This window comes from Streptomyces sp. CA-179760, from assembly GCF_050937045.1.
In the GTDB taxonomy this organism is placed as follows: domain Bacteria; phylum Actinomycetota; class Actinomycetes; order Streptomycetales; family Streptomycetaceae; genus Streptomyces.
This window is the reverse complement of the sequence record NZ_JBNJLZ010000001.1, coordinates 8,768,868-8,992,494: the sequence shown is the minus strand read 5'-3', so window position 1 is coordinate 8,992,494 and position 223,627 is coordinate 8,768,868. Positions and strand designations below refer to the sequence as shown.

Sequence of the window (223,627 nt, the reverse complement as noted above, 5' to 3'; positions counted from 1 at the left end):
TCAGCGTGATGGATGTGGGATCGAAGACGGTCAGACTCGTCGTCTCGGACGCGGAGGACGGTGTGCCGCTGCCGGTGCACACCTCCAAGTGGCGGCTCAGGCTGTCCGAGCAGGTCACACCGGGGGAACCCATCCCTGAGCAGGCGGTCGGACAACTCGCCGACGCGGTCGCCGAGGCGAGCAGGACCGCCACGCGGTGGGGCGCGGCCGGCCCGCTCGCCTTCGCGACCGCCGTGGTGCGGGGCGCGCCGAACCGGCACGAGGTGCTGAACACCGTCCGGGCCCGTAGCGGCGTGGAACTGTGCACCCTGCCGGGTGAGGTCGAGGCCGAGCTGACGTTTCTCGGGGCCCGGCGCTGGATGGGCTGGCGGTCGGGGCCGCTCGCCCTACTCGACATCGGTGGCGGCTCACTGGAAGTCGCCTTCGGGCGCGGCCGGTTGCCGGACTTCGTGGCGTCGCTGCCGCTGGGCGCGGGGCGGCTCACCCACGAGTTCTTCGAGGACGAGGACCCTCCGTCGCCGGAGCGGGTCCGGGCGCTGCGCCGCAGGGTCCGCCATCAGCTGCGGGACGTCGCGGCGCGGATCCGCTGGGAGGGCCCGCGTACCGCGGTCGCCACCTCCCGCACGTTCCAGCAGCTGGGCCGGCTGTGCGGCGCCGCACCCGGACGCCACGGCCCGTTCGTGGACCGGGAACTGCACCGCGCGGGGCTGCGGGAGGCGATCACGACACTGGCCGCTCTGCCCGCCGCCGAACGCGCGCGCCTGCCCGGCATCTCCGCGCCGCGGGCCGCGCAGAGCCTGGCCGGCGCGGTGGTCGCGCACACCGCGATGAAGCTGACCGGCATCAGGTCCGTCACGGTCTGTCCCTGGGCGATCCGCGAGGGCGTGCTGCTGCGCCACATCGAGGACGGCCCGTCCTGGTGGGCGGAGGTGACCCGCCGCAACGAGGAGGCCGCCCCTCCTGACCCGGTGCCGCTGCGCATCGCCGCCGCCTCGGCCAACTGATCACGAGGGGCGGAACCGACGTACCGAACACAGCAAGGAGACCCCCGTGTCCCACGACAAGAACCAGGACGCCTCCGGCAAGCAGCCCGAGACGGCCCTCGAAGAGGTCCTGCGCGAGATAGAGGACGCCGAGGACCGCACCGAGGACTCCGCCGGGCGACGACGCCACCGAGGCGAGGCGGGGGATGCCATCACACCGAACGAGCGCGCGCAGGAGGAGTCCGAGGGAGAGTGACGCGGGCGGGTGACCGGGCCACGCCCGGGTACCCGGCACGCATGGAGCACGATTGCCCTGAACCGCCCCTGCCCACCCCGCGCGGCCCGCTGAGCAGGGGTGTCGAGGCGTACCTGCGGGGCGCGGGCCGGCTGCCCCGCCCCGAGGAAGTCGCCCGGGCCGAGGTGTACGGCGACGACCTCCAGCTCGCCCTGTACCTGTGCTACGAGCTGCACTACCGCGGCTTCGCGGGCGTGACCCCGGAGCTGGAGTGGGACCCCGGCCTGCTGCGCACCCGGGCGACCCTGGAGCACCGCTTCCTGTCCGCGCTGCGCACCGACGCCCGGGTCCACGACAGCGTGGGCGAGGCGCTGCGAGGCCTGCTGGCCGAGCCGGTCCACGGCACGGGCGTCACGCACTTCCTGCGTGACGAGGGCGCGCTGTGGCAGGTGCGCGAGTACGCGGCCCAGCGCTCCCTGTACCACCTCAAGGAGGCCGACCCGCACGCCTGGGTGCTGCCGCGGCTGTGGGGCCGGGCGAAGGCGGGGATGGCGGCGGTGGAGTTCGACGAGTGGGGCGGCGGCCGCGCCGACCGCGTGCACGCGCGGCTGTACGCGGACCTGATGACGGACCTGGGCCTGGACACCACGTACGGCCGCTACCTGGACGCGGCGACCGCCGAGGCCCTGGTCACGGTGAACCTCATGTCCCTCTTCGGCCTGCACCGGGCCCACAGGGGCGCCCTGATCGGCCACTTCGCGGCGGTCGAAATCACCTCGTCCCCGGGATCGCGGCGGCTCGCCGAGGCGATGCGCCGCACGGGCGCCGGACCCGCGGCCGAGCACTTCTACGACGAGCACGTCGAGGCCGACGCGGTCCACGAGCAGGTGGTGCGCCACGACGTCATCGGCGGTCTGCTGGAACAAGAGCCGCGCCTCGCTCCCGATGTCGCCTTCGGGATCGACGCCACCGAGTTCGTCGAGGACCGCTTCGGCGCCCGGCTGCTCACCGACTGGCGCGCGTCACGTTCATCACTTCATGCACTGCTTGCTCACGAGATGACCTATATCTCCTGAGGGCCGGGGTACCCGAGCGACGTGAATCCTCTGGCACCCCCGGGCGTCTACACCCCGCAGGAGGACACCGAGCTGCTGGCCGGTGCCCTGTTCGACGAGCCGTTGGTCCCGGGCGCGGAGGTTCTCGACGTGGGCACCGGGACCGGCGCCCTGGCCTTGGCGGCCGCGCACCGCGGTCTCCGTGTGACCGCCGTGGACGTGTCCCGGGGCGCTGTGTGGGCGGCGCGGCTGAACGCCCGGCTGGCTGGACTCCCTCTCCGCATCCGGCACGGGAACCTCTTCGATCCCGTGCGCGGGGAGTCGTTCGATCTGATCCTGGCCAATCCGCCGTACGTGCCGGCGCCGGAGAGCGGCGGGAAGCCGCGCGGCGCGGCACGTGCCTGGGACGCGGGCGGTGACGGACGGCTGATCGTCGACCGGATCTGCCGGGAGGCGCCCGCCCTGCTGCGTCCGGGCGGGGTGCTCCTGCTCGTGCAGTCGGCGCTCAGCGACCCGGACCTGACCGTCGGGCAGCTGCGCGCGTCCGGCCTGAAGGCCGCGGTGACCCGTCGGCACCGGATCGCGTTCGGGCCGGTGCTGCGCGGCCGGGAACGCTGGCTGCGGCAGCGGGGGCTGCTGTCCGCCGCCGAGAACGAGGAAGAGCTGGTGGTCGTCCGTGCCGAACTCCCCGTCTGACCGGTCCGCGCCGCCGCGGCGCGTCACCGTCCAGCGCAAGGGCCCGCTCCTGATGGAGGGCCCGGTGGAAGTGGAGCTGGAGGACGGCTCCGTCGTCCGCTCCGACCGCTTCCGCGTGGCCCTGTGCACCTGCCGCCGCAGCCGGCGCTACCCGTGGTGCGACACGAGCCACCGCGACCGGGCGTGACCCGGGGCCCCTCCCCGGAGCAAAGCCCGGGGGCCGACGGGCGGCCCCACTCCGCCCGCCGGCCCCCTTGTACGAGATCGCAGATCCCCGCTGCGGCAACCCGGCTCCCCAGCAACGGGCCGCCTGTTTCACGGGAACCGCGCGATCCCGGTCTCAGAACGCGAAGAGGCCCGATCCGTGGGCGTTCTTCACGCAGTCGTTCGAGAAGGTGCGCTCATAGGAGACGCGCTTGCCCTGCCAGACACCGTCGACGGTGACGACCACGGGGTCGTACTGCTTGGTGCACATCACTCCGTCCCTGACCGTCAGGGCGTCGATGTTCCCGCCGACACCCTGCAGTTCCACACAGGCCGAGCCGGCGGCCGGGTGCGTGCCGCTGGGCTTCGGGGCACAGGTCAGGGTGACCGCGCGTTCCGGGGTCACGGCGATCGCGCTCTCACCATGGCCCACCGTGAGAACGAGGGCCGACGGGGCGTAGAGCGCGGTGGGGGCCTGACCCGGACTGGCGAGCGACGCCCCGGAGAGGGGTCCGCAGACGGCGGTGGCCGTCAGGCCGAGGGTCATGGCCCAGCGCGCGGTGTTCCGCATTGTGTGCATCCTTCCGCATTCGATTACAGGGTGTGCCGATCCGTGCTCGGTCGGTGCCGGATCGGCGAGCGCGAGTCTGCCGAGTCCACCGCCGAAACACACATCGACCCCACCGGTTTCAGTAACATTGCGTATTGAATCAGTGGCGTGAAGTTACGGAATGCGGACGGGTGAAGCCCGTAACCGCACGGCTTCCGGGGGCACGATGCGGCCAGATGGCCGATTTCGAGCTGTTCGTTAATAGGCCTGAAACATTCCGATTCCGCTCTCAGCCGACCACTTCGCGGCCCCTTGTGTTCATGCTCAGGTCGAGTAATCGTCATTACATGATTACGAACGAACAGCGAGAGAAGCTCCGCGGCTGGTTCGCCGGCCGCCTTCCCGACGACCTCTTCGAGGAACTGACCGAGCTCACGGTCGACCGCGAGGAGATCACCGTGATCGGCCGCATCCCCGAACCCCGGCTGGCTCAGGACGCTCCGGACGCCGAACGGGAGGCGGCCCTGGAGAGCCGGGTGCAGGAGTTCCGGGAGCGCACCCGCGAGGAGCGGATGGCCGTGGCCCGGGAGGCCGAGCACCGGTTCGGACGGAAGGTGTCCTGGGGTGTGGAGTGCGGTGGCCGGCGCGCGCTCTTCACACACGTGGCCGCGCCGGTGATGACGCGGCTGCGCCAGCCGGAGCGCCAGGTCCTCGACACCCTGATCGCCGGCGGCGTCGCCCGCAGCCGCAGCGACGCGCTGGCCTGGTGCGTGCGTCTGGTCCAGCGTCATACGGACGACTGGCTCGCGGAGTTGCGCGACTCCCTCGAACACGTGCAGCGGGTTCGGGCCCAGGGACCGGACGCCGAGACGGACCGCACGCCGCCCGCTGACGACGAGGAGTGACCCAGGAGTGGAGGAATCGTCCAACAGCAATGTCGAGAATGGATGATCCGCCCTCTGGCGTCGCCGACCCTTGATCGTTTACGGTCGGCAGACCCCATGAGGACGGCATCCGCGCGCCGCCGCACACCCCGGCGCCGGCGGGCGGCCGTCCGCTCAAGTCGTCGCGTCACACCGCGCTCCGCCGACCCGTCCCCGCTGGAGCCCTCTTGTCCTCGCCGGCCGACCGCCCCGCAGACGCCGACCGCCCCTCCCCCGCCGCCTCTCCCCCGTCCCTGACGGAGGTCGAGACCCACGGCGTCGACCGGATCCCCGACGCCGAGCGCTCCGCGACCCCGCTGGACCTGTTCCGGCTCTCCTTCGGCGGCGCCAACACCTTTTCCACCTGCGTCCTCGGCGCCTTCCCGATCCTGTTCGGCCTCTCCTTCTGGCAGGGGCTCGCGGCCACCCTCCTCGGGGTCGTCGCGGGCGCGCTGATCCTTTGTCCGATGGCGGTGTTCGGCCCGGTCAACGGCACGAACAACGCCGTCTCGTCGTCCGCGCACCTCGGGGTGCACGGCCGGGTGGTCGGCTCGTTCCTGTCCCTGCTGACGGCCGTCGCGTTCTTCTCCATCTCGGTGTGGAGCTCCGGCGATGCCCTGGTCGGCGGCGCCCACCGGCTCTTCGGACTCGCCCGGGACGACCTGTCCTACGCCGTCGCCTACGCGCTGTTCGCGGTGCTGGTCCTCGCCGTGTGCGTGTACGGCTTCCGGTTCATGCTGTTCGTCAACAAGATCGCGGTGACCTCGGCGAGCGCGCTGTTCCTGCTCGGCGCCCTGGCGTTCGCGGGGGACTTCGACCCGTCGTACGCGGGCGTCTTCACCGACTCGGCGGACGCGGCGACGACGGACCTGTTCTGGCCGTCGTTCATCGGGGCGGCGCTGATCGTGCTGTCGAACCCGGTGTCGTTCGGGGCGTTCCTCGGCGACTGGTCGCGCTACATCCCGGCGAGCGCCCCGCGCCGGAGGGTGGTCGGGGCCGCGTTCCTGTCGCAGCTCGCGACGCTGCTGCCGTTCCTGTTCGGCCTGACGACCGCCAGCATCATCGCGGACAAGGCGCCGGAGTACGTCGATCCGGCGGCCCCCGACTTCGTGGGCGGGCTCCTCGCGATCTCCCCGGGCTGGTTCTTCCTGCCGGTGTGCCTGCTGGCGCTGATCGGCGGCATGGCGACGGGCACGACGGCGCTCTACGGCACCGGGCTCGACTTCTCGTCCGTGTTCCCGAGGCTGTCCCGGGTCCAGGCGACGCTGCTGGTCGGCGCGTTGTCGATCGCGTTCATCTTCGCCGGGCGGTTCGGCCTCGACCTCGTGCGCTCCATCTCGACCTTCGCCACGATGATCATCACCTGCACCACACCGTGGATGGTCGTGATGATGCTGGGCTACTGGACACGGCGCGGCTGGTACGACCCGGAGGCGCTCCAGGTCTTCAACCGCCGTCAGCGAGGCGGCCGTTACTGGTTCGCGCACGGCTGGAACTGGCGGGGTGTGACCGCCTGGTGGGTGGCGGCGGTGCTCGGCGTGCTGTTCACCAACATCCCCGGGCAGTTCGTCGGCCCGCTCGGCGACCTGGCGGGCGGTGTGGACATCAGCCTGCCGCTGTCGCTGGTCGTGGCGGCGGCGCTGTTCCTGGCCCTGCTGTGGCTGTTCCCCGAACCCCGGGCGGTGTACGGCCCCGAGGGCGCCCGGCTGGCCCGGACCGTCGAGGTGGCGGTACCGCCGATCACGGGGCCCGGCGCCGAGGGGGCGTTGAAGCTCCTATAGATCGTCAAGCTGGTCGTGCCAGGACCGGGACGTCGGTGGCTTTGATGTGCCTGTAGACCTCGCGGGCGACGAACCGTTTCAGGCACCGCATGACGTCCTTGGTGGTCATGCCTTCGGCGGTGCGTCTGGCGACGTAATCCCTGGTCCGTGCGTCGTGTTGCATGCGAACCAGGACGATGGTGTAGCGGGCGCTGTTGGCGTGCCGGTCGCCGCCGCGGTTGATGCGGTGGCGGTCGGTGCGGCCTGAGGAAGCGGGAATCGGGGCGGCCGCGCACAGGTGCGCGAAAGACGCTTCGGGGCCGGAGCCGGTCTGGGTTGTCTCCGGCGGTGATCAGAAGCTGTCCGGCCGTCTCGATGCCGACTCCGGGCAGGGCGACGAGGCTGGGGGCCGCACGTGTCACGAGGGGGGCGAGGTCGGCGTCGGCCTCTTTGATCTCCTGCTGAAGGGCCTGGTAGCGGCGGGCGAGGCGGCGCAAGGCCGTCCTGGCCGCCACTGCGGGGTCGGTCAGGTCCCCGGTGGGCCGGGTCCGGGCGAGGGTGTCGAGGAGCACGGCGGTGGGCAGTCCCCGCAGCTTCTCCCGCAGGGCGGAGGGCGCGGTGACCGTCAAAGAGCGGATCTGGTTGATGGTCTGGGTGCGGGCCTTGACCGCGCTCTTGCGGACCACGCGCAGCGCGCGGATGGCCTCCACGATCCCGTCGCGGCTCTTCGGCGTTCCGCTCGCGCGGCCGGAGAGGACGGCGGTGGCCGCCGCGTAGGCGTCGATCGGGTCGGACTTGCCGTGGGCTCGTCTGGCCCTGCGGTCTGGGCGGTCGACCTCCACGGCTGTGATGTCGTTGGCGGTCAGGAACCGGGCGAGTTCGGCGCCGTAGGCTCCGGTGCCCTCCATTCCGACGGCGATGACGTCGCCCTGGGTCCGGAGCCAGGCCAGCAGCTGTTCGTAGCCGGCCGCCGTCGTCTCGAACGACCGCGTGTCCAAGTGGCGGCCGACCGAGTCGATCACTGCGGCTTGGTGGATGTCCGTGTGGGTATCGACTCCGCCGATCACTGCTATCCCGGGCGCGCTCATGCCTGCTCTGCCGTCCTTCGTACGAGGCGTGGTGGAACAGCGTGTGCTGCCCGGGCAGACGGACGAGACAGTGAAGAGGCCCGACGGCCAAGCTCCTATGAGGTCACGGACACCCGCGAGCACACGCAGTGACACCACCCGCGGGCCGACGATTCAACACACAGGCAGCCGAAGCGCCAGTCAGACCCAGAGTCAGACCCCCGAGCGATGCCGCCCACATCCTCACTGTCAGACCCTCCGGCTAAGTTGCGGGCATGACCGACTTCGTACTGGTGGCGGGGACATGGCTCGGAGCGTGGGCGTGGGAGGAGGTGGCGGCCGAACTGCGCGCGGCCGGGCACGACGTGCATGCCGTGACGCTGTCGGGCCTCGCCGAGAAGCGGGGCCTGCCCGCGGGGCAGCAGACGCACGTCCGGGACATCGTCGACGAGGTCGAGCGGCTCGATCTGCGGGACGTGGTGCTGGTCGGGCACAGCTACGGGGGCGTCCCGGTCGGGCAGGCCGCCGAGCGGATCGGTGACCGGCTGCGGCGGGTGGTGTTCGTCGACGCGAACGTACCGGTGGACGGCGAGTCGTTCCTGTCGGGCTGGCCGAGCGAAGACGTACGGCAGTCGATCGCCGAGCACGACGGGTACTGGCCGCCGCTCGGCGCGCCGGAGTACGCGGGACAGGGGCTGACGGACGAGCAGATCGCCCGGATCGTGAACGCGACCCCGCACCCCGGTGCCACGCTCACCGGACCGGCCGAGCTCACCCGCCCCCTCGGCGAGCTCCCTGCGACGTACGTCAAGTGCCTGCTCGACGGCGACGAGCCGATGCCCGTGGTGGCCGAGCTGCTCAAGAGCGAGTGCTGGGAGCTGATCGAGATGGACACCGGCCACTGGCCGATGTTCTCCCGGCCACGCGAACTGGCACGCGTCCTGCACGAGTCGGCGGCCCGGCCCTGATCACTCCCGTCCTGCCTACCGGTCGGTATGGTCGGCGTACTGCGCGTTCTCAGCGACGAGAGGCGGGACGGACGTCATGGCGAAGCACTGGGCGGACTTCCAGTACGAGATCTATCTCAACGGGATGACGGGGGCCGTGCCGCGCCTGCCCACCGATCTGACCCGGCTGGAGGAGCTGACCGAGCAGCGACTCGGGCCCGGCCCGGTCGGCTATGTGGCGGGCAGCGCGGGGAACGGCAGCACCGCCCGCGCCAACCGGGCGGCCCTGGAGCGTCGCCGGATCGTGCCGCGCATGCTGCGGGACGTGCACGCACGGGACCTGTCGGTCGAGGTGCTGGGCCGCGCCCTGCCCGCGCCGCTGGCGCTGGCCCCGGTCGGCGTGCTGTCGATCATGCACCCGGACGCCGAACCCGCCGCCGCCCGGGCCGCCGCCGCACAGGGCGTGCCGTACGTCCTGTCGTCCGCGTCGAGCACGCCCATGGAGCAGGTCGCCGAGGCGATGGGCGACGCCGAGCGGTGGTTCCAGCTGTACTGGCCCAAGGACCCGGAGGTGGCCCGCAGCTTCCTGAGCCGGGCGAAGGCAGCCGGGTTCAGCGTGCTCGTCGTCACCCTGGACACCCCGCTGCTGTCGTGGCGGCCCCGCGATCTCGACCAGGCGTACCTGCCCTTCCTGCACGGCGTCGGCACGGCCAACTACTTCTCGGACCCGGCCTTCCGGGCGGGTCTGGCCAAACCGGTGCACGAGGACCCGAACGCGGCCGTGATGCACTTCGTCGGCATGTTCTCCGACCCGGCCAAGTCCTGGCCGGACCTGGCGTTCCTGCGGGAGAACTGGGACGGCCCGATCGTCCTCAAGGGCGTCCTGCACCCGGACGACGCGCGGCTGGCCGCTCAGGCGGGCATGGACGGCGTCGTCGTCTCCAACCACGGCGGCCGCCAGGTGGCGGGTTCCGTGGCCGCCGCCGACGCGCTGCCCCGGGTCGTGGACGCCGTCGGCGACCGGCTCACCGTCCTCTTCGACAGCGGAGTCCGCACCGGCGACGACATCTTCAAGGCCCTCGCGCTGGGCGCGCGGGCGGTGCTCGTCGGACGCCCTTACGTCTACGGTCTCGGTCTCGACGGACAGCCCGGCGTCGAACACGTCATCCGCTGTCTCCTGGCCGAACTCGACCTCACCCTGGCCCTGTCGGGCCACGCCACGCCTGCGACGCTCGGTCCGGCCGACCTGACGGAGGAGCCGGTCTGAGGCGAGGCGGGGGCGAGGCCGAGTTCACCGTTCGGCCGTTCAGCCGTTCGGCCCTGTCACCTGCCGTGCGGTCGGTACGTCCTCCTCCGCGATCGACAGGGACCCCGCCGCCGTGGGCACGGGCTCCGGCTGCCAGCGCTGTTCGTCGGACCGGTCGCGGACCTTGACGACGATGTCGGCGTCCGGGTCGTCGTTGGTGGAGGTCAGGGCGAGCTGCTCGTCCCAGCGGGGCAGCAACTCCCCTCGCACGGTGAGGTCGTAGCGCACGTCCTCGCCCCGCTCGGCGTCCTCCTCGGCGCAGGTGCCGAGCACGACGACGCCGGCGTCCTTGTGCGAGTCCAGGCACAGCCCGGGATCGGCGACGCTGCGCAGCAGCCCGTCGTTCTCGTACGTCCACTGCTGGGTCCACGCCGTCGAGCACGAGTCCAGCTTCGCCCCCGAGCCTTCCTTCGGCAGGTCCCGGATGTCGAGGCACAGATCGGCGCCCGCGTTGCGCAGCCGCGTCACTCCCGGTGCCGTGGGCAGCCCCGCCGTGTCCGGCGGTGTCACGGACCCGCCGCCGTTGCCGCCCGCGGCGCTGTTGGAGCCGGCCGGGTCGGCCTGGCCGCCGTCGTACGACGACGCGCTGATGATGAGCACCGTCGCCAGCACCCCGGCCGACACCGCGCCCACGCCCGAGAGCAGCGCCCGGGAGGACCGCAGTGCGTCCGGGATCCGGACGCCCGGGACCCGGCGGGCCGGCATGGGGATCCGGGACAGCAGACGGTGGCGTGCGCTCCCGGACCGCCCGCCGCCGCGCCGGCCGCCGCGCCCGCTCCGTGTGCCGTGCGAGGCCCGGCCCGGACGTGAGTCGAGGTAGCGGCGGGCACCCCAGCCGAGCACCGCTTCGGCGATCAACAGGCCGAGGCCGCCCTCGAAATGGCTCAGCTGCTCGGCCGCGTTCCGGCAGTAGCGGCAATCCGCCAGATGCTCCTGGACGTCCGGCAGCAGTGCGCCGCCCCGACGGATCGGGACGTCGAGGAGGCGGTTGTAGAACCGGCAGTCATGGGTCGGCGCGAGTTCACGATGGGCATGTACACAACCCTCGCGGAATTTGTCACGCGCCTGTTCGAGGGCGGCCGACGCGATGTCGGTGTCCATGCCCAGTAGGCCGGCGGGGACGCTTAAAGGATCTGCCTCGACCTCGACGTGCCAGAGCAAAGCGCGCGCGACGGCGGGAAGTGCCTGGAATGCCCGCTCCGCGAGCGCCCGGTTTTCGGGCGTCATGGACGTCGCCGCGCGCAGCCCCCGCCCTCCGGCCGGTTTCTGCAGTGCCGGGAGTACGGCGGATATTCGGTCGTCGCCGGACCACTCGCGGATCGTGTCGCGCACGGTCACCAGAAGAACCGGGCGCAGCGCCACGGCCGAGTCGCCGAAGGCGGCGCGGTTGAGGGTCCGGTGGAAGGCGGTCCCGGTCACCATGGCGGCTACCTGCGCCGACGAGGCGAGACAGATGACCGCGTAGTCGTACACCGGCTGCCAGTGCCGCGCCATCAGCAGCGCGACGGAATGGGCGGCGACCTCGCCCTCCGGGCTGCCTCTCAGTGGGGCGGCGAGTGATTCATCGGATTCCCCGGGATCCCCGCCGGGCGGGGGATACGGGGGACGAGGGGGGTGGGGGTGGGCACTGAGATGGTTCCTTCCCACGCGCAGGTGACACACAGAAGTCCTGCCGCCGAAAAAGGAGCCCGGTTGGTGCGAACCTTTTCTGGCGCGGCGCGGGAGGTGCGAATTCACCGGTGGTGAATCGGCCCCGGTTCACAAATCGCGTGCGACACCCGGCCATTCCCCCCGCACGTGTGTTTCACTCTTGCACAACCCCCACACGACCAACAAGGCGCCCGTGCGACATCCGGCCCATTGACAGAAAGTCAGAAACGGGAACGCACGTACGCGGCTCGTACTCGTTTTCGACATTTCCGTGCGCCTTGTGTGAATCGGGTCAGATCTGCCAGGACCGCAGCCGGTCCGCCGCACCGTAGACGTCGGTCGCGTTGGACATCAGGTCGCGGGCCAGGTCGACGAGGGCTCCGTAGGGCGGGTCGATACCGACGCCGCTGACGAACATGTACGCCACGGCCGTCGCACAGGCGAAGCGGGCGTTGGCCGTGGGCAGCGGCCGGAGCACGGCAAGGGTGTGCAGCAGCGCCGCGGCCCGCCAGGCCGGGTCGGAGTTCACCCCGAGACGCGGCGGGTCGACGCGGTGCCGGGCTACGGCGGCGACCAGCGCGGAGAAGTCGTTGACGGTGGGCTGGTCCGGCAGGACCTCCTCGTGGCGCTGCAGCAGCCAGGGCACGTCGATATGGATGACGGGTGCCATCGGTCAGGCGGCCCGCCCTTCGTCCTTCGCGGGCGGCTCGTCGTCGGGGAAGGCGGCGGCGAACTCGTCGGCGTGTGTCGCGAAGAACCTGCGGAAGGCCTCCGCGCCCTCCTGGAGCGCCCGGTGGCGCGCTATGTCGGCCGCGGCCGCCTCCCGCACGAGCGCCTTCATCGACGTACCGCGCTCCTTGGCGATCTGCCGCAGGTCCTCAAGTTCGCGGTCGCTGAACTCCACGTTGAGAGCTGGCATGCCTTCAAGGTACCGCTCGGGTACTGACTCGTAAATATCACCAGGTCAGAGAGGAATCAGACGGTACCGGGCGCACCGGTGCGGCCCGGCGATGTCACATTCCGGGTCCCCTCCCCGGTCTCAGTGGTGAACGCGTCCCTGGGAGGCCCACCCATGACCGAGATCACCGCACCCGGCACCGACGCCCCGATCGACGAGGCGACCGGGGTGTTCGTCGACCATCGCGAGCTGCTGTTCGGCGTCGTCTACAACATGCTCGGCGGTGTCGCCGACACCGAGGACGTCCTGCAGGAGACCTGGCTGTCCTGGACGGCCCGCGGCGGTGGCGCTCCCCTGGCAGGCGTCGGCAACCCCCGCGCCTATCTCGTGCGGGTGGCGGTCAACCACGCGCTGCGCCGCCGTGCCGCGATCAGCCGCAGGCGGGAGACATACGTCGGCGAGTGGCTGCCCGAGCCCCTGGTAGCCGAGGGTGAGGCCGACACCGCCGACGGGCCCGCCCTGCGCGCCGAGTCGGTGTCGCTCGCCCTGCTGGTCGTACTGGAGTCGCTGACCCCCCTGGAGCGGGCGGTGTTCGTCCTGGGCGAGGTGTTCGGCTACCCGCACGCCGAGATCGCGGAGGTCATCGACCGCTCCCCCGCCGCCGTGCGGCAGTTGGCGCACCGGGCCCGGGAGCACGTGCGGGCGCGGCGGCCGCGGTACGAGGCGCATCCGCGGGTGCGGCGGGAGGCGACCGAGCGGTTCGTGCGGGCGGCGCTCGGCGGGGACGTCGCCGCGCTGATGGAGGTCCTCGCGCCGGATGTCACGGCGTGGACGGACGCCGGCGGCAAACGCAAGCCGGCGAGCCTGCGCCCGGTGCACGGCCGGGACAAGGTGGCCCGCCTGCTCACGTCCGGGCGCGGCGGTCCGGGCAACCCCGTCTGGCGCTACCGCCGCGTCAACGGCGACGACGCCGCCGTGCTGTTCGACGGGGACGCGCCGTTCGCCGTCCTGGTGCTGGACCTCACCCCGGAGGGCGACCGGGTCTCCGGCATCTATGTCGTGGCCAATCCGGACAAGCTCGCCCACCTGCCCAAGGAGGACGGGTGACGTCCGGGACCGGTCCGCTCAGGACCGGGAGCGGCAGAACTCCCGGACGGTCCGGTTGAAGGCCTCCGGGGCCTCGAGGTTGCTGAGGTGCCCGATGCCCGGGAGCACGACCAGCGTGGCGCGCGGGATCGCCGCCAGGAACGGGTGGGCGACCTGCTCCACCGGGGAGCGTGTGTCGAGCTCGCCCCACAGCAGGAGCGTCGGCACCGTGATCCCGGGCAGCAGGTCGCGCTGGTCGGCCTCGGCCATCACGGTGAGCTCGGTCCGCATGCTCTTCGGACGCGTGTCGGCCGACATCACGGACATCAGGCGTACGGCTCCGGCGGGCGGCTCGCCCGCGAACAGGCCCGGCATGGTCGGCGCGAAGTTCTCGTCCGGGACCGCGAGCAGCCGCTCGGCCCCCTCGACCCGCGCCCGCACCTCCGCGGCGGGCAGTGACCCCTTCCAGCCGGCGTAGGTGTCGACGAGGAGCAGCGTCCTGACGAGATCGGAGTGGTGCCGGTAGAGCTCCAGCACGATGGTCCCGCCCCAGGCCAGGCCCAGGACATGGGCCGGGCCGAGGCCCACGTCCTCGACGACGGCCGCCAGACAGCGGGCGTAGTCGGCCAGGGTGAAGGAGGGCGGCACGTCGGAGGAGCGGCCGGCTCCCGGTTCGTCCCAGGCGACGACGGTGAACGCGTCGGCCAGGTCGGCGACCTGGCCACGCCAGACGCGGGCGTCCGCGGTGGCACCGTGCACGAGCACCAGGGGCGGGCCCGAGCCCACCCGGTCGTAGGCGACCTCGATGCCGTCTACCCGCACCGCGCGCATGTGACCAGGCTACGCGGGGGTGCCGGGGGCGTCCTGTCGGCGGACTTCCCCGGCACCGGACGCGTTCCCTACCCCTGGTCCGCCACGAAGGCGGCCATGCGGGTCAGGGCGGCGTTCCAGTTGATCGTGTGTTCGTTGGTCGACCAGGACTGGATGTCGTCGATGTAGCAGAACTGTCCGACGCAGCCCTGGAGTTTGCTCTGTGCGTAGGGGTCCTGGATGCTCGAGTTCGGCCCGCCGGCGAGGGTGCCCCGCGGCGGGTGGGGCAGGCCGGGGTCGAGCTGGCGGGCGTACCAGCGGCTGTGCTGGTTCTGGGAGCTGACCTCGCCGTAGCCGGTGACGTAGGAGATGTTCAGCGCGTTGCGGCCGAGGATGTAGTCCATGCTCTGCAGTGCGCCGTCCCGGTACTTCGAGGCGCCGGTGATGTCGTACGCGGTGGCGAGGACGACGGCGTTGTTGAGGACCTGGTGGCTGGAGCCCCAGTCGTACGTGTTGCCGTCGGGCGCGTAGGGCATGCCGTAGGGGTGGCCCTTCAGGGTGGCCAGGTAGCGGTCGGCGCCCTTGACGACGGAATCGCGCACCTTGTCCCGGCCCGGCAGCTTGTTCGGGACCGTCGCGAGATCGAGCCGGCCCGCCGCCCCGGTGCGGGCCCAGTCGAAGCCCAGGGGCTTGAAGAGGTCGGCCGTGTGGACGGGGGACTTCAGGACGTACTCCTCGAACCGCTTCTCCCCCGTGCTGAGATACAGCTCGGCCGCCGCCCAGTAGAAGTCGTCGGTGACGTCGCTGTCGGGGTAGGCGCCGCCGCCGACGCCGTCGCTCTCGGAGGCATAGCGGTCGGGGTGGGCGAGCGCCGCCGACCAGGCCGTGCGGGCGGCGGCCAGGGTCTTGCCGGCGAACGCTTTGTCGTGGGACCGGTACAGACGGGCCGCCTGCGCGGCCGTGGCGGCCAGGTTCAGGGTGGCCGCGGTGGACGGCGGGTGCAGTTCGCGCTTCTGCGGGTCGTCGCTCGGCAGCAGCGGCAGCCCGGTCCACTGCTCGTCGTGGATCTTGTGGTGGGCCATGCCGGCCAGCGGCTTCCCGGCGGGCACCTGCATCTTCAGCAGGAAGTCCAGCTCCCAGCGGGCCTCGTCGAGGATGTCCGGGACCTTGTTGCCGCTCTCGGGGATGGCGAGCGTGCCGTCGCCGAGCTTGCCGGCGTCACCGGTGCGGGCGTGCAGCGCGCGTTCGTGGGTGCTCAGCAGCTCCCAGGTGGAGATGCCGCCGTTGACGACGTACTTGCCGTGGTCGCCGGCGTCGTACCAGCCGCCGCTGACGTCGAGCGTGTAGTCGCACACGCCCGGCTGGCACGGCACGGCGGTGTCGCCCAGGTTGGGGGCCACGCCCACGTGACCGGCCCGGCGGCCGTACCCGGGCCGCAGTTCCTCGCGGATCTCGACGCCGCTGCGCTGGGTGTAGTAGTACTTCGCCGAGTCCAGCCGGAGCCGTTCCCAGACGCCGGCGTCGATGTCGAAGGGGCGGCTGGTCTCGCCGTCGGCGACCAGGGTGAGGCCGGTGCCCTTCGCACGGTACGCGCCGAAGTCGATCGAGTGGACGTTCTGCCCGGAGGAGGCGTCGGCCCCGCGCGGCACGGTCGTGCCCCGGGCGACCACGGCGCCGCGGGCGTTCTTCAGCTCCCAGGGCAGCTTCGCCGCGGCATCGGTGACCAGGGTGGCGTTCTTCGGCCCGGCGGGCAGGTAGCCGACCTGGTTGACGCGGACCCGGGGGCCGGTGTCGGGCTCGTACGGCTCCGGCGCGACGCCGCCCAGCAGCGAGACGTCGTCCATGCAGAAGCGCCAGGCGTCCGCGCTGCCGCCGAGCTGGAAGCCGACCTGGGCCTGTGCGGTGTCGACGGGTGCGGTGAAGGTGTAGGAGTAGCGGTCGCCGGAGACGCTGAGCTGCGGGGTCACCTCGTAGTAGGTGTCGTACGGGGACACCGACAGGCCCACGACCGCCCGCACCACGTGCCCGGCGGGCGTGCCGGTCGCGCTGAAGGAGAAGCGGTACGACTCCCCTTTCACGAGGGTGATGTCGTTCTGTCCGACGGCGGCGTCCCAGCGGTTGGTGGTGCCGCCGGGGACGTCGGCGCAGAGCCGGCCGTCGGACAGGCCCCCGGTGACGTTGCTGGTCGTCCACCAGGGGGCGGTGGTGGTGTCGAAGGTGCCGTTCTCGACCTGTTCGACCTCTTCGGCCCCGGCCGGTGCGGAGGGCAGCGCGGTGAGGGCGGTCGCCAGGAGGGCCGTCAGGGACAGCAGGGCGGTTCTGCGTCGTTTCACGTCCGGGCTCCTCTGGAGAGGGGCGGGTGACGCTCGGTGTGGGAGCGCTCCCAGAAGCGGATGCCCGCCATGGTTGTGGCTGATGTGACACTCCGTCAACGGTCCGGACGGGACTGACTGTCCGTCACCCGTCCGGACCAGTGTGGTCTAGACGGTGTCCAGCCGGCTGATGCGTATCGCGCCCCGCGCCTCGTCGGGGTGGCTGCTCGTCAGGGTGAGCCGGATCCGGGAGCCGCGGACGGCCTCGAAGGTGATCACGGTGGGGGCGTCGGAGGCGGTGGCCCAGTCGATCGCGGTGTCCCGCACGGCCCGCCATGCCCGGCCGTCCCACACCGCCACCGCGATCGCCACGGGCAGGCTGTGGGAGGCGTCCACCGTGAAGGAGACGTCCACCCGCTCGAAACCGCGGGTGCGGCCGTGGTCGACCGAGACCCAGTCCTCGCCGCGGGCCCCGTCGAAGGCGGGCAGCAGGGCCGTGGCCTGTTTGAAGAAGCCGTTGGACCAGCCGGTGGCCGGATCGCCGTCGAGCATGGCGGCGGGCAGGGTGTCCGGGCGGCCCGAGTGACTGGCGTCGGCGTGCGGGTGGTCCAGGGGAGCCGGGTGCTCCGGTCCGAAGGCGGGCGGGGTCGTCTCGGCCCGGTCACGGGCCGGGGTGGCGCGTACGGTCGCCGTGCCGGTGCGCAGGCCGTCGGCGCGGGCGGTCACCTTCACCGTGCCCGGCTTCGTGCCGGAGCGGACGATGGCGAGGGCCTTGCCGTGGTAGGCGGTGCGGGTGCTCGCCTGGTAGCGCTCGGCGCTCTCCTGCCGGCCGTTGTCGAGCCCGGCCAGGGAGCCGCCCGCCGCCTCGAAGGAGATCAGGTGCTCCGCGCCGGGCACCACCACACCGTGCCGGTCGACCACCTCGGCGGTCACGAAGACCAGCGAACGGCCGTCCGCGGCGAGGGACTCGCGGTCAGGTGTCAGGCGTATCTCGTGCGGGGCGCCCGCGGTGCGCAGTACGTCGGTGGCGACCGCCTTGCCGTCCTTGCGCGCGACGGCCTTCAGCTCGCCCGGCTCGTAGGGCACCTTCCACGTCAGGTGCAGCTTTCCGGCACTGCCGTTGGGGCTGGTGTAGCTGCCGGGCCAGGGGCCTTCGGTGAACGTCTTGTCGTCGCCGGTCGCCTCGGTGGTCTCCAGGTACGCGCGGCCGTCGACGGTCTTCTTGGTGTCGAACCGCCGCACGCCCAGGGACTTTCCGTTGAGGAACAGCTCGACGGTGTCGACGTTGGCGTACGCCCAGACCTCGACCGTGTCGCCCTCGGCGTGGTTCCAGGTCATCGGCAGCAGGTGGACCATCGGCCGCTCGGTCCACTGGCTCCGGAAGAGGTAGTACATGTCCTTCGGGAAGCCGGCCGTGTCGACCGCGCCGAAGAAGGACGCCTTGACCGGGAAGACGTCGTACGGCGTGGGCTCGCCGATGTAGTCGATGCCCGACCACAGGAACTGCCCGGCGAACCACTTGCGGTCCCGGTCCTTCTTGTGGCCGTACTCGCCGCTCATGGTCCAGGAGGCGAGGTTGTTGTCGTAGGAGGAGGTCGCGCGTTTGCCCGGCGTGTGGTTCTCGCCCGTGTTGAGGTGTTCGGGCTCCTGGTAGGCGCCGCGGGTGGAGGTCTCCGAGGACGACTCCGACTCGAAGAGGAACAGCTTGGGGTAGCGGGCGTGCAGGGCGTCCACCGATTTGGCGGTGTTGTAGTTGAGGCCGAGGCCGTCGATCTTGGCGAGGATCAGATCGCCGGGAGAGCCCGGGGCGGGCACGCTGCGGTGCCGGTGGGAGCCGATCACGACCGGGCGGGTGACGTCGTAGGCCTTGATGGCGGCGATGAGCCGGTCGGCCATGGCGAGGCCGGATGTGGAGGTGAACTCGCTGACCTCGTTGCCGATGGACCACACCAGGACCGCGGGTGAGTTGCGGGCGGCCAGGACCATCTCCGCGATGTCCTTGTCGGCCCACTCGTCGAAGAAGCGGCCGTAGTCGTACCGCGTCTTGGGGCTCTTCCAGCAGTCGAACGCCTCCACCAGCATGACGATGCCGAGTTCCTCGCAGACCTCGATCATCTCCGGGGAGGGCGGGTTGTGGGAGGTCCGGAAGGCGTTGACGCCCATCGACCTCATGATGAGCAGCTGCCGGCGGACGGCGTCCTTGCTGACGGCGGCGCCGAGGGCGCCCAGGTCGTGGTGGAGGTCGACGCCCTTGAGCTTGTGATGGGTGCCGTTGAGGAAGAAGCCCTCGTCCGGGTCGAAGCGGAACGTGCGGAAGCCGAAGGGCGTGCGGTAGGTGTCCGTGGTCCGGCCGCCGACGCGCAGCTCGGTGTGCAGGGTGTACCGGTACGGGGCGGCGATGTCCCACAACTCCGGTCGTTTTACGGTGAGTTCGTGGGTCTCGGTCTTCTCGTCGGTGACGGCGACCGTGGAGGAGGTACGGGCGACCGTGCGGCCCTTCCGGTCGACGATCCGGGAGACGACCTCGACGTCCGCGCCCTCGCCCGACGCGTCGACGACCGTGGTGTCGATCCGTACGACGGCCCGCTCGGCGGTGATCTCGGGGGTGAGGACGCGGGTGCCCCAGCGGGCCACGTGCACCGGCTCGGTGATCACCAGGCGGGCCTCGCGGTAGATGCCGCTGCCCGAGTACCAGCGGCTGCTGGGGAGCCGGTTCTGGACCTTGACCGCGATCACGTTCTCGGTGGTGCCGTCGGTGTGCACCAGGTCGGTGAGGTCGAAGGCGAAGCCGGTGTAGCCGTAGGGGTGGCGGCCGGCCTCCTCACCGTTGCAGTAGACGTGGGAGTCCATGTAGACGCCGTCGAACTCCACCGAGATCCGCTTGTCCGCGAGGGCGGGCGGCAGGGTGAAGGAGAGGCGGTACCAGCCGAGGCCGCCGGGCAGGAAGCCGGTGCCGCTGGTGGTGCCGTGCTCGGTGGTGGGGGCCTGCTCGATGCTCCAGTCGTGCGGGACGGCGACCTCGCGCCACCCGGAGTCGTCGTGGCCGGGCAGCGCTGCGTCGGCGTAGGCGCCGGTCGGATCCGTGATGCCGCCCGGGTTGACCAGCGCGAAGCGCCAGCCGTCGCGCAGGGCGACGGTACTGCGTCCGGTCCCGCCGCGCACCTCCTCGGCGGCCCTCGCCTCCGGGGTGCCGAGCAGCGCTCCGGCCGCGGGCGCGGCCGCGGAGGCGAGCAGGACCGATCTGCGCGTGACCGACATGACGACTCTCCCTCATCAATGCCCAGAACTACTCACAACTGATCGTGAATAAACAGATTCTGTCGAGGTGTCACACAGGGCCGTCAAGGGTGCGGCGACTTCCTTCTGTCCCAGGCGTCACATCGGCCGGATTCACGCCCCGGCCCCGCACGGCCGGGCGCTGCCGGGGTTACCGGTTCACGGCGGGCGCCTACGGACTAGGCTGGAACTCAAGCGACCTCTCTGATCACTGTGAGTGTCCGTATGGAGTGGCGACGATGATCCCGGACGAGCCGTTGGACGAGGGCGTGGCCGCCCGTGCCGTCATCGCCGCCGACGGCACGCTCACCGCGTGGAACGAGGGCGCCCGCCGCCTCCTGGGCCACACGTCCGCCGAGGTCGTCGGCCGCCCGGCCGCCGAGCTGCTGGCCGGCGGCGCCGGCGCGCCGCCCGCGCCCCACGACGCCCGCTGGAGCGGCATGCTCGCGCTGCGTCACCGCGACGGCCGCACGGTGTCCGTGTGGGTGCTCGCCCACCGCAGACCGCCGGACGGCGAGACGGCCGAGTGGTTCGCGGTGTCCCCGCCGGAGGCCGACGATGTGGGGCTGGAGGACGACCCGTTGGTGCGGGCCGCCCTCACCCAGTCTCCCTGCGCCACGATGATCTTCGACGAGGGGCTGCGGCTGCGCGGCGTCAACGAGGCCATGGCGGACCTCCTCAGCATGCCCGCCGACCGGCTGCGGGGTCTGAGACCCACTGACATCGGCAGCCGGCCGCAGAACACCGAGCTCGAGGAGAATCTGCGCCGGGTGCTGAGCACCGGGCGCCGGCAGGACATGCAGACGTACATGAAGGCCAGCGGCGAGACCCGGGGGGCGCACGCCTGGCTGGCCCGGATCGCACCGCTCACCGACCCCTCCGGCCGGGTGCGGGGCGTGTGCGTGACCGCCCACGACTTCAGCGACCAGTACCGGTCACGGGAACGCCTGCAACTGGTGAACGAGGCGAGCGTGCGCATCGGCACCACCCTCGACGTCACCCGTACGGCCCAGGAGCTGGCGGACGTGTGCGTCCCGGCGCTCGCCGACTTCGTCAGCGTCGACCTGCTCGACACGCGGGAGCACGGCGGCGAGTCCGCGGGGCCGCCCGCCCCACCGGTGAGTCTGCGCCGGGCCGCGCATCAGTCGGTCAACGCGGGCAGCCCCGAGGCCGTCACCAAGGCGGGGCAGGTGGAGGTCTACCCGGAGTCCTCCCCGCAGGCCGCCTCCCTGATCGCGGGCCACGCGGTGGTGGCCTCGGGATCGGAGGAGGACCTCGAACGGTGGCTGGCCTGGGACCCGGTCCGCCACCGGCGGGTCCGTGAGTACGGCATCCACTCCACGATGTCCGTCCCGCTCCAGGCCCGAGGCACCATCCTCGGGGTCGCGGTGTTCACCCGCTTTCGCCGCCCCGAGGACTTCACGGACGACGACGTCCTGCTGGCCGAGGAGGTCACGGCCCGGGCCGCCGTCTGCATCGACAACGCGCGCCGCTACTCCCGCGAGCGGGAGACGACCCTCACGCTGCAGCGCAGCCTGCTGCCCCGCCATCTGCCGCGCACCGCGGCCCTGGAGGCGGCCTCCCGCTACCTGCCCGCCACCCGCTCCGGTGTGGGCGGCGACTGGTTCGACGTGATCCCGCTGTCCGGGATGCGGGTCGCCATGGTCGTCGGCGACGTCGTCGGCCACGGCATCCAGGCCTCGGCCACCATGGGCCGGCTGCGCACCGCCGTCCGCACCCTCGCCGACATCGACCTGGCCCCCGACGAACTGCTCACCCACCTCGACGACCTGGTCGTCCGGCTGTCCCAGGAGTCCGGGGGCGAAGAGGCGGACGGCACCGGGGAGGTGGGCGCGACCTGCCTCTACGCGGTGTACGACCCGGTGTCGCGGCGCTGCACCCTGGCCCGGGCCGGGCACCCGCAGCCCCTCCTGGTCCCGCCGGACGGCCCCGCCCGGCAGCTCGACCTGCCCTCCGGTCCCCCGCTCGGTGTCGGGGGGCTGCCGTTCGAGAGCGCCGAGGTGGAGCTGCGGGAGGGCAGCGTCCTGGCGTTCCACACGGACGGGCTGCTCGCGAGCCGTGAACGGGACGGCGACACCAGCCAGCGGATGCTCCGCGAGGCACTGTCGGCCCCCGCCGGCTCGCTGGACGAGGTCTGCGACCGCGTGCTGCAGGCGCTGCTCCCCTCGGGCGGCTCCGCCGACGACGTGGCCCTGCTGCTGGCCCGCACCCGGGGGCTGCCGTCCTCCCAGGTCGCGACGTGGGACATCCCGGCCGACCCGGCACTGGTGGCCCCCATCCGCAAGCAGGTCGTCGAACAGCTCGAACGCTGGGGTCTGGTCGAGGCCACGTTCACCGCGGAGCTGGTGGTGAGCGAGCTGGTCACCAACGCCATCCGCTACGGCGCCAAGCCCATCCGGCTGCGGCTGATCCACGACGCGGACACGCTGATCTGTGAGGTGTCCGACACCAACCACACGGCTCCGCATCTGCGCCGGGCCAAGACCTGGGACGAGGGGGGCCGCGGTCTGCTCCTGGTCGCCCAGCTCACCCAGCGCTGGGGCAGCAGGCACACCGCGGACGGCAAGACGATCTGGGCGGAGCTGACGATGCTCGACGCGATGTGAGCGTTCTTACCGGAGCCTGGTTTCATGGGCGGGCACCGCCTGAGACACGCCCCGGAGGACCTCGCCCTGAACACCCCGCTCGCCGAAGTCCTGTCCGTGGCGCTGCTGGCCGCAGTGCTCGTCTGGGCCGTCGTCCGTCCCAAGGGACTGCCCGAGGCCGTACTGGCGGTTCCGGCCGCCGGCCTCGCTGTCGCCGTCGGCGTGATCTCGCCCGCGCACGCGTGGGAGGAGATCCAGCGGCTGGGGCCCGTGGTCGGATTCCTCGCGGCCGTGCTGGTGCTCGCCCACTTCTGCGACGTCGAGGGACTGTTCACGGCGTGCGGGGCGTGGATGGCCCGCTGGGCGGCGGGGCGCCCCGGGCGGCTGCTGACCGCGGTGTTCGCACTGGCCTCCGTCATCACCGCCGTGCTCAGTCTGGACGCCACGGTCGTGCTGCTGACACCGGTCGTGCTCGCCACCGCCACCAGGATGGGCGTCCAGGCCCGGCCACACCTCTACGCCTGCGCGCACCTGTCGAACACCGCCTCCCTGCTGCTGCCGGTCTCCAACCTGACCAACCTCCTGGCCTTCTCGGCGAGCGGGCTGAGCTTCACCCGGTTCACGGCGCTGATGGCACTGCCCTGGCTGGTCGCGATCGGCGCCGAGTACTTGATCTTCCGGCGCTTCTTCGACGATGAACTGGCCACCCCTCTCCCCTCCCAGGACCCTGCGCCGCCTCCCGAGCTGCCGCTGTTCGCCCTGGTCACGGTGGGCTGCACACTCGCCGGGTTCGTCGTGGCCTCCGCCCTCGGGATCGCACCGGCGTGGGCCGCGCTGGCGGGTGCGCTGGTGCTGGCCGGGCGGGCGCTGCTGCGGCGGCGGGCCACCCCGCTGACGGTGGTGCGCTCCGCGGCCCCGGCCTTCCTGGCGTTCGTCCTCGCGCTCGGCGTCGTCGTGCGCGCGGTCGTCGACAACGGGCTCGCCGACGCGCTCCACCGTGTGCTGCCCGACGGCTCGGGCCTGCTCGCGCTGCTGGGCGTGGCCGCGCTGGCCGCCGTCCTGGCCAACCTCATCAACAACCTGCCCGCGGTGCTGGTGCTGCTGCCGCTGACCGCCGGGGCCGGCCCCGGAGCCGTGCTGGCGGTGCTGCTCGGCGTGAACATCGGCCCCAACCTGACCTACGCCGGTTCGCTCGCGACCCTGCTGTGGCGGCGGATCGTGCACCAGCACGGGCACCGCGTCGAGCTCGGGGAGTTCACCCGCCTCGGGCTGCTCGCGGTGCCCGCCGCGCTGGTGCCGGCCGTGGTGGCGCTGTGGCTGTCCCTGGAGGTCGTCGGGGGCTGAGTCGCGCCCGGTCAGCGGCCGCGGCCGCCATAGCCGTAGCCGTAGCCGGGATGGCCGTAGCCGTAGCCGGGATAGCCGTCGTCGCCGTTTCCGGAACAGTAGTAGCCGTAGTAGTGGCACGTGGGGCTGGGCGACGGGCTCGTGGGCGCCGGCCGGGACGTCGACGGAGCGGCGGTCGGGGTGGGAGTCGGCTCGGGGGTCCTGGACGGTGTGGGGGTGGGGGTCGGTGTGGGCGTGGGCTGCGGCACCGGAGCGGCGGCCTCCCAGTTGACGACCTCCATCTGGAGATCGGTCTTCGAGGTGTCGATCACCCAGCGCTGGACCTCGTCGTCCTCCCGGGTCTTGAGGACCAGGGACCCCGAACCGTCGGTCGCTGCCGGGGCGAGGGCGAGCTCCTGGTCCCGGCGGGGCACCAGGGCGCCCTGGAGGACGAAGTCGTAGCTGATGTCCTCGATGTCGGGCCGGGACGGGCCGGTGCAGGGGGCCAGCCGCACCGAGTAGCCGAGCCGCGAGTCCAGGCACAGGCCGGGGGCGGCACCGTTGCGCAGCAGCCCCTCGGTCTCGTACGTCCACTGCTGGGCGGGGGCCGAGGAGCAGGTGGTGAGTTCTGCTTCCGCGCCCTCGACGGCCTTCTTGCCGTCGACGCCGACGCACAGTCCCGAGGCGATGTTGTGCAGCCGGCCCCGCAGGGCGCCCTTGCGGGCCTCGCCCGCCCCGATCCAGGACGGGTCGCCGGTCGGCTTGCCCGCGCCCGGGTCTGCCGCCTCGGAGGACCGGTCCGCGCCGGGCGTCGAGGCGGCGTCGCCGGAGCTGCCGATGGACCACAGGACCAGCGGGAGGACGACCAGGCCGCTGACGGTCAGGATGCCCACGGTGAGGTTACGGCGGCGGGCGGCGCGGCGGGCCGCCTTGTGGGCGGATCTGGGGGAGGCGGTGCGGGGACCCACGGTTTCCGGGCCGGGAGCCGTTCCACCGGCCGGTACAGGCGCCTCGGCCGGGATGGCGGGGAACGCCTCATGGGCGTGGACCAGCGCCGGGTCCTGCATCTGGTCCGGCTCCCGGCCACGGACCTGCGGTGAGGCCCCCGCTTCCCCCGCGGCGGCGGGAGCGGGCGGCGCGGTCACCGGGTCGACGGGGTCGGTGAACGACTCCCCGACCGCGCCCGCGAGGGCGACGGGGTCCGGGAACGCCGCGCGTGCGGCGCCGGCCGGTTCCGTGCCGGCCGTGTCCCCGGGAACGCCGATCTCCGGGGAAGCCTCCGCGGCGCCGCTCGACGCGCTGTGCGCGTATTCCTGTCCGCCCCAGCCCAGCACCGCCTCGGCCAGGGCGACGCCGAGCCCGTGGTTGAACCGGTCGAGCTGGTCCGCGGCGGCGCTGCAGTGCCCGCATCCCTCGATATGCGCGCGTAGATCGGGGTCGATGTCGCGGGCGGCACGCCGATACGTCACGTCGAGCAGGCGCAGATAGCGCCGGCATTCCTCGTCGGGGGCGGTTTCGCGGTGCAGCTGGAGGCACTCCTCGCGCATCCGGTCGCGGGCCCGGCCCAGTTCGACGCGCGCGCCCTCCTCGTCCAGGCCGAGCAGTCCGGCGGGAGCCGCGAGCGGTTCGGCCTCGACCTCGATGTGCCACAGCAGGCAGCGGGCCGACTGGGGCAGCCGCTGGAAGGCCCCGGACAGCAGGCGCCGGTGCCGCTGCGGCACCAGCCGGGCGGCCGGGCGCTCCCCGTCACCGGTCTCGGATCTCAGATCCGGATGGAGCATGTCGCGTCGGTGGTCGGTGGCCCACTCGGCCGCGATCCGCCGCACGGTGACGAGCAGTTGGGGCCGCCAGGCGGCCGTCGGGCCGTTCTGGCGCAGGCTTTCGCCGAAGAGCCGGGTGAAGGCGGCGGTGGTGAGCATTCCGGCGAAATGCGGACCGGCGGTGCACAGCCGGGCGTAGGCGAAAGCCGCCTCCCAGTGCCGGTCCAGCAGCTCGCCGACGGGCTGGAGCGCGGGCGTCGCGCCCGTCCACTTCCTGAGCTCGGCGCTCAGTTGCTCGTCCGTCGGGCCGAACCTGCGGGCCGGGGCCGGGGAATTCGACGGACTTGCGTCGTTCACGGCTGCATTCCTCTCAAGGACATGCGGAATAAAGTCCATACCAAGGGGTATGCAGGCACGGCGGCCTCGCGCATACGAAAGAACGGCGTGCTGTCCGCACGCCGACAGGGCACACCTTTGCACAGCTCAGCGACAGGGAACAAGGGATCTCGCGGTTTCGTGCATTGCGTAGGCGGCAAGGGCTTTTTGACAAAATGTCAATCAGCGGCCTGAAAGGGATTTCCGGGCTGCCCGCTCGGCTTTTATGGCAGGTATTCGCCCGGTTCCCGTCGCCGTCCGGTAACCGCCGGGCCGGACGGATCTCCGTACTTTGTCCGGTACGCGCCGGGCGGTATCCCGTAGCGCTCGCGGAAGACACGGTTGAAGTGGCAGGGGCTGGCGAAACCCGAGGCGGCGGCCACCCGTTCCACGGACAGGTCGGTGCCCTCCAGCAGCCGCGCGACGTGCCGCAGCCGGGCCTCGCGCAGGGCGCGCATGGGCGACTGGCCGAGCTGCCGGCTGAACAGGTGGGCGAACCGGGACGGCGACAGAGCGACACTCCCGGCGAGCGAGCGGACGGTGTGCGGGGCGCCCGGGTCGGCGGCGATCAGCTCCTGGGCCCGGCGGATCCGCGGGTCGAGGCCGGGGCGGGATGCCGCCGGCCGGGCACCCGCGGCGGTGAGGAGGACGATCTCCTCCAGTGCGCACAGGGCGAGTTCGCGGGCCGCGCTGCTGTGTGCGACGGCCACCTGCCCGTCCGGGGACGCCGGTGCGGGCGGTGCCCCGGTCCCGGTCCAGCGGGCGTCCGTGTACATCCGCCGGAACGCCGACTCGACGCGGCCGTGCACAGCGGCCGGGGCGGGCGCGACCACGTACACCCCGTCGCCGGCGTCGTACGGCCGCAGCCACCCGGCCCATGACGGGCGGGCCTGGCAGTGCGCCCACCAGAAGCGCCAGTGCCGGGCGCCGGGCTCCACCGTGTAGCCGTGCGGGACGCCCGGGGCGAGCGCCACGAGGTCACCGGCGCCGACCGAGGTCTCCACGGCGCCCTGCCGCAGCCGGCCCCGGCCGCCCGTGGTCCAGGTGAACAGCCAGCTCGCGGATCCACGCGGGCGGCTGACGGCATAGCCGGGCGGCTGGTCGAAGTGGCCGAGCACGACCAGGCCGGGCGGCGGAGCGGGGTCCCCGTCGTTCCCGTTCTCAGCAGTGCCGGGCAATCCGTCAGCACGCACGGGCATCCTCCTCCACGACAGGGCGGCCTAGTGTCGGGCCGTGGACAGCCGACCGAGGGGTGCGCTCATGACAGTCACGGGCAACGGCGCCGCCGGCGCTCCCATCCTGGACCCCGCCGGGCTCCGGCGGTACCGGGAGGGGTTCGAGGAGGACGGTTTCACGGTCGTGCGCGGGCTTTTCGGGGCCGACGAGACCGAGCGGCTGTGCGGCGAGTTCGCGGCCCTGCACGATGCCGGCCCGGTTCCCGGGCACTTCGAGCCGCGTGCGTCCGGGGCGGACGCGGACCCGCTGCACGTCTGGCCTCGGGTGATGCACCCGCACGAGATCAACGGCCCGGCCCGGGACGTCCTGCTGGACGCCCGGCTGCGCACGGTCCTGGAGGTGCTACTCGGGGAGGAGGTCCTGGCCGCGCAGAGCATGTTCTACTTCAAGCCGCCGGGCGCCCGGGGCCAGGCGCTGCACCAGGACAACTTCTATCTGCGGGTGGAGCCGGGCACGTGTGTGGCGGCGTGGCTGGCGTGTGACGTGATCGACCGGGAGAACGGCGGGCTGGAGGTCGTGCCGGGCACGCACCGGATGGAGGTGTTCTGCCCGGAGGAGGCGGACGAAGGGGTTTCCTTCGCCCGGGAGTACGTTCCGCCGCCGCCCGGGCTGGCGGCCGTGCCGGTGGACATGTCGCCGGGGGATGTTCTGTTCTTCAACGGCAGTCTGATGCACGGGTCGCAGCCGAACCGTTCGGGTGATCGGTTCCGGCGGTCGTTCATCGGGCACTACGTGGGGCGGTCGGCGGAGCGGATCGGTCGGTTCTACCGGACGTTGTCGATGAGTGGGGCGCGGGTGGCTCTGCGGGAGAGTGAGGGCGCGGGGCCCTGCGGGACGGAGTTCTCGTCGCCGCAGGGGCCTCACTGATCGGTTGTCCGCGGGTTCGTCGTGGCTGGTCGCCCCCGCGCGGCGGAGCCGCACATCGAAACAGCCCCGCGCCCCCGAGAAAGCTCAGTGACCGGCGATCGGATGCGCTGTGTAGGGACGCTCCAGCTCCTCCAGCTCCTTGTCTGTCAGCTGGAGTTCCACGGCTGCCACCGCGTCCTCCAGATGCCCGGGCTTCGACGCCCCGACGATGGGAGCCGTCACCGTGTTCTGGTGGAGCAGCCAGGCCAGGGCCACCTGGGCGCGGGGGACGTCGCGGTCGGCGGCGATGCGGGTGACGGCCTCGACGATGGTGCGGTCGCCCTCCTGGTACAGGTTGCTGCCGAACGTGTCGGTGGCGCTGCGCTCGGTCGTGGTGTCCCAGTCGCGGGTGAGGCGGCCGCGGGCGAGGGGGCTCCAGGGCAGTACGCCCACGCCCTGGTCCGCGCAGAGGGGCAGCATCTCGCGCTCCTCCTCGCGGTAGACGAGGTTGTAGTGGTTCTGCATGGAGACGAAGCGCGTCCAGCCGTTGAGGCGGGCCGTGTACTGGGCCTTGGAGAACTGCCAGGCGTACATCGAGCTGGCCCCGATGTAGCGGACCTTGCCGGCCTTGACGACGTCGTGCAGGGCCTCCATCGTCTCCTCGACCGGCGTGTGCGGGTCGAAGCGGTGGATCTGGTAGAGGTCGACGTAGTCGGTGCCGAGGCGGGCCAGACTCTGGTCGAGCTCGGTGAGGATCGCCTTGCGGGACAGTCCGCCGCCGTTCGGTCCGGGCCGCATCCGGCCGTTCACCTTCGTGGCGAGCACGATCTCGTCGCGGCGGGCGAAGTCGCGCAGGGCACGGCCGGTGATCTCCTCGCTGGTGCCGTCGGAGTAGACGTTGGCCGTGTCGAAGAAGTTGATCCCCGCCTCGACCGCCTGCCGGATCAGCGGGCGCGAGGCCTCTTCGCCGAGGGTCCACTCGTGACGGCCGCGGTCGGGCAGGCCGTAGGTCATGCACCCCAGACAGATCCGGGAGACGTCCAGGCCCGTCGAACCGAGCTTCACGTACTGCATCGTTGCTGCTCCTGCCTTCGGGAGGGGGTTCCAGGGGGAGCGTACGTGCTGGTGTGCGCTCGAAGGCAGGGTGCGCCGGACCGGCTGACGGGCCGTCATCGTTGCTGCCCCCAGGTGACCGCACGGCGTGGGAGCGGCGAGGCGGCCGGACCGCTGCCGCATCCTCGGCGAGGTGACCGGCGCCCGGCCGGTCGGCGGCGTGGAGGAGAAGGCGTGGCGGCACGACGGAGGACACTCAGGATCCTGACCGGGGCGGCTGCGGCGTCCCTCGCCCTGGTCTCGACCGCCTGGAGCCGGCCGGCCCCGCCCGGGCACGAGGTCCGGGCCCAGGTTCCGGCGGCCGAGGGACCGGCCACGCTGTGCTCACCCGCGGGCACCTTGCGCGGCACGGAGGGTGAGCGGGCCGCCGTCAGCCTGTGCGCGGGCAGCGGAACCCCGGTGATGGCGGTCTCGGCCCCCGCGAACTGCGGCCGTCCTGGCACGTCCGCCCGGTACGCCTGTCTGACCTCCGGTACCTGGACGGCGAAACGCCAGGGCAGAACGGTCGCCTCCGGGACGCTCCCCGGTTCGCATCCGTACCCCGGCCCGGGGACCTACGACGTCACGGCCACCGTGCACGTACGCTCCACGCCCGGCGGTGTGGACCTGCGCGGCACGGTCCGGACCACGCTCACCCTGAGCGCGCCCAAGCAGCGGCCCACGCACCGGGTCGAGGTCGACCGGACCACCCTGCGTCGCGGGGCCACCACCACGCTGACGTACCGGGTGTACCGCGACAGCGAACAGGGCGACGGCAGTGCCCGCTTCGGGCTGATCGGTGAGGAGAGCACGGGGGTGCGGATCAGCACGGCGGACGCCCGGTGCGTCAACCCGCTCATCGGACGGGCCCCGTCCGAGGACCGGCTGACGTACTCCGTGGACTGTGCGCTGACCGACCTCCAGCCGGGCCGTCCGGCCACCGTACGGGTCCAGGTCACACCGGGGTCCGCCTGCTCGACGGTGGTCTCGAAGCTGGGCTACTGGATGCCGCGCGGGCAGGCGCTCTACACCGGCGGCATGGTGGAGGGGCCCACGGTCGGCTGCGGCTGACGGTCAGTCCCGTTCGACCAGGTCCAGGGCCCGCTCCCAGCCGAACTCCGGCCGTCCGCCGTCCTCGCCCGGCTCTCCGGTGTACGGCTCCCCGAACCGCACACCCATCCCCCGCAGCCGTTCGAGGCTGTCCCGGTAGGCGGGGTGGGCGGCCAGGGCGTCGGCCACGCACGGCAGGACGGCGACCGGCACACCCAGCCCAGCGACCTCGCACAGGGTGCCCAGCGCGAGGGTGTCGGCGATGCCGGCCGCCCACTTGTTGACGGTGTTGAAGGTGGCGGGTGCGACGACCAGGGCGTCGGGCGCCGGGAACGGACGGGGATCTCCGGGGGCGCGCCAGGCGGACCGGATCGGGCGGCCCGTCTGGGCTTCGACGGCGGCCGCGTCGAAGAAGCCGTTCATGGCGACCGGCGTCGCGAGGACGCCGACCTCCCAGTGGCGCTCCTGCGCGGCGGTGATCAGTTCGCTGACGTCCGCGGCGATGCCGGCGGCGCAGACGACGACATAGAGGAAGGGCTTGCGGGCGGCCTGGTCGGTCATCCCGGAGACCCTAGCGACTCCCCCCGGGCTCACCGGAGGGGGAAGGTGCGTCCGCGCTCCGCTTCCGGCCGCGGGCCGAGGACGCGGCGTTCCTTCTCCTCGATCGGCACGTCGTTGATGCTCGCCTCGCGGCGGGTCATCAGCCCGTGCTCGTCGAACTCCCACAGCTCGTTGCCGTAGGAGCGCCACCACTGTCCCCCGCCGTCCCGGCACTCGTACTGGAAGCGGACGGCGATGCGGTGGCCGTCGAAGGCCCACAGGTCCTTGCGCAGCGCGTACTCCTGCTCGCGCTCCCACTTGCGGGTCAGGAACTCGACGATGCGGGCGCGGCCGGTGACGAAGGTGTCGCGGTTGCGCCAGACCGAGTCCTCCGAATAGGCGAGGGCGACCTTGTGCGGGTCGCGGGTGTTCCAGGCGTCCTCGGCGGCCTGGACCTTCCGCGCGGCGCTCTCGCGGGTGAAGGGCGGCAGGGGTGGGCGGTCGGTCATCGAATCTCCCTGGTCACGGTGGAGAACGAGCGTTCTCCCGAGGGCTGCTACGGTAGGAGAACGCTCGTTCTCTCGTCAAGGAGTGGTGGCACATGGACAGCGCGGTGGCCCGGGAGCGGGCGCTGGACGCGGCCGAGGAGCTGTTCTACGGGCGGGGCGTGCAGTCGGTCGGGATGGACGACGTCCGCGGCACGTCCGGGGTCTCGCTCAAGCGGCTCTACCAGCTCTTCCCTGCGAAGGAGCAGCTGGTCGAGGCGTATCTGGAGCGGCGCGACACACGCTGGCGCGGGCAGCTGGCCGAGTACGTCGAGCGGCACGGGGAGCCCCGGGAGCGGATCCTGGCCGTGTTCGACTGGCTGGGCGGGTGGTTCGGCGAGCCGGGCTTCCGCGGCTGCGCGTGGCTCAACGCCTACGGCGAGCTCGGCGCCACGTCCGCGCGCGTGGCCGGCCAGGTGCGCGCGCACAAGCGGGCGTTCCGGGACTACCTCGCCTCGCTCGTGGACGCGGCGGGGCTGCCCCACGCGCTGGCCGGGCAGTTGTTCCTGCTGGCCGAGGGCGCCATGGTCACGGCCGGTGTCACCAGAAGCGCCGAGCCCGCGGCCGAGGCGCGCGAGGCGGCCCGGCTGCTCCTGGGGACCGTGTGAGCCCGGGCCTCAGCTCACCCTCTCCGAGACGGTGATGGCGCTCACCGGGCAGGCCCGGGCCGCCTCCCGCACCAGCGGGCTGCCGCCGCCGTCCTCCTGGCCGGGCAGCAGGGCGCTGTAGCCGTCGTCGTCCTGGGTGAACACCTCCGGGGCGGTCAGGGCGCACTGGCCGGCGCCGATGCAGACGTCCGTGTCGATTTCGATGTCGATGTGCATGTGCGGAAGCCTCTTACCAGGTCACGGGGAGTTCCAGCATCCCCTGGATCGTGTCGCCCGGCTTGAAGGGGATCTCGTCGGCCGGGGCGGCCAGGCGCAGGTCGGGCAGCCGGGTGAAGAGGGTGTGCAGGGCGATCTCCAGCTCGGCGCGGGCGAGGTTCTGCCCGAGGCACTGGTGGATGCCGAAGCCGAACGCGACATGGTGCCGGGAGGGACGGTTCCAGTCGAGCGTGTCCGGGTCGGGGTAGACCGTCTCGTCGCGGTTGATGACGGAGGTCGCGAAGACCACGCCCTCGCCCTTCTTGATCGTCGTCCCGGCCACCTCGATGTCCTCGACGGCCAGACGCAGCATGCCGTCAGCGATCGACAGCATCCGCATCAGCTCCTCGACCGCGGTGGGCAGCAACCGCGGGTCGGCACGCAAGTCGGCGAGCCGCTCGGGGTGCTGGAGCAGGGTGAAGGTGCCGAGCGAGATCATGTTGGCGGTCGTCTCGTGGCCCGCGACCAGAAGGATGAGGGCCATGGCGATCAGGTCCTCGCGGTCGAGTGCGCCCTCGTCCGGCTGCCGGTGGACCAGGTCGTCCAGCAGGCCGGTCCCCCGGTCCTTCTTCTTGCGGTCGATCAACTCACCGAAGTAGTCCTCCAGCCGGTCGCGGGCGTCCAGGACGTCGGCGGTCTCCGGGCCGCGCAGCAGCCGTCGCGACTGGGTCTCGAAGAAATCGTGGTCGGAGTACGGGACGCCGAGCAGGGCGCAGATCACCATGGACGGCACGGGCAGCGCGAAGGCGGTGACCAGGTCAGCGGGCGAGCCCTGGGCGATCATCGCGTCGAGCCGCTCGTCGACGATCTGCTGGATCCGTGGCCGGAGTTCGACGGCCCGTTTGAGGGTGAAGTCCCCGACGACCATGCGGCGCTGGGTGCGGTGCTCGGGGTCGTCGACGCCCAGCAGGGCCGTTCTGCGGTTGCGGATCCCGGCGAACCGCTTGGTCGGGGCGGGGAAGCCGGGCCGGTCGCGGTTCGACGACAGACGCGGGTCGGCCAGCAGGGCGCGGGCGATCGCGTGCCCGCTGACGAGCCAGGCCTCGCGGCCGTCGAAGAGGGTGATACGGGTGAGGGGGCGCTCGGTGCGCAGCGCGTCGTAGGCGGCGGGCGGGTGGTAGGGGCAGGTCCGGCTCTGGGGGAAGACGACGGGTGCGGTCGTGTCCGTCATGAAGACCTCGCAGACGAGTAGTGCGTCGTGCCGATCATCATTAGATGCCCCGGGCACCTATAGGGCGACGCGAAGTTCGGCCAGATCGGTTGCGGTGGCAACTTGGCCGGGGAATGCCGTCTTCACGTTCGAAGGCCCGGATAGGAGGCCCGTAGTGCGCGCACAGGGCCCCTTGCCGAGGGCCGGAGGCTGCGGGGCCGTCGTGGCCTCGCATCGAAAACCGGTTGTCGATGCGGCGGGACAGGCCTCAGGATCCAGCCATGCCTACGCTCGCCGCCCTTGCGCCGTCACTGCCGCTGTCCGTCGCCGCTTCCGGCGTGCGCCGACAGCAGCGGTCCGGCCGTGGTGAAGGGCCGACGCCGCCGCGGTCATGACGGCCGCGCTTCTCGCGGGGCTGCTCGCGGGGTACGGCATCGCCGTACCCGTGGGCGCGGTCGGGACCTACCTCGTCTCCCTCACCGCGCGCACGTCCCTGCGTACCGGTGTCTGCGGCGCGCTCGGCGTCGCCACCGCCGACGGGCTGTACGCCCTCGCCGCCACGCTCGGGGGCACTGCCCTGGCAGCCGCGCTGCGGCCGGTGCTCGGGCCGCTGCGCTGGGCCTGTGTCCTGGTGCTGCTCGGGCTGGCGGTGCGGGGCGCGGTCACCGCTCTGCGCGAGTACCGCGGCCACCGGCTCGCCACGCGGACGACCCCCGCTCCCCCGAGTCCCGCCCGGGCCTACATGGGACTGCTCGGAATCACCCTGCTCAACCCCACGACCGTGATCTACTTCGCGGCGCTCGTGCTCGGCTCCCAGGCCGCGGGTCCGGCCGGGCCTGTGGAACAGGGTGTGTTCGTCCTGGCCGCCTTCGCCGCCTCCGCCAGCTGGCAGGTGCTGCTCGCCGGGAGCGGTGCCCTGCTGGGCCGGGCCCTGACCGGTCACCGGGGCAGGCTGGCGACGGCGCTGGTTGCGAGCGGGGTGATGACGGCTCTGGCCGTGCGAATGGCGGTTTCTCCAGGATGATTCGCGCGTGTACCGGTGTTGAGGGCAGGTATCAGTTACCGGTCGGCCTCTGACACGACGATGGGACGGATTGCCATGCCTCTCGAAGGCGAGTACGAACCCAGCACGACGCAGTGGGTGCGCAAGCAGGTGGAACTGTACGAGAGCTCCGGCGGTACGGAGGGGACGACGCTGCAGGGCTCCAAGATGCCGGTCGTCGTCCTGACCTCACGGGGCGCCAAGAGTGGCAAGCTGCGCAAGACACCGGTGATGCGGGTGGAACACGAGGGACGTTACGCCGCCGTCGCCTCCCTGGGTGGTGCGCCCAAACACCCGGTCTGGTACTTCAACCTCAAGTCCGACCCACATGTGGAACTCCAGGACGGGCCCCGCAAGCAGGACATGACCGCCCGTGAGGTCACGGGCGAGGAGAAGTCCGCGTGGTGGGAGCGGGCCGTCGCGGCGTATCCGGCGTACGCGGACTACCAGAAGAAGACGGACCGGGATATTCCGGTGTTCGTGCTGGAGCCGGCAGAGGGCGGGTGACACAGAGCCGGGCCGCCCCAGCCCCCGGGGAATCCACCGGCAGAAAAGTTTCGCCCGGTGTGCATGACCCCCCGGCGGCGGGGCACGCGTGGTTCAGGCCCCGCCGCGTTCCCCCGTCGCGGCGGGGCTTTCTGCTGCCTCCCGGGCGCGGCGGTCCGTGACGTCGAGGAAGATCTGGTGCGCCTCGGGCACCGTCCGGGCGATGGAGCGCTTGATGCGCACGGCGACGTCCTCGACGTGCTCGCTGTCCAGTCCGGGCACCAGGTCGACACGGGCGGCCACGAGGGCCGAGTCGAGGCCCGTCTTCATCGTGAACAGCGCCTCCACACTGTCGATCTCGGGCTGTGCCCGCAGCAGTGCCCGGATCCGCCCGCTCGCCTCCGGGTCGGCCGCCTCGCCGATCAGCTGGTCGCGTGCCTCCCGGCCCAGCCGGTAGGCGACGAAGACCAGCAGGGCGCCGATCGCGAGTGAGGCGGACGCCTCCCACACCACCTGACCGGTGACCATGTGCAGCGCCATGCCCGCCATGGCCAGCGTGACGCCGAGCACCGCGGTGCCGTCCTCGGCGACGACCGTCCGCAGGGCCGGGTCGCGCAGCCCGGCGCCGGCACCGCCCTGCCGGCGCACCTGGTACAGGGCGCGCAACAAGGAGCCGCCCTCCGCGAGGAGGGCGATGCCGAGCACGATCAGGCCGGCGACATAGCCGCTGAGCTTCTCCTCCGATCCGCTCGCCAGGGCCTCGAACCCCTGGAAGAACGAGAAGCAGCCGCCCATGACGAAGATCCCGACGGCCGCGAGGAGCGACCAGAAGAACCGCTCCTTGCCGTAGCCGAAGGGATGACGCCGGTCGGCGGGGCGGCGGCTGCGGCGCAGGGCCGCCAGCAGGAACACCTCGTTCAGGCTGTCGGCCACCGAGTGCGCCGCCTCCGACAGCAGGGCGGGTGAACCCGCCAACAGGCCGCCGACGGCCTTGGCGACCGCGATCACCAAGTTGGCCGCGAGCGCCACCAGCACGGTGATGCGTGTCTTTCGATCAGTTCCTTCATGACTCACCCACGCCGATTGCCCCGGTCGGCGGTGCCCACACCGTGCCGTCGGCGGAAAAAGGGGAACGCGTTCACCAGGGCACACACACGACCGGCAGGGCACTCGCACGACGAGCAGGCCACACGTACGGCAAGGAGGCCACCCCCATGAGCCGCGACGACGGCGACGGCAACAGCGCCTACGGCAGGAGGGCGTTCAAACGGTCCAAGGCGCATTTCGCGGACCGGATCACGGCGGACGGCCGGGACGGCTGGCCGGTGGAGGCGAGCCGCTACCGTCTGGTCGTCAGCCGCGCCTGCCCGTGGGCGAGCCGGTCGCTGGTCTCCCGGCGGCTGCTCGGCCTGGACGACGCGCTGTCCCTGGCCGTCGCCGACCCGGTCCAGGACGACCGCAGCTGGCGCTTCACGCTGGACGAGGACGGCCGCGACCCGGTCCTCGGCATCCGCTACCTCGGCGAGGCCTACGACCGGCGGGAGACCGGCTACCCCGGCGGTGTCAGCGTCCCGGCGATCGTGGACGTGCCGAGCGGGAAGCTGGTCACCAACGACTACCAGCAGCTCACGCTCGACTTCGCGACCGAATGGACGGCCCTGCACCGTGAGGGCGCGCCCGACCTGTACCCGGACGCGCTGCGCGAGGAGATCGACCAGGTGATGGCGGACGTCTACGAGGACGTCAACAACGGCGTGTACCGGGCGGGCTTCGCCACCGGGCAGGAGGAGTACGAGGCCGCCTGCGCGGGCGTGTTCCGGCGGCTGGAGCTGCTCGCTGGCCGGCTGGAGGGGCAGCGGTACCTGGTCGGCGACACGATCACCGAGGCGGACATCCGGCTGTTCACCACGCTGGTCCGCTTCGACGCCGTCTACCACGGCCACTTCAAGTGCAATCGCTGGAAGCTGACGGAGAACCAGGTGCTGTGGGGGTACGTCCGCGACCTGTACCAGACGCCCGGGTTCGGCGACACCGTCGACTTCGACCACATCAAGCGCCACTACTACCAGGTGCACACCGGCATCAACCCGACCCAGGTCGTGCCGCTGGGGCCGGACCTGTCCGGCTGGCTGACCCCGCACCACCGTCAGGAACTGGGCGGCCGGCCCTTCGGCGACGGCACGCCGCCGGGGCCGGTCCGCGCCGGGGAGCGGGTCCCGGCCGCGCACACCCCCTGACCACTCCCACCCACCCCCTGAGCGACCAAGGAGATCCCCGTGGCCAAGAAGAAGAAGATGCCCCTCGCCTACCAGCCCCTCGGGTTCGTGCTGGGCTGGTCGAGCGGCTGGCTGGCCGGGCTCGCCTTCCGCAAGACGTGGATGGCGATCCGGCACGAGGAGGACGCGCCCGACGCGCTGGACCGGGACCGCGGCTGGGGCGAGATCCTGCTGGCCGCGGCCGTCCAGGGCGCCATCTTCGCGGTGGTGCGCAGCGCCGTGGACCGCGCGGGCGCCAAGGCCATCGAGCGTTCGACCGGCACGTGGCCGGCTGACGAGAAGGGCGGCAGGGACTGACGACGGCGCGGCGCGGCCCCGCCCGGTCTGTGCGGCGGGCGGGGCCGGCCTGTGCCCGGCGTCCGCTCAGCCGTCCACCTTGATCGTCTTCATGGTGAGGTGGGACTCGAGGCGCAGGACGGCGGGCAGTCCGCTGAGCCTGCTCATCATGAAGGCCTCGTAGGCGGCGTGGTCGGCCACGGCGACACGGAGGAAGTAGTCGGGACGCCCGTACATCCTCCGGAACTCGACGACCTCCTCATAGGAGGCCACGGTGGTCTCGAACTCCTCGACGGTCCTGCGGTCCTGGGCGTAGATCTCGACGTCGACGAGCACTTCGAGCGCGCGGCCCACGGCTCCGGGGTCGATGACGGCCCGGTAGCCGGCGATGACGCCGCTCTCCTCCAGGCGCTTGACCCGGCGCAGACAGGGAGGCGGAGTCAGCCCCACCCGCTTGGCCAGCTCGACGTTCGACAGCCGACCGTCCCGGCGCAGATGAAACAGAATTTCGCGATCGACGGCATCGAGGCCACTTTCATTGCCCATGGGGAGATCATAGGGCCACAATCGGCAACCATATGAGGCGCTAACTTTCCTAAAATGTCGACATGCGAATAAGCCCTGCGGCGCGGGCCGCCTTCCAGGACTGTGCCTCCGTGGGCCTCGGCATGGTGCCACTCGGTCTCGCCTTCGGGGCGCTCGTGATCCAGTCGGACCTCGACTGGTGGTGGGCCGGGCTGTCCGCGGCGCTGATCTACGGCGGTTCGTTCGAGTTCCTGCTGATCGGCATGGTCGTGGCCACCGCACCGCTGCTGTCCATCGCCCTGGCCGCCTTCCTGGTGCAGGCGCGGCACGTCTTCTACGCCCTGTCCTTCCCCCTGCACCGCGTGCGTGGCCGGTTCGCCAGGGCGTACAGCACCTTCGCGCTGACCGACGAGGCGTACGCGCTGACCGCGACCGAGCAGGCTCGCGGCTGGTCCAGCCCGCGCATCCTGTGGCTGCAGTTCTTCATGCACCTGTACTGGGCCGGCAGCGCGACCGCCGGGGCCCTGCTGGGCTCCCTCGTCCCGGACGGTGTCACCGGCCTGGACTTCGCCCTGACCGCCCTGTTCGTCGTTCTCGCTCTCGACGCGGTCCGTGACCTGCGGGGCGACCTGCCGGCCCCCGTGCTCGCCCTGCTCTGCGCCCTGGGCGCCCGTCTGCTCTTCCCGGGCCGGCTGCTGCCGGCGGCCTTCGCCCTGTTCACCGTAGGCCTGCTGGCACGCCGGCTCGCCGACCGGAGGAAGCCCGCTCATGTCTGACACCCACGCCGTCGTCGCGGTCCTCGTCACCGCAGCCGTGACCTGGTCCCTGCGCGCCCTGCCGTTCGCCGCCCTGGCCCCGCTGCGGGCCAGCGACACCGTGCGGTACCTCAGCGCCCGTATGCCCGCCGGGGTGATGGTGATCCTGGTCGTCTACTGCCTGCGCGACCTGCCGCTCACCGAGTCCCGCGCCATGGCCCCGCTGGCCGCCCTGGCAGTCACCGTCGGCCTGCACCTGTGGCTGCGCAACGCCCTGCTGAGCATCCTCGGCGGCACGGCCGTCCATGTGGTCCTGGCCGGCGCGGTTTTCGCCCACTGATCCCGTCGCCCACTGATCCCGTCCTCGAAAGGAACCCGCGTTGAACACCGGCAGCTACTTCGAACCCACCGACGTGCACCGCTACAAGCCCACCGCCCACGCGAGCGGCGCCTGGGACCCCGACGAACAGCACTTCAGCCCGCTCGGCGGCCTCATGGTCCACGCCATCGACCGCCATCGGGCCGCACGGCCGGGCAGCGGCCTGACCCCGTCCCGGCTCAGCTTCGACATCCTGGGCCGCCTCGCCCTGGACGAGTGCGAGATACGGGTGGAGACCCTCCGGCCCGGCCGCACCATCGAGCTCGTCGAGGCCGTCGCCCTCATCGCCGGCCGCCCCGTGGTACGGGCCAGGGCCTGGCTCCTCGCCGACTGCGACACGGCGGAGGCCGCCGGCGGTGAGGCCGGCCGGCTCACCCCGCCCGAGGCGCTCGCCCCTTGGCCACTGACCTCCGTGTGGCCCGGCGGATACATCGCCTCCCTCGACGTCCGCCCGCTCGCGCCACCGCGGCCGGGCCGCACGACGGCCTGGATCTCCACCTCGCTCGACCTGGTGGCCAGGCAGGCCGCGAGCCCGCTCGCCTCCTACATCGCGCTCGTCGACACCGCCAACGGCATCGCCGTACGCCAGTCGCCCGACCAGTGGATGTTCCCGAACGTCGACCTCACCGTCCACCTCCACCGTCGGCCGGAAGGCCCCTGGACCGGGCTCGACACGACCGTCACCTTCGGCGCCACCGGCCAGGGCGTCACCGGCACCGTCCTGCACGACCTCGCCGGACCCGTCGGCCATGCCCAGCAGATCCTCACCGTCAGGCCGGTGCCGGCATCCGGCTGAACGCCGCGCTCAGCCCTGCTTGGGTGCCGTCGGTGGGGTGCGGCGCAGGATGAAGGAGTGGCCTGCCGGGTCGGCGTAGCCGCGCTCCTCCAGGGGGCCCGAGGCCTCCTTGGCTTCCAGGGGGCGCCCGCCGAGGCTGACGACCCGGCGTTCCACCGCGTCGAGATCGTCCACCACGAACTCCAGGTGGGCCTGGAGGGAGTTCTCGGGGCGCGGCCAGCTGGGCGGGGTGGCGTTGACGTCCCGGCGCAGGGCGATCCGGAAGCCGTCGGCGGTCTTGATCTCCACCCTGTTGGCCGTCGCGTCCGACTCCTCCCCTTCCAGTAACTCCTTGTAGAACACGGCGAGCTTCTCGGGCTCGGCGCAGTCGAGCACCAGGACACCCGCTTTCACCAGGGCCATGTCTCCTCCGCAGGATTCCGGCCGCGGGGCGATCGTGCCCCGCGGCCTTGTACCTTGCGGTTATCCCGGTCCGGGCGATTCAGTCGGCCACCAACCACCGTCCGTCACCCATGAGTTCGCGCCCGTCCAGTTCGTCGGCCTCCCGCCAGGCCTGCACCCGCCGCGGCACGACACGGAAGTAGAGGTACGGCGTGGCCAGCCGGCGGGGATCGAACCCGGTCTTGGCGGCGAAGAGTTCGGCGTCCTGCTCCGTGAGCTCGCCGGGCTGGACGGTCTCGACGGTGCCCTCGACGAGGACCACGTCACGGGTCGGCCCGATGCCCACCCGGACACGGCCGGTCGCGGTCAGGTTCCGTCCGGTGGGGCTGGACGCGGGAGTGGCGAACAGCAGATACGAGCCGTTCCAGAGGAAGGACAGCGGGACGAGGTACGGCGTCCCCGAGGCGCTGTCGGCCGTGGCGACCCAGGCGTCCACGTCGTGGTCCAGACGGTGCAGGGTGTCCTTCTTGCGCTGCTCAGCGCCGCGTACGGGTGGGGACGTCATCGTCGGTGCGCCTCCTGAGGAGTCGTCAAACGGGCGAAGTCCAGTGTGACGCCAAGAGGCTGGGGAGGCCCGGCGGACGGGCCATGCCGGGTGAGGGACGAGGGAGTATACGCAGCTCAAGTGGTTCCTGCAGTAACCGAGATCACGGCAGGGTCACGGAATGGCCTATTCCCGCCGTGGGCAGCCTCGTACCGCTTCTCGGATCAACGTTCGCAGTGCGAAGCCGAGTTCGAGTGCGCGGCCGGCCATGGCACCGTCCGCTCGCAGGGGCGGGGGGCTCTGCGGTCCGTCTCCCGAAAGGAACCACATGCCTCAGGACGTCCGGTTCGACCTCCCCTTCGACACCCCGGTCAGCTACCCACACGCCTCGGGCGAAGCAGCGCGTCTCGGCTCCAGGGGTCGCGCTACGCCTGACGGGCCGCGAGTGCTTCCTGATCAACACAGCTGAGGCGGCGATGCAGGTGCTCGCCTTGCAGCAGGAGTGCCGCCATCGCAGCAGTCGTGCCTCTCGCGGTCGTTCGCAGCAGGAGCCAAAGCCGGTCGCATGAGTCCGGCTGTCCGGCGAGGCCGTCGCGGAAAGTACAGAAGATTCCCGGACACGGCAGGTCAACGACCACGGTCGATCGCTTCCGTTGCCAGGACTAGCTTATTGGGAGACCGGTGTGAAATCTCGAGTCGCAGGTGCTGTTCCGAAGGCATCCGCCGACAGCTCGCTCCCGGCGCAGCCAAGCGCCCAGCTCCAGCCCACGGAGGCGGGGAACACCCTGGCCCGCCTCTTGGTGAAACAGATCAATGGGAGCACGGAGCAGTACCGAAGGTCCCAGAACGCCGCTCAGCAGCGGCTGAACGCATTCGGCTCCCCCCACTCCAGCACGACGCTGCAAGTGGAGGGAGCCCTCCATCTGGCGCGGCCCGCGTTCCTCCCGCCCGACGAGGAGGGCTACGCCAGGCTGAGGCACCTCGACACCAGGCTGCGCCTGATCGAAGCAGCCTTCCCCCAAGTCAGCACCGACATCGAGGTCTGCAGACTGACGTGCACGATGCTGGAAGGGGCCTGGAGGAGCCGGGCACTCACCCCGCCGCGCGAAGAGGAGCAGACAACCGTCTGCGCCTGCTCTCTGTGCCGTCGGCTGCCCACGCCCCCCGCACGCACGCTGGACGACTACCGTTGGCGGCAGAGCGCCGGTCGTCCCCTCGCCGTCAAGACCTGGCCATACCGCCGGGAACTCGACAGCGTCCTGACCGGTGGATGGTCCTGGACCCGGCAGATGAACGACCTCGAACGAGACCTCGGCCACCGCCACCGCTTCGAGAACGACATCCTCGTCTTCCACGAATACAAACGCGTGATCGACACTATCGACACAACGCGCCTCACCCAACACGTCGAAGGCCGCCTGGCCGAGCATTTCAGCACCAACAGCGCACGGGCCCTGGTCTCCGGACTCTTCGCAGCCCACAAGCGATCCGTCGACGAGTACTGGCTCCAACAGCACGACGCGGGCAGCGTCGTGCTCCCCCAGACCAACCCGCTCAACCAGAGCACCTACTCAGCCCTGCAGATGCTGGACTGCCTGTTCTGGCACGTCGCCCCCGACACCGAACTCTGGCAGGAAGAAAACCTCGCCTCCCTGCTGCTGTGCCGCGTCATCGACGACATGGCCGATGTACGAGCCGACGCCCTCACCGGCGAGATCAGCAACTTCTGGCTCGCCGACATGCCAACCCACACCAAGGCGCTCTACGCTGCCTGCGCGATAGCCCTCGTCAAGTACGGCTGCATGCCCGAGGCCCACAGCCCAATGTGGAACACCTGGCTGATGACCACCACCATCGTCTGGATGGGGCTCACGGGCCGCCACGCCCTGTGGTTCGACGGCATCACCCAGGGCCTCCCCCCGGCCGAGGAGTGCCCGCTGTGCGATCTGCAGCCCAACCCATGCACCGGCATCCTCACCCACGGCACCACCCTCACCATCGCCCCGCGGCCCACCGCACCGGCACTGAGCACCCGGACCGCCGAACTGTCCGCACGCTGTCGAGCCCAATACCCCCGGACATGGCCCCTCTTCGACTCCGAGCTCCATGCCTTCGAAGCACTGCACGGCCCCTGGAACGGCAACACCGACACCACATGGGAGATCCTGCGCCGCACCTACATCGCCGCCGTGGAGGCATCCAGCGCCGCACCATCGCCGGACCGCGCCCGTCAAGTCCAACAAGACGCCGGCGTAGTCGGATCCGAGATGTTCCACACCCTGCACGACCCTCAAACCGGGAGGGAGGACACCGCGCTGCTCGCCTACATGTTCGGCTGCGCCCACCCGCATTTCCTCTGGAACGCCACGGGATACCGTCCCACGGCCGTCGCAGGCGACTGGCTCGACGGCTGACGCCTCGATCCTGAAGGCTCGGGCCGCTGCTCGCACCCGCCTGGCGGTGGTGACGGCCCAGCCTGTGCCCGGCCCCACCGCAGACGCGCATGCACTGCCAGGGCATGCGCGTACTCGGCGACGCGCTTACCTCGACATCGGCAGGGCGGTTGACGACCTGCTGAGCGTGTGCGCCACCGCCTGCACCCACGCACGGCGTTGCCCGGCCGGAAGCCGGCCGGGCAACGGTCCGCCGGCGTGGCCTAGACGGCGAACTCGACCGGCAGGCTGTCCAGCCGGGACTCCCACGTGGAGGCCGTCGAGCTGAGTTCTTCCGGCGGTACAGCCAGGCGCAGGTCCGGCAGCCGGTGCAGCAGAACGTCCACGCCGATCTCGATGATGGACTGGCCGATGTTCTGCCCCGGGCACTCGTGCGGTCCGGCGCTGAACGCCAGGTGCGACTGGTTGCCCTGCACGGCGACGGCCGAGTCGGGCCGTACCTCCGGGTCGAGGTTGCCGGCGGCCAGGCCCAGGATGAGCAGTTCCCCTCCTGGACGTGATGGCCTCCGAGCTCCATGTCGGCGGTTGCGAACCGGCCCGGCAGCACGGACAGTGGCGGGGCGTCCCACATGACCTCTTCCACCACTGAGGAGATGTTCAGCTCCCCGCTGACCAGACCGGACAGCCGGGCGGCGTCGGTGAGGACCCGTTGCAGGACCCGGGCCAGCAGATTGCTGGTGGTGGTGTGCGCGGCGATCAGCACCAGGCGCAGATGGCTGACCACCTCGTCGTGGTCGAGACCGGCCGGGTGCTCCAGCAGGGCCGTGGCGAAGTCGGAGCCCGGCTCGGCCCGCTTGCGCTCGGCGAGTTCCGCGAGGATCTGCATGATCCGGTCGTTGTGCTCGAGGGCGCCCTCACCGCCCTTGAAGACCTGGGCGCACGACTCGATCATGCGTAGCCCGTCCGCCGCGGGAAGGCCCAGCATCCTGGTAAGCACGAGCATCGGCAGCTGCTCGGCGTAGTCGGCCACGAGGTCGGCGTGCCCGGCGTCGGCGAACGCGTCGATCCGCTTGTTCGCGAAGTGCGTGACGTGCCGCCGGATGCCCCGGGCGGCCGCCGCCTGCAACCCGTCGGTGACGGCGCCGCGCAGCCTGCGGTGCGGTTCGCCGTCCTGGGACACGCAGTCGGGGCGCCAGCCGACCATCGGCATGATCGGCGAGGTCTCCTCGATCCGGCCCTCCCGCCAGTCCCGCCAGATCCGCGCGTCCCGGCTGAACTGACGGGGATTGTCGAGCACCCGCCGGCTGTCGCGGTAGCCGAGGACCAGCCAGGCGGGCACGTCGCCTTCGAGCAGGACGGGCGCGACCGTGCCGTGTTCCTTGCGCAGCCGCTCGTAGATGCCTCCCGGATCGGTCGCGGCGTCCGGGCCGTACAGCCTGGTCAGGTCGGCGCCGTGATGGGCGACAGGGCAGCCCCGTACGGCCTGGAGTCCGGATTCGGTCGAGTCGTTCATCGGGGCTCCAGGGCCACGGCCGAGCGTTCCCTCAAGTGGTGGATCAGGGCGACGAGGACGTCCCGGCTGGAGGCCCGGTCGCGAGCGTCGAAGGCTATGACCGGGGTGTGCTCGGGGATGTCCAGGGCGTCCCGGATCTCCTCGACCGGGTAGTTGGTGGAGTCGGGGAAGACGTTCAGGGCGACGACGAAGGGGACCTCCTGCCGCTCCATCTCCTCGATCGCCCGGAAGCTGGATTCCAGGCGGCGGGTGTCCACCAGGACGATCGCGCCGAGCGCCCCCTTGAACAGCCCGTTCCACAGGAACCAGAAGCGCTCCTGACCCGGCGTGCCGAACAGGTACAGCACCAGGCTCTCGTTGATGCCGATCTTGCCGAAGTCAAGGCTGACGGTGGTCTGCGTCTTGTCGGCGACTCCGATGAGACGGTCGACGTCGGCGCTGGCCTGGGTGAGGGTCTCCTCGGTGGTGAGCGGCTTGATGTCGCTGACCGACCGGACCATGGTGGTCTTCCCGGTGCCGAACCCGCCGGCGATCATCACCTTCACCGAGCGGGCGTCCCCGCCCGCCCGCCCTCCGGGTCGGTCAAAGCCTTTCAAGTCCACTGAGTACCTCCTCAAGGAGCGCGAGGTCGGGCCCGCGGCCGGCGTCGTGTGCCGGGATGGGGTTACGGGCTTCGACGCGACCTGCGACGAGCAGGTCCGACAGCAGCACTGCGAGAATGTTGAAGGGCAGCCCGAGGTGAGCGCCGAGTTCAGCGACCGACAGCGGATCGCGGCACCGGCGGAGTATCTCCTCGTGCTCGTGCTGCATGCCCGGTAACGGGGCTGCGCGGGCGACGACGAGCGTCGCCACGTCGAGGCTCGACGCGGAACCGCCCGGTCCGCTGCGTCCGCCCGTGAGGACGTAGTAGCGCTCGAGACCGGACGGGTCCGACGGCCTGCGGGGAGCACTCATCCAGAGTGCTCCTCCAGGCGCGGAGTGGTGCCGAGGAGCTCACCCATCCTGCGGGCCAGGTCTCTCATCTGGTGCCCGAGCAGGCCCTGGTCGAGGCCTTCCCTGGCGAGGACACCGAGGTAGGTCTCCACACCGGCGCGGACCACGAAGAGGTGACCGCCGTCGACTTCGATCATCGCGAGGCGCAGCTGCCCGGCGTACTTGGGGAACTGCTCGGCGACCGGCTGGGCGAGGGCCTGCAGTCCGGCCACCACGGCGGCGAAGCGGTCGACGTCGTCGGGGTCTTCGGCGCCATAGGAGGTGATGGCCTTGCCGTCGCTGGAGGCCACGAGGGCGAAGCGGATCTCCTGGATGCTCTCGACGAGATCACGGAGCGCCCAGCTCACATCTGTTCCTTGTTGCGTCATGAGGACTAGTCGCTCTCTTCGGTGCGGTGCTCGGTGGACTCGCGTCCGGCCTCGGTGTCGCGGTCGCCGGGCGTCCGGGACGCCTCTTCGGCGTCGCGTCCGGCGGTGGCGAAGGCGGCGAGACCGGAGAACGAGGCGTCCGGAGGGATGGCGGAGACGGTGCTGCGGTCCGTCCGCCCGGCCTCTCGGGGCTCGGCCGCCTCGTTCCGCCTGCTGCGGCGCCGGGGCAGTCCGCCGGGTGTGGTCTCCGCGGTCTCGGCCGGGGCGTCCGGGTCCGGCGCGGTGACCGCCTCGCGCGCCGGGGCCGCCTTGGCGGTGCGGACCTCGGGGCGGCAGCCGCGGCCGGTGCGGCGGCGGGCAGCGGGCTGAAGTACTTGTGCGGAACCACGACCACCACGGACGTGCCGAGCCACGGGGAGTCCGCGAAGGTGACGCGGATGCCATAGCGACGGGCGAGGGCACCGACGACACGCAGACCGATGTTCGCGTCCTCGGTGATGCCGCCGAGGCCCGCTCCGGGAGCGGTGCCCGCGAGGGCGTGCTCGGCCTCGCGCTTCTTCTCCTCGCTCAGGCCCTTGCCGGAGTCCTGGATCTCGATGCCGACGCCGTTGGGCACCTCCTTGCCGGAGATGAGCACCGGCTCGGTGGGCGGCGAGTAACGGGCCGCGTTGTCGAGGAGGTGAGCGAAGATCAGCGTGAGGTGGTCCACGAAACCGCCGTCGACACCGAGTTCGGGCAGGTGACGGACCTGGATCCGGTGGAAGTCCTTGATCCGGCCGATGCCGCCGCGCGCCACGCTCAGCAGTCGCTGCGGCTCCTGCCACTGCCGGCCGGGCCGGTCCGAGCCGCCGAGCACGCCGATGCTGGCGGCGAGACAGTCGGCGGGGCCGATCTCCTGGTCGAGCTCCATCAGGCCCCGGGCGACGGCCGGCAGCCTGCCGTGCTCGCCCTGCATCTCGTGCAGGCGGCCGCGGAGCTTGCTGGTCAGCACGTGGATGCGGTTGCCGATGCTGATGACGGCCTGCTCGGCGGAGGTGGAGCGGTCGAACTCCGACTCCAGGCCGATCAGGGCGGTGCGCAGCACCTTGCGCAGTTCGGCCTGGAGGTCGGAGCTGACCTTGGCGCACTGGTTGAGCGTGGGCAGTACGTCGTCGATGGCGTCGCCGGAGCGCAGCGCCTCCATCGCGGCGGGCAGTTGCTCGTCGGCGAGCCGGGCGACGGCGGCGAGCTGGTGGGAGAGCTGTTCCTGCCAGACCTCGGCCTGGTCGGCGAGCTGGGCCTCGTAGGACGTGGCCTGCTCGGTCAGCCGTTCCTCGTAGGCCCGGGAGGTGTCGGAGAGCTGCGTCTCGTACGTGGCGCTCTGGTCGGCCAGGCGCCGCTCGTAGGTCGTGTTCTGCTCGGTGAGCTGGGACTCCAGGGTGGCGCGCTCGGCGGAGTACTTCCGTTCCAGGCCCGCCACGTGCTGCTGCCACTGCTGGTTGTGCTCGGCCTGCGTGGTGCGGAAGGAGTTCTCCGCCTTGTGCAGTTGTGCCCGGGTGCGCAGCAGCAGGCGTACGCACACGGCACTGGCCGCCGTCGCCGCGAGTCCGGCGACGGCCGCGGTTATTCGGTCCGAGCTCATGAACGTGGCGGCAACGGTCCCGCCTCCCAAGCCCAGCGGCATCAACCACCAGCTGTACCAGGCGACAGGCGCCCGCGCCGCCGGTGGCGGAGTGGCGAGTTCCATCTGCATCCTTCGAACAAACACGATCGAACAGGGGGTGTGTGGATCGCACTCATGAGTACGCACCGCGAGTCGACCGGACGCGATCGCGTCAACTCGCAGCGCCGATCGGAACCTTATCGGGTTTAGACCCGAAAGGATCAACCTGGTCACCCTGCGGAGGTGAGGGTTCCGTCACGCCCCAACAGAAGGGAACAGGTCGACAAATACCTTTGCTGGCTTCGGGAGTTGGCCGCGCACAGGACCGCGGGCGGGTCAGCGAGCGGTCTGGAAGGTGCGGCGGTACGCCTGCGGGGACACCCCGATCGCCGCGTGGAGATGCTGGCGCAGGGACGCGCCGGTCGCGAAGCCGACCCGGCCGGCGATCTGGTCCACCGTGAGGTCGCTGGACTCCAGCAGGTGCCTGGCCCGGGCCAGGCGCTGCTGGATCAGCCAGCGGCCGGGGCTGAGGCCCACCTCGCCCTGGAAGCGGCGCGCGAAGGTGCGCCGGCTCATCCGGGCGTGGCCGGCGAGGTCGGCCAGGGTGAGTGGTTCGCCGAGGCGCTCCAGGATCCAGGCGCGGGTGGCGGCGGTGCTCGCGGCGCCCTGTTCGGGGACGGGCTGTTCGATGTACTGGGCCTGGCCGCCGTCCCGGAACGGCGGGACCACGCAGCGGCGCGCGACGGTGTTGGCCAGCCGGCTGCCGTGGTCCTTGCGGACCAGGTGCAGGCAGATGTCCACACCGGACGCGGCTCCGGCCGAGGTGAGGAAGGGGTGGTCGTCGACGAACAGCACGTCCGGGTCGAGGTCGACGAGCGGGAACATGCGCCGGAACCGGTCGGCGACCTGCCAGTGGGTGGTCGCCCGGCGCCCGTCGAGGAGCCCTGCGGCGGCGAGGACGAAGGCGCCGGTGCAGATGGAGACGATGCGCGTGCCGGGCCGGATGAGCGCGAGGGCGGCGAGGACCTCGCCCGGCACCTCGTCGGTCAGACGGTCCGGTGCGACGGGCGCGATCACCACCGTGCCGGCCGTGGCCAGGATCTCGGGGCCGTGCTCCACGGTGACGCCGAAGTCCGCGTTGGTGCGCACCGGGCCACCGTCGACCGAGCAGGTCAGCACCTCGTACCGGCCGTCGGCGGCGCCGAGGATCCGGCTGGGGATGCCCAGCTCGAAGGGGTACACCCCGTCCAGGGCCAGGACCACCACTCGTTCGCGTCGCATGGCACGATCCTATCGAAGGTTGGCAATCTTGCCATTGGCGAGCGGGGCGCGGACCGGCACGCTTGATCACCATGAGCACACAGAACACGATGCGAGCCATCAGCCAGGACGTCCTCGGCGGTCCCGAGGTCCTCAAGGAAGTCGAATTCGAGCGCCCGGCACCGGGGCCCAACCAGGTGCTGGTCCGGGTGCGGGCCGCCGGGGTCAATCCGACCGACTGGAAGCACCGCGCGACCGGCGGCTTCCTGGGGGACGCGCCCTTCGTCCTCGGCTGGGACGTCTCCGGGGTGGTGGAGGCGGTCGGCATCGGCGTCGTGGCCTTCGCGCCCGGTGACGAGGTCTTCGGCATGCTGCCGTATCCGTACGGGCACGGCTCGCACGCGGAGTACGTCATCGCTCCGGTCCGCGCCCTCACCCGCAAGCCGGCCGGCCTCGACCACGTCCAGGCGGGTGCGCTGCCGCTGGTCTCGCTCACCGCGTGGCAGGCGCTGGTCGAGCACGCGGACGTGCGGCCCGGGCAGCGGGTGCTGATCCACGCCGCCGCGGGCGGGGTCGGGCATGTGGCGGTGCAGATCGCCAAGGCGCGGGGCGCGTACGTGATCGGCACCGCGAGCGCGAGCAAGCACGAGTTCCTGCGCGGGATCGGCGTGGACGAGACGGTGGACTACCGGGAGACGGATTTCACCGAGGCCGTGAAGGACGTCGACGTCGTCCTGGACACGATCGGCGGCGACAACGCCGTGCGCTCACTGCGCGTCCTGCGCCCCGGCGGTGTCGTGGTCTCGATCCTCCCGGGCGGCTCGAACGAGTTCCACGAGGAGGCCGAGCGGCTCGGCGTACGGGGGCTCCGCATGCTCGTCGACGCCGACCGCAGCGACATGCGGGCGATCGCGGAACTCGCCGAGGCGGGCAAGCTCCGCGCCACGATCGCGGGCACCTTCCCGCTGGCCGCTGCCGCGGAGGCGCACACGCTGGGCGACACCGGGCGCACTACGGGGAAGCTGGTGCTGGTGAACGAGTAGCCGGGCTGGGCGGGCACACCTTTCCCCGGCCTGTGCGGGGCGTGATCGGGCTTGTCGTGGGAGGCCGAAGGAGGACGCGCCGGCCAGGTGGAGGTCCGAGCCGATCCCACGCCGATGGCTGGGCGTCGACCGGGTTGCGGGAAGAGGGCGCCGCGGGAGCCGAGTGGCTTGGGTAGTTGTTGATCCAGGACAGGCCGCCGAGGTCGAGTCGCTGACGGGCGCGGGTAACAGCTACGTAGGCGAGGCGGGCTTCGCCAAGGTCGATGGCAGGCATCCCGCTGTTCTCGGCGGGGTCCTTTCTGCCGCCGGCCATCGCGACGCGCTTGGCCCCCTCCAGCGTGCGGAGCACTTCGCGAATGGCGCCGGCATGGGACCGGCACAGCACGGCATCGGGGTGGCCGCAGGGGAATTCAACGACGGCTGGCCATCTGTTGGCTTCGGCGGCGAGGGCCGGGCCAAAACGGAATGACTGGGTCAGGCTCAGCTGGATGCCGTCGAAGCCGGAGACGAAAGAGGGCTCCTCCCCCCCTCCCAACCAGATCGCCACGTGGCGCAGGACACGTTCATGTCAGGATTGCGCTTGGGAAGGTTCAGGGAAGTCATAGGGGCGCCCATTAGCCCATGACTGCCGTGAGGTGATGACCCGTGACGTCCCCTGCACCTCCCCCCATACCTCGAGCTGCAGGATCGTTTCCGTTCATCGGCCACACTCTGAAAATGCGCGACAACCTCGGCTTCATCGACTCGTTGCGCGAGACACGAGAACCACTTGTCGAGATCGTCCTGCAACCCGGGACACGCACCATCGTGGTCCAGGACCCGGCCCTGATCCACCAGATGCTCAAGGCCCTGGGGCCCACCCTCGACAAGGGCCGGCTCTACGACAAGCTGGGCCAGCTGCTGGGCGACAGTGTCGTCACCGCCACCGGCCGGACCCACGTACGCAAACGCCGCCAGGTGCAACCAGCGTTCGCCCACAGCGAGATCAGCCGGTACGTCGACATCATGCGTGCCGAGGTGACGGCCACGGTCGACAACTGGGAGCCCGGGCAGGCCCTCGACGTACGCGAGGCGATGGTCGGGCTCAGCCTCGACATGCTGGCCAAGACGGTGTTCGCCGGCAGCCTCGACGACGCCGTCTTCCGCCGGCTGCGCAGCGACCTGTCCGTGGTGCTGAACGACGTCGGTGTGCGCATCATGGTGCCCGACTGGGCCGAGCGCCTGCCGCTGCCCTTCAATCGCCGCTTCGACCGGGCCCGGGCCGGTGTACGGGCCACCATCAACACCGCCGTCGACGAACTGCAGGCCTCCGGGCACGACACCGGGGACATGCTCTCCATGCTGCTGCGCGCCATCGACGAGGAGACCGGCGAGCCGCTGACCGGGCATCAGATCTGCTCCGAGATCCTCACCCTGGCCGTCGCGGGCACCGAGACCACCGCGTCGGTGCTCTCCTGGGCCCTGTACGAACTCGCCCGCAACCCCGACATCGAGGCCCGGGTCCTGGCTGAGCTGGACGAGGTCCTCGGCGAACGGCCGGTCGCCTTCGACGACGTGACCCGGCTGCCGTACCTGAACCGGGTCATCACCGAGACCCTGCGGCTGCACCACCCCGGCTGGCTGGTCACCCGCCGCACCACCGAGGAGACCCGGCTCGGCGAGTGGACTCTGCCCGCCGGCACCGAACTGGCCTACTGCCAGCACGCCCTGCACCGCGACCCCGAGCGCTTCCCCGACCCGGACACCTTCGCCCCTGACCGGTGGACCGACCCCGCGCAGGAACCTCCGCCGGGCGCGTTCCTGCCCTTCGGGGACGGCAAGCACAAGTGCATGGGGGACCGTCTCGCCCTCACCGAGATGGTCACGGCGCTCGCGACGATGCTGCGTTCGGTACGGCTGGAACTCGTCGAGGGCCAGGTCATCCGCCAGGTCGCCCGGCTCACCGTACGGCCGCACACGCTGCGGATGACGGCCCGCCGCCGCAACCGTCCCCGAGCCGGGGGCGGTCTCTAGGGCCTGTTCCAGGTTTGGATCACGTTGGCCGGAGGCTGCGGATCCAGATCACGGCTTGCGGTTGGAGGCCTGGTCGGCCTTCTCCGGAACGACACCGCGGATGCGGCGTCGCCGCAGGTGGGCACGGTTGACGCGGGAGGAGTGACCTTGCCCGCGGCGACGGCGCCGGGCCGGGTGCGCGGGCGGCCGACCGGGCCACGCACCTTGACGCCCTCCAGCACGGGCCGGGCCGTCGGGGCAGACCGGCGTGCGGCAGCCAGGGAGGCCCCGGCCCGGTAGCTCCCGAACCATCCGGCCGCCGCGCCTCGGGCCACGCCCTGCCCGTACCCCTGTCGACAAGTCGGCGGACCGGCGGGAAGGGGCGAACCATCAGGTCCCGCCCGGCCACCGTCCAGACCCGCACCGGCCACCCGGCCCCCCGGTCACAGCCCGGCCGACGGGGCCGGCGGCCGACGTGCCCGGCTCGGTCGCCGGTGTCAGAACGTCAGAACCGGCTTGATCGTCTTGCCCGACCTCATGTCCTGGACCGCCCGGTCGATGTCCCCGAAGGGATAGGTGCTGATCAGGCGGTGCAGCGGCAGCCGGCCCTCCTTCACCAGGCGAACCAGGGCGGGGATCATGGTCTGGGTCTCGCTGTCGCCGAGGGTGAGACCGACGATCCGCTTGCCGCCGAGCAGGCCGTTGACGTCCAGGGCGACCTCGGTGCCGAAGGGCGGGGCGCCGACCACGACCAGGGTGCCGCGGGCGGCGAGCGCGTCGACGCCCTGGCGCAGGACGCCGACGTTGCCCGTGGTCTCCACGACACCGTCCGCGCCCTGGCCGCCCGTGATGCCGGCGAGGGCCTCGGCGAGGTCCTCCCGGCTGGTGTCGACGGTCTGCGTGGCGCCCAGCTCCGTGGCCAGGGAGAGGCGTTCGGCTACCCGGTCGACGGCGACGATCCTGGTGGCCGGGGTGAGGGCCGCCGCCATCACGGCCGACAGGCCCACCGCCCCGGCGCCCAGGACGACGACCGTGCTGCCCGTGTCGGGCTTCAGCACGTTCCAGACGGCGCCCACACCGGTCTGGACGCCGCACCCCAGCGGGGCGATCGACTCCAGCGGCACGGTGGGATCGACCTTGACCAGGCTGCGCTCGTCGGCCAGCGCCCGCTCGGCGAAGGAGGACTGGCCGAAGAAGTGGCCGCCCAGGGCCTCGCCGTCCCGGCTGATGGTGTTGGACCCGTCGGCCCGGCTGCCGCCGAGCAGGTTCAACGGCAGCCAGGTCGCGCAGTACGCGGGGTGCCCACCGCGGCAGTTGCGGCAGTCGCCGCAGGAGGTGAAGGAGAGCAGGACATGGTCGCCGGGCGCGACGCCGGTGACGGCGGGGCCGACGGCCTCGACGACGCCCGCGCCCTCGTGGCCGAGGACCCCGGGCAGCGGGAAGGGCAGTCCGCCGCTCGCCACCCCGAGGTCGGTGTGGCACAGGCCGGTGGCGACCATGCGGACCAGCGCCTCGTGGGGGCCCGGTTCGTCGAGGACTACGTCGGAGAGGGTGAAGGGCGCGCCGCCGGACTCGACGACCGCGGCACGGGTGGTGGTGGGCATCGCAAGAGCTCCTTGACGGTGTCTCAGTCGAGCGAGACGACGACGGACTTGACCTTGGTGTAACTGGCGAGGGCCTCGGGCCCGTACTCACGGCCGTAGCCGGAGTCCTTCACACCGCCGAAGGGCACGGCGGGGTCGAGCATCGCCCAGTCGTTGATCCAGACGATGCCGGCCTGGAGCCGGTCGGCGACCCGGTGGGCGCGGGCGAGGTGGCTGGTCTGGACGCCCGAGGCCAGGCCGTAGGGCGTGGAGTTGGCGAGGGCGACCGCCTCGTCCTCGTCGTCGAAGGGCTGCACGGTGAGGACGGGGCCGAAGATCTCCTCCTGGATCACGCGGGAGTCGTTCGACAGGTCGGCGATGACGGTGGGCTGGTAGTAGTAGCCGCCGTCGAGGTCGAGCCGCTCACCGCCGCAGACGACGCGGGCGCCCTCCTTGCGGGCCAGCGCGACGTACTCCTCGACCTTCTTCAGGTGCTTCTCGGCCGCCATCGGGCCGATGACGGTGGCCGGGTCGCGCGGGTCGCCGATCGGCACGCCTGGTACGGCCTCGGCGAGGATGCCGAGCAGCGTCGGGTACACCGAGCGGGCCACCAGCAGGCGCGGGCCGCCCATGCAGAACTGGCCGGTGTTGAAGACGAAGCCCTTGATGACCGAGCCGACCGCCTTCTCCAGGTCGGCGTCCTCGAAGACGATGTGGGCCGCGTTCCCGCCCAGCTCCATGGTGACGGGCTTGAGCGCCTCGCCGGCGACGCTCGCGACGTGCCGGCCGATCGCGGTGGAGCCGGTGAAGGCGATCTTGTCGACACCGCGGTGGCGCAGCAGCGCCTCGCCGGCCACGGGTCCGCTGCCAGTCACGACGTTGACCACGCCGTCCGGCACGCCGGCCTCCTGGAGGAGCCGGGCCATGTACAGGGCGCTGAGCGGGGTCTCGTCGGCGGGCTTGTGGACGACGGTGTTGCCGGCCGCGAGCGCGGGGCCGAGCTTGGAGCCGGCAAGGATCAGCGGGAAGTTGAACGGGGTGATCGCGGCGACCACACCGAGGGGCTCGCGCCTGGTGTAGGCGAGGGCGTTCATGGGGTGTCGCGCAGGGCGCCGTCCTGGCTCTGGGCGAGGTTCGCGAAGTACTCGTAGTCGTTGGCCGCGTTCGTCACGTCGACCGCGCCGCACAGGGTGATCGGCTTGCCGACGTCGAGGCTCTCCAGGGCGGCGAGCTCGTCGGCGTTCTCGCGGATGAGCTGGGCGACGCGGTGCAGCACCCGGCCGCGCTCGCGGCCGCTCAGTCCCGACCAGGCGCCGTCGTCGTGGGCCTCGCGGGCGGCGCGTACGGCCGCGTCGACATCCGCGGGACCGGCCTCCGCGACGGTGGTGACGACCGTGCCCCGGGACGGGTCGACCACCTCGGTGCGCGCCCCGTCGGCGGCCTCGCGCCACTGGCCCCCGATGAACAGCTGTCCGGGTTCCCTCTCGAAGGTGGTCATCGCCGCTCCCCAGCGTCGTCGCCAAATTTTCAACAAACAGGATTCCTGTTGGTTCGCAGTCTCTTTACAGACAGGTTTCCTGTCAATGCTCTAGCCTGCATCCATGCTCGACACACAGGTGACCAAGGCGCCCCCTTCCCTGCTCTACATGGTCAAGCAGGTGGAGCTCGTCGTGCGCTCCCACCTGGACGAGCTGGTCAGGCCTTCTGGAATCACCGCTCTTCAGTACACCGCGCTGACCGTCCTGGAGCGACACGACGGACTGTCGGCGGCCCAGCTGGCGCGCGACTCCTTCGTCACCGCGCAGTCCATCGCCGATCTCGTCCGCTCACTGGAGGGCCGCGGGCTGGTGCGCCGGGAGCGCAATCCCCGCAACCGCCGGGAGCTGCTGATCCTGCTCACCGAGGACGCCCGGGAGCTGCTCGCCCGGCATGCCGGGCCGGTCCGGGAGCTGGAGGAGCGGATGGTGCGCGACCTCACGGCACACCAGACCGAGCAGTTCCGCCAGGCCCTCATCAAGGCCTGGCACGCCCTGTCGTAGCCCCGAGCGCACGCCCGCACACTCCCCCGCGCGAACCTCGGCCAACTCGCCTGCAATTCAGAGACATATGTCAATCGAACATGCTCAAATTCACTCGTTGGAGGGTAACTTGCGGGGCGGGGAACGGTTTTGAGGCCGTGGCCCCTCCCCACGCACGGAGCAAGCTGGAGGCGATCTCGTCGTGCGGCAGGAACCTGCACCGCTCACCCGGCATCTGCGCGTCCGCCAGGAACAGGGGCACACCGTGCTGGAGTTCCGCGGCGAGATCGACCTCGCCGCGGCCACGGAGATCGCCCCGCACCTGGACCGGGAGACGAACCGCCGCGCCGCCCGGGTCGTGATCGACCTCAGCCGGATCGAGTTCTTCGACTGCTCGGGCCTGCGGCTGCTCTACCGGGCCAGGAGCCGGGTCCTCGACCGGGAGGGGCACCTGGTCCTCGTCTGCGCCCACCCCCTGACCCTGCGGGTGCTGCGCCTCACCGGCCTGTCCCGGCTGCTGCCGCCGCAGCCGACCCTGGACGCGGCCCTGGAACAGCCGGAGGCCACGTCCGGCTCGGTGTGACGCCCGGGCGCACACCGTCCGTCCCTCCGTACGTCCTTTCCTGTCCGTGTGCGCCCTCTCGTGCTTCCGCCGAAGTCGTCCCATCCTCAACCGGCCGGTCTGGCAGGGGATGTGGCGGGCATCCGGACAGTAGGAAGGAGGGCCGTCGCATGACGACTCCCGTCAAGCGCCTCCCCAGGCGCATGCCCGGCTGGGCCAAGGTGGTGGCCGCGCTCGTGCTGGTGCTCGTCGTGTTCTTCGCCGGGATCCGGCTCAGCGTGATCCCGGGCCTGAAGGACCTGTTCGGCACCGACACCCACGACCGGTCCGGCCCCGCGCTGCTGAAGTCCATCCAGGACATCAGCCGGTACGACGCCGCCTCCGGCAACTTCCAGGTCGTCGTGGACCTGGAGAAGGACGCCAGGCTCCTGCCCGACGCGATCCGCGGCACCCGCACCCTGTATGTCGGAGCAGGGACCGTGGACGCCTACGTCGACCTGGGCAAGGTCGGCGAGAACGACGTGAAGGTCAACGGCGACCGTACGTCCGCCACGCTCCGGCTGCCCCACGCGCGACTGGGCAAGCCGGCCCTCGACCCCGACCGCTCCTACGCCGTCTCCAAGCAGCGCGGACTCTTCGACCGCCTCGGCGACCTCTTCTCGGACAACCCCAACGGCGAACAGGCCGTGCAGAAACTCGCGGTACGGCACATCGGCGACGCCGCGAAGGAGAGCGAGCTGACCGCACGCGCCGAGAAGAACGCCACCGGCATGCTCGAAGGTCTGCTGCGCTCCCTGGGCTTCAAGGAGGTGCGCGTGTCGTACGGGAACTGACCCACCCCGGACAGGGCGGAGTGCCCCGGCGGAACGCGGGCAACAGTCGCTGGGAACGAATCCCGGCGGCATCGTCACCGCGCCCGCGGGTATCCGCCCTGTCACCCAGGGAAGTTGAAGAGTGGAGGAGCGTATGGCCAGTGCAGCCTCACGTCCCCGTACCGTCGGGTCCGGAAGCGAGCGACGTCCACTCCCGCTGCCCGTCCGGCTGCTGGCGACGCTGTGTGCCTTCACGTTCATGGTCGCCTTCGCGGTGGTGCTGGCGCGGCTGACCCTGCAGCCCTCGCCCGCCTCGGAGGCACTGACCCACACCAACCTGAGGCCCGGCGACTCCCTTGAGGCCTATCTCGACCAGCCGGAACTGCGGGACGCCGTCCGGCAGATCGGCGGCAACATCCTGCTCGGCGTTCCCTTCGGCATCCTCGTGCCCGTCGTCGCGCCGCGCACGCGCGGCATCCTGCGCGTCCTGCTGATGACAGCGATCGTGATGCTGCTGGTGGAGTTCGCCCAGGGCGCCCTGGTCACGGGCCGCGCCTTCGACATCGACGACGTCATCCTCAACACGACGGGCGCGCTGATCGGCTACCTGCTCCTGGGCCGCCGTCTGAGCCGGGCGGTCCACGCGCGCGGACCCCGGCGCGGCCGGGCGGACCGGAAGCCGTCGGCCGAGAAGGCTTAGTGCAAGGTCCAGGTGTACTTGTCTCCGCCCACCCAGCGGACCACGTCCGGGTCGTCCATGTCGTGGACCGTGATGCCGAACGCGGCCGCGGCCGTCAGGACGTCGGTGGCGGCCCTGGCCTCCCCGACCACCTGGCCGTCGATCTCCACGATCCGGAACGGCGGTGTGCCCGGCTGCACCCCGAGCACCATGATCCGCGGGTGGGACATGTACGGGCTCGCGCTTTCGGTCATGCCTCGAGAGTAGAGCGCAACCGGCGACAGCGCGGGGTCCAGTCCGTCGTGCGGCCCGCCGTGCGTTGGGGAACCCTTGAGGTGGAGGTGGCGATGGACCCTGTCGAGGCACTGGACCGGATCGCCTTCCTGCTGGAGCGGTCCCTGGCACCGACGTACCGCGTGCGCGCCTTCCGTACGGCGTCCCGGGTGCTCAAGGAGCTGGGCGACGAGGAAGTGCACCGACGGGCGGCGGACGGTTCGCTGGAGTCGCTCAAGGGCGTGGGTCCGAAGACCGCGCAGGTGGTGCGGGAGGCGCTGGCCGGGGAGGAGCCCGGCTATCTGCATACGCTGGAGGGCGAGGCGACGGAGCGGCCCGCCGTGCGGGGCGGCGAGCGGCTGCGGGAGCTGTTGCGCGGGGACTGCCATCTGCATTCCGACTGGTCGGACGGCGGCAGCCCGATCGAGGAGATGGGCCGGGCCGCGGCGGCGCTGGGCCACGAGTGGGCGGCGCTGACGGACCACTCGCCGCGGCTGACGGTGGCGCGTGGCCTCACGGCCGAGAGGCTGCGGGAGCAGCTGGACGTGGTGGCGGAGCTGAACGAGACCTGGGCGCCGTTCCGGCTGCTGACCGGCATCGAGTGCGACATCCTCGAGGACGGCTCGCTCGACCAGGAGCCCGAGCTGCTGGACCGGCTCGACGTCGTGGTGGTGTCGGTGCACTCCAAGCTGCGGATGGACGCCCGGCCGATGACCCGGCGGATGGTGGCCGCCGTCCGTGATCCGCACTCCGACGTGCTCGGGCACTGCACGGGACGGCTGGTGACCGGGCGGGGGCGGCCAGAGTCGGAGTTCGACGCGGACGAGGTGTTCGCGGCGTGCGCGGAGACCGGCACCGCCCTGGAGATCAACAGCAGACCGGAGCGGCTCGACCCGCCGCGGCGGCTGCTGCGCCGGGCCGTGGACGCCGGGGTGCTGTTCTCCGTCGACACCGACGCGCATGCGCCGGGGCAGCTGGACTGGCAGATCAACGGGTGCGCGCGGGCGGAGGAGTGCGGGGTGCCGCCGGAGCGTGTGGTGACGACGTGGTCCCTTCAGGAACTGCTGGCCTGGACTCGTGAGCGGCGGGTGCCGTCCGGCGTGGCGGGCGGCTGACGTGGTACCCGGGCGAGCCGGAGAGGAAGGGACCGCACTCATGGGCAGCGCCGAACGGGCGGCCGTTTTCGATGTCGACGGCACGCTGGTCGACACCAACCATCTGCACGTCGTGGCGTGGTGGGAGGCGTTGCGGCAGGCGGGCCACCAGGTGCCCATGCACGCCGTTCACCGTGCCGTGGGCCTGCCCTCCACCGACCTCGTCGCCCACCTGCTGGGAGACAGCCGCGACAAGGACCAGGACGCCGGTATCAGCGCCGCCCACAAGGCGCTGTACGGGCAGTACTTCGCCCGGCTGCCCGCGCTGCCCGGGGCTGGGGCGCTGCTGCGACGGCTGCACCGGGAGGGCTGGGCGGTGGTGCTGGCCACCTCGGCGGGTGGCGCCGAGCTGAGCGCGCTGCGCCGGGCCATCGACGCGGACGACGCCATCACCGCCACGGCGAGCGCCGACGACGTCGACGAGGGCAAGCCGTCGCCCGAGCCCGTCGAGCACGCGCTGGAGCTGGCCGGGGTGCCGGCGGAGCGGGCGGTCTTCGTCGGCGACACCGTGTGGGACATGCTCGCGGGCAGCCGCGCCGGGGTGCGCTGTGTGGGTCTGCTGTGCGGCGGCATCCCGCGCACCGACCTGGAGAAGTCCGGCGCGGACGCGGTCTACGCCGACCCCGCGCACCTGCTGTCCTCCCTCCGCGGCAGCCCGCTGGCACGAGGCCGGCATGAGACGGAGTGAAACCCCCGGTCACGCGGATACTCGCAGCGCATGACGCGAGCGGGCGGTACGGGGCGGGAAGGGATCCGCGTGCTGGAGCGGAGAATCCGCGGTACCCGGCCGGTGGACACCGTGCGGCGGGAGGCACGAGCAGCCTGGGACGCCCTGCGAGCCGCCTGGAAGGGGCCCGGGCGGGAAGGCGATCTGGTCGTCCAGTCGCTCAAGGCCGCCGCGGCGGCGGTGCTGGCCTGGGTGGTGGGCGGCGTCTGGATGGGAGACCCGCTGGCGCTGATGGCGCCGTGGGTGGCACTGGTGCTGGTGCAGGCCACCGTCTACAGCTCGCTGGTGCAGGGCGCGCGGCAGTTCGGGGCGATCTGCGTCGGCACCGTGCTGGCCTCGGCCGCACAGGCGCTCACCGGCGACACGACGGGCGCGCTGGCCCTGTCCGTCCCGGTGCTGATGCTGCTCGCGAACTGGTCCCGCTTCGGCGACCAGGGCATCTACGCGGCGACCACCGCTCTCTTCACCCTCACCGCGGGCTCCGTGAGCATGTCCGGTGTCGGGCACCGGGTGGGGCAGGCGGCGCTGGGCGCCGTCATCGGACTCGCGGTCAACGCGCTCGTCCTGCCGCCGGTCCATCTGCGGGACGTACGGGAGAACCTGGCGGCCCTCGCCCGGGAGGCGGGCGACATCCTGCGCACCGTCGCCGCCGATCTGCGCGAGGGCGAGTGGGACGCGGCGACCGCGGCCGGCTGGCTCAGCTCGTCGTCCCGGCTGGACCACCGTCTGGAGGCGCTTCGCTCGGCGCGCCGGTGGAGCCAGGAGAGCCTGCGCCTGACCTACGGCCCGCTGCATGCCCTGCACCGTGTGCCCCACGGAGGTGCCCAGCCGCCGGTGGACGAGGACGAGCGGTTCGGCCGGGTCACCGGGCACGTGACCGCGCTGACCCGGGCCCTGGCGGTGTCCGTGGACGACAACCGGACACCCGCCCCGCCCGAGGGCCCGGCCCTCGACGCGTACGCGCGTCTGCTGGACCTGATCGGAGAGGCCTGCCACACCGAGGCCGACAGTCTGCTGGACGGCAGTGTGCGCCCCCGACCGGACAAGGAGACCGAGGAGGCGATGCGGGAGCTGCACCAGGAGCTGCAGGAGAAACTGCGCCGGCACGCCGGGGAGGGGGCCGCGCACACGGCGGTGCTGGGCACGCTGCTGCTCCAGGCGGAGAACCTGTGGGCCGAGACCGTTCCGGACGACCGGGAGCGGTGACATCCGTGTGACCCCCGGGTACTCGGTCACCGCTGGCGGAACCATGCGGCCGAGAGGAGCGGAAGGTGAGCAGCAGATCGGGCAAGAGGATTGTTGTCACGGGCGCCACAGGCAATGTGGGCACCAGCCTGGTGCGCCTTCTCTCCGAGGATCCGGAGGTGGCCTCCGTGCTGGGCCTGGCCCGGCGGATCCCCGAGTGGTCGCCGCCGAAGACGGACTGGTCCGCGGTCGATCTGGCCTTCGCGGAGTCCGACCTCGTGGAGCGGTTCACGGGGGCCGACGCGGTCGTCCATCTGGCCTGGGCGTTCCAGCCGACGCACGACCCTGCGAAGACCTGGCGCACCAATGTGCTCGGCAGCATGCGGGTGTTCGAGGCGGTGGCCGCCGCGGGGGTGCCGGCGCTGGTGCACGCCTCTTCGGTCGGCGCGTACTCCCCGGGTCCCAAGGACCGGACGGTGGACGAGTCATGGCCGACGCACGGCTGGCCGGACGCCGCGTACTGCCGGGAGAAGGCCTACCTGGAGCGTGCGCTGGACACGTTCGAGCGCGATCATCCCGGGACGCGGGTGGTGCGGATGCGGCCCGCCTTCCTCTTCCGGCGGGAGTCCGCGAGTGAGCAGCGCCGTATCTTCGGCGGGCGTTTCCTCCCGGGCCCGTCGGCCCGTCCGGAGCTGCTGCCCTTCCTTCCCGACATCGCGGGCCTGCGGTTGCAGGCGCTGCACACGGACGACGCGGCGCACGCGTACCGGCTGGCGGTGCACGAGGAGGCGCGGGGCGCGTTCAACCTGGCGGCCGAGCCGACGGTCGACGCGGAGCTCCTGGGCAGGATGTTCGGCGCCCGCCCGGTGCGGCTGCCGCGCACCGCGGCCCGTTCGGCGATCGCCGCCGCCTGGGGCCTGCGCCTGCTGCCCGCCTCACCGCACCTGTTCGACGCGGTGCTGCGGCTGCCCCTGATGGACTGCGCTCGCGCGCGCGGGGAACTCGGCTGGCGGCCGGAGCACACGGCGCCGGAGGTGCTGGAGCAGTTCCTGCAGGGCCTCCAGCAGGGTGCGGGCGCGCCGACGGAACCGATGCAGGGACACAAGGTGGGCTGACCTCAGGCCACCCCGGACCCTCTTCCCCCTTCCCCGCAATCAGCCGATGGCCGCGGCCGGCCCCCACAGTCGGCCGCGGCCATCGGCGCTCCGGGGCGCTCAGTCGGCGGGCTCGTCCGGCACCGGATGTTCGGGGTGCACCGTTCCCTGCTGCGGCGCCTCCCCTGCCGGCCCGTCCCCGCCTCGTCCGTGCCGGGGACGTCGTCGGGCTCGTCTGCGGGGGCCTTCCCGTCCTTCTCGTCCCCGCCGGTGCCCGTGAAGCGCGGGGCGACCTCCCACGGGTCCTCGCCGGTGTCGGCCTGCTGGTCCGGCATGTCCCGCGGGACGGGCTCACCGTTCTCGCCGGGTCCTTCGAGGCGGTGGTCGGTCACGACATACTCCCTTCGTGGTCCGGGCGCCACGCGAGTACCTCCGCCGTGACCTGCGAAACCTCACGCTGTGAGGTCGTCTCCGAGGAGTTCCTCGATCTCGTCCAGGGCCGCGACGAGTTCCGGGGCGACCGTCTCCCGTACCCAGCGCACCTGGTCCTCGCCGGACTCGCGCGGAACCGTCTCGGTGAGCATGATCAGGTACAGACAGGCGCGGTACAGGGCGAGACGGAGACGGGCCGGGGTGTCGAAGTCGGCCCGGCCGCCGGACTCCCGGTAGCCCGACAGGAACGCCTCGTCCTCCTTGATGTCCCCCAGCAGCGCCAGGGAGACGAATTCGGCGAGGGGGTCGCCCCAGAACATGCGCTCCCCGTCGATGAGACCGCCGACGCGGGCCGCTCCGTCCGCACGGTCGACGAGGATGTTGCCCCGCCACAGGTCGAAGTGGACCAGGCACGGGACGGTGACCTCGTCCAGGGCGCCGTACGCGGAGCGGGCGGTACGGGCCACCGCGTCGACCGGTCGAGGCAGCCAGGCCTCGTAGCGCCGGGCGTCGTCGAGGACGGCTTCGAACATGATCGTGAACGCGGTCCGCCAGTCGGGGGCGAGCGGGCCGAGGGCACCGGAGGGATAGCCGAAGCCGGGGCCGGTCACCCGGTGCAGACGAGCCACCTGGCGTCCCAGCTCCGCGCGCAGTGCGGTCTGCTCCGCCGCGGTGAGGGAGTCGTCCCAGGGGTCGCCTGGGCAGGCCGTCATCAGCAGGAAGTCGTCGTCCATGAACACCAGCCGCGGCGCGGGGACGCCGGCGCGGGCGGCCGAACGGTAGAACGCGGCCTCCGACACGAGCAGTCGGCGCTCGTGCCGGAGGCCGGGGACCGTGGCGGCGGGCGGGATCTTCAGCACGTAGCGGGTGCCGTCTGTGAGGCGGAGTTCCTCGACGGTGTTGTACGTGCCGCCGGTCAGCGGGCGGAGGTGGGCAAGGCGGCCGGGATCCGAGCCCGCCGCCTCCAGGATGTGCCGGGCCCGTTCCCAGGAGTCCACCACCGTGCGCCCACCCCTCCCCTGCGGCTTCGCTCAGCCGGCCGCGTACACGTCCTCGACGTAACGCCCGTCCGCGACCAGCCCGTCGAGCCACTGCTCAGCGGCCGTCTCGTCCGTACCCGGCGTGTGCTTGCGGTACAGGGTACGGAACGCCTCCCGCACCCCGGGCGCCATCCGCGAACCGTCGCCGCAGACGTACACCCGCGCTCCAATCTGCAGCAGGGACCAGACCTCCTCGGCCTCGGCGGCGATGCGGTGCTGCACGAACCGCACCTCGCCCTCGGGGGTCTTGCTGAAGGCGGGGCGCAGCGAGACGGCCCCGGCCGAATCCGCGGCGCCCAGTTCGTCGGCGTGCATGAAGTCGGCGTCGGGCGCGTCACATCCGAAGTAACAGACTGCGGGGGCGAGTTGAGCGCCGGCGGTGAGGGCGGCCGTGCGGTCGGCGATGGCGCCGCGGAACGGGGCGAGGCCGGTGCCCGCAGCTACCATGACGACCGGTGCGGATCCACCGGTGGCGTCGATACGGAAGGCCTCCCGGCACGGCTGCACGCGCGCGTAGAGCGTGTCGCCGGGCTCGACGGTGTGGAGGTAGCCGGATCCGGTGCCCCGGTAGACGCCCTTGCCGATGGGGGTCCCCCGCTCGAGCGCAGCCGAGAGTGGGGAAGGGCGGGTGCCTCCAGCAGCGACACCATCAGGTCCACGTGGCCGGGGTCGACGGCGGGCGAGGAGGAGATGGAGTAGTGCCGGGGCCGCAGCGGGGTGAGGAGGTCGAGGAGTCGCGGCCAGTCCAGGGCGCCCCGCAGGGCCGGGTGGTCCTCGATGATCTCCACGAGGGTGCGCGGGTCGTCGGTGAGGGCGGCCAGGGCCACGGCCTCCGGCGGGCAGGGGTTGGCGGCGGCGAGCGCGGCCAGCTGTCCGGCGCTTGGGCGCTCCTGCAGCTCCACGTGGTGGGTGAGGAGCTGTCGTACCGTCACGGGCCGGTCGACGGCGATGCCGTCGCGGCGGGGGCGGGTGGCGCGGATGTCCAGGACCGTGTCGAGGTCGAGGCCGAGCGCGGCGGCGGTGCGGGTGACGAGGTCCGGGTCGTTGGCGGGCAGCACGGTGAGGTGGTCGGCCGTGCGGTAGGTGACGCCGTCCGGGAGGGCGACGCGCAGGAACCGCTTGCGGCGCGCGTAGCCGGGCGCGGTGAGGTCGTAGGCCTCGGTGACCCGCATGGGGACGAGTTCGTGCCGTTCGGCGAGGGCGTCCAGCGGGCCGCCGGTCAGGGTGCGGACCTCGTAGGCGGCCGTGGGCTCGGGGTCCGGGGCCGTGGCGTCCGGGTCGCCGTACTGCCGCAGGAGGGCGGTGCGCAGGGCCGCCGTGAACTCCCGGACGGTGCCGGTGAGGTCACCTGAGGCGTCGGCGGCGGCGCGCTCCAGCAGCCGGGTGGCGCCGGACTCCGCGAGCCGCTCGTCGATCCGGGTGGGAACGTGCTGGTAGGTGGCGGCCCAGTTGCGGTCGCCGACACCGAGGACGGCGTACGTCACGCCGGACAGGTCGTGGGTCTCCTCCAGCCGGGCGGCGAAGGCGGTGGCGTCGTCGGTGGGGCGGCCGTTGTAGGAGGCGGCCGCGATGACGACGGGCCGGTCGGTGGGCAGGCCCCCGGCGTAGGCGTCCAGGGACGCCACCTGGGTCTCGCAGCCGACGGCGGCGGCCTCGTCGGCGAGCTGGGCGGCGAAGTCGCGGCAGGTGCCGTAGTTGCTGCCGTGCAGGAAGAGGGCGGCGGTGCCGGGACGGACCCGCGCGGGCAGGTCCTGCGGCTCGGCCGCGCCGGTGTCCTGGAGCGGGGCGGCGCCGGGCAGCGGCGTGTGGACGCGGTCGGCGGAGGTGCGTGGGGTGAGCGCGAGGGTGAAGCCCTCGGGCTTGAGGGTGAGGGTCTCCTTGATGTCCAGCCGGTAGCCGGCGTGGTCCCCCAGGCGGTAGCGGTGCACGAGCATGGCCAGCAGCATGGTCGCCTCGTGCAGCGCGAACTGGCGTCCGATGCAGGCGCGCTCGCCGGTGCCGAACGGCTTGAAGGCGTGCACCGGGCGCTCCGCCTCCGCCTCGGCCGTGAAGCGGGAGGGGTCGAACAGCTCGGGGTTGTCGCCCCATACGGGCTGCCGGTGCAGCATCGGCGTGAGCACCAGGGCGGAGTCTCCGGCGCGCATCGGGATCCGGCCGCCGAGCAGCGTGTCCTCGCGGGCCTGCCGGGTGAACACCGCGGCCGTGGGCCAGAGCCGGAGCGCCTCGTTGAGGACCTGGCGGGTGTAGGTCAGCCGGCCGACCTCGTCGTACGTCGGCTCGACGTCCGCCGCGTCGCCCCACAGCTCGTCGACCTCGCGCTGCACCAGCTGGAGCACGGCCGGGTGCTTGGCGAGGTAGTACATCGCGAAGGACATGGCGCCGGAGGTGGTCTCGTGCCCGGCGATGAGGAAGGTGATGACCTGGTTGCGGATGTTGGCCGTGTCGAGCGTGGTGCCGTCGGCCGGGTGCTCGGCGGTGAGCATCAGGCCGAGGAGGTCGTCGGCCTGGCTCTGGTCGGTGCCGGTGCGGGCGGCGATGACCTCGTCGACGACCTGGGCGAGGTAGGCGGCGTCCTCCCGGAAGGCCGCGTCGGCCGCCGAGTAGTCCTGGCCCGGGACGCGGGCGAGACGGGTCATGCTCCATTCCAGGCAGCGGACCATCGACTCGACGAAGGGGTGCGGTTCGGCCCGCTCGAAGGAGCCGAAGTCGTATCCGAAGCCGGCGAGCCCGATGGTGTCGAGCGTCATGCGGGTCATGTCGCCGGGCACGTCGACGGGCTTCCCGGCGGCGGCGTCGCGGTCCCAGGACGCGATGAGCCGCTGGGCCACCTGGAGCATCACGGGATGGTACGTCCGCATCGAGCCGAGCGCGAACGCGGGCATGAGGATGTCGTGCGCCTTGGCCCAGTTGGGCTCGTCGTTGTAGGCGGTGAACAGGCCGTCGGCGGCGAACTCGCGGACGTTCTCCAGACCGGGCCCGATGTGCTTGGCGAACCGCTGCTCGTCCGCGAGCTCGGCGACCAGCTCCAGGTCACCCACGAACAGGGTGTCCCGCCCGTGGAGCCGCCGGACGAACGCGGGCCCGTGCTCGCGCATCAGGTCCATGGCCTGCTGGATCGGCGCGGGGCCGGGGCCGGTGGCGGTGATGTCGGCGAGTGGGACGCCGGGGAGGGCGTCTTCGGGGCGGGAGGTCTGTCCGGTGGGGGGCATGACGCGGCAACTGCCTTTCGCGGTACGGAAGTACTGCGATCCAGCGTGCTCCACCGGGCCCGGCGGGCGGCGCCGTGCCCCTACATGATTGTGTAGTGCAAGCAGACGCGTCGCTCTTGCGCGGGAGCGACCCGGCGTGGCAGGAGATGCTCGTGGACCTGGCCCGACTGGAGGCCGTGAGGTGGCGCAACCGCGCCCTGCTCCTCTTCGACCGGGTCGCGATGCCGGTCGCGGTGTGCGACGTGTACGGCGCGGTGCTGCTCGCGAACCCGGCGATGGCCGCGGAGTGCGGTACGACGCCGGGGCAGCTGCGCGGCCGTGATGTGCTGGAGCTGTTCAGGCCGCGGGAGGCGACGCAGGTGGAGCGGATCGCCGAGGCGCTGCGGCTGCGGCACCGCTCGCGGTACCAGGTGTCGGTGCGCTGGCGGGCGCCCGGCGGGGCGGAGCGGTACGGGGAGCTGACGGCGGACCCGGTGAGCGACACGGTGGAGGAGACGCCGGCCCTGCTGGTGATGCTGCGGGTGGACGGTGAGCAGGAGGCCCGCAGCGCACCGCCCGCCGAACGGGTCACCCCGGCGGAGGCCCGCATCCTGGCCCTCCTGGCCGCGGGCGCCACCACGGCCCGGACCGCCCGCGAGACCGGCCTCACCATCGACGGCGTGACCTACCACCTCCGCCGTCTGTCCTCCCGCTGGCACGCCGCCACCCGCACGGAACTGGTGGCCCGCGCCTACGCCCTGGGCGTACTGGCTCCTGGGGTGTGGCCGCCGGAGGTCTCGGCGGAGTAGGCCGTGCCCGCCCCCTCCGGGGCCCCGAAGCGGGCGAGGGTGTGCCACACCATCTTCAGGTCCTGGAGTGCGTAACGGCCGGTTCTGGCGGCATCGCCGATGGCCCGTGGATCGACGAGACCGTCCCGGGCGATCCGGGCGCCCAGCTCCGCGTACTCCCGGCCGCGGTAGTCCGCGTGGCACCGTAAGCCGTCCGCCGTGAGCCGGTAGCCGGGGTGCCACTCGACGGGGCAGGGCAGACGCCGCGCAGCGGCCTCGACCGGTGTGCCGCGGTAGCAGGCGTCCAGCACCAGCGCCTCCACGTCCCGAGCGAGGCCGACGCCTCCGTGCACGTGCGCCTCGATGTAGTCGTTCAGGGCGTCCTGCTCGTCCGCCTCGGCCAGCGCGATGAGGGACATGCCGGCCGCGACACCGAAGTCGGCCGGCTCGGCGGCACTGTCGGGGTAGCAGAACGTGGCCCGGGCCAGGGCACCGGCGTTCAGCCGGAAGTGCGAGGAACCGAAGCGCGGGGCCGCGCCCACCACTTGCCGACGGAAGTTCAGGGCGCCGTACACGGGCCGCTCGTGCGCGGTCGCTTCGTCGTACGCCCCGCCGAAGATCCGGCTCTCCCAGCGCCACCGGTCGCCACCGGGGCGGGCCGTGAGACCGCCGTTGCTGGTGCCGGTGACGAACTGCGAGTGGTAGGCGCCGTCCCGGGCGAGCGCCACGAGGACGGTCACATCGCCCGCCGAACGGTCCGGGTGGAAGTTCAGCGTGATGCGCAGCCTCCGGTCGACGGCGGGGCCCGCCGAGCCGCCCGCCACATGACTCAGCGCCGCCCGTGCCCGCGCTGACGCGACCTTGGCGAAATTCACTGGCTCCCCCTCGCCCGTCCTGTCTAACCTGACACAAACCTAGGACCCCTAGGTTTTGGGTACGACGACCAGGAGCCCACCCATGAGATCACTCACCGAGCAGGACATCCGCAACTCGTTTATCAACTGCTCGAAGGGAGAAGCCAAGCGTCTGGCCGTCCCCCGGGACCTCGGGGAACAGCCCTGGGACGATCTCGACTTTCTCGGGTGGCGGGATCCGGGGGCGCCCGATCGGAGCTGTCTCGTGACCGAGAGGGACGGCCGGCTGGTCGGTGTGACGATGCGGTTCCAGCCCGCGCGGCGGGGGTCTCCGCGGCGCAGCATGTGTTCGCTGTGTCTGACGACGCACCCGCGGGGCGGGGTCTCGCTGATGACCGCGCGGAAGGCGGGGGCGGCCGGGCGTGAGGGGAACTCCGTCGGTGTGTACATGTGCACCGACCTCGCCTGTTCCCTCTACGTACGCGGGAAGAAGGTGCCGGAGAGCGGCTCCCGCCTCGAGGAGAGCCTCACCCTGGCGGAGCAGATCGACCGGACCACGGAGGGGCTGGCCGCCTTCCTCGACAAGGTGTACGCCTGAGCGTCCACGGTCGCCCCTGTTTTCCCGCGGCGCTAACGTCCTTCATGGATGCGTTCGATGTGCCAGGGAAAGAGGGACGGCCCGGGGATGCGAGAGGTACGTGAGTGGAGGGCGCACGCCACCCGGATCACGCGCAAGCGCCGGGATCCCGTGGTCGTCCAGACGTTCCGGTCCGCGACCGCTGCGACGATCGCGTACGTCATCGCGCTCCGGCTGAGCCCCGAGCCGGCACCTCTCACCGCTCCCCTGACCGCGCTGCTGGTCGTCCAGGTGACGCTGTACGCCACGCTCACCAACGGCTTCCGCCGGGTGAACGCCGTGGTCACGGGAGTCCTCGTCGCCATCGCGTTCAGCCTGCTGGTGGGCCTGACCTGGTGGAGCCTGGCGCTGCTCCTCGTGGCCGCGCTGGTCGTGGGGCGGCTGGTCAAGGTGGAGGAGTACGTCCCCGAGGTGGCGATCAGCGCGATGCTGGTCCTCGGGGTCACCACCGTCGGGAACACCGCCTGGGCCCGGGTGGTGGAGACGCTGATCGGCGCGAGCGTCGGGCTCGCCTGCAACCTGCTGCTGGCTCCGCCGGTGTGGGTGGAGGAGGCGGGCGAGTCGATCGAGGGCCTGGCGCGCCGGCTCCGCCAGTTGATGCTGCGCATGGGCGAGGAGGCCGCCGGCGGTACGCCCGTGGACCGCGCGGCGGAGCAGCTGCACGAGGCGCGGCGCCTGGATCACGACATCGTCGAGGTGGACGCCGCCCTGAGGCGGGCCGAGGACAGTCTGCGGCTCAACCCGCGTGTGCAGGACAGCGTGCTGCACCGGGTGGTGATGCGCACCGGCCTGGACACGCTGGAGATCTGCACGGTCGTCCTGCGCGTGCTCGCGCGCTCCCTCACCGACCTCGCGAAGGAGCGCGAGCCCAAGCCGCTGTTCGAGCCCGAGACGGGCGCCGCCCTGGAGCAGCTGCTGTCCGAGATCGCCGACGCCGTGGTGAGCTTCGCGGTGCTGGTCACCACCCACCTCAGCACGAGCGCCGAGTCGGCGGAGGAACGTCTCGCCGCGGAGCTGCACACCGCGGCGGGCACCCGCGACAAGCTGGGCCTGCTGCTGCGCGAGGAGGCCGAGCGCGACCCCGGGCACTGGCAGCTTCCGGGCGCCGTCCTGACGGAGGTCAACCGCATCCTCGACGAACTCGACACCGAGCACCGCACCCGTCGCCTGTTCGAGGAACTGGACCGCGTGTCGCGCGAGCAGCGCGCGCGGATGCCCCGGCTGACGCGACTGCGTGAGCGGCTGGGCGTCACGGAACAGCTCTGGCGGAACCGCGCCGGGTTCGACGGGCGTTCCCGCTGAGGGGACGCGCGACCCGGCCGAGGTGCGTTGCGCCTCGCGCAACGCGCGGTGCCGTTGTTGCACCCGGTGGGTGATCCACGCGAAGGTGTCTGTCGCGACGGGGACGAGTGACGACCTGAGGGGCGACATGGGCAGTGGTGGCTGGAGCAGGCGCCGGTTCGTCGGCGCGCTGGCAGGAGGATCCGCCGCGGCGGCGCTCCCGGCCTGTGACAACGCGCCCGCGCCCACGGCCTCGACGACCCCGTCGGCCCCCGAGCCGAGCCCGTCCGACGAGGCCCGGCGGCCTTCCGGGCCCCGCCCCCTGTACCTCGGCACGTACACCTCCGTCGAGGGCGGCGGCAAGGGCATCGGCCTGGCCACCTACGACGCGGCGACGGGCCGGATCACCGGCACCGGCACGCTCACGGGCGTCGGCGACCCGTCGTATCTCGCCCTCCACCCGGACCGCCGCACGCTGTACGCGGTGGACGAACGCGAGGACGGTGCCGTGACCGCAGTCCGGCTGGCCGACCGGAAGGTGCTGGGCAGCCGGAGCACCGGGGGCGCGGCCCCCTGCCATCTGTCGGTGCATCCGGGCGGGCGCTGGCTGCTCAGCGCGAACTACGGCTCCGGCAGCGTGGCCGTGCATCCGATCGACTCCTCGGGAGCCCTCGGCGAGCGCACCGACCTCGTAAGGCACTCCAGTCCGCCGCCCGGTCCGGGCCAGGACGGCCCGCACGCCCACCAGATCCTCACCAGCCCCGACGGGCGGCACGTGCTCGCCGTGGACCTCGGTACGGACACCGTCTACACGTACCGGCTCGACGAGAAGGCCGGAAAGCTCAGCGAGGTGTCGCAGGCGCAGACCCGGCCGGGTGCCGGGCCGCGGCACCTCACGTTCCACCCGGGCGGCCGGTACGCCTACCTCGCCGACGAGGTCGACAACACCGTGGCCGTCTGCTCGTACGATCCGGCCTCCGGCCGTGTGACCGTCGGTGAGGCGCAGTCCACGGGCACGGGTCCGGGCACGAGCTACCCGGCGCAGCTCCTGGTGACCGCGAACGGCCGGTTCGCCTATCTCGCCAACCGCGGTGCCAACAGCCTGACGCGCTATGCGATCGAGGCGGACGGTGCCCGGCTCGGACTGCTGGACACCGTGCCGGTGGACGGGGACTTCCCCCGCCAGATCGCCTTCTCCCCGGAGGGCACGCTGCTGTTCGCGGCGAACCAGAAGTCCGGGACCGTCACCGTCTTCCACGTGGACGAGAAGAGCGGCACGCTGCGGCGCGCCGGCGAACCGTTTCCCTCACCGGTCGCCGTCTGTGCGCTGCCGCTGTAGCGCCCGGGGGCAGGAGGCGGCGCTCGCCTGTGTGAGCAGGACGTGCATGCGCTCGGTGAGCTGCGCGACGTCGTCGGCGGGCGCGTGGAACGCCAGGCGTACGTCGCCGTGGGCACGGGCCCGTTCGATGCGCAGCGTCAGTCCGTGCCGGTCCACGGCGAGCGGCTGGACGCGGACGGCGCCGTGCAGGCTGTCGTGCTCGACGAGCCGGCTGAGCCGCTCGACCGCGTCGGCGTGGCAGTCGGCGAGGTGCGTCAGCAGCCGGGCCTCCGCCGTGGTGAGCGGGTCGGGCACGGCGGCGGCCAACTCGTCGAGGTCCACGACCACGGCGCCGGACGGCTGCCGCAGCACGACACGGGTGGGCGTGAAGGCCAGCTGCCCCTCCTCGACGGCGAACCAGCCCGCGAGCCACAGCCGCGCGCGGATCCGGTTGCGCACGGGGACGGGCGCGACATCGGCGAACTCCAGCACCGCGGACGGCTCGCCGCGGGGCGCGCAGATCGCGGCCGCGAGCAGGGCGCTGTCCTCCGGCACGGTCACGAGTACCCTGCCGTCCTCGGTCACCGTGTGCGCGCCGACCAGCTCCTCCCGCGTGCCCTCCGCGGTCACCGAGCAAGACCACGCGGCGGCGAGCACCGAGCGCGCCCGCTCCGCCGCGGCAGGGGCCGCCGTCCAGCTTTGGCTGTCGTCACCCATCCCAGACCTCCTTAGGTAAGCCTTGCCTAACCTACCGAAGATCGGGGTGTGAGCCAACCACGTCACGCGATCTTTACGAGGCCCTTCAGGGAGTGAGCACACCCAGCAGGGCACGAGCGCACAGCTCGCGCACCTGCTCCCGGCCCAACTCCGCGTCGCGCAGCCACTCCAGGCAGACGGCCGTGGTGAACGCCAGCCATCCGCGCACGGCGAGCCGCACCTCGGGCCGCTCCTCGAAGGCCGGGCCGAACTCGGGGTCCGCGGCGAGCGCCGCGAGGATCTGCCGCTCCTGCGTGGCCAGGGCCCGCTGGTAGACCCGCCGCACCGCCTGGTCCCCGGCCGCGTCGGCACGGTGGAAGGCGCGGTAGCCGTGCGCGTGGGCCCGGACGTACTCCAGGAACGTGTCGAGACCGGCCGCGAGTTGCTCACGCACCGGGACGCCCGGAACCGCCGCCGTCATGCGCAGCATCCGCTCGCTCTCGCGCTCCACGACCGCTGCGAAGAAGTCACGCTTGGTCGGGAAGTAGTGGTACAGCAGCCCCCGCGACACCCCGGCGATCTCGGCGACCTGCTCGATCCACACGTCGTCGTACGGGCTCTCCGAGAACAGCCGGGCCCCGACCGACAGGAGTTGCTCCCGGCGCTCCTCGGTGCTGAGCCGGCGGCGGGTGCGCCCGCCCTGGTTCGCGGCCATACCGGCACTTTACTTGACGCCGGTTCAACAACGGGACCAGACTGACCGCGCTATTGAACTCGCGTATAACACGTGCGAACCGGCCGCCGGATCGAGGGAGATCGCGTCATGACGGAGGCGCCGATACGGGCCGCAGGGCCCAAGGGGTTCCGGAGTGCCGAGCTGGGCTGGCCCGAGCTGGAGCGCATCCCGCATCCGCCGCGCCGGATCCCGCTGCTCGGTGATGTGGTGGGCGTGAACCGGCGCACTCCCCTGCAGGACTCCCTGCGGTACGCCCGGCAGCTCGGGCCGGTCTTCCGGCGCAAGGCCTTCGGCAAGGAGTTCGTGTTCGTGTGGGGCGCCCGGCACGCGGCCGACTTCGCGGACGAGTCGCGGTTCGCCAAGCACGTGGGGCTCGGCATCGCCAATCTGCGGCCGGTCGCCGGGGACGGCCTGTTCACCGCGTACAACCACGAGCCGAACTGGCAGCTGGCGCACGACGTACTCGCCCCGGGGTTCAGCCGTGAGGCCATGGCCGGCTACCACCCGATGATGCTGGATGTCGCGCGGCGGCTGACGGAGCACTGGGACCGGGCGGCGGCGACGGGCCGCTCGGTGGACGTGCCCGGCGACATGACGAAGCTGACGCTGGAGACGATCGCCCGGACCGGCTTCGGGCACGACTTCGGGTCGTTCGAGCGCTCCCGGCCGCATCCCTTCGTGACCGCGATGGTCGGGACGCTGACATACGCACAGCGGCTCAACACCGTGCCCTTCCCCCTGGCCCCGCTGCTGCTGCGGAGCGCGAGCCGCCGCAACGCGGCCGACATCGCCCACCTCAACAGCACGGTCGACGCGTTGGTCCGGGCCCGGCGCGCGACCGGAGGCGGCGAGGGCGACCTGCTGGACAGGATGCTGGAGACGGCCCATCCGGAGACCGGGGAGCGGCTCGCGCCGGAGAACGTCCGCCGCCAGGTGATCACCTTCCTCGTCGCGGGCCACGAGACCACCTCGGGCGCGCTCTCCTTCGCCCTGCACTACCTCTCCCGGCACCCCGAGGTCTCGGCGCGGGCCCGAGCCGAGGTGGACCGGGTGTGGGGCGACACGGCGGAACCGGCGTATGAGCAAGTGGCCAGACTGCGCTACGTCCGGCGGGTGCTGGACGAGTCGCTGCGGCTGTGGCCCACGGCGCCCGCCTTCGCCCGGGAGGCTCGGGAGGACACGGTGCTGGCCGGAGAGCACCCCATGCGGCGCGGGGCGTGGGCGCTGGTACTGACGCCGATGCTGCACCGGGACCCCGAGGTGTGGGGCGCTGACGCCGAACGATTCGATCCGGACCGCTTCGACGCCCAGGCCGTCCGGTCCCGGGCCCCGCACACCTTCAAGCCGTTCGGGACCGGGGCGCGGGCGTGCATCGGGCGCCAGTTCGCGCTGCACGAGGCGACGTTGGTCCTCGGCCTGCTGCTGCGCCGCTACGAGCTGCGGTCCGACCCGGCCTACCGGCTGCGCGTCACGGAACGGCTGACGCTGATGCCGGAGGGACTGCGGCTGCACCCGGAGCGCCGGACCCCGGTGCGGGAACCGGCGTCAGACCTGCGCTGTCCAGTGCCCGGGGCGGGTGACTGACTCCGGCAGCAGGGTCCCGGCACTCCCCCGGGCCGCGTTCAGCTGCGGCTGGGTGAGGAAGAACGCGCCCGTCAGGTCGGCATCGGTGAGATCCGCGTCGCGCAGGTCGGCGCCGATCAGGTCCGCGCCCCGCAGATCCGCGCCGGTGAGGTCGGCGGCGATGAGACAGGCGCCGCGCAGATCGGCACCGCCCAGGTCGGCGCCCTTCAGCCGGGCGCCCATGAGATCCGCGCCCCGGCGGTTCTTCTTCTTGCCGCCCTTGGTGCCGGCCCTGGCCAGTTCGCTCGTCCTCAGCAGCAGGACGTTGATCTCCTGGCGGTGCGCCGCCACGTCCAGGCCGGCGAGCTCCTCGGCGGTCCCGGCGGTGAGCCCCTCGGTCTTCTCCAGGGCTTCGCGCAGCTCGGCGTGGACCGGGCGGGCCACGGGCAGGGCGAGCGCCTCGGTCAGGTACCACAGCAGCTCATGCAACTGCCGGACGACCGGGAACACGTCGAACATGCGGCGGGCGTGCTCCGCGGGCCCGGGCCTCCAGTCCCGACCGCCGAAGGTGATCTGCGAGACCTGCTGTCCGGCGCCGAAGCAGTCGTAGACGGTGCAGCCGGTGAATCCCTTCTGCCGCAGTCTGGCGTGGATGCCGCAGCGATGGTCGTCCTGGAGGTTGCGGCAGGGCGTTCCGGCGTCCTTGTCGACCGCGAAGTCGGCCGACCGCGCGAAGGGCAGGGCGACACAGCACAGCCCGAAGCACCGCTCGCAGTCGCCGCGCAGTTCCGCTCGCGCGGCTTGGTGATCTCGCATGACATTCAGCATACGAAACGAAGAACGCCGGTCAGCCCGTGAGGCCGGGCACCTCCAGGCGCTCCAGCCGCTCGGGGTCGGCCAGGATGTACATGCCGGTGATCCGGCCGTCGGCGATCGTGACCCCCATGACCGACCGCACGCGTCCCTCGGGCGCGTGGAGGAGGCCGACCGAGCCGTTGACCAGCACCAGCCGCGCGGACGTCGCGTAGCGGGCGAACATGAGCGCCTGCTCCGCCACCGTCTTCGCGCCCTGGACGACCTTGGACGCGGCCGCGCCCCGCACGAGGGCACCCGAGTCGGCCCGCAGCACCACATCCGGGTGCAGCAGCGCGAGCAGCGCCTCGAAGTCGCCGCCGCGCGAGGCGGCCAGGAAGGCGTCGAGCACCTCCTTCTGCCGGCCGAGGTCCGGCTCGGCCGACGGGGTGGCACCGCGCACCCGGCGCCGGGCACGGCTGGCCAGCTGCCGGGTCGCGGCCGGGCTGCGCTCCACGACCGGCGCGATGTCGTCGAACGGCACGGCGAACATGTCGTGCAGCACGAACGCGAGCCGCTCGGCGGGCTCCAGGTTCTCCAGGACGACGAGCAGGGCCAGGCCCACCGAGTCGGCCTGCATGACCTCCTCCGCCGGGTCGAGGTGTGCGAGGGGCCTGAGCACCGGGTCCGGGACGAAGGCGTCGCCCATCGGCTCCTCGCGGCGTGCGGTGCGCGAGCGCAGGAGATCGAGGCAGATGCGGCCGGTCACCGTGGTGAGCCAGCCGCCGAGGTTCTGGATGTCGTCCGGGTCGGTGCGGCTCAGCCGCAGCCAGGCTTCCTGGACGGCGTCCTCCGCCTCGGTCAGCGAGCCCAGCATGCGGTACGCGACCGCTCTGAGGTGCCCGCGGTGCTCCTCGAACCGGTCGGCCAGTTCCACGCTGCCTGTCATGGTCTCCCCCGTCGTCCGTCAGTCGTCCGTCACGTCATCTGCCGAGTCATCTGCTGAGCAGTTCGAACGCCACGGCGGGCCGACCCCCGAAGCGCTCGCCGGTGACCTCGGCGTGCTTGGTCAGGAAGCCGCGGACGTACGTCTCCGGGTCCTGGTCGGTCAGCGCCTCGATGTAGCTGCGGTGCTCGAGCAGCGAGGCCACCGCGCGCTCCAGACCGGACGTCGCGTCGACGGCGTGTGTGGGGGTACTGGAACCGGCGACGGCGACCCAGCGCACTCCGTCCCATGGCTGAAGGCCCTGCTCGACGAGTTCCGGGAAGATCCACCGGTTGCCGGCGTCGCCGGCCGCGTCGAGCGTGGCGCGGCCGACGGCGACATGGTCCGGGGTGTTCCAGACGACGCCGCCCCAGGTGTCCCGGTGGTTGAGGGTGATCACCAGCTCGGGCCGGTGCCGGCGGATCGCGGCGGCGATGTCACGGCGCAGAGCGGTGCCGTACTCGATGACGCCGTCCTTGTGGTCGAGGAACTCCACGGCCGAGACGCCGACCACCGCCGCGCTCGCCCGCTGCTCGCGCTCCCGCAGCGGGCCGCACTTCTCCGGCTCCAGCGTGTCGATGCCCGCCTCGCCCCGGGTCGCCAGCACATAGGCGACCTCGCGGCCCCCGTCGGTCCAGGCCGCGATCGCCGCCGAGCAGCCGTACTCGAGGTCGTCCGGGTGGGCCACGACCGCGAGGGCACGCCGCCAGTCTTCGGGCATGGGCTGGAGTTGAGTGGTCGTCATGTCCGCAGACTAGTCCGGGCCACCGGCCTCAGGCCTCGTCACGCGCCATGGCCAGCAGCCGGTCGAGGACGCGGGGGCCGCCGGTGCGCACACCGTCGTGCTCGAACTCGTCCGTGATCCAGGTGCGCAGGCCGCGGATCGTACGGGCGGTCCGCAGCGAGTGGGCCGTGTCGACGTACATGTCGTCGTGGTAGACGGCAGCGACGACCGGCACCTTGTTGGCGGCCAGGCGGGCCGCGTCGTACAGGGGTGTCCAGTCGGTGCGGGCGGCGAGCAGGTCGGCGGTCTCGCGCAGGGGGCGCAGGGCCGGGTCGCAGTCGAACATCCAGGGGTGGATCGACTCGCCGGTGAACAGCAGCGGCTCGTCACCCGCGAGTGCCTTGGCGGCGTCGAACTGCGGGAACTCGGCGCGGACCCGCTCGGCCGACCAGTCGGTGGGCCGGCCGTCCTGTCCGTAGATCGACTCGTGGACGAGGGCGTACAGCGGGTGGCGGGCGTAGGACAGCATGCCCTGCGTCTGTTCCTGGAAGGCGTCGGACAGTGCGAAGCCCTGCGGGGTGCGGACGAAGGCGTCCTCCAGGAGGTAGTGGAGGCGGTGGGTGCCGTCGCCGGTGCCGAGGAGGATGCCGAGGGACTGGAACGCCTCGACGGTGAGCCGGTAGCCGTTCGGCAGGACCACGTCGTGTGTCAGCAGGTGGTCGGCGATACGGCGGGCGCGCTCGGCGTCCTGCGGGTAGCGGGCGTAGTGGGCGGCGACCTTGCGTTCGATGCGCGGGAAGGCGGCCCGGTAGACGTCGTCGGCGTGGGCGTCCAGGGCGGGCAGACCGCCGGTGATCACGGCGGTGGCCAGGCCCTCGGGGGCGAGGGAAAGGTAGCTGGTCGCACAGAAGCCGCCGAAGCTCTGGCCGAGGACGGTCCAGGGCGCGCCGCCCGTGACCAGCGGGCGGATGGCCTCGCAGTCACGGACGATCGAGTCGGCGCGGAAGCGGGTGAGGTAGCCGGCCTGCTCGGCGGGGCCGCCGCGCAGCGGAAGCGTCTGCCGGTTGGCGGGCGTGGAGTGGCCGGTGCCGCGCTGGTCGAGGAGCAGGACGCGGAACTCCTTCAGGGCCCTGCCCAGCCAGCCCCGCCTGCCGACGGAGCGGTCCGCGCCGAAGCCGGGGCCGCCCTGCAGATAGAGCAGCCAGGGCAGGTCCTGACGGGCCTTGTCGCTCGCCACGACCTCGCGGGCGTACAGCTCGATCGTGTCGCCCTCGGGGCGGTCGTGGTCGAGGGGGACGGTGAAGCGGCGGTCGGTGAGGACGACTCCGGGCTGGCGGTAGCTGACGGTCAACAGGGCTCCCGGGACGGACGGACTTTCGGACCGCGTCCCAGTTCACCACAGGGAACGCCTGCGGGTGGGCCCTTCGGATCATGAAACCTTGCTGAACGGCCGTTCAGGCTCGGCGGGCTCAGCGGGCGGACAGGCTGGAGCGGCGCACCACCAGTTCCGGCTGGAGGACGACCCGCCGGTGCTCGTGCGGCTTCACCGCGCCCTCCGTCTCCGTCTCCTCCAGGAGCAGATCGGCCGCCATGGCGCCCATCGTGACGGCGGGCTGCCGCACGGAGGTGAGCGGGACGGCCGCCGCGGCCGCGAACTCGATGTCGTCGTAGCCGACGATGGCGAGGTCGTCGGGGACGCCCACGCCCGCCGCGTACATGGCCTGCAGCACACCGAGCGCGAGCAGGTCGTTGGCGCAGAACACGGCGGTCGGCCGGTCGGCGAGGCCGAGCAGCCGGGCTCCGGCGTCGCGTCCCGCGGCGACGTCCAGCCGTTCGGTGGGCAGCTCGCGCAGCGCCTCGGGGCCGAGCCCGGCCTCATCGAGCGCTTCCAGGGCGCCCGTACGCCGGTCACGGACCTGGTTGAGGCCGGGCGGGCCGCTGACATACGCGATCGAGCGGTGCCCGGCGTCGACGAGGTGGCGTACGGCCAGGGCGCCGCCCGCGACGTCGTCGACGGAGACCGAGCACTCCGTGGTGCCCTCGGAGACCCGGTCGACCAGGACGAACGGAATGCCGTGCCGGCGGAAGGCCTCGATGTTGCGCCCCGTCGCGTCGGCGGGGGTGAGCAGCACGCCGCGCACACGCTGCTCGGCGAAGAGGGAGAGATAGTCGGCCTCCTCCCCCGGGTTCTGGGCGCTGTTGCAGACCATCACACCGAGTCCGGCCTGACGGGCGGCGCGCTCGGCGCCGCGTGCCACGTCGACGAAGAAGGGGTTGCCCATGTCGAGGACCAGCAGCCCCATGATCCGGCTGCGGCCCGCGCGCAGCTGCCGCGCGGACTCACTGCGGACGTAGCCGAGCCGGTCTATCGCGGACTGCACGCGGGCCCGGGTCTCGGTCGCGACCGTGTCCGGGCGGTTGATCACGTTCGACACCGTGCCGACGGAGACTCCGGCGACGCGGGCGACGTCCTTGATACCCACCGACTGGGACATCGGACAGGGACCTCCAGAAGGGGGACAGAGGGGGCGGCGGCCGGAGCGGCTTCACATTACCGGCATGCCGCCCCGGCGACCGGGTCCGGTCAGGCGGGCAGCCGGAAGTCGACGACGTGCAGCGCCGAGGGCGTCGTACCGCTGGATTTCTCCTGGTACATGAAGGACAGCACCCCGTCCTGCCCGACGCGTGTCTCGTCGATGACAACCTCGCCGAAGGCGTTGAGGCCGCTGCCGTCGAACAGGATCCTCCAGTCGGTGTACCCGGAGGCCGCGGAGGCGGCGGCGATCCGGCCGAAGGGGAAGACCGCGTACGCGTTGTCGTACTTGTCCAGGATCAGCTTGGTGCGCTGGCTGGAGTTCAGCGGGACCGGGATCTCGGTCTTCCGCCAGCTGCCGGAGGCGTTCTTGCGGACGTGGAAGGCGCGGCCGTTGGCGGTCCGGTTCGCGACGTAGTTCGTGGTGCACTGTCCGAAGCGGCCGGGGACGTAGGAGATGATCGCGTGCGGCCGGCCCGCCGAGTCGGTGAACTGGCTCTCCTGGTTCATCAGGGAGTGGTCCGGGTTCAGCGGGTCCACGACCAGACCGGTGTCGTTCACGGACACCTTGTCGGAGCCGCCGGTGACACCGACGACGCCGCCGGCGTTGTTGCGCCAGGTGCGGCCCCGGTCGTCGGAGTAGACGTAGCCGGTGTCGTGGTTGCTGATGCCGCCGCCGTCGCACATCACCGCGCCGTTCTGCTCACGCCAGGTGAAGAAGGAGTGCAGCCGCCCGTTCCGGTCGTAGTCGATGCCGTGCAGGTACATGTTGCGGGCGGTCGAGGAGCCGTGCTCACTGGTGTACGTGCCCGTCGAGCTGGACCACTCGCCCAGGCTGGTCCACTTCGTGCCGTCGTACTCGGCGAGGGCGTTGCGGCCGTTGCCGGAGATCCCGGCCCGGTAGCTCAGCTGGAGCCTGCCGCCGGGCGTGGAGACGAACTGCGGGTATGTGAACTGCGTGGTGAGAGCGACCCCGTCGAGGGTGGACTGGGGCGCCCCGAAGCGGCTCGCGGTCCAGCTCAGCCTGCCGGGCTTGTCCATGAGTCCCGCCACCGACTTCACGTAGGTGAAGCCGGTGCTGTGGGAGTCCATGTTGAGGTGGAGGCGGCCGTCGACCTTGGAGACGCCCATCGAGATGACGTTGTGGGAGTCGTCCATCCGCAGGCGGTGGCCGACCTTGACGGTCGACCAGGCACCGGAGCCGAGCACTCGGCGGCCGACGACGGCGTTGCGGTCAGCGGTGTACCAGACGGCGTACTGGTATCCCTTGTAGGTCAGCAGGCCGTTCTTCTGGAACGCGTTGTTGTTGACCAGTCCGTCGTACGACACGAAGAAGACGGCCTGGCTGTCGAGCGTGGTGGTGCCGGTCCGGGTGACCGAGGGGCCGGGGTCGGCGGCCCGGGCGGTGCCGGAGGCGAGGGCGGGGGTCACCACGGCTCCGGCGAGGGCGGCGGCCAGCAACGTACGTCTGTGCATCTCATGGACTCCATCGTCATACGAGGTGGAACACTTCCGTGAGCGGTTTCATGGCCTCGTCGGGCCGGGCGCCGTCCAGCGACTCGAAGAACGGCGCCATCTCCGCCTGCCAGCGGGCGTTGACGTCGGTGGCTTCCATTCCTGCCAGGGCTGCCGCGAAGTCCTCGGTCTCCAGGTAGCCGACGAGCAGTCCGTCCTCGCGCAGGAAGAGCGAGTAGTTGTGCCAGCCGGTGTCCGAGAGCGCCTGGCGCATCTCGGGCCACACGGTGGCGTGCCGCTCGCGGTACTCGTCGAGGCGGTCCGCCCTGACCTTCAGCAGGAAGCACACGCGCTGCATCAACAGATCCCCAGGGACTAGAAGTTGAACTGGTCGATGTTCTTGGCGTCGAAGACGGTCGGCTTGCCGAGGCTGATCACCCCGTCCTTGCCGATGGTGTACTCGCCCATGGACCCGGCCTTGAAGGTCTCGCCCTCCTTGCCGGTGATCTGCCCGGAGGACAGGGCGACGGCGGTACGGGCGGCCAGCTCGCCGAGCTTGGCCGGATCCCACAGCTCGAAGGCCTCGACCGTGCCGTTCTTGACGTACTTGCGCATGTCGTTGGGGGTGCCGAGGCCGGTCAGCTTGACCTTGCCCTTGTACTTGGAGCCCGACAGGTACTGGGCGGCGGCCTTGATGCCGACGGTGGTCGGGGAGATGATCCCCTTCAGGTTCGGGTACTCCTGGAGCAGGCCCTGCGTCTGCTGGAAGGACTGCTGGGCGTCGTCGTTGCCGTACGCCGTCTTCACCAGCTTCATGTTCTTGTACTCGGGCTTCTTCAGCTCGTCCTTCATGAAGTCGATCCAGGTGTTCTGGTTCGTCGCGGTCTGCGCGGCGGACAGGATCGCGATCTCGCCCTTGTAGTCGATCTGCTTGGCGAGCAGCTGCACCTCGGTGCGGCCCAGGTCCTCGGCGGACGCCTGCGAGACGAAGGCGTTACGGCAGTCGGCCGTGGTGTCGGAGTCGTAGGTGACTACCTTGATGTCGTTCTTCATGGCCTGCTTGAGGGCGGTGCACAGGGCGCCCGGGTCCTGCGCGGAGACAGCCATCGCGTCGACCTGCTGCTGGGTGAGCGTGTTGACGTAGCTGACCTGCCCGGCGGTGTCGGTGGCGCTGGACGGACCGACCTCCTTGTAGCTGGAGCCGAGCTCCTTGAGCGCCTTCTCGCCGCCCTTGTCGGCGGAGGTGAAGTACGGGTTGTTGACCTGCTTGGGCAGGAAGCCGACGGTCAGGCCCTTCTTGGTGGCGGCGTTCGGGTCGGCCTTGCCGGCGGTGGCGGCGGACCCGCCTTCGTTCGCCACGTCCTTCTTGGTGGTGCCGCCGCAGGCGGTGAGCGCGAGTGCGAGAGAGGTGGCGGTGGCGAGGGCCGCGCAGCTGCGGCGCAGGGTGGACTTACGCATGTCGATGGTCCTTTACGAGGAAGGGCTTGGTTATGAGGTAGGAGTCGAGGCGGCGGCTCTGCGGCCCGCCCTCGCTACGGAGATCTGACGTGCGACCCGGGGGCCGAGCACGGACAGCACGAGCAGCACGCCGGTGACGACGATCTGCGACTGAGCGGACACGTCCTGGAGGCTCATCACGTTCTGCAGCGCCCCCAGCAGGAACACCCCGGCGATCGCACCACCCAACGTGCCCTTGCCGCCGTCGAAGTCGATCCCGCCGAGCAACACCGCGGCCACGACCGACAGTTCGAGCCCCGTCGCGTTGTCGTAGCGCGCGCTGGCGTAGTGCAGGGCCCAGAAGACGCCGGTGAGCGAGGCCATCACCCCGGTCAGCGTGAACAGGAGCAGCTTCTGCCGCTTGACGCGGATACCGGCGAACCGCGCCGCCTCCTCACTCGCCCCGATCGCGAACAACGACCGCCCGAACGGCGTGGCGTGCAGCGCGACCACGGCGATGGCGAGCAGGACGAGGAACGGCAGGAAGGCGTACGGGACGAACGTGTCGCCGAGGCGCCCGGCCGCGAAGTCCAGGTATTGCGTGGGGAAGTCCGTCACGGCGTCGGACCCGAGCACGATCTGCGCGATGCCCCGGTAGGCGGCGAGGGTTCCGATGGTGACGGCGAGGGACGGCAGCCCGAGCCTGGTCACCAGGAGGCCGTTGACCAGCCCGCAGACCACGCCCAGCAGCAGACAGATCGGGATGATCGTCTCGATGGCCATGCCCTGGTTCCACAGGGCCCCCATCACCGCACCGGACAGACCCGCGGTGGACGCCACCGACAGGTCGATCTCCCCGGAGACCACCAGCAGGGTCATCGGCAGGGCGATCAGCGCGATCGGAAGCGTGTTGCCGATCAGGAACGACAGGTTGAGCGCGTTGCCGAAGCCGTCGACGAACCCGAAGGAGAACAGCAGCACGACAATGAGCAGGGCGCCTACCACCGTGTCCCAGCGGACCGCTCGGCTCAGGGAGATGTCAGCCATGGCGGGCGTTCCTCTTCTTCAGGGCGGAGGCCACGCGCAGCGCGACGACCCGGTCGACCGCGATCGCGAGGATGAGCAGGATGCCGTTGATGGCGAGCACCCAGACGGAGCTGACGCCGAGGGCGGGCAGCACACTGTTGATGGAGGTCAGCAGCAGCGCGCCGAGGGCCGCGCCGTAGACGCTGCCGGAGCCGCCGGTGAAGACGACGCCGCCGACCACCACCGCGCTGACGACGGTCAGTTCGTAGCCGTTGCCGGTGCCGGAGTCGACGTTGCCGAACCGGGCGAGGTACATGGCGCCGGCGAGTCCCGCGAGGGCGCCGCAGAAGGTGTAGGCGGCGAGGATCCGCTTGCGTACGGGGATGCCGGCGAGCCGGGCGGCCTCCGGGTTGGAGCCGAGGGCGTAGAGCTCGCGGCCGCTGCCGTAGTGCTTGAGGTAGTAGGCGGTGGCGATGAGGACCGCCAACGCGATCAGCGCCAGGTACGGCACCGCCCAGATGCCGCCGGAGCCGAAGTCGACGAACCCGCCGGGCAGATCGGCCGCGGTGATCTGGCGGGAGCCGACCCAGATGGAGTCGATGCCGCGGATGATGTAGAGCGTGCCGAGGGTGACGACGAGCGCGGGCACCTGGCCCAGGCTGACGAGCAGTCCGTTGAGCAGTCCGAAGCCGATGCCGAGCAGGACGGCCAGCGCGATCGCCACGACCGGATTGCCCCCGCCCTGGAGATACGTTCCGGCGGCGAAGGCGCTGATGCCGAGCGTGGATCCGACGGACAGGTCGACGTTGCGGGTGATGACGACGAGGGACTGACCGGTCGCGACCAGGACCAGGATCGTCGCGTTCAGCAGCAGGTCCTTGATGCCCTGCTCGGACAGGAACTCGCTGTTGCCGGCCTGGGTGACGGCGATCATCACCAGGAACACGGCCAGGATGGCGAGTTCGCGCATCTTGAAGACCCGGTCGACCAGCCGCGTGCCGCTGGACTTGGGCACGTCGGCCACGGGGGCCTCTCGGGGAGTGACGACCGTCATGCGGCGGCCCTCCCGGTGGCTGCGGCCATCACGGTTTCCTCGGTGGCGTCGGAGCGCGGGATCTCGGCGGTGAGGCGGCCCTCGTGCATCACCAGCACGCGGTCGGCCATGCCGAGGATCTCGGGCAGGTCGGAGGAGATCATCAGGACGGCCACACCGTCGGCGGCCAGCTGGGACAGCAGCCGGTGCACCTCGGCCTTGGTGCCGACGTCGATGCCCCGGGTCGGTTCGTCGACGATCAGCACCTTGGGGCCGGTGGCCAGCCACTTGGCGAGCACGACCTTCTGCTGGTTGCCGCCGGACAGGGTGTTGACGGTGTCTGCGATCCGGGCGTACTTCACCTGGAGCTTGACGGCCCAGTCGAGGGAGCGGCTGCGCTCGGCGCCCCGGTCCATCAGCCCCGCCCTGACGGTCGTACGCAGCCCGGTGAGGCCGATGTTGCGCTCGATGGACATGTCCATCACCAGACCCTGGGCGCGCCGGTCCTCGGGGACCAGGGCGAGTCCGGCGGACATCGCGGTGGAGGGGGCGCCGTTGACGAGGGCCTTGCCCTGGACGGAGACCTCGCCCGCGTCCCAGCGGTCGATGCCGAACACGGCCCGGGCGACCTCGGTGCGGCCCGCGCCGACGAGCCCGGCGAGGCCGACGATCTCGCCGTGCCGCACCTCGAAGGAGACGTCGGTGAAGACGCCCTCGCGGGTCAGGCGGCGCACGCTCAGGGCGACTTCGCCCGGTGTCACGTCCTGCTTGGGGTACAGCTCGTCGAGATCGCGGCCGACCATGCGGCGTACGAGGTCGTCCTCGGTCATGCCGTCCAGGGGCTCGCTGGCGATCCAGGCGCCATCGCGCAGGGTGGTGACCCGCCGGCAGATCTCGAAGATCTCCTCCAGCCGGTGGGAGATGAACAGCACGGCGGCGCCCTGGTCGCGCAGGGTGCGTACGACGCCGAAGAGGCGGGCGACCTCGCTGCCGGTGAGGGCGGCGGTCGGCTCGTCCATGATCAGGACGCGGGCGTCGAAGGAGAGGGCCTTGGCGATCTCGACGATCTGCTGGTCGGCGATGGACAGGCCGCGGGCGGGCCGGTCGGGGTCGAGTTCGACGCCCAGACGCTCCATGAGGGCGGCGGTCGCGTTGTGCGTGGCCTGGTGGTCGATCCGGCCGAGGGCACGCTTGGGCCTGCGGCCCATGTAGATGTTCTCGGCGATCGACAGATCGGGGAAGAGCGTGGGCTCCTGGTAGATCACGGCGATGCCGGCGTCACGGGCGTCACCGGGGCCGTTGAAGACGACGGGCGCACCGTCGAGCAGCACCTGGCCGGCGTCCGGCCGGTGCACTCCGGCGAGCGCCTTGATGAGGGTGGACTTGCCGGCACCGTTCTCACCGGCCAGGGCGTGCACCTCCCCGGGGAACAGCTCCAGGGAGACGTCCCGCAGTGCGCGGACCGCGCCGAAGGACTTGGACACGTCCCTCAGCGCCAGAACCGGGGCCGGACCCGTGGTGGACGGGTGGGTCATGAGGGCTCCTCGACGACGCCGGCGGGATGCCCTCTCGGCGTCGTGAAAGGTTTCAACTGGATTGCCGGAAAGTTAGGCGGGCCGCGCATGTCACGTCAATGGGTACCGGTCGAAAATATTTCGATGCCGATCCGAGGACACTAGGTCACGCGCCGGTCACGGGAAACCGCGTGGGCCGGAGGGGTTGACACCTCTCCGGGTGGCCCATAGCTTCGCGTCCTGAATCGTTTCATTCAGTGGTCGTTACGACCCGATGCCACAGGAGCCCTGACGTGACCGAGCTCGCCGCGGCGAAGACCGCGCTCAAGACCCAGGCCGTCGAGACGCCGTCGTGGGCGTACGGGAACTCGGGCACCCGGTTCAAGGTGTTCGCGCAGGCGGGTGTGCCGCGTGATCCGTACGAGAAGCTGGACGACGCGGCGAAGGTGCACGAGTTCACCGGGGTCGCCCCGACGGTGGCGCTGCACATTCCGTGGGACAAGGTCGACGACTACGCGGCGCTGGCGAAGCATGCGGAGCGGCGTGGTGTGCGGCTCGGCGCGATCAATTCCAACACCTTCCAGGACGACGACTACAAGCTCGGGAGCATCTGCCACCCGGATGCGGCGGTGCGGCGAAAGGCCGTGGATCATCTGCTGGAGTGCGTCGACATCATGGATGCGACGGGCTCGACGGATCTGAAGCTGTGGTTCGCCGACGGGACGAACTATCCCGGGCAGGACGACATCCGGGGGCGGCAGGACCGGCTGGCCGAGGGGCTCGCGGAGGTCTACGAGCGGCTGGGCGAGGGGCAGCGGATGCTGCTGGAGTACAAGTTCTTCGAGCCGGCGTTCTATACGACGGATGTGCCGGACTGGGGCACCGCTTATGCGCACTGTCTGAAGCTCGGGCCGAAGGCTCAGGTCGTGGTCGACACGGGGCATCACGCGCCGGGGACCAATATCGAGTTCATCGTGGCGACGCTGTTGCGTGAGGGGAAGCTCGGGGGGTTCGACTTCAACTCGCGGTTCTACGCGGATGACGACCTGATGGTGGGAGCGGCGGATCCGTTCCAGTTGTTCCGGATCATGTATGAGGTGATTCGGGGTGGGGGGTTCGCGCCTTCCGTGGCGTTCATGCTCGATCAGTGTCACAACATCGAGGCGAAGATTCCGGCGATCATCCGGTCGGTGATGAATGTGCAGGAGGCTACGGCGAAGGCGTTGCTGGTCGATGGGGGTGCGCTGGGTGCGGCCCAGGCGGCGGGGGATGTTCTCGAGGCCAATGCCGTGGTGATGGACGCCTACAACACGGATGTGCGGCCGTTGCTGCGGGAGGTGCGCGAGGAGCTGGGGCTGGACCCCGAGCCTGTTGCGGCGTACCGGCGTTCGGGGTGGGGCGAGAAGATCGTTGCCGAGCGGGTCGGTGGGAAGCAGGCGGGGTGGGGGGCGTAAGCGTCTGCCGGGTTCTGTTCGATCCGGGCTGCGGGCCGTATGTGGCTGGTCGCGCCCACGCGGCGGTAGCCGCAAATTCAACACAGCCCCGCGCCCCCAAGAGGGCGCCTCACCCCATCCTCATCTGAAAAGGAACTGTCATGGCTGTTCATCCGGAAGCCGCCGCTCTGCTCGCCCGGTCGCATCGGCTCGGATCCGATCCCCGCAACACCAACTACGCGGGAGGCAATGCCTCCGCCAAGGGCACCGAGACCGACCCCGTCACCGGCGGGGACGTCGAGCTGATGTGGGTCAAGGGCTCCGGCGGTGACCTCGGGACGCTGACCGAGGCCGGGCTCGCCGTACTGCGGCTGGACCGGATGCGGGCGCTCGTCGATGTGTACCCGGGGGTGGAGCGCGAGGACGAGATGGTCGCCGCGTTCGACTACTGCCTGCACGGGAAGGGTGGGGCGGCCCCCTCCATCGACACCGCCATGCACGGGCTCGTGGAGGCCGCGCATGTCGATCATCTGCACCCGGATTCCGGTATCGCGCTCGCCTGTGCCGCCGACGGGGAGAAGCTGACCGCCGAGTGTTTCGGGGACAGTGTGGTGTGGGTGCCCTGGCGGCGGCCCGGGTTCCAGCTGGGGCTGGACATCGCCGCTGTGAAGGAGGCCAATCCGCAGGCCATCGGGTGCGTGCTCGGCGGGCACGGAATCACCGCCTGGGGTGACACTTCCGAGGAGTGCGAGCGGAACTCGCTGCACATCATCCGGACGGCCGAGGCGTTCCTCGCCGAGCGGGGGAAGGCCGAGCCCTTCGGGCCGGTGATCGAGGGGTATGCCGCGCTGAGTGCCGGAGAGCGCCGGGAGCGGGCCGCCGCCCTCGCGCCCTACGTCCGCGCCCTCGCCTCCCAGGACCGGCCTCAGGTCGGGCACTTCGACGACTCCGAGGTCGTCCTCGACTTCCTTGCCGGCGCCGAGCATCCGCGGCTGGCCGCGCTGGGCACCTCCTGCCCGGACCACTTCCTGCGGACCAAGGTCCGGCCGCTCGTCCTCGATCTGCCTCCCTCCTCGACTCTCGACGAGGCCGTCGACCGGCTCAAGGAACTGCACGCCGAGTACCGCGAGGAGTACGCCGGCTACTACCGACGGCACGCCCTGCCCGACTCCCCCGCGATGCGCGGCGCCGACCCCGCGATCGTGCTGGTCCCGGGCGTGGGCATGTTCAGCTTCGGCAAGGACAAGCAGACCGCCCGGGTGGCCGGGGAGTTCTACGTCAACGCCATCAATGTGATGCGCGGGGCGGAGGCTGTCTCCACGTACGCGCCGATCGAGGAGTCGGAGAAGTTCCGTATCGAGTACTGGGCGCTGGAGGAGGCCAAGCTTCAGCGGATGCCGAAGCCCAAGGCACTGGCCACGCGGGTCGCGCTCGTCACCGGTGCCGGCAGCGGGATCGGGAAGGCCATCGCGCACCGGCTCGTGGCCGAGGGGGCGTGTGTGGTCGTCGCGGACCTCAACGGCGAGAACGCCCAGTCCGTCGCCGAGGAGCTGGGCGGGGCCGACAAGGCCGTCGCCGTGACGGTCGACGTCACCTCCGAGGAGCAGATCGCCGAGGCGTTCCGGGCGGCCGTGCTGGCCTTCGGCGGAGTCGATCTCGTCGTCAACAACGCGGGTATCTCGATCTCCAAGCCGCTGCTGGAGACCTCCGCCAAGGACTGGGACCTGCAGCACGACATCATGGCACGCGGGTCCTTCCTGGTGTCGCGGGAAGCGGCGCGGGTGATGATCGCGCAGGGGCTCGGGGGCGACATCGTCTACATCGCCTCGAAGAACGCCGTGTTCGCAGGGCCCAACAACATCGCCTACTCGGCCACCAAGGCCGACCAGGCCCACCAGGTGCGGCTGCTCGCCGCCGAGCTCGGCGAGCACGGCATCCGGGTCAACGGGATCAACCCGGACGGTGTCGTGCGCGGCTCCGGGATCTTCGCCGGCGGGTGGGGTGCCAAGCGGGCCGCTGTGTACGGGGTCGAGGAGGAGAAGCTGGGTGAGTTCTACGCGCAGCGGACCATCCTCAAGCGCGAGGTGCTTCCCGAGCATGTCGCCAACGCGGTGTTCGCCCTGACCGGCGGGGACCTGACCCACACCACCGGGCTGCACATCCCGGTCGACGCCGGCGTCGCGGCCGCCTTCCTGCGATGAGCGCGGGTGTGAAGTCGTACGCCGCGGTCGACCTCGGCGCGTCCAGCGGGCGCGTCATGGTCGGCCGTGTCGGCCCGGACTCGCTGGAGCTGAGCGAGGCCCACCGCTTCCCGAACCGGCCGGTGCGGGTGCCCGAGGGGCTGCGCTGGGACGTGCTCGGGCTCTACGCGGGGGTGCTGGACGGGCTGCGGGCGGCCGGGCGGGTCGACTCCGTCGGCATCGACAGCTGGGCCGTGGACTACGGCCTGCTGGACGCCGACGGGGCGCTGCTCGGCAACCCTGTGCACTACCGCGACAGCCGTACCGAGGGCGTCGCGGAGAAGGTGTGGGCGACCGTGCCCGCCGGGGAGCTGTACGCGGCGACGGGTCTTCAGTACGCGCCCTTCAACACCCTGTACCAGCTGACCGCCGCCCGTTCCACGGCCCAGGTCGACCGGGCCCGGCGGCTGTTGCTGATGCCGGATCTGCTGACGTACTGGCTGACCGGTGAGCAGGGCACGGAGCTGACCAACGCCTCGACGACCCAGCTGATCGATCCGCGCACCCGGGACTGGGCGTACGGGGTGGCGGAGCGGCTGGGCATCGATCTCGGGCTGTTCGCGCCGCTGCGGCGGCCCGGGGATCCGGCGGGGGTGCTGCGGCCGGAGGTGCTGGAGGAGACGGGGCTGACCGGTCCCGTGCCGGTGACGGCCGTCGGGTCGCACGACACCGCGTCGGCGGTCGCCGCCGTACCGGCCTCGGGCGAACGGTTCGCGTACATCTGCACCGGCACCTGGTCGCTGGCCGGTCTGGAGCTGGACGCGCCGGTGCTGACCGAGGAGAGCCGGGCGGCCAACTTCACCAACGAGCTGGGGCTGGACGGCACGGTTCGCTATCTGCGCAACATCATGGGGCTGTGGCTGCTCCAGGAGTGCGTGCGGGCCTGGGGCGAGCCGGATCTGGGCGCGCTGCTTCTGGAGGCCTCCAAGGCGTCTGCCCTGCGGTCGGTCGTCGACGCAGGTGACGCGGCGTTCCTCGCGCCGGGGCGGATGCCCGAGCGGATCGCCGAGGCGTGCCGGGCCTCTGGGCAGCCCGTGCCCGAGTCGCCGGCCGAGGTGACGCGCTGCATCCTCGACTCCCTCGCCCTCGCGCACCGCAAGGCCGTGCAGGACGCGCAGCGGCTCGCCGGGCATCCGGTCGACGTGGTGCATGTGGTGGGAGGGGGCACGCGCAACGCGCTGCTGTGCCAGCTCACCGCCGATGCCTGCGGGCTTCCGGTGGTCGCCGGGCCGACGGAGGCCGCCGCTCTGGGGAACGTGCTGGTGCAGGCGCGGGCGCACGGTCTGTTCGGTGACCTGGCGGGGATGCGGCGGCTGCTCGTCCGTACGCAACCGCTCACGCGGTACGAGCCGCGCGGCGGGACCGAGCGGTGGCGCGCCGCGCAGGACCGGCTCGCCGGGGACTGACGGGGTCTCCCCCGGGTCTTGTCCCCGCACTACGCTTCACTCATCCGATGATCGACCACAAGGAGCCGCGATGCGTGTCGCCCTGTTCCTGACCTGCGTCAACGACACGCTGTATCCGGACACCGGGCGCGCCGTGGTGAAACTGCTGACCAGACTGGGCGTCGACGTCGACTTCCCGATGGCGCAGACCTGCTGCGGACAGGCGCACTACAACACCGGATACCGGCACGAGGCCGAGCCGCTCGCCCGGCATTTCTCCGATGTCTTCGGTGAGTACGAGGCGATCGTGACGCCGTCCGGGTCGTGCGGGTCGATGGTGCGCGAGTTGTATCCGCGGATGGGCGAGCGGGCCCGGGCCGAGGGGCGTGGGGACACCCTCGCGGCCACGCTGGCGCCGGTGGTGCCGAAGACGTACGAGCTCACGGAGTTTCTGGTGGACGTGCTGGGCGTGACGGACGTCGGGGCGTACTACCCGCACAAGGTCACGTACCACCCGACCTGTCACGGGCTGCGCGGACTCGGCCTCGGCGACCGGCCCCGGCGGCTGCTCCAGGCCGTGCGGGGGCTGGAGCTGGCCGAGCTGCCGGGGGCCGACGAGTGCTGTGGGTTCGGCGGCACCTTCGCGCTGAAGAACTCCGACGTCTCGGCGGCGATGGGCACCGACAAGGTACGCAACGCCGAGTCGACGGGCGCCGAGGTGCTGTGCGCGGCCGACAACTCCTGTCTGATGCACATCGGCGGGACGATGACCCGGCTGCGGACCGGCATGCGGCCGGTGCACATCGCGGAGATCCTGGCGAGCACGGAGGAGGAACCGGTCGTATGAGCGGGACGTATCTCGGCATGCCGGCGTTTCCGGAGGCAGCGCGGGAGGCCGTGGGCAACGAGACCCTGCGCGGCAATCTGCGGCATGCCACGCAGACCATCCGCGCCAAACGGGCGAAGGCCGTGACCGAAGTGTCCGACTGGGCCGAGCTGCGTGAGGCGGGCAAGCGGATCAAGGACCACACGCTGCGCCATCTCGACCGCTATCTGGAACAGTTGGAGGAGTCGGTCACGGCTGCGGGCGGCATCGTCCACTGGGCCGCCGACGCGGACGAGGCCAACGAGATCGTCACCCAGCTGGTGAAGATGACCGGCGAGTCGGAGGTCGTCAAGGTCAAGTCGATGGCCACGCAGGAGATCGGGCTCAACGAGGCGCTGGAGGCCGAGGGCATCCACGCCTACGAGACCGATCTCGCCGAACTGATCGTGCAGTTGGGCAAGGACCGGCCCTCGCACATCCTCGTCCCGGCCATCCACCGCAACCGGGGCGAGATCCGGGACATCTTCCGCTCCGAGATGAGCGAGTGGGGCCGCCCGGCCCCCGAGGGGCTGACCGACACGCCCGCCGAACTCGCCGAGGCGGCCCGGCTGCACCTGCGGGAGAAGTTCCTGCGCGCCAAGGTCGGCATCTCCGGCGCCAACTTCATGGTCGCCGAGACGGGCACCCTGGTGGTCGTGGAGTCGGAGGGCAACGGCCGGATGTGCCTGACCCTGCCCGAGACGCTGATCTCGGTCGTCGGCATCGAGAAGATCGTGCCCACCTGGCGGGACCTGGAGGTGTTCCTGCAGACCCTCCCCCGCTCCTCCACGGCCGAGCGCATGAACCCGTACACCTCGACCTGGACCGGCACCACCGGCCAGGACGGGCCCGGCACCTTCCACCTGGTGCTGCTGGACAACGGCCGCACCGACACCCTCGCCGACGAGGTCGGCCGGCAGGCGCTGCGCTGCATCCGCTGCTCGGCGTGCCTGAACGTCTGCCCGGTGTACGAGCGGGCCGGCGGCCACGCCTACGGCTCGGTGTACCCGGGCCCGATCGGCGCGATCCTCAGCCCCCAACTGCGGGGCACGGCCAGCGAGATCGACGCCTCGCTGCCGTACGCGTCCTCGCTGTGCGGGGCGTGCTACGAGGTATGCCCGGTCGCCATCGACATCCCCGAGGTGCTGGTGCATCTGCGGGAGCGGGTCGTGGAGGGCGGTGAGGTCACCCGGGAGGGGAACAGGGTGGTGCTGCGGCCTGCGAAGGGACATGCCGCCGAGCGGGCGGCGATGCGGGCGGCCCGCTGGGCGTTCACACACCCGGGCGCGCTGCGCACCGGCCAGCGCGCCGCCTCACGGACCCGTCGATTCCATCCCCGTACGCTGCCGGGGCCCGGCCGGGCCTGGAGCGGGACCCGGGATCTGCCGCCGGTGCCGGCCGAGCCGTTCCGGGACTGGTGGTTGCGGACGCGCGGCGGAAAGGACGGGGCCAAGTGAACAGCAGGGAGCGGATCCTGGGCCGGGTGCGGCGCGCGCTGGCGGACGTGCCCCGGGACGAGACGCCGTACGAGCAGGCGGTTCCGCGTGACTATGTGCGTGAGCACGGGAACCGGAGTGTCCAGGAGACCGTCGAGCTGCTGGCCGAGAATCTGGCGGACTACCGGGCCCTCGTGCACCGCACGGACGCCGAGGGACTGTCCGCGCTCATCGCGGGGCTGCTGGACAAGCGGGGTTCGGCTTCGGTGCTGGTGCCGCCCGGGCTGGACTCGGCGTGGCTGGAGCGGACCGGGGTGACGCGGGTGGCGGACCGGGCGGAGAGCGCTCCGGACGAACTCGACCGGGTGGACAGTGTCGTGACGGCCTGTGCGGTGGCGATCGCGGAGACCGGCACGATCGTGCTGGACGGCTCGCCCGACCAGGGGCGGCGCCGGATCACCCTCGTCCCGGACCACCACATCTGCGTCGTGCGGGTGCCCGGGCAGGTCGTGTCGTCGGTGCCGCAGGGCCTCGAACGGCTCGACCCGGCACGGCCGTTGACCTGGATCTCCGGGCCGTCGGCGACCAGTGACATCGAGCTGGACCGGGTCGAGGGTGTGCACGGTCCGCGCACGCTCGAGGTGGTCCTCGTCGGCGGGGAGTGACTCGGGGCAGGATCGAGTCGACTTAGCCGCCGTCGTCACGCAGAGCACCGCCCGCGGTCACGGAGGCCTGGTCGGAGTCGAGGTGGACGACCACGTTCGCGATCAACCTCCGGCTCGATCAGCCGACGAGTCGCCGGCGATGTACTGCACATCGGGTACCCCCGGAGGTGTCGCTGAGTACACCCCGCGATACGGGTTCTGCGGCCAGTGCCGTCACGTCGCCTCCTCCGTAGCGTCGAGGACGAGACACAGGGCGTGTCGGACGAAGGGGGACGACGATGGTGCGCACCAGGGGCCCACGACAGGACCAGGAACCGGGACCCGCCGTCGAGGCGCTGCGGCTGGTCAAGGTCACCAAGACGTACGGGAGCGCCGACAGCGCCGTGACCGCCCTGGACGGTGTGACGCTCGGTCTGGGGCGCGGCACGTTCACGGCGGTGATGGGGCCGTCCGGTTCCGGCAAGTCGACGCTGCTGCAGTGCGCGGCGGGACTCGACCGGCCCGACAGCGGGATCGTGCAGGTCGACGGCACGGAGCTGACGGGCGGCGGCGAGGCCGAACTGACGCGGTTCCGGCGCGGCCGGATCGGGTTCGTGTTCCAGCAGTACAACCTGCTGGAGACGCTGACCGTCGCGCAGAACACGGTGCTGCCGCTGAAGCTGGCCGGGCGGAAGGTGGACCGGCGGCGGGTCCGCGAGGTACTGACGGCGGTGGGATTGGGTGACCGGCTCGGACACCGGCCCGATCAGCTCTCGGGCGGTCAGCGCCAGCGGGTCGCGATCGCCCGGGCGCTCGTCACCGAACCGCGGGTGATCTTCGCGGACGAGCCGACGGGCGCGCTGGACACACGCAGCGCGCGGGACGTGCTGCGACTGCTCCGGGAGGCGGTGCGGGTGCACGGGCGGACGGTGGTGATGGTGACGCACGATCCGGTCGCCGCCGCGTACGCCGACACCGTGCTGTTCCTCGCGGACGGCCGGCTCGCGGGCCGGATGGACGCGCCGACGGCGGACGCCGTCGCGGAGCGGCTGGCGCACCTGGGCGACGACGTGCGGGCGGGGGTGTGAGCCGTGTTCGTTCTCGCGATGCGGTCGATACGGCAGCGGCCCGGGCGGTTCCTCGCGACCCTGCTGTCCGCGTTCCTCGGCTCGGTGATCGTCATGACGTTCAACTCGATGCACGACACCGCCGGGCAGCCGGGCGTGGACCCGGTGAGCAAGGAGACCCTGTCCACCGCGGCGGGCGTGGTCGGCGGCTACGGCACCCTGCTGGTGTTCTTCGCGATCGCCTCGACGCTGACGGTGAACGTGCGTCAGCGGGCCGCCGAGATGGAGCTGTTGCGCTGCTCGGGGGCGACTCCGGCGCAGATCAAGCGGATGGTCGTGGGTGAGGCGCTGGCCGTGGCCCTGCTGGGCGCGGCGCCGGCGATCGGCCCGGCGCTGCTCGGCGGCCGGGCGCTGCTGGGGGTGTTCCAGGACAGCGGTCAGGTCGCACGGTCCGTCGAGTACTCCTTCGGTCCGGTGGCGTCCGTGTCCGGTATCGGGATCACGCTGCTCGCGTCCGTGGGGGCCGCGTTCCTCGCCGTGCGGCGTGCGACGGGCGGGGGCCGGCGGCGGGGCCGGGCTCGGACGGTACTCGCCTACGCGGCTCTGGTGGCCGGTGCCGCGTCGGCGACCTCGACGTTCGTGTTCTCGGGGACGGACGCCGCGCTGATGGCGCCGCCGGCGTACGGGGCGATCCTGCTGTCCGTGGGGTGCGCGCTGCGGGCGCCGCGGCTGCTGGCGGTCGTGCTGGACCGGCTGCCGCTCGGTGGCGCGAGCGGCTGGCTGGCGGTGCGCAATCTGCGCGAGCGGGCCGGGCAGCTCGCCGGGATCCTGATGTCGCTGATCCTGTTCACGGCGGTCGCCACGGCGACGCTGACCATGCAGGCGGTGGAGAGCGACGCCGTCGAGGCTTCGGGCATGGTCAAGTCGGTCGAGGCGAAGAACCTCGAGACGCTCAACTTCACGGTCGTCGGGATCATCGTCGTCTTCGTGTGCGTCATGCTGGTCAACTCGCTTTACGCGGCGACCGGTTACCGGGTCCGGGAATTCGGGCAGCAGCGCCTCGCGGGGGCCACTCCGGGGCAGGTGCTCGCGCTGGTGGGGGTCGAAGGGCTCATCCTGATGGTCACGGGGGTGGTCTTCGGCACGCTGGCGGCGCTGGCGGGGGTCGTCCCCTTCACCGTGGTGCGCACCGACGAGGTGGTGCCGGGCGAGTTCTTCGGCATCGGGGCGGCGGTCGTCGCGGTCGCGGCGGTGGTGACGCTGGGCACGAGCCTGGCGACGGCGCGGCGGACGCTGCGCACTCCGGCGGTCGGGGCGGTCGCGGTGGCGTGACGAACAGTGCGGTTGCGAGGGGCGGTCGCCGCGGCGGCCGTCCCCTCAGCGCATGCCGGACGCGTCCAGCAGCGCGGTGACGGTCGCCGTGGTCAGGCCGTCCAGGGTCTCGATCCCGGCCCCTGCCCGGGCTCCGGCCCCGTCGAAGACCAGCATCAGCTGCCGGGCGAGCAGCTCCGCGTCCCGCGCCCCGCCCTCCTCGGCCCGCGCGCGGAAGAAGCCGAGCAGCCGCTCCTTCGCCCCTCGGGCGACCGCGCTCGCCGGGTGGTCGGGATCCTTCAGCTCGACCAACGCGGCCAGGTAGGGGCAGCCCTGGTAGGCGGGTTCGGCGGAGGCCTTCTCCAGTCGTTCGAAGACGTGCAGGATCCGCTCGCGCGGAGGGCCGGTCTCCTCGTGCGGGCCGGGCACCAGCCGCGCCTCGTACTCCGGGAGCCGCCGGGCCAGGCTCGCCGCGAGGACCTCGTCCTTGCTCGCGAAGAGCTGGTACATGGACCGCTTCGAGACCCCGGCGCTCCGGCACAGCGCCTCCACGCCGACGGAGACGCCCTCGCGGTAGAAGATCTCGGCCGCCGCGTCGAGCAGCCGGTCCCGGGTGGACGCCTTGTCTGTGGTGGCCATAGAGGTGAGGCTACCTCGCCCCGGGAAGCGGGGAAACCGATCGGTCTACCACCTTCCGGCACCCGGAACCCCCATGACATCCTGACTGAACAAGCGCTTGGATAGTGCTCTGACCATCGTCGCCGTCCTGGAGGCCCCGTTGTTCACATCCGTCGACGACGTCTCCGCGCGTCTGGCCGGGACCGGGTATCTCGCCTCCCCCGCCGTCGCCACGACCGTCTTCCTCGCCGACCGCCTCGGCAAGCCGCTGCTGGTCGAGGGCCCGGCCGGGGTCGGCAAGACCGAGCTGGCCAAGGCCGTCGCCCAGGTCGCGGACGCGCGGCTGGTGCGCCTGCAGTGCTACGAGGGGGTCGACGAGTCCCGGGCCCTGTACGAGTGGAACCACGCCAAGCAGCTCCTGCGTATCAGCGCGGGCCGCGACGAGTCGTGGGACGAGACGCGCACGGACATCTTCAGCGAGGAGTTCCTGCTCACCCGGCCGCTGCTGACCGCCATCCGGGGTGACGACCCGAAGGTGCTGCTGATCGACGAGACCGACAAGGCGGACGTCGAAGTGGAGGGCCTGCTCCTGGAGGTGCTCAGCGACTTCCAGGTGACCGTGCCCGAGCTGGGCACCATCACGGCGACGCGCCGCCCCTTCGTCGTCCTCACCTCCAACGCGAGCCGGGAGCTGTCCGAGGCGCTGCGCCGCCGCTGCCTCTTCCTCCACATCGGCTTCCCGGACGAGGAGTTGGAGCGCCGGATCGTACGGCTGAAGGTGCCGGGGCTCGACGAGGCGCTGGCCCGTTCGGTCGTCCGGGTGGTGGGCGCGCTGCGGGCGATGGACCTGCGCAAGGTGCCGTCGGTCGCCGAGACCATCGACTGGGCGCGCACGCTGCTCGCACTGGGCGCCGGCACCCTGGACGAGACGGTCGTGCGGGCCAGCCTCGGCGTGCTCCTCAAGCATCAGGAGGACGTCCTCAAGGCGAGCGCCAAGCTCGACCTGGACACCCTGTGACCACCCCGGCGGACGCGGGCGTCGCGGAGCGGCTGACGTCCCTGGTCGGGGCGCTGCGCGCGCACGGCATCCGGATCGGCACCGGCGAGACCGTCGACGCCGGGCAGGCGATCGAGGCGCTCGGCCTCACGGACCGGGAGTTGCTGCGCGAAGGGCTGGCGGCGACGCTGCTGCACGGCACCGGGCAACGGCAGGTGTTCGACCCGGTCTTCGACCTGTACTTCCCGCGCGGTGTGGGCGCCCCGGAGCAGAAGGCCGCAGGCAGGGAGAACCTGCGTGACCGGCTGGCGGCCGCACTCGCCGCCGGCGACCAGGCGCTGCTGGGCCGGCTGGCGGTCGAGGCGGTAGACGGTTTCGGGGGCTACGGCTCCTCGCCGGAGTCGGACGGCTGGTCGTCGTACCAGGCGCTCGAACGGCTGCGCCCGCAGACCCTGCTCGCCCGGGTCCGGGACAACGTGCGTGGGCAGGGCGGCAGTTCGGGGTTCGCCGACCGGCTGCTGGAGGACGAGATCCAGCGACGGATCGAGAGCTTCCGTGCGTTGGTGGCCACGGAGGCGCGGCGCCGGGTCGCCGAGCGGCGCGACCGGGACGAGCTCGCCCGGCGGGCAGTGGCCCCGTCCGCCGACCGGGTCGACTTCCTGTTCGCCGGGAAGGCCCGGCTGGCCGAGCTGCGCAGGACGGTTCAGCCGCTCGCCCGCAAGCTCGCGACCCGGCTCGCGGCCCGGCGCCGCCGCGCCTCCCGGGGCACGATCGACCTGCGGCGGACCCTGCGCGGTTCGCTGTCGACGGGCGGGGTGCCGATGAAGCCGGTGCTGCGCAGGCGCCGACCCGCCCGTCCCGAACTGGTGCTGCTGTGCGATGTGTCGGGCTCGGTGTCCGGCTTCTCCGACTTCACGATGCTGCTGGTCCAGGCCCTGCACGACCAGTTCAGCAAGGTGCGGGTGTTCGCCTTCGTCAACCGGGTCGACGAGGTGACCGCGCTCCTTCGGCACGGCACCGCGGACCCGGAAGGGCTCAGCGCCCGCATCGGTGCGGAGGCCACCCTCACCGGGTGGCACGACAGCAGCGACTACGGCACGGCGCTGGGCGAGTTCGCCGAGGTCTACGGCGATGCCGTCGGTCCACGCACGACCGTGTTCGTCCTCGGTGACGCCCGGACGAACCGGAGCGACCCGAATCCGCCCGCCGTACGGCGGATCGCCGAACGGGCGCGCCGTGTCTACTGGCTGAACCCCGAGCAGCGCTCCCTGTGGGGCACGGGGGATTCCGTCGCGCCGCTCTATGCCGAGCTGGTCGAGATGCACGAGTGCCGCAATGTCCGGCAGCTCAGCGCGCTGGTGGCGCGGCTGCTGCCGGTGTGACCGAGGGCGTGGTCAGGCGACGGCGAGCTGCGGGTAGAGGGCGGCGGGGTCGGCCGCCAGCCCGGCCTTGACCTGCCGGGAGATGTCGTCGGCCAGGACCTCGTAGGCACCCGAGGCGATCCCGTCGAGGGCCTGGGCCGCGACACTCTCGGCCGTGGACTTCGGGGCGTCGACGGCGGCGGTCAGATCGGTGTCGACGTACCCGACGTGCAGGCCGGTGACCTCGATGCCCCTCGGCTTCAGGTCGAGGCGCAGCGAGTTGGTCTGGGACCAGAAGGCGGCCTTGGATGCGCTGTAGGAGCCGGCGAGGCCGATCCACGACAGCACGGAGTGGAGGTTGAGGATGTGGCCGCCGCCGTTGCGCTCGATGACGGGGACGAGGGCCCGGGTCACCAGGAGCGGCCCGTAGAAGTTGGTTTCGAACTCCCGGCGGACGTCCTCGACGGGTGAGTCGAGGAAGTTCGCGTTCACGGACGCGCCCGCGTTGTTGATCAGCAGGGTGACGTCCTGCGCCTGCTCGGCCGCAGCCGCGACGGAGGCGGGGTCGGTGACCTCCAGCGCGAGCGGCACGGCGTCGGGATGCGTGACCGAGCGGGGGTCGCGGGCGGTGGCGTACACCTTCCTCGCACCTCGCTCGTACAGGGCCTCGACCAGGGCCCGGCCGATCCCGCGGCTGCCGCCGGTGACCAGCGCGACGGAACCTTCGATGGCGGTCATAGGGGTCTCCCTCATGTTCTCCACACGGGAAACCGATCGGTTTCCCACGGAGGGAAGCGTAAACCGATCGGTTTCCGGAGGGCAAGAGGGTGCTACTTCTTCGCGAACTCCCTCGCCGACTGCCCCTGGAAGTCGTAGACCACGACCTGCTCGTCGCCCACCACCCAGGCATCGTGGCCGGGCGTGCAGACGTAGACGTCGCCGGGGCCTACTTCGCTCTCACCGCCGTCGTCCATACGAATGCGCATGCGGCCCTGGAGCATGTAGGCGTTGTGGTGCATCTGACAGCTGTCGGTGCCCGCGATCGGGCCGACGGACTCGGACCAGCGCCAGCCGGGTTCGAAGGTCGCCACGGCGAAGTCGAGCTCCGCCATATGGACGGCTTCGAGGTGGCCACGGGGAAAATCACGCCGCTCGTCCGGCTTGTCGAGCGTCTTCACTTCCAACATGACGTGCTCCCTTCCGGCCGCGGCACACCGCGGCCGGGGGCCGGTCCCCCCGGCGGCCCTGGACACCGCACGTCGGCGGCCGGCCTCCTCCCTCCATCGTCCGCCCGCCCCTCCGGGGCTGCCAACCAGGACGGCGACACGGTCGCCGGCGCAGCGGTCACAGGATCCCGGTCCGGTACCCCGCTTCAATGATTGGCAATGGTTTTCACATGACTTCGGCCGGAACGCGCTTTTGACATTCATTCCCATCTAGCGTGGCGCTGTCGAGCAACCCCTGTGCACATCCGTCCTGGAGGAGCCATGTCCCTGTCCACGCCCCGCCGCCTGGCGCTGCTGACCAGCGCGTCGCTGGCCCTTCTCGCGGGCTGCGGCAGCTCGTCGGACTCCGCCGGCGGCAAGAGCACACCGGCCCGCGTCTCGGTGGTCGCCTCCACGGACGTCTACGGCGACATCGCGCGGCGCGTCGGCGGCGACAGAGCCGACGTCACCTCGATCATCAGCGACCCCGACCAGGACCCGCACTCGTACGAGGCCGACCCCCAGAACCAGCTCGCCCTCTCCAAGGCCCGGGTCGTCGTGGAGAACGGCGGCGGCTACGACGACTTCGTCGACCGCATGCTGAGGGGCGGCCACAACGACTCCGCCCAGGTGATCAACGCGGTGAAGGTGTCCGGCAAGACCGCGCCCAAGGGCGGCGAGCTGAACGAGCACGTCTGGTACGACTTCCCCACCGTCGCCAAGGTCGCCGATCGCATAGCCGCGGCCCTCACCGAGGCGGACCCGTCCGACGCGGCCGTCTTCGAGAAGCACGCCGCCGCCTTCAAGGCCGGGCTCGCGCCACTGGAGGCGAAGGAAGCCCGGATCAAGAAGGAGCACGGCGGGGCGGGCGTGGCCATCACCGAGCCCGTGCCGCTTTACATGACCGAGGCGAGCGGCCTGGTCGACAGGACGCCCGCGGAGTTCAGCGAGGCGATCGAGGAGGGCGACGACGTCTCCCCCAGGGTTCTCCGCGAGAACCTGGCACTCTTCAGCGGCAGGAAGGTCCAGGTCCTCGTCTACAACGAACAGACCTCCGGCCCGCAGACCGAGAAGACCGAGGCGGCGGCCAAGGCGGCCGGCATCCCCGTCGTGCCCGTGACCGAGACCCTGCCGACGGGCAAGGGCTACCTCGGCTGGATGACCGCCAACGTCGACGCGCTCGCGGGCGCGCTGGCCAAGTGACCCCGATACCCCGGCAGGACGGCGTTCCTGTCATCAGTCTGCGCGGCGCGGCCCTGTCGTACGGTGCCCGCGAGGTGTGGAGCGGCCTCGATCTCGACGTCCGGGCCGGGGAGTTCCTGGCCGTGCTGGGGCCGAACGGCGCGGGCAAGACCAGTTTCGTACGGGCGCTGCTGGGCCGCCGGCCGCTGTCCGCCGGGACGCTGAGCGTCCTCGGCCGCCCGGCGCGCGACGCCTCCCGGGAGATCGGCTACGTCCCGCAGCAGGCCGCGCTCTCCGCGCAGGCCATGCTGCGCGCCCGGGACCTCGTGCGGTTCGGCATCGACGGGCACCGCTTCGGGCCACGGCTGCGCAACGGCGGGGTCCGTCGCCGGGTGGAGGAGATCCTCGAGGCGGTCGGGGCGGCGGCCTACGCCGATGTCCCGCTCGGGATGCTGTCCGGCGGCGAACGGCAGCGCGTCCGCATCGGGCAGGCCCTGGCCACCGACCCGCGGCTCCTGCTGTGCGACGAGCCGCTGCTGTCGCTCGATCTGAACCACCAGCGGGCCGTCACCGAACTGATCGACTCCCGGCGCCACGCCCACGGCACGGCAGTGGTGTTCGTGACACACGAGATCAACCCCGTGCTGGGGATGGTCGACCGAGTGCTGTACCTGGCCCCCGGCGGCCACCGCGTCGGGACCCCGGACGAGGTGCTGACCTCCGACTCGCTGTCCCGGCTCTACGGCACGCAGGTCGACGTCGTACGGGTGCGCGGCCGGGTGGTGGTCGCGGGCGCGCCCGACGAACCCGCCGCACCGGCGCACCATCCCGAGCAGCCGCACGAGACGGACGGAGTGCCCGCATGACGCTCGCCGCCGGGATCTGGCACCAGATCTTCGACTTCACCGACTACGGCGAACTCCTCGCTCTGGTCCGCAACTCCCTCGTCGCGGGCGTGGCGCTGGGGCTCGTGGGCGGGCTGGCCGGGGTGTTCGTGCTGATGCGGGACTTGCCGTTCGCGGTGCACGGCATCAGCGAACTGTCCTTCGCGGGTGCCTCGGCTGCGCTGCTGCTGGGCGCGAACATCGTGGCGGGCTCGATCGCCGGCTCGCTCCTCGCGGCCGGCGCCATCGGGGTGCTGGGGACGCGGGCCCGGGACCGCAACTCCGTGATCGGCATCATCATGCCGTTCGGGCTGGGCCTGGGCGTGCTCTTCCTGGCCCTCTACAAGGGCCGGGCGGCCAACAAGTTCGGACTGCTCACCGGGCAGATCGTCGCCGTGGACACGCCGCAGATGTCGTGGCTGCTCGGCACGTCCGTGCTGGTGCTGGCCGCCCTGGCGGTCATGTGGCGACCGCTCGCCTTCGCCAGCACCGACCCGGATGTGGCGCAGGCGCGCGGGGTGCCGGTGCGGGCGCTGTCCTTCGCCTTCATGCTGGTGCTCGGGCTCGCTGTCGCCCTGTCGGTACAGGTCGTCGGCGCGCTGCTGGTGCTCAGCCTGGTCGTCACCCCGGCCGCTGCCGCCGCCCGCGTCACCGCGTCGCCGGTGCTGCTGCCCGTGCTGAGCGTGCTGTTCGCCGTGGCCTCGATCGAGGGCGGCATCCTGCTCGCGCTGGGCAGCAGCATCCCCATCAGCCCCTACGTCACGACGATCTCGTTCGGCATCTACGCGGTGTGCCGGGTGGCCGGCGGATACCGGACCCGGCGGTGGGGAGCGCGGAGGGCGGTGGTGCGGGCGGCGTGAGGGTCCGGACATGCAGCGCTCCGCCGTCGGCGAGACGCTGGTGTTGTCGGCACGGTCACGCAGCTGGAGGAGACGGTCATGAACAGCGCCACCCTGGAAGACATGCGGACCACGCTGCGAGGACCGGTCATAGGCCCGAAGGACGCGGAGTACGACCAGGCCCGCAAGATCTACAACGCGATGATCGACAAACACCCCGCCGCCATCGTGCGGTGCGCGGACGCCGCTGATGTCATGGCCGCGGTCTCCTATGTCCGCGATCACGGTCTGGAGCTCGCCGTGCGCGGCGGCGGGCACAGCGGCCCGGGCCTGTGTCTGGTGGACGACGGCGTCACCATCGACCTGTCGCCGATGCGCGGGGTGCGTGTCGACCCGGCGGCGAGGACCGCACAGGCCGGCGGTGGCGCTCAGCTCGGCGACCTGGACCACGCCACGCACGCCTTCGGCCTGGCCACCCCGACCGGCATCATCTCCATGACGGGGGTCGGGGGCCTGACCCTCGGCGGCGGACACGGCTATCTCACCCGCAAGTACGGCCTGACCGCGGACAACCTGATCGCCGCCGACGTCGTACTGGCCGACGGCAGCTACGTCACCGCCGGCGCGGACGAGCACCCCGACCTTTTCTGGGCCCTGCGCGGAGGCGGCGGCAACTTCGGCATCGTGACCTCCCTCACCTACCGGCTGCACCCGGTGGACACGGTCGGCGTCGGGGTGACCGTCTGGCCGGTCGATCACCTCCGCGAGGCGCTGGCGTGGTACCGCGAATTCCTGCCGCAGGCGCCCGAGGACGTGTACGGCTTCTTCAACGTCTTCGTCGTCCCGCCCGGCCCGCCCTTCCCCGAGGAGCTCCACCACCAGAAGGTGTGCGGCATCGTGTGGTGCCACACCGGCGACCCGGACCGGCTCGACGAGACACTCTCCGTGGTGCACGAGGCCGGACCGCCGGTTTTCCACTTCACGGCTCCGATGCCGTACGTCGCGCTGCAGAGCATGTTCGATGAGCTGATCCCGACCGGCTACCAGTGGTACTGGCGCGGCGACTTCTTCGACCACATCCCGGACGCCGCCCTGGACGTGCATCTCAAGTACGGCGAGAACAACCCCACCCAGCTCTCGCTGATGCACCTCTATCCGGTCGACGGCGCGGCCCACCGGGTGGGCCCGGACGACACGGCGTGGAGCTACCGGGACGCGGTCTGGTCGGGCGTCTTCGCCGGTGTGGACCCCGATCCGGTCAACGCGGGAGCCATCAGGCAGTGGTGCGTCGACTACCAGGAGGAGCTGCACCCGTACTCCATGGGCGGCTCGTACGTGAACTTCATGGGTGCGGGCGAGGGCCAGGAGCGGGTCCGGGCGACGTACCGCGGCCACTACGACAGGCTCGCCCGGGTCAAGCGGGCCTACGACCCGGACAACTTGTTCCACGCCAACCAGAACATCGCGCCCGCGCGAGGGTGACGACCACGGTTTTCCGCTCCGGGAGGCGGCCATGGGACAGATGATCGACGCCGGCGGCGTGGACCTCTGGGTCGAGCGACGGGGCCGGGGACCCGACGTCCTGCTCATCTCGGGGCTCGGGGATCCCGTCGAGGCGTGGCAGCCACAGCTCGACGGGCTCGCGGACCGCCACCGGCTCACCGCCTTCGACAACCGGGGCGCCGGGCGTACGCCGCTGCCCGAGGGGCCGCTCACCATGCCGCGGATGGCCGACGACGCCGCCGCGCTGCTGCGCACGCTCCAGATACCGGCCGCCCACGTGACCGGCTTCTCGGGAGGCAGCTTCATCGCCCAGGAGCTGGCACTGAGGCATCCCGGCCTCGTCCGCAGCCTGGTGCTGATGAGCACGACGGCCCGCCCGGACTCCTACTTCCGCGCCATGACGCGCTTCTGGGAGTGGATGGTGGAGCGGGCTCCGACCGAGCGGGCCATGCTCGAGGCTTTCTACCTGTGGATCTACACACCGCGTGCCCACGCCGACGGTCTGGTCGACCGCCTCATCGACGAGACGCTGGCCTTCGAACACCCGCAGTCCACCGAGGCCTTCCAGCGCCAGCTCGCGGCGTTCAGCCGCCATGACACGTCCGACCGCCTCGGCGGCATCACCGCGCCGACCCTCGTGCTCGCCGGCGAACTCGACCTCGCCACTCCGCCCCGCCTCGGCCGTGAGGTCGCGGAGAACATCCCGGACGCCGAGTTCGAGGTGCTGCCCGGAGAGGCCCATCAGCCGTTCCAGGAGGTGCCGGAGGTGTTCAACGCACGGGTCGAGGCGTTCTGGCGCAAGGTGGAGGCAGAGGACTGACTTATCGTCACTCCTCGAGCCGGCGCAGCCGTTCCGTGTCGCAGACGCGGGGGCAGGTGCCGCAGGCCTCGTCGGGCCGGATGGCGTAGTAGAGGCAGCAGCCGGCGCGGGTGCGGGTCGTGTGACGGCGGCCGTCGGCGCCGGGCAGCAGGCGGAAGTCCGCTCCCGAGGGGTAGGGGCTGACGGGTTCGGGAAGCAGCGCGGTCGCCGCGCGTACGGCGTCCTCCTCGCGGCCGAGGGCCCGGCCGAGGTACCAGATCCCGGAGACGAGGTCGTCGGCGACCATGCCCCACAGGGCGCGCGGTCCGCGGCGCACGGCAGGGCCGAGGGCGGTGAGCAGCGGCCGCATGTGGTCGGCGACCGCGGCCCGCAGTTCGGCCCGCAGAGCCTCCTCGCCCGCGACGGTCACCGCGCCGGGCAGCGCGGCGACGGGGTCGCCGGGCAGGCAGGCGACGCGGGGTTCGGGCGTGACGGTGTACGCCCCGGCCGCGAGATCCAGGCGCACCGACCCGTGCCGGATGCGCGGCACGCGGCGCTCCAGGTACCAGACGCCGCTCATCAGGAGGGCGATGGACCAGGCGTAGTCGTGCAGGGCGCGCGAGGCGGTGACGTGGGGGCGGGGGGTGTGGGCGAAGCGGGTGTGGATGCGCGTCGCCTCGGCGTCCAGGAAGGCGTCGACGGCTGACTGATCCGACGTCAGTTCGGCGGCGGTCATCGCCCGTTGACCGTAGGCCGTCCGGGGGTCCGCGACCTCGACGCTCAGCGCCTCGCAGACGCCCGTCAGCCGCCGATAGGCGGTGCCGAGGACGGAGGCGAGGGTCGGCGGTGACTCCAGGACAGTGCGCATCGATCACTCCTACGGGCAGTTGCGACCCGCGATCGGATAGGTAAGGCTAACCTAAGGTACAAGATCGTCGGACGTGCTCCCGACCCACCGATGGAAGACCGCCATGCGCCTGTACCTGCTCGCCCTCAATCCGACCGACTCCGTCACCGAGGGCTTCCTGCCCGCCGCCTCCCGGCTGGGCCTGGACGTCACCGTCCTCACCGACCAGCCGGACGCCCACCGCAGAACCTGCCCGGACGTCGAGGTCCTGGAGTGTGACGTGCGGGACTTCCGGGCCGTCGTGTCGTGGATCTCGGCCCACGACAGGCCTGGTGCCGTCTTCACCAACAGCGACCACCTCCAGACCCAGGCGGCCCTGGCCGCTGACTACTTCGGCCTGCCCGGCAAGGACTGGCGGGCCACCCTGCGCTGCAAGGACAAGGCGGAGACGCGCCGCCGGCTGGCCGCCGCCGGAGCGGACACCGTCTGGTCGGCCGAACTCACCGCACCGGCCCCGCTCGACGCGCCCTACCCGTGTGTCGTCAAGCCACGTGAGGGCGTGGCCAGCGAGGACGTCGTGCTCGTGGACGGCCCCGAGGAGCTGGCGATCCGCGCCAAGGAGATCCTGGAGCGCCGGCCGGGCACCACCCTGGTCGTCGAGGAGTACCTCCCCGGCGAGCTGTGCACGCTGGAGACCCTGGGCGACGGGCGGGTCCGGCACGTCCTGGGCGGCTTCCGCACCGAGCTGTCGCCGCTCCCGTACTTCGTCGAGGAGCGCCTCACGTTCGTCCCGGCCCACCCCGAGCCGGTCGTCGCGCAGGTGCTCGCCCAACTGGACGCGCTCGGCGTCGGGTTCGGCGCGTGTCACACAGAGTTCGTGGTGCACGAGGGGCGGGCACGGATCGTCGAGGTCAACTACCGGGCCATCGGCGACCAGTGCGACCTGCTGCTGGAACAGCTCCTCGGCATTCCGCTGTTCGAGCACATCCTCCGCACCCACCTGGGCGAACCGCTCCCGGCCGGTCTGGAGGCACGCCGCGACCGCGCCGCCCTCCTGCGGTATCCGTGCGCCGACCGGGCCGGGACCCTGACCGGCGCCCCGGCCGCCACCGAGCTCACCGTCGACGGAGTGTGTCTGACGTACCGTCCGCTGCGCGCGGTGGGCGAGCGGCACGAGCTGTACCGCACCAACCGCGACTACCTCGGTGTCCTGCGGGCCACCGGCACCGACCAGGACACCGTGGACCGCGTGGCCGCCGGCTTCCTGGCCACCCTCCGCTGGGAGATCCGGGCGTGACCGTACTGCCACCCGCGCCGGACACCTGCGCGGCCGAGCTGCTCACCCGGGTGCTGAGCGCTCTGCTGCGCGAGGACGTCGTCGGACTGCGCACCCGGAGCACCCTCGTCCACCGGCCGGACGGACCCTGGCTGCGGCTTCCCGCCGGTCGTGACGCCCTGCTGCTGCCGGTCGCCGAGGACGGCTTCCAGTGCCGGTTCGCCGCCCGTCTGCCGCTGCTCCTGCGCGCGTCTGACGGCGCCGAGCTGACGGCGTACGAAGAGGTGCTGGACGCGCTGCGCGTGCTCGCCGAGCCCGAGGACCGGGCCGGTTTCGACGCCTTCGCCGAGGAGTGCCGTCAGACACTGGCCACGTTACGGCTGCACGCGGATACCCGCGATGCCGTCGCCGGGCGGCTGACCGAGCGCCACGGGGCCGAGCCGGCGCGCTGGACCGGCCTGGGCGGCGGTCCGGCGTTCGACACGCTCGCCGCCCGGCAGGACCATCCGGTGTACCCGACGGCGCGCGGCCGGGCGGGATTGGAGGAGGATCAACTACGGTCGTACGCACCCGAGTTCCATCCTCGGTTCCCGCTGCGCTGGCTCGCCGTGCCCCGGGACGCGGTGCTGCTGACCGGCACGCTCCCCGAGCTGTGGCCCACGCCCGCGCGGCTCGGTCTGCCCGAGCTGCAGCGCACGCACCTCGCCCTGCCGGTGCACCCGCTGACCGTGGGGCCTCCGCTCGACGCCGCCTTACGTGCCACCGGCCTGCGCGGGCGGGCGGTACTGTCCGAACGGACCTTCCTCGACGTCGTACCGACCCTGTCCATGCGGACGGTGGCGACCCTGGCGGATCCGGCGCTGCACCTCAAACTGCCCCTCGCCACCTCCTCGTTGGGGCTGCGCAACAAGCGGTCCGTCAAGCCCGGCACACTCGTCGACGGGGCGGTAGGGCAACGGCTCATCCGAGAGGTGGTCGCTCGCGAGCCGCGGTTCCGGGACACGATCCTGCACGCCGACGAGACGACGTACGCCCACGCGGGGCACGAACTCCTGGCCGTGCTGTGCCGCCGCCACCCGGCCGGTCTCGGCGACTCGGTCGTCGTCCCGATGGCGGCGCTCCTCGCCGAGGCGCCGGACGGACGGCTGGTCGTCGACCATCTCGCCGACCGCTTCCACGACGGCGACCCACTCGCCCTGCTCGACGCCTGCCTGACGCTGCTGTTCGACTGGCAGACCACGCTGTTCGGGTACGGCGTCGCGCTGGAGTCGCACCAGCAGAACATCTCCCTGGTTCTCCGGCCGGGCAGCCTCCGGTTGCTGTTCAAGGACAACGACGGCCCACGCGTCAACGCGGGGCGGCTGCACGCCCGGCTCCCCGGCGGACGGGAATTCGACGACCCTCGGATCCTCGGCACGGAGGACGGGCCGGTGGCCGACCTCTTCGCCACCATCACCGTCCATCTGTGCGCGGGCGCCTACGCGTTCGGGCTGGCCCGGCACGGCCACGCCCCGCTGCCCGTGCTGCTGCGGCTGGTGCGCGACCGGCTGACCGAGGCCGTGGAACGGCTCGGCGGCGAGGCGGGGAACGTGCTGCGCGCCCGGGTCCTCGACGCCCCGGAGCTGCCGGTGAAGGCGATGGTCACGGCCGGGACGCTGCTCAGCAAGGGGCGCTCGGGCGCCGCCGACATCAACAAGCACTACACCACCGGACCCAACTACCTGCTGCCGTCCGGGAGTACGTCATGAGAGCTCGGGACCGGACCGACGGTTCCGTCGTCGCCGCCCGTACTCGCACCGCCCCTCCCCCCCCATCTCTCCCCCTCCTCCCCCGCATTCGCGCAACCGCTGGAGCCTGCCATGCCCTCGCTGACCGAATCGCCCGGCCGCACCACCGCGTCGGCCTCCCTGCCCACCGCCGACGACGTGGTGGCCCACACCCTGCTGAACTGTCTGCTGCGCGAGGTGTCCGGGCCCGAGCGGCAGACCGTCGTCGCCGACGGCCGTCTGCTGCTGCGGCTGCCCCGCCGCGGGGTGCTGCTGAGCGTCGCCCTGCGCCGGACGTCGCTGCTCGGCGCGCACCGGTTCACCGGCCCGGTGCGCGAGGAGCGAGACGGCGGCCGGTCGGACGTGGACTGGCGGCGGCTGGCCGAGTACACGCGTGACGAGCTGTCGTTGCGCACCGGTGTGCGCAACGAGGAGTTCCTGGCGCAGGTTTCCTCCAGCCACGCGGCAGTCGAGGGTGCGCTCACAGCCCTGCCTGAGGTTCCGGAGCCTCCGGGCGACCCGCTGTCCGCCTACGTCGCCTCCGAGCAGTCCCTGCTCTTCGGGCACCGCTTCCACCCCACGCCCAAGGCCCGCACCGGCGACCCGCGTTCCTGGGCCGCCTACGCACCCGAGACGGGCGCCACCTTCCCGCTGCGGCACCTCGCCGTGCGGGAGCACCTGATCGCGCAGGAGAGCGCCGAACCGTGGGCCGGCGCCGCTCTGGACCGCCAGCGCCCGGACGTCCCGGCCGGCTACCGGCTGCTGCCCGCCCACCCCTGGCAGTACGAGACGCTCCGCGAGCACCCGCTGCTGCGGGCCACCCTGGACCGCGGTGACGTGCTCGACCTGGGGCCGGGCGGCCGGCCCTTCGCTGCCACCGCGTCCGTGCGCACGCTGTACGACGGGGATACGTTCCTGAAGTTCAGCCTGAACGCGCGGATCACCAACTGCCTGCGCAAGAACAGCAGTTACGAGCTGGCCGGGGCGGTCGCCCTCACCCGGGCGCTGGCCCCGGCCCTGTCCGACCTCGCCGGGCGCTTCCCCGGCAGTGCCGTGCTCCGCGAACCCGCCTACCGCAGCCTCGCTCTGCCCGGCCCCGACGGCACACCGGACCGCGATCTGCTGGAGGGCTTCGGCGTCATCGTCCGCGAGGGCCTGTCCCGGCGGCTCGCCCCCGGCACCACTCCCCTGCTCGCGGCCGCCGTCGCCGACGAGTACCCGACGGGTGCCGCCCAGGTATCCCGTCTCCTCGCCGGGGCGGACCCGGCCACGGCGCTCGACTGGTGGTCGGCCTACCTGGACCTGCTCCTGCCGCCCGTCCTCGCCGCCTACTTCGATCACGGCCTGGTCCTGGAGCCGCATCTGCAGAACGTGCTGCTCTGCGTCGACGGCGCAGGACGGCCCGCCCAGGTCCTCTTCCGGGACCTGGAGGGCACCAAGCTGCTGCCCGAACAGCACTCGGAGACGCTGGCCGCGCTGCCTCCCGAGGTGGCCGGGCCGATGACGTACGACGCGCGGCGCGGCTGGGACCGGGTCGTGTACTGCCTGCTGGTCAACCACGTGGCCGAGATGCTCGCGGCCCTCGCCGACCTGCATCCGGAGACGGAGGCGGCACTCTGGGCACGCGTGCGGGACACGCTGCGTGTCTACGCCGACCGGCACGGCTGCCCGCCCCGCCTGGCCGCCCTGCTCGCCGGGGTGCCGCTGCCCGCCAAGACCAACCTGCTCACCCGCTGGGAGCGCAAGGCCGACCGCCAGGCCGGATATGTCCGGCTGCCGTCGCCGCTGGGCGAAGAGGTGCTGCACGAGGCGAAGAGGAGCTCCCGATGACCCGCCCCACCCTCGCGGTGCACGAGCGCGCCCTGTCCCTGCCCTCCCCGGAACTCCCCGCCTACCTCTACGACTTGGCGGCCCTGCGCACACACGCCGCCCGGATCCGGGCCGCGCTGCCCGGGCGGGTCGAGCTGTACTACGCGGCCAAGGCCAACCCGGAGCCGGAGATCCTGGCCGCGCTGGAGCCCTGCGTCGACGGATTCGAGGTCGCCTCGGGCGGTGAACTCGCGCATGTCGCCAAAGCGGTGCCGGGCCGGCCGCTGGCCTTCGGCGGGCCGGGCAAGACCCCGGACGAGGTGACGGCCGCACTGGAGCTGGGCGTCGAGCGCTTCCACGTCGAGAGCGAGCACGAGCTGCGCGTGCTGGCCGAGCTGGCCCGCCGCGTCGCGCCCATGCGGCGTGTCGCGGTGCTGCCGCGCGTCAACCTGCCGGTCTCCGACGGCTCGCTCGCCGGTGGCTCGCTGACGATGGGCGGGCGGCCGACGCCCTTCGGCATGGACCCCGCCCGGGCGGAGCCCGTGATCCGGGCGCTCGCCGACGGGACGTACCCACAGCTCGAACTGCGCGGCGTACACACCCATTTGGCCAGTGGGCTGGGAGCGGCCGAGCTGCTGGGAGTCGCGGGGAGGGTGGTCGGCTGGGCCACGGGGCTCGGCGTGCCGGTCGCGGAGGTGAACGTCGGGGGCGGCATGAGCGTCGACTACACCGACCCGGAGCGACGCTTCGACTGGGCCGCGTACGGCGAGGGGCTGGCCCGGCTCACCGAGGCGCGTCCAGGACTGACGCTGCGGATCGAGCCGGGGCGGGCGCTCACCGCGTACTGCGGCTGGTACGCCACGGAGGTGCTGGACGTGAAGCACAGCCACGGCGAGGAGTTCGCCGTCGTCCGGGGCGGCACACACCATCTGCGCACCCCGGCGACGAAGGGACACGACCAGCCGTGCTCCGTCCTGCCCGCGGGCACCTGGCCGCACCCGTGGCCGCGACCGGCGGCGAAGAGCGGCACCGTCACGCTCGCGGGGCAGCTGTGCACGCCGAAGGACGTGCTGGCCCGCCGGGTACCGGTGCCGGAACTCAGGGCCGGGGACCGGGTGGTGTTCGCCCTGGCGGGCGCCTACGCCTGGAACATCTCGCATCACGACTTCCTGATGCATCCGAGGCCCGGGTTTCACTTCCTGGACGACGGCACCCATGCCGTGAACCGCACTCGGGCTTCCTGAGCCGCCCGCGGGCGGACCCCGGGGCGGACGGTGCCCGCCGGACTTGGCCGGCGGGCACCGAGGCCCGGGACGCGTCAGGCCGCGGCCAGGGCCGGCGTCGGCGCTTCCTCCGCCTCGGCGAGCAAGGCCATGAGCGTCGCCCGGGCACGGGCCACCCGGGAACGGACCGTGCCGATCGGGCAGTCGCTCAGCGCGGCGGCCTCCGCGTACGGCAGACCGAGCAGCTGTGTGAGGACGAACGCCTCGCGCCGCTCTTCCGGCAGTCCGTCCAGCAGCTCGAACAGCGCCACGCCGTCGTCGAAGCCGGGCAGGCCGTGTGGCTGCGCCAGCTCGACCGCCAGCTCCCAGTCCGGCAGATCGGCCCGGCGGGGGCGCACTGCGGTGTACCGGAGGCTGTCCGCCACCGCGCGCCGGGCGATGGCCAGCAGCCAGACGCGCGCCGAGGAACGGCCCTCGAAGCGGTGCAGACTGCCGAGCGCCCGCAGGAACGTGTCCTGCGCCAGATCGTCCACGGCCTGCGGATCGGCGCACATATGGGCGACGTAGCGGATGACGTCACGGTGCAGGGCGCGCACGAAGTGGTCGACGGCCGCGGAGTCGCCGCCGCGGGCGGCCAGCGCCCAGGCGGTTATCGACTCGTCGGCCGACGGGGTTCTCTCGTACGAAAGGGGCAGGGCAGGAGTGATCACCTGGTGTCCTTCTCGGAATGCCGGGAGCACGCGAACGCGCGTGCGGCCCGGTGAGCGGGGATACGGCCGGTCCGTACGGCGTGACGTACGGACGCGGGACCGAGGCCGGGACGCGCGAGTGCCGCCCCGGGACTGCCGGCCGCCGTCAGGCGGCAACGGCCCCGCGGGCGGTCCTCGAGAGGTGATCGCGTGGACGAGAAGGAGAAGACGCGGCGCGCGGTCGGAGGACCAGCGCCGTACACGCACGGGCGGTGGCGGCGGTGCGGGCAGGGCGAACAGGAGCCGCAGCGGCGCGGCCAGCCGGCTGCCCACGGCGCGCAGCAGACGGAAGACGGCCCGTTCGCCGTGACCCAGCCACAGACCGCACAGCAGTGCGGCCAGCAGGTGGGCGGCGAGCATGCCGAGGGACGAGTCACCGTCCGGGGCGTGTCCTGTATGCCCCATGTGATGGGACATGGCACCCATGTCGCGCCCCATGGATCCCACGCCGTGCCCCATGGAGGACATGTCCACAGGGTCCGTGCCACCCATTGCCCCGGTGGCCGGTGGCGGCACGAGCGAGAACGCCGAGTGCAGTCCGGTCTGGACGATCACGGCGACGGCGACGACCGGCCGGAGGCCGCGCTCGCGGCCCGCGAGGCACCAGCCTGCCGCACCCGTCACGGCCCAGCCGCCCACCAGGGTCGACAGGGGGACATGGTCGCCGGACATCATGACGTGCCCCAGGGCGGCGAGCACGACGCAGACGGCCGCGAACACCGCGGCCCGTGTCGCGCGAGCACACCGCCCAGCTGTCATGGCGCCTCATCTTCGCATCCGGCCCCGCCCCGTCACCCATGGGTACGAAAATCGCCCGGCCCCGGTACTCAATCCGAGGCATGTGATCCAGGCCACTGTCCAGGAATCGACGCCTCCGGCCGGGCCACGGCAAAATCCCCGGCGTGGACATCACCGCGCAGGAGCTCAACCGGGCGACCCTCAGCCGTCAGTTGCTGCTGGGCCGGGAGGTGATGGAGGCCGGGGAGGCCGTGCGGCGTGTGATGGCGCTCCAGGCTCAGCATGCCGCTTCGCCGTACGTGGCGCTGTGGAACCGGCTGGCCGGCTTCTCCCCGGCCGAGCTGGACGAGGCCTTCGCGCGGCGCGCGGTGGTCAAGGCGACGCTGATGCGGATCACGCTGCACGCGGTCCACGCGGACGACTACCAGGTGTTCCGCGAGGCGATGCAGCAGACGCTGTACGCCTCGCGGCTCGGCCACCGCTTCGCCGCCGCGGGGCTCACACCGGCCGACGGCGAGGCACTCGTCCCCCAGCTGCTGGACTTCGCCGACCGGCCGCGGACGGCCGCGGAGGTTCAGGCATGGCTGGAGGAGCGGGTCGGCGCGGACAAGAAGGCCGGCGCGTGGTGGGGGCTCAAGGGGTACGCGCCGCTGCTCCACCTCCCGACCGGCGGACCCTGGTCGTTCGGCACCCGGGCCTCGTTCGTCGCGGCGCGGACCGGTCCCGTGCCGACGGGCCGGGAGCCGTCTGCGGACGCACTCGGGCAGCTCGTCCTGCGCTATCTGCTCGGCTTCGGGCCCGCGTCGGTGGCGGACGTGGCCCAGTTCGCCATGCTGCCGCGGCAGCCGATACGGCAGACACTGCTCGCCCTGTCCGACACGGTGGAGCAGCTCCGCGGACCGGACGGGACAGTCCTCTACGACGTACCCGGCGCCCCGCGCCCACCGGCGGACACTCCGGCGCCGCCACGCCTCATGGCCATGTGGGACAGCGTCCTGCTGGCCCACGCCGACCGCAGCCGCGTGATCCCCCCGGACTGTCGCCGTCTGGTGATCCGCGTGAACGGTGACGTCCTGCCCACCCTGCTGGTCGACGGCCAGGTAGCCGGCGTCTGGCGCGCGATCGACGGCGGCATCGAGGCCACGGCGTTCCACGACCTGCCGCGCACCACGTGGGACGCTCTCGCGGAGGAGGCGGCGTCCTTGACCGGCCTCCTGACCGACCGCGACACCGAGGTCTACCGCCGCTACCACCACTGGTGGCCGAAGCTCCCCGCCGGGCAGGTACGGCTGCTCACCGGCCGCGGGTGAGTGACGTCACGTCGTACGCCTCTTCGGAGGAGGCCATGGCCTCGCGGTTCCCGGTACCGGCGAGTTGGCGCCGCCGGACCACGGACGCGAGCCGGGTGAAGAAGACCATGACTGCTGCTCCATGGCCCGCTTGGCCGCCTGCGCCCCGGGGTCTCCCTCCTGCAGGAGGACCGTGACCTGCCGCACGGGATGCGTCATGTGGGGGCAATGCCCCGTGGCGTCGCGTGGTTCCCTCGCCTCGCCCGACCGGTGACATCGCGTCAGTGGTGTTCGTGGACGACGGCGTGGCCCTTGCCCCGGCCGATCATCCACTTGTTGACCGGTGTCGTGATCACGAAGGCCACCGCGAAACCGCCCAGCAGCGCGGACCAGAACAGTCCGTCCGTCAGCTGGGCCTCCATCGCGCCCGGGGTGAGCGCGATGATCGCGTTGTCGACGAGTTCCATCACCGTGATCGAGACCGTGTCCGCGGTCAGCGCGACCCTGACCGCGGCCTTGAGGCCGAGGCCGGTCCGCAGGACGGCGAACAGGGTGAACGAGTAGCCGAAGAGAAAGGCGAGCCCGATCGCCAGAACCATGGTGGGCACATCGCCCCACCCCAGCGCGGTGCCGATGACCATGCCGAGGATCTCGCCGATCACACACCCCGTCAGACAGTGCAGCGTCGCCTTCACGGCGGTCCCCCAGGACGCCCTGCCACGCGGCTGCCGTTCGGGGTGATGACGTGCGGGGTCCGTCCTGTCCCGCCGACTTCCCCTGTGATCCATCCGCTTAGAGTGTCGGATCATGACGACACAGACCACCCGGTCAGCAACGCAGACGTATCTCTCCGAGCTGTTCTCCCTGGACGGCCGGGTCGCGGTGGTCACCGGCGGCAGCTCCGGCATCGGTCGTGCCATCAGCGGCGCCCTCGCTCGCGCCGGCGCGAGCGTGGTGCTCGTGGCGCGCGGCGAGGCCGGACTGACCGCGACGGTCGAGGAGCTGACGGCTCGGGGCTGCCGCGCCGCGTGGGTCAGCGCGGACCTGAGCACGCGCGAGGGTGTGCGGACGGCCGCCGAGCGCGCCGTCGAGGCCTTCGGGGAGCCCGACATCCTCGTCAACAGCGCGGGGATCAATCTGCGCCCGCCGATGGACGAACTCACCGAGGACGTCTGGGACCTCACCATGGCCGTCAACCTGGAGGCGCCCTTCCTGCTGGGGCAGCGCTTCGGCCCGGGCATGGCGGAGCGCGGGTTCGGGCGGATCCTGCACATCAGCTCGCAGCAGGCACACCGCGCGTTCGTGCAGAGCGGCGCGTACGGCGCCTCCAAGGGCGGACTGGAGTCGCTGGCGCGTTCCCAGGCCGAGGCGTGGTCGCCGCGCGGCGTCACCTGCAACGTCCTGGTGCCGGGCTTCGTCATGACAGCGCTCAACGAGCGCCTGTCGTCGGATCCGGAGAAGGTGGCCGCCCTCGCCGACCGCACACTGATCGGGCGGAACGGCCTGGCCGAGGACTTCGCGGGCGCGGCCGTCTTCCTGGCGAGCCCGGCGTCCGCCTACGTCACCGGACAGTCGGTCTACGTCGACGGCGGCATGTCGGTCCACTGACGGCGCGGCAACCGAATCAGGCGGCCGGGCCCTTACGCCAGACGAGGATTTCCGTGCTCGGTGCCCGTTCGGAGAACCGGCCCGACGGCGCGGCCTCGCGCAACAGCAGCCGCAGGTCCGCCTCGAAGTCGTCCCGGCGTCCGGCGAAGAGGTGCGGGGCCGAGAACGACATGGAGAACACCCAGGCGACGACATCGTCGTGGGTCCGCTCCAGTACCTGGCCGCCGGGCACGACGAGACGCCGGGGGCGGGCGAAGCCCGCCCGGGCGAGCACCTCGTCCTCCGCGCCCGGTGTCCCTTGCGTCAGCACCCCGCGGCCCGCTCGTCGCACCGGCCCCAGGTACCGCTTCACCAGGTCGTCCACCCCCGCGTAGGGGACCGCCGGGTGCGGCATGCCGTCGACGGTCCGGGGCTCCGTCTTCAGGTCCGCGATGTGCACCAGGGCCCCGCGGGGCCGGAGCATGCCGCGGACGGTCGCGGCCACCAGGTCGCGGTCCATCCAGTGGAAGGACTGCCCGAAGGTGGCGACATCGAAGGTGCCGAGCCCCGCGGGCAGGGCCTCGGCCCGCGCCCGCACCCAACGGGCCCTGGCGCCCACTCCCCGGCCGGCGGCCCCGCGCCCGGCTTCGGCGATCATCCCGCCGTCCGGGTCCACCCCTACGATCTCGCCGAACAGATGCGCGAGGCTCAGGGCGATGGTTCCGGGCCCGCAGCCCACGTCGAGGAGGCGCCCCTCCCCGTCGAGCCGCAGCTCCTCGGCGAGCGCGTCCGCCAGCCCGGCGGCGTACGGCAGCCGCCCCCGCTCGTAGTAGGCGGCGGTCCCCGCGAACAACGTGTCGTCCCACTCCCAGCCGACCACCATGTCCACCCACCGCCCTCACACCACGGAGTCCCGCGGCCATCCGGCCGTTCGACGACCCCGATGATTCCACGGCCCCGCCTGGAGGTTCCCCCATCGGAGAGCGGCCGGCGGGCGCTTGTCAGTGCCCGGTGTCACGCTGGGCACACAGGACCTGCGGAAGGGAAGCATCACCATGATCACCACGGAGTTCGCCCCCGGTTCCCCCTGTTGGCTCGACCTCGGCGCTCCGGACATCCGGAGCGCCGCTGCCTTCTACGGCGCCGTGCTGGGGTGGGACTACGAGTCCATGGGCGAGAGCGAGGACTTCGAGGGCGGGATGTTCCGGAAGGACGGCAAGATCGTCGCCGGGCTCGGCAAGCTCACCGAGCAGGGAGCGCGCTCGGCCTGGATGCTCTACTACAGCGTCGCCGACGCGGACGCCACGACGAAGGCCGTGGAGCAGGCGGGCGGCACCGTGCGCGTCGCGCCGATGGACCTCGAGGAATGGGGCCGGATGGCGCAGTACACCGACCCGCAGGGAGGCCAGTTCGCCGTCTGGCAGCCGGGGACGACCAAGGGCCTCGATCTGGTCGACGAGCCGGGTTCGCTGTCCTGGACCGAGTTGATGACGACCGACGCGGCCGCCGCGAGGCAGTTCTACGGCGGACTCTTCGACTGGCAGTTCAGCGACATGCCGCTGCCGGGCGACGCGGGCGTGTACACCCTGATCACCCCCGCCGGGCTGCCCGAGGACCGGATGCACGGCGGCCTCGTGGAGCTCCGCCCGCAGGACCTGGATCTGACGGACGGGCGGCCGTACTGGCACCCGGTCTTCGCTGTGGACGACTGCGACGCCGCCGTGGCCAAGGTCAGGGAGTACGGCGGCAGCGTGCAGATGGGGCCCGAGGACATGGAGGGTGTCGGCCGGCTGGCCGTCTGTCTCGACCCGGCGAACGCGGACTTCGTGGTGCTCGCTCCGTCCCGGCCGCGGTAGTGCTCCAGCGCGGCGGCGGACGCCTGGACCGGGTGGGTCAGGACGGTCCAGCGCACGCCGGTGGTGTAGGGGCGGGTGGTGGTGGATCCGAGGTAGCGGTAGGACTCGGTGCAGGACGGCAGCAGGGTGTAGATCTCCACGTCGGGCACATCCCAGGGGTCTTCGCTCCGGCGGGCGGATTCCAGCAGCCGTTCCAGGGAGCCGTTGGCGTCGCCCGGGTGGACGAAGACGGCGAGCACCGCGTACTCCTTCGCACCGGCGACGGCCGCGGCCGCTTCCCCCCTCCCCCTCCCTGATCGTCCGTGCGTACTTCAGGTGCTGTTCCATCGGGAACGCCACCCCGCCGACGATGTGCTCGGACGGCGTGTGCCAGTGGATGTCCTCCAGGTGGTAGGACGCGTCGCCGATGCTCATCAGGCAGTCCTGCCCGCGCGGCGGCTCGGCCTTCACCGAGCCCTCCTCGGCCCGGGCACGGTCGGGCCGGTGCCGGTCGGGCGCTCGAAGCTCACACGCAGAGAGAGCCGCGCCGGATGGCGCAGGCGCAGGGGTGGCAGGGCCGAGACGTCGGTGTCCTGCGGACGGATGTCGACCGGGCTCTGGGACTGCGGCGCGGTGCCGACGGCGGCGGGGGCGGTCAGGGACACGGGGGATCACCTCGGTCGACGGGCGGACGGCCGGGCAACGACGACCGCATCCCTTTCCCACGCCGGCGCCCCCGACGCGCGAGGTCACCCGGACTGCTGAACACCCCGGATCGCGGCCCTGACGCGCTACGGTCACGGCATGAACCAAGGTCCCGGTGCGGCAGCTCAGGAACCCGGCGAGGACACCGTCCGCGAGTTCTCCGGTCTGGTGCAGGACTGGGCGGCCGCGATCGTCGCCAACGACCCCGGGCGCATCGCGGGCTTCATGGCGGACGACTGGGTGATCGTCTCCGAGTCGGGGATCGATCCGAAGGAGAAGTTCCTCTCACTCGTCGAGTCCGGGGCGCTCACCCACTCGGCGATGGACCTCAGGACCCGGCCAAGGGTCCGCGTCCACGGCGACACGGCGGTGGTCACCGGCCGGGTCACCAACACGGCCCACTACCAGGGCGAGCGCTACGACGCCGACGAGTGGACGACGGATGTGTTCGTGAGGCGGGACGGGCGCTGGCGGTGCGTGCTGAGCCACATCACACCCGCGGCCACCGACATCTCATCCACGGCCCCCGAATGAGCGTTCATGTGATTTGCATATGATGCGCAAATGCATGACTACAGCATCAGGGAAGCCACACCTGCGGACATCGACGGGGCGCGGGTGGTGATGCTGGACGCCGTGTACCGCGACTTCGACACCGGCTATGTGCCGCGCTGGCACGCCGACATCATCGACCCGGTGCAGTTCTACGTCGAACCGCCGCGGCACACCCTCCTGGTGGCCGTGGACGAGCGGGACGGGACGGTGGCGGCCACAGGGGCGCTGGACGCCCGCGGGCCGGCTCATCCTCCGAATCCGCGCTGGCTGGCCGAGCGGTACCCCTCGGGCGAGACCGCGCAGCTGCGGCGGTTGTACACAGGCCCCGCACACCGGCGGCGCGGACTGGCCCGGCGGCTGGTCGAGGGGCTGGTCGACTTCGCCCGGGCCGACGGCGGCTACCGGTCCGTCTATCTGCACACGTATCCGCACTCCCCCGGCGCGATGGGCCTGTGGCGGACGCTGGGCAAGGTGGTGTGCGACGAGCGGGAGGAAGTGCCCGGCGGCGGCAGCGGCGCGGTGCACTTCGAGATTCCCTTCGCCTGAGCACCACGGGGACGACACTGAACACCTCGAACTCACCCCTGACCAAGGGCCTCGCCGCCCTGCGCGTGCTGGCCCGGGGCGGCGCTCCGACGCTGCTGTGGCGGGCCGTGCTCATGGCCGCTCTGGTGGGCGCGATCGGCCTGCTGCCGTGGCTGTCACGCACGGACCCGGCGCTGACCGTGCTCAAGGCCCGCTCGGCCGACCGTGACCCGACGCCCGAGACATTGCGCGCCATCCGCTACCAACTCGGGCTGGACGACGGCCCGCCGGCACTGCTCGGCCGCTGGCTGGGCGGGCTGCTGCACGGGGACGCGGGCACGTCGTGGGTGTCCGGCGGCCAGGTGCTGCCGGACGTCGTGCAGTCGCTCGGCGCCTCGCTGCTGCTGATGTCCGGGGCCCTCGTGGTCGCGACGGGCACCGTTGCCGCGGTGTGTGCCCGCACACTCCGGCTCGGCTCGCGGGGGCGGCTCGCCGTACGCGGCACTGGCGGCACGGCGTCGGCCGTGCTGGCCACGCTGCCCGAGTTCCTCGTCGCCTCGGTGCTGGCCTCGGTGATCGGCGTCCAGCTGGGCTGGCTGCCCGCTCTCGGCTGGTACGGGCCGCAGTGGATGGTGCTGCCGTCGCTGGCCCTCGGTCTGCCCGCCGGGGCGATCCTCGGACGGATGCTGGACGACCTGCTGCCCAGCGCCTTCACCGAGCCGTGGGCGCTGGCCGCCGCGGCACGCGGTGTCCCGCCCAAGTCCGTGGCGCTGCAGGCGGTGCGCCGCTGCGTGCCCGGACTGCTGCCCAATCTGGGCCTGTTCGTGGTCGGCCTCACCGGCGGCTCGGTCGCCGTCGAGCAGATCTTCGACATCCCGGGGCTGGGCCGGCTCACCCTCCAGGCCGCCCTGGCCCAGGACCTGCCCGTCCTGCAGACCGGCACCCTCGCCCTCGTCCTGGTCGCGGCCGTCGCCGGGGTCCTCGCCCGGCAGTCGGCCCGGCTGCTCATCGGGCCCGCGCTACGCGACGGCGCCCTGCACTCCCTGCACGGCGCCGGCCCGTCCGGGCGCCGCGCCCTGCCCCTGCTGTACGCGGCGCTGCTCGCCGCCGTCATCGGGTTCGGCCTGCCCCGCGACCCGCTCGCCCTGGACGCCCTCGCCCGGCTGCGGTCCCCCTCCCTGGCGCACCCGTTCGGGACGGACGCGCTCGGCCGGGACGTCCTCGCCCGGGTCTCCCACGGCGCGCTCACCACCCTCGGCATCGCCCTCGCGGTGAGCGCCGCCGCGCTCCTCGTGGGGCTGCTGCTGGGGCTGCTGCCGAGGCTGTCCGGGCCGCTGGTCGACACCGTCAGCGCCGTGCCGCCCGTCCTGGCCGGACTCCTCGTCGCCGGCGTCGCGGGCAGCGGGCCCTGGACGCCGGCGATCGCCGTCGGTGTCGTCGCCTGGTCCCCGCTGGCCGCCCACACGTCCGCCCTGCTGCGGCAGGAACGCGCGACCACGCATCTGGCCGCGACCCGTGCACTGGGCGCCGGCCGCTGGTACCTGCTCTGGCACGAACTGCTGCCCGCCGTGCTGTCGCCCGTGACACGGCACGCCCTGCTCCGGCTGCCCGGTATCGCGCTGAGCCTCGCCGCCCTCGGCTTCCTCGGCCTGGGCGCCCAGCCGCCGTCCCCCGAGTGGGGCCTGCTGCTCGCCGAGAACCAGCCGTACTCCGAGCGCGCCCCCTGGGCCGTCCTCTTCCCCGCCGCCGTACTCGCTCTGCTGGGGGCGCTCGCGGTGACGGCAGCGGGCGGCGTACGCCTGCCCCGGCGGCGCAGGCGGCCCGAGGGCCCGGCCGGCCCGCCCGGGGAGCGGGTCATGCCCCCGCAGCGGCAGCGGAACAGCCCCGACGCCCTCCCGGCCCCCGTGTCCACCACTGTGTCCACCCCTGTGTCCACCTCACCGACAGAAGAACGATGACCGACCCCATCTCCCGTGTGCCGGCCCGCCGGTCCGCCCGTGCGCCCAAGTCCCCGCGCGAGAGCGCCTGGCGGCTCTGGAAGGAGCTGTCGCCGCTGCTGCGGCTGCTGATCCTGACCCAGCTCGCCTTCAACATCGGCTTCTACGCCGTCCTGCCGTTCCTCGCCGAGCACCTCGGCACCGCGATCGGCATGGCGGGCTGGCTGGTCGGGTTCGTGCTCGGGCTGCGTACCTTCAGCCAGCAGGGACTGTTCGTGGTCGGCGGCTCGCTCGTCGACCGGTTCGGGGTGCGGCCCGTCGTGCTGGCCGGCTGTGTGCTGCGGATCGCCGGGTTCGCGTGGCTCGGGTACGCGGAGGCGAGCTGGGCCGTGATCGGCGCCGTGCTGGTGATCGGTTTCGCCGCCGCGCTGTTCTCCCCCGCCGTGGAGTCCGAGGTGGCCCGCCAGGCGGTGGTCTGGGAGGAGGAAGGACGCGGCTCGCGCACGCGTCTCCTGGCCCTGTTCAGCGTGGCGGGCCAGGCCGGCGCCTTCGTCGGACCGCTGCTCGGCGGACTGCTGCTCGCCGTCGACTTCCGCACCGCGTGCCTCGCCGGTGCGGCGGTCTTCGTGCTCGTCCTGGCCGGGCATCTGTGGCTGATGCCGCAGCACATCCCGGGCCGGGTCCGCACCCGGGAGCGAGGCGGGGCGCGCCTGCTGCTGCGCAACCGCCGCTTCCTGGCCCTGTGCGGGGCGTACGGCTCGTACCTGCTCGCCTACAACCAGCTGTATCTGGCCCTGCCGGACGAGGTGCAGCGCGCGGCGGGCTCCCAGGCGCCGCTGTCCTGGCTGTTCGCCCTGTCCTCGGTGCTGGTGGTGTTCGCCCAGCTGCCGGTGACCCGCTGGGCGGGCGACCGGCTGGACCTGCGCCGCTCCATGACGGCGGGGCTGCTGCTGATCGCGGCCGGTTTCGCGGTGGTGGCCGCGGCGCGCCCCGCCGGCTGGACGGGAGTCGCCGGGCTGCTGCCGGCCGCGGGCTTCGTCGTGCTGCTCACCGTGGGGCAGATGCTGGTCGTCCCCGCCGCCCGCGCCTGGGTGCCCGACCTGGCCGAGGAGGGACGGATCGGCCTCTACATGGGCGCGCTGTCCTCCGTCTCCGGCCTGATCGTCCTGGCCGGCAGCGCCGCCACCGGCTCCCTCCTCGATCTCGGCCTCCCGCCCGCCGTGCCCTGGCTGGCCCTCGCGGCCGTACCGGCCCTGACGGTGGCTCTGCTGCCGCGTCGGGCGGGCCGGGCAGAGGCGGCGGACAAGGCGGCCTGATCAGGCGGCTGCGCCCCAGGGGCAACCGCGCGCACCGCACCGTCACTCCGCCGGGCGACGTTTCCGCTCCCGGATTTCCGGGACCGTACCGGCCCTCGACACCGCTGCGGAGATCAGTGGTCACGCGGCGCCAGTATCCTGGGTCGGCTGCGCGTCCCCCGCCAACCCCCGCCTCGAAACGGGGAGTTCGGCCTGCGGCGACGTACCTTCCCATACGCATGAGACGAGGACGAGTGCTGCTAGCGGGCCGCTACCGGCTGGATGTTGAGATCGGGCGCGGTGGAATGGGAGAGGTCTGGCGCGCGTACGACGAGACGCTCGCCAGAGCGGTGGCCGTCAAGCTGCTGCTGCCCCAGGACACCGATGTCACGGCGGCCTCCCGGTTCCGTCTGGAGGCCCAGACCGCCGGGCGTCTCAACCACCCCCATCTGGTCGGTGTCCTGGACTTCGGCGAGTACGACAACCGGCTGTACCTGGTGATGGAACTGGTCGAGGGCGACAGCCTCGCCGGGGTGCTGGCCGCATCCGGCGCGCTGCCCGCCGAGCGGGTTGCCGATCTCGCCGCGCAGGCCGCGGCCGGGCTGGCCGCCGCGCACGCGCAGGGCATCGTCCACCGTGACATCAAGCCCGCCAATCTCCTGCTGGACGCCCACGGCACCCTGAAGATCGGCGACTTCGGCATCGCCCGCTTCCTCGACGACCCCGGCGCCGCGCTCACCGCCACCGGCCAGATCGTCGGCACCGGCCTCTACCTCGCGCCCGAACGCGCCCTGGGCCAGCCCGCCGGTCCCGCCTCCGACATGTACTCACTGGGGTGTCTGCTCTACCAACTCCTCAGCGGACGGCCACCGTTCCAGGCCGACACCGCCGTCGCGCTCCTCCACCAGCACCTCGATTCCGCGCCCGTACCGCCCCGCGAGCTCGGTGTCGCCGGACTCCCGCCGGCCTTCGAGAACTATCTGCTCGGCCTGCTCGCCAAGCAGCCCGAGGACCGGCCCACCGCCCAGCGGGCGGCCGAGTGGTTCGCCGGCGGCGCCTGGCGGGGGCTGCCCGAGCCGCTGCCGGAGGCCGCGCCCCCGGTGACGTCCGCCACGCCGAGGCCGTATCCGGCCACCGAGACCCGCAGCCCGGCCACGTACGCGCTGCCCGGCGCCCCTGGGCCGCGCACCGGCCGGACACCCCAGGCCGGGCGTGCGCGCCGCGCCGCGCCCCGGGCCGCCCCCGACAACCGGCGCAGAGCGGCCGCGACGGTCGCCGCGGCGGCACTCTTCGCCGCCGCGATGCTCGCCGGCATGCTGTGGTTCTCACCCGACAACACCGCGACGGAGGGCACGGAGCCCGACGCGTCCCCCTCCGCGAGCAGCCCCGCCGCGACACCGTCCGAGGGATCCGCCTCGGCCCTCTCCTCCGCTCCGGCGGCGGACACGGACCCGGCTGCCACTGCTGCGGCCGCCGGCACAGTGGCCGATATCACCCCGTCCAACACCGCGCCTCCTCCCCCGACCCCCGTCGAATCGACACCCGGCCCCACGGCTCCGGCTCAGGAGACGGCCGACCCGCCGCGAAAGGCGGACAAACCCCAGCAGGAGAAGCCCCGTCAGACGTGGGAGGACGGGGACGACGATGACGACGGGGGCGACGACTGAGCGGCCCTGCGCCGGTGTGCGAGCGGACGCCCCCTCGCGCGCCCCCCTCGGGTGGCTTGTCATCGTCCTTATCTCGGCATTACTGTCACCACGCCTTGGTGAACGGGAAATCCGGTGTGATGCCGGTGCGGCCCTCGCCACTGTGAATCGGGAAGTCCGGCTCCGGCCCCCACGGGCAGCCACTGGGTTCTTCGGAACCCGGGAAGGCGGAGTACGGGCGGTGGTACCCGTCAGCCAGGAGACCGGCCAAGGCGCGTCAACCATCCACGAGGTGCTGGAGAGGGTCTGCTGAGCCATGCACATAGCCGAGGGTTTTCTGCCACCCGCACATGCGGTCGCCTGGGGCGTCGCGTCGGCACCGTTCGTCGTCCACGGAGTCCGGTCGCTCACCCGTGAGGTGCGCGAGCACCCCGAGAGCACCCTGCTCCTCGGTGCCTCCGGTGCCTTCACGTTCGTCCTGTCCGCCCTGAAGCTTCCGTCGGTCACCGGCAGTTGTTCCCACCCCACCGGAACGGGCCTGGGAGCCATCCTGTTCCGGCCGCCCATCATGGCGGTGCTGGGCACCATCACCTTGCTCTTCCAGGCGCTGCTGCTCGCCCACGGCGGTCTGACCACGCTCGGCGCCAATGTCTTCTCCATGGCGATCGTCGGCCCGTGGGCCGGATACGCCGTGTACAAGCTGCTGCGGCGGTACGGCGTGCCGCTGATGGTCGCGGTCTTCTTCGGGGCGTTCTTCGCCGACCTGTCCACGTACTGCGTCACCAGCGTGCAGTTGGCGCTCGCCTTCCCCGACCCGGGCAGCGGGTTCGTGGGCGCGCTCGGCAAGTTCGGCACCATCTTCGCCGTCACCCAGATTCCGCTCGCGGTGAGCGAGGGGCTGCTGACGGTGCTCGTGATGCGGCTGCTGGTGCAGTCCAGCAGGGGCGAACTGACCCGGCTGGGTGTGCTCCTCGCCGAGAAGCAGTCCCGGACCGAGACCGAGGTGGCGGCCCGATGAAGAAGAGCACGAAGATCAACCTCCTGTTGCTGCTGGCCGTGGCCGCGCTCGCCGTACTGCCGCTCGCGCTCGGCCTCGGCGACCACAAGGAGGAGCCGTTCGCGGGCGCCGATGCCCAGGCGGAGACGGCGATCACCGAGATCGACCCGGACTACAAGCCCTGGTTCTCGCCGCTGTACGAGCCGCCGTCGGGTGAGATCGAGTCGGCGCTGTTCGCCTTCCAGGCCGCGCTCGGCGCCGGTGTCCTCGCCTATTACTTCGGTCTGCGCCGGGGCCGGCGGCAGGGTGAGCGGCAGGCGCGGGAGCGGAGCGCCGACGGTTCGGCAGCCGACGCCGCCGAGGAGTCCACGGCCGAGAGGTCCTGAGCCACGTGCTGCCGATCGACGCGGCGGCGCACAGCAGTCGCTGGCGCCGCCGCCATCCCGTGGACAAGGCCGTGCTCGGACTCGGACTCACCGTGCTGGCCATCTCGCTGCCGCCCTGGCCGGGCGCGGCCCTGGTGCTCGTGACGGCCGTGTCCCTGCTGCTGGGGCCGGCCGGTGTGCCCGGCCGGCGGCTGTGGCGGGCCTACCGGGTGCCGCTGGGCTTCTGCGTGACCGGCGCTCTCACGCTGCTCGTCCAGGTCGGCGGGCCGGAGGGCTTCGTCTCCCTCGCGGACGACGGGCTCCTGCGGGCCGGGGAGCTGTTGCTGCGTACCTCGGCGGCCTCCCTGGGGGTGCTGCTGTTCGCCTTCACCACACCCGTGTCCGATCTGTTGCCGCGCCTGGTCCGGGCCGGCATCCCGGCACCGGTCGTCGATGTCGCGCTCGTGACGTACCGCATGAGCTTCCTGCTGCTGGACTCCGTGCGCCGGATCCGCGACGCGCAGGCCGCCCGGCTCGGTCACACCACACGGGCCGCTGCCTGGCGCTCGCTGGGCGGGCTCGGCGCCACCGCGTTCGTCCGGGCTTTCGACCGGGCGGGCCGCCTCCAGGCCGGCCTCGCGGGGCGCGGCTACGACGGGACCCTGCGGGTCCTGGTGCCCGAGGCCCGTGTCTCCGTCCGCTTCACGGTCGCCAGTTGCGCGCTCCTCACGGCGCTGGCCGTCCTCACCCTCGTACTGGAAAGGCCGCTGACATGAGCGAGCCCGCCCTCGTCGCCCTGCGGGGCGCGTCCTTCGCCTACGAGGACGGCCCGGCCGTGCTCAGCGCCCTCGACTTCGACATCCGTGAGGGGCGCGCGCTCGCGCTGCTCGGCCGCAACGGCAGCGGCAAGACCACGCTGATGCGACTGCTCAGCGGCGGACTGCGGCCGCACGAGGGACGGTTGACGGTCGCCGGGCAGCCGGTGACGTACGACCGCAAGGGCCTGACCCGGCTGCGCACGACCGTCCAGCTCGTGGTGCAGGACCCGGACGACCAGCTGTTCGCGGCATCGGTCGAACAGGACGTGTCGTTCGGGCCGCTGAACCTCGGGCTGGCCGATGAGGAGGTACGGGCGCGGGTGGCGGAGGCGCTCGCCGCCCTGGACATCACCGCCCTGGCCGACCGGCCCACCCATCTGCTCTCCTACGGGCAGCGCAAACGGACCGCCATCGCGGGCGCGGTCGCCATGCGGCCCCGTGTCCTCGTCCTCGACGAGCCGACGGCCGGACTCGACCCCGACGGCCAGGAACGGCTCCTCAGCACGCTCGACGGGCTGCGTGCGAACGGCACCACTGTGGTGATGGCCACCCACGACGTCGATCTCGCCCTGCGCTGGGCCGACGACGCGGCGCTCCTCACCCCGGACGGTGTGCACCTCGCTCCCGCGCCCACGGCACTGGCCAGGACCGATCTCCTTCGGCAGGCTGGACTGCGGTTGCCGTGGGGTGCCGCCGCCGCTGAACTGCTGCGTGCCCAGGGGCTGTTGCCCGAGTCGGCGTCCGGCCCGCGCACCCCGGACGAACTGGCCGCCCTCGCGTCGGGGCAGGCGGTGAGCGGCGGGTGAGGGCCGCTTCCGCGGCCTCCCCGTGTACTGGCTGACGGAGCGGCTGGTTCGCCCCTCAGCCAGGCGGGACGCGACGGCCCGGCAGGTCGCCCTCGCCCTGCGGGACGAGGCGGGAGACCTGGAGGCGGCCGGGACATCGGTCATCCAGGTCGACGAGCCCGCCCTCCGCGAGACGCTGCCACTGCGTTCCGCCGACCGGCCGGAGAAGCGCCTGAAGACCCGCGGCTGGACCGAGACCCGCGCGTCCTTGGAGAACCTGGTCTCGGCGGCCCGGACCGTCCGCGCCGAACTGGACGGGGAGCGGCCCGGACTCATCTGACGGGCGGGGCCGGGGGCGGGCTGAGGCCATGTCCCGCCCCCGGTCGGGTCAGGTCGCGGTCGCGGCCGCCGCCGCACGTCCCGCCACGCGGCCCGAGAACAGGCAGCCGCCCAGGAAGGTGCCTTCGAGAGAGCGGTAGCCGTGGACACCGCCGCCGCCGAAGCCGGCTACCTCACCGGCCGCGTACAGACCACTGATCGGCTTGCCGGAGGCGTTCAGGACGCGGCCGGAGAGGTCGGTCTGGAGGCCGCCGAGGGTCTTGCGGGTGAGGATGTTGAGGCGTACGGCGATCAGCGGTCCCGCGCCGGTGTCCAGGATCCGGTGTGCGGAGGCGGTGCGGCTGAGGGTGTCGCCGGGGTAGGCGAGGGCGTTGCGGATGCCCATGACCTGGGCGTCCTTGGTGTACGGGTTGGCGATCTCGCGGTCGCGGGCCTCGATCTGCCGTTGCAGACCGGCCAGGTCGATCAGGTCGTCCCCCGTCAGTTTGTTCATGCCGGCGACGAGTTCGGGCAGGGTCTCGGCGACGACGAAGTCCTCGCCCTTCTCCTTGAACCGTTCGATCGGCTCGGGGGTCTGCCAGATGCGCGACAGCAGCTTCCAGACGTTCTTCTCGGTGAGGTCCGGGTTCTGCTCCGAGCCGGAGAGCGCGAACTCCTTGGCGATGATCTTCTGGGTCGTGACGAACCAGGAGTAGTCGTATCCGGTGTCGGTGATCGACTTGAGGGTGTGGAGCGTGTCGTAGCCCGGGATGTCGGGGCTGGAGAAACGCTTGCCCGTGGCGTCGAACCACATGGAGGACGGGCCCGGCAGGATGCGGATGCCGTGGTCGGGCCAGATCGGGTCGTAGTTCTTCAGGCCCTCGGTGTAGTGCCACATGCGGTCGGGGTTGACGATCCGTCCGCCGGCCTTCTCGGTGATCGCGAGCATCCGGCCGTCCACGTGCGCGGGCACACCCGTGATCATGGACTTCGGGGGCGTACCGAGGCGCGCGGGCCAGTTCTGCCGGACGAGGTCGTGGTCGGCGCCGATGCCGCCCGAGGTGACGATCACGACGGGGGCGCTCAGTTCGAAGTCGCCGACCACCTTGCGGGAGCTGGGCTTGCCGCGTGCCGCGCTGCTGGGCTCCAGGACCTTTCCGCGTACGCCGGTGACGGCGCCGTTCGTGACGATCAGGTCGTCCACGCGGTGGCGGAACCTGAAGGTCACCTTGCCGTCGTCGACGGCCGCGCGCACCTTCTTCTCGAAGGGTTCGACCACGGCGGGACCGGTGCCCCAGGTGACGTGGAAGCGGGGTACGGAGTTGCCGTGCCCGTCCGCGAGGCCGCCGCCGCGTTCGGCCCAGCCGACGATCGGGAACCACTGCATGCCGAGCCCCGCGAGCCAGGACCGCTTCTCCCCGGAGGCGAAGTCCACGTACGCCTCGGCCCACTTGTAGGCCCAGTGGTCCTGGCCCGACGGGTCGGTGATGCCACGGTCGAAACCGGCCGTGCCCAGCCAGTCCTGCCAGGCCAGTTCCCGCGAGTCCTTGATGCCCATGAGCCGCTGCTCGTCGGAGTCGACGAAGAACAGTCCGCCGAACGACCAGAAGGCCTGCCCGCCCAGACCGGACTCCGGCTCCTGGTCGAGCAGCAGCACCTTGCGTCCGGCGGCGGCCAGTTCGGCGGTGGCGACGAGCCCGGCGAGACCGTGACCGACGACGATGGCGTCCGCGTCGGACGATCCGGCGCCGGCCGCGAAGGCCGGGACGGCCGACTGCGCGAGCGCGGCACCGGCGAGCACACCGCCCGCCACGGTCAGGGCACGGCGGCGGGTGAACGCGGCGGGTTCTGACGGGTGTTCCATGGGCCGCCTTCCGGAGGAGGTGCGCAGGGGTCGGGAGAGGCCCCTGGGGCAACCAGGGGTGTTACCGACGGTAGCCCAGGAGTTCTGAGGGCCGCCAGAGTGCTGGGCCCATGAACTCATGGGTGCTGTCCGGGAGTTGGTGAGGTGGGTGAAATGCGCTTGTCCGTCCTCGCGGCACGGCATTACGTTGCCGAGGTGGATCTCTTCTCACGCTCCTGGACCGCGTTGCGCACGGCGGTCGCCGACCTGGCCGACGAGGACTTCGCCCGGCCGTCCGGCTGTACCGGCTGGCTGGTGCGGGACCTGGTGTGCCATCTGGTCATCGACGCCCAGGACGTCCTGATCACCCTCGCCACCCCTTCCGACAGGGAGCCGACCCGTGACGCGGTGACCTACTGGGAGGTCGCCGACACACCGCCGACCGGTGACGACCCGCTCGACGCGCTGACCGTCAGGCTCGCCGCCGCGTACGAGGAGCCGCACCTGCTCAAGTTCCACCTGGACGACGTCGGCTCCGCCGCCGGCCGGGCCGCGCAGCTCGCCGACCCGGCCGGCAAGGTCAGCACACGCGACGAGGTCTTCACCGTGAGCGACTATCTCTCCACCTACGTCATGGAGTGGACGCTGCATCACCTCGACCTGATCGCCCACCTCCCGGACGCGGAGCAGCCGCCGGCGGAGGGGCTCACCCGGTCCCGCGCGATGCTGGAGCAGATCGCGGAGGCCGCGTTCCCCGCGTCGTTCCACGACTCCGACGCGCTGCTGATCGGCACCGGCAGGCGGGCGCCGACCGAGGCGGAGCAGGCCGCGCTCGGCGGGCCCGCCTCGAAGTTCCCGCTCTATCTGGGCTGACCGGTCAGCGGAAGAGCGGGGCGTCGGCCGGGCACACGGTGCCGGCCGCGGGGACCTCGCCCTCGATGAGATACCGGGTGGCCAGCCGGTCGACGCAGGTGTTGAGCCCCATGGCGGTGTGTCCGTACATGTCGGCGGTGAGCAGGCGGGCGTCGGCGAGCCGGGCGGTCATGCGCTCGGCGAAGGAGTACGGGGTGACGGGGTCGTGCCGGTTGCCGATGACCAGGGCGGTGCGTGCGGCCGGGCGGTCCCAGGGTCCGGTGTACACGCCTGGGTTGTGGCTTGCCCGTACGGGCCAGGTGGCGCAGGGCAGGGCGTCGTAGGCCTGGGAGCGTCCGAAGGTCGGACTGGTCCTCTCCCAGTGCCTCGCGAGCAGCGGCCAGGCCGCGGCGGGCAGCCGGTACGGCTTCTCACCACAGTTGACGGCGTTCGCGGAGTCGTTGCCGCGGTAGGCGGTCCGCTGCTCGGATGCCTGGCCTCGCGAAGGAGTCTCTGAAGCCTGGGAGAGGGCCTTCAGCGATCGGGCCAGCCCTGACAGGTCCCCGGCCGACAGCCTGCCGAGCACCAGGTCACCGAGGCCGGCGAAGTCGACGACCTTGCCGTCCGGCAGGGTGACCGGCCCCTTCCGCAGCCGGTCGCGGATCTTCTCGAAGGCGGCTGCCGGTGATCCCTCGCCGACGTCACACCGGTCGCCTTCGCGCGCGCAGTCCCGCAGGAAGGCCGTCAGTACCTCTTCCGCGGCGACGGCCCGCTGCCGGTCGTACTCGATGCCGTCCGTCATCCGCAGCGGGGGATCGATGTTGCCGTCGAGGATCAGCGCGCCGGTGTGCCGCGGGAAGAGGTTGGCGTACGTGGCGCCGATCATGGAACCGTACGAGTACCCCGCGAAGTTCAGGCGCTCGGCGCCGACGCCTTGGCGGATGAGATCCAGGTCGCGGGCGACGTCGGCGGTGCTGAGGTGCGCCAGCCGGGGGCCGGCCCGGCGCGCGCAGGCGTCGGTGTAGGCACGCTCGGCGCGGAGGGTCGCCGTCGTCTCGCCGGGGGTCAGCGGTGCCTCGCGCTTGCCCGCGAGGGCGGCGTCCGCGTCCTCCTGACTGGCGAAGCACCGTACGGCCGTGCTCTGGCCGACTCCGCGCGGGTCGAAGCCGACCACGTCGTAGCGCGCGAGGACCTCGGGGGTGAGGAACTTCTCCGCCCGGTAGGCGAAGTGCAGCCCCGACTGGCCGGGGCCGCCCGGGTTGACGAAGAGGGTACCGAGCCGCTCGGCGGGGTCCTCGGCCCGGTGCCGGAGCATGACCACGCCCATGGTGTCCCCGTTCGGTCGCGCGTGGTCACGCGGAACCTGCTGGATCGCGCAGTCGGCGATGTCCGGGTCCAGCGGGGGTGCGGGCTTCAGCACCTGGTCGCAGGGAAGCCAGCGCACCGACGGCTGCGGTGGCCGCTCGGCGTGCGCCGTCGTGGGGCCGGGCCAGGCCAGCAGGGCCAGGGTGGCGGCGCAGACGGCGGTGCGGCGGGCGGCAGGGGCGGGTCGGCGGGGCATGCTGCTCCTCAGTTGCCTCGGGTGGTGGCGGGCTCGGGTGTGCGGTCCGGTGCCCGCCCGGCCGGGGCGAGGCAGGCACGCAGGGGCGCGGTGACCGCTCCCCGGTAGCGGTCTCGCAGGTGCGAGGGCGCCCCTGCCAGCCGCTCACGCATGAGCAGCGCGCGGCTGACGGGGGCGATGGCCGCCGCCCGTGCGAGGCCCTCGCGGAGCTCCGCCGGCGGTCGATGCCCCGCCCATGCCGCGAGGTAGGTGTCGCGGACCTGCCCGTGGGCCTCGGCGGAGCCCAGGGCGTCGTCCAGGTCCCGTAGCAGGATGTCCAGTTGGAGGAAGGGGTGGGTCAGCACACTGTCGGCCCAGTCGAAGAGCAGTACGTCGTCGCCGTCGACGCGGAAGTTGCCTCGCCACAGGTCGTGGTGGACGACGGTGTCCGGGAGGCCGAGGAGTGCCAGTCGCGCGCAGTCGCGGGCGAAGCCGGGGACGAGACGCCGCAGCTGTGCGGACTCCTCACGCGTGAGTTCGTCGGACGCCTGGGTGATGAGGGCGTCGAACAGGTCCGGTAACCGGCCGAGTGGGTGGGCGGGGCAGCCGGTGGCGGTGATCTCGGCCGCTCGCTCCGCCGACTCCCGTTGGATCAGGGCGGCTTGCCCTGCCACCCGCTCGAAGTGGGAGACGATGCGGGCCGCTCCCTCGGGGCGGTGTACCGGGCCGAAGTCCGCAGTCAGCATCAGCCGCCTCGGGACGTCGACGGCCAGCACGGTGGGGACCGCCCCCGGAAACCACTCGGCGAGCAGCCGGGTCAGCGCGGGTTCGTGTCCGTGCGGCGGCGGGCTCGCCTTGAGGTGGATCACGCCGGACGTCGTCGGCAGCCGGAGCTGACTGGACCAGGCCCGGAATCCGTCCTGTTCGGCGGGGCCCACGGTCTCGATGCCCAGTGCGCGCAGCTCCCCCACGGCCCAGGCGGTGGCCATGGCGAACCACCCGGGGCGTTGCCAGGGCAGCCATTCGGCGCCCTCGCGGCGGTGCCGTGCGGCGGACCAGAGGGCGAGCAGCCGGTGGTGACCGTCCGGGGCACGGTGGGGGTCCAGCTCGGCCGCGGGCACCCAGCGGGTACCGGGAGGAGGGGGCTCGGTGGCGTCGTGCGTCTCGTGCACGAAGAGGTACGAAGGCGGTGCCGAGGATTCCGGGGGGATGCGCAGCACGTCCATGGTGCTGACCTCCGCGCCGAAGCGCTCGCGAATCCAGGAGTTCGCTTCGCCCGGCCCGTGATGCCGGTGTCCGGGAAAGCTCCAGAAGTCTCCGGCCTCATGCGTCAGCAGACACAGAATTCCGTCGCGTTCCATGGGAATGGCACTGAAATTCACAGTTCACGATGAGAAGCCGCGACGCGTCGCCCCGTCAAGGATTCCGTCCCGGCCGGGACAGTCCGGGACAGTCCGGGACGGGTGGAAATCCTTGTCCGGTCGCACACGACGCTCCTAGCGTCGTTCATCGACAACGAATCACGACTCGAAAGGAAGAGAAATGACTGGTGTTTCCGTGGCCGAGCGCATCGCCGCCGGCGGCCTCCAGCAGCACATGTTCTCCGAGCCGACCGCGGTCGCCGAGGAGTGCAAGTACCCCGGACAGAGCTGCTGGTTCGACTCCGACTGCTGCAACCCGCGCTTCTGTGAGTGGTGGACCTGCCGCGCCTGAGCGGCGGGTTCCCGTCCTTGAGGGAAAGGAAAGTCATGACCGGTGTTTCTGTGGCCGAGCGCATCGCCGCCGGCGGCCTCCAGCAGCACATGTTCTCGGAGCCGACCCAGATAGCCGAGGCGTGCGCCCCGAACGGTGGCTCGTGCCTCTGGGATTCCGACTGCTGCTCCGGGCTCCTCTGTGAATGGTGGGAGTGCGAGACGCCCTGACGTTCACCGGTGCCGTCGGCGGCCGCCCGGCTGCCGACGGCACCACCGGTCCGGATTCCGGAACGCGCCCTGGCAGGGCGTTCCCTGGCTGAACATGACGGAAAAGGTGTGCGGGAAATGGTGATGGATGTATCCGCGCTGCTGCCATCGGCGCGCGCGGGAAAGGATTTTCTGGAGTCCTCCCGGCGCGACGGCGGCACCTTCGACTTCGCCGCTTGGCCCCGGGTGCCCGCCCGGCGCTTCGGGCCGCTGGGCCGGGCGCGGACGGCCGTGTCCGGTCTGCGCGCCGTCCAGCGGCTGACGGTCGGCTTCCTGGATCCGGTGGAGGACGCGCTCTATCTGACGGCCGGCCTGCGCCACATGGGTTTCCCCGCCTCCTTCCACCTCGGCCGGGAAGTGGCCCCGGCCGCACCGCCCGCGGGCCTCTACTCCTGGGTGCGCTGCGGCGGCGCCGTCCTCAGCACGTCGCTCCCCGTGAACGAGGAGTACGTCGAGATCTACACGAACGCGCCGGAGGGTGAGAGCAGTGCGTGACGTCGTCGCATACACGGGCGGCCGGCTGAGCCGCAGTAGGCCGGCCCTGGCCGCGGAACCCCTGGGCGCGCGGCTTCTCGCCACCGACGCGGCGTTCGAACTGCGCCGCGACCTGCCCGGCCGGGCTCCGCTGTACTACCGGGTCGGCCACGGCCGGCTGGAGTGGAGCGGCGACCTGGCCGACTTCCAGGAGGGCCGGCCACTCCCCCAGCCCGATCCGGGTGCGCTGCTCGCCATGGCCCTCGGGTCGGCACCCGCGCCCGACAGCACTCCCCTGCCGGGCGTCCACCGGCTGGCCACCGGAGTGACCGTACGACTGGACCGCGACGGCGTGCGGGTCGGCCGGCACCGCCCGGAGACCGCCGCGACGCGACGCAGCCCCGTGCGGGCCCTGGCCGAGGCCCTCGACGCCTGGGCCGGCCCATACGCGATCTCCTTCAGCGGCGGTCTGTCCTCGGCGTTCGTCGCGGCCGGCGCACTGCGGGCGGGGCATCGGCCGCTGCTGGTGCACGCGGACTTCGGCGGCCGGTTCGGCGGCACGGCGCTGCCCCGCGTCCCGGGACTGCGGTACGAGCGCGTGCCGTTGGACCTGCTCGGGCTGCTGGACCATCACCGGATCACCGGGGAGGAGCCGTTGCCCCCGCTGCCGGACACCGAGGTGCCCCGGCTGCTGGCCGAGCGACTCGCCGCCCATACCGGGCTTCCGGTGGTGAGCGGCGGACTGCTGGACCCGCTGATGTCGGCCCGGCTGCCCGACGCGCGCCTCGGGCCGCGCGGTTGGCGGCTGCTGGCCTGCGAGCCCTTCCATGTCTCCGGAACCCTCCGCAGCCTCGATCAGGCCCGAGCCCTGTTCGACAAAGGGGTCGTGCACGATCCGGACCGGGTGGAGACGGACCTGCCGGACAGTCAGCCGGTGGGCGCTCCCCCGCCGCCGTCGCCGACCGGCGCGGACCGGGTGCCCGGACTCACCGACCAGGGCCGGGAGGCCTTCGACGCGGCCCGGCGCGGTTCACTGGCGGTGTGGCGTGAGCACCTGGAACTCCTGCCGCCCGTACTCGGCCGCGCGGAGGCGGCGCTGACCGAGCACGGGGACGGCTGCGCGCACCTGCCGGCCCTGGACCCCGGGGTGCTCGCCGCGGTCGGTGCGCTGCCGGCGCACCGGCTCGGCCGGATCCGGGGCGGCACCTTCCAGTCGCACGTCCCGATGCGCACGGCGGTGGCGGCGCACCGTGTCACCGGCTTGCGCGGGAGCGCCCCGCGGTACTGGCTGCGGCTCGCCGCGGCCGAGCATCTGCACCGCGAGCGGGCCAAGATCGTCGCAGAGCTGGAGCGCGGCAGCGCGCTGGCGGACCTGGGGCTGATCGATCCGGCCGCTCTCGTCGGCATCCTGCGGGACGGCCGTGATCTCAGCGCCCAGGCCATGGTCCTGCTCAGGATGGTCTGGCTCGACCGATGGCTGCGAGGTTGACCATGCCCACGTCCCACGCCCTGCCGCGCCTCGCCCCGCAGGTCCGGTTCACCCCGTTGCCGTTCGGTGGCGCCGTCCTGGTCCACGCCTCGACGCTGAGCATCGCCGAATGCGGGGAGCAGGAGGCCCGCGTCGTCGAACGCCTGCTCAGCCACGGCCTCCCGGGCCCCGGCACCGGTCCGGCGGGTGAGGCGGTACGGCGCATGAGCCGGGAACTCGTGACGGCCGGCTGGCTCGAGGTCCCTTTCGCACCGCACGACTCAGCCGTACCCGGCGCGGGTCAGCCGTCCGCCGCTCCGGCGGAGGCTGCCACGCCGGACACCGATCGGAGGTAGGTCCCTTGCGAGTCACCCTTGGCAGGACGTTTCGTCAACTGCTGCCCGACCTGGCGGTGGCGGCGCTCGCCGGCCCCCTCGCGGTGTCCGGCATCGCCAAGACGGTCACCCCCGTCGAGGAGCTCGACTGGCCCGTCGACTCGGGTCCCCTCGCGGCTCCCGACGGCGCCAGGCTCGTCGGTGCGGCCGAACTCGCGGCCGTCGCCGTGACCCTCGTCGCGCCCGGCCGGATCGCCGCGCTCGCCCCGACGTGCGCCTTCGCGGCCCTGACGGTGGCCGCTCACCGTATGCGGGGGCGAAGTGCGCGTGCTTCGGTGCGGCGCGCCTGGCTGCGATCGGGCGGACGCACGTCGGGGCGAACGCGGCGGCGTCCCTCGTCGCGGCCACCGCGCTGGCAGCGGGCCCCGAACGCCGGCTCCTCGTCCGGGCGGGCACCGCCGTGCTGTCGTCGGCCGTCACCTACGGCGTCGTACGCGCCCTTGACCGCCGGGCGGAGCGGAACGCCGAAGCGGCGGCGCAGTCCTGCCAGGAGCGGGTGAGCTCCGTCCGGCTCTTTGTCTCCGACGACTGTCCCGCCTGCCGGTCCCTCAAGCACCTGCTGCGTTTCATGGAACCGGCGCGGCGCGACGCGGTCACCACGACCGTGGTCGACGGGGAGGACGAACTCCCGCAGGAGCTGGCCGGGTTGGGCGTGCCGTGCGCCCTGGGGCTGGATGCCCGGGGCGAGCCGGTGTGCGCGCCCGTGGCCGGGATCGGCGGGGTGAAGGCGCTGATCGACAGTGTCACGCTCAGCGCACCGGCGGTCAGCCGTGCCGGCTGAGGCCGGGACGGGTGCGAGCGGGACGGGTGCGGGCGGGACGGCTGAGGCCAGGCCAGGTGCGGCCAGGACAGCTGAAGCCGGGACAGGTGCGGGCGGTGGTGATGCCCGTAGCGACACCTGGCAGCGGGTCGACTTCTGCCCCGGCCTGTCCGCCCGGGCGGTGATCACCACACCGACGCACCCGAGTCTCCGGGAAGCGCACCCGGACCTGGCCGTCTGGGGCGAGTTGCGGGTCGATCCGGGGATCGCGGGGCTGGACACCGGCCGGGCCCGGCCGCTCCGGGTCGAGATCGGTGGCCAGGACGGCGAACGGCTCTGGCGCGTGCCCCTCGAGGACATCGTGCCGGGCGCACTGGCCTGGCACCCGCGCCTGCCTCTGGTCGCCGGGCTGGCCCTGCGCGACGGTCACGCCCATCCCTGGGTCGCCGACTACCGTGCGCGCACCGTCGTGGCGCACGAGCGGATCCGGGCGGCCACGTCGCTCACCGGTCTCGGAGGCAGCGGACAGCCGCCGCTCGCGTGGTGCGGTTCCGGGCTCGTCGTGCTCGCGCCCGCCCCGGCGGACAGCGGTGCGGAGCCGAGTCCGGCGGCCGTGACCTGCGAGGCGAACGGCCCTGGCTGGCTCGCCTTCCCCCAGGGTGTACCGGAGTTGTCGGCGCTGGCCGCCGTCCGGGTGGCCCTGCTGACCGAGGGTGACGGAGCGCTCCGGCCGCTCACCGGCCCCCTGCTGGTCCGGGGCCTCGACCCCGCACCGGGAGGCGGCCTGCTCCTGGTCACGCATCTCGACGAGACGACCTCTCACTCCCAGCGACTCCGCTGGGCCACCACGATGACCGGCACCTCGGGGCAGCGCGCCCGCCCGGTTCCGCCCGGATCCCGCTGGACCACCGGCGCCCCCGACATGCTGGCGTGGCCCGACGACGGCGACGACAGCGAGGGCAGCCGGCGGATCGTCATGTGCCGCGCGGCCGACGGCCGTTCCGTGGACCCCGTGAGCGTCCCCGGAACGGATGAGTGGTGGCCGCTGTGGTACGGCGGAGCCCCCTGGGTGCTGGGCGCGCACGACTCCCCGTACCTCGCCTCGCCCGAGCGTACGGTTCCGCTGCCGGCGCCCACCGGACTGCGGCTCGGCCGTCCCCGTCCCCGTCCCGGCGAGACGGGGTTCCTGCTGGACTGCCGTGACGGCGACGGCAGGCCGGGGATCGCGTCCCTGGACCCCGAGGGTCCCGAGCTCACGGTCACCTGGAGTGCCCCGCCCGGGGCCGCACCGTCGCGCTCCGACGCGGCCGCCCGCAACGGTCCTGCCGTGCGACCGCCCGTCACCGAACTGCTCCAGGGCCAGGGCCGCCCTCCTGTGGCCCTGACCCTGGCCGACGACGGAGAAGCCCCGGGCCCCCTCCTCCTCTGGCTCCGCGCGCAGGAACCCGGCGTCGGCGGCGAGACGGCGCCCGGCCCGGGCGGCGGCCCCGTCGCCCACCTGGACCTGGTGCCCCGATGGCCGGCCGATGCCACCGCCGATTTCCTGCACGCCCAGATCACCGGAGCCGTGCGGGACGCCCTGGACGCGCTCGCACGGCACCGGCCAGGCATCCTCGAGCGGGGTGTGGTCGTCGGCGGGCACAGTTTCGGAGCGAGCCTCGCGCTCTACGCGCTCGCCCATGTCCACGGGCTGGACGGCGCCATCGTGCACAGCGGCTGCTACAACCGCACCCTCACCCCCGGCGCTTTCCAGTACGAACGACGCTCCTACTGGCAGGCCCCCGAGATCTACCACGCCTTCAGCGCCCTGCTGTTCGCACATCGGCTTGCGGGGCCCGTGCTCATCGCGCACGGCACCCGGGACGCCAACCCCTCGACGCCCCCCGAGCAGGCCGTCGGTCTCTACCGGGGCGTCGTGGCCACCGGCGGTCACGCCCGCCTGGTGCTGCTGCCCGGCGAGGGCCACAACTTCCAGTACGCCGAGACCCACCGGACCCTCGCGAAGGAGCACCGGCGGTGGCTGGATCTGTGCGCGCGCAAGGCGGCGGGGGTGGCGGCCGATGCCCGCTGAAGCAGGCCCGGCGAAGGTCGGCGCCCGGGAGCAGGCCGCATGCCTGGCGTTCGCGGTACGGCTGGTCTGGCGGGCCGACCGGCGCCGCCTCATCGAGGTGGTCGCCGCCCAACTCGCCTCGGCGCTGGGCATCATGGCACTCATCCTGCTGGTCAGGAACGTCTCCGGATCGGTGATCGCGGCCGGCACCGGCCCGGGTGCGGGCGGCGGACGGCAGGCGATCGTCTCCGTCGTCCTCATCGTCGCGATCAGTTCGCTGGGCGGGGTGCTTCGCCTGTTCAGTTCCTCCCGTAACCGGGTCCTGGCGGCCAAGGCCGACCGTCACGTCATCAGCACCGTGCTCGCGTCGGCGACCAGGGCGGAACTGGCGCGTTTCGAGGAGCCCGTGTTCCACGACGCGTTGCAGCGGGCCGTGTTCGCCTCCCGGTCGCAGCCGACGATGGTGGTCACGATGCTGGTCGCGGCCTCGCAGGCGGTGCTCACCGTCGTCGCGGTCGGCGCCGCCTTCGCGCTGCTGGCCTGGTGGCTGCTGCCCTTCGCGCTGCTCAGCGCGCTGCCGGTGGTCCGGGCCGCCCGCGCCGAACGCAACGCCGGGTACGGACTGCACCGCAGCCTCGCCGAGGACCGCCGGATGCGCCAGTACGTGGAGCAACTGCTCACCGGCCGGGAGGGCGCCAAGGAGGTGCGCGCGCTGGACCTCGGGCCGGTCCTGCGCGACCGGTGGGACGCGGAGTACCGGCGCGAGATCGACGAGACCGTGTCCTGGCAGCGCGGCAGTCTGCGCACCCGGGTCCTGGCCCGGCTCGGCGCGGACGCGCTGATCCTCGTGGTCATCGGCGCCGTGTGGTGGCTGATCGGCTCCGACGTGGTCAGCCTGCCCACCGCGGTCGCCGCCGTCACCGGCCTGTTCCTGATGACCAGCCGGGTGCAGGCGCTCGGCGCCACGCTCAACGGAATCGGCGAAGCGCTCTACTACCTCATGGATCTTCGGACGTTCGCGGCCGAAACCGATGGCGATGCGGCGGCCCCGGTGGTTCCCCGGCGGGCTTCCCCGCCCGTGCCCGGCGGGCCGGCCGGCGACGGATTCACCGGGCTGACCGCCGAATCGGTCGACTTCACCTACCCCGGCGCACCACGCCCGGCCCTGCGCGGGGTCGGTCTCACCGTGCGCAGGGGCGAGTTCATCGCCCTGGTCGGCGAGAACGGATCGGGCAAGACGACCCTGGCCAAGATCCTCGCGGGTCTGTACCCGCCGGACCGCGGGCGCCTGGTGCTCGACGGCACACCGGTGCCCGATCCGGCCCGGCTGCGGGAGACCTGCGCCCCGGTGTTCCAGGACTTCCTGCGCTACAAGTTCACGGCCGCCGACTCCATCGCCTTCGGCCGCACCGACGCGCCGCCCGACGCCGCCGCGGTCGTCGCGGCGGCCGAGCGGGCGGGCGCCCACAGGTTCCTGGAGCGGCTGCCACGCGGCTACGACACCGTCCTGGGCAAGGAGTTCAGCGACGGCTGCGACCTGTCGCTCGGCCAGTGGCAACGCCTGGCGCTGGCCCGCGCCTTCTACCGGGACTCGCCGTTCCTCATCCTCGACGAGCCGACCGCCTCCCTCGACCCGCAGGCCGAGGCGGACCTGGGCGACCGCCTGCGGGCCCTGTGCGCGGACCGCACGGTCCTGCTGATCTCACACCGCTTCTCGGCCGTACGCGGCGCCGACCGGATCTACGTCATGGCCGACGGAAGCGTGGTAGAGGAGGGCAGTCACGAGGAACTCATGGCCGAGAACGGGACCTACGCACGGCTCTTCAGGCTCCAGGCCCTGCCCTACCACGACGATCACCGGCCGCTGAGCCACCGGTGAACGGCACGGCACTACGCCCTGGCTTCCTCGTCGGCCCGTTCGCGCGCGTACAGCCGTACGAGATCGGGCATCCGGTACGTCGCCGGTACGGCGGTGTCTTCTCCGGGCACGGCGGTGAGCAGGCTGGCGTCGACGAGTGCTTCGAGCCGGGTCTCGGCCAGGCCGACGGGACAGTCCAGCAGCGCGGCGGCGGCCCCGGCCGGGAAGTGCGGTGCCTCCAGCAGCCCCAGTAACCGGAGAGTGCGCCGGGCCTCCCCCGGGAGGGCGGCGTACTCCTGCTCCAGGCGTTCGCGTACGGCGAGGTCGCCGATGGCCAGTTCGTCGAGGCGGCACCGTTCGTCCCGGAGCAGGTCCGCCAGCCGGTCCAGCGGCCACTGCCGCCGGCTGGCCAGCCGGGCGCCCGCCACCCGCAGGGCCAGTGGGCACCGTCCGCACAGCCGGACGATGCCGGCCGCCGCCTCGGGTTCCGCGGCGACGCGGTCCGCTCCCACGATCCGCGCGAGCAACTCCACACCCTGGTCCGGTGAGAGCGGGCCCAGCTCCACGGACCGCGACGGCCCCATCGAGGTCAGCCGGTGCCTGCTGGTGACCAGCACGGCTGGGCCGCCCACGCCGGGCAGCAGGGGCCGTATCTGACGCTCCGAGGCGGCGTTGTCCAGCACGACCAGGATGTCGCGGTGGGCCGACAGGGTGCGGTAGAGGGTCGCGAGCTCCTCCACCGAGTCCGGTACGGCGGCCGGGCCGGGCAGGCCGAGGGCGCGCAGGAAGCGGACGAGGACCTCCCGGGGCCCGGCCGGCGCGCTGCTCGCTCCCCGTAGGTCGACGAACAACGCTCCGTCGGTGAACCGTTCGGTGAGCGCGTGCGCGGCATGCACCGCGAGGGAGGTCTTGCCTGCCCCGGCCCTGCCGGAGACCGCCACCACGGGCACGACACCGTGTGCTGTTCCGTTCCCTCCGGTCAGCCCCTGCTCGATCGCCGTCAGGTGCGCCTCACGTCCGGTGAAGTCGGCGAGGTCGCAGGGCAGCTGCGCCGGGACCACAGGCACGGCCGGCACCTCGGCGCCCTGGGTCTCGGAGGCCGCGGCGATGCGCTTCCGGGCGCCGAGCCAGGGCTCGGGTGTCAGGCCGCAGGCCGCCACGTACGCGTGGACGAACCCGGCGCGGGGCAGCGCGCCGCGGCCGAGGACGGCGGCGGTGGTGCTCCGCGCGAGATGCAGTCCGTGCCGCTGGGCGCGGATCTCCAGTTCCCTGTAGGTCAGTTCGGACCAGGCCCGCAGCCGCCGGAGGAGTCGTACGAACTCCTCGGGCGTGCGGGCGGTCTCCGGGCTCGGTACGGCATTGGCGTGCGACACGTGTTTCTCCCCGTTGGTCACTGCCGGTACGACTCCAGGTCTAGCCGCTCGGCGTTGTTCGGCATCGGAGACCGTGCGACGAACAAACGGACGCCGAACAATCACGGTGGCGCGCGGAGCACTGGTGCCGGGCAGTCGGCTCCTGAAGAATGTGACGTCACCGCACTGGTGGTGACCTGGGGGAAGCCGGGGGGCTACGGGGAGGTGCGGCCATGCCGCGTGGAGAACGCCCGCTGGAGGCGGGAGACGGTCCGTTACTGGAGTTCGCGGCGGGCCTGCGCCGGCTGCGGCAGAAGGCCGGCAACCCGCCGTACCGGACACTGGCGGAACAGGCACACTACTCGATCTCGACCCTGTCCTCCGCGGCGTCCGGTCAGCGGCTGCCGACGCTGGCGGTGACGCTGGCGTATGTGCGCGCCTGTGACGGGGACGCGCGGGAGTGGGAGCGCCACTGGCGGGAGGTGGCGGAGCGGCTCGGCGAGAAGGAGGCCGGGCCGGAGCAGTCCGGCGTGGCTCCGCCGTACGCGGGGCTGCGGCCGTTCCGGGAGCAGGACGCGGCGTGGTTCTTCGGCCGGGAACAGCTGGTGGACGATCTGGCCGGGCGGCTGGAGCGGCAGCGTTTCCTGGTGGTGACCGGGGCGTCGGGCTCGGGCAAGTCCTCGCTGCTGCGGGCGGGGCTGGTGCCGCGGCTGCGGTCCGCCGCGACGTCGGTGGTGGTGCTGACGCCGGGGCCGCGTCCCCTGGAGGAGTGCGCCGTACGGCTCGGCGGGCCGGCGGGGGTGGCGCCCGGCGGGCTGTACGGGGAGTTGCGGGAGGACCCGGAGAACCTCGGCCGTGTGGTGCGGCAGATCTCCGCCCGTTCCGCGACGGGCGACGGCGATGTGGTGCTGGTCGTCGACCAGTTCGAGGAGACCTTCACGCTGTGCCGGGACGCCGCCGAGCGGGACCGCTTCGTCGAGTCGCTGATCGCCGCCGCCTCGGCCGAGACGGCACGGTGCCGGGTGGTGCTGGGTGTGCGGGCCGACTTCTACGCGCACTGCACCCGCAACGCGCTGCTGGTGGCGGCGATGCGGGACGCGCAGGTGCCGGTCGGGCCGATGAGCCTGGACGAACTGCGCCGGGCGGTGGTGCAGCCGGCCCGGCGGTCCGGGCTGACGATCGAGGGCGCGCTCCTCGCGACCCTGACGGCCCAGGCGCACGGTCAGACCGGGGTGCTGCCGCTGCTGTCGCACGCCCTGCTGCAGACCTGGCGGCGACGGCGGGGCAACGCGCTGACGCTGGAGGCGTTCGAGGCGGCGGGCGGCCTGGAGGGCGCGCTGGCCCGCACCGCGGAGGAGTTCTATCAGCAACTGGACGCCGGGCAGCGGGAGCTGGCCCGGAGCGTGTTCGTCCGGCTGACGGCGCTGGGCGAGGGCACCGAGGACACCCGGCGGCCGGCCCGCCGGGCGGAGCTGGACGGTCTGGCCGGGGCCGACGCCGGCCGCGTCGGTGACGTGCTGGACCGTGCGGCCACGGCACGGCTGCTGACCCTCGACCACGACCAGGCGGAACTGGCCCATGAGGCGCTGATCCGGTGCTGGCCCCGGCTGCACGGCTGGCTGGGCGAGGACCGCGAGGTCACCCGCACGCTGCGCCGGCTGACCGACGCGGCCCAGACCTGGGAGTCCCTGGGCCGGGATCCCGGCGCCCTGTACCGCGGTGCCCGCCTCGACATGGCCACGGCGCTCGACCTCGCGTCGCTGTCCGGGCAGGAGCATCGGTTCCTGGACGCGAGCCTGGCCGCCCGTGCGGCCGAGGAGGCGGCCGCGCGGCATCGCACCTTGCTCCGTCGTGGGGCGGTGACGCTGCTGAGCGTGCTGCTCGTGGTCGCGAGCGTCACCGCGTTCCTCGCCGTGCGGGCACAGCGCATCGCGGACACGCAGCGCGACGCGGTGAGTTCGCAGCGGGCCGCCGAGAAGACCGCGGCCCTGCGGACACTCAACCCGGCACTGGCCGCGCAGATCGGTCTGGCCGCCTACCGTCTGTCCCCCACCCCGGAGGCGCGCGGCAGTGTCCTCAGCACCTTCGCCACTCCGTACGCGACGACGCTGACCGGGCAGGCGGGCATGGTCGACGCGCTGGCGTTCAGTGCCGACGGCAGGGTCCTGGTCACCGGCGGCACCGACCGGGCCCTGCGGTTGTGGCGGGCCTCGGATCCGCATCACCCGCGTCCGCTCGGTGTGCCGCTGCGGTCCGGGAGCCCGGTTCGTGCGGTCGCCGTCAGCGCCGACGCCCGTCGGCTGGCCGCGGGAGGTGCGGACGGCAGGGTGCTGGTGTGGGACCTCGCCGACGCGCGCCGACCCCGGCTCCTGGCGCGGCTGCCGGGCGGGAAGGGTCAGGTCGTCTCCCTGGCGTTCGGGCCCGCCGGTCTGGCGGTGGCCACCCATGGCGGCATTCGGCTGTGGCGGGTGCCGCAGTCCGGGAAGCCGCGCACCCTCGCCGAGCGGCGCGTGCCCTCCGGCGTGACCGGGGCCGCGTTCACGGCGGACGGCCGAACACTGGCCACGGCCCATGCCGACCACAGGCTGCGGCTGTGGGAGACGGCCGGACCGGACGGCGGGATGCGCGTACGGGCGTCCGTCAAGGAGCCCGGCGGCGAGGTGCACGCCCTGGCGTTCGCCCCGGACGGCCGCCGGCTGGCGACCGGGAGCACCGACTTCGCGGTGCGGCTGTGGGACGTGCGCGAGCCGCGCGACGCCCGCGTGGTGCGGGTGTTCAAGGGCCACACCGACGCGGTCAACGCGGTGGGCTTCAGTCCCGACGGCCGGACCCTGGCCAGCGGCAGCACCGACGCGACGGTACGCCGGTGGGAGGTGACCGGTTCCGGTCCCGCTCGGGATCTGGCGGTCCTCACCGGCCACACCGGCAAGATCGGGTCGCTGGCCTTCGGCCCCGACGGCCGCACCCTGGCCACCGGCAGCGAGGACCGGACCGCCCGTCTGTGGGACCTGCCGGGCCCGGCCCTGACCGGCCACACCAGCTCCGTCTACTCCGTCGCCTTCAGCCCTGACGGGCGGCTCCTGGCCTCCGGCAGCTACGACCGCACCGTGCGCCTGTGGTCTGTGCGGGACGCAGACCGCCACGCCCGGCCGGCCCGGCTCACCGGTCATACGGGCCCCGTCAACTCGGTGGCGTTCAGCCCCGACGGCCACACCCTGGCCAGCGGCAGCGCCGACGGCACGCTGCGCCTGTGGGACCCCGAAGCCGTAGGGCGCCCCCACCGGCTGAGCGCCGTCCCCGCCCGGGTCGGCCACGTCAACTCGGTGGCGTTCAGCCCGGACGGCCGCACCCTTGCCACCGGTGGAGAGGCGGGCTCCGTCCGCCTGTGGGACACCTCCGACGTACGAAGTCCCCGCCCCCTGGCCGTGCTTCCGGGCCCGGGCGGGGTGGACTCGGTGGCGTTCGCCCCCGACGGCCGCACCCTGGCCGTGGCGAGCCGTGACCACACCGCCGTGCTGTGGAACGTGACGAACCTGCGCCGTCCCGCCCAGCGCGCGGTGCTCAGGGGGCACACGAACGCGGTGAAGAGCGTCGCGTTCAGCCCCGACGGCAGCACGCTGGCCACCGGCAGCGAGGACCGCACCATCCAGTTGTGGAACGTCTCCGATCCGGACCGGCCCGAGCGGCGGGCCCGGTTCACGGGCTACACGGACGGCGTCATGTCCGTCGCCTTCGCCCCGGACGGCCGGATGCTCGCCGCGGCGAGCTCAGACCACTCCGCGCGGCTGTACGACGTGACCGGCCGGGGCGCTCCGGAACTGGCCGTGCTGGCCGGCCACACCAACGCCGTGGACACGCTCGCCTTCAGTCCGGACGGCCGGCTCCTCGCCACCGGCGGCGAGGACTGGACGGCCCTGCTGTGGGATCCGGACGTCCGGCGCGTCACCGCCCGCATCTGCGCCACGGCCTCGCCCGCCCTGACCCGCGCGGAGTGGCGGCAGTACTTTCCGCAGCACACGTACCGGCCGCCCTGCTGAAGCGAGGTCAGTTCGCGTACCCCTCCGCCCGGTCCACGCTCACGAACGCGCCCCGGGACTGAACGTTGTGCGACGTGCGGGTGGGGGCCGGGATCGAGGGGGTGGCGGAAGGTGCCCGCGGCGGCGGCCTTCGGCTGGGCGTCGCCGCCGGCCGCCGGCGGGACGGCGGTGAGCCCGAGCAGCAGGGCCGGGAGGACGGCGAGCAGTGAACTCCGGGACCGTAAGCGCACAAGCGGCGCTCCCTACGAGCAGTACGCCGGTCAGGCCGGTGAATCGGGCACAGTCGGTACGATCTCGTCAGTCGGAAGGACGGGACAGCGTGGCGGCCAGACCCAGGATCAAGGACGTGGCGGAGTACGCCGGCGTCTCCCCCAAGACCGTCTCCAATGTGATCAACAATTTCGAGCATGTCTCGGAGCGGACCCGCGCCGCCGTCCAGGAGGCCATCGAAGCCCTGGGCTACCGCGTCAACATCGCCGGGCGGCAACTGCGCCAGGGCCGCACGGGCATGATCACCCTGGCGGTCCCGGAGCTGGACGTCGCCTACTTCGCCGAGCTGGCCAAGCACGTCATGGCCGAGGCCGACCGGCGCGGGCACACCGTCCTGCTGCACCAGACCGGGGCGGTGCGCGAGCGGGAGCTGGCGGCGCTGCACGGTTTCGACGCGCAGTTCTCCGACGGCGTCATTCTCAGTCCGCTCTCGCTGCAGCCTCACGATCTGGCCGTCCGCGACCGGCGCCTGCCGGTGGTCCTGCTCGGCGAGCGCTCCGCCGAGGGCGGCACCGGCCATGTCGGCATCGACAACGTGCGCGCGGCGCGCGAGGCCACCGAGCACCTCCTGTCCCGGGGCCGCCGGCGCATCGCGGTGGTCGGCGGCGCCCTGCACGGCCGCCAGGGAACCGACCGGCTGCGCACCGACGGCTACCGCGAGGCACTCGTGGCGGCGGGCCTGCCCTTCGAGACCGGCCTGGTGGTGCGGGTGGACGCCTATCACTGGCAGGACGGTGCGCGGGCCGCCGCCGCGCTGATGGAGCGCGACCCCCGCCCGGACGCGCTGCTGTGCCTGAACGACCATCTCGCCCTGGGCGCGCTGCGGGCCCTGCACGAGCTGGGACGTCGGGTGCCGGGCGATCTCGACGTGGTCGGTTTCGACGACATCGAGGCCTCCCGTTACAGCGTCCCCACCCTCACGACCGTCGCCCCCGACAAGCAGGAGATCGCCCGGGCCGCCGTCGCCCAGCTACTGGCCCGGATCGACGCCCCGGACACCGCGCCGCAGGGCGACCATGTGGCCGGGCACCGGCTCATCGTGCGGGAGAGCTCGGGGGGCTGAGGTGTACGGGAGGGCGGCCCTCCCCGCCCGGCCTGGGCGCGCACAGCAGGCCCTTCACCCATTCGGGTGAGCGATGCCGAGCCGGGCACGGGACACGACGCCGTCCCCGCCCGGCCAGGACGATCATGCCGCTGACCAGCCCGCCGTCGAAGCGTGCCGGTCAGGGTGGCAGCATGGCGGCATGGACGTCCGCCGCAGGAACAACGTGAATGTCATCGGCCGCGACGACGCGCCGGTGCTGGTGCTGGCACACGGTTTCGGCTGCGACCAGAACATGTGGCGCCTGGTGGTGCCGGCTCTGGCGGAGCGGTTCCGGGTGGTGCTCTTCGACTACGTGGGTTCCGGCAGGTCGGATCTGTCGGCCTGGAACGAGGAGCGGTACTCCTCGCTGCACGGCTACGCGTCCGATGCCGTCGACGTCTGCGAGGAACTGGACCTTCGGCAGGCGGTGTTCGTGGGGCACTCGGTCAGCGCCATGGTCGGGGTGCTGGCCGCGCAGGCCGCGCCCGAGCGGATCGGGGCGCTCGTGATGGTGACACCCTCGCCCCGCTACATCGACGACGAGGGATACCGCGGCGGCTTCAGCACTGAGGACATCGACGAGCTGCTGGACTCCCTGGAGGCGAACTACCTGGGCTGGTCGTCCGCGATGGCCCCGGTGATCATGGGCAATCCGGAGCGTCCGGAGCTGGGTCAGGAGCTGACCAACAGCTTCTGCGCCACCGACCCCGACATCGCGCGTGTCTTCGCGCGGACGACCTTCCTGACCGACAGCCGCGAGGACCTCAAGGGCGTGACCCTACCGACCCTCGTACTGGAGTGCGAGCAGGACGCCATCGCACCCCGTGAGGTCGGCGCCTATGTGCACACGGCGATCCCCTCCTCCCGTCTGGTCACCCTCGATGCCACCGGGCACTGCCCGCAGCTCAGCGCGCCGGAGGCCACCGCCGGGGCGATCCTCGACTTCCTGGAGTCCGTGTAGTGATGTGTCGCGCGAACGGCGTGCCGGAGCCTGCCGGGACCGGGGGCCCGGCAGGCACGGACGCGGCGTTCACCGCGCTGCTGGAGGACAGTGCGGAGGACCTCTACGAGTCGGCACCGTGCGGCTATCTGTCCACGCTGATGGACGGCACCATCGCCAAGATCAACGCGACACTGCTGGACTGGCTCGGACTGGAACGCGAGGCCGTGGTGGGCCGCAAGCGCTTCACGGATCTGCTCACCGTCGGCGGGAAGCTGTACCACGAGACGCACTTCGCGCCGCTGCTGCGCATGCAGGGCGAGCTGCGCGGCATCGCGCTGGACCTGAGGCGCGAGGGCGGTGGCCGGCTGCCGGTGCTGGTCTCCGCCGTGGTCAAGTACGGCACCGAGGGCGAGCCCCTGCTGATCCGCGTCACCGTCTTCGACGCCTCCGACCGCCGCGCCTACGAAACGGAGCTCCTGCACCGCCGCAAGGAGGCCGAGCGGGCCCACGCCGAGGCGGTCGAGGCCCGGCGGCAGGCCGAGGCCGACCGGGCCCGGCTCGCCGACGCACTCGCCGTTCTGCAACGTTCCCTCGTGCCGGACTCGCTGCCCGCCGTGCCGGGTCTCGAGACGGCCGTGCACTACCACACGGCCGCCCCTGACCAGCTCGGCGGCGACTTCTACGACCTGTTCCCCGTCGCCGGAGACCGGTGGGCGTTCTTCCTCGGCGACGTGTGCGGCAAGGGCCCCGAGGCCGCCTCCCTCACCTCGCTGACCCGCTACACCCTGCGGGCCGCCGCCCACCACGACCCGGATCCGGCCGCGGCCCTGGCCACGCTGAACGCCGTACTGCACGAGCGGTACACGGCCGACGGCGACCCCCGCTACTGCACCTGCGTCTTCGGGATCGTCGAGCCCGGCGGGGACCACGGTCCGACGGTCGTGCGCCTCGCCTCCGGCGGTCACCCGCCGGCGCTCGTCCTGCGGTCCGACGGCGGCGCCGAGTTCCTGCCCACGCCCGGCGGCCTGCTCGTCGGCGTCCTGCCCCAGGCACCGATCGGCACCGCGCGGACCGTCCTGAGCGCCGGCGACACGCTCGTGCTGTACACCGACGGGCTCACGGAGGCCCGCACCGGTCCCGGCCGCGACGACCTGTACGGCGAGGACGCCCTGCGCGCCTTCTGCGCCGGCCTCGCTCCCGCCGCTCCGGATGAGGTGATCACCGCACTCACCGGGCTGCTGGCCGGCTTCGGCGACGGGTTGAACGACGACACCGCCCTGCTCGCCCTCGGCGTCCCCGCCGACTCCTGCCTCATACGCCCCGCAACGGGCCTCCCCTCATGAAGACGCTGACCATGAGCCACCGCGACGCCGCGACCGGACCCGTCCTCCACGTGGCCGGCGAGTTGGACTACGACCAGGCCCCCGAACTGCGCCGCCAGGTCGACCAGCTCCCCCTGACACCGGGACAGTGCCTGGTCCTCGACCTCTCCGGCCTCGAGTTCTGCGACTCTTCCGGCATCACCGCCCTGCTCGCCGCCCGCCAGCACGCCCTGGCCGCCGAGGCCGGCATCGTCCTGGCCGGCGTACCGGCGAACCTGCTGCGTGTCCTCACGCTCGTGGGTCTCGACCAGGTCTTCACCCTGCGCCCTTGAGAGACCACCCCTTCTCGGGGCGACCCTGCCGGACGCGGCGAGTGCGAGGGCGTCGGGGAGGTGCGCGCGTACGCAGTCGCGGGCGACGCGCAGGGTGACGCCGGTGAGGTACATGTCGAGCAGGTGCAGTTCGCCGGGGCGGAAGTGGTTGCCCGCGCTTTCGCAGATCCCTTCCGGCGTCAGGCACTTGAGACGAGGGCGAGCTGCTCGACACGGCCGGCGGCCTCCACGGCGATGTCGAGGCTCTGCGGGATCGGCTCCGGCTTCTCGGCGGTGGCGGCCCCGAACTTTCGCGCCATCTCGCGGTGCTCGGCGTCGGGATCGACGTAGAACACCTCGGAGGCGCCGAGCGCGCGGGCGATGTCGCACACACAGAGGCCGATGCTGCCGCGGGCGACGACGAGGACCCGGGCTCCGGGACGGGCCTTGAGGTGGTGCCGGATCGTCGTGGACAACGGCTTCCGGGCGGGCTGCCCGGTCCTCGCCGTCTCCATCAGCCGCCGAGGTGTTCGAGGAGTGGGAGGGCCTGCTGGCGGCCTCGCTGCGCGAGCACGGCGCCGAGCCCGAGCGGGCGGCACAGCCGCGACGCTGATCGTCGCGGCGGTCGAGGGCACGGTGGCCATGTGCCGCGCCAAGCGCAGCACACAGCCACTGCATCACACCGCCGAGCAATTGCAGGCGCCCGTCCGCGCGGTGGTCAAGGACTAGCTCTGCGGCGGTCGCCGAGACCTGGAACATTGGGCACAGGACGTTTCCAGAAGGAAGGGGATCCGCCGGCCATGTCACTCGCTCGCGTGCACAACTTCTCCCTCTCGCTCGACGGCTTCGGCACCGGTGAGGGACTGAGCCGTGACGCGCCGTTCGGCCATGCCGGCGAAAGGCTGCACGAGTGGATGTTCGCCACGCGGTTCTGGCACGAGATGGCTGGCCGGTCCGGCGGGACCGGCGGCCTCGACGATGCCTTCGCACGGCAGCACACGCCCGGGGTCGGCGCCGAGATCATGGGCGCGGGGAAGTTCGGTTACCCCGGATGGCACAACGACCCGGAGTGGAAGGGGTGGTGGGGGCCCAACCCGCCGTTCCACACGCCGACCTTCATCCTCACCCACCATCCACGCCCGTCGATCGAGATGGAGGGCGGCACGACATTCCACTTCCTCGACGTTTCGCCCGCGAAGGCGCTCGAGACGGCCCGCGAGGCCGCGGACGGCCAGGACGTACGCATCGGCGGGGGACCCACCGTGATCCGCGACTTCCTGGCAGCGGGGCTCATCGACCACATGCACGTCACGGTGGTCCCGATCCTGCTCGGCCGCGGCGTACGCCTCTGGGACGGGCTGGAGGACGTCGAGAAGGACTACGAGGTCGAGGCCACCTCCTCGCCCGGCGGTGTCACGCATGTGACGTTCACCCGTACGGGCCTCTGAGCTTCCCGTGGGCGGCCCGCCGCGGCCGGGTTCATAGGATGAGGCGTTCCGTCCGACCACGCACGAAGCGCAGGGGCTGATGTCACGGCCGAACCTGACCACCGCCACGTCCACCCGGCTGGTGGACCTGTTCCGCCGCAGCGGACTGACCGAAGGCGCGCACGTCACCGAGCAGTGGGCGGCGGACGCGCTGGAGGTCTCGCGCACGCCGGTGCGCAAGGCGATGCTCTTCCTCGCCGAGGTCGGCATCCTCGACCGGGTCCCCCACCACGGCTTCTTCCTCAGGCGGGACGCGAGCGCCCTGACCCGGCCCGACCTCGCCGACGGCGAGGACGCGGAGCAGACGGCGTACTTCGAGATCGCCGACGACTACGTCGGCGGGCGCTTCACCGGCTCCTTCACCTCGGCCGACATCAGCCGCCGCTACCGGCTGACCCCGCGCCAGGCCGACCGTGTGCTGTCCCGTATGGAGGCCGAGGACCTGGTGCGGCGCAAGGCGGGCGGCCGGGGCTGGGAGTTCCGGCACGTCATGGCGACCGCCGAGGCTCACGACCAGAGCTACCGGTTCCGGATGGTCGTCGAGCCGGCCGCGCTGCTGGAACCCGGATTCACCGTGGACGCGGAGGCCTTCGCACGGCACCGGCAGCAGCAGGAGGCGCTGCTGCGCAGTGACATCCTGCTGCTGCCGCGGGCCGAGCTGTTCCAGGTCAACGCGTCGTTCCACGAGATGCTCGTGGGCTGCTCCGGGAACGCGTTCCTGCTGGATGCCGTGCGGCGCCAGAACCGGTTGCGGCGGCCGATCGAGTACCGGCACCAGGTCGACCGGTCCCGGCTGACCGGCCAGGCCCGGGAGCATCTGCGGCTCCTGGACCTGGTGGAGGGCGGGGATCTGGAGGAGGCGTCGGCCTTTCTGCACCGGCATCTGAACAAGGTGCGGTCGGTGAAGACGGGGGTCGTCGACGAGGCCTAGCTCGGTCCGCCGTCTGTCGTCCGCGGCTCCGATGTGGCTGGTCGCGCGGTTCCCCGCGCCTCTTTCGGGCGGCGTCATCAAGCAAGTTGTGTCAATGCGCGGCTTGAGACAATATTGGGGGTACCGCTACCGGCCGCTGGACCGGGTGCTGCCGCCGGCGGAGCTGCGGACATTGCCGTACGCGGTGCGGATCCTGCTGGAGAACATCGCCCGGTGCGCTCCGGAGGCCCTCGCGGATGTGGTTGCCCGAGCACGGTCCGGGAAGGGCGCCTGCGAGGTTCCGGTGCATCCGAACCGGATCATGCTGCAGGACACCACGTGTCTGCCGGCCCTGGCCGACTTCGCCGCGATGCGCGACAGCGTCGCCGAGCTGGGCGGGGATCCCGGCCGGCTGCAACCGTCGGTTCCGGTCGACATCCGGGACAGTTCGGCGGTCATCGCATCGCTCTCTCCTGTGGGCTTCCCTGCGGGCGGCACCCCACTCCAGTCCGGCACTGATCAACCGGTATTCCGGTCGGACCGGGTCCCGGTCCGCCCGCCGCACCCCTTGGCGCTCCCCCGCGCACCACCACCCGACCGGAAAACGCTTGGACGCCGCGGTCGCCGTCGCGGGACACTTCCGGACTCGACCCAAATCCACACATTCGTTGCGGCGGACACAGGGGTGGAATGGAAACGCCTGATTCTCGGAGGGTTCAGCCGGGCAAACGCTCGGTCTTACTCGCACTTCGCTATTACGGACGGGAGTTGGCCCGGCTGCGCCGGCTGACGGTACCCGCGATGGTGCTGATGGCGCTCGGCAACATCGGAATCAACTACGTGGCGCCGCTGATCGTCGCCAAGCTCGTCGGCGACCTCGCCGGTGACGAGGACGTCACGGTCGACTCGGCACTGCCGTACGTCCTCGGCTTCGCCGGTGTCCTGCTGCTCGCGGAGGCTCTGTGGCGCGTAGCCCTGCACTGCCTCTTCCGCCTCGAAAGCCTCGGCATCGAGCATCTGTACGTGATCGGGATGGACGAGCTGTTCGCCAAGGACGCCGCGTTCTTCCACGACAACTTCGCCGGTTCGCTGACCAAGCGGGTCCTGAGCTTCGCCTCGCGTTTCGAGCAGTTCGTGGACACGGTGACGTTCCAGGTCGTGGGGAGCTTCGTGCCACTGGCGTTCGGCGCGGTGGTGCTGTGGCGCTACGAACCGCTGCTCGTCGTCGGTCTGCTGGTGACGATCGCGCTGACGGCGGTGCTGGTCGTGCCGCTCATCCGGCGCCGCCAGCGGATCGTCGACCAGCGTGAGGAGGCGATCGCCCGGGTGTCCGGCCATGTCGCCGACAGCCTGATGAACATGGACACCGTACGCGCGTTCGCCGCGGAGAAGAGCGAGGCGGCCGAGCACCGCTCCCGGGTCGCGGTGTCGCGCCGGCTCACCGTGCGGTCGTGGGACTACGGCAACCTGCGCATCGACACACTGGTCGCGCCGATGTCCGTGCTCACCAACGCGATGGGCCTGCTGCTCGCGGTCACGCTCGCCGGGGGCCCGCACGGCGTGGAGGCGATCGTGGTCGCGTTCGCCTACTACGGCAACGCGACCCGGATCATGTTCGAGTTCAACCAGATCTACCGCCGCCTTGAGAGCTCGATGACGGAGGCCGCCCAGTTCACCGAACTGCTGCTGACGCCGCCGACCGTGCTCGACCCGGCGTCGCCGGAGCCGCTGTGCTCCCGGGCGGCCGACGTCCGCTTCGAGAAGGTCACTTTCGCACACCGTGGCGGCCGACCACTGTTCGACGGGCTGGACCTGGCCGTGCCGAGCGGGGCGAAGCTCGGCCTGGTCGGCCGGTCCGGCGGCGGCAAGACCTCGCTCACCCGGCTGCTGCTGCGGATGACCGACATCGACGCCGGCCGCATCCTGATCGGCGGTCAGGACATCAGCCGGCTGCGCCAGGCCGACCTGCGCAGCCGGATCGCCTACGTGCCGCAGGACCCGGCGATGTTCCACCGCACCCTGCGGGACAACATCGCGTTCGCCCGGCCGGACGCCACCGACGCCGAGATCCGCCAGGCGGCCGAGGCGGCCCATGTCACCGAGTTCGCCGACGCTCTGCCCGACGGATTCGACACGATGGTGGGCGAGCGCGGCATCAAGCTGTCCGGTGGTCAGCGCCAGCGGGTCGCTCTCGCCCGGGCGATCCTGCGTGACGCGCCGATCCTGCTGCTCGACGAGGCGACCAGCGCACTGGACTCCGAGAGCGAGCTGCTCGTCCAGGAGGCGCTGTGGCGGCTCATGGAAGGGCGGACGGCGCTCGTGGTGGCGCATCGGCTGAGCACGGTCGCCACCATGGACCAGCTCGTCGTCCTCGACCGGGGCCGGATCGTCGAGCAGGGTACCCACCAGGAGTTGCTCGCGATCGACGGGGCCTACGCGAAACTGTGGCAGCACCAGTCGGGCGGCTTCCTGGACGACGACCCGGGGCGGGCCGAGGTGGTGTGAGGACAGGCCCGGTTCTCACCTGCCGTGCAGCAGGGGAAAGCCGTTCAGTAGCCGCTGGAGGTGCATGACCTGCCGCGGAACGAACTCGGCGATCGTGAGGCCGACGACGTCCGCGGCCCGGTCGATGTCGGCGACGACGCGGCGCACCTCACCCCTGGTGAGCCCACCGGGGACGAGCCCGAGTCCGAGTCCGATCTCGTCACTGTCGACGGTGTCGACGGTGTCGACGTCGAAGTGGACGGCGACGCGTGAGCAGCCGGTGGCCGCGAGCCATGCGAGGAGGGCTGGGTGCGGGCGCGCAGCCCGTTCGGGCCGAACGACCGGACGGCCCCGTTCGGCGATGTCGGGGAGGTCGTCGTCGGTCCACTCGTGCAGGCCCACGAGGGCGACGCGGTCCGGGGAGACGGTGGCCGGCAGCAGCTTGAGGACGTCGGGGTCGCCGTGGCCGGTGAGGGCGGCGACGGCCATGGCGTGACAGCCGTGGTACTCGCTGTCCGGGGTGCCGATGTCGCGGTGCGAGTCGATCCAGATGACGGCCAGGTCGTCGCCGTGGCGGCGGGCGAGTTCGGAGAACGGCGCCACGCTGACGGCGGACTCGCCGCCGAGGACCGTGATCCGGGCCGGGTCGTGTTGCGCAGGACGTGCGGTGCGCTCGCGAGCTGTGCGACGACGGCCGACTTGGCCTCGACACCGTCGCGTTCCGCGAGGCCGTCGTCGGTCATGATGACCGGGACGGTCGCGGTGGGGCCGTCGTGCGGGGGCAGGACCGCTTGGAGGACCGCGGTGCCGGCCGCTTGGCCTCGGCGGGCCGTGTCCAGCGGCAATTCGGGGGCGAGTTCCTCGACGACGGCGGCACCTGCGCCCTGCCACTGGGGCCAGACCAGACGCAGATGGTCGTCCGCTCCGCGGTCGGCGTCGGCGTGACTCATGGATCTCCTGTCCGGGAGACGGGTGCTGTGCCGTCGCCGCGCTGGGCGTCGGGGGCGCTCCAGCCGGCAAGGAGGGCGAGGGTCTGGGCGGAGGCGGAGCCGGGTTCGGCGGTGTAGACGCACACGGTCTGGCCCGGATCGGCGGGGAAGGCCAGGGTCTCGTGGTGCAGGGTGAACTCGCCGACCACGGGGTGCTGGAAGTGCTGCGTGCCGTAGACGCACTGCGCCACCCGGTGGCTGTCCCACCAGGAGCTGAACTCCGGCATCTTGACGACTGCTTCCCCGATGAGTTCGTTGAGCCGGGCGTCGTCGGGATGGCGTCCGGCCTCCAGGCGCAGATCGGCCACGACGATCTCCGCGACCTGGTCCCAGTTGAGGTACAGCTCGCGGGCGGCGGGGTCGAGAAGGACGTAGCGGGCGAAGTTGCGTTCCCGGTACGGCAGCGCGTCCCAGTCCGTGATCAGGGCGCGGGCCAGCCGGTTGGCGGCCAGCACGTCCTGCCGGTGGTTGGCGACGAAGGCCGGTGAGACGCCGTTGAGGAGCTCCAGCATCTGATGGACCTCGGGGCGCACGCGCTGCACGCGCTCCGGGCGGCGGCGCCGGGCGCGGGTGATGGAGGGCCGGGCGAGGTCGAAGAGATGGCCGCGTTCGTCGTCGTCCAGACGCAGGGCACGCGCGACGGCGTCCAGCACTGCCTCGGAGACGTTGGGGTGGCGGCCCTGCTCGAGGCGGGTGTAGTAGTCCGTGCTCACCCCTGCCAGGCGCGCGACCTCCTCACGGCGCAGCCCCGGCACCCTGCGGACGCCGCCGCCCGGGGACAGACCCGCGTCACCCGGGCTCAGGCGCGCCCGGCTGCTGCGCAGGAAGTCTCCCAGTTCGGCGTTCTGCCCCATCCCCACAGTATTCGCCCGGCGCGATCCGCTCTCCTCGTCAAGGGTGGCCCAGCCGGACCCAGGCTCGACTGGGCCAGGCTTGCGGCCCGCCCGGACCCGCGGTGGCGAGAGCCTGGAAAGGCACCCCGGTCCTGGAGGACCGGACCCACCCTGCTCGCCTCGGCACTGTCCTCATGGAGCACGTCCCACCATGCCTTTCATCGTCTACATCCTCGGGTTCGGCACCTTCGCGCAGGGCACTTCGGAGTTCATGCTCTCCGGGCTGCTGCCCTCGGTCGCCGACGATCTGGACGTGTCGCTGTCGGAGGCGGGGCTGCTGGTCTCGGCGTTCGCCGCCGGCATGATCGTCGGAGCGCCGCTGCTGGCCATGGCCACGCTCAAGCTGCCCCGTCGTGCCGCTCTGGCCGGCTTCCAGGCGGTGTTCATCGCCGGGCACGCGGCCGCCGCGCTCGTGCCGCACTTCGCGTTCCAGCTGGTAATGCGCGCGGTCACGGGCATGGCGTACGCCGGGTTCTGGGCGCTGGCCTCGGTCGCGGCGGTCTCCCTCGTCCCCGCCGACCGGCGCGGCAAGGCGATGTCCGTGGTGGTGTCCGGTCTGAGCCTGTCCATGATCATCGGTGTTCCGGCCGGCACGCTGCTGGCCCAGCACGCCAGTTGGCAGGCCGCGTTCTGGGCGGTGGCCGCGATGACCTCGCTGTCCGCGATCGCGCTGCTGCTCGTCCCGCCCGGCGGGCGCGGCACCGGGGCACCACCGTTGAGGCCGCGTACGGAACTGCGCTCCCTGGCCGTGCCCCGGCTGTGGGTCGCCTACACCACCACCGCGCTGACGGTCTCCGCCACCATCGCGGTCTTCTCCTACCTCGGGGCCCTCCTTCAGGACGTCACGGGCCTCTCCGAGGGGCTCGTGCCGATGGTGCTCGGGCTGTACGGGGTGGGAGCGCTGGCCGGACTGACCGCAGGCGGCCGCTGGGCCGACCGGACTCCCTTCGGGGTCCTGCTGTCCGGCATGGGCGGGGTCGTGGCCGTGGCCACGGCCATCGCGCTGACCGCGGACACCGCTTCGGCCGTGGTCCCGCTGGCGGTGCTCCTCGCCGCCGGTGGGTTCGTGACCAACCCGGCGGTGAACGCACGGGTGTTCGCGATCCTGGGCGAGACCAGGACGCTGGGCGGCGCCGTGAACATCGCCGCGTTCAACGTCGGCATCGCGGTCGCTCCCTGGGTGTCCGGCCTGGTCATCGACGCGGGACCCGGCCTCGCGGGCATCGGCTGGGTCGGCGCGGCCTTCGCCCTGGCGGCTGTCGCGAGCACGCTGCTGGACCGGCTCCTCACCCCTCGCGCCCTCTCCCGCTGAACCGGCCGCGACGGGCTGCGCACCGGCATCGGTGCGTCGGCGGACAACCCCCTGGCAGAACGAACTCTTGGAGGTCCACCATGAAGGCGATCGTGACGCGACGTTTCGGAAACCCGCCGGAGACGGTGCTCGAGGAACGGCCGAAGCCGATTCCGCGTGCGGGGTTCACGCTGGTCAGGATGCGTGCCGCGACGATCAATCAGCTCTCCGGCACGATCCGCAAGGGCGATTTCGGATTCCCCGAGGCGCCGCTCGTCCTGGGCAACGAGGGTGCTGGAGTCGTCGAGGAGAGCGACCGTTTCGCCCCCGGCGCCCGGGTGGCCGTCTACGGCCACTCCGACCTCGGCGTGACCGTGGACGGCCTCTTCCAGGAGTGGGCCCTGATCAGGGACGACCGTCTGCTGCCGCTGCCCGACACCCTCGACTGGGCTCAGGGGTCGGCCCTCACGGTCAACTACCTGACCGCGTGTCTGGCCCTCACCAAAGCCGCGAAGCTCCAGGGCGGGCAGAGCGTCCTCGTGTCCGGGGCCACCGGCTCACTGGGCCACGCCGTGATGCAGACCGCCGGGGCACTCGGCGCGCGGACCGTCGCTCTGGTCTCGTCCGCGCGGAAGGCGCGCCGGGCAGCCGAGGCGGGAGCGTCGGCGGTCGTCGACTCCTCCTCTCGCGAAATCGACGAGGCCATCGCCGAACTCACCGACGGCCAGGGCGTCGACATCGCCCTGGACCCGGTCGGCGGCCCGCGCCTCGGTGAACTGGTCCGCTCCGTCCGCCGGCACGGCACGGTCGTCTCCCTCGGCTTCACCGGCGGCAGGCAGGCCACCGTCGACATCATGGACCTCCTCACCGGCGAACGCGTCGTCACCGGCTACGGCGTGCACGGCGACTCCGACGTGGAGATCACCAAGGGCCTGGACGACATCGGCCGCCTGGCCACCGAGGGCCGTCTGCGTCCCGTCATCGACAGCAGGTACGCGCTCGCCGACTTCGAGGACGGCTACGCACGTCTGCCGTCACGGGACGCCGTGGGGTCCATCGCGCTGGAGCTGTGAGGCCCTGCGGAGACCTTCGACGCCGTCCCGCCCGGGGCCCGGGCCGTCAGGGCCTCCAGGAGGAGGTCCACCGCCTGCCCGAAGGAGCTGTCCGCCATTCCGGGCAGCACGGGGCGGACCGCGGTGAGGGACGGGTAGGTCTCCGGGTCCAGGTCCTGGTAGACGTCCCGCCAGGCCCGGTGGTCGGCGTCTCGCTGCTGTCGCGGGAGGGCGTGGAACGCGGCCTCCGCCGCGGCGTGGCTGAGGACGGTGTCGATGAAGGCCAGGTAGAGCCGGGCGGCGTCGGCCGGCGCGAAGCCCGCGTTCAGCAGGAGACCGATCCCCGTGTCCACGGCGTGGATCTCGTTCCGGCGCCGGGTCACCCGGTGGGCGGCCATGGCGGCCGCCCGGGGATGGGCGAGGTATCCCGCACGGACCCGCGTCGCCATCTCGCGCAGCGAGGCCACCCAGTCGTCTCCGGGGACGAAGCCGGCCATCGCGTCGCCGATGATCCGGTCGGCGATGGCGAGCACCAGGTCATCGGTGCCGTCAAAGTAGCGGTACAGCGCGGTCGGGTCGCAGCCCAGTGCCGCGCCGAGCCGGCGCACGCTCAGCGCCTCGGGGCCGTGCTCCCCGATCAGGCGCAGGGCGGTCTCGACGATCAACTGCTCCGACAGCACGACACCGGAACGGGTGGGCCGCCGACGCCGGCGCTCCTGCGGGACACGGGTGGACATGACCCGGACTCCTCTCGTCGCACGCGTGTGCAACGCAGTGAACGACCCCGGGCGGCTTACGTCAACAGGGTTGACCCAATGTGGACGCCGGTTGTTCCATCACAGTCCCGCGCGGCTCTTCCCACCGTGTCCCCCGAGGAGCCATTCATGTCGTCCGCACCCTCCCAGCCACGCCCCGCCCTGCGCCGTTCCCTCGGTGTCGTCGACGGCGTCGCCATCGCCGCGTCCAGCACCGCGGCCACCACCAGCATCGCCATCGGCATGGGCACGATCGCGACGGTCGTGGGCCTCCATGCCCCGGCGCTGCTGCTCCTGGCGTTCCTGCCGGTGCTCGGCATCGCCACCGCTTACGCCCGTCTCAACCGCTCGGAACCCAACTGCGGCAACGGCTACACCTGGGTCGGCAGATCCCTCGGGCCCTGGCCCGGCTTCCTGACCGGCTGGGTGACGCTGGTCGGCTCGGTCATCTTCTGCGCCTACACCAGCGCGATCATGGGCTCGGTCGTCCTGCTCTTCGCCAACAAGGCCGGCCTGAGCAGCCTCGCCGGGATCGCCCTCGATCCGACGTCCACCGGCGTCTGTACGGCGGTCGGCCTGGTGATCCTGCTCGCCCTCACGGCCCTGGCCGTCACCGGCGTCCGGGGCGCGACCCGGTTCCAGTTCGCCCTGCTGGTCTTCGAGTACGCCGTGCTGCTGGGCTTCTGCGGCTGGGCCCTGGTCACCGGCGACCACGCCTTCTCCCTCTCCTGGTTCAACCCCTTCGAGATCTCCAGCGGCACCAGCTTCGCCCAGGGCATGGTCCTCGCGGTGTTCTTCTTCTGGGGCTGGGACGCGGCCTTCAGCGTCACCGAGGAGACGAAGCGCCCGGACGACTCGGCCCGCGGGGGTCTCATCGCCCTCTTCGCCATGCTCGGCCTGTTCCTCTTCGCCTCGGTCGCCTTCCAGCGGGAGATGAGCCTGACCGAACTCGTCCGCAACGGCCCCCAGGCCCTGCCCTACCTGGGGGCGAAACTGGCCGCCGAACCCTGGGCCACCCTGCCCCTGGTCGCGCTGATGTTCTCCGCCGTCGCCTCCGTGCAGGCCACCCTGATCCCCACGGCACGCGGACTGCTCGCCATGGGCCGCGACCGCACCATGGGGCCGCTGTGGACCCGGATCCACCCGCGGTACGGCACCCCCGCCGTCGGTACGGCCGTCGTGATGTCCATCGCCGCGGTGATCGCCCTGGCCGCCTTCGCGATCCCCAAGCTGAGCGACATGCTGCTGGCCGCCGTCAACGCCATCGGCCTGATCGTCGCCCTCTACTACGGCCTCACGGCGCTCGCCTGCGCCGTGCGCTTCCGCTCCGCGCGTCACGACGGACCACGCGAGGCGCTGCTCGCCGTCGGCGTGCCGGCCGTGGCGGGGCTGGTGCTGCTGGGCCTCGGCGGCCACCTCGGCTACTCGTACCTGACCATGAGCGATCACTTCGAACTGAGCCCGGACAACGGCTGGTTCATGTTCTCGCTGCCCGCCGTGATCGTGCTCGCGGGACTGGGCATGGCGGCCGTGGCCAAGTACGTCCGGCGCTCGCCGTACTTCACGACGGGGCACGGCACCGACGCCGATGCCCTCACCCTCCCGATGGACCGCACGGCGGTCTGAACCCACCCCCATGGAGTTCACCCTGATGTCGCACCCCCACGCCACGGGACCGGCCGACCTCGTCTTCACGGGCGGCCCCGTGCACACCGTCGATCCCGCCCGCAGCCGCGCCACCGCCGTGGCCGTGCGCGGCGGGCGGATCGCCGCCGTCGGCCACGACGAGGTGCGCGAGCTGATCGGGCCGCGCACCGAGGTCGTCGACCTCGCCGGAAAGCTGCTGCTGCCCGGGTTCCAGGACGCGCACGTCCATCCGCTGGGCGCGGGCATCGAGCTCGGCCAGTGCCATCTCGGCGACACCGTCGACCCTGCCGAGTACCTGCGCAGGATCAGGGCGTACGCGGACGAGCATCCGGACGCCGAGTGGATCACCGGTGGCGGCTGGTCCCTGGAGGCGTTCCCCGGCGGCTCCCCCACCGCCGCCACCCTCGACGCGATCGTCCCGGACCGCCCCGTCTTCCTGCCCAACCGTGACCACCACGGCGCCTGGGTCAACAGCCGGGCCCTGGAACGCGCGGGCATCGACGCCCGTACGCCCGATCCCGCCGACGGGCGCATCGAGCGCGACGCCGGGGGCAACCCCACCGGGATGCTCCAGGAGGGCGCGGTCCACCTGGTGGGCCGGCTGCTGCCGGACCCCACACCCGAGGAGAAGCTCGCCGCTCTGCTGCGCGCCCAGGCCGTGCTGCACTCCCACGGCGTCACCGCCTGGCAGGACGCCATCATCGGCACGTACGCCAACATGACCGACCCGGCGCCCGCCTACCAGGCGGCCCTGGACCGGGGCCTACTGACCGCCCGGGTCGTCGGCGCGCTGTGGTGGGACCGCGAGCGCGGCGCCGAGCAGATCTCCGAACTGGCCGCCACCCGGGAGGAGTTGAGCCGGGACCGGTTCCGCGCCGGCACGGTGAAGATCATGCAGGACGGCATCGCCGAGAACCACACCGCCGCCATGCTCGACCCGTACCTGACCGGCTGCGGCTGCTCCTCGGACAACAGCGGCATCAGCTTCGTGGAGCCGGGCGAGCTGCGGAAGTACGTCACGGAGCTCGACGCGCTCGGCTTCCAGGTCCACTTCCACGCGCTCGGCGACCGCGCGGTGCGTGAGGCGCTCGACGCGGTGGAGTCCGCCCGGGCCGCCAACGGCCATCGCGACACACGGCACCACCTCGCGCACCTCCAGGTCGTCCACCCCCGCGACCTGCCGCGATTCCGCGAACTGGGCGCGAGCGCCAATCTGCAGATGCTGTGGGCCGCGCACGAACCGCAGATGGACGAACTGACGCTGCCCTTCCTGGGCGCGGAGCGCGGCGCGTGGCAGTACCCCTTCGGTGATCTGCTGCGCGCCGGCGCGACCCTCGCCGCCGGCAGCGACTGGCCGGTCAGCAGCCCGGACCCGCTCCAGGCCATCCATGTCGCCGTCAACCGGATCTCGCCCGACGCACCCGGGGGCACCCCCGCCTTCCTGCCGGAGCAGCGCCTCGACCTGGGCACGGCCATCGCCGCCTACACGGCGGGCAGCGCCTATGTGAACCACCTCGACGACATCACCGGCAGCATCACCGCCGGCAAGTCGGCCGACCTGGTCGTCCTCGACCGCGATCCGTTCGCGGGCCCGGCCGAGGAGATCGCCACGACCCGGGTCCTGGAGACCTTCGTCGAGGGCCGGCGGGTCCACACCGCCGGATAAGGGGCCTGAGCGCGGACCCGCAGGCGTGTTCCAATGCACCTGCGGGATCCGCGTGAAACGGTGAACGGGGGGGACGAGACATGGTGGAGTCGCCGGGACGTGAGGCGCTGCGATCCGTTCTCTGGCTGGTGATCGCTGTCGCGGCTCTCACGTTCGGAGTGGCGTCGGCCCTCGAGATCCGCGGAGCGCTGGAGCGGGAGCGGGAGTTCCGTGCCGCGCCGGCCTGCGCTTCCGTTCCGGTGCGGGCGTCGGGGTGCGTGTGGGAGCAGGAGTTCACCGTCCGCGAGGCCGACACGAACCGTGGTGAGCGGAACGCGTCCCCGGAGGCGGAGCTGGTCCTGCCGTCCGGCAAGCCGTGGAAGGTGACGTTCCTGCGGGCCGCTCCCGTGGTCTCCGAACTGGAGCCGGACGACAGGGTCGTCGGCCTGATCTGGCACGGGCGGGTCGTCGAGGTACGGGACTCCGACGGGCGGCGGCAGCAGACGTCCGCCGGGCCGGTGGGGTGGCCCGAGGACCGGCTGGGCGGCGCGCTGGCCTGTGTGTCGTTCGGCCTGACGGCCCTCGTGGGAGGACTGTGGCCGCTCCTCGCGCGGGGCGACCGGCGTCACGCGAAGGCGGGGACCGTGGTGCGGTGGCACGGCGTCGGCCTGGGCGCCACCGCGATCCTGACCCTCTGGGCCCAGTCGGCCAATGACTGGCCGATGTGGGCGATACCGGCGATCTGGGGGCCGCTCGCGCTGCTCGTCCTGGCCTGCATGACGGCCTTCGCCATCGCCGCCGTCCGCGGCGACCTGGACGACGACGCGCCGCAGGAAACACACCCGCAGACCGCCTGAGGCCCGGCCCCGTGCGCCTCAGGTCTGCCGCGCGTGCACGGGACTGTTGGCGACATCCTCCGGACAGGTCCCGTGCCCCTGCCTGCTCCGCCGGTCTCGCCGCCAGTCGAACGTCGCCAGGGCCAGGGAGGCCGCCATGCCGACGAGTGCGGCACCCAGCCCGATGACGAGAGCGCCCCGGTAGTCGCCGCTCCCGCCGAGCACCAGGTAGAAGAGGCCGGGCAGCGCCGCGGTGCCCACGGCGGCGCCGAGCCGCTGCCCGGTCTGCAGCGCGCCGCCCGCCGCACCCGCCATGTGCACGGGAACGTCGCGCAGGGTCATGGTGATGTTCGGGGAGATCACACAGCCGCTTCCGGCGCCGCCGAGGAACAGCAGTGGAGCGGCGGCCCAGGGCGCGACGTCGAGGGGCGCGAAGCGGAGCAGCAGCGCGGTGCCGCCGAGGCCGATGATCACAGCCGTGAGACCACCCACGGTGAGGATGCGCCCGAGCCGGTCCACCAGCCGCCCGGCGATCGCGGCCGCGCAGGCCGAGCCGAGGGCGAAAGGGGTCACGGCGAGGCCGGAGCGGAGCGGGGAGAAGCCCAGACCGTCCTGGTAGAAGAGCGCGAAGACCAGCCAGACGCCGCTGAAGCCGACGAAGTAGAGCGTGCCGACGCCGGCCCCGACCGCGTAGCCGCGCACGGTGGTGAACAGGCGCGGATCGAGCAACGGCTCAGTATCGCGGGCCACGAGGCGGCGCTGCCGACGGGCGAAGGCGACCAGGAGCGCGGCACCGGCGAGGAACAGCCACCACAGCCGTCCGAAGCCGCCGGAGCCCGCCTGGACCAGCGGAAACATGAGCGCGAGGACACCGAGGCCGAGAAGCAGGACCCCGGGCAGGTCCACATGACCCCGGCCGGACCGCTGGGTGCGGGGCAGGAGGCGGCGGCCGAGCAGGACGGCCAGGATGCCGATGGGGACATTGACGTAGAAGATCCACCGCCAGCCCTGGGCGCCGTCGGCCAGGGCGAGGATCATGCCGCCGGCGAGGGGGCCGACGGCGGAGGAGATGCCGACGGTGGCGCCGAAGAATCCGAAGGCGCGACCGCGTTCGGCGCCGCGGAACATCTGCTGGATGAGCGCGGAGTTCTGGGGCGCCATGAAACCGGCCGCCAGCCCTTGGGCCAGGCGGGCCGCGATCAGCGACGTGATGCCGGGGGCCGCCCCGCAGGCCGCGCTGAAGACGACGAAGCCGCTGAGGGCCAGCAGGAAGATACGGCGGCGGTCCAGCGCGTCACCGAGGCGGCCGGCGGTGACAAGGGCGAGTGCGAAGGCGAGGGCGTAGCCGGACACCACCCACTGCACCTGCGCGGGCGAGGCGTGCAGGCCGCGCTGGACGGAGGGCAGGGCGACCACCACGATCGAGACGTCCAGCAGGCTCATGAAGCCCGCCACCAGGGTGACCCACAGGGCCCGCCACCGGCGCGGATCCGGCTCGTACCCGGCGGCCTCCTGTGCCGACGCTGTCACCTGGGCTCCTCTCGCCGGGGCCCCACCTTCACCCGGGGAATCACGTTCCCCCACCAGGGGACGGGCACACTCTGCGGCCCGCAAGCGGAACCGGCCGGTCGCCGGGAAGATCGTCTGTGACGTGAACGAGCGTTTGAGCGGCCGAGAACTGTGCAGGCGTGGTGCTTGGGAAAACGACCGGCGAAAGGAACGACGTAATGGCGGCGCCCGACAATGACGAGTCGGTGGATCCCGCGGCTGTGAGACGCCACCGGGTTCTGTTCCGGGCGATCGAGAAACGACGCCACCCGAAGCTGCGCCGCAGCGACATCACGGTGACGGACGATGCGGCGGTCAAGCGCGCCACGAAGGCCGCCGCCCTCGGCAACGCGATGGAGTGGTACGACTTCGGGATCTACAGCTATCTGGCCGTGACCATCGGGAAGGTCTTCTTCCCGTCCGGGAACGACACGGCCCAGCTGCTCAGCTCCTTCGCGACGTTCGCGGTGGCCTTCCTGGTGCGTCCGCTCGGCGGGATGGTCTTCGGACCGCTGGGCGACAAGGTCGGCCGCAAGCGCATCCTCTCCCTCACGATGATCATGATGGCGGTGGGGACCTTCGCCATCGGCCTCGTCCCCTCGCACGACGTCATCGGCATGTGGGCCCCGGCCCTGCTGATCTTCTTCCGGCTGGTGCAGGGCTTCTCGACCGGCGGTGAGTACGGGGGCGCCTCGACGTTCATCGCGGAGTACGCGCCCGACAAGAGGCGTGGCTTCTTCGGCAGCTTCCTGGAGCTGGGCACGCTCGGCGGCTATGTCGGGGCCTCCGGTCTCGTCGTCGTACTCAACAGCGTGCTCAGCGCGGACGAGATGCTGGCGTGGGGCTGGCGCATCCCCTTCCTGGTGGCGGCGCCGCTCGGATTCATCGGCCTCTATCTGCGGCTGAAGCTGGACGAGACGCCCGCCTTCCAGAAGCTGGAGGGCGGACAGGTCAGGGCGAGCGAGGCCGCCGATTCCGTGGAGACCTCGGCCACCGGTGACCTCGGCAGGATCTTCACCCGGTACTGGCGGCCGCTGCTGCTGTGCCTCGCGCTCGTCGCGGCGTACAACATCAACGACTACATGCTGTTGTCGTACATGCCGACGTACCTGTCCGACGAGCTGGGCTACGGGACCAACCACGGGCTGCTCATCCTGCTCCTGGTGATGGTTCTCCAGATGTGCGTCATCAACCATGTCGGGCGGCTGTCGGACCGCTTCGGGCGCAAGCCGCTGCTGATGACGGGGATGCTCGGCTTCCTCTTCCTCTCGCTGCCGTCCTTCTGGCTCATCCGGCAGGGCAGTGTTCTCCTCATCGCCCTCGGACTGCTGCTGATGGGGCTGTCCCTGGTGACGATGCTCGGAACGATGTCGGCGGCGCTCCCGGCGATCTTCCCGACCCACGTCCGCTACGGGTCCCTCTCGGTCGCCTACAACCTGGCGACCTCGCTCTTCGGCGGTACGACGCCTCTGGTGATCACTGCTCTGATCAGCGCTTTCGACTCGACTCTCATGCCGGCGTACTACGCCACGGGTGCCGCCGTCATCGGCGTCATCGCCGTGCTGTGCATGCGGGAGACGGCGAACAAGCCCCTGGCGGGCTCGCCCCCGTCCGTGGAAACGGAGGCGGAGGCGACGGAACTCGTCCAGGCGCAGTCGCCCCAGCCCAAGTTCTGACCGACGCGAAAAGGCCCCGTCCGCAAGGTGCGGGCGGGGTCTTTCGCGGTTGGGGCGGGGCAGGCCGGGAACGCGGTGCGCTGTACGCCCCCTAGGCGAGGCAGGTACCGCGATGACCGAGTACGAACGTTCCCGCACGATGCCCGCACAGCCCGAGCATGTCTTCGACGAGGCCGCGAACGTCGGACGGCTGGACACCTGGCTGCCGGAAGCCCTGCATGTGCGGGCCGAGGAACTGCCCGCCGTCACCGTGCACGAGGACCGCACGGACGAGGACACCTCCGCCCTGCTGCGCGCCCGGCGCGATCAGATGCGGATCGAGTGGGGCACCCGGGAGCAGGGCGGCTACGCGGGATGGCTGCAGGTCGCCGGCCTCGGCAGCGGAGCCAGCGAGGTGACGGTGCACCTGTCGTTCTTCGACGCCGGCCACGATCCCGGCGAGCGGGCCGCGGGCGACGCGCTGGACACCAGCCTCGAGCGGCTGGAGGAGCAGGTGCGGCTGCGCGTCGACCACGCGGCCGGCTGACGGCGGCACGCGCTGTGGCTCGCGGGAGGCAGTGCGCCGCCGTACGGGGAGGGGACGGCCGCCGTACGGGGGGACGGCGGGTCTTCCGTCAACCCGCCGGGTGAGCGCCGAACGCCGATGCCCGGCCGTCGCACGTCCGGGCGGTGCCACACGCGGCGGCTCGGGCACGGATGGGGACGCCATTGGTGCGCAGCACCTCGCGGACGTCCAGGATCAGGGAGAACACCTCGTGATTGCGGTCCTCGCCCTGCTCGTCCCAGGCCCGCTGCTCCGCTTCGACGGCCATGCGGTCCTCGGCGAACACACGCTCGGTGAAGCGCCTGATGAACGGCCAGGCCAGCTGAAGCGCGCCGGGCACCCGGGGCTTCTCGATCATCAGCAGACCGTAGGTGTGGCAGACGCGCTGCTCGGCGTCCTCGGGCACATAGGCGGCCCAGAGGCGGAAGGCGGGACGCTCGGCGTTCTCCGGGACCAGGTCGAGCGTCTGGTATGGGTAGGCGGTGCGGACGGTCATGACGTCGCTGGAGTCGCTGCCCCTGATGCCCTCGGCGGCCAGCAGGCCGGCGCCTGGGTTCCGCTTCCCCCCGGCGTGGGTGAACAGGTAGCGGGCCTCCACCGACCGCGCGTCGGTGCGGTGTTCCAGCAGTTCGGGGTGGAGCTTGCCGACGACGCCCCGGTGGAGGAACTGGTGGTTCATGTCGAGCAGGTTCTCGTGCATGAACGAGTAGTGGCAGCGCACGGTCCGGGAGTAGGTCATGGTCTTGTAGCGCGGTGAGCCGAAGGCCGGAAGGTCGGGCAGGGCGGTGCCGGCCGCCTTGTCCGGGTCGCCCGGGAACACGAACACCAGGCCGTAGGCCTCGCGGACGGGGTAGCCGCGCACGCCGCGCGGCGGCCGGCCGTCGTCGCGTGACAGGTACGGGATCTGCGAGATGCGGCCGTCACCGCGGTAGGCCCAGGCGTGGTAGCAGCAGCGGAGGGTGTCGCCCTCCACGACGCCCATGCTCAGCGGCACCTGCCGGTGCGCGCACCGGTCCTCCAGCGCGTGCACGGTGCCGCTCTCCCCGCGGTAGAGCGCGATGCGCTCGCCTGCGAAGGCCGTCGCGACCACGCCCTTGCTCCGGACGCTGCGGGACAGTGCGACCGGGTACCAGAAATCGGGGTGCGCGCCGACGCGCCGGAGGTCGACCGTGCCGGCAGCCGGGTCGGAGTGCGGCGAGGGCCGGCCGTTTCCGTCCTCGGCGGGGAAGGTCCTGGCCCTGTCGGTCTCGGTCATACCTCTCCCTCGCACGCACACGGCTGTCCCGGGCTCCTCCATCCTGAAGGGCGCGTCCCGGCCTCGCCTTGCCCAGCGCGTGCGGACGGGTGAGTTCCGTGTTCAGTGCGCGAAGGGCGGAGCGAAGCAGCCGCTCTCCGGGTACGGGCCGTTGGCCACCGCCGAGAAGTTCGTCTTCTGGACGAACGCCATGACGCAGGCGTCGTCGTGAACGCGAAGGGCGACTTGCGCCCCCTCGGGCGTCACGTAACCGTCGTCCTTCCAGCGCGAGGACATCTTGGTGACGGTGAGCGTCCCGCCGAGCCGCCTGCCGTCCCGTGTGACGCGCTCCTCCTCGTAGCCGAGCCGGAGCAGGGCCTCGCGCACCGTCGCGGGGTCCCAGGTCCGCCGCTTCCACAGCTGTTCGAGCACCGGCCTGATGCGATCGGCCTCCCGCTCGGCGTCCTTCGCGTGGGCCGGGGACATCTCTCCCGGACGGCGGTGGCCGTTGTTCTCGTTGTAGTGCGGGGCGCCGTCACCGGCCCCGGGCTCCACGTAGGGCGAGGCTCCGACGGCACTGGGCGAGGCTCCGGAAGCTGTGGGCGAGGGTCCGGAAGCGGTGGGCGAGGGTCCCGAAGCGGTGGGCGAGGGTCCGTCGGACCTGCCCGTCGCGCCCGAGGCGTGCAGATCACCGCAGGCGGTGAGGGTCACGATCGCTGCGAGGACGAGTCCCACAGCGCCAACAGGGGCCCGATGGAAGGATGTTGAGGAGGGCATGCGGCGACCCTCTCATCTCGACCGGCCGACCGGATCGGTTGTTTCGCGGGCCCTGCTGAGTACGCGTACTCATGACGGCGTGACGTCGACAGGCATGGCGAGTTCGCCCAGGACCCGGGCCGCCGGCGCCGGGTCGACCAGCCACTTCAGGTGGCTGCCCTCGAGGGTGCGGACGTCGTACGGGTTGTCCGGCGTCAGCCGGTCGCCCTCACGGATCAGCCGGTCCTGCAGGGCGAGAGGCATGCTCGCGTCGTCGGCCAGGCGAACGTAGGTCTTCGGGACGCGGCCCCAGGTCGCGGCCTGTGCCCGGTCGGCCGGGGCGCCGGCGTCCAGGTTCTCGTCGGGCTGGAAGGTGTTCAGGAAGGCCAGGAACTCCTCGTCGGTGCCGTCGGCGAGGAAGGCCGCCTTGAACGCCGCGAGGGCGTCCCCGTCGGCGGTGCGGAAGTTGACGCGGAGCAGGCCGAGTTCGGCGGGGTTCCCGGCCATCGCCGAACCCAGCGCGTCGACGTCGACCGTGGCCATCTCCGGCTCGGCGTAGTAGGCGCCGACGTCGAGATCGACCGGGCACCAGGCCGCGACGTAGACGATGCGGTCGATCAGGTCCGGCCGCGCGTTGGCCGCGGCCGTGGCCGTGATGCCGCCGCGGCTGTGGGCGACGAGGATCACGGGGCCGTGGTGCTGGGCCCGTTCCAGGATCCCGATCAGGTGCGCGGCGTTGTCGGCGAGCGTCACACCCTTGATGGAGCCGGGCGCGCCGGCGAGCCCCAAGAGATCCTGCGGCGCCTGGTAGGCGCGGGTGTAGGTCGCTCCGAATCCGTGGCCGGGCAGGTCGACGGCGACCGAGCGGTGCCCGAGGAGGCCGAGTTCGGCCTGGAGCGGAGCGAAGGAGAAGGAGTTCGCGAAGGCTCCGTGGACCAGCACGAACGTCGGCTGCCCCGGTCCGCTCATGTCAGAGCCTCCTCGACGGTGGAGTGGCAGGCCACGATGGCGTCCAGGCCGACGAGCTGGACGACCCGCAGCACCGATCCCCGGACCCCGGCCAGGCGCAGCCAGCCCTGAGCGGCGTCGGCACGCTGATGGGTGTGGATGAAGACGTTGATACCGCTGGAGTCGATGAAGGTCACTCCGCTGAGGTCCGCCACGATCCGAGGCTCCCCGCCATCGCCTTCCCGGGGCAGCAGGGCTTGCTGCAATGTGTCCTTGACTCCGTGGTCGATCTCGCCGCGCAGGGTCACGACGCGGATGCCGTCGACGGTGGAGTGTTCGATGGACAGCCGGTCCGGCCGGCTCGTCCCCTGGTTGTCGGTCACCGTCTCCTCAACTGCGCCTGGGCTGCCCCGTGCAACGTCTGTGCCGACGATTGTGCCGCACTCTCCCGGCCGGACGCATCCGATCGACTGTGCCGAACAACACGCCCGTGGCATGCATGACAAAGTGAGGGGTACACGCACGTGCGTGAACGGGGAGTAGAAGGACGATGCTGTTGGAGCCGCAACCCGATGGGGACCGTAACGAGCCCGGCGCCCAGCCGACGCAGGTCGGCTACGCCCTGGGCGGGGACGACGGCTGCATCGCGCAGGCCCGGCATCACGCGGCCGACTTCCTCACCCGGCTCCGGGACGAGCACGTCCTGGACGTTTCCCCGCGTGCCATGGACCTGACCCAGCTGGTCGTCAGCGAGCTGGTCACCAACTCCCGGAAGTACGCCCCGGGCCCCGTCCTCATGGAGCTGCGCGTTTCGGGCACGGCGGTGGAGGTGGTCGTGTGGGACAGCGACCCCGCCGTGCCCGCGGCCCGGGCCGCCGACCCCGACCGTGTCGGCCAGCACGGTCTGGAGATCGTCAAGGCCGTCGCCGAGGACCTCGACATCGAACGGCAACCGGTCGGCAAGCGCATCACCGCCCGTATCTCCCTGACCGACACGAGGCCCTGACCGGCACGCCCCTCCCTACTCCTCGATCACCAGCCCCTTCGCCGCAAGCAGCGGTTCGAGCCCGCAGATGTCGATGACGGTCCTGCCCGCGCGGTACGCGGCGATGTAGTCCGCCTCGGTGTCGACCCGCTGCTGGGAGGCGGCGGCCACCTCGGCGGCGTCCTCGCGGCGGACGACGACCACGCCGTCGGCGTCGGCCCGCATCACGTCACCGGGGCGGACGAGCACACCGCCGACGGTGACGGGCTCGCACATCGGTCCGACGGTCTCCTTGACCGTGCCCTTGATGGAGATGCTGCGGGAGAAGACAGGGAACCCAAGGGCGCGCAGGTCCTCGGTGTCCCTCACGCCCGTGTCGGTGATCAGGCCGCCGAGCCCCTTGGACCGGCAGGCGTTGGCGAGGACGTCCCCGAAGGAGCCCGCCTCCTCGTAGGCGCCGGCAGAGACGACGATGACGTCTCCCGGGCGGGCGTAGGCGATGGCGGTCTGCAGCATCAGGTTGTCGCGGGGCGCGCACTGGACCGTGAAGGCGGGGCCGCACAGGGACATGCGGTGGTCGACCGGCTTGATGACCGAGTCCAGCGCGCCGAGCCGGCCCTGTGCCTCGTGGATGGTGGCCGAGGAGAAGGCCCGCAGCTGCTCGACCAGAACAGCGTCCGGCCGATCGAACTTCGTGCTGACGCGGATCATGACGACCTCTCAGGCGGAGGGAAGGGCGGAGGGAACGGTGGAGGGAGCGGAGGACAGGTCGGCGCAGGCCGCCGCGATGCGCGCGCATGCCTCCGTGAGCACGTCCGTCGACGTGGCGAACGAGATGCGGAAGTAGCCGGGCGCTCCGTAGGCGGCTCCGTGGATCACCGCCACCTGCCCGCTGTCGAGGAGGTGGCGGGCGAAGTCCTCGTCGTTCTCGATCCGGCTTCCCGACGGGGTGAACCGCCCGATCGCGCCTTGGCAGTCGACCAGGAGGTAGAAGCCGCCGTCGGGGACGGTGCAGCCGAGACCGGGAATGTCGTTGATGAGCTTCACCGTCGCGTCACGGCGGGCGCGGTAGACGCGCACGGTCTCCCGGACGAAGTCCTGCGGTCCGGTGAGCGCGGCAGCGGCGGCGGCCTGGCTCACGGAGGAGGGGCAGGAGGAGGTCTGGGACTGCAGCGTGTTGATCGCGGTCACCAGGTCCGCCGGGCCCACGCCGTAGCCGATGCGCCAGCCGGTCATCGCGTACGTCTTGGAGACGCCGTTGGTGAGGAACACCCGATCGGCCAGGCGGGGCTCGACGGCGGCCAGGGACGGGGCCTGCTCCTCGCGGTACCAGATCTCGTCGTAGATCTCGTCGGTGAGGACGCTCACCCGCGGATGGTCGAGCAGCACCTGGGCGAGCGCCCGCAGTTCGGCTTTGGTGTAGGCGGATCCGGTCGGGTTGCCTGGGGTGTTGAGGACGACCCAGCGGGTGCGCTCGGTGATCGCCGCCCCGAGCCGCTGCGGAGTGAGCTTGAAGCCGTCCGCCTCGGGGCAGTCGACGACGACCGGGGTGCCGTCGTTCGCGCGGACCATGTCCGGATAGGACACCCAGTACGGGGCGGGGACGATGACCTCGTCCCCTTCGTCCAGGGTGGCCATCAGGGCGAGGAAGATGACCTGCTTGGCTCCGCCGCCGACCGCGATCCGCGCGTCGGTGCACTCCAGCCCGTGGCGCTCGCGGAGCTTGCCGGTGATCGCGGCGCGCAGGCTCGGAGTGCCGTTCACGGGGGTGTACTTGGTCTCGCCCGCCTCGATGGCCTCGATCGCGGCGGCCTTGATGTGGTCGGGGGTGTCGAAGTCGGGCTCGCCCACGGTCAGATCGAGGACGGTGTGGCCCTGGCTCTTGAGTTCGCGTACGCGCTGGGCGGCCGCCGTGCTGGGCGAGGGCTTGATACGGCGTACCCGCTCTGCCGTGTCCATGGGATCAGCCCTCCCTGCGCTCGAAGTTGAGGCCGCCGGGGACCTGGAAGGTGGGCAGGATCTCGACGTGTCCGATGTTGACGTGCCGGGGCGAGCCGACGGCGAACTCGATGGAGTCGGCGATGTCCTCGGGCTTGAGGGACTCGTAGCCGTCGTAGAACCGCCGCTGGGCCTCCTCCATGTCGCCGAGCAGGCGGCCGAAGATCTCCGTCTCCACGCGCCCGGGGCAGATCTCGGTGACGCGGACCCGGCGGCCGTAGCCGTCGACCCGCAGCTGGCGGGAGAGGGTGTGCACGGCGGCCTTGGTGGCGTGGTAGATGGTGTTGCCGCCGAAGTTGTAGACGCCGGCGATGGAGCTGATGTTGACGATGTGGCCGCGGTCTCGCTCGACCATTCCGGGCATGAGCAGACGGACCAGGTGCAGAACGGCCTGGATGTTGACGGCGACCTGCTCGTCCACGGCGAACTCGTCGGCGGTCAGGATGTTGCCGGTGCGCGAGACGCCGGCGTTGTTGACGAGGACGTCGATCTCCAGGCCGGCCAGCGCGGCGGTGAGCGCCTCGGTGTCGGTGATGTCGACGGCGTGCGGGATGCAACCGGTGTCGCGGGCGAGGGCGTCGAGCCGTTCGGCGTTGCGCGCCACCGCGTGAACCTCGAGGCCGTGCTTGGCGAGTCGCTCGACGACCACGGCTCCGATGCCGGTCGACGCTCCGGTGACGAGGGCCGTCCTGTAGTCGGAGATGGGCATGCTGCTGCGCTCCTTGGGAGTGAGGGGTGTGCGGGTGCGTGGGTCTGTCAGGCGTCGCGCAGGGGCAGGTGGGCGCGGTCCTTCACCCGGGACACGGCGATGAGGGTGCCGAGGGCGGTGACGACGGCGTAGAAGGCCGGCATGTTGACGTTGCCCGTCCGGGCGATGAGGTAGGTCATCAGCAGCGGGGCCGTGCCGCCGAAGAGGGCGGAGGAGACGTTGTAGCCCAGGCCGTAGGCGGAGTAGCGCACACGGGTGGGGAACAGTTCGACGAGCAGGATGTGGATGACGCCGGTGTGCCCGGCGAACACGACGGCCATGACACAGGCGCCGACGACGGCGAGGGCGAGGTTGCCGGTGCCGATCAGCAGGTAACAGGGGATGCCGACGAGGGCCATGGCGATCGCCGAGCCGGCGATGACCTTCTTGCGTCCGATCCGGTCGGAGAGACGGCCCATGTAGGGAATGGCGATACAGATCGCGACCAGGCTGGAGGCGGTGACGAGCAGCCCCTGGACCTTGCCGAAGTCGAGCTCGCTGCTCATGAAGGTGGGCATGTAGCTGAACAGGACGTAGTACCCGGAGCCGTTCATCAGGGGGATGAACAGGGCCAGCAGCATGGCGCGGCGGTGCTCGGCGGAGGAGAACGCCTCCTTCAGGGGGTTCTTGGACAGGCCGCCCTGTTCCTTCAGGCGGTTGAAGTTGGGCGTGTCGCTGATGCGCTTGCGGATGTAGATGCCGGTGATGCCGAGCGGCACGGCGAGCAGGAACGGTATGCGCCAGCCCCAGGACTCCATGCGCTCGTCGCCGAGTCCGCTGGTCATGGCGGCGGCGACCAGCGTGCCGGTGAGCAGGGAGAGGAAGGAGGCGATCTGCGCGTAGCTGGTGTAGAGGCCGCGCTTGCCCTCCGGGGCGTGCTCGGCGAGGAAGCTCATCGCGCCCGACGCCTCGCCGCCGACGGAGAAGCCCTGGGCGACGCGCAGCAGGATCAGCAGAACCGGTGCGGCGATGCCGATGCTCGCGTAGGTGGGCAGGAGGCCGATGGCCGCGGTGGCGACGCTGATGAGCATGATGACGAAGACCAGCATCCGCTGGCGTCCGATGCGGTCGCCGAGATGGCCGCAGATGATGCCGCCGAGGGGGCGGAAGAAGAAGGAGACGGCGTACCCGAGGAAGACGAGCATGACGGCGTCGTCGGAGCCGGGGAAGAAGACGGCGGCGAGCGTGCCGGCCATGAAGCCGAAGATGCCGTTGTCGTAGAGCTCGGCGAAGATGCCGACGCATCCCGCGAGGGTGACCTTCCGGGCTGTTCTCGGGTCGACGGTGTTGGGGAGGGGTTGAGCGGCCATGGTGGTCATGGCGTCTCCTGTCTTGCGGCGGGCTGAGGACGAGAGGCGGGGGCTCCGTGCGGGCGGGCGAGAGGGGGCGGCTGGGGGCTGAGTGTCAGGCCGTGTCGGGGGCGCGGATGCGCAAGGCGTCGAAGGCGGTGCGGACGCGGGTGCGCAGTGCGTCGACGGCGCCCCGCTGGGCGCGGTGGGCGGTGACCGCCTGGTCGAGGGTGCGGTGGCGGAAGCGGATGGTCTGCCCGGGGCGTACCTGCCCGAGTGCGGACAGACCGGTGGCGGTGACGACGGCCAACACGGGGTAGCCGGCCGTGACGCCGCGGCCGCGGTGCAGCACGAGGAGTTCGTCCCCCGCCGGCACTTCGACGGCGCCGATGGGGACGCCGCGGGAGAGGATCTCCCCCTGGGTGACGCGGCGGGGTACGTCGCCCTGCAGTCGCAGGCCGATGTGGTTGCTGCGCGGGCTGACGGTGAAGGGAGCCTCGAACAGCCGGCTCGCGGTGTCTTTGAACTCGGCCCGGTCGGGGCCGTCGGTGACGTCGATCGTCCAGCTGGCGGGGAACAAAGGGACGGGGGCGTTCAGACGGAACAGGGGGATCCGTGTGAGGGGGTGGTCGAGGGGCGGGCAGGCCGCGCGCAGCACGAGTTCGTCGCCGCCGCTCAGGGCGGGGCCGAAGCCCAGGATGGTGTCGGGGGCGCAGCTGCCCTGGAGGTAGTCGGCCTCGAACGAGCCGAGCACGGCCAGGTAGACGCGCAGTCCTCGCCGGATGCCGGAGACGCGAAGGGTCTCGCCGGCGCACACGGAGACCGGTTCCCACTGGGGGCGGACGCCTCCCTCGACGGTCACGTCGGCGGGGGCGCCGGTCACGGCGACGAGGATGTCGGCGGAGGGCACGCACGCGAAGTCGAAGGCCGTGATCTCCAGCAGCGGGGCGCGGTCGTCGTTGCCGCACAGGACGTTGGCGACGCGCGCCGAGTGCTGGTCGGCGGCTCCCCCGGCGGGCAGACCGTAGCGGGATCGGCCGACGCGGCCGAGGTCCTGCACGGTGACGATGCCGGCGGTGCGGATCGTGAGGGTGTCAGCCATGGCAGGCCGCCAGGGAGGTGCCGGCGTGGTCGTCCCACTCGTCGGGGGTGATGGGGACGAAGCGGAAGGTGTCCCCGGGCCGGTAGGCGGTGATCGGGTCGCTGTGCAGGTCGAGGACGCGGACCGGGGTGCGCCCCAGAAGCGGCCAGCCGCCGGGCGAGGGCATCGGGCAGATGACGGCCTGCCGTCCGGCGACGGCGACCGCGCCGGGGTCGACGTGTGTGCGGGGCGACGCCAGCCGTGGTACGGGTTTCGGGAAGGGGGGGCCGTCCGTCATCGGCGCCCCGGCGGGCGCGCCGAGGCAGCGCACGGTGAGGTCGCTCCCGGAGTGCAGGGCGACGACCTCGCTCTCGGTCAGGCCGAGCCCGCGGGCGACCTCGGGCAGGTCGGGCCCGTGCTCGCCGCCGTAGACGACGGGTACGACGAAGCGTCGTGGCGGTGTGGCCGGCGCGGGGTCGGGTCCGAGGCGGGCGGCCTCGTGCGCCACGATCCGCCGGACGGTGTCGTGGCCGGTGCCGGTGGAGTCGAATTCCACGAGCAGGGCGTCATAGGTGGGCACCACGTCGTGGACTCCGGGGAGCCGGACCGCGTCCAGGGCGTCGGCCAGCGCGTGGACGAGCCGCCAGGCGTCCTCGGCTTCCAGGCCCACGGCTCTGACCGTCAGGGCGGAGTCACCGCAGTCCGTGATCGTGATGTTGCCGTTCATGTCAGGCGCCCGTCCCGCTCAGCACCTTGTCGAGCGAGGTGATCTCGACACCGGCGGCGAGGAGTTCCTCGCGGATGCGGCCGGCCAGCGCGATCGCTCCGGGGCTGTCGCCGTGCAGCAGGACGGTGTCGCAGGCGACCGGGATGTCCTTGCCGTCGGCGCTGCGGACGACTCCCTCGGTGACCATGCGCAGGGTCCGCCGGGCCACCTCGCCCGGGTCGTGGATGACCGCTCCGGGCTCGGAGCGGGGGACGAGGGTCCCGTCGTCGCGGTAGGCGCGGTCGGCGATGCCGACGATGCCCACGCGCAGTCCGCAGGCGCGAGCGGCGTCGGCGAGCTCACCGTCCTGCGCGAGGACGATCAGCGACTCGTCGAGGGAGGCGACGGCGTCCACGACGGCACGGGCGTAGTCGGCGCGTACGGCAACCAGGTTGCCCAGGCGTCCGTGCGGGGCGACGTGCTGCACCCGGGTGCCGTGCGCGACGGCGAAGGCCTGGAGGGCGCCGATCTGGTAGAGCACGTCGGTGCGGACCTCCTCGGGCGTGAGGTCCATGGCGCGGCGGCCGAAGCCGACCAGGTCGGGAAAGCTCGGGTGGGCGCCCACGGCGACCCGGTTCTGCACGCAGGTCCGGACGGTGGCGTCCATGATGCGCGGATCACCGGCATGGAATCCGCAGGCGACGTTGGCGGATGTCAGCATTTCCAGGAGGGCTTCGTCGTCGCCCATTGCGTAGGCGCCGAACCCCTCGCCGAGGTCGGCGACGAGATCAACCATGGGGGTCATGAAGTCCTCCGGGAGGATATGGGGAAGGACAATGCGAGGAAGGGGAATTCGATCACGTCTCGGTGATATCCCGAAATGCATCCTGGCTGAATGTTCCGCTCAACTTAATCCCCTGCTCGCTCGACCGCCAATATGCGTTCGATCTGGCGTTATCGCGAACTGTTATGACCTGTCTCACACCCCGACCCCTCTCGGGGTGTGCTTCGAGCTGGGCCCTCCCTACGATGAGGCTCCGCTCCCCGTGGAAGGCCCCACATGGACACCAGGCGTCTGTACTCGTTCATCAAGATCATTGACGCGGGGAGCATCACGCGCGCGGCCGACATCCTGCACATCGCCCAGCCCGCGCTCAGCCAGCAGCTGTCCGCGCTGGAGGCGCAGTTCGGGCAGCAGTTGCTGATCCGCAGCAAACGCGGGGTGGCCCCGACCGAGGCGGGCCGGGCTCTGTACCGGCACGCCCAGCTGATCCTGAGGCAGGTGGACCTCGCGCACGCCGCCGTGGAGGTCTCCGGCCGGGCTCCCGCCGGCAGCGTGTCCGTGGGTCTCGCGCCGTACAGCCTGGGCGCGGCGCTCGCGCTGCCGCTGCTGAAGAGCGTGCGCGAGCGCTACCCGGACATCCTGCTGCACATCAACGAGAACTTCGGCGGTGTGATCAGCGAGGCCATCATGACCGGGCGGATGGACATGGCGTTCATCTACGGGGCCGGCCCGCTGCGGGGAGTGCAGTTCGAGCCGCTGCGGACGGAGGATCTGTTCCTGATCGGCGCGCCCGGGGACACAACACCGCACAAGGCGGGCGAGGTGGATCTGGACGAGCTCAAGGACGTGCCGCTGCTGCTGCCGAGCCGTATCCACACGATCCGGCAGGTGGTGGACGCCGCCTTCCAGCAGGCCTCGCTCCTGCCGAACGTGGCGGGCGAGGTCGAGTCCGCCCTGACGCTCGTCAACGCCGTGGACGCGGGCCTCGGCGCCACCGTCCTGCCCTGGTCGGCCGCGCGCGCCATCCTCGACGTCCGCTCCCTGTCGGTGCGGCGCATCGTCCATCCCGTGATCCAGGTGAAGCTGTCCCTGGTGACCTCGGACAACCAGCCCCTCTCGGAACCCGCCCTGGCGGTCCACGACCTGTTCCTGGAACTCATCACGGCCTTTGACGAGACACCGCACGAAGAATAAGGAACCGCAATAGCGTCACACGAAACATCTATTTGTTTCCGGTGGCAGTCGCAGCTAGTTTTCTGCGAAAATCGCTGCCCTGGAGACATGAATGAAGAAGCGTGTGCTCACCACCCGTGAAAACCTGCCCGGCAACGGCCTGGATCGTTTGGCCGGGGCAGCGGATTTGGTGGCCTGGCCCGGCGACGGCAGGCCCGGCCCCGCGGATCTGGCCGCGCTCGCACCCGGAGTGGCCGGCGTTCTGGCCCTGGGCAACGACCCGGTGGACGGCGCGCTGATGGACGCCGCCGGCCCCTCCCTGCGGGTCATCGCCCTTGCGAGCATGGGCTTCGACAACGTCGACCGGGCCGCCGCCGCCGAGCGCGGCATCGTCGTCACCCACACCCCGCGCGTGCTCGCGGAGACCACCGCCGACCTCACCTTCGCCCTGATCCTCGCCGCCCGCCGGCGGATCGGCGCCGCCTCAGTGAGCCTGGCGTCGGGCTCCTGGGGCCTGTTCCGGATGCACGACTACCTCGGTCTGGACATCCACGGCGCCACCCTCGGCCTGGTCGGATACGGTCAGATCGGCCGCGCGGTGGCCCGCCGGGCCCATGGATTCGGCATGCGCGTGCTCCACCACGACCCCTACGCCCCCGACGACGACCTGTCGGCCTCGGTGGAACTGGCCACGCTGCTGGCCGAGTCCGACATCGTGTCGCTGCACGTCCCGCTCACCGAGGAGACCCGGCACCTCATCTCGGCCCGCGAACTGGCCGCGATGAAGCCCACGGCCACGCTGGTCAGCACCTCTCGCGGCGGTGTCGTCGACGAGGAGGCCGTGCTGCGCGCCGTCCGGGAGGGGCGACTGCACTCCGCCGGACTCGACGTCTTCGAACGCGAGCCGATGGGAGCGGAGTTGTCACCACTGGTCGCCGAACCGAACGTGGTCACGCTCCCCCACATCGGCTCGGCCACCGAGGCAACCCGGGCCGCCATGGTCGACCTGGCGGTCGACAACATCCTCGACGTCCTGGCCGAACGCCCCGCCCGGACGCCTCTGCCGGGCAGCCCGGCGGTGCCGGGCGACGTCGCCCGGCAGCCCTGACCGGCCTCCCCCTCGATCGCCGACTCTCAGCGGACCAGTCCGGCCGGCTTGGTGGCCTTTCCTAGCAGCCACTCCAAGGGACCTCGCCGGAAGAACCGGGACCACAGCGTCGCGAGCACGGTCACGGCGGCGATGAACCCGAGCAGCACGTGCGGCGGGGATCCGGGGAGTTCCTCGATGCCGAGGAAACGGATGCCGACGACGTGGAAGACGTACGCGGTCAGGGACATCGTGCCGACCGCGATCACCGGTCGGGCGATCCGGTGGAAGCGCGGGGAGGCGTCGACGGCAGCGAGACAGCCGACGAGGACCGCGATCGCCACACCGGCGTTGGCGATGATCGAGAGGGTGGTCTCGCTGTGCGGGGAGGCCACGAGGAGGGCGACCGGGGTGTCGCCGCCGGGGTAGCCCCAGGTGTCGGACCACCAGGCGGACGCGGCCGAACCGCCCTCGCCCCAGCCGGAGGCACTGATCGCCGGCAGGGCTCCGGGCACCAGGTGCAGGGCCAGCCAGGAGCCGCCGTACCCGAGCAGAGCGAGCGCGAAGCCGGTGAGGGCCAGGCGTATGCGTACGGCGGTGGCGGCCAGGTCGAGGCGGGCCACGGCCATGCCGGCGATCACGAAGGGGATCCAGGTCAGAGCGGGGTAACTGCCGGTGAACAGCAGCGAGACGATGCCGTCGGCATCCGCGGGCCAGGTCCAGATGCCGCCGGGACCGCCCCTCTCGCCGGAGTGCAGGGCGCCCTGGACGACGTACAGGATCTGGGGAAGGATCAGGGCCCCGGCCGCGGCGATGATCGCCAGCGGGCGGGCGCTCAGCCGGTACAGCGGCAGGACCAGCAGGAAGTACAGGCCGTAGAAGGCGAGGATCACCTCGACCGGCGTATCGGTGAGCGTGAGTACGGTGCCGAGGACCAGCAGCACCAGCGCCCGGATCACGACCTTGGCGACCGCCTGACGGCCCGCCCGGCCCGTCTTCGGGGTGCGGCGGCCGGTGATCAGCATGATCGAGAAGCCGGCCAGGAAGGCGAAGAGCGCGGAGGCCCGGCCGTGGGCCAGTTCCATGAGGAAGCCGGTCGTTCCGCCCTCGGAGGGGTCGGGGCCGACGTGGGCCGCGTACATCCCGAAGACCGCGAGCCCCGGGCGAGGTCCACTCCGATGAGGCGTCCCGTCGAGGCTCGTCCACTCGCGGTGGTTTCCGACCGGGCGGCGGGCGGCGCCGCGAGCACCGTGTCGTCTGCTTTCTGGGTCATGCTCTCCAGGCTCGGGATCGGCCTGAGCTGGGACTATCCGGCAGGTGTCCGGCCCGGCCCCGCCGGACGGCGGGTTCACTCCCCCGACCGGCGGGAGGGTCCCGCCGCACCACCGCACACGGCATTTCACGCTCTACGGTGGTGACCGGTGACGATCGGCACCGACGTGCGGCCGGAGGCGTACGCACCGGGACGAAGAGGCGGAGCACGCGTGATCCGGGTAGTGGTGGTGGACGACGAGGCGCTGGTGCGCTCCGGCTTCAAGATGATCCTGGGCGCGGCGGACGACATCGAGGTCGTCGCGGCCACGGCGGGCGCGGAGGCCGTCGACAGCGTGCGGCGGGAGCGGCCGGACGTCGTGCTGCTGGACATCCGGATGCCGGACGTCGACGGACTGACCGTGCTGCGGGAGGTGCGCGCCCTGCCGAAGCCGCCGGTGGTGGCGATGCTGACGACGTTCGACGCGGACGAGTACGTCCTCACCGCGCTGCGCTCCGGAGCGGCCGGATTCCTGCTCAAGGACACCGAGCCCGACCAACTCGCGCAGCTGGTACGGACCCTGGCCGCGGGCGGCGTCGTGATGTCGCCGAAGGCGTCCCGCGCCGTGTGGCAGAGCCATCCCGGGGCCGCGGTGGCCGACGATGCCGAGGCAGCACGCGTGGGACGGCTCACCGAGCGCGAGCGCGAGGTGCTCGTCCTGGTCGCGGAGGGACTGTCCAACACGGAGATCGGTGCCCGTGTCCACCTCAGCGCGGGCACGGTGAAGGATCACGTCAGCGCGATCCTCACCAAGTTGCGGGTCGGCAGCCGGGTGCAGGCCGCGCTGCTCGCGCAGCGGGCGGGTCTGCTCGACGGGCGACGGCGTTCGGGGTCCGGGCGATGACAGTCCGCCGCGCGTGGTGGGCGCGCGTCCCCGAGCCGGTCCTCGACGCCGTCATCGTCGCGATCGCGGCTGGGGACGTCTGGTTCAACCTGGACGAGGGCTCCCGGCTCGCGACGGCGGTGGCCGCCGCGGGCTGTGCCGCGCTCGTGTTCCGCCGCCGCTTCCCTCTCGCGGTGTTCGCGTGCACGCTTCCGGCCAGTCTGATGCTGGACATCGTCTTCGCCCCGTTCGCCGCTCTGTTCACGCTGGCGGAACGGTCCCGCGACCGCCGTCTCCTGGTCGTGAGCGCCCTGCTGTTCGCCCTGGCGTCAGCCGCGCCCTGGCCCCTGGACGACTTCGCCTCGCGCGACCGCACCTGGACCCTCGTCTACTTCTTCTACACGCTCGCCACGGCCACGGCGCCCGTCCTGCTGGGCCAGCTCGTCCAGGCGCGCCGGGATCTGGCCCGTCGTCTGGTCGAGATCGAGGAGGCACGCGAGCACGAACGGCTGCTGCACTCCCAGGCCGTCCTCGCCCGCGAGCGCGCCCAGCTGGCCCGTGAGATGCACGACGTCGTCTCCCATCAGGTCAGTCTGATCGCCGTGCAGGCCGGTGCCCTCCAGGTCGCCGCCACGGACCCGGACTTCAAGGAGGGCGCCCGCACCATCCGCTCCCTCAGCGTCGACACCCTCGACGAACTGCGCCACATGGTCACCCTGCTCAGAGCCTCGGGCGGGCACGCCACCGAACTCACCCCGCAGCCGACCCTCGCCGACCTGCGCAAGCTCCTGGCGACCAGCGGCATCGACACCGAACTGGTGGGCGAACTCCGGCCCGATGTCGGCCCGCCCGCCCAGCGCGCCGTGTACCGCACCGTGCAGGAAGCCCTCACCAACGTGCGCAAGCACGCACCCGGCGCCACCGCGACCGTACGGCTCTGGTGTGCCGACGACGGCGAGGCCTTCGGTGTGACCGTCACGAACACACCTCCCACCCGCCCCTCCCTCCCGCTGCCCGGGTCCGGTCAGGGCCTCGTCGGGCTCAAGGAGCGCGCGGAACTCCTCGGCGGCGCCTTCGCGTCGGGCCCCACCGCCGACGGGGGCTACGAGGTGAGCCTGCGGATCCCGGACCCCGCAGGGTGACGACGGGGATCACGTCCGGCCCGGCCGGTGTCGTGCCCGTTGTGCGTCCAGGGCCGCGATCGCGACGTGCAACTGCGCCCGGCAGTCGCCGGACTCGAGGTCCGCGTGCAGGATGTCCTCGATGAGGTGCAGGCGTTGGTAGAGCGCCTGTCGTGACAGGTGACTGCACCGGGACGCGATCGACTTGTTGCCCGCGGAGGCGAGGTAGTGGCGCAGGGTGGTCAGCAGGTCCGTGCCGTGGTCCTGGTCGTGGGCGAGCAGCGCGGACAGTTGGCGCTCGGCGTAGGCCTGGACCGGTCTGTGGACCGCCTACTACCTGAAGAAGGCCGACCCCGCCCTCCGGATCGTCGTCCTGGAGCGGGAGTTCGCGGGCTACGGTGCCTCCGGGCGCAACGGGGGCTGGGCCTCCGGGCTGCTCGCCGGCTCCCGGGACAGGTTCGCGGAGCTGTACGGCGTCGAGGCGACCAAGGCGCAGCAGCGCCTGATGCACGAGGCCGTGGACGAGATCGTCGCCGTCGGCGCGGCCGAGGGAATCGAGGCCGATGTCGTCAAGGGCGGCACCCTCCGCATCGCCTGTTCCCCGTCGCAGGTGCGGCGGCTGACCTCCGGGGTCACCGAGGACCACAAGTGGGGCGTCAGCGAGTCCCGGCTGCTGGACGACGGCGAACTGCGTGAGCGCCTCCGCATCCCTGAAGCCGTCAAGGCCGCCTACACCCCGCACTGCGCCCGGATGCAGCCCGCCCGTTACGTCCGCGGCCTGGCCGACGTCGTCGAGTCCCTCGGCGTCACGATCCGGGAGTCGACCGCCGTCACCCGGATCGAGAGCGGCCGGGCGCACACCGACCGGGGTGTCGTCCGGGCGCCCGTCATCCTGCGGGCGACCGAGGGCTACACCGCGTCCCTGGCCGGGGAACGGCGCACCTGGCTCCCCATGAACAGCTCGATGATCGTCACCGAGCCCCTGCCGGAGTCCGTGTGGGACGAGATCGGCTGGAGCGGGGGCGAGAGCCTCGGCGACAAGTGCTACTCCCACATGTACGGCCAGCGCACGGCCGACGGCCGGATCGCGATCGGCGGACGGGGCATCCCCTACCGCTTCGGCTCGGCCACCGACCGCGACGGCGCCACACAGGAGGCGACCATCCGGTCCCTCACCTCGATCCTGCACCGCAGGTTCCTCGCCACGCGCGGCCACCGGGTGGAACACGCCTGGTGCGGGGTCCTCGGCGTCCCCGGGACTGGTGTTCCAGCGCGGTCTTCGACCCGGCCACCGGACTCGGGCACGCCGGCGGATACGTCGGCCAGGGCCTCACCACCACCAACCTGGCCGGCCGCACCCTGCGCGACCTGGTCCTCGGCCAGGACACCGAACTCACCCGGCTCCCCTGGGTGGGCCACACCTCACGGAAGTGGGAGGTCGAACCGCTGCGCTGGCTGGGCGTGCGCTCCATGTATCTGGCTTACAGCCGCGCGGACCGCAAGGAACTCGGCGGGCGTCAGCGTGCGTCCCGGCTGGCGAGGCCGGCCGACGTGATCAGCCGCCGTCCCTGACGGCGGGGGCGGCGGTCAGAGGGCGGTGAAGGTCCACAGCAGGTTGGTGCTGCTGTCGTACGTCCACTGCTTGGTGACGGAGCCCGAGGGCACGTCGCCACCGCCGTCGAGGACCAGGCCGGTGGTCCGGTTGGCGATCGAGTAGCGGCCGTCGCCCCGGTGGGTGATCGTCCACTGCTGGTTGGCTCCGCCGTTCCAGGCAGCCTGCCGGGCGGCGGAACCGTTTGTCGTGGCGCCCCAGCCGTCGGCGACCATGCCATTGGCGCGGTTGACCAGCTTGTAGTAGCCGCCTCCGACCTCCACCGCCTGCCACTGCAGATTGGTGCTGCCGTCCCAGGTCCACTGCTTGAGGTCGGCCCCGGAGGCGACGTCGCCGCCGCTGTCGAGAGCCAGTCCGTCGGTGACGTTGGTGAGGCGGAAGTACGTCGAGGGCCTGAACTGGACCTTGAGGGAGGTGACCCGGTCGTTGCCGCCGGTGCCCCGCAGGTCGGCGTTGTCGGCGGTGAACGTCCAGGAGGTGCCGGTGAAGTGGTCGCCCGAGTAGCCGATCAGCTGGTATCCGGGGGCCAGTCGCAGGGAGGAGAGGGTGCGTCTGCCCAGTCCGGCCGCGGTCAGTTCGTCCGCGGTGTAGTCGCAGACGGGGAGCACGGCGGCGATGCCGGAGTGGTTCACGTCCCGGTAGCCGACGGCACCTGCCAGCGGGCGCAGGCCGGGGATCCGGCCGGAGAACACGAGCTTCAGGACGTAGGCATCGGCGCTGTACGGCGGCGAGGACGGCAGGGTGACCGTCAGCCCCGACGCGTTCTGTATCGGCTTGGGCAGGTCGGCGTAGGTGCCCGCGGTGGAGCCGAGCAGCTTCACCGAGGTCAGCGACGAGAGGTCGATCCGGTCCGTGTTCAGCGTCTTGACGGTCAGTGAGCTGCCGGGCCAGCCGAGCACCGTGGCGTACAGGACGGTGTTCCTCTTGTTCCGTGTGAAGCGGATGTCCTGTGCGGTGCCGGCCGTGGGCCGAGTGAAGGAGCCGCCGCCCATCTTCGTCGGCCCCTCGCCGTACGTGGTCCACGCACGGGTCGAGTACACCGCCTCGCCGAAGCGCTTCAGGTGGTTCCCTATGCCCAGCAGGATGTCCTTCTGGACCTGGGGGACGGTGCCATCGGCCTTCGGCGCGATGTTCAGCAGCATGTTGCCGTTCTTGCTGACCCGGTCGATGAAGGAGTGCAGCATCTGGCGGGTGCTGTAGTAGCCGATGTTCTCGGTGTGGCACCAGCTGTTGCTGGAGACGCTGTCGTCGGTCAGCCAGTACGGGGCGGTGAGGTCGGCCGGGCCGCCGCGCTCGTAGTCGAAGACCTCGCCCTTGCCGTTCATGCCGTCCTTGTACGTGGCGACGACCTCACGGCCCCAGCCGAGAGCCTGGTTGTAGTAGTACGCCAGGAAGTTCAGCCGCTGCGTCTCGTCGACGGCGTCCAGCTTGAAGTCCTGCCAGAGGATGTCGGGTTCGGCCCGGTCGATGACCTCCTTGAGCTTGTCGTACCAGAGCTGGTTCTCCTCCGTCGCGCCCAACTGCCCGTAGAGCTTCTTGAGACTGGGGTCCGTCTGGGCGGGCGCGTGCTCGAAGTAGCCGTTGTAGTTGTACGCGTGGTGCATCGCCACCAGCAGCTTGAGGCCCTTGGCGCGGATGGCCGTGGTGAAGATCCGCAGCAGGTCCAGCCCCGGGCCCCTGTCCACCGAGTTCCACTCGTTGACCTGGCTGTCCCACATGGAGAAGCCGTCATGGTGCTCCGCCACGGGGCCGGCGAACCTCGCGCCCGCGTCGACGAACAGCTGCGCCCACTCGTCCGGGTCGAAGTTCCCGCCCGCGGACTTCAGCTTCGGCGCGAACTGCACCGTGTTGCCCGCCAGGTCCCGTGCGCCGTCGATGAAGTTGTGGAACGGCCACGCCGACGGACTGCCGTAGGTCGCGATGTGGTGCTTGTTCGCGTCGCTGCCGCCCGCGTACATGTTGCGCGGGTACCACTCGCTGTCGTAGGCCGGAACACTGAAGGCGCCCCAGTGGAAGTAGACGCCGAACTTGGCGTCCTGGAACCACTCCGGGGCCGGCGGGTGCCGGTCCACCGAATCCCAGTCGGGCGTGTACGTCCGGGGCGCCGCCTGCGCGCTGCCGGCACCGAACACACCTCCGGCGCCGGCCGCGGCGGCCACGCAGGTGGCGCCGGCCAGGAAGAGGCGTCTGTTGATCGAAGATTTCGGCATGGAGACATCCCTGGTATGAGAGGGGCAGGAGACGTTAGGCACGAAGATCTGCCCTGAGTCATGGGATGTCAACGGGTTCGACGGGACGAATAGAGCCAGCAACTCTCATGCATCACCGGACGTTTCTGGATAAATGGGACTCTCCGATCAATCAGACATGGTATGTTTCCCGGCACTATCCGGCTGGCGAGGAGTTCGCGATGTCTCTCACGGACAAGGCCATCGAGCAGATCCGCGAGCTGATCAGGACCGGCGCCCTGCCTCCGGGTTCGAAGCTCCCTCCGGAGGCGGACCTGGCCGCCCAGTTGGGTTTGTCCCGCAATCTGGCGCGCGAAGCCGTCAAGGCTCTGGCCGTCGCGCGAGTGCTGGAGGTCCGCCGGGGCGACGGCACGTACGTGACCAGCCTGCAGCCGAGCCTGCTCCTGGGAGGGCTCGGCGGAGCGGTGGAACTGCTGCAGGGCGACTCGGCCGCGCTCCAAGACCTCATGGAGGTACGTCGGCTCCTCGAACCGGTCGCCACGGCGCTGGCCGCCACCCGGATCTCGGACATCCAACTGGCCGAGGTGGAGCGGCACTTGGATGCCATGCGCGAGGCCCGTGACGATGTCGAGCAGCTCAACGCCCATGACGCCGCCTTCCATCGCGCCGTCGTCTCGGCCACGGGCAACGAGAGCCTCCTCACCCTGCTGGAGGGCATCTCCGGCCGTACCCTGCGCGCCCGCATCTGGCGCGGGCTGGTCGACACCCGGGCCGCGGGCCGGACCCTCGCCGAGCACGAGGCGATCTTCAATGCCCTGGCCGCGCGTGACGCCGCCCTCAGCCAGGCGGCGGCACTGCTCCATGTGAGCAACACGGAGCAGTGGCTGCGGGAACACCTGGGCTCGGGCGCGGCTCTCCTGAACTGAGGCCGTGATTCAGGGCGCGGGCGGCAGGTGGACCGTCATGATCAGTTCGCAGGGTTCCGCGCCGGAGCCGCGGTAGGTGTGCGAGGCGTCGCCGTCGAACGTGGCGGTCTGCCCGGCTTCCAGGGTGTGTTCCGCGCCGTCGACGATCAGGGTCATGCGGCCCGAGGTGACGCTGACGGTTTCCACGACCCCCGCCTGGTGGGGGTGGCTGGGGTACTCCTCGTCCGGCTCCAGGCGCCAGTGCCAGACCTCGACGGGAGCCGGGCCCGAGGTCGTCAGCATGAGCCGGGCCTCGCTGCCCCGCTCGCCGGTCCACAGGGGAGCCACGGCGGCTGCGGCCACGACACGGACGACACGGCCTTCGGGCGACCCCTGCATCAGGGCGGACACCGAGATGCCGAGAGTGTCGGCCAGTCGGACCAGGGTGGCCAGATTGGGGTTTCCCTGGGCCTTCTCCAGCGCGACCAGGGCGCCCTTGCTCACCTGGGACCGGCGGCCGAGCTCCTCCAGGGACAGGCCGGCCCGGGTGCGTGCCGCGCGGACGTTGTGCGCGACGGTCCGCAGGGCCGCGGCTGTCTCGACCATGTGAGCTCCCTCCTGACCATTCCAATGCACCGCTCGGTCGTTTGGTTGACATCGATCGGTCGTTACATTGTACGGTCTGGTCGTTCCAAAGTACGGACAGGGCCTCGACTCGCCCACCACCCCAGCCCGGCCGCAGGAAACGGAAACCCGCCCATGACCTCCTTCCACCTCTTCCCCGCCGTCGCGGACGCCTTCCCCGGCACCCTCATCGCCCTCGTCACCGCCACCGGCCTGCGTGTCCGCGAGCCCTGGCCTCACACCAGCGCGGCCCTGAAGGAACTGGAGCAGCAGGTCGCCGCCGGTACCTGGCACCCTGCCGACGAGACCGACCCCCGCATCGAGGCCTGGCACACCGCCTACCGCTCCTTCGGTACCAACCCGCGCCGCATTCGCCCCAGCGTCGACGCACTCGGCCGTCGCTTCGCCAAGAAGGGAACGCTGCCGCGCATCAATGCGGCCGTCGACTCCTACAATGCCGTCTCGGTCCGCCACGGCCTGCCCGCCGGCGCCTTCGACCTGGACCAGGTTTCCGGCGACATCGACATCGACCACGCGGACGGCACCGAGTCCTTCACCCCGCTCGGCGAACCCGGCACCGTCGAGCACCCCAGGCCCGGCGAGATCGTCTACGCGGACGCCGCCGGGGTCCTGACCCGGCACTGGAACCACCGCGACGCCCACCGCACCCGCGTCACCGAGGACTCCACCCATGTGGTCTTCGCCCTGGAAACCCTCCACGTGGAGCGCGACGGCGACCTCCTCAAGCTCGCGGCCGACCGGCTGCTGGACCTGCTCGCCCCGCACGCCACACGGACATCCGAGTGCTACCTCAGCCCGGCCCGGCCCCAGGTCACCGTGCCTGACCAGAGTTGACGCCGGCGAGCGCCCTTGCCCATAGCTTTCCGGCGACGACGAACGCCGCCGCGCGAGGAACGGCAGCCGTCTTGACAAGCCCGGCCACGGGAGAAAGGCTGTTGCGCATAGAGAGTCTGGTTGCTTCATCAGAAACTGCGGCAGCCGCGATCCGGAGGTACCGCCGGACCTCTCGTCACGCCCACGCGCAGACAAGGGAGCCCGCCCGTGGCCATCTCCGTCTTCGACCTCTTCTCCATCGGCATAGGCCCGTCCAGTTCGCACACCGTCGGCCCCATGCGGGCCGCCCGGATGTTCGCGGGCCGGCTGGAGAAGGAAGGTCTGCTCCCGCGGACGGCGTCGGTACGAGCGGAACTCTTCGGTTCCCTCGGCGCCACCGGCCACGGCCACGGCAGTCCCAAGGCCGTCCTGCTCGGCCTGGAGGGGAACGAGCCGCACACGGTGGACGTCGGCGAGGCCGACGGGGACGTCCAGCGGATCGCGTCGACGGGCAGGCTTCGCCTGCTGGGCCGCGAACTCGGCGACACCCACGAGATCGGCTTCGACACGCAACGCCACCTGGTCCTGCACCGGCGCCGTTCCCTGCCGTACCACGCCAACGGCATGACGCTCTTCGCCTACGACGCCGAGGGGCTGCCGCTGGCGGAGAGGACGTACTACTCGGTCGGCGGCGGGTTCGTCGTCGACGAGGAGGCGGTCGGCGCGGACCGGGTCAAGCTCGACGACACCGTGCTGAAGCACCCCTTCGGCAGCGGTGACGAACTGCTGCGCCTGACCCGGGAGACGGGCCTGTCGATCTCGGCTCTGATGCTGGAGAACGAGCGGTCCTGGCGCAGCGATGAGGAGATCCGCGCGGGACTGCTGGAGATCTGGCGGGTGATGCGGGAGTGCGTGGCGCGCGGGCTGTCCTGTGAGGGCATACTGCCCGGCGGGCTCAAGGTCCGCCGCCGTGCCACCGCCGTGGCCAAGGCACTGCGAGCCGACGGCGACCCGGCGGGGCGGGCGTTGGAGTGGGTGACCCTCTACGCCATGGCGGTCAACGAGGAGAACGCGGCCGGCGGTCGGGTCGTCACCGCCCCACCAACGGAGCCGCCGGCATCATCCCCGCGGTGCTGCACTACTACGTCAACTTCGTCCACGGGGCCGACGACGACGCCGTGGTCCGGTTCCTGCTGGCGGCCGGCGCCATCGGATTGCTGTTCAAGGAGAACGCCTCCATCTCCGGTGCCGAGGTCGGCTGCCAGGGCGAGGTCGGCTCCGCCTGCTCGATGGCGGCGGGCGCCCTGGCCGAGGTCCTCGGCGGTTCCCCGGAGCAGGTCGAGAACGCCGCCGAGATCGGCATGGAACACAACCTCGGTCTCACCTGCGACCCGGTCGGCGGCCTGGTCCAGATCCCGTGCATCGAACGCAACGGCATGGCCGCGGTCAAGGCCGTCACCGCCGCCCGCATGGCCCTGCGCGGCGACGGTTCCCACAAGGTCTCCCTCGACAAGGTCATCAAGACGATGAAGGACACCGGGGCGGACATGTCGGTGAAGTACAAGGAGACGGCCCGGGGCGGGCTGGCGGTGAACATCATCGAGTGCTGAGCAAATAGTGGCCCTGACCAGCGCGTTCGGATCTTTCAGCGCTGCCAGGGCCTTCCCTGCTTACTCGGCGGAAAGTCCCTGAAAAGTCCCTGGGATGTCCCTGCTTCTCCTCGTGCTAGGTCGGCGACCCGCTGCCTCAGTTTGCTCGTACTGCTCCTTTCAACACATGCCGCGCCGTCCTCTCGCGCATCGCTCACGCAGATTCCAGGCTGTCGCCCAGCCAGAAGCACCTGCCTGATAGCCGATCAACCTGAACGTTCACCCCGTGGCTGCGGTGCTTGGCGGACTAGTCGGCCCGGCCGTCGCCCAGGCGGTCGCATGCGGCGAGGGTGCCGTCGAGCAGGACGAAGTCCGGGTCGGCTTCACGCAGGACCTTGAGCAGCCGGGGGTTCGGGCTGCGAGCAGGTTGACCACGCTTCGGATATAGGCGTGGCCGGTGCCCACCGAGATGCCGAAGCAGGCGGCGATCTGCGCGAGCGTGTCGTGCTTGCGCAGGTACACCAGCGCGACCAGGGCCCGCTGGTGCGGCGGGAGCTTGCAGCGGCGGTCACCTTCACGGGTGACGATGAGCCTGGTGACCCACTCAACCAGCGTGTGCGGCGGTTCGGGTGCGGCAGGTTGGGGAACCAACGAGGCTCCTGTGCCGACGGGTGAGGACTTCGAACACCTCCCCCAACGGCACAGGAGCCTCGTGCGTTGCGGGACCCGCAGCCGTGAGGCGAGCGGCCTGTCACCCACCCTGGCTCGGCGGCACTTCTGTCACCGGCTGCGGGAGGGTACGTAACAGGCCTGGCAGTTCACTGGATCAGGTCGGTGTGGGGATGCTCGGAGGAGGTCGGGCAGACGTAGATCTGCATGTTGTCGGTGCTGCCCACTTCTACCTGGGTCGGCTGCGAGGGGTCCTGGCCACAGCAATGACCGCTGGCGTGGGCGGCGGCCTGATCTTCGCAGGGTGCCCAGCTGAGTCCCTCGTCGCCGTCCCATTCGAAGGAGGCGATAGTCAGCAGCGGGGCCATGTGCGCATCACAGACGGTGCAAAACAGGGGCTTGGGGTCGGTGCGACCCCACGGAGGCCAGCCGCCTACCTTCCAGCCGGGCGCGTCTGCCAGGACGGGGTCATAGAAGTCCCGTGGATAGTCCGCGTAGAAGCTGTCCACATCGGCGCCGGCTGCCTGCCATCTGCTCCAGTCCTCCACCATCAGCTGCATCTGCGGGCTCAGATCGAGGCTGTTGGGGTATTCGGTGATCGCCTCCGGTGCCAGCACGCACGGCTCGGGCAGATAGCCGTCGTCGTTCACCTCGTACGGCTCGGGCGGTGCGGCGAGGATATCGACGACCTCGGCGGCGGACCGCCAGAACAGCGCGGTCAACGGCTTGCAATACGGTTCGTGGTCGTAGGGGCACCACAGAACCTGGAGCAGATCGGCCTTGCCGGGCGGCCGCAACAGGGGTATGTCGCGCAGATACAGCTGGGCCACGGGCAGCATGGGGACCGGGCAGTCCGCAGGCAACGGAGCGCCGGTGCCGAGCCGCTCCGCGAGCACCGCGGCGTTCCGCTCCTTGACCGCCTGCTCCTCGGGCGTCATCCCGGGACCACTGTGATCACCGTGCCACCGGGCCGCCCTGCGCCTCATGAGCCGGACGTCGGCCGGTGACTGGCGGAACCCGCTGTCATAGTGCAGGTGCGAGGCTTCACAGTGCGGCCACAGCTCGTCCACCGGCCACAACGACGGCCCCCCGACCGAGCTCTCCTCGACCGAAGGCGACCCGGGACGGGGATGCAGCCGGATCGCAGGACGCGCCAACGGCGCCAGCTCGGGAAAGACCGCGGTCACATCCAGCGGCCGCGGCGGAGTCGTACGTACGAACACCATGCCGGTGATCCTGCCACCATCCACTGACACCCCCTGGCCGCCTCAGACAGCTTTGGTGGCATCGGTGTTCAGCTGGCTGGTCTTGCTGAGGGATCACGACACCACTTGTCGCTCAGGGCCGAGAACGCCTCGTTTCGCGGGAGAGCGAGGTCTGTGAGTTCTGGCAACGCTTGAGGGCTTGCGGTGGAGCATGGACCGAGGCCGCGCGGGACCCGTCTGGATGTCTCAAGCCATTGATCGACCAGATGCTGCGGGCGGATCTGGAGGCGCCGCGCAAGCAGCGCCACACCGTCAAGCGGCTCTTCGACCGGCTGCTGGACGAGCACGCGGCGAAGGCGGTGAACCATCCGATGGTGCGGGCCTGTGTCGCCGAGCGCCGGCCGCAGATCGCCGTCGAGGCGGGCCGTGGGGCGGTACAGGCGTTCATTCCGCGGTCGCACCGGCCGGGAGCCGAGGCGGAGGTGGACTTCGGCGACGTGAAGGTACGTCTGGCGGGGGAGTTGGTCACCTGCTTCGTGTTCGCGATGCGCCTGTCCTGTTCGGGCAAGGCCGTGCACCGTGTCTTCGCCTCCTGCGGCCAGGAGGAGTTCCCGGAGGGCCACGTCCACGCTCTCAGCGTGCTGGGCGGCGTCCCCTGCGGCAAGGTGCGCTTGACAACTTGCGTGCCGCGGTGGCCCGGGTGCTGGGCTCGGGCTCGCGGGCGGAGAACGAGCGGTGGACCGCGTTTCGTTCGCACTACGGCATCGATGCCGCGTATTGCCTGCCCGCCCTGGAGGGGCGCCCATGAGAAGGGCGGGGTTGAGGGGCAGATCGGCTGGTTCCACCGCAATCACATGGTCCTCGTCCCGGAGTTCGCCTCGCTCGCCGAGCTGAACGCGATGATCGAGCGGTGGGACGCGCAGGACGAACAGCGCCGGATCGGAACCCGCCCGCGGCCGGTCGCTGAGTGCTTCGCCGTCGAACGGCCGCTGCTGCAGCCGTTACCGGACAATCCCTTTGAGACGGGGCGGCTGTTCAGTCTGCGGGTGGACCACTTCAGCCAGATCAGCGTCCGCACCAACCGCTACTCGGTGCCGGTGAGGCTGATCGGCCGGAAGGTGCGGGCCCTGCTGCACGCGTCCGAGTTCGATCGGTTCAGCGGTGTGCGACGACTTCCAAAGTGATCTTGAGATGCCGCCCCGTCATGCCCTTGGCCTTGGTGATGCCGAAGGCATACCTGTCGATCGTGGTAGTGCCGCTCGCTGTCATCCGCTTGCCCTCGTGGGCAACTGTGCCGAGTGTGACGGCGATCGGCCGAGTCACCCCGCATACCGTCAACTCGCCGTACAAAGTGGCATCAGCGCCGGATCGTTCCAGCCGCTGGCTCCGGAAGCCGATCTCGGGATGCCGAGCCACGTCCAGGTAGTCAGAGGACCTGACGTGGTCGTCACGCTGCTGATTGCCCGACTCGAAGCTGCCTGCCTCCATCACGACGTGCACCAACGACTCTTCAGCCGGGTCCGCCACAGTGATCCGGCCATGACCGATGGCGAAGGTACCTCGGACTGGGAGCAGCCCGAACATGGCGCGTGTGTCGAAGCGGACCGTTGATGCCGCCTGATCGATCTCGTATACACCTGCTGCTGGTAAGAGCTGATTCCCTGATGCTGCCATGAGCTCGTAGCCTCCGTGTGCTGAAGATCAACCCGTGATGGGCCAGCCTCTCGCAGCTACAGCGGGTATGCCAGCCCCCAAGTGCAGGGTGGCTGACAAGAAGGTCCCGGCAGGCGGCCAAGGCGTTGTGAGTTCTCATCAACATTTCCGCGGTGTTGATCCCCAAAGCGCTGTCCGAAACCGTCGACAAACGTTGTCCGTTCTCGCTTACGAAACCAGCTGGCCACGTCCAACGCATACAGCCTCGGCACAGCGACAGCAAGCCTGCCTGTGTGACAACTAACGCCGCATCAGGCGGCGTTCGCCTCTTCGGGCGTCGATCGGCAGTCGGCCAGACTCCCGCATCCAGTAGAGGAACGGAACTGCGTCGGCCAGTACTCACGTAGGGTCCCTGGGTGTTCAATCGGCTTGAGGTCAGCGTGTTGCCACCGAGCCGCCGATGGGCTGCCCAGCTGTCGTTCCGGATCGATGGCGACGAAGTGGTGGCTGCGGCGATCGGAGAGGGAGGCCGCGGCCTGTTTGTCGAGGAGGCGTTGCCGGCCGAGGGCCGGGGGCCACTCTGGGCGACCAGCGAGGGACGCCGTGCAGTACTGGGTGAGCCCGAGTGCACGGGCGGATGCTGTGGCTACCTGTCTGTGTTCGTGCAGCGTCACGGTGGGATCGTGGAGTGGTCCGACTGGCAGGTACCCGTTGATGAGGCGCACCCTCCGGTTTTTCACTTCGACGCCGATCAGTACGACGCCGAACTAACCCGCGCGCTGACAATGTTTGCCTCGTGACAGTCCGCCGCGTGGGTGGTCCCCTGCGCGGCGGGCCGGACCAGAATGATCACGTGGCTGGACGTGTACAGGTCCGTGAGATCGATGACGCCGAGGGCAGGCGGCTGCTGCTGATCATCCGCAGGGGCACCGGGTCGGTGGTGACCTGACGGCGGGCTCAGATGGTGCTGTCGTCCGCGCAGGGCATGCCGGTGGCGAGGATCGCCAAGGTGTCGTTCACCAGCGACGACCGGGTCCGGGACGTGATCCACAACTTCAACACCGACGGTTTCGACTCGCTGCATCCGAAGTACTCCGGCGGCCGGCCGAAGACGTTCACGCTGCCCGAGCGCCGCGAGGTCAAGAAGATCGCCAAGTCCAAGCCCACCGAGCACGACCTGCCGTTCTCGACCTGGAGCCGACCAAGCTGGCGGACTTCCTGGTCGCCGAGGGGTGGTCGACGACGTCAGCCACGAGGGCCCGCGCATCCTGCTCCGCGAGGAATGCGTCTCTTCTCAACGCCTGAAGACGTGGAAGACCTCCCGCGACCCGGACTACGCGGCCGAGAAGGCCCGCGTCGAGCACCTGTACGCCATCGCCGACGGCGAGGTCATACCCGAGGACAGCGAGCCCGAAGTCGTCTTCTGCCTGGACGAGTTCGGGCCGCTCAGGTGGTGCCGCTGTACACCGTCAGTACGGCTTCGATGGGCTGGCCGTCTTCGGGGAGGTCGGTCACGGCGTCTCTCCGTTCTGGGTCAGTTATGCGCGGCCCCGCAGTTTGACCGCTGACCTCGCGCTTTCATGAAGCGGGCTGTCCAACGGGCGGTCACGTAAGCGAGTGCCTCTGACCGGCGAGAATCTCTTTATCGCAAGAACCCAGTTCGTCCAACTCGCCCTTTCTCTTCCTGACCCTTCCCAGGGCTCTGAGTACCTCGGCATCTCACCCAACACGCTGTACGTCTGGTGACACCGCCGGCAGGGGCCTCCCACCTTCCGCATGGGGCGGCGCGTGATGTACCGGATCACGGCGCTCGACGAGTGGGTCTGCGATCAGGAGCGAGCGGACTCCCGATCCAACCGCGCCCTTGACCCGCTGAACCGGAAGCAGCAACGGCGCTCGAAGGCCGTGAAGTAGCTCGGTGGCTTATGCGTCCGTTTTCCACCGAGAAGAGTTTTTCTCCGAACGGGGATTGGATCGTGCGGCAGATCGCGTCAGCACCGACCAGCTCGTGATCACGCACCACTGGAGGGCCCCGTCCTGGCGGGGCATATAGAAGACCGATGGCTGAAGAAGCGCCCAGACAAGCTGACCGGCAAGCGGGAGCGGACCGCGATCTACGGCACCGGGAAGCTCTACCGAAGTCCCTACTGGCGCGCAGGGCCACTCAACTACCCTCGAACATGCAGGTCAAGGGCATAGTGCGACAGGGGGCGGACATGTTGGTCAAGCACAGGGAGACGGCCCGCGGCGGGCTCGCGGTCAACGTCATCGAGTGCTGAGAGCGGGAGAGGCCGAGGCCCGCGGTCAGCGCGCGGGCTCCAGCCGGACCACGATGGACTTGGACGTGGGGGTGTTGCTGATCTCCGCCGTGGAGTCCAGTGGGACGAGGACGTTGGTCTCCGGGAAGTAGGCGGCGCAGCAGCCGCGGGGCGTGGGGTAGGCGACCGTACGGAACGCCGGTGCCCGGCGGTCCACCCCGTCGGTGAACTCGCTGACGATGTCGACGGTTTCGCCTTCGGCCAGGCCGTGTGCGGTCAGGTCGTCCGGATGCATGAAGAGCACCCTGCGGCCCTGGTGGACGCCTCGGTAGCGGTCGTCCAGGCCGTAGATGGTGGTGTTGTACTGGTCGTGCGAACGGATGGTCTGCAGGAGCAACCGCCCCTGCGGGACGCGGAGCACTTCCAGGGGGTTGACGGTGAAGTTGGCCAGTCCGGTCCTGGTGGGGAAGCGCCGCTCGTCCCGTGGCGGATGAGGAGTCGCGAAGCCGCCCGGCTCACGCACCCGGGCGTTGAAGGCCTCGAAACCTGGAATCACCCGAGCGATCCTGTCCCGGATCCGGTCGTAGTCGGCCATGAAGTCCGCCCAGGGCACCTGCGGGCCGCCGGCTCCGAGGGTTGCGCTCGCCATCCGGCAGATGATCCCGACCTCGCTCAGCAAGGCGTCGGAGGCCGGTGCCAGCCGGCCACGCGAGAGATGCACCATGCCCATGGAGTCCTCGACCGTCACCAGTTGCGGGCCCGCGGGCCTCAGGTCGGCTTCGGTGCGGCCCAGGCAGGGCAGGATGAGGGCCTGGCGGCCGGCCACCGCATGGGACCGGTTGAGCTTGGTGGAGATCTGCACCGTGAGCTCGCAGTCGCGCATGGCCCGCTCGGTGAGTTCGGTGTCAGGTGCGGCGGAGACGAAGTTGCCGCCGAGCGCGACGAATACCCGTACCTGTCCGTCCCGCATGGCGCGGATGGTGTCCACCGCGTCGTAGCCATGGAGGCGCGGCGGCATGAACCCGAACTCGGCGCCGAGCGCGTCGAGGAAGGCGGCGTCCGGCTTCTCATAGATGCCCATGGTCCGGTCGCCCTGGACGTTGGAGTGGCCGCGCACGGGGCAGAGCCCGGCGCCGGGGCGTCCGATGTTGCCGCGCAGCAGCAGGAAGTTGACGACCTCGCGGATCGTCGGGACCGAGTGGCGGTGCTGGGTGAGGCCCATCGCCCAGCAGACGACGATCTTCCGGGCGGTCAGCACCTCCTGGAACGCCTCTTGGATCTCCCGCGCCGACAGGCCGGTCGCCTCCAGGACGTCGTCCCAGGACGTCTTGCGGGCCTGGTCGGCGAACTCGTCGAAGCCGTGGGTGTGCGCGGCGATGAAGTCACGGTCGAGGACCGTGCCGGGAGCGTCGTCCTCCGCCTCCAGGAGCATGCGGTTGAAGGCCTGGAAGAGGGCCTGGTCGCCGCCGAGCCTGATCTGGAGGAACCGGTCGGACAGCTGGGTGCCCGGACCCAGCACGCCGGAGGGCCGCTGGGGGTTCTTGAACCGGAGAAGTCCCGCTTCGGGCAGCGGGTTGACGGCGATGACGCGTGCGCCCCGGTCCTTGGCGGTTTCGAGCGCCGAGAGCATCCGGGGGTGGTTGGTGCCCGGGTTCTGCCCCACGACGAGGATCAGGTCGGCCTCGTACAGGTCGTCCAGACGGACGCTGCCCTTGCCGATGCCGATGGTCTCGGTCAGGGCGGAACCGCTCGACTCGTGGCACATGTTGGAGCAGTCCGGCAGGTTGTTGGTGCCGAGGAGCCGGACGAACAACTGGTAGAGGAAGGCGGCTTCGTTGCTCGCCCGGCCGGAGGTGTAGAAGGCGGCCTGGTCCGGTGAGTCGAGTGCGCCCAGCTCCCGGGCGATCACGGCGAACGCCTCGTCCCAGGTGATCTGCCGGTAGCGGTCGCTGCCCGCCGGGCGGTACACGGGGTGGGTGAGGCGGCCCTGCTGGCCGAGCCAGTAGTCGCTGCGGCCGGCGAGCTCCGCCAGGGTGTGCTCGGCGAAGAAGCCGGGGCCGACCCGGCGCAGGGTCGCCTCCTCGGCCACCGCCTTGGCGCCGTTCTCGCAGAACTCGGCGCGGTGCCGCTGCCCGGGCTCGGGCCAGGCGCAGCCCGGGCAGTCGAAGCCCGACTTCTGATTGACGCTCAGCAGGGTCAGCAGACTGCGGCGGACGCCCATCTGCCCGTGGGCATGGCGCAGCGAGGAGGTGACCGCGGGGATTCCCGCGGCGTAGTCCTTCGGCGGGCCCACCCGCAGGCGGGAGTCACCGGGGTCCTCGGCAGGAGCCTCTCGGGGCATCGCCTAGCGCTCCGCGAGGTTCGCGCGGGTGCCGATGCGGTCCTGTACCCAGTCGTGGAACTCACCGATGTGGTGCTCGCTGGGCACCAGGACGCCGCCCTTGGCGTACAGGCGGGAACTCATGGCCGGCTGGCAGCGCTCACAGGCGTCGAAGTCCTGCCGGTTGACGCGGTCGAACAGCTCCACCGACCGGCTGACGTCGCGGCCGCTCTCCACCACGCCCTTGAGGTACAGCCAGTCGCACTCCACGATCGTGCGGTCGACCGCCACCGGGAACATCCGGTGGAAGATCACGTGGTCGGGGACGAGGTTGATGAACACCTGCGGGCGCACCGTGATCGCGTAGTACCGGCGGTCCTGGTCCTCGGCGACCGTGGGGATGCGGTCCAGTCCCTCCGAGCCGTCGACGGTGAAGCCCCGGACGTCCGAGCCGAACTCGGCGCCGTGTCCCACGTAGTACTGCGCCGCGTAGCCGTCGGCGAACTCCGGCAGGACCTCGGTCAGCTCGGGGTGGATGGTCGCGCAGTGGTAGCACTCCATGAAGTTCTCGATGATCAGCTTCCAGTTGGCCTTGACGTCGTAGACGATCCGCCTGCCGACCTCCAGGCTCTCGACGTCGTACCGCTCGACGGACTCCACGTCGCCCAGGCGCGCGACCACGTCCGCGATCACCGACTGTTCGAACGGCGGCGGGTTCTCGGCCAGGCACACCCACACATAACCCAGCCACTCGTGCACCGCCACGCTCGCCAGGCCGTACTCGGTGCGGCCGATGTCCGGCATCTTCGTGAGGTTGGGGGCCGCGACGAGCTTGCCGTTGAGGTCGTACGTCCAGGCGTGGTAGGGGCACTGGAAGGCCCGCTTCACCTCACCGGACTCCTGCGTGCAGAGCTTCGCCCCGCGGTGCCGGCACACGTTGAAGAACGCCCGGACGGAACCGTCCCGCGACCGGGTCAGCAGGATGCTCTCCCGCCCGACGTCCACGGTCCGGAACGCACCCGGCTTCGCCAGTTCCGACGAGCGTGCCGCGCAGAACCACATCGACTCGAAGATGTGCTCCTGCTCCAAGCGGAAGATCTCCGGGTCCGTGTAGTGGTCACCGGGAAGGGTCGCGATCAGGCTCTCCGGCAGGCCGGTCGTCGTCATGGTTCACCTCGAAGTGAAGCGCCTCTGGCGGGCGGGTGGTTGCCTCATACGCAACGAGATCCTTGCTACGCAACTCACAGTGCAGCCCCCTCGAAGCACTGTCAAGCCCTTGACCACGGGCCGCCACAGACAGGAGCATGTTGCGTATCAGTCCGACTGTTGCGTATTGCGCATCCCCTCTGGGAGGGCTCAATGTCTCTTGGACCCACAACCGGCCGCGAGTTCGTCCTCACCCTGTCGTGCCCCGACCGCTCGGGCCTCGTCCACGCCGTCACCGGCTTCCTGGTCCGGCATTCCGGGAACATCCAGGAGAGCCAGCAGTTCGACGACCGGCTCCAGGACCGCTTCTTCATGCGGGTGCACTTCGACGTCTCGGACCCGGACACCTCGATGGAGGACCTGAAGTCCGGCTTCGCCCCGGTGGCGGAGGCGTACCGGATCTCCTGGCAGCTGTACGACGCGTCGACGCCGACGCGCACGCTGATCATGGTGTCGAAGTTCGGGCACTGCCTGAACGACCTGCTGTTCCGCCGGCGCACCGGCTCACTGAACATCGAGGTGCCGGCCATCGTCTCCAACCACCGGGACTTCGAGCCGCTCGCCGAGAGCTACGGGATCCCGTTCCACCACGTGCCCGTGACCCGGGAGACGAAGCCCGAGGCGGAGGCCCGGCTGCTGGAGCTCGTCGACGAGCTGGACATCGACCTGGTGGTCCTGGCCCGCTACATGCAGATCCTGTCGAACGACCTGTGCAAGCAGCTCGAAGGCCGGGCGATCAACATCCACCACTCGTTCCTGCCGAGCTTCAAGGGCGCCCGGCCGTACGTCCAGGCACACGAGCGCGGCGTCAAGCTCGTCGGAGCGACGGCCCACTACGTCACCCCGGACCTCGACGAGGGGCCGATCATCGAGCAGGACGTCATCCGTGTGAACCACTCGCAGGGCCCCGACAGCATGGTCGCCCTCGGCCGCGACGTGGAGGCGCAGGTCCTGGCACGGGCGGTGGAATGGCACAGCCAGAGCCGCGTCATGGTCAACGGCAACCGTACGGTCGTCTTCCGCTGAGGAAAAATGACCTCCAGCCCCTCACGCCTGTTGACTGTTTCGCTTAGGGTTTCGCCATGAGCAACGACGGTGCTGAGTCCGCGGGCGCTCCCAGTGGCGGAGTGCAATCAGTTGACCGCGCTGTCGCCGTGCTGGAGATCCTCGCCCAGCACGGCGAAGCGGGCGTGAGCGAAGTGGCGGCGGCGATCGATGTCCACAAGTCGACCGCCTTCCGTCTGCTCGGCGCGCTGGAGGCGCACGGGATGGTCGAGCAGGAGAGCGAACGCGGGAAGTACCGACTCGGGTTCGGTGTCGTGCGCCTGGCCGGCGCCGTGACGGGCCGTATCGCCGTCACCCGGCACGGGCGGGGCATCTGCGAGCGTCTCGTCGACGACGTGGGCGAGACGCTGAACATCGCCGTGCTCGAGTCCCACCACGCGATCAACCTCTACCAGGTGCGCAGTACCGCGGCCATCGCCGCGCAGAACTGGGTGGGGCGACAGACGCCGCTGCACTGCACGTCGAGCGGGAAGATCCTCCTGGCCTACCTCGAACCGGAGCACCGCGACGAGCTCATCGCCGCGGCCGGGCTCCCTCGCTTGACACCACGCACGGTGACGTCCAGAAAGAAACTGGAAGCGGATCTCGCCCAGGCCCGTGAGCAGGGCTACGCCAGCACGCTGGAGGAGTACGAGGAGGGCCTCAACGCTCTGTCCGCGCCCGTGCGTTCAGCCGACGGCGGGACCGTGGCCGCCCTTTCGGCCTCGGGACCGGCCTTCCGCATGACCGAGGAGCGGATGCGTGAACTCGCACCGGTCATGGTCGCGGCAGCGGCCGAGCTCAGCCGCCGTCTCGGTTACGGGGACTGAGGTCCGGGAGAGCCGTCCCGGTCCCTGACGCGGAGAAGCGAGTGAGAAGGGCGGCGGCCGGTGACACGTGATCACCGGCCGCCGCCTTCGGGGTGCCGGGTCAGGCTGTCCACTCCACCGCCGCGTCCAGCAGCCACTGGGTGAGGTAGTCGGCGAAGGACGAACGGACCAGCACCCAGAACCCGGCCCCTGGGTCGTCACGGGCGACCAGCACGACCTGGGTGCGGCCCAGGGTCGTCTGGGCGCAGCGGCCCGGGCCGAAGACGCGCGGGTGCAGATCCAGCGAGCAGCCGTGGGCCAGCAGGTCGCGGGCACGAGGACCCGTGACGAGCAGTGTGGTGCGCTGAGCCGAGACATCGACGACGGACACGGGCTCGTCGCCCGCGGCTTCGCGGATCCGGCCCTCCACGTCCCGCTGACCGCCCGGCGGGCCCACCACGAGCCACTCCTCGGGGCCGAGCCACAGGGCGGTCAGCTCCCCGGCGCGGACGACGGTGTCGGGTTCGACGGGCAGGTGGAGGCCCAGCGCCGCCCCCACGGCGTCCGCGGCCGCTCCCTTGGGGTCCAGACGCACATTGATCTGGGTCAGGAAGGGGAGTTCCGCCAGCCGGATCGCACCCCCGGAGGTGCGGGTCGCGGCGGCCAGCCGGTCGGCGGCATGCGCCAGGGGGCTGCGGAGCGGAGCGGTACGGGCGGTGTCAGCCATCGCGGCGGGCTCCCTCGGGGTCGTAGAGGACGGGGCTGGCGACGGTCACCGGGACCAGCCGGTCGCCCACGGGGGCGTAGAGGCGCTCACCGATGCGGTCCCGGCCGCCCTTGACCAGGGCGAGCGCGAAGGTCCGGCCGAGGGCAGCGCTGCGGTAGCTGGACGTGACGTGGCCGAGCATCGGAACGGGTGGCGCGGGCAGCACACTGCCGGCGACCAGCTGCGTGCCCTCGGGCAGGAACATGCCCGGGTCCTCCGGAAGCAGGCCGACCAGGTGCTTGCGGTCGGGACGGGCGGTGTCGGCACGGGCGTAGGACCGCTTTCCGATGAAGTCCCGCTTCTTCTTGGACACCACCCAGTTCATGCCGAGGTCCTGTGGCGTCACGGTGCCGTCGGTGTCCTGGCCGACGATCGGGTAGCCCTTCTCCGCGCGCAGGACGTGCATGGTTTCCGTGCCGTACGGGGTGATGCCGTACGGCGCGCCGGCCTCGTACAGCGCCTCCCACAGGGCGAGGGCCTCCCACGGTGACACGTTGATCTCGTAGGCGAGTTCGCCGGAGAAGCTGATCCGGCACACCCGGGCCTCGATGCCCGCGACCGTCGTGTCCCGCCATGCCATGAACGGGAAGTCGTCGTTGGCCACGGCGAGTCGGGGTGCGACCGAGCCGAGGACCTCGCGGGACTTCGGACCGACCAGGGCGACGGTGGCCCACTGCTCGGTCACGGAGGTGCAGTGAACCTTCAGCTCGGGCCACTCGGTCTGGAGCCACTCCTCCATCCAGTCCAGCACGGCCGCGGCATTGCCCGTCGTGGTGGTGACCAGGTAGCGGTCCTGGTCGAGGCGGATGACGGTGCCGTCGTCGAAGACCATCCCGTCGGGGCGGCACATGACGCCGTAGCGGATCATGCCGACCTTCAGGGTGCTCATCATGTTGGTGTAGAGCAGGTCGAGGAAGGCGGCGGCGTCCGGGCCCTGTACGTCGATCTTGCCGAGGGTGGAGGCGTCCATGAAGGCGACGCCCTCGCGGGCGGCGGCGCACTCGCGCAGCACGGCCGTCTCCATGTCCTCGCCGTCCTGCGGGAAGTACCAGGGACGCTTCCACTGTCCGACGTTCTCGAACAGGGCGCCGTGGGTGACATGCCACTCGTGCAGGGCGGTGGTGCGGACCGGGTCGCTGAGCGCGCCCCGGTCGCGGCCGGCGAGGGCGGCGAAGGAGACGGGGGTGTACGGGGGCCGGAACGTGGTCGTGCCGAGCGCCGAGATGTCCACGCCGAGCAGTTCGGCGACGACGCCACTGGCCAGAACGCCGGAGGTCTTGCCCTGGTCGTTGGCGGTGCCGGCCGTGGTGTAGCGCTTGGTGTGCTCGACCGAGCGCATTCCGGCGCCGGTGGCCCGGGCCAGGTCGTCGACGGTGACGTCGCGTTGCAGGTCGACGAAGCGCGGGGCGCCTTCGCGGCCCGGGACGGTGAAGACCTGCATGGGCGGCGTCTGAGGTGGTGCGGACACCTGTGGCAGGCAGGGTGCTTCACAGGTGTAGCCCGCGGACTCGATCGCGCGGGCGCCTGCGGCCGCCCCCTGCGCGAGGACCTCGGCCAGGCCGAAGACGCCACTCGCGCCGCCCGCGACCTCCACGGCCTGGCGGGAGGTGTCGGGGACGAAGCTGCCGAGCGTCTCGTCGTAGCGGAGTTTGCCGCCGGCCTGACTGAACAGGTGTGCGACCGGGTTCCAGCCGCCGGAGACCAGGAGCAGGTCGGCGGCGAACTCCCGTCGGCCTGTTGTCTCCCCGTACGGGGAGACGGTCACGGCGGTGAGCCGGGGAGCGCCTTCCGTCCCGGTGACGGCGTAACCCGGCAGCACCTCGATGCCGGCCTGCCGGGCCCGCTCCGCCCACTCCCCCGGCTCGGTACGGGTGTCGACGACGGCCTCCACGGCCACGCCCGCCGCGGTGAGGTCCAGGGCCGCCGCGTAGGCGCTGTCATTGGTGGTGAAGACGACCGCGTGCCGACCGGGCAGGACGCCGTGGCGGTTGACGTGGGCGCGGGCCGAGGCGGCCAGCATCACACCGGGGCGGTCGTTGTCCGCGAAGGCCAGCGAGCGCTCGTGCGCGCCGGTGGCGAGCACGACGCGGCGGGCGCGGATGCGCCAGGCACGTTCACGGGAGACGTGCTCCGGGGCATCGGCTCCGAGATGGTTGGTGCGGCGCTCCACGGCGAGCAGGTGGTTGTCGTCGTAGTAGCCGAAGACGGTGGTGCGGCGCAGGACGCGCACGTCGGGGGCGGCGTCGAGGTGGGCGGTCGTCCCGGCAGCCCAGTCGAGCAGTTCGCCGGTGCCGAGGAGGCTGCCGCCGGGTTCCGGCTGGTCGTCGGCGACGATGACGCGGGCGCCGCTTCGCGCTGCCGCGGCTGCCGCGGCGAGGCCGGCCGGGCCCGCGCCCACGACCAGGAGGTCGCAGTGGGCGTGTACGGCGTCGTAGCGTGCCGGGTCCGGTTCGGTGGCGAGGCGGCCCTGGCCGGGGAGGCTGGTCGCGACGAGGCCGTCGTAGAGCTCGACGGTGGTGGCCGGGAGCATGGGCTCGGGGAACGGTTCCTCGATCTGGATGACCGCGTTGGGTTCCTCGACGCCGGCCGAGAAGATGCCTCGGGGGCGGCCGCGTTTGATGCTGGTGCCCGTTTGGATGACGCCGTTGGCGAGGAGGGCGGAGGCGAGGGTGTCGCCCCTGTAGCCCTGGTACTGGGTGCCGTCGAAGGTGAAGGTGAGGGGCTCGTCGCGGTGGATTCGGCCTCGGGTGGGGTGGCGGAAGGGCTGGGTTGATTCGCCCCCGCCGCCCCTACCCTTCCCGTCCTCAAGGGGCTCTGCCCCTTCGGCCCCGCTGAGGGCTGCGCCCCCAGGCCCCGCTTCGGCCTGGACTGCCTCGTCCTCAAGCGCCGGACGGGCTGGCCGCATCGAACGTGCCTCGAAAATGGCCGGGCGCTCCTCCCCCGCCCGATAGACCGTCAGGATCTCGTTCGTGGACGTGTCCCGCACCGCGTTGAACCAGCGGCGGCAGCCCGCCGCGTGGCTCCAGCGCTCGGCGAACGGGCCCTTCGAGTTGTCGCGGAAGAAGAGGTAGCGGGCCCACTCCTCGTCGGTGAGGGGCGCCGGGTCCTCCGGGTACGGCACATGGGCCTGGCCGCCGTAGTGGAACTCGGCCTCGTCGCGGGGCCCGCACCACGGGCAGGGGATGAGCAGCATGGATCGGCTCCCAGAGCTTCCAGTGGTCCTAGTGGGCCACCGCGGCCGCGCCGTGCTCGTCGACGAGCGCGCCGGTGGTGAAACGGTCGAGCGAGAAGGGGGCGTTGAGGGCGTGCGGGGTGTCGTGGGCGATGGTGTGGGCGTAGACCCAGCCGACGCCCGGGGTGGCCTTGAAACCGCCGGTTCCCCAGCCGCAGTTGAGGTAGAGGTTGTCGACCGGGCTGAGGCCGACGATCGGTGAGGCGTCGGGGCTCACGTCGACGATGCCGCCCCAGGTGCGCAGGACATGGGCGCGGGCGAAGACCGGGAAGAGCTCCAGGGCCGCGGACATCTGATCCTGGATGATGTGGAAGGCGCCACGCTGGGTGTACGAGTTGTACGCGTCGACGCCCGCGCCCATCACCAGCTCGCCCTTGTGCGCCTGGCTGACGTACACATGGACCGCGTTGGACATCACGACCGTCGGGTGGACCGGCTCCAGCAGCTCCGAGACCAGCGCCTGCAACGGGTGGCTCTGGACGGGCAGTTCGATACCCGCCATGGCGGCCAGGACCGAGGTGTGGCCCGCCGAGCAGAGCGCGACCTTGCCCGCCGCGATCGGTCCCCGGGTGGTCCGGACTCCGACCACCCGGTTGTCGACCACGTCGAGGCCGGTGACCTCGCAGTTCTGGATGATGTCGATGCCGGCGGCGTCGGCGGAGCGGGCCAGGCCCCACGCCACGTGGTCGTGCTTGGCGATGCCCGCGCGTGGCTGGTAGGTGGCGCCCAGGACGGGGTAGCGCACGTCCGGGGAGATGTTGACGATCGGGCAGACGTCCTTGACGCCGTCCGCGTCGAGCCATTCGGCGTCCACTCCGTTGAGGCGGTTGGCCTCGACGCGGCGCACGCTGTCCCGGACGTCCTGGAAGCTGTGGGCGAGGTTCAGTACGCCGCGCTGGGAGAAGAGGATCGGGTAGTCGAGCTCGTCCGCCAGGCCCTCCCAGAGCTTGAGGGCGTGCTCGTAGATGCCTGCGCTCTCGTCCCAGAGGTAGTTGGAGCGGATGATCGTGGTGTTGCGGGCCATGTTGCCGCCCGCGAGCCAGCCCTTCTCCAGGACGGCGACGTTGGTGATGCCGTGGTTCTTCGCCAGGTAGTGGGCGGTGGCCAGGCCGTGGCCGCCGCCGCCCACGATGACGACGTCGTAGGAACGCTTCGGATCGGGGTTGCGCCACAGCCGGTCGGGGTGTTCGGGGAGCTCGGCGCCGGGGGTGCGGGGGCTCATCGGGCGTCTCCGGCTTCGGACAGGTGGGGGTAGAGCGGGTGCTTGGCGGCCAGTGCCTCCGTGCGGGCTCGCAGGGCGGCAACGTCCGGATCCGGCTGGAGGGCGAGGGCGATCACGTCCGCCACCTCGGCGAAGTCCGCCTCGGTGAAGCCGCGGGTGGCCAGGGCCGGGGTGCCGATGCGCAGGCCCGAGGTGACCATGGGCGGGCGCGGGTCGAAGGGCACCGCGTTGCGGTTGACGGTGATGCCGATCGCGTCGAGCAGGTCCTCGGCCTGGCGGCCGTCCAGCTCGGAGTCGCGCAGGTCGACCAGGACGAGGTGGACGTCCGTGCCTCCGGTCAGCACCTTCACCCCGGCCGCCGCCGCGTCCGCCTGGGTGAGGCGTTCGGCGAGGATGCGGGAGCCGGCGAGCGTCCGGGCCTGGCGTTCGGCGAACTCCGGTGTCGCGGCGACCTTGAACGACACCGCCTTCGCGGCGATGACGTGCTCCAGCGGGCCGCCCTGCATGCCGGGGAACACCGCCGAGTTGATCTTCTTGGCGAGGTCGGCCTCGTTGGTGAGGATGACGCCGCCGCGCGGACCGCCGAGGGTCTTGTGCGTGGTCGTGGTCGTGACGTGGGCGTGCGGTACGGGGCTGGGGTGCAGTCCAGCCGCCACCAGTCCCGCGAAGTGCGCCATGTCGACCATGAGCAGGGCGCCCACCTCGTCGGCGATCCTGCGGAAGGCCGCGAAGTCCAGCTGCCTGGGGTACGCCGACCAGCCAGCGATGATCATCTTGGGTCGGTGTTCCTTGGCGAGGCGTTCGACCTCGTCCATGTCGACCAGGTGGTCCGTCTCGGACACGTGGTACGGCACGACGTTGAGCATCTTGCCGCTGTAGTTGATGCGCATGCCATGGGTGAGGTGCCCGCCGTGCGCGAGGTCGAGACCGAGGACGGTGTCGCCGGGCTGGAGCAGGGCGAAGAAGACGGCGGTGTTCGCCTGGGCGCCCGAGTGCGGCTGCACGTTGGCGAACCCGGCGCCGAAGAGGGACTTGATCCGCTCGATGGCCAGCCGCTCGGTGACGTCGACGTGTTCGCAGCCGCCGTAGTACCGGCGGCCCGGGTAGCCCTCGGCGTACTTGTTGGTCGCGACCGAGCCCTGGGCCTCCATCACGGCGGAGGGCGCGAAGTTCTCGGAGGCGATCATCTCCAGGGTGGACTGCTGGCGGTGCAGCTCGGCGCGGAGCGCGGCATGGACCTCGGGGTCCAGCTCCGCCAGGGATGTGTTGAGCACGTTCATACGGCGTTCGCGTTCCTCTCGGCGGCCTCGACGACATTGGCGAGCAGCATGGCCCGGGTCATGGGGCCCACGCCCCCGGGCATCGGCGCGAGCCATCCGGCGACCTGTGCGGCGTCCGGGTGGATGTCACCGACCAGCCCCTGGTCGGTGCGGGTGATGCCGACGTCCAGGACGGCCGCGCCGGGGCGCAGCATGTCCTTGGTGATCAGTCCGGGCGAGCCGGCGGCCGCGATGACGATGTCCGCCTCTCGCGTGTGCCAGGCCAGGCCCTTGGTGCCGGTGTGGCAGAGGGTGACGGTCGCGTTCTCGGACCTGCGGGTGAGCAGAAGCCCGATGGGCCGGCCGACGGTGATGCCGCGCCCGATCACACACACCCGCGCTCCGGCGAGCGGCACGTCGTGGCGGCGGAGCAGTTCGACGATGCCGCGCGGGGTGCACGGCAACGGGGCCTCGACGCCCAGGACGAGCCGGCCGAGGCTGACGGGGTGCAGTCCGTCGGCGTCCTTGGCCGGGTCCATCCGTTCCAGCACGGCGTTGGCGTCGAGGTGGCGCGGCAGCGGCAATTGGACGATGTAGCCGGTGCAGGCGGGGTCGGCGTTGAGCTCGTCGACCGTCTCCTCGACCTGCCGCTGCGAGGCGTCGGCGGGCAGCTCCCGGCGGATGGAGGCGATACCCACCTGGGCGCAGTCGCGGTGCTTGCCGCCGACGTAGGCGCGACTGCCCGGGTCGTCACCGACCAGGACGGTGCCGAGCCCCGGAGCCCGACCGGTGGTGGCGGTCAACTTGGCCACACGCTCGGCGAGTTCCTGGCGGATCGCGGCGGCGGTGGCCTTGCCATCAAGGAGTTGTGCGGTCACTTGGGGAGCTCCTTCCAACGAGGTCGGCACTGAACGGGGCCCCGAAGGGGCGCGGGGCTGTGTCGATCAGCGGCTCCGCCGCGGGGCGCGACCAGCCACGACGCAGCCGCGGACGAAAACTCAGCCACGAAGACGGGACATCGCCGGATCGAACAACGGCTCATCGGCCACGACCGCCTCGACGGACTGGTCGAAGTACCCGATGTGTACGACCGTCCCCGGCTCCGCGAGCTCCGTCGGCAACCACGCATAGGCGATGCCCTTGCCGATCGTGTAGCCGTAAGCCGCACTCGTGACGTACCCGACCGCGCAGTCCCCGTCGTACACCGGCTCCTTGCCCATGACGACGGCCTTCGGGTCGTCGATCGTGAGGCAGGTCAGCTTCCGCCGGACATCGGCCTTGCGCCGCTCCAACGCCCCCTTCCCGATGAAGTCCTCCTTGTCGAGCTTGACCGCGAACCCGACCCCGGCCTCGTACGGGTCATGCTCGTACGTCATGTCCGTGCCGAAGGACCGGTAGCCCTTCTCCAAGCGGAGGCTGTTGAAGGCGCCCCGGCCGGCCACGATGCCGCCCAGCGGCTCGGCCGCCCGCCACAGCGTGTCCCACAGCTTCTGGCCGAGGTCAGCGGTGGTGTACAGCTCCCAGCCGAGCTCACCGACGTACGACAGCCGCATCGCCGTCACGGGCACGGAGCCGATGTGAGCGCGCTTGGCGCGGAAGTACTTCAGGCCGGTCGCCGAGAAGTCGGCGTCGGTGAGCGGCTGGAGGACGTCCCGGGCGCGTGGTCCCCACAGGCCGATGCAGCAGGTGCCGGGGGTGATGTCGCGGACCTGGACCGTGCCGTCGGCAGGGAGGTGACGGGTGAACCAGTCGAGGTCCAGGTTGCCGTTGGCGCCGACCTGGAAGAGGCCGGGGGCCAGCCGGGCGACGGTGACGTCGCTGCGGATGCCACCGTCGTGGTCGAGGAGCAGCGTGTACGTCACCGAGCCGACGGACTTGGCGACCTTGCCGGTGCACAGCCGCTCCAGGAACTCGGCGGCACCACGCCCGCTGACCTCGAGCCGTTTGAGGGCCGTCATGTCGTACATCGCGACGGTCTCGCGGGTGGTCTGGGCCTCGGCGCCGACGATGGGCGACCAGTACTGCGCGGCCCACTCGTTGGGGGTGACGATGGAACGGCCTTCGACCAGGCCCGCGTTGGCCTCGTACCACTGGGGCCGCTCCCAGCCGTTCGCCTCCAGGAAGAAGGCGCCCCGCTCCTGCTGGCGGGTGTGGAACGGGCTGGTGCGGATCGGGCGCGGGTCGCCCGACGGCTGCAGCGGGTGCAGGATGTCGTAGACCTCGACGAAGTTCTGGCAGTCGCGGGCCAGCACGTACTCCGGCGACAGCTGGTGCGGCTCGAAGCGGTTGACGTCGCACTCGTGCAGGTCGAACGAGGAGCAGTAGCCGTCGACCAGCCACTCGGCCATGGCCTTCCCGACACCCGCGGAGTGCGTGACCCAGACGGCCTCGGCGACCCAGAAGCCCTTGACGTCCGGGGACTCGCCGAGCAGCGGCAGGCCGTCGGTGGTGAAGGAGAACAGGCCGTTGATGCCCTCCTCGACCTTGGCGTCCTTCGTCGCGGGGAGCAGTGACTGCGTCTCGCTCCAGGCCTCCTCGAAGTCCTCCTCGGTGAACTTCAGGACGGAGGGCATCTCCTCGGCCTCGTCCACGGAGAGGATGTCGTCGGCGGAGATCGGCATCGGGCGGTGGCCGTAGTAGCCGATGCCCAGGCCGTCGAAGCGGTCGCGGTAGTAGAGGTCGGCGTCCTGGTGGCGCAGGATCGGGCGGACCGCCTCCTGCGTCTGGCCCGCCAGGGCCGGTACCGGGCCCGTCCAGGCGAGCTGGTGGCCGAGCGGTGTGAGCGGGAGGTTCATGCCGGCCATGCGGGCGATCTTCGGCCCCCAGATGCCGGCGCAGCACACGACGATGTCGGCGGGGATCTCGCCCTGGTCGGTGAGGACGCCGGTCACCTCGCCCTCGGCCCGCTGGACGTCGAGGACTTCGTGCCGGGCGAGGAAGCGCACGCCGCGCTCGGTCGCCCGGCGGATCTGTGCCTCGACGGCGAGGACGGCCTTCGCGAGGCCGTCCGTCGGCACGTGGAGGCCGGCGAGGACCTTGTCCGGGTCGACGAGCGGGTGCTGTTCGAGGCACTCCTCGGTGTTCAGCAGCCGGGACTCGATGCCCCAGGAGGCGAGCCAGCCGTGGCGCCGCTGCAGTTCCTTGACGCGCTCGGGGCTGGTCGCCACCTCCAGGCCGCCGACCTGGAGGAAGCAGGGCTGCCCGTCGACGTCGAGCGAGCAGAACTTCTCGACGGTGTAACGGGCCATCTCGGTCATGGTCTTGGAGGGGTTGGTCTGGAAGACCAGGCCCGGGGCGTGCGACGACGAGCCCCCGGTGGCGGGCAGCGGGCCCTGGTCGACCACGGTCACTTCGGTCCAGCCTCGCGCGGAGATCTCGTCGGCGAGCGCTGCCCCCACGACGCCCGCTCCGATGATGACCACCCGGGGTCCCGCCATCGCCGCACCTCCGACGTTGAAAGCGTCCAGTTGCTGTCTGCGCAACAAGGTTCAGGTTGCGCAACTCAATGTGCCCGCCGTGAATCGGCGTGTCAAGGGGTGCGAGACACCGGAAAAGCACCCGGCGGCGACAGGGAGGAATCAGCGGAAAACGACAAGGCCCGGCAGGCTGATCACACAGCCTGCCGGGCCTCTTGGGCGGGAATCACACGGGCGGTCGTACGCCCTACTTGATCCAGGCGTCGACCTTGTCGCGGTTGGCCTCGACCCACTTCTTCGCTGCCGCCTCGGGCGCCATCTTGTCCACCGCGATGTACTTGGCGACGGTGTTCTGGTCGTCGTTCGTCCAGGTGAACTTCTTCACCAGGTCATAGGCCGGGCTGCCCGACTTGGCGAACTTGGCGCTGACGATCTTGTCGAGCTCGTACACGGGGTAGTCGCACGCGACCTTCTCGGCGTCGGCGTCGCAGCCCGTCTTGTACTCGGGCAGGCTGACCTTCTTCAGCGGCACCTCTGACATGAACCACTGCGGCTCGTAGAAGTAGCCGATCACCCACTGCTTGTTCTTCTCGGCGTTGCGGTAGGCCTGGATGAGCGCGGTCTCGCTGCCCGCGTACACCACCTTGAAGTCCAGCTTGAGGTTCTTCACCAGCGCCTCGTCGTTGGTGACGAACGACGGGTCGCCGTCGAGGAGCTGCCCCTTGCCGCCCGACTCGGAGGTCTTGAACTTCGAGGCGTACTTGTTGAGGTTGTTCCAGTCGGTGATGTCCGGGTGCGCCTTCGCCAGCCACGGCGGCACGTACCAGCCGATGAGGCCCTTGTTGCCGGTCGGGCCGGCCTCGACGGCCGTCTTCTGGTCGGTGATGTACTTCTTCTTCAGGTCGTCGTGGCCCCAGTTCTCGACGACGGCGTCGACCTCGCCCGTCCCGAAGCCCTGCCAGGCGACCTCCTCCTTCAGGTCCTTCTGCTCGACCTTGCAGCCGAGGTCGTGCTCCGCGACGTACGCGAGGACCGCCGCGTTCGCCTCGTAACCCACCCACGGATTGATCGCGAGGTTGAAGGTGCCGCACTTGCCCGAGCTGTCCGAACCGCCCGCGCTGTCGTCGCCGACCTTCGCGCCCCCGCAGGCCGTGAGGGTGAGACCGAGGACGGCCAGGCCGGCCGCGCCGGCTCTCCAGTGTCGTGCCATGGTGAGGTGCTCCTTATGCGCCGGCGCGGCGAGCCGCTGCCTGAGTGATCCGGTCGAACATGACTCCCAGCAGGACGATGGCGAGACCGGCCGCCAGTCCCTTGCCGTACAGCTGGCCCTGCGAGAACCCGGCCACGACGTCGTAGCCGAGGGCGCCCGCTCCCACCAGGCCGCCGACGACGACCATCGAGAGCACGTAGATGAGGCCCTGGTTGGTCGCGAGGGTCAGGGCGCCTCGCGACATGGGCAGTTGCACCTTGGTGATGATCTGCCAGGTGTTGCACCCGGTGGACGTCGCCGCTTCGACGGTGGTCTCGGGCACGGCCCGCACCCCATCGGCGATGATCTTGATGGCGACGGGCGCCGCGTAGACGATGGCGGCGACGATGGCCGTGAACCGTGTCGCGCCGAACAGCGCGAGGAACGGCACGAGGTAGACGAACGGCGGCATGACCTGGGCCGCGTCCAGGGAGGGCCTGAGCAGCCGGTCCACGAGAGCGCTGCGCCCCATCCACACCCCGAGGGCGACGCCGAGCAGCATCACCAGCACCGTCGCCACGGCGGTGGACGCCAGCGTCGTCATGGCGTCCGACCACACGCCGGTACCGACCAGCAGACCCACGCACACGACGGTCGTGGCCCCGGCCCGCCATCCACCGAGCACCGACCCGAGCGCGACGAGGGCGACGCCGACGAGCCACCACGGGGAATCGGTCAGCAGGGTCTGGAACGGGTTGAGCAGGCCGTTGGTGAGGACGTCACGGAAGGCGTTGGTCAGCCCTGCCAGATTGTCCTGCGCCCAGGTGGTCACGTCGGTCGCCGCCTTGGCGATGGTGCTGCCGGTGCCGCCCTCGCCGGGGAACTCGGCCGCCCACACATACATGTGCGACAGGTACACCAGCACCGCCGCCGCCACTCCCCCGGCCACCAGCAGGTGCCGCCGCCACTTGAGGAAGGGACTGTCCGAGCCGCGGGCTGTGTCCGCCCGTCCGCTGGCCGCCGTGGTGACCCGGTCCAGCACGATGGCCAGGACGACGATGGCCAGACCGGCGTTGAACGCCGTGCCGACGTCCAGCGACTGCAGGGCCTGGACGACGGTCGCTCCGAGGCCGGGCGCGTTGATCAGGGCGGCGATGGTCACCATGGCCAGGGCGGCCATGATGGTCTGGTTGACGCCCATCACCACGGTCCGTTTGGACATCGGCAGCAGGACCTTCAGCAGCGCCTGCCGCCGCGTCGCGCCCATGGAGTCCGCCGCCTCGACGGTGGTCTCCGGTACCGAGCGGATGGCGTGCGCGGTGATGCGGATCGCCGGTGGTGCCGCGTAGATCGCGGTGGCGATCGTGGCGGAGGCCGGGCCGATCAGGAAGAACAGGGTCAGGGGGGCCAGGTAGACGAAGGTCGGCATCGTCTGCATGAAGTCCAGGAACGGCGTCACGATCCGGTGGCACCGGTCGGACATTCCGGCCCACACACCCAGCGGGATCGCGAACAGCAGCGCCACGAAGACGGCGGAGACCGTGAGCGCCAGGGTGTCCATGCTCTCCTGCCACAGGCCCTGAAGGCCGAGGAAGGTGAACCCGGCCACCGTCAGCAGCGCGACCCTCCAGTTGCCCACGGCCCATGAGACGTATCCGGCGACGCCGACGACACCGAGCCAGCCGATCTGCGGTACAGGCCGGCCCGGGGTCGGCTGTGAGATCAGCTCCTGGACGAAGGTCACGAGGGAGTCGATGACCAGGCGGATCTCGTTGAAGAAGTAGAGGAAGAGCGGGTTGGAGTTGCGGTTCGCGCCGATCGAGTCGTTGACGTCGTTGAACCACCGGTGCAGATCGGTCAGGTCCGCCGCCGCGAGGGTCAGGGTCTGCCTGCCCTTCAGCAGGGCGAAGAGCACCAGCCAGACGACCAGGATCGCGGCCACGATCATGGAGCGGCTGACCTTGGGCACACGCCGGGCGGGAGCGGGCGGCTCCTCGGTCCCGGTTCTCTCGGGTCTCTCTGTCTTCTCCACGGCGACGGTCATCACGCGTCGCCTTCCTGCCCGGCGACGACCGCGAGGATCTCCTCGTCGCCGACGATGCCGAGCAGCTTGCCGTTCTCGACGACCTTGGCCGGTTTCTCGGCCGCGAGCACCGCCCGGGTGGCCTCCTTCACCACCACGTCCGGGCCCAGCTCGGGACCGTCCAGGGGGTCGTCGGGCTCCGCCGGACGCATGATCCACCTCAGGGTCAGCACATCACCGCGGGGCACGTCTCTGACGAAGTCGCGTACGTAGTCGTCGGCGGGGGCGCCGACCAGTTCGTCGCCGGTGCCGCACTGGACCATCCGGCCGTCGCGCATGATGAGGATGCGGTCACCCAGCCGCAGCGCCTCGGACAGGTCGTGGGTGATGAACACCATCGTCTTGCCGACCTCGTGGTGCAGGCGGACGACCTCGTTCTGCATGTCACGGCGGATCAGCGGGTCGAGCGCCGAGAACGGCTCGTCGAAGAGGAGGACGTCAGGGTCGCCGGCCAGGGCGCGGGCGAGGCCGACGCGCTGCTGCATGCCGCCGGAGAGCTGGTCGGGGTAGGAGTTCTCATACCCGGAGAGGCCGACGAGTTCGACGACCTCCAGCGCACGCTTGGTGCGCTCGGCTCTGCTCATGCCGCGGATCTCCAGACCGAACGACACGTTGTCGACGACCCGGCGGTGCGGCAGCAGCCCGAAGTGCTGGAAGACCATGGAGAACTTGCTGCGGCGCAGTTCGCGCAGGCGGCCCGCGTCCGCATCACGGATGTCCTCCCCCTCGAAGAGGATCTCGCCGGCGGTGGGCTCGATGAGCCGGGTCAGACAGCGCACCAGGGTGGACTTGCCGGAGCCGGACAGGCCCATGACGACGAACACCTCGCCGGGCGCGACCTCGAAGTGCACGTCGCGCACGGCGGCGGTGCATCCGGTGCGGTCCATCAGTTCGCGGCGGGTGAGCCCGCGCAGTTCCTCGGAGCCGGGCACCCGGTCCGCCTTCGGCCCGAACACCTTCCACAGCTCGTGCACGGAGATGACCGGGGTGGGAGCCGAGTCCTGGGGCGTGTCGCGCCGCCGCGGCACCTCGGTCGTTGCTGGGGTCATGTTCGACCTCTTTCGGCGTTCAGCCGCGGAACCAGTGCTGCGGCCGGGGTTGGATGTTCTGCCAGATGTGTTTGGGCTCCCGGTACTCGTCCAGGCCGGTCGGTCCCAGCTCCCGGCCCACGCCGGAGTGCCCGAACCCGCCCCATTCCGCCTGCGGTACATAGGGGTGGTAGTCGTTGATCCACACCGTGCCGTGGCGCAGCCGGCGGGCGACCCGCTGGGCCTTGCCGGCGTCCTGCGTCCAGACGGCGCCTGCGAGTCCGTACTCGGTGTCGTTGGCGATGCGTACGGCGTCGTCCTCGTCGGTGAAGCGCTCCACGGTGAGCACGGGCCCGAAGGACTCCTCGTGGACCACGCGCATGTGCTGACCGCACTCGTCGAGCACGGTGGGCGGGTAGAAATGGCCGTTCGCCAGGGCCGGGTCGTCGGGACGTTCGCCCCCGCAGCGCAGGACGGCACCCTCGGCGATCCCGGAGGCGACATAGGCCTCGACCTTCGTCAAGTGCTGTGCGGAGATCAGCGCTCCGGTGTCGGCCTGTGGATCGAAGGGGCCACCGAGCCGGATCCGCCGGGCGCGGCGGACGACCTCGTCGACGAACCGGTCGTGCAGCGAGTCCTCGACGATCAGCCGGGCACCTGCCGAGCAGACCTGCCCGGAATGCAGAAAGACGGCCGTGAGAGCGAAGTCCACGGCCGTCTCGAAGTCGGCGTCTGCGAAGACGACATTGGGGTTCTTGCCACCGAGTTCCAGGGCGACCTTCTTCACGGTCGCGGCGGCGGTGGCCATGATGCGTCTGCCGGTGTCCAGGCCGCCGGTGAAGGAGACCATGTCGACGGCGGGGTGCTCGGCGAGCGGTGCGCCCACCTCGGGCCCGGTCCCCAGGACGAGGTTGGCGGCTCCGTCCGGGAGTCCGGCCTCCTCCAGGGCCCGTATCAGCAGGATCGAGGTGGAGGGGGTGAGTTCGCTCGGCTTGAGGACGATCGTGTTGCCTGCGAGGAGTGCCGGGGCGACCTTCCAGCTCGCCTGCAGCAGCGGGTAGTTCCAGGGCGTGATCAGTCCGCACACGCCGATCGGCTCGTACTCGACGCGGCTGACCGCGTCCTCGCGGCCGGTGTCGATCACCCGGCCGGCGACGGTGCCGCCGAGCCCTCCGTAGTGGCGGAGGCAGGAGACGACGTCGGCGATGTCGTACTCGCTCTCCACCAGCCGCTTGCCGGTGTCCAGCGACTCGGCGCGGGCGAACGCGTCGGCGTCGCGTTCGAGGATGTCGGCGGTGCGCAGGAGGAGCGCGCCGCGCTCACGCTCGGGGGTACGCGGCCAGGGTCCTTCGTCGAAGGCGCGGCGGGCCGCTGCGACGGCCGCCTCGGCGTCGGGGCGGGTGCCTTCGGACACGGTCACGGAGAGCGTGCCGTCGGCGGGACAGCGGATGTCCCGGTGCCCTCCGGCCAGCGGATCCCGCCACTTTCCATCCACGAACAGGTCTGCCACGTCGGGAGCCCTTCGAGCGAATCGCGTTGCGCATCGCGCACCGTATTGCTTGTGGTGGAACACTCTGCGGAAGGCGGGAACCCACGTCAAGGGGTTGGCCGATGACGGTTCCGCCAAGGAGACAGCCCGGAGAACAGGACGCCGGCAGGCCCGGAGCACCTCGTGTCCGGGCCGATCGGCTGTATGAAAACTGCAGGTTACGCGCTTGCGTCGCGGTAGCGGTAGTACGCGGCGGCAGAAGGCGGCAGCGGCTCCTTGCCGAGGATGAGGTCGGCAGCCTTCTCCGCGATCATCATCACCGGCGCGTATATGTTGCCGTTGGTGATGTAGGGCATGACGGACGCGTCCACGACCCGCAGCCCCTCCACCCCGTGCACCCGCAGATCGGCCGGGTCCACGACCGCCATCTCGTCGGTGCCCATCTTGCAGGTGCATGACGGATGCAGCGCGGTCTCGCCGTCCTGGGCGACCCAGGTGAGGATCTCCTCGTCGGTCTCGACGGACGGTCCGGGTGAGATCTCCCCGGCGTTGTACGGAGCCATGGCGGGCTGGTTGAGCAGCCTGCGGGCCACCCTGACGGCCTCGACCCACTCGCGGCGGTCCTGCTCGGTGGACAGGTAGTTGAAGCGCAGCGCGGGGTGCTCGGCAGGGTCCTTGCTCTTGATCTTCACCGAGCCGATGGCGTCGGAGTACATGGGCCCCACATGCACCTGATATCCGTGTCCGCCGGCGGGGACGGAGCCGTCGTAGCGGGCCGCGACGGGCAGGAAGTGGAACATCAGGTTGGGGTAGTCCACGTCCTCGTTGCCGCGGATGAAGCCGCCCGCCTCGAAGTGGTTGGTCGCGGCGGGGCCCTTACGGAAGAGCCACTGCAGCCCGATGAACGGAGCGCGCCACTTCGCGAGGTGCGGCTGCATGGAGACGGGCTGCTTGCAGGCGTACTGGATATACACCTCCAGGTGGTCCTGGAGGTTCTCGCCGACGCCCGGCAGATCGTGTACGACGTCGATGCCGAGCGCGCGCAGTTCCTCGGCGTTGCCGACGCCGGAGAGCTGGAGCAGCTGCGGGGAGTTGATCGCGCCTCCGCAGAGGATGACCTCACCGGCACGCACCTGCCGGGGTCCGCCACGGCCGCGCCGGTACTCGACTCCGACGGCCCGCCTGCCTTCGAAGAGGACACGGGTGACCAGGGCGCGTGTGGTGACAGTGAGATTGGGTCGCTTCCGCACGGGCTTGAGGTACGCCTTCGCGGCCGACAGTCGGCGCCCCCGATGGACGTTGCGGTCGAACCTGGCGAACCCTTCCTGCCGGTAGCCGTTCACGTCGTCGGTGGGAGGGTGGCCCGCCTCCTCGGTGGCTTTGAGGAAGCCCTCGAAGAGCGGGTTGGTCCCCGGACCGCGTTCGAGGACGAGGGGGCCGTCGTGACCGCGGAACTCGTCGTCCGGGTCGGCGGCGAGACAGTTCTCCATCCGCCGGAAGTACGGCAGACAGTGCGCGTAGTCCCAGGTTTCCATGCCGGGGCCGGACGCCCAGCGCTCGTAGTCCATGGGGTTGCCGCGCTGGAAGATCATGCCGTTGATGCTGCTGGAACCACCCAGCACCTTGCCTCGCGCGTGGTAGACGCGCCGGCCGCCCATGTGGGGCTCGGGTTCGGATTCGTACTTCCAGTCGTAGAACCGGCTGCCGATCGGGTAGGTCAGCGCCGCCGGCATGTGGATGAAGACGTCCCAGGGGTAGTCGGATCTGCCCGCCTCCAGGACCAGCACCCGGTTACCGGGGTCTGCCGAGAGCCGGTTGGCCAGTGCACTGCCGGCCGATCCACCACCGACGATGACGAAGTCGTACTGCAAGTGAGCCATGGGGCCTCGTCTCGCTCGCGCCGTAGAGAATGCGCGGCATGTTATTACTGGTAGCACCATGCGCACCAGGTTGCGGACAGCGCAACTTCCGAAGAGTCCATACCAAGCTGTGACCTGCACAGCTGCCGCCTATGTTTATCGCCCGTATAGTTGCGCTGTGAGCAACTACCATCCGGATTCCGAAACGACAAGTGCGCCGACCGGTGGGGTGCAGTCCGTCGACCGCGCCATCACGGTGCTGGAAATCCTGGCCCGGCGCGGCGAGGCCGGCGTCAGCGAGGTGGCCGCTGAGATCGATGTCCACAAGTCCACCGCGTTCCGGCTGCTCGGTGCTCTGGAGATGCGCGGGCTGGTGGAGCAGGCGGGCGAGCGCGGCAAGTACCGCCTCGGTTTCGGTATCGTCCGCCTCGCCGGCGCGGTCACGGGACGCATCGACATCACCCAGCAGAGCCGGCCGGTCTGCGAGCGTCTCGCCCAGGAGATCGGCGAGACCGTGAACCTCGCCGTGATGCAGGAGCAGTACGCGATCAACCTGTACCAGGTGCGGGGTCCGGGTGCCATCACAGCGTTCAACTGGGTCGGCCAGCTGACTCCGCTGCACGCCACCTCCAGCGGCAAGATCCTGCTGGCCCACATGCCCGCGAAGGAGCGTCACACGCTGCTGTCGGAGGCCGGCCTGAAGAAGATGACACCCCGCACCCTGACCGCGAAGACCAAGCTGGAGAAGAATCTCGCCGAGGCTCTCGAGCGGGGCTACTCCTGGACCCTGGAGGAGTTCGAGGTAGGGCTCCACGCCATGGCCGCTCCGGTCCGCAACCGGGACGGAGAGGTCATCGCGGCGCTCAGCGCCTCCGGACCCGCGTACCGCCTCACCGAGGACCGTATGTACGACCTCGCTCCGGTGCTGGTCAAGGGCGCGGACGAGATCAGCCATCGCATGGGCTACCTGGGCTGAGCCCGTCGGGGGCCGCCGCTACAGCGGCCGTGCCGCGCCCAGACGCTCCTGGACGAAGGCGTGGAACTCCCGATGTGGTGCTCGCTGGGCACGAGCACACCGCCCTTGGCATAGAGCCGGGAGCTCATCGCGGGCTGACAGCGCTCGCACGCGTCGAAGTCCTGCCGGTTGACGCGGTCGAACAGCTCCACTGACCGGCTGACGTCCTTCCGCTCTCGACGACGTGCTGGAGACAGAGCCAGTCACGACGATCGTGCGATCCGCGGCGACCGGGTACATCCGGTGAAAGATCACATGGTCGGGCACAAGGTTGATGAACACCTGCGGCCGGACGGTGATCGCGTAGTAACGGCGGTCCTGGTCCTCGCTGATGCCCGGAATGCGGCCCAGTCCCTCGGAGCCGTCGACCGTGAAGCCCTTGACCTCCGAACCGAACTCCGCGCCGTGCCCCACGTAGTCCTGGGCGGCGTAGCCGTCGGCGAACTCGGGGAGCACCTCGGTGAGCTCGGGGTGAATCGTGGCGCAGTGATAGCACTCCATGAAGTTCTCGACGATGAGTTTCCAGTTCGCCCTGACGTCGTAGACGATCCGCTCGCCGACTTCGAGGTTGTCGATGTCGTAGCGCTCGATCGCCTCGGCGTCCCCGAGTCTGGCCACCACATCCCGCACGACCTCGTGGAAGGGCGGCGGGTTCCCGGCCAGGCACACCCACACGTAGCCGAGCCATTCATGCGTGGCCACGCTCGCCAGGCCGTACCGGTCAGGTCGTACGTCCAGGCGTGGTAGGGGCACTGGAAGGCGCGCTTGACCTCGCCGGACTCCGCCGTGCAGAGCTTGGCCCCGCGATGCCGGCAGACGTTGAGGAAGGCGCGTATGGAATGGTCCCGTGCACGGGTGACGAGGATGCTCTCGCGGCCCACCTCGACGGTCCGGAAGGCACCGGGCCGGGGGAGGTCGGCGGAGCGCACGACGCAGAACCACATCGCTTCGAAGATGTGTTCCTGCTCCTGGGCGAAGATCTCCGTGTCCGTGTAGGAGGACCCGGGGAGAGTGGCGATCAGGCTGTCCGGCAGGCCGGTCGAGGTCACTGTGCACTCCTCGGTGAACG

194 protein-coding genes, 13 pseudogenes and 1 riboswitch (1 of these 208 running past the window's edge) are annotated in these 223,627 nt (G+C 71.5%); of the genes and pseudogenes, 111 read left to right on the top strand and 96 right to left on the bottom strand.

The window, feature by feature from the left end; genetic code table 11:
* The 5 genes in view from ACQEV8_RS40700 to ACQEV8_RS40680 are tightly spaced (at most 46 nt apart) and all read left to right on the top strand, a layout consistent with a single transcriptional unit that may run on beyond the window.
* Window positions 1-1,004: the 3' portion of a Ppx/GppA family phosphatase gene (locus ACQEV8_RS40700; RefSeq protein ID WP_432971435.1), read on the top strand. The gene continues 7 nt to the left of window position 1, outside the view; only the last 1,004 of its 1,011 coding nucleotides appear in the window; its start codon lies off the left edge, out of view; the stop codon is at window positions 1,002-1,004.
* A 46-nt stretch (window positions 1,005-1,050) separates the two neighbouring features.
* Window positions 1,051-1,239, top strand: coding sequence for a hypothetical protein (locus ACQEV8_RS40695; protein ID WP_432971432.1), 189 nt, complete (start codon window positions 1,051-1,053; stop codon window positions 1,237-1,239).
* 41 nt (window positions 1,240-1,280) lie between these two features.
* Window positions 1,281-2,294: an iron-containing redox enzyme family protein gene (locus tag ACQEV8_RS40690; protein WP_432971429.1), complete on the top strand. Its 1,014-nt coding sequence runs from the start codon at window positions 1,281-1,283 to the stop codon at window positions 2,292-2,294.
* 21 nt (window positions 2,295-2,315) lie between these two features.
* Window positions 2,316-2,969 carry a HemK2/MTQ2 family protein methyltransferase gene (locus tag ACQEV8_RS40685; RefSeq protein ID WP_432971426.1) on the top strand — a complete coding sequence of 218 codons (654 nt, stop codon included), beginning with the start codon at window positions 2,316-2,318 and terminating at the stop codon, window positions 2,967-2,969.
* Window positions 2,950-3,156 (top strand): CDGSH iron-sulfur domain-containing protein, encoded by a 207-nt coding sequence (locus tag ACQEV8_RS40680; RefSeq protein ID WP_432971423.1) that lies wholly within the window; start codon window positions 2,950-2,952, stop codon window positions 3,154-3,156. The genes ACQEV8_RS40685 and ACQEV8_RS40680 overlap by 20 nt, the downstream gene beginning before the upstream one ends.
* Window positions 3,157-3,309: 153 nt before the next feature.
* On the opposite strand, the gene ACQEV8_RS40675 is transcribed toward ACQEV8_RS40680, so the two are convergent.
* Window positions 3,310-3,744 (bottom strand): protease inhibitor, encoded by a 435-nt coding sequence (locus tag ACQEV8_RS40675; RefSeq protein ID WP_432971420.1) that lies wholly within the window; start codon window positions 3,742-3,744, stop codon window positions 3,310-3,312.
* A 326-nt stretch (window positions 3,745-4,070) separates the two neighbouring features.
* Between ACQEV8_RS40675 and ACQEV8_RS40670 the strand changes: the two genes are divergently transcribed.
* Window positions 4,071-4,628 carry a hypothetical protein gene (locus ACQEV8_RS40670; protein WP_432971417.1) on the top strand — a complete coding sequence of 186 codons (558 nt, stop codon included), beginning with the start codon at window positions 4,071-4,073 and terminating at the stop codon, window positions 4,626-4,628.
* Between the two features lie 206 nt (window positions 4,629-4,834).
* Window positions 4,835-6,427, top strand: a complete 1,593-nt coding sequence (locus ACQEV8_RS40665; protein WP_432971414.1) for a purine-cytosine permease family protein — start codon at window positions 4,835-4,837, stop codon at window positions 6,425-6,427.
* Window positions 6,428-6,431: 4 nt separating this feature from the next.
* On the opposite strand, the pseudogene ACQEV8_RS40660 reads toward ACQEV8_RS40665, so the two are convergent.
* A pseudogene (locus ACQEV8_RS40660) lies at window positions 6,432-7,494 on the bottom strand (IS110 family transposase).
* Window positions 7,495-7,748: 254 nt separating this feature from the next.
* Here ACQEV8_RS40660 and ACQEV8_RS40655 point away from each other — a divergent pair.
* Together ACQEV8_RS40655 and ACQEV8_RS40650 are read left to right on the top strand one after the other, a co-directional pair.
* Complete coding sequence (locus ACQEV8_RS40655) at window positions 7,749-8,441, top strand: alpha/beta fold hydrolase (RefSeq protein ID WP_432971411.1); 693 nt, start codon at window positions 7,749-7,751, stop codon at window positions 8,439-8,441.
* 76 nt (window positions 8,442-8,517) lie between these two features.
* Window positions 8,518-9,687: a lactate 2-monooxygenase gene (locus ACQEV8_RS40650; protein WP_432971408.1), complete on the top strand. Its 1,170-nt coding sequence runs from the start codon at window positions 8,518-8,520 to the stop codon at window positions 9,685-9,687.
* A gap of 39 nt (window positions 9,688-9,726) precedes the next feature.
* Here the strand turns inward: ACQEV8_RS40650 and ACQEV8_RS40645 are convergent, their stop codons facing one another.
* The 3 genes from ACQEV8_RS40645 to ACQEV8_RS40635 form a co-directional block, all read right to left on the bottom strand.
* Window positions 9,727-11,220, bottom strand: a complete 1,494-nt coding sequence (locus tag ACQEV8_RS40645) for an RICIN domain-containing protein (RefSeq protein ID WP_432971405.1) — start codon at window positions 11,218-11,220, stop codon at window positions 9,727-9,729.
* A gap of 448 nt (window positions 11,221-11,668) precedes the next feature.
* On the bottom strand, window positions 11,669-12,046 hold the full coding sequence (locus ACQEV8_RS40640) for a toxin Doc (RefSeq protein WP_432971402.1): 378 nt from the start codon (window positions 12,044-12,046) through the stop codon (window positions 11,669-11,671).
* Window positions 12,047-12,049: 3 nt separating this feature from the next.
* A complete protein-coding gene (locus ACQEV8_RS40635; protein ID WP_184587072.1) occupies window positions 12,050-12,295 on the bottom strand; it encodes a hypothetical protein in 246 nt (81 codons plus the stop codon).
* 153 nt (window positions 12,296-12,448) lie between these two features.
* Here ACQEV8_RS40635 and ACQEV8_RS40630 point away from each other — a divergent pair, with 153 nt between their 5' ends.
* Entirely contained in the window at window positions 12,449-13,381 is a 933-nt protein-coding gene (locus ACQEV8_RS40630) for a sigma-70 family RNA polymerase sigma factor (RefSeq protein ID WP_432971398.1), read from the top strand.
* Window positions 13,382-13,399: 18 nt separating this feature from the next.
* On the opposite strand, the gene ACQEV8_RS40625 is transcribed toward ACQEV8_RS40630, so the two are convergent.
* The 3 genes from ACQEV8_RS40625 to ACQEV8_RS40615 all read right to left on the bottom strand — a co-directional run bounded on the left by ACQEV8_RS40625 (window position 13,400) and on the right by ACQEV8_RS40615 (window position 19,740).
* The gene (locus tag ACQEV8_RS40625; RefSeq protein ID WP_432971395.1) at window positions 13,400-14,191 is read right to left on the bottom strand and encodes an alpha/beta fold hydrolase; all 792 of its coding nucleotides are present in this window, start codon (window positions 14,189-14,191) and stop codon (window positions 13,400-13,402) included.
* Between the two features lie 68 nt (window positions 14,192-14,259).
* The gene (locus ACQEV8_RS40620) at window positions 14,260-16,503 is read right to left on the bottom strand and encodes a glycoside hydrolase family 9 protein (protein ID WP_432971392.1); all 2,244 of its coding nucleotides are present in this window, start codon (window positions 16,501-16,503) and stop codon (window positions 14,260-14,262) included.
* 147 nt (window positions 16,504-16,650) lie between these two features.
* Window positions 16,651-19,740: a glycoside hydrolase family 2 TIM barrel-domain containing protein gene (locus ACQEV8_RS40615; protein WP_432971389.1), complete on the bottom strand. Its 3,090-nt coding sequence runs from the start codon at window positions 19,738-19,740 to the stop codon at window positions 16,651-16,653.
* A gap of 257 nt (window positions 19,741-19,997) precedes the next feature.
* Between ACQEV8_RS40615 and ACQEV8_RS40610 the strand changes: the two genes are divergently transcribed.
* Complete coding sequence (locus ACQEV8_RS40610; protein WP_432971386.1) at window positions 19,998-22,385, top strand: SpoIIE family protein phosphatase; 2,388 nt, start codon at window positions 19,998-20,000, stop codon at window positions 22,383-22,385.
* Window positions 22,386-22,409: 24 nt separating this feature from the next.
* Entirely contained in the window at window positions 22,410-23,708 is a 1,299-nt protein-coding gene (locus ACQEV8_RS40605) for an arsenic transporter (RefSeq protein ID WP_432971383.1), read from the top strand.
* An 11-nt stretch (window positions 23,709-23,719) separates the two neighbouring features.
* Here the strand turns inward: ACQEV8_RS40605 and ACQEV8_RS40600 are convergent, their stop codons facing one another.
* Window positions 23,720-25,804, bottom strand: coding sequence for a ricin-type beta-trefoil lectin domain protein (locus ACQEV8_RS40600; RefSeq protein ID WP_432971380.1), 2,085 nt, complete (start codon window positions 25,802-25,804; stop codon window positions 23,720-23,722).
* Between the two features lie 242 nt (window positions 25,805-26,046).
* Entirely contained in the window at window positions 26,047-27,021 is a 975-nt protein-coding gene (locus tag ACQEV8_RS40595; protein ID WP_432971377.1) for a helix-turn-helix domain-containing protein, read from the bottom strand.
* Between the two features lie 61 nt (window positions 27,022-27,082).
* Between ACQEV8_RS40595 and ACQEV8_RS40590 the strand changes: the two genes are divergently transcribed.
* On the top strand, window positions 27,083-27,925 hold the full coding sequence (locus ACQEV8_RS40590) for a phytanoyl-CoA dioxygenase family protein (protein ID WP_432971374.1): 843 nt from the start codon (window positions 27,083-27,085) through the stop codon (window positions 27,923-27,925).
* Window positions 27,926-28,009: 84 nt separating this feature from the next.
* Here the strand turns inward: ACQEV8_RS40590 and ACQEV8_RS40585 are convergent, their stop codons facing one another.
* Entirely contained in the window at window positions 28,010-28,978 is a 969-nt protein-coding gene (locus ACQEV8_RS40585) for an aldo/keto reductase (RefSeq protein WP_432971371.1), read from the bottom strand.
* Between the two features lie 213 nt (window positions 28,979-29,191).
* Here ACQEV8_RS40585 and ACQEV8_RS40580 point away from each other — a divergent pair, with 213 nt between their 5' ends.
* The gene (locus ACQEV8_RS40580) at window positions 29,192-30,067 is read left to right on the top strand and encodes a hypothetical protein (protein ID WP_432971368.1); all 876 of its coding nucleotides are present in this window, start codon (window positions 29,192-29,194) and stop codon (window positions 30,065-30,067) included.
* A gap of 3 nt (window positions 30,068-30,070) precedes the next feature.
* Here ACQEV8_RS40580 and ACQEV8_RS40575 read toward each other — a convergent pair whose 3' ends face one another.
* Together ACQEV8_RS40575 and ACQEV8_RS40570 are read right to left on the bottom strand one after the other, a co-directional pair.
* Window positions 30,071-30,607 carry a flavoprotein gene (locus tag ACQEV8_RS40575; protein ID WP_432971365.1) on the bottom strand — a complete coding sequence of 179 codons (537 nt, stop codon included), beginning with the start codon at window positions 30,605-30,607 and terminating at the stop codon, window positions 30,071-30,073.
* Between the two features lie 29 nt (window positions 30,608-30,636).
* Window positions 30,637-31,095, bottom strand: a complete 459-nt coding sequence (locus ACQEV8_RS40570; RefSeq protein WP_432971362.1) for a nuclear transport factor 2 family protein — start codon at window positions 31,093-31,095, stop codon at window positions 30,637-30,639.
* Window positions 31,096-31,187: 92 nt separating this feature from the next.
* Between ACQEV8_RS40570 and ACQEV8_RS40565 the strand changes: the two genes are divergently transcribed.
* On the top strand, window positions 31,188-31,739 hold the full coding sequence (locus tag ACQEV8_RS40565; protein WP_432971359.1) for a TetR/AcrR family transcriptional regulator: 552 nt from the start codon (window positions 31,188-31,190) through the stop codon (window positions 31,737-31,739).
* 9 nt (window positions 31,740-31,748) lie between these two features.
* Here ACQEV8_RS40565 and ACQEV8_RS40560 read toward each other — a convergent pair whose 3' ends face one another.
* Both ACQEV8_RS40560 and ACQEV8_RS40555 read right to left on the bottom strand, forming a co-directional pair.
* Window positions 31,749-31,949, bottom strand: coding sequence for a ferredoxin (locus ACQEV8_RS40560; protein WP_372498772.1), 201 nt, complete (start codon window positions 31,947-31,949; stop codon window positions 31,749-31,751).
* Window positions 31,950-31,968: 19 nt separating this feature from the next.
* A complete protein-coding gene (locus tag ACQEV8_RS40555; RefSeq protein WP_432971356.1) occupies window positions 31,969-33,165 on the bottom strand; it encodes a cytochrome P450 in 1,197 nt (398 codons plus the stop codon).
* A gap of 370 nt (window positions 33,166-33,535) precedes the next feature.
* Here ACQEV8_RS40555 and ACQEV8_RS40550 point away from each other — a divergent pair, with 370 nt between their 5' ends.
* Window positions 33,536-34,168 carry a LysE/ArgO family amino acid transporter gene (locus ACQEV8_RS40550; RefSeq protein WP_432971353.1) on the top strand — a complete coding sequence of 211 codons (633 nt, stop codon included), beginning with the start codon at window positions 33,536-33,538 and terminating at the stop codon, window positions 34,166-34,168.
* Window positions 34,169-34,243: 75 nt separating this feature from the next.
* Window positions 34,244-34,693: a nitroreductase family deazaflavin-dependent oxidoreductase gene (locus ACQEV8_RS40545; protein WP_432971350.1), complete on the top strand. Its 450-nt coding sequence runs from the start codon at window positions 34,244-34,246 to the stop codon at window positions 34,691-34,693.
* Between the two features lie 93 nt (window positions 34,694-34,786).
* Here ACQEV8_RS40545 and ACQEV8_RS40540 read toward each other — a convergent pair whose 3' ends face one another.
* Window positions 34,787-35,707 carry a cation diffusion facilitator family transporter gene (locus tag ACQEV8_RS40540; protein ID WP_432971347.1) on the bottom strand — a complete coding sequence of 307 codons (921 nt, stop codon included), beginning with the start codon at window positions 35,705-35,707 and terminating at the stop codon, window positions 34,787-34,789.
* A gap of 179 nt (window positions 35,708-35,886) precedes the next feature.
* On the opposite strand from ACQEV8_RS40540, the gene ACQEV8_RS40535 reads away from it, so the two are divergent.
* A complete protein-coding gene (locus ACQEV8_RS40535) occupies window positions 35,887-36,909 on the top strand; it encodes a glutathione S-transferase family protein (protein ID WP_432971344.1) in 1,023 nt (340 codons plus the stop codon).
* A gap of 39 nt (window positions 36,910-36,948) precedes the next feature.
* Window positions 36,949-37,245, top strand: a complete 297-nt coding sequence (locus ACQEV8_RS40530) for a DUF4235 domain-containing protein (protein ID WP_432971341.1) — start codon at window positions 36,949-36,951, stop codon at window positions 37,243-37,245.
* A 66-nt stretch (window positions 37,246-37,311) separates the two neighbouring features.
* On the opposite strand, the gene ACQEV8_RS40525 is transcribed toward ACQEV8_RS40530, so the two are convergent.
* Window positions 37,312-37,770 carry an Lrp/AsnC family transcriptional regulator gene (locus ACQEV8_RS40525; protein ID WP_432971338.1) on the bottom strand — a complete coding sequence of 153 codons (459 nt, stop codon included), beginning with the start codon at window positions 37,768-37,770 and terminating at the stop codon, window positions 37,312-37,314.
* Between the two features lie 62 nt (window positions 37,771-37,832).
* Between ACQEV8_RS40525 and ACQEV8_RS40520 the strand changes: the two genes are divergently transcribed.
* From ACQEV8_RS40520 to ACQEV8_RS40510, 3 genes are read left to right on the top strand one after another with little or no spacing between them, the layout of a single operon-like run.
* Window positions 37,833-38,525, top strand: a complete 693-nt coding sequence (locus tag ACQEV8_RS40520) for an AzlC family ABC transporter permease (RefSeq protein WP_432971335.1) — start codon at window positions 37,833-37,835, stop codon at window positions 38,523-38,525.
* Window positions 38,518-38,844, top strand: coding sequence for a branched-chain amino acid transporter permease (locus ACQEV8_RS40515; RefSeq protein WP_432971332.1), 327 nt, complete (start codon window positions 38,518-38,520; stop codon window positions 38,842-38,844). Before ACQEV8_RS40520 ends, ACQEV8_RS40515 begins: the two co-directional genes overlap by 8 nt.
* A 40-nt stretch (window positions 38,845-38,884) precedes the next feature.
* Complete coding sequence (locus tag ACQEV8_RS40510; protein WP_432971329.1) at window positions 38,885-39,679, top strand: thioesterase family protein; 795 nt, start codon at window positions 38,885-38,887, stop codon at window positions 39,677-39,679.
* Window positions 39,680-39,688: 9 nt separating this feature from the next.
* On the opposite strand, the gene ACQEV8_RS40505 is transcribed toward ACQEV8_RS40510, so the two are convergent.
* Together ACQEV8_RS40505 and ACQEV8_RS40500 are read right to left on the bottom strand one after the other, a co-directional pair.
* Window positions 39,689-40,081 (bottom strand): VOC family protein, encoded by a 393-nt coding sequence (locus ACQEV8_RS40505; RefSeq protein WP_189722006.1) that lies wholly within the window; start codon window positions 40,079-40,081, stop codon window positions 39,689-39,691.
* Between the two features lie 79 nt (window positions 40,082-40,160).
* Entirely contained in the window at window positions 40,161-40,625 is a 465-nt protein-coding gene (locus ACQEV8_RS40500) for a pyridoxamine 5'-phosphate oxidase family protein (RefSeq protein WP_432971325.1), read from the bottom strand.
* Window positions 40,626-41,509: 884 nt separating this feature from the next.
* Between ACQEV8_RS40500 and ACQEV8_RS40495 the strand changes: the two genes are divergently transcribed.
* Window positions 41,510-43,018, top strand: a complete 1,509-nt coding sequence (locus tag ACQEV8_RS40495; RefSeq protein ID WP_432971322.1) for a hypothetical protein — start codon at window positions 41,510-41,512, stop codon at window positions 43,016-43,018.
* 242 nt (window positions 43,019-43,260) lie between these two features.
* On the opposite strand, the pseudogene ACQEV8_RS40490 reads toward ACQEV8_RS40495, so the two are convergent.
* The 6 genes and pseudogenes from ACQEV8_RS40490 to ACQEV8_RS40465 form a co-directional block, all read right to left on the bottom strand.
* A pseudogene (locus tag ACQEV8_RS40490) lies at window positions 43,261-44,510 on the bottom strand (cytochrome P450).
* Window positions 44,507-45,112, bottom strand: coding sequence for a GTP-binding protein (locus ACQEV8_RS40485; RefSeq protein WP_432971319.1), 606 nt, complete (start codon window positions 45,110-45,112; stop codon window positions 44,507-44,509). Before ACQEV8_RS40485 ends, ACQEV8_RS40490 begins: the two are co-directional and overlap by 4 nt.
* Window positions 45,093-45,464 (bottom strand): DUF742 domain-containing protein, encoded by a 372-nt coding sequence (locus ACQEV8_RS40480; RefSeq protein WP_215116839.1) that lies wholly within the window; start codon window positions 45,462-45,464, stop codon window positions 45,093-45,095. The genes ACQEV8_RS40485 and ACQEV8_RS40480 overlap by 20 nt, the downstream gene beginning before the upstream one ends.
* On the bottom strand, window positions 45,461-45,871 hold the full coding sequence (locus ACQEV8_RS40475) for a roadblock/LC7 domain-containing protein (protein WP_003994857.1): 411 nt from the start codon (window positions 45,869-45,871) through the stop codon (window positions 45,461-45,463). Before ACQEV8_RS40475 ends, ACQEV8_RS40480 begins: the two co-directional genes overlap by 4 nt.
* Window positions 45,831-47,597: an ATP-binding protein gene (locus tag ACQEV8_RS40470; RefSeq protein WP_432971313.1), complete on the bottom strand. Its 1,767-nt coding sequence runs from the start codon at window positions 47,595-47,597 to the stop codon at window positions 45,831-45,833. The genes ACQEV8_RS40475 and ACQEV8_RS40470 overlap by 41 nt, the downstream gene beginning before the upstream one ends.
* Window positions 47,598-47,849: 252 nt before the next feature.
* Window positions 47,850-48,794 (bottom strand): GlxA family transcriptional regulator, encoded by a 945-nt coding sequence (locus ACQEV8_RS40465; protein WP_432971310.1) that lies wholly within the window; start codon window positions 48,792-48,794, stop codon window positions 47,850-47,852.
* 71 nt (window positions 48,795-48,865) lie between these two features.
* Here ACQEV8_RS40465 and ACQEV8_RS40460 point away from each other — a divergent pair, with 71 nt between their 5' ends.
* The 3 genes from ACQEV8_RS40460 to ACQEV8_RS40450 all read left to right on the top strand — a co-directional run bounded on the left by ACQEV8_RS40460 (window position 48,866) and on the right by ACQEV8_RS40450 (window position 51,829).
* A complete protein-coding gene (locus tag ACQEV8_RS40460) occupies window positions 48,866-49,816 on the top strand; it encodes an NADP-dependent oxidoreductase (protein WP_432971307.1) in 951 nt (316 codons plus the stop codon).
* Between the two features lie 163 nt (window positions 49,817-49,979).
* Window positions 49,980-50,285, top strand: a complete 306-nt coding sequence (locus ACQEV8_RS40455) for a hypothetical protein (protein ID WP_432971304.1) — start codon at window positions 49,980-49,982, stop codon at window positions 50,283-50,285.
* 176 nt (window positions 50,286-50,461) lie between these two features.
* On the top strand, window positions 50,462-51,829 hold the full coding sequence (locus ACQEV8_RS40450) for a cytochrome P450 (protein WP_432971301.1): 1,368 nt from the start codon (window positions 50,462-50,464) through the stop codon (window positions 51,827-51,829).
* A gap of 476 nt (window positions 51,830-52,305) precedes the next feature.
* Here ACQEV8_RS40450 and ACQEV8_RS40445 read toward each other — a convergent pair whose 3' ends face one another.
* Both ACQEV8_RS40445 and ACQEV8_RS40440 read right to left on the bottom strand, forming a co-directional pair.
* Window positions 52,306-53,412 carry an NAD(P)-dependent alcohol dehydrogenase gene (locus tag ACQEV8_RS40445; RefSeq protein ID WP_432971298.1) on the bottom strand — a complete coding sequence of 369 codons (1,107 nt, stop codon included), beginning with the start codon at window positions 53,410-53,412 and terminating at the stop codon, window positions 52,306-52,308.
* Window positions 53,413-53,435: 23 nt separating this feature from the next.
* Window positions 53,436-54,889, bottom strand: a pseudogene (locus ACQEV8_RS40440) (aldehyde dehydrogenase family protein).
* Between the two features lie 103 nt (window positions 54,890-54,992).
* Between ACQEV8_RS40440 and ACQEV8_RS40435 the strand changes: the two are divergent.
* The 4 genes from ACQEV8_RS40435 (at window position 54,993) to ACQEV8_RS40420 (ending at window position 57,483) form a co-directional block, all read left to right on the top strand.
* Window positions 54,993-55,430: a MarR family winged helix-turn-helix transcriptional regulator gene (locus tag ACQEV8_RS40435; RefSeq protein ID WP_432971295.1), complete on the top strand. Its 438-nt coding sequence runs from the start codon at window positions 54,993-54,995 to the stop codon at window positions 55,428-55,430.
* Window positions 55,431-55,611: 181 nt separating this feature from the next.
* Window positions 55,612-55,992: an anti-sigma factor antagonist gene (locus ACQEV8_RS40430; RefSeq protein ID WP_432971292.1), complete on the top strand. Its 381-nt coding sequence runs from the start codon at window positions 55,612-55,614 to the stop codon at window positions 55,990-55,992.
* Window positions 55,993-56,141: 149 nt separating this feature from the next.
* A complete protein-coding gene (locus ACQEV8_RS40425; RefSeq protein ID WP_432971289.1) occupies window positions 56,142-56,804 on the top strand; it encodes a DUF4230 domain-containing protein in 663 nt (220 codons plus the stop codon).
* Between the two features lie 133 nt (window positions 56,805-56,937).
* Window positions 56,938-57,483: a VanZ family protein gene (locus ACQEV8_RS40420; protein ID WP_432971286.1), complete on the top strand. Its 546-nt coding sequence runs from the start codon at window positions 56,938-56,940 to the stop codon at window positions 57,481-57,483.
* Here the strand turns inward: ACQEV8_RS40420 and ACQEV8_RS40415 are convergent.
* On the bottom strand, window positions 57,480-57,716 hold the full coding sequence (locus ACQEV8_RS40415) for a hypothetical protein (RefSeq protein ID WP_432971283.1): 237 nt from the start codon (window positions 57,714-57,716) through the stop codon (window positions 57,480-57,482). The genes ACQEV8_RS40420 and ACQEV8_RS40415 overlap by 4 nt on opposite strands.
* Window positions 57,717-57,809: 93 nt before the next feature.
* Here ACQEV8_RS40415 and ACQEV8_RS40410 point away from each other — a divergent pair, with 93 nt between their 5' ends.
* From ACQEV8_RS40410 to ACQEV8_RS40395, 4 genes are all read left to right on the top strand, one after another.
* Complete coding sequence (locus ACQEV8_RS40410; protein ID WP_432971280.1) at window positions 57,810-58,850, top strand: PHP domain-containing protein; 1,041 nt, start codon at window positions 57,810-57,812, stop codon at window positions 58,848-58,850.
* A gap of 40 nt (window positions 58,851-58,890) precedes the next feature.
* A complete protein-coding gene (locus ACQEV8_RS40405) occupies window positions 58,891-59,577 on the top strand; it encodes an HAD family hydrolase (RefSeq protein WP_432971277.1) in 687 nt (228 codons plus the stop codon).
* 30 nt (window positions 59,578-59,607) lie between these two features.
* A complete protein-coding gene (locus ACQEV8_RS40400) occupies window positions 59,608-60,822 on the top strand; it encodes an aromatic acid exporter family protein (protein WP_432971274.1) in 1,215 nt (404 codons plus the stop codon).
* A 65-nt stretch (window positions 60,823-60,887) separates the two neighbouring features.
* A complete protein-coding gene (locus ACQEV8_RS40395) occupies window positions 60,888-61,916 on the top strand; it encodes an SDR family oxidoreductase (protein ID WP_432971271.1) in 1,029 nt (342 codons plus the stop codon).
* 99 nt (window positions 61,917-62,015) lie between these two features.
* Here the strand turns inward: ACQEV8_RS40395 and ACQEV8_RS40390 are convergent.
* The 3 genes and pseudogenes from ACQEV8_RS40390 to ACQEV8_RS40380 form a co-directional block, all read right to left on the bottom strand.
* A pseudogene (locus ACQEV8_RS40390) lies at window positions 62,016-62,287 on the bottom strand (hypothetical protein).
* Between the two features lie 60 nt (window positions 62,288-62,347).
* Window positions 62,348-63,328, bottom strand: a complete 981-nt coding sequence (locus ACQEV8_RS40385) for a phosphotransferase family protein (protein WP_432971268.1) — start codon at window positions 63,326-63,328, stop codon at window positions 62,348-62,350.
* Window positions 63,329-63,358: 30 nt separating this feature from the next.
* Window positions 63,359-66,576 (bottom strand): annotated as a pseudogene (locus tag ACQEV8_RS40380) (bifunctional cytochrome P450/NADPH--P450 reductase).
* A gap of 146 nt (window positions 66,577-66,722) precedes the next feature.
* On the opposite strand from ACQEV8_RS40380, the gene ACQEV8_RS40375 reads away from it, so the two are divergent.
* Window positions 66,723-67,364: a PAS domain S-box protein gene (locus ACQEV8_RS40375; RefSeq protein ID WP_432973352.1), complete on the top strand. Its 642-nt coding sequence runs from the start codon at window positions 66,723-66,725 to the stop codon at window positions 67,362-67,364.
* Here the strand turns inward: ACQEV8_RS40375 and ACQEV8_RS40370 are convergent.
* Window positions 67,307-68,218 (bottom strand): DUF3626 domain-containing protein, encoded by a 912-nt coding sequence (locus tag ACQEV8_RS40370; protein WP_432971265.1) that lies wholly within the window; start codon window positions 68,216-68,218, stop codon window positions 67,307-67,309. The two genes, ACQEV8_RS40375 and ACQEV8_RS40370, sit on opposite strands and share 58 nt — an antisense overlap.
* A gap of 82 nt (window positions 68,219-68,300) precedes the next feature.
* Here ACQEV8_RS40370 and ACQEV8_RS40365 point away from each other — a divergent pair, with 82 nt between their 5' ends.
* From ACQEV8_RS40365 to ACQEV8_RS40355, 3 genes are all read left to right on the top strand, one after another.
* Window positions 68,301-68,795: an FBP domain-containing protein gene (locus ACQEV8_RS40365; RefSeq protein ID WP_432971262.1), complete on the top strand. Its 495-nt coding sequence runs from the start codon at window positions 68,301-68,303 to the stop codon at window positions 68,793-68,795.
* Between the two features lie 87 nt (window positions 68,796-68,882).
* Window positions 68,883-70,136 (top strand): FUSC family protein, encoded by a 1,254-nt coding sequence (locus ACQEV8_RS40360; protein ID WP_432971259.1) that lies wholly within the window; start codon window positions 68,883-68,885, stop codon window positions 70,134-70,136.
* Window positions 70,137-70,263: 127 nt separating this feature from the next.
* Entirely contained in the window at window positions 70,264-71,454 is a 1,191-nt protein-coding gene (locus tag ACQEV8_RS40355; protein ID WP_432973349.1) for a lactonase family protein, read from the top strand.
* On the opposite strand, the gene ACQEV8_RS40350 is transcribed toward ACQEV8_RS40355, so the two are convergent.
* Entirely contained in the window at window positions 71,422-72,150 is a 729-nt protein-coding gene (locus ACQEV8_RS40350; protein ID WP_432971256.1) for a DUF2470 domain-containing protein, read from the bottom strand. The genes ACQEV8_RS40355 and ACQEV8_RS40350 overlap by 33 nt on opposite strands.
* 85 nt (window positions 72,151-72,235) lie before the next feature.
* Window positions 72,236-72,844 carry a TetR/AcrR family transcriptional regulator gene (locus ACQEV8_RS40345; protein WP_432971253.1) on the bottom strand — a complete coding sequence of 203 codons (609 nt, stop codon included), beginning with the start codon at window positions 72,842-72,844 and terminating at the stop codon, window positions 72,236-72,238.
* 108 nt (window positions 72,845-72,952) lie between these two features.
* On the opposite strand from ACQEV8_RS40345, the gene ACQEV8_RS40340 reads away from it, so the two are divergent.
* Entirely contained in the window at window positions 72,953-74,449 is a 1,497-nt protein-coding gene (locus ACQEV8_RS40340; RefSeq protein ID WP_432971250.1) for a cytochrome P450, read from the top strand.
* On the opposite strand, the gene ACQEV8_RS40335 is transcribed toward ACQEV8_RS40340, so the two are convergent.
* From ACQEV8_RS40335 to ACQEV8_RS40285, 11 genes are all read right to left on the bottom strand, one after another.
* Window positions 74,411-75,256, bottom strand: a complete 846-nt coding sequence (locus tag ACQEV8_RS40335) for a pentapeptide repeat-containing protein (RefSeq protein WP_432971247.1) — start codon at window positions 75,254-75,256, stop codon at window positions 74,411-74,413. The two genes, ACQEV8_RS40340 and ACQEV8_RS40335, sit on opposite strands and share 39 nt — an antisense overlap.
* A 19-nt stretch (window positions 75,257-75,275) precedes the next feature.
* The gene (gene sigJ / locus ACQEV8_RS40330; protein ID WP_432971244.1) at window positions 75,276-76,169 is read right to left on the bottom strand and encodes an RNA polymerase sigma factor SigJ; all 894 of its coding nucleotides are present in this window, start codon (window positions 76,167-76,169) and stop codon (window positions 75,276-75,278) included.
* A gap of 46 nt (window positions 76,170-76,215) precedes the next feature.
* A complete protein-coding gene (locus ACQEV8_RS40325) occupies window positions 76,216-76,950 on the bottom strand; it encodes a PIG-L deacetylase family protein (protein ID WP_432971241.1) in 735 nt (244 codons plus the stop codon).
* Window positions 76,951-76,978: 28 nt separating this feature from the next.
* Complete coding sequence (locus tag ACQEV8_RS40320) at window positions 76,979-78,280, bottom strand: alpha/beta fold hydrolase (protein WP_432971238.1); 1,302 nt, start codon at window positions 78,278-78,280, stop codon at window positions 76,979-76,981.
* A gap of 118 nt (window positions 78,281-78,398) precedes the next feature.
* A complete protein-coding gene (locus tag ACQEV8_RS40315) occupies window positions 78,399-79,424 on the bottom strand; it encodes a LacI family DNA-binding transcriptional regulator (RefSeq protein WP_432971235.1) in 1,026 nt (341 codons plus the stop codon).
* A gap of 89 nt (window positions 79,425-79,513) precedes the next feature.
* A complete protein-coding gene (locus tag ACQEV8_RS40310) occupies window positions 79,514-80,938 on the bottom strand; it encodes a BNR repeat-containing protein (protein WP_432971232.1) in 1,425 nt (474 codons plus the stop codon).
* 16 nt (window positions 80,939-80,954) lie between these two features.
* Entirely contained in the window at window positions 80,955-81,275 is a 321-nt protein-coding gene (locus ACQEV8_RS40305; RefSeq protein ID WP_215116872.1) for an L-rhamnose mutarotase, read from the bottom strand.
* 17 nt (window positions 81,276-81,292) lie between these two features.
* Window positions 81,293-82,375 carry a rhamnose ABC transporter substrate-binding protein gene (rhaS, locus tag ACQEV8_RS40300; RefSeq protein WP_388314302.1) on the bottom strand — a complete coding sequence of 361 codons (1,083 nt, stop codon included), beginning with the start codon at window positions 82,373-82,375 and terminating at the stop codon, window positions 81,293-81,295.
* 30 nt (window positions 82,376-82,405) lie between these two features.
* The gene (locus ACQEV8_RS40295) at window positions 82,406-83,401 is read right to left on the bottom strand and encodes an ABC transporter permease (protein WP_432971227.1); all 996 of its coding nucleotides are present in this window, start codon (window positions 83,399-83,401) and stop codon (window positions 82,406-82,408) included.
* The gene (locus tag ACQEV8_RS40290; protein WP_432971224.1) at window positions 83,394-84,434 is read right to left on the bottom strand and encodes an ABC transporter permease; all 1,041 of its coding nucleotides are present in this window, start codon (window positions 84,432-84,434) and stop codon (window positions 83,394-83,396) included. Before ACQEV8_RS40290 ends, ACQEV8_RS40295 begins: the two co-directional genes overlap by 8 nt.
* Window positions 84,431-85,948: a sugar ABC transporter ATP-binding protein gene (locus ACQEV8_RS40285; RefSeq protein WP_432971221.1), complete on the bottom strand. Its 1,518-nt coding sequence runs from the start codon at window positions 85,946-85,948 to the stop codon at window positions 84,431-84,433. The genes ACQEV8_RS40290 and ACQEV8_RS40285 overlap by 4 nt, the downstream gene beginning before the upstream one ends.
* A 272-nt stretch (window positions 85,949-86,220) precedes the next feature.
* Between ACQEV8_RS40285 and rhaI the strand changes: the two genes are divergently transcribed.
* The 8 genes from rhaI (at window position 86,221) to ACQEV8_RS40245 (ending at window position 96,329) form a co-directional block, all read left to right on the top strand.
* Entirely contained in the window at window positions 86,221-87,381 is a 1,161-nt protein-coding gene (gene rhaI / locus ACQEV8_RS40280; RefSeq protein WP_432971218.1) for an L-rhamnose isomerase, read from the top strand.
* Window positions 87,382-87,521: 140 nt separating this feature from the next.
* Window positions 87,522-89,561, top strand: a complete 2,040-nt coding sequence (locus tag ACQEV8_RS40275; RefSeq protein WP_432971215.1) for a bifunctional aldolase/short-chain dehydrogenase — start codon at window positions 87,522-87,524, stop codon at window positions 89,559-89,561.
* Entirely contained in the window at window positions 89,558-91,006 is a 1,449-nt protein-coding gene (locus tag ACQEV8_RS40270; RefSeq protein ID WP_432971212.1) for a rhamnulokinase, read from the top strand. Before ACQEV8_RS40275 ends, ACQEV8_RS40270 begins: the two co-directional genes overlap by 4 nt.
* Window positions 91,007-91,076: 70 nt before the next feature.
* Window positions 91,077-91,832, top strand: a complete 756-nt coding sequence (locus ACQEV8_RS40265; RefSeq protein WP_432971205.1) for a (Fe-S)-binding protein — start codon at window positions 91,077-91,079, stop codon at window positions 91,830-91,832.
* Window positions 91,829-93,307, top strand: a complete 1,479-nt coding sequence (locus ACQEV8_RS40260; protein WP_432971202.1) for a LutB/LldF family L-lactate oxidation iron-sulfur protein — start codon at window positions 91,829-91,831, stop codon at window positions 93,305-93,307. The genes ACQEV8_RS40265 and ACQEV8_RS40260 overlap by 4 nt, the downstream gene beginning before the upstream one ends.
* Window positions 93,304-93,951 (top strand): LutC/YkgG family protein, encoded by a 648-nt coding sequence (locus tag ACQEV8_RS40255; protein ID WP_432971199.1) that lies wholly within the window; start codon window positions 93,304-93,306, stop codon window positions 93,949-93,951. Before ACQEV8_RS40260 ends, ACQEV8_RS40255 begins: the two co-directional genes overlap by 4 nt.
* 278 nt (window positions 93,952-94,229) lie before the next feature.
* The gene (locus ACQEV8_RS40250; RefSeq protein ID WP_432971196.1) at window positions 94,230-95,018 is read left to right on the top strand and encodes an ABC transporter ATP-binding protein; all 789 of its coding nucleotides are present in this window, start codon (window positions 94,230-94,232) and stop codon (window positions 95,016-95,018) included.
* A 3-nt stretch (window positions 95,019-95,021) separates the two neighbouring features.
* A complete protein-coding gene (locus ACQEV8_RS40245) occupies window positions 95,022-96,329 on the top strand; it encodes an FtsX-like permease family protein (RefSeq protein ID WP_432971193.1) in 1,308 nt (435 codons plus the stop codon).
* 45 nt (window positions 96,330-96,374) lie between these two features.
* Here ACQEV8_RS40245 and ACQEV8_RS40240 read toward each other — a convergent pair whose 3' ends face one another.
* A complete protein-coding gene (locus ACQEV8_RS40240; protein ID WP_432971190.1) occupies window positions 96,375-96,947 on the bottom strand; it encodes a TetR/AcrR family transcriptional regulator in 573 nt (190 codons plus the stop codon).
* A 139-nt stretch (window positions 96,948-97,086) separates the two neighbouring features.
* Here ACQEV8_RS40240 and ACQEV8_RS40235 point away from each other — a divergent pair, with 139 nt between their 5' ends.
* On the top strand, window positions 97,087-97,944 hold the full coding sequence (locus ACQEV8_RS40235) for an AAA family ATPase (RefSeq protein ID WP_432973347.1): 858 nt from the start codon (window positions 97,087-97,089) through the stop codon (window positions 97,942-97,944).
* Window positions 97,941-99,305 (top strand): vWA domain-containing protein, encoded by a 1,365-nt coding sequence (locus ACQEV8_RS40230; RefSeq protein WP_432971187.1) that lies wholly within the window; start codon window positions 97,941-97,943, stop codon window positions 99,303-99,305. Before ACQEV8_RS40235 ends, ACQEV8_RS40230 begins: the two co-directional genes overlap by 4 nt.
* Before the next feature lie 12 nt (window positions 99,306-99,317).
* Here the strand turns inward: ACQEV8_RS40230 and ACQEV8_RS40225 are convergent, their stop codons facing one another.
* Window positions 99,318-100,022 carry an SDR family oxidoreductase gene (locus ACQEV8_RS40225; protein ID WP_432971184.1) on the bottom strand — a complete coding sequence of 235 codons (705 nt, stop codon included), beginning with the start codon at window positions 100,020-100,022 and terminating at the stop codon, window positions 99,318-99,320.
* 92 nt (window positions 100,023-100,114) lie between these two features.
* On the bottom strand, window positions 100,115-100,471 hold the full coding sequence (locus ACQEV8_RS40220) for a cupin domain-containing protein (protein ID WP_432971181.1): 357 nt from the start codon (window positions 100,469-100,471) through the stop codon (window positions 100,115-100,117).
* A gap of 300 nt (window positions 100,472-100,771) precedes the next feature.
* On the opposite strand from ACQEV8_RS40220, the gene ACQEV8_RS40215 reads away from it, so the two are divergent.
* The 5 genes from ACQEV8_RS40215 to ACQEV8_RS40195 all read left to right on the top strand — a co-directional run bounded on the left by ACQEV8_RS40215 (window position 100,772) and on the right by ACQEV8_RS40195 (window position 105,717).
* Window positions 100,772-101,692, top strand: coding sequence for a metal ABC transporter solute-binding protein, Zn/Mn family (locus ACQEV8_RS40215; protein ID WP_432971178.1), 921 nt, complete (start codon window positions 100,772-100,774; stop codon window positions 101,690-101,692).
* Complete coding sequence (locus ACQEV8_RS40210) at window positions 101,689-102,537, top strand: metal ABC transporter ATP-binding protein (protein ID WP_432971175.1); 849 nt, start codon at window positions 101,689-101,691, stop codon at window positions 102,535-102,537. The genes ACQEV8_RS40215 and ACQEV8_RS40210 overlap by 4 nt, the downstream gene beginning before the upstream one ends.
* On the top strand, window positions 102,534-103,415 hold the full coding sequence (locus ACQEV8_RS40205; protein WP_432971172.1) for a metal ABC transporter permease: 882 nt from the start codon (window positions 102,534-102,536) through the stop codon (window positions 103,413-103,415). The genes ACQEV8_RS40210 and ACQEV8_RS40205 overlap by 4 nt, the downstream gene beginning before the upstream one ends.
* Window positions 103,416-103,493: 78 nt before the next feature.
* Complete coding sequence (locus tag ACQEV8_RS40200; protein WP_432971169.1) at window positions 103,494-104,876, top strand: FAD-binding oxidoreductase; 1,383 nt, start codon at window positions 103,494-103,496, stop codon at window positions 104,874-104,876.
* Between the two features lie 31 nt (window positions 104,877-104,907).
* Complete coding sequence (locus ACQEV8_RS40195; protein WP_432971166.1) at window positions 104,908-105,717, top strand: alpha/beta fold hydrolase; 810 nt, start codon at window positions 104,908-104,910, stop codon at window positions 105,715-105,717.
* A gap of 7 nt (window positions 105,718-105,724) precedes the next feature.
* Here the strand turns inward: ACQEV8_RS40195 and ACQEV8_RS40190 are convergent, their stop codons facing one another.
* A complete protein-coding gene (locus ACQEV8_RS40190) occupies window positions 105,725-106,564 on the bottom strand; it encodes a (2Fe-2S)-binding protein (RefSeq protein WP_432971163.1) in 840 nt (279 codons plus the stop codon).
* A 103-nt stretch (window positions 106,565-106,667) separates the two neighbouring features.
* On the opposite strand from ACQEV8_RS40190, the gene ACQEV8_RS40185 reads away from it, so the two are divergent.
* From ACQEV8_RS40185 to ACQEV8_RS40170, 4 genes are all read left to right on the top strand, one after another.
* Window positions 106,668-107,840 carry an ATP-grasp domain-containing protein gene (locus tag ACQEV8_RS40185; RefSeq protein WP_432971160.1) on the top strand — a complete coding sequence of 391 codons (1,173 nt, stop codon included), beginning with the start codon at window positions 106,668-106,670 and terminating at the stop codon, window positions 107,838-107,840.
* A complete protein-coding gene (locus ACQEV8_RS40180; protein ID WP_432971157.1) occupies window positions 107,837-109,567 on the top strand; it encodes an IucA/IucC family protein in 1,731 nt (576 codons plus the stop codon). Before ACQEV8_RS40185 ends, ACQEV8_RS40180 begins: the two co-directional genes overlap by 4 nt.
* Window positions 109,568-109,678: 111 nt before the next feature.
* On the top strand, window positions 109,679-111,415 hold the full coding sequence (locus ACQEV8_RS40175) for an IucA/IucC family protein (RefSeq protein ID WP_432971154.1): 1,737 nt from the start codon (window positions 109,679-109,681) through the stop codon (window positions 111,413-111,415).
* Entirely contained in the window at window positions 111,412-112,638 is a 1,227-nt protein-coding gene (locus ACQEV8_RS40170) for a type III PLP-dependent enzyme (RefSeq protein ID WP_432971151.1), read from the top strand. The genes ACQEV8_RS40175 and ACQEV8_RS40170 overlap by 4 nt, the downstream gene beginning before the upstream one ends.
* A 74-nt stretch (window positions 112,639-112,712) precedes the next feature.
* Here ACQEV8_RS40170 and ACQEV8_RS40165 read toward each other — a convergent pair whose 3' ends face one another.
* Window positions 112,713-113,327 (bottom strand): sigma-70 family RNA polymerase sigma factor, encoded by a 615-nt coding sequence (locus tag ACQEV8_RS40165; RefSeq protein ID WP_432973345.1) that lies wholly within the window; start codon window positions 113,325-113,327, stop codon window positions 112,713-112,715.
* Between the two features lie 941 nt (window positions 113,328-114,268).
* On the opposite strand from ACQEV8_RS40165, the gene ACQEV8_RS40160 reads away from it, so the two are divergent.
* A complete protein-coding gene (locus ACQEV8_RS40160; protein ID WP_432971148.1) occupies window positions 114,269-115,414 on the top strand; it encodes a winged helix DNA-binding domain-containing protein in 1,146 nt (381 codons plus the stop codon).
* Here ACQEV8_RS40160 and ACQEV8_RS40155 read toward each other — a convergent pair.
* Together ACQEV8_RS40155 and ACQEV8_RS40150 are read right to left on the bottom strand one after the other, a co-directional pair.
* Complete coding sequence (locus tag ACQEV8_RS40155; protein WP_432971145.1) at window positions 115,398-115,523, bottom strand: hypothetical protein; 126 nt, start codon at window positions 115,521-115,523, stop codon at window positions 115,398-115,400. The two genes, ACQEV8_RS40160 and ACQEV8_RS40155, sit on opposite strands and share 17 nt — an antisense overlap.
* A 151-nt stretch (window positions 115,524-115,674) precedes the next feature.
* Window positions 115,675-116,181 (bottom strand): DUF4396 domain-containing protein, encoded by a 507-nt coding sequence (locus ACQEV8_RS40150; protein WP_432971142.1) that lies wholly within the window; start codon window positions 116,179-116,181, stop codon window positions 115,675-115,677.
* 19 nt (window positions 116,182-116,200) lie between these two features.
* Between ACQEV8_RS40150 and ACQEV8_RS40145 the strand changes: the two genes are divergently transcribed.
* Window positions 116,201-117,001: an SDR family NAD(P)-dependent oxidoreductase gene (locus ACQEV8_RS40145; RefSeq protein WP_432971139.1), complete on the top strand. Its 801-nt coding sequence runs from the start codon at window positions 116,201-116,203 to the stop codon at window positions 116,999-117,001.
* A gap of 16 nt (window positions 117,002-117,017) precedes the next feature.
* Here the strand turns inward: ACQEV8_RS40145 and ACQEV8_RS40140 are convergent, their stop codons facing one another.
* Complete coding sequence (locus tag ACQEV8_RS40140; protein ID WP_432971136.1) at window positions 117,018-117,863, bottom strand: class I SAM-dependent methyltransferase; 846 nt, start codon at window positions 117,861-117,863, stop codon at window positions 117,018-117,020.
* A 172-nt stretch (window positions 117,864-118,035) separates the two neighbouring features.
* Here ACQEV8_RS40140 and ACQEV8_RS40135 point away from each other — a divergent pair, with 172 nt between their 5' ends.
* On the top strand, window positions 118,036-118,836 hold the full coding sequence (locus tag ACQEV8_RS40135) for a VOC family protein (RefSeq protein WP_432971133.1): 801 nt from the start codon (window positions 118,036-118,038) through the stop codon (window positions 118,834-118,836).
* A 32-nt stretch (window positions 118,837-118,868) separates the two neighbouring features.
* On the opposite strand, the pseudogene ACQEV8_RS40130 reads toward ACQEV8_RS40135, so the two are convergent.
* A pseudogene (locus ACQEV8_RS40130) lies at window positions 118,869-119,075 on the bottom strand (carbonic anhydrase family protein); the annotation flags it as partial.
* Between the two features lie 207 nt (window positions 119,076-119,282).
* On the bottom strand, window positions 119,283-119,480 hold the full coding sequence (locus ACQEV8_RS40125; protein WP_432971130.1) for a hypothetical protein: 198 nt from the start codon (window positions 119,478-119,480) through the stop codon (window positions 119,283-119,285).
* A 139-nt stretch (window positions 119,481-119,619) separates the two neighbouring features.
* Here ACQEV8_RS40125 and ACQEV8_RS40120 point away from each other — a divergent pair, with 139 nt between their 5' ends.
* From ACQEV8_RS40120 to ACQEV8_RS40075, 10 genes and pseudogenes are all read left to right on the top strand, one after another.
* Window positions 119,620-120,054 carry a nuclear transport factor 2 family protein gene (locus ACQEV8_RS40120; RefSeq protein ID WP_432971127.1) on the top strand — a complete coding sequence of 145 codons (435 nt, stop codon included), beginning with the start codon at window positions 119,620-119,622 and terminating at the stop codon, window positions 120,052-120,054.
* Window positions 120,055-120,084: 30 nt separating this feature from the next.
* Window positions 120,085-120,621, top strand: coding sequence for a GNAT family N-acetyltransferase (locus ACQEV8_RS40115; protein WP_432971124.1), 537 nt, complete (start codon window positions 120,085-120,087; stop codon window positions 120,619-120,621).
* Window positions 120,622-120,734: 113 nt separating this feature from the next.
* Window positions 120,735-122,558, top strand: coding sequence for an ABC transporter permease subunit (locus tag ACQEV8_RS40110; RefSeq protein ID WP_432973342.1), 1,824 nt, complete (start codon window positions 120,735-120,737; stop codon window positions 122,556-122,558).
* Window positions 122,555-123,853, top strand: a complete 1,299-nt coding sequence (locus ACQEV8_RS40105) for an MDR family MFS transporter (RefSeq protein WP_432971121.1) — start codon at window positions 122,555-122,557, stop codon at window positions 123,851-123,853. Before ACQEV8_RS40110 ends, ACQEV8_RS40105 begins: the two co-directional genes overlap by 4 nt.
* A gap of 218 nt (window positions 123,854-124,071) precedes the next feature.
* Window positions 124,072-125,499: a serine/threonine-protein kinase gene (locus ACQEV8_RS40100; protein WP_432971118.1), complete on the top strand. Its 1,428-nt coding sequence runs from the start codon at window positions 124,072-124,074 to the stop codon at window positions 125,497-125,499.
* A 79-nt stretch (window positions 125,500-125,578) separates the two neighbouring features.
* Window positions 125,579-125,764, top strand: a riboswitch (cobalamin riboswitch).
* A gap of 30 nt (window positions 125,765-125,794) precedes the next feature.
* Window positions 125,795-126,496, top strand: coding sequence for an energy-coupling factor ABC transporter permease (locus ACQEV8_RS40095; protein WP_432971115.1), 702 nt, complete (start codon window positions 125,795-125,797; stop codon window positions 126,494-126,496).
* Entirely contained in the window at window positions 126,493-126,861 is a 369-nt protein-coding gene (locus ACQEV8_RS40090; RefSeq protein WP_432971112.1) for an energy-coupling factor ABC transporter substrate-binding protein, read from the top strand. Before ACQEV8_RS40095 ends, ACQEV8_RS40090 begins: the two co-directional genes overlap by 4 nt.
* A 5-nt stretch (window positions 126,862-126,866) precedes the next feature.
* Window positions 126,867-127,616, top strand: coding sequence for a cobalt ECF transporter T component CbiQ (gene cbiQ / locus ACQEV8_RS40085; protein WP_432971109.1), 750 nt, complete (start codon window positions 126,867-126,869; stop codon window positions 127,614-127,616).
* Window positions 127,613-128,464, top strand: coding sequence for an energy-coupling factor ABC transporter ATP-binding protein (locus ACQEV8_RS40080; protein WP_432971106.1), 852 nt, complete (start codon window positions 127,613-127,615; stop codon window positions 128,462-128,464). Before cbiQ ends, ACQEV8_RS40080 begins: the two co-directional genes overlap by 4 nt.
* Before the next feature lie 22 nt (window positions 128,465-128,486).
* A pseudogene (locus ACQEV8_RS40075) lies at window positions 128,487-128,666 on the top strand (hypothetical protein); the annotation flags it as partial.
* 165 nt (window positions 128,667-128,831) lie between these two features.
* Here ACQEV8_RS40075 and ACQEV8_RS40070 read toward each other — a convergent pair.
* Window positions 128,832-130,625 carry an FAD-binding dehydrogenase gene (locus ACQEV8_RS40070; protein WP_432971103.1) on the bottom strand — a complete coding sequence of 598 codons (1,794 nt, stop codon included), beginning with the start codon at window positions 130,623-130,625 and terminating at the stop codon, window positions 128,832-128,834.
* A gap of 195 nt (window positions 130,626-130,820) precedes the next feature.
* On the opposite strand from ACQEV8_RS40070, the gene ACQEV8_RS40065 reads away from it, so the two are divergent.
* Window positions 130,821-131,477: a maleylpyruvate isomerase N-terminal domain-containing protein gene (locus tag ACQEV8_RS40065; RefSeq protein WP_432971100.1), complete on the top strand. Its 657-nt coding sequence runs from the start codon at window positions 130,821-130,823 to the stop codon at window positions 131,475-131,477.
* A gap of 4 nt (window positions 131,478-131,481) precedes the next feature.
* Here the strand turns inward: ACQEV8_RS40065 and ACQEV8_RS40060 are convergent, their stop codons facing one another.
* Complete coding sequence (locus ACQEV8_RS40060; RefSeq protein WP_432971097.1) at window positions 131,482-133,017, bottom strand: alpha/beta hydrolase; 1,536 nt, start codon at window positions 133,015-133,017, stop codon at window positions 131,482-131,484.
* An 8-nt stretch (window positions 133,018-133,025) separates the two neighbouring features.
* A complete protein-coding gene (locus tag ACQEV8_RS40055) occupies window positions 133,026-134,357 on the bottom strand; it encodes a phosphotransferase (protein ID WP_432971094.1) in 1,332 nt (443 codons plus the stop codon).
* Between the two features lie 181 nt (window positions 134,358-134,538).
* Here ACQEV8_RS40055 and ACQEV8_RS40050 point away from each other — a divergent pair, with 181 nt between their 5' ends.
* From ACQEV8_RS40050 to ACQEV8_RS40015, 8 genes are all read left to right on the top strand, one after another.
* Window positions 134,539-134,709, top strand: coding sequence for a hypothetical protein (locus tag ACQEV8_RS40050; protein WP_432971091.1), 171 nt, complete (start codon window positions 134,539-134,541; stop codon window positions 134,707-134,709).
* Between the two features lie 35 nt (window positions 134,710-134,744).
* A complete protein-coding gene (locus ACQEV8_RS40045; RefSeq protein WP_432971088.1) occupies window positions 134,745-134,918 on the top strand; it encodes a hypothetical protein in 174 nt (57 codons plus the stop codon).
* A gap of 117 nt (window positions 134,919-135,035) precedes the next feature.
* Entirely contained in the window at window positions 135,036-135,452 is a 417-nt protein-coding gene (locus ACQEV8_RS40040; RefSeq protein ID WP_432971085.1) for a hypothetical protein, read from the top strand.
* Complete coding sequence (locus ACQEV8_RS40035; protein ID WP_432971082.1) at window positions 135,445-136,920, top strand: hypothetical protein; 1,476 nt, start codon at window positions 135,445-135,447, stop codon at window positions 136,918-136,920. Before ACQEV8_RS40040 ends, ACQEV8_RS40035 begins: the two co-directional genes overlap by 8 nt.
* Before the next feature lie 2 nt (window positions 136,921-136,922).
* Window positions 136,923-137,255: an actinodefensin-associated protein B gene (gene adfB / locus ACQEV8_RS40030; protein ID WP_432971079.1), complete on the top strand. Its 333-nt coding sequence runs from the start codon at window positions 136,923-136,925 to the stop codon at window positions 137,253-137,255.
* 250 nt (window positions 137,256-137,505) lie between these two features.
* Window positions 137,506-138,075, top strand: a complete 570-nt coding sequence (locus ACQEV8_RS40025; RefSeq protein ID WP_432971076.1) for a hypothetical protein — start codon at window positions 137,506-137,508, stop codon at window positions 138,073-138,075.
* Between the two features lie 160 nt (window positions 138,076-138,235).
* Window positions 138,236-140,125, top strand: coding sequence for a prolyl oligopeptidase family serine peptidase (locus tag ACQEV8_RS40020; RefSeq protein WP_432971073.1), 1,890 nt, complete (start codon window positions 138,236-138,238; stop codon window positions 140,123-140,125).
* A complete protein-coding gene (locus ACQEV8_RS40015) occupies window positions 140,115-141,983 on the top strand; it encodes an ABC transporter ATP-binding protein (protein WP_432971070.1) in 1,869 nt (622 codons plus the stop codon). The genes ACQEV8_RS40020 and ACQEV8_RS40015 overlap by 11 nt, the downstream gene beginning before the upstream one ends.
* A gap of 11 nt (window positions 141,984-141,994) precedes the next feature.
* Here ACQEV8_RS40015 and ACQEV8_RS40010 read toward each other — a convergent pair whose 3' ends face one another.
* Complete coding sequence (locus ACQEV8_RS40010; protein WP_432971067.1) at window positions 141,995-143,335, bottom strand: NB-ARC domain-containing protein; 1,341 nt, start codon at window positions 143,333-143,335, stop codon at window positions 141,995-141,997.
* A 212-nt stretch (window positions 143,336-143,547) separates the two neighbouring features.
* Here ACQEV8_RS40010 and ACQEV8_RS40005 point away from each other — a divergent pair, with 212 nt between their 5' ends.
* The 5 genes from ACQEV8_RS40005 (at window position 143,548) to ACQEV8_RS39985 (ending at window position 151,302) form a co-directional block, all read left to right on the top strand.
* Window positions 143,548-147,351, top strand: coding sequence for an XRE family transcriptional regulator (locus tag ACQEV8_RS40005; protein WP_432971064.1), 3,804 nt, complete (start codon window positions 143,548-143,550; stop codon window positions 147,349-147,351).
* Between the two features lie 319 nt (window positions 147,352-147,670).
* Complete coding sequence (locus ACQEV8_RS40000; protein ID WP_432971061.1) at window positions 147,671-148,684, top strand: LacI family DNA-binding transcriptional regulator; 1,014 nt, start codon at window positions 147,671-147,673, stop codon at window positions 148,682-148,684.
* 181 nt (window positions 148,685-148,865) lie between these two features.
* The gene (locus tag ACQEV8_RS39995; protein ID WP_432971058.1) at window positions 148,866-149,666 is read left to right on the top strand and encodes an alpha/beta fold hydrolase; all 801 of its coding nucleotides are present in this window, start codon (window positions 148,866-148,868) and stop codon (window positions 149,664-149,666) included.
* Between the two features lie 2 nt (window positions 149,667-149,668).
* Complete coding sequence (locus tag ACQEV8_RS39990) at window positions 149,669-150,991, top strand: PP2C family protein-serine/threonine phosphatase (protein ID WP_432971055.1); 1,323 nt, start codon at window positions 149,669-149,671, stop codon at window positions 150,989-150,991.
* Window positions 150,988-151,302, top strand: coding sequence for an STAS domain-containing protein (locus ACQEV8_RS39985; RefSeq protein WP_432971052.1), 315 nt, complete (start codon window positions 150,988-150,990; stop codon window positions 151,300-151,302). Before ACQEV8_RS39990 ends, ACQEV8_RS39985 begins: the two co-directional genes overlap by 4 nt.
* 9 nt (window positions 151,303-151,311) lie before the next feature.
* Here ACQEV8_RS39985 and ACQEV8_RS39980 read toward each other — a convergent pair.
* A pseudogene (locus ACQEV8_RS39980) lies at window positions 151,312-151,736 on the bottom strand (zinc-binding dehydrogenase); the annotation flags it as partial.
* 82 nt (window positions 151,737-151,818) lie between these two features.
* On the opposite strand from ACQEV8_RS39980, the gene ACQEV8_RS39975 reads away from it, so the two are divergent.
* The 4 genes from ACQEV8_RS39975 (at window position 151,819) to ACQEV8_RS39960 (ending at window position 156,183) form a co-directional block, all read left to right on the top strand.
* Window positions 151,819-152,010: an LmrA/YxaF family transcription factor gene (locus tag ACQEV8_RS39975; RefSeq protein ID WP_432971049.1), complete on the top strand. Its 192-nt coding sequence runs from the start codon at window positions 151,819-151,821 to the stop codon at window positions 152,008-152,010.
* 71 nt (window positions 152,011-152,081) lie between these two features.
* A complete protein-coding gene (locus ACQEV8_RS39970) occupies window positions 152,082-152,729 on the top strand; it encodes a dihydrofolate reductase family protein (RefSeq protein ID WP_432971046.1) in 648 nt (215 codons plus the stop codon).
* Between the two features lie 79 nt (window positions 152,730-152,808).
* Window positions 152,809-153,699 carry an FCD domain-containing protein gene (locus tag ACQEV8_RS39965; protein ID WP_432971043.1) on the top strand — a complete coding sequence of 297 codons (891 nt, stop codon included), beginning with the start codon at window positions 152,809-152,811 and terminating at the stop codon, window positions 153,697-153,699.
* A 669-nt stretch (window positions 153,700-154,368) separates the two neighbouring features.
* Window positions 154,369-156,183 (top strand): ABC transporter ATP-binding protein, encoded by a 1,815-nt coding sequence (locus ACQEV8_RS39960; RefSeq protein ID WP_432971040.1) that lies wholly within the window; start codon window positions 154,369-154,371, stop codon window positions 156,181-156,183.
* Window positions 156,184-156,198: 15 nt separating this feature from the next.
* Here ACQEV8_RS39960 and ACQEV8_RS39955 read toward each other — a convergent pair whose 3' ends face one another.
* Together ACQEV8_RS39955 and ACQEV8_RS39950 are read right to left on the bottom strand one after the other, a co-directional pair.
* A complete protein-coding gene (locus ACQEV8_RS39955; RefSeq protein WP_432971037.1) occupies window positions 156,199-157,053 on the bottom strand; it encodes an arginase family protein in 855 nt (284 codons plus the stop codon).
* 55 nt (window positions 157,054-157,108) lie between these two features.
* Entirely contained in the window at window positions 157,109-158,005 is an 897-nt protein-coding gene (locus ACQEV8_RS39950) for a helix-turn-helix transcriptional regulator (RefSeq protein WP_432971034.1), read from the bottom strand.
* 190 nt (window positions 158,006-158,195) lie between these two features.
* Here ACQEV8_RS39950 and ACQEV8_RS39945 point away from each other — a divergent pair, with 190 nt between their 5' ends.
* Window positions 158,196-159,356, top strand: coding sequence for a Cmx/CmrA family chloramphenicol efflux MFS transporter (locus tag ACQEV8_RS39945; protein ID WP_432971031.1), 1,161 nt, complete (start codon window positions 158,196-158,198; stop codon window positions 159,354-159,356).
* Window positions 159,357-159,436: 80 nt separating this feature from the next.
* Window positions 159,437-160,408 (top strand): quinone oxidoreductase family protein, encoded by a 972-nt coding sequence (locus ACQEV8_RS39940; RefSeq protein WP_432971028.1) that lies wholly within the window; start codon window positions 159,437-159,439, stop codon window positions 160,406-160,408.
* Here ACQEV8_RS39940 and ACQEV8_RS39935 read toward each other — a convergent pair.
* A complete protein-coding gene (locus ACQEV8_RS39935; RefSeq protein ID WP_432971025.1) occupies window positions 160,354-161,124 on the bottom strand; it encodes a TetR/AcrR family transcriptional regulator in 771 nt (256 codons plus the stop codon). The genes ACQEV8_RS39940 and ACQEV8_RS39935 overlap by 55 nt on opposite strands.
* Window positions 161,125-161,271: 147 nt before the next feature.
* Here ACQEV8_RS39935 and ACQEV8_RS39930 point away from each other — a divergent pair, with 147 nt between their 5' ends.
* The 3 genes from ACQEV8_RS39930 (at window position 161,272) to ACQEV8_RS39920 (ending at window position 165,291) form a co-directional block, all read left to right on the top strand.
* The gene (locus tag ACQEV8_RS39930) at window positions 161,272-162,768 is read left to right on the top strand and encodes an APC family permease (protein WP_432971022.1); all 1,497 of its coding nucleotides are present in this window, start codon (window positions 161,272-161,274) and stop codon (window positions 162,766-162,768) included.
* A 10-nt stretch (window positions 162,769-162,778) separates the two neighbouring features.
* Complete coding sequence (locus tag ACQEV8_RS39925) at window positions 162,779-164,455, top strand: amidohydrolase (RefSeq protein WP_432971019.1); 1,677 nt, start codon at window positions 162,779-162,781, stop codon at window positions 164,453-164,455.
* An 80-nt stretch (window positions 164,456-164,535) separates the two neighbouring features.
* On the top strand, window positions 164,536-165,291 hold the full coding sequence (locus ACQEV8_RS39920) for a hypothetical protein (protein ID WP_432971016.1): 756 nt from the start codon (window positions 164,536-164,538) through the stop codon (window positions 165,289-165,291).
* A gap of 18 nt (window positions 165,292-165,309) precedes the next feature.
* Here ACQEV8_RS39920 and ACQEV8_RS39915 read toward each other — a convergent pair whose 3' ends face one another.
* Window positions 165,310-166,800 carry an MFS transporter gene (locus ACQEV8_RS39915; RefSeq protein WP_432971013.1) on the bottom strand — a complete coding sequence of 497 codons (1,491 nt, stop codon included), beginning with the start codon at window positions 166,798-166,800 and terminating at the stop codon, window positions 165,310-165,312.
* Window positions 166,801-166,997: 197 nt separating this feature from the next.
* On the opposite strand from ACQEV8_RS39915, the gene ACQEV8_RS39910 reads away from it, so the two are divergent.
* On the top strand, window positions 166,998-168,494 hold the full coding sequence (locus ACQEV8_RS39910; protein WP_432971010.1) for an MFS transporter: 1,497 nt from the start codon (window positions 166,998-167,000) through the stop codon (window positions 168,492-168,494).
* Window positions 168,495-168,606: 112 nt separating this feature from the next.
* Complete coding sequence (locus tag ACQEV8_RS39905) at window positions 168,607-169,020, top strand: SRPBCC family protein (protein WP_432971007.1); 414 nt, start codon at window positions 168,607-168,609, stop codon at window positions 169,018-169,020.
* A gap of 88 nt (window positions 169,021-169,108) precedes the next feature.
* Here the strand turns inward: ACQEV8_RS39905 and ACQEV8_RS39900 are convergent, their stop codons facing one another.
* From ACQEV8_RS39900 to ACQEV8_RS39885, 4 genes are all read right to left on the bottom strand, one after another.
* Window positions 169,109-170,293 (bottom strand): Rieske 2Fe-2S domain-containing protein, encoded by a 1,185-nt coding sequence (locus ACQEV8_RS39900; protein WP_432971004.1) that lies wholly within the window; start codon window positions 170,291-170,293, stop codon window positions 169,109-169,111.
* Between the two features lie 102 nt (window positions 170,294-170,395).
* Complete coding sequence (locus ACQEV8_RS39895; RefSeq protein ID WP_432971001.1) at window positions 170,396-171,007, bottom strand: hypothetical protein; 612 nt, start codon at window positions 171,005-171,007, stop codon at window positions 170,396-170,398.
* Window positions 171,008-171,118: 111 nt separating this feature from the next.
* Complete coding sequence (locus tag ACQEV8_RS39890) at window positions 171,119-171,997, bottom strand: alpha/beta fold hydrolase (RefSeq protein WP_432970998.1); 879 nt, start codon at window positions 171,995-171,997, stop codon at window positions 171,119-171,121.
* Window positions 171,994-172,359, bottom strand: coding sequence for an STAS domain-containing protein (locus tag ACQEV8_RS39885; RefSeq protein WP_432970995.1), 366 nt, complete (start codon window positions 172,357-172,359; stop codon window positions 171,994-171,996). Before ACQEV8_RS39885 ends, ACQEV8_RS39890 begins: the two co-directional genes overlap by 4 nt.
* A 167-nt stretch (window positions 172,360-172,526) precedes the next feature.
* On the opposite strand from ACQEV8_RS39885, the gene ACQEV8_RS39880 reads away from it, so the two are divergent.
* Complete coding sequence (locus ACQEV8_RS39880; protein WP_432970992.1) at window positions 172,527-172,982, top strand: ATP-binding protein; 456 nt, start codon at window positions 172,527-172,529, stop codon at window positions 172,980-172,982.
* Between the two features lie 15 nt (window positions 172,983-172,997).
* Here ACQEV8_RS39880 and ACQEV8_RS39875 read toward each other — a convergent pair whose 3' ends face one another.
* The 7 genes from ACQEV8_RS39875 to ACQEV8_RS39845 form a co-directional block, all read right to left on the bottom strand.
* Window positions 172,998-173,672, bottom strand: a complete 675-nt coding sequence (locus ACQEV8_RS39875; protein ID WP_432970989.1) for a 4-carboxy-4-hydroxy-2-oxoadipate aldolase/oxaloacetate decarboxylase — start codon at window positions 173,670-173,672, stop codon at window positions 172,998-173,000.
* A 9-nt stretch (window positions 173,673-173,681) separates the two neighbouring features.
* Window positions 173,682-174,920, bottom strand: coding sequence for an aspartate transaminase (locus tag ACQEV8_RS39870; protein WP_432970986.1), 1,239 nt, complete (start codon window positions 174,918-174,920; stop codon window positions 173,682-173,684).
* Window positions 174,921-174,924: 4 nt separating this feature from the next.
* Window positions 174,925-175,668, bottom strand: coding sequence for an SDR family oxidoreductase (locus tag ACQEV8_RS39865; RefSeq protein ID WP_432970983.1), 744 nt, complete (start codon window positions 175,666-175,668; stop codon window positions 174,925-174,927).
* Window positions 175,669-175,715: 47 nt separating this feature from the next.
* Entirely contained in the window at window positions 175,716-177,026 is a 1,311-nt protein-coding gene (locus ACQEV8_RS39860) for an MFS transporter (protein ID WP_432970980.1), read from the bottom strand.
* Between the two features lie 85 nt (window positions 177,027-177,111).
* Window positions 177,112-178,098, bottom strand: coding sequence for a biotin-dependent carboxyltransferase family protein (locus ACQEV8_RS39855; protein WP_432970977.1), 987 nt, complete (start codon window positions 178,096-178,098; stop codon window positions 177,112-177,114).
* On the bottom strand, window positions 178,091-178,804 hold the full coding sequence (locus ACQEV8_RS39850) for a 5-oxoprolinase subunit B family protein (protein WP_432970974.1): 714 nt from the start codon (window positions 178,802-178,804) through the stop codon (window positions 178,091-178,093). The genes ACQEV8_RS39855 and ACQEV8_RS39850 overlap by 8 nt, the downstream gene beginning before the upstream one ends.
* Window position 178,805: 1 nt before the next feature.
* Complete coding sequence (locus ACQEV8_RS39845) at window positions 178,806-179,588, bottom strand: LamB/YcsF family protein (protein ID WP_432970971.1); 783 nt, start codon at window positions 179,586-179,588, stop codon at window positions 178,806-178,808.
* A gap of 255 nt (window positions 179,589-179,843) precedes the next feature.
* Here ACQEV8_RS39845 and nac point away from each other — a divergent pair, with 255 nt between their 5' ends.
* Both nac and ACQEV8_RS39835 read left to right on the top strand, forming a co-directional pair.
* Window positions 179,844-180,761: a nitrogen assimilation transcriptional regulator NAC gene (gene nac / locus ACQEV8_RS39840; protein WP_432970968.1), complete on the top strand. Its 918-nt coding sequence runs from the start codon at window positions 179,844-179,846 to the stop codon at window positions 180,759-180,761.
* Between the two features lie 91 nt (window positions 180,762-180,852).
* Complete coding sequence (locus ACQEV8_RS39835) at window positions 180,853-181,848, top strand: 2-hydroxyacid dehydrogenase (RefSeq protein WP_432970965.1); 996 nt, start codon at window positions 180,853-180,855, stop codon at window positions 181,846-181,848.
* Between the two features lie 26 nt (window positions 181,849-181,874).
* Here ACQEV8_RS39835 and ACQEV8_RS39830 read toward each other — a convergent pair.
* Window positions 181,875-183,100: pseudogene (locus tag ACQEV8_RS39830) on the bottom strand (DUF418 domain-containing protein).
* A 265-nt stretch (window positions 183,101-183,365) separates the two neighbouring features.
* Here ACQEV8_RS39830 and ACQEV8_RS39825 point away from each other — a divergent pair.
* Complete coding sequence (locus ACQEV8_RS39825) at window positions 183,366-183,983, top strand: response regulator (RefSeq protein ID WP_432973339.1); 618 nt, start codon at window positions 183,366-183,368, stop codon at window positions 183,981-183,983.
* On the top strand, window positions 183,980-185,104 hold the full coding sequence (locus tag ACQEV8_RS39820) for a sensor histidine kinase (protein WP_432970962.1): 1,125 nt from the start codon (window positions 183,980-183,982) through the stop codon (window positions 185,102-185,104). The genes ACQEV8_RS39825 and ACQEV8_RS39820 overlap by 4 nt, the downstream gene beginning before the upstream one ends.
* Window positions 185,105-185,113: 9 nt before the next feature.
* On the opposite strand, the gene ACQEV8_RS39815 is transcribed toward ACQEV8_RS39820, so the two are convergent.
* Entirely contained in the window at window positions 185,114-185,320 is a 207-nt protein-coding gene (locus ACQEV8_RS39815; RefSeq protein WP_432973336.1) for a helix-turn-helix domain-containing protein, read from the bottom strand.
* 82 nt (window positions 185,321-185,402) lie between these two features.
* Here ACQEV8_RS39815 and ACQEV8_RS39810 point away from each other — a divergent pair, with 82 nt between their 5' ends.
* On the top strand, window positions 185,403-186,638 hold the full coding sequence (locus ACQEV8_RS39810; RefSeq protein WP_432973333.1) for an NAD(P)/FAD-dependent oxidoreductase: 1,236 nt from the start codon (window positions 185,403-185,405) through the stop codon (window positions 186,636-186,638).
* A gap of 32 nt (window positions 186,639-186,670) precedes the next feature.
* Here the strand turns inward: ACQEV8_RS39810 and ACQEV8_RS39805 are convergent, their stop codons facing one another.
* On the bottom strand, window positions 186,671-188,905 hold the full coding sequence (locus ACQEV8_RS39805) for an alpha-L-fucosidase (protein ID WP_432970959.1): 2,235 nt from the start codon (window positions 188,903-188,905) through the stop codon (window positions 186,671-186,673).
* A 200-nt stretch (window positions 188,906-189,105) separates the two neighbouring features.
* On the opposite strand from ACQEV8_RS39805, the gene ACQEV8_RS39800 reads away from it, so the two are divergent.
* Window positions 189,106-189,810 carry a FadR/GntR family transcriptional regulator gene (locus ACQEV8_RS39800; protein ID WP_432970956.1) on the top strand — a complete coding sequence of 235 codons (705 nt, stop codon included), beginning with the start codon at window positions 189,106-189,108 and terminating at the stop codon, window positions 189,808-189,810.
* 9 nt (window positions 189,811-189,819) lie between these two features.
* On the opposite strand, the gene ACQEV8_RS39795 is transcribed toward ACQEV8_RS39800, so the two are convergent.
* Window positions 189,820-190,395, bottom strand: coding sequence for a helix-turn-helix domain-containing protein (locus ACQEV8_RS39795; protein ID WP_432970953.1), 576 nt, complete (start codon window positions 190,393-190,395; stop codon window positions 189,820-189,822).
* A gap of 153 nt (window positions 190,396-190,548) precedes the next feature.
* Between ACQEV8_RS39795 and ACQEV8_RS39790 the strand changes: the two genes are divergently transcribed.
* Together ACQEV8_RS39790 and ACQEV8_RS39785 are read left to right on the top strand one after the other, a co-directional pair.
* Complete coding sequence (locus ACQEV8_RS39790) at window positions 190,549-191,268, top strand: B3/B4 domain-containing protein (protein ID WP_432970950.1); 720 nt, start codon at window positions 190,549-190,551, stop codon at window positions 191,266-191,268.
* Window positions 191,269-191,475: 207 nt separating this feature from the next.
* Window positions 191,476-192,857 (top strand): annotated as a pseudogene (locus tag ACQEV8_RS39785) (L-serine ammonia-lyase).
* A gap of 205 nt (window positions 192,858-193,062) precedes the next feature.
* On the opposite strand, the pseudogene ACQEV8_RS39780 reads toward ACQEV8_RS39785, so the two are convergent.
* Together ACQEV8_RS39780 and ACQEV8_RS39775 are read right to left on the bottom strand one after the other, a co-directional pair.
* Window positions 193,063-193,487 (bottom strand): annotated as a pseudogene (locus tag ACQEV8_RS39780) (helix-turn-helix domain-containing protein); the annotation flags it as partial.
* A gap of 167 nt (window positions 193,488-193,654) precedes the next feature.
* A complete protein-coding gene (locus ACQEV8_RS39775) occupies window positions 193,655-194,731 on the bottom strand; it encodes a hypothetical protein (protein ID WP_432970947.1) in 1,077 nt (358 codons plus the stop codon).
* Between the two features lie 233 nt (window positions 194,732-194,964).
* Here ACQEV8_RS39775 and ACQEV8_RS39770 point away from each other — a divergent pair, with 233 nt between their 5' ends.
* On the top strand, window positions 194,965-195,894 hold the full coding sequence (locus ACQEV8_RS39770; RefSeq protein WP_432970944.1) for a Mu transposase domain-containing protein: 930 nt from the start codon (window positions 194,965-194,967) through the stop codon (window positions 195,892-195,894).
* Here ACQEV8_RS39770 and ACQEV8_RS39765 read toward each other — a convergent pair.
* Window positions 195,866-196,384 (bottom strand): YceI family protein, encoded by a 519-nt coding sequence (locus tag ACQEV8_RS39765; RefSeq protein WP_432970941.1) that lies wholly within the window; start codon window positions 196,382-196,384, stop codon window positions 195,866-195,868. The two genes, ACQEV8_RS39770 and ACQEV8_RS39765, sit on opposite strands and share 29 nt — an antisense overlap.
* A 395-nt stretch (window positions 196,385-196,779) precedes the next feature.
* On the opposite strand from ACQEV8_RS39765, the gene ACQEV8_RS39760 reads away from it, so the two are divergent.
* Together ACQEV8_RS39760 and ACQEV8_RS39755 are read left to right on the top strand one after the other, a co-directional pair.
* Window positions 196,780-197,163 (top strand): hypothetical protein, encoded by a 384-nt coding sequence (locus ACQEV8_RS39760; protein WP_432970938.1) that lies wholly within the window; start codon window positions 196,780-196,782, stop codon window positions 197,161-197,163.
* A 53-nt stretch (window positions 197,164-197,216) separates the two neighbouring features.
* Window positions 197,217-197,880, top strand: a pseudogene (locus tag ACQEV8_RS39755) (helix-turn-helix domain-containing protein); the annotation flags it as partial.
* Window positions 197,881-198,667: 787 nt separating this feature from the next.
* Here ACQEV8_RS39755 and ACQEV8_RS39750 read toward each other — a convergent pair.
* Window positions 198,668-200,962 (bottom strand): FdhF/YdeP family oxidoreductase, encoded by a 2,295-nt coding sequence (locus ACQEV8_RS39750; protein ID WP_432970935.1) that lies wholly within the window; start codon window positions 200,960-200,962, stop codon window positions 198,668-198,670.
* A gap of 3 nt (window positions 200,963-200,965) precedes the next feature.
* Window positions 200,966-202,108 carry an aromatic ring-hydroxylating oxygenase subunit alpha gene (locus ACQEV8_RS39745; RefSeq protein WP_432970932.1) on the bottom strand — a complete coding sequence of 381 codons (1,143 nt, stop codon included), beginning with the start codon at window positions 202,106-202,108 and terminating at the stop codon, window positions 200,966-200,968.
* Between the two features lie 192 nt (window positions 202,109-202,300).
* Here ACQEV8_RS39745 and purU point away from each other — a divergent pair, with 192 nt between their 5' ends.
* Entirely contained in the window at window positions 202,301-203,173 is an 873-nt protein-coding gene (gene purU / locus ACQEV8_RS39740) for a formyltetrahydrofolate deformylase (protein ID WP_432970929.1), read from the top strand.
* Between the two features lie 56 nt (window positions 203,174-203,229).
* Complete coding sequence (locus ACQEV8_RS39735; protein ID WP_432970926.1) at window positions 203,230-204,021, top strand: IclR family transcriptional regulator; 792 nt, start codon at window positions 203,230-203,232, stop codon at window positions 204,019-204,021.
* 100 nt (window positions 204,022-204,121) lie between these two features.
* Here the strand turns inward: ACQEV8_RS39735 and ACQEV8_RS39730 are convergent, their stop codons facing one another.
* From ACQEV8_RS39730 to betA, 11 genes are all read right to left on the bottom strand, one after another.
* Complete coding sequence (locus ACQEV8_RS39730) at window positions 204,122-204,727, bottom strand: sarcosine oxidase subunit gamma (protein ID WP_432970923.1); 606 nt, start codon at window positions 204,725-204,727, stop codon at window positions 204,122-204,124.
* The gene (locus tag ACQEV8_RS39725) at window positions 204,720-207,959 is read right to left on the bottom strand and encodes a sarcosine oxidase subunit alpha family protein (RefSeq protein ID WP_432970920.1); all 3,240 of its coding nucleotides are present in this window, start codon (window positions 207,957-207,959) and stop codon (window positions 204,720-204,722) included. Before ACQEV8_RS39725 ends, ACQEV8_RS39730 begins: the two co-directional genes overlap by 8 nt.
* A gap of 28 nt (window positions 207,960-207,987) precedes the next feature.
* A complete protein-coding gene (locus ACQEV8_RS39720; RefSeq protein WP_432970917.1) occupies window positions 207,988-209,220 on the bottom strand; it encodes a sarcosine oxidase subunit beta family protein in 1,233 nt (410 codons plus the stop codon).
* A complete protein-coding gene (glyA, locus tag ACQEV8_RS39715; protein WP_432970914.1) occupies window positions 209,217-210,500 on the bottom strand; it encodes a serine hydroxymethyltransferase in 1,284 nt (427 codons plus the stop codon). Before glyA ends, ACQEV8_RS39720 begins: the two co-directional genes overlap by 4 nt.
* Complete coding sequence (locus ACQEV8_RS39710; RefSeq protein WP_432970911.1) at window positions 210,497-211,357, bottom strand: bifunctional methylenetetrahydrofolate dehydrogenase/methenyltetrahydrofolate cyclohydrolase; 861 nt, start codon at window positions 211,355-211,357, stop codon at window positions 210,497-210,499. Before ACQEV8_RS39710 ends, glyA begins: the two co-directional genes overlap by 4 nt.
* Window positions 211,358-211,477: 120 nt before the next feature.
* Window positions 211,478-213,916: a GcvT family protein gene (locus tag ACQEV8_RS39705; RefSeq protein WP_432970908.1), complete on the bottom strand. Its 2,439-nt coding sequence runs from the start codon at window positions 213,914-213,916 to the stop codon at window positions 211,478-211,480.
* A gap of 226 nt (window positions 213,917-214,142) precedes the next feature.
* Window positions 214,143-215,105 carry an ABC transporter substrate-binding protein gene (locus tag ACQEV8_RS39700; protein ID WP_432970905.1) on the bottom strand — a complete coding sequence of 321 codons (963 nt, stop codon included), beginning with the start codon at window positions 215,103-215,105 and terminating at the stop codon, window positions 214,143-214,145.
* Between the two features lie 13 nt (window positions 215,106-215,118).
* A complete protein-coding gene (locus tag ACQEV8_RS39695; protein ID WP_432970902.1) occupies window positions 215,119-217,128 on the bottom strand; it encodes an ABC transporter permease in 2,010 nt (669 codons plus the stop codon).
* A complete protein-coding gene (locus ACQEV8_RS39690; protein WP_432970899.1) occupies window positions 217,128-218,216 on the bottom strand; it encodes a quaternary amine ABC transporter ATP-binding protein in 1,089 nt (362 codons plus the stop codon). The genes ACQEV8_RS39695 and ACQEV8_RS39690 overlap by 1 nt, the downstream gene beginning before the upstream one ends.
* Window positions 218,217-218,235: 19 nt before the next feature.
* Window positions 218,236-219,705, bottom strand: coding sequence for an aldehyde dehydrogenase family protein (locus tag ACQEV8_RS39685; protein ID WP_432970896.1), 1,470 nt, complete (start codon window positions 219,703-219,705; stop codon window positions 218,236-218,238).
* A 197-nt stretch (window positions 219,706-219,902) separates the two neighbouring features.
* Window positions 219,903-221,564 carry a choline dehydrogenase gene (gene betA, locus ACQEV8_RS39680; RefSeq protein WP_432970893.1) on the bottom strand — a complete coding sequence of 554 codons (1,662 nt, stop codon included), beginning with the start codon at window positions 221,562-221,564 and terminating at the stop codon, window positions 219,903-219,905.
* A 208-nt stretch (window positions 221,565-221,772) separates the two neighbouring features.
* Here betA and ACQEV8_RS39675 point away from each other — a divergent pair, with 208 nt between their 5' ends.
* Complete coding sequence (locus tag ACQEV8_RS39675) at window positions 221,773-222,519, top strand: IclR family transcriptional regulator (protein WP_432973330.1); 747 nt, start codon at window positions 221,773-221,775, stop codon at window positions 222,517-222,519.
* Window positions 222,520-222,537: 18 nt separating this feature from the next.
* Here the strand turns inward: ACQEV8_RS39675 and ACQEV8_RS39670 are convergent.
* Window positions 222,538-223,607, bottom strand: a pseudogene (locus tag ACQEV8_RS39670) (aromatic ring-hydroxylating oxygenase subunit alpha).
* Window positions 223,608-223,627: the final 20 nt, after the last annotated feature.

What these genes read in the sequence shown, in the direction of transcription:
- ACQEV8_RS40690 (WP_432971429.1), top strand. Translation starts at nt 1,281, where the DNA reads ATGGAGCACGATTGCCCTGAACCGCCCCTGCCCACCCCGCGCGGCCCG.
- ACQEV8_RS40675 (WP_432971420.1), bottom strand. Translation starts at nt 3,744, where the DNA reads ATGCGGAACACCGCGCGCTGGGCCATGACCCTCGGCCTGACGGCCACC.
- ACQEV8_RS40670 (WP_432971417.1), top strand. Translation starts at nt 4,071, where the DNA reads ATGATTACGAACGAACAGCGAGAGAAGCTCCGCGGCTGGTTCGCCGGC.
- ACQEV8_RS40655 (WP_432971411.1), top strand. Translation starts at nt 7,749, where the DNA reads ATGACCGACTTCGTACTGGTGGCGGGGACATGGCTCGGAGCGTGGGCG.
- ACQEV8_RS40650 (WP_432971408.1), top strand. Translation starts at nt 8,518, where the DNA reads ATGGCGAAGCACTGGGCGGACTTCCAGTACGAGATCTATCTCAACGGG.
- ACQEV8_RS40645 (WP_432971405.1), bottom strand. Translation starts at nt 11,220, where the DNA reads ATGGCGCGGCACTGGCAGCCGGTGTACGACTACGCGGTCATCTGTCTC.
- ACQEV8_RS40640 (WP_432971402.1), bottom strand. Translation starts at nt 12,046, where the DNA reads ATGGCACCCGTCATCCATATCGACGTGCCCTGGCTGCTGCAGCGCCAC.
- ACQEV8_RS40635 (WP_184587072.1), bottom strand. Translation starts at nt 12,295, where the DNA reads ATGCCAGCTCTCAACGTGGAGTTCAGCGACCGCGAACTTGAGGACCTG.
- ACQEV8_RS40630 (WP_432971398.1), top strand. Translation starts at nt 12,449, where the DNA reads ATGACCGAGATCACCGCACCCGGCACCGACGCCCCGATCGACGAGGCG.
- ACQEV8_RS40625 (WP_432971395.1), bottom strand. Translation starts at nt 14,191, where the DNA reads ATGCGCGCGGTGCGGGTAGACGGCATCGAGGTCGCCTACGACCGGGTG.
- ACQEV8_RS40615 (WP_432971389.1), bottom strand. Translation starts at nt 19,740, where the DNA reads ATGTCGGTCACGCGCAGATCGGTCCTGCTCGCCTCCGCGGCCGCGCCC.
- ACQEV8_RS40610 (WP_432971386.1), top strand. Translation starts at nt 19,998, where the DNA reads ATGATCCCGGACGAGCCGTTGGACGAGGGCGTGGCCGCCCGTGCCGTC.
- ACQEV8_RS40605 (WP_432971383.1), top strand. Translation starts at nt 22,410, where the DNA reads ATGGGCGGGCACCGCCTGAGACACGCCCCGGAGGACCTCGCCCTGAAC.
- ACQEV8_RS40595 (WP_432971377.1), bottom strand. Translation starts at nt 27,021, where the DNA reads ATGCCCGTGCGTGCTGACGGATTGCCCGGCACTGCTGAGAACGGGAAC.
- ACQEV8_RS40590 (WP_432971374.1), top strand. Translation starts at nt 27,083, where the DNA reads ATGACAGTCACGGGCAACGGCGCCGCCGGCGCTCCCATCCTGGACCCC.
- ACQEV8_RS40585 (WP_432971371.1), bottom strand. Translation starts at nt 28,978, where the DNA reads ATGCAGTACGTGAAGCTCGGTTCGACGGGCCTGGACGTCTCCCGGATC.
- ACQEV8_RS40575 (WP_432971365.1), bottom strand. Translation starts at nt 30,607, where the DNA reads ATGACCGACCAGGCCGCCCGCAAGCCCTTCCTCTATGTCGTCGTCTGC.
- ACQEV8_RS40570 (WP_432971362.1), bottom strand. Translation starts at nt 31,095, where the DNA reads ATGACCGACCGCCCACCCCTGCCGCCCTTCACCCGCGAGAGCGCCGCG.
- ACQEV8_RS40565 (WP_432971359.1), top strand. Translation starts at nt 31,188, where the DNA reads ATGGACAGCGCGGTGGCCCGGGAGCGGGCGCTGGACGCGGCCGAGGAG.
- ACQEV8_RS40555 (WP_432971356.1), bottom strand. Translation starts at nt 33,165, where the DNA reads ATGACGGACACGACCGCACCCGTCGTCTTCCCCCAGAGCCGGACCTGC.
- ACQEV8_RS40550 (WP_432971353.1), top strand. Translation starts at nt 33,536, where the DNA reads ATGACGGCCGCGCTTCTCGCGGGGCTGCTCGCGGGGTACGGCATCGCC.
- ACQEV8_RS40545 (WP_432971350.1), top strand. Translation starts at nt 34,244, where the DNA reads ATGCCTCTCGAAGGCGAGTACGAACCCAGCACGACGCAGTGGGTGCGC.
- ACQEV8_RS40535 (WP_432971344.1), top strand. Translation starts at nt 35,887, where the DNA reads ATGAGCCGCGACGACGGCGACGGCAACAGCGCCTACGGCAGGAGGGCG.
- ACQEV8_RS40525 (WP_432971338.1), bottom strand. Translation starts at nt 37,770, where the DNA reads ATGGGCAATGAAAGTGGCCTCGATGCCGTCGATCGCGAAATTCTGTTT.
- ACQEV8_RS40520 (WP_432971335.1), top strand. Translation starts at nt 37,833, where the DNA reads ATGCGAATAAGCCCTGCGGCGCGGGCCGCCTTCCAGGACTGTGCCTCC.
- ACQEV8_RS40515 (WP_432971332.1), top strand. Translation starts at nt 38,518, where the DNA reads ATGTCTGACACCCACGCCGTCGTCGCGGTCCTCGTCACCGCAGCCGTG.
- ACQEV8_RS40505 (WP_189722006.1), bottom strand. Translation starts at nt 40,081, where the DNA reads ATGGCCCTGGTGAAAGCGGGTGTCCTGGTGCTCGACTGCGCCGAGCCC.
- ACQEV8_RS40500 (WP_432971325.1), bottom strand. Translation starts at nt 40,625, where the DNA reads ATGACGTCCCCACCCGTACGCGGCGCTGAGCAGCGCAAGAAGGACACC.
- ACQEV8_RS40480 (WP_215116839.1), bottom strand. Translation starts at nt 45,464, where the DNA reads ATGAGTGCTCCCCGCAGGCCGTCGGACCCGTCCGGTCTCGAGCGCTAC.
- ACQEV8_RS40475 (WP_003994857.1), bottom strand. Translation starts at nt 45,871, where the DNA reads ATGACGCAACAAGGAACAGATGTGAGCTGGGCGCTCCGTGATCTCGTC.
- ACQEV8_RS40470 (WP_432971313.1), bottom strand. Translation starts at nt 47,597, where the DNA reads ATGGAACTCGCCACTCCGCCACCGGCGGCGCGGGCGCCTGTCGCCTGG.
- ACQEV8_RS40465 (WP_432971310.1), bottom strand. Translation starts at nt 48,794, where the DNA reads ATGCGACGCGAACGAGTGGTGGTCCTGGCCCTGGACGGGGTGTACCCC.
- ACQEV8_RS40460 (WP_432971307.1), top strand. Translation starts at nt 48,866, where the DNA reads ATGAGCACACAGAACACGATGCGAGCCATCAGCCAGGACGTCCTCGGC.
- ACQEV8_RS40445 (WP_432971298.1), bottom strand. Translation starts at nt 53,412, where the DNA reads ATGCCCACCACCACCCGTGCCGCGGTCGTCGAGTCCGGCGGCGCGCCC.
- ACQEV8_RS40435 (WP_432971295.1), top strand. Translation starts at nt 54,993, where the DNA reads ATGCTCGACACACAGGTGACCAAGGCGCCCCCTTCCCTGCTCTACATG.
- ACQEV8_RS40425 (WP_432971289.1), top strand. Translation starts at nt 56,142, where the DNA reads ATGACGACTCCCGTCAAGCGCCTCCCCAGGCGCATGCCCGGCTGGGCC.
- ACQEV8_RS40420 (WP_432971286.1), top strand. Translation starts at nt 56,938, where the DNA reads ATGGCCAGTGCAGCCTCACGTCCCCGTACCGTCGGGTCCGGAAGCGAG.
- ACQEV8_RS40415 (WP_432971283.1), bottom strand. Translation starts at nt 57,716, where the DNA reads ATGACCGAAAGCGCGAGCCCGTACATGTCCCACCCGCGGATCATGGTG.
- ACQEV8_RS40410 (WP_432971280.1), top strand. Translation starts at nt 57,810, where the DNA reads ATGGACCCTGTCGAGGCACTGGACCGGATCGCCTTCCTGCTGGAGCGG.
- ACQEV8_RS40405 (WP_432971277.1), top strand. Translation starts at nt 58,891, where the DNA reads ATGGGCAGCGCCGAACGGGCGGCCGTTTTCGATGTCGACGGCACGCTG.
- ACQEV8_RS40400 (WP_432971274.1), top strand. Translation starts at nt 59,608, where the DNA reads ATGACGCGAGCGGGCGGTACGGGGCGGGAAGGGATCCGCGTGCTGGAG.
- ACQEV8_RS40375 (WP_432973352.1), top strand. Translation starts at nt 66,723, where the DNA reads ATGCTCGTGGACCTGGCCCGACTGGAGGCCGTGAGGTGGCGCAACCGC.
- ACQEV8_RS40365 (WP_432971262.1), top strand. Translation starts at nt 68,301, where the DNA reads ATGAGATCACTCACCGAGCAGGACATCCGCAACTCGTTTATCAACTGC.
- ACQEV8_RS40360 (WP_432971259.1), top strand. Translation starts at nt 68,883, where the DNA reads ATGCGAGAGGTACGTGAGTGGAGGGCGCACGCCACCCGGATCACGCGC.
- ACQEV8_RS40355 (WP_432973349.1), top strand. Translation starts at nt 70,264, where the DNA reads ATGGGCAGTGGTGGCTGGAGCAGGCGCCGGTTCGTCGGCGCGCTGGCA.
- ACQEV8_RS40350 (WP_432971256.1), bottom strand. Translation starts at nt 72,150, where the DNA reads ATGGGTGACGACAGCCAAAGCTGGACGGCGGCCCCTGCCGCGGCGGAG.
- ACQEV8_RS40345 (WP_432971253.1), bottom strand. Translation starts at nt 72,844, where the DNA reads ATGGCCGCGAACCAGGGCGGGCGCACCCGCCGCCGGCTCAGCACCGAG.
- ACQEV8_RS40340 (WP_432971250.1), top strand. Translation starts at nt 72,953, where the DNA reads ATGACGGAGGCGCCGATACGGGCCGCAGGGCCCAAGGGGTTCCGGAGT.
- ACQEV8_RS40335 (WP_432971247.1), bottom strand. Translation starts at nt 75,256, where the DNA reads ATGCTGAATGTCATGCGAGATCACCAAGCCGCGCGAGCGGAACTGCGC.
- sigJ (WP_432971244.1), bottom strand. Translation starts at nt 76,169, where the DNA reads ATGACAGGCAGCGTGGAACTGGCCGACCGGTTCGAGGAGCACCGCGGG.
- ACQEV8_RS40325 (WP_432971241.1), bottom strand. Translation starts at nt 76,950, where the DNA reads ATGACGACCACTCAACTCCAGCCCATGCCCGAAGACTGGCGGCGTGCC.
- ACQEV8_RS40315 (WP_432971235.1), bottom strand. Translation starts at nt 79,424, where the DNA reads ATGTCCCAGTCGGTGGGTATCAAGGACGTCGCCCGCGTCGCCGGAGTC.
- ACQEV8_RS40310 (WP_432971232.1), bottom strand. Translation starts at nt 80,938, where the DNA reads ATGCACAGACGTACGTTGCTGGCCGCCGCCCTCGCCGGAGCCGTGGTG.
- ACQEV8_RS40305 (WP_215116872.1), bottom strand. Translation starts at nt 81,275, where the DNA reads ATGCAGCGCGTGTGCTTCCTGCTGAAGGTCAGGGCGGACCGCCTCGAC.
- rhaS (WP_388314302.1), bottom strand. Translation starts at nt 82,375, where the DNA reads ATGCGTAAGTCCACCCTGCGCCGCAGCTGCGCGGCCCTCGCCACCGCC.
- ACQEV8_RS40295 (WP_432971227.1), bottom strand. Translation starts at nt 83,401, where the DNA reads ATGGCTGACATCTCCCTGAGCCGAGCGGTCCGCTGGGACACGGTGGTA.
- ACQEV8_RS40290 (WP_432971224.1), bottom strand. Translation starts at nt 84,434, where the DNA reads ATGACGGTCGTCACTCCCCGAGAGGCCCCCGTGGCCGACGTGCCCAAG.
- ACQEV8_RS40285 (WP_432971221.1), bottom strand. Translation starts at nt 85,948, where the DNA reads ATGACCCACCCGTCCACCACGGGTCCGGCCCCGGTTCTGGCGCTGAGG.
- ACQEV8_RS40275 (WP_432971215.1), top strand. Translation starts at nt 87,522, where the DNA reads ATGGCTGTTCATCCGGAAGCCGCCGCTCTGCTCGCCCGGTCGCATCGG.
- ACQEV8_RS40270 (WP_432971212.1), top strand. Translation starts at nt 89,558, where the DNA reads ATGAGCGCGGGTGTGAAGTCGTACGCCGCGGTCGACCTCGGCGCGTCC.
- ACQEV8_RS40265 (WP_432971205.1), top strand. Translation starts at nt 91,077, where the DNA reads ATGCGTGTCGCCCTGTTCCTGACCTGCGTCAACGACACGCTGTATCCG.
- ACQEV8_RS40260 (WP_432971202.1), top strand. Translation starts at nt 91,829, where the DNA reads ATGAGCGGGACGTATCTCGGCATGCCGGCGTTTCCGGAGGCAGCGCGG.
- ACQEV8_RS40250 (WP_432971196.1), top strand. Translation starts at nt 94,230, where the DNA reads ATGGTGCGCACCAGGGGCCCACGACAGGACCAGGAACCGGGACCCGCC.
- ACQEV8_RS40240 (WP_432971190.1), bottom strand. Translation starts at nt 96,947, where the DNA reads ATGGCCACCACAGACAAGGCGTCCACCCGGGACCGGCTGCTCGACGCG.
- ACQEV8_RS40225 (WP_432971184.1), bottom strand. Translation starts at nt 100,022, where the DNA reads ATGACCGCCATCGAAGGTTCCGTCGCGCTGGTCACCGGCGGCAGCCGC.
- ACQEV8_RS40220 (WP_432971181.1), bottom strand. Translation starts at nt 100,471, where the DNA reads ATGTTGGAAGTGAAGACGCTCGACAAGCCGGACGAGCGGCGTGATTTT.
- ACQEV8_RS40215 (WP_432971178.1), top strand. Translation starts at nt 100,772, where the DNA reads ATGTCCCTGTCCACGCCCCGCCGCCTGGCGCTGCTGACCAGCGCGTCG.
- ACQEV8_RS40205 (WP_432971172.1), top strand. Translation starts at nt 102,534, where the DNA reads ATGACGCTCGCCGCCGGGATCTGGCACCAGATCTTCGACTTCACCGAC.
- ACQEV8_RS40200 (WP_432971169.1), top strand. Translation starts at nt 103,494, where the DNA reads ATGAACAGCGCCACCCTGGAAGACATGCGGACCACGCTGCGAGGACCG.
- ACQEV8_RS40195 (WP_432971166.1), top strand. Translation starts at nt 104,908, where the DNA reads ATGGGACAGATGATCGACGCCGGCGGCGTGGACCTCTGGGTCGAGCGA.
- ACQEV8_RS40190 (WP_432971163.1), bottom strand. Translation starts at nt 106,564, where the DNA reads ATGCGCACTGTCCTGGAGTCACCGCCGACCCTCGCCTCCGTCCTCGGC.
- ACQEV8_RS40185 (WP_432971160.1), top strand. Translation starts at nt 106,668, where the DNA reads ATGCGCCTGTACCTGCTCGCCCTCAATCCGACCGACTCCGTCACCGAG.
- ACQEV8_RS40175 (WP_432971154.1), top strand. Translation starts at nt 109,679, where the DNA reads ATGCCCTCGCTGACCGAATCGCCCGGCCGCACCACCGCGTCGGCCTCC.
- ACQEV8_RS40170 (WP_432971151.1), top strand. Translation starts at nt 111,412, where the DNA reads ATGACCCGCCCCACCCTCGCGGTGCACGAGCGCGCCCTGTCCCTGCCC.
- ACQEV8_RS40155 (WP_432971145.1), bottom strand. Translation starts at nt 115,523, where the DNA reads ATGGTCTTCTTCACCCGGCTCGCGTCCGTGGTCCGGCGGCGCCAACTC.
- ACQEV8_RS40150 (WP_432971142.1), bottom strand. Translation starts at nt 116,181, where the DNA reads ATGGATCACAGGGGAAGTCGGCGGGACAGGACGGACCCCGCACGTCAT.
- ACQEV8_RS40145 (WP_432971139.1), top strand. Translation starts at nt 116,201, where the DNA reads ATGACGACACAGACCACCCGGTCAGCAACGCAGACGTATCTCTCCGAG.
- ACQEV8_RS40140 (WP_432971136.1), bottom strand. Translation starts at nt 117,863, where the DNA reads ATGGTGGTCGGCTGGGAGTGGGACGACACGTTGTTCGCGGGGACCGCC.
- ACQEV8_RS40135 (WP_432971133.1), top strand. Translation starts at nt 118,036, where the DNA reads ATGATCACCACGGAGTTCGCCCCCGGTTCCCCCTGTTGGCTCGACCTC.
- ACQEV8_RS40120 (WP_432971127.1), top strand. Translation starts at nt 119,620, where the DNA reads ATGAACCAAGGTCCCGGTGCGGCAGCTCAGGAACCCGGCGAGGACACC.
- ACQEV8_RS40115 (WP_432971124.1), top strand. Translation starts at nt 120,085, where the DNA reads ATGCATGACTACAGCATCAGGGAAGCCACACCTGCGGACATCGACGGG.
- ACQEV8_RS40110 (WP_432973342.1), top strand. Translation starts at nt 120,735, where the DNA reads ATGGCCGCTCTGGTGGGCGCGATCGGCCTGCTGCCGTGGCTGTCACGC.
- ACQEV8_RS40105 (WP_432971121.1), top strand. Translation starts at nt 122,555, where the DNA reads ATGACCGACCCCATCTCCCGTGTGCCGGCCCGCCGGTCCGCCCGTGCG.
- ACQEV8_RS40100 (WP_432971118.1), top strand. Translation starts at nt 124,072, where the DNA reads ATGAGACGAGGACGAGTGCTGCTAGCGGGCCGCTACCGGCTGGATGTT.
- ACQEV8_RS40095 (WP_432971115.1), top strand. Translation starts at nt 125,795, where the DNA reads ATGCACATAGCCGAGGGTTTTCTGCCACCCGCACATGCGGTCGCCTGG.
- ACQEV8_RS40090 (WP_432971112.1), top strand. Translation starts at nt 126,493, where the DNA reads ATGAAGAAGAGCACGAAGATCAACCTCCTGTTGCTGCTGGCCGTGGCC.
- ACQEV8_RS40080 (WP_432971106.1), top strand. Translation starts at nt 127,613, where the DNA reads ATGAGCGAGCCCGCCCTCGTCGCCCTGCGGGGCGCGTCCTTCGCCTAC.
- ACQEV8_RS40070 (WP_432971103.1), bottom strand. Translation starts at nt 130,625, where the DNA reads ATGGAACACCCGTCAGAACCCGCCGCGTTCACCCGCCGCCGTGCCCTG.
- ACQEV8_RS40060 (WP_432971097.1), bottom strand. Translation starts at nt 133,017, where the DNA reads ATGCCCCGCCGACCCGCCCCTGCCGCCCGCCGCACCGCCGTCTGCGCC.
- ACQEV8_RS40055 (WP_432971094.1), bottom strand. Translation starts at nt 134,357, where the DNA reads ATGGAACGCGACGGAATTCTGTGTCTGCTGACGCATGAGGCCGGAGAC.
- ACQEV8_RS40050 (WP_432971091.1), top strand. Translation starts at nt 134,539, where the DNA reads ATGACTGGTGTTTCCGTGGCCGAGCGCATCGCCGCCGGCGGCCTCCAG.
- ACQEV8_RS40045 (WP_432971088.1), top strand. Translation starts at nt 134,745, where the DNA reads ATGACCGGTGTTTCTGTGGCCGAGCGCATCGCCGCCGGCGGCCTCCAG.
- ACQEV8_RS40040 (WP_432971085.1), top strand. Translation starts at nt 135,036, where the DNA reads ATGGTGATGGATGTATCCGCGCTGCTGCCATCGGCGCGCGCGGGAAAG.
- adfB (WP_432971079.1), top strand. Translation starts at nt 136,923, where the DNA reads ATGCCCACGTCCCACGCCCTGCCGCGCCTCGCCCCGCAGGTCCGGTTC.
- ACQEV8_RS40015 (WP_432971070.1), top strand. Translation starts at nt 140,115, where the DNA reads ATGCCCGCTGAAGCAGGCCCGGCGAAGGTCGGCGCCCGGGAGCAGGCC.
- ACQEV8_RS40005 (WP_432971064.1), top strand. Translation starts at nt 143,548, where the DNA reads ATGCCGCGTGGAGAACGCCCGCTGGAGGCGGGAGACGGTCCGTTACTG.
- ACQEV8_RS39995 (WP_432971058.1), top strand. Translation starts at nt 148,866, where the DNA reads ATGGACGTCCGCCGCAGGAACAACGTGAATGTCATCGGCCGCGACGAC.
- ACQEV8_RS39990 (WP_432971055.1), top strand. Translation starts at nt 149,669, where the DNA reads ATGTGTCGCGCGAACGGCGTGCCGGAGCCTGCCGGGACCGGGGGCCCG.
- ACQEV8_RS39985 (WP_432971052.1), top strand. Translation starts at nt 150,988, where the DNA reads ATGAAGACGCTGACCATGAGCCACCGCGACGCCGCGACCGGACCCGTC.
- ACQEV8_RS39970 (WP_432971046.1), top strand. Translation starts at nt 152,082, where the DNA reads ATGTCACTCGCTCGCGTGCACAACTTCTCCCTCTCGCTCGACGGCTTC.
- ACQEV8_RS39965 (WP_432971043.1), top strand. Translation starts at nt 152,809, where the DNA reads ATGTCACGGCCGAACCTGACCACCGCCACGTCCACCCGGCTGGTGGAC.
- ACQEV8_RS39960 (WP_432971040.1), top strand. Translation starts at nt 154,369, where the DNA reads ATGGAAACGCCTGATTCTCGGAGGGTTCAGCCGGGCAAACGCTCGGTC.
- ACQEV8_RS39950 (WP_432971034.1), bottom strand. Translation starts at nt 158,005, where the DNA reads ATGGGGCAGAACGCCGAACTGGGAGACTTCCTGCGCAGCAGCCGGGCG.
- ACQEV8_RS39945 (WP_432971031.1), top strand. Translation starts at nt 158,196, where the DNA reads ATGCCTTTCATCGTCTACATCCTCGGGTTCGGCACCTTCGCGCAGGGC.
- ACQEV8_RS39940 (WP_432971028.1), top strand. Translation starts at nt 159,437, where the DNA reads ATGAAGGCGATCGTGACGCGACGTTTCGGAAACCCGCCGGAGACGGTG.
- ACQEV8_RS39935 (WP_432971025.1), bottom strand. Translation starts at nt 161,124, where the DNA reads ATGTCCACCCGTGTCCCGCAGGAGCGCCGGCGTCGGCGGCCCACCCGT.
- ACQEV8_RS39930 (WP_432971022.1), top strand. Translation starts at nt 161,272, where the DNA reads ATGTCGTCCGCACCCTCCCAGCCACGCCCCGCCCTGCGCCGTTCCCTC.
- ACQEV8_RS39925 (WP_432971019.1), top strand. Translation starts at nt 162,779, where the DNA reads ATGGAGTTCACCCTGATGTCGCACCCCCACGCCACGGGACCGGCCGAC.
- ACQEV8_RS39920 (WP_432971016.1), top strand. Translation starts at nt 164,536, where the DNA reads ATGGTGGAGTCGCCGGGACGTGAGGCGCTGCGATCCGTTCTCTGGCTG.
- ACQEV8_RS39910 (WP_432971010.1), top strand. Translation starts at nt 166,998, where the DNA reads ATGGCGGCGCCCGACAATGACGAGTCGGTGGATCCCGCGGCTGTGAGA.
- ACQEV8_RS39905 (WP_432971007.1), top strand. Translation starts at nt 168,607, where the DNA reads ATGACCGAGTACGAACGTTCCCGCACGATGCCCGCACAGCCCGAGCAT.
- ACQEV8_RS39900 (WP_432971004.1), bottom strand. Translation starts at nt 170,293, where the DNA reads ATGACCGAGACCGACAGGGCCAGGACCTTCCCCGCCGAGGACGGAAAC.
- ACQEV8_RS39890 (WP_432970998.1), bottom strand. Translation starts at nt 171,997, where the DNA reads ATGAGCGGACCGGGGCAGCCGACGTTCGTGCTGGTCCACGGAGCCTTC.
- ACQEV8_RS39880 (WP_432970992.1), top strand. Translation starts at nt 172,527, where the DNA reads ATGCTGTTGGAGCCGCAACCCGATGGGGACCGTAACGAGCCCGGCGCC.
- ACQEV8_RS39875 (WP_432970989.1), bottom strand. Translation starts at nt 173,672, where the DNA reads ATGATCCGCGTCAGCACGAAGTTCGATCGGCCGGACGCTGTTCTGGTC.
- ACQEV8_RS39870 (WP_432970986.1), bottom strand. Translation starts at nt 174,920, where the DNA reads ATGGACACGGCAGAGCGGGTACGCCGTATCAAGCCCTCGCCCAGCACG.
- ACQEV8_RS39865 (WP_432970983.1), bottom strand. Translation starts at nt 175,668, where the DNA reads ATGCCCATCTCCGACTACAGGACGGCCCTCGTCACCGGAGCGTCGACC.
- ACQEV8_RS39860 (WP_432970980.1), bottom strand. Translation starts at nt 177,026, where the DNA reads ATGACCACCATGGCCGCTCAACCCCTCCCCAACACCGTCGACCCGAGA.
- ACQEV8_RS39855 (WP_432970977.1), bottom strand. Translation starts at nt 178,098, where the DNA reads ATGGCTGACACCCTCACGATCCGCACCGCCGGCATCGTCACCGTGCAG.
- ACQEV8_RS39850 (WP_432970974.1), bottom strand. Translation starts at nt 178,804, where the DNA reads ATGAACGGCAACATCACGATCACGGACTGCGGTGACTCCGCCCTGACG.
- ACQEV8_RS39845 (WP_432970971.1), bottom strand. Translation starts at nt 179,588, where the DNA reads ATGACCCCCATGGTTGATCTCGTCGCCGACCTCGGCGAGGGGTTCGGC.
- nac (WP_432970968.1), top strand. Translation starts at nt 179,844, where the DNA reads ATGGACACCAGGCGTCTGTACTCGTTCATCAAGATCATTGACGCGGGG.
- ACQEV8_RS39835 (WP_432970965.1), top strand. Translation starts at nt 180,853, where the DNA reads ATGAAGAAGCGTGTGCTCACCACCCGTGAAAACCTGCCCGGCAACGGC.
- ACQEV8_RS39825 (WP_432973339.1), top strand. Translation starts at nt 183,366, where the DNA reads ATGATCCTGGGCGCGGCGGACGACATCGAGGTCGTCGCGGCCACGGCG.
- ACQEV8_RS39820 (WP_432970962.1), top strand. Translation starts at nt 183,980, where the DNA reads ATGACAGTCCGCCGCGCGTGGTGGGCGCGCGTCCCCGAGCCGGTCCTC.
- ACQEV8_RS39805 (WP_432970959.1), bottom strand. Translation starts at nt 188,905, where the DNA reads ATGCCGAAATCTTCGATCAACAGACGCCTCTTCCTGGCCGGCGCCACC.
- ACQEV8_RS39800 (WP_432970956.1), top strand. Translation starts at nt 189,106, where the DNA reads ATGTCTCTCACGGACAAGGCCATCGAGCAGATCCGCGAGCTGATCAGG.
- ACQEV8_RS39795 (WP_432970953.1), bottom strand. Translation starts at nt 190,395, where the DNA reads ATGGTCGAGACAGCCGCGGCCCTGCGGACCGTCGCGCACAACGTCCGC.
- ACQEV8_RS39790 (WP_432970950.1), top strand. Translation starts at nt 190,549, where the DNA reads ATGACCTCCTTCCACCTCTTCCCCGCCGTCGCGGACGCCTTCCCCGGC.
- ACQEV8_RS39775 (WP_432970947.1), bottom strand. Translation starts at nt 194,731, where the DNA reads ATGGTGTTCGTACGTACGACTCCGCCGCGGCCGCTGGATGTGACCGCG.
- ACQEV8_RS39765 (WP_432970941.1), bottom strand. Translation starts at nt 196,384, where the DNA reads ATGGCAGCATCAGGGAATCAGCTCTTACCAGCAGCAGGTGTATACGAG.
- ACQEV8_RS39750 (WP_432970935.1), bottom strand. Translation starts at nt 200,962, where the DNA reads ATGCCCCGAGAGGCTCCTGCCGAGGACCCCGGTGACTCCCGCCTGCGG.
- ACQEV8_RS39745 (WP_432970932.1), bottom strand. Translation starts at nt 202,108, where the DNA reads ATGACGACGACCGGCCTGCCGGAGAGCCTGATCGCGACCCTTCCCGGT.
- purU (WP_432970929.1), top strand. Translation starts at nt 202,301, where the DNA reads ATGTCTCTTGGACCCACAACCGGCCGCGAGTTCGTCCTCACCCTGTCG.
- ACQEV8_RS39735 (WP_432970926.1), top strand. Translation starts at nt 203,230, where the DNA reads ATGAGCAACGACGGTGCTGAGTCCGCGGGCGCTCCCAGTGGCGGAGTG.
- ACQEV8_RS39730 (WP_432970923.1), bottom strand. Translation starts at nt 204,727, where the DNA reads ATGGCTGACACCGCCCGTACCGCTCCGCTCCGCAGCCCCCTGGCGCAT.
- ACQEV8_RS39725 (WP_432970920.1), bottom strand. Translation starts at nt 207,959, where the DNA reads ATGCTGCTCATCCCCTGCCCGTGGTGCGGGCCCCGCGACGAGGCCGAG.
- ACQEV8_RS39720 (WP_432970917.1), bottom strand. Translation starts at nt 209,220, where the DNA reads ATGAGCCCCCGCACCCCCGGCGCCGAGCTCCCCGAACACCCCGACCGG.
- glyA (WP_432970914.1), bottom strand. Translation starts at nt 210,500, where the DNA reads ATGAACGTGCTCAACACATCCCTGGCGGAGCTGGACCCCGAGGTCCAT.
- ACQEV8_RS39705 (WP_432970908.1), bottom strand. Translation starts at nt 213,916, where the DNA reads ATGGCGGGACCCCGGGTGGTCATCATCGGAGCGGGCGTCGTGGGGGCA.
- ACQEV8_RS39700 (WP_432970905.1), bottom strand. Translation starts at nt 215,105, where the DNA reads ATGGCACGACACTGGAGAGCCGGCGCGGCCGGCCTGGCCGTCCTCGGT.
- ACQEV8_RS39695 (WP_432970902.1), bottom strand. Translation starts at nt 217,128, where the DNA reads ATGACCGTCGCCGTGGAGAAGACAGAGAGACCCGAGAGAACCGGGACC.
- ACQEV8_RS39690 (WP_432970899.1), bottom strand. Translation starts at nt 218,216, where the DNA reads ATGACCCCAGCAACGACCGAGGTGCCGCGGCGGCGCGACACGCCCCAG.
- betA (WP_432970893.1), bottom strand. Translation starts at nt 221,564, where the DNA reads ATGGCTCACTTGCAGTACGACTTCGTCATCGTCGGTGGTGGATCGGCC.